Raw genomic sequence first — 230,686 nt, forward strand, 5'->3', positions numbered from 1 at the left:
CTTCCCACGTAGACGCCAGTTTGATCAGGATGCGCGATTTATCGATGCCATGATCCTGATACAAACCCACCAGTTTGCGGGCTTTTTCGATACATAAATCCCGGTTAAATGACAGGCGGGCATCCACTTCTGTCGAGACGCGCCCCGGCACACTTTTCAGGATTTCGGCGCCGATATTGACGGCCAGTTTATCTGTGGCGTTGATTACCTGAGTTTCTTTGCTGCCGCCTTGCTTGCGGGCATAGTCCAGCGCGTCTTTAATCAGGTTCTGGTACTGCGGCAGGTCGGCTGCTTTGAGGATCAGCGAAGGATTGGTCGTCGCATCCTGAGGCTCGAAATGACGGATAGATTCAATGTCACCGCTGTCGGCAACGACGGTGGTGATTTTTTTTAGTGCGTCTAACTGGTTCATCTCTTAGCTCCTTGGCGAGAAAAAACGATACAGCAATAAGGTCGAACGACTCTCTTTCGTAGGGCTCCTACCCTGCATCATCCGGTTAACAAACTGAATGCGCTTTTTCTGATTACTGCAATGGGTCTCAACAATGGCGGCCCCTGATGCCCGTCAAACTGAGCGTCTGGCGAGAAAAGCGCAAGGACAAACTTTAAGCTTAGTGCATTTTTACGAGACGTCTTCCATGAATGAAAAGTAATCAATGTAACGGCTAAGTTTTGGTCGTGATCCGCCCTTAGTCGTGGCAGGGTTATCTATACTGGTCAGCGGGAAAACCAGATGCTGATGTTTCCCGTACCCTGTTGTCTCTGCAAAAAATAAGAAACAAGAAAAGGATCCCGCAATGGACGAACAACTCAAGCAAAGTGCGCTCGATTTCCATGAGTTTCCGGTGCCCGGAAAAATTCAGGTTTCGCCCACCAAGCCTCTTGCGACACAACGTGATCTGGCGCTGGCCTATTCTCCGGGCGTGGCTGCCCCTTGTCTGGAGATCGCTAAAGATCCGCTGGCGGCCTATAAGTACACCGCACGTGGCAATCTGGTGGCGGTGATTTCCAACGGTACTGCCGTTCTCGGGCTGGGGAATATCGGTGCACTGGCCGGGAAACCGGTGATGGAAGGTAAGGGCGTATTGTTCAAAAAATTCGCTGGTATCGATGTGTTTGATATTGAGGTGGATGAGAACGATCCCGATAAACTGATCGATGTGATTGCCGCGCTGGAACCGACATTCGGTGGCATCAATCTCGAAGATATCAAAGCGCCGGAGTGTTTTTACATCGAGAAAAAGCTCCGTGAGCGCATGAAAATCCCGGTGTTTCATGACGATCAGCACGGCACCGCCATTATCTGTACCGCCGCAGTGTTAAATGGTCTGCGCGTGGTGGGTAAAAGCATTTCCGATGTGCGTCTGGTCGTTTCCGGGGCAGGGGCTTCCGCCATTGCCTGTCTGAATTTGCTGGTGGCGCTGGGGCTGAAACGCCACAACATCACGGCCTGCGATTCCCGTGGTGTGATTTATCAGGGGCGCGAAGAAAATATGGCCGAAACCAAAGCGGCTTATGCGATTGAAGATAACGGCCAGCGCACGCTGGGCGATGCGATCCCGGACGCTGATATTTTTCTCGGGTGTTCCGGTCCCGGTGTTCTGACGCAGGACATGGTGAAAACCATGGCCAAAGATCCGCTGATCCTGGCGCTGGCCAATCCTGAGCCAGAGATTTTACCGCCGCTGGCAAAAGCGGTCCGGCCTGATGCCATTATCTGTACCGGCCGCTCGGATTACCCGAATCAGGTGAATAACGTTTTGTGCTTCCCGTTCATTTTCCGCGGTGCGCTGGATGTGGGCGCGACCACGATCAATGAAGAAATGAAACTGGCCTGCGTTCACGCTATCGCGGATCTGGCGATGGCGGAACAAAGCGACGTGGTGGCTTCCGCTTACGGTGAAGAAGAGCTGTCTTTCGGCCCCGAATATATTATTCCTAAGCCTTTTGATCCGCGTCTGATCGTGAAAATTGCGCCAGCGGTAGCAAAAGCTGCGATGGATTCCGGTGTGGCCATGCGGCCGATTGAGGATCTGGAGGCGTATACCGAAAAACTCACCGAGTTCGTCTACAAAACCAATCTGTTCATGAAGCCCATTTTCTCGCAGGCGAAGAAAGACGCCAAACGGGTGGTGATGGCGGAAGGAGAAGAGGAACGCGTGCTGCATGCCACGCAGGAGCTGATTTCCCTCGGGCTGGCGAAGCCCATTCTGGTCGGGCGTCCGAGCGTCATCGCCATGCGCATCAAAAAACTCGGCCTGCAACTGGAAGCGGGGCGGGATTTTGAAGTGGTGAACAACGAATCCGATCCGCGTTTTAATGAATACTGGCGCGAATATTATGAGCTGATGAAACGGCGCGGTGTGTCGCAGGAGCAGGCGCGGCGGGCAGTGATCGGCAACCCGACACTGATTTCCGCCATCATGCTGCTGCGCGGAGAAGCCGATGCGATGATTTGTGGCACGGTCGGCACCTATCATGAGCATTATGACATCGTCGAAAAGGTGTTTGGTTTCCGCCGGGGTACGCATGTTGCCGGGGCGATGAACGCGCTGTTGCTGCCGAGCGGCAATACCTTTATTGCGGATACCTACGTCAATGATGATCCGACGCCGGAACAACTGACGGAAATCACGCTGATGGCGGCAGAAACGGTGAGGCGGTTTGGCATTGAGCCGAAAGTCGCGTTGTTGTCGCATTCCAGTTTTGGCACGTCAGACAGCCCGGCTGCGCTGAAAATGCGACGTACGCTGGAGCTGATTAATGAACGCGATCCTGATCTGGAAATCGACGGTGAGATGCACGGCGACGCGGCGCTGGTCGAGAGCATCCGTCAGGACATCATGCCGGACAGCCCGCTGAAAGGTTCAGCGAATATCCTGATCATGCCGAACATGGAATCGGCGCGGATCAGTTACAACCTCCTGCGGGTGTCGTGTTCAGAAGGGGTGACCGTCGGGCCGGTGCTGATGGGGGTATCGAAACCGGTGCATATTCTCACGCCGATCGCCTCGGTCAGGCGGATTGTGAATATGGTGGCATTAGCCGTGGTGGAAGCGCAAACCGAGCCGCTTTAAATCAGAAAGGGCGCCAAAACGGGCGCCCTTTAAAAACATTTGCTCAGTATTTCACTTCGCCGATACGCTTCAGCGCACCGACGATCAGATCCCAGAAACGCTGATGATCGAGTTTAACTGCCACTTGTGTATGGCAATCCGGTGGAGGCGGGGCGCGGAAATCGGCTACGGTCATGCCCAGCGTTAAGGTGCCGGTCAGTTCGATATCCACCGGCACTTTCTGCACTGTCATGACATTCGGATCAATCACGTAAGCCACGGCGCACGGGTCGTGAACCGGTGGTGAATCAAAGCCCTGACGGTCTTTGTAGCTCAGGCTAAAGAAGTCCAGTAGCTCGCCGACAAATTTCGCAGGCTGTGTCCCCACGGCGGCGATGCGCGCGGTGACGTCCGGCGTAGCCAGCGCCTGATGGGTTAAATCAAGCCCGACCATGGTCAGCGGCCATTTTTCGTTGAATACGATATGCGCGGCTTCAGGGTCAATCTTGATATTGAATTCAGCGACCGCACTCCAGTTACCCACGTGATAACCGCCGCCCATCAGCACGACTTCCTTCACGCGTTCAGCAATGCGCGGTTCTTTGCGCACCGCCATGGCGATGTTGGTCAGCCCGCCGGTGGGCACCAGCGTGATGGTTTTAGGCGGATGAGACATGATTAAATCAATGATCAGATCGATGGCGTGAACAGGTTCAAGGGTGATGCTCGCCTCCGGCAATACCGGGCCGTCCAGACCGGACTCGCCGTGGATTTCGTCCGCCACTTCAACCTGACGCACCAGCGGACGGGTAGCGCCCGCCGCAAACGGCACGCCGGTCAGATTAATAACACGCGCTACGGCGAGGGCGTTGCGGGTAACTTTCTCCAGCGTCTGATTACCGACCACCGTGGTAACGGCCAGCAACTCAATTTCGGGATTACCGTGAGCCAGTAACATCGCGATAGCATCGTCATGCCCCGGATCGCAATCAAGGATGATCTTTTTGACCATTTTTACACCCGTTTCAATTTATCCACTTTTATCAGTCCCCAAAATAATTCGAAGTATGAAGGGGGATCATTTTTTGGCTTGTTGCAGCCACTTATCCAGTTCATTGGCAAATTGCTGGCGGTCACGCTGATTAAGCGCGGGCGGTCCGCCGGTCTGCACGCCACTGGCGCGCATGGTGTCCATGAAATCACGCATGTTCAGACGTTCTTTGATGGTCTCTGTTGTATAACGCTCACCGCGCGGGTTCAGCGCCACGCCGCCTTTATCAATGACTTCTGCGGCCAGCGGAATATCGGCGGTGATTACCAGATCACCGGGTTCGGTGCGTTTCACAATTTCGTTATCCGCAACGTCAAAACCCGCCTCTACGCGTAAGGTGCGCAGGAATTTTGACGGCGGCGTGCGGATGATCTGGTTGGCAACCAGTGTCACCATCATGCCGGTGCGTTCCGCGGCGCGAAACAGCACCTCTTTAATGACGTTCGGACAGGCGTCGGCATCAACCCAGATTTGCATCAGTTTGGTTCTCCACTTTCAGCCAGCCAGTCGCGAGCCGGCAGGAAATCTTTATACAGCGCGGCTTCCGGGCTGCCTTCTTCCGGCTGATAGCCGTATTCCCAGCGCACCAGCGGCGGCATCGACATTAAAATGGATTCTGTTCGTCCACCGGTTTGCAGGCCAAACAGCGTTCCGCGATCCCACACCAGATTAAATTCGACGTAACGACCCCGGCGGTAAAGCTGGAACTGACGCTCACGTTCGCCCCATGGCAGAGCTTTGCGTTTTTCTACCACCGGCAGATAGGCGTCGGTAAAACCGTTACCCACGGCCTGCATAAAGCTGAAACAGGTGTCGAAATCCGGCGAATTCAGGTCATCAAAGAATAAGCCGCCGATACCGCGTGCTTCGTTACGGTGTTTAATAAAGAAGTAATCGTCACACCATTTTTTGTATTTGGGATACATATCATCGCCGAACGGCTGGCAAAGTTGTCGAGCGGTAAGGTGCCAGTGACGGGCATCTTCTTCAAAACCGTAATACGGGGTGAGGTCAAAGCCACCGCCAAACCACCAGACCGGCGCTTCGCCGGGCTTTTCTGCAATGAAAAAGCGTACGTTGGCGTGGCTGGTTGGCACGTAAGGATTCAGCGGATGAATAACCAATGAAACGCCCATAGCCTGGAAACTGCGACCCGCCAGCTCGGGGCGATGTGCGGTTGCGGAGGCGGGCAGGGCGGCACCGGCAACATGTGAAAAGTTGACACCCGCCTGTTCAAACACTGCGCCATGGGTCAACACCCGGCTCTGGCCGCCGCCGCCTTCTTCCCGCACCCACTGATCTTCAGCGAACTGGCCCTGTCCGTCGGCGGCGGCCAGTTGCTGGCAAATGTGATCCTGAAGCTTAAGCAGGAAAGTTTTAACTTGCTGGATGTCGGGAATGGATTGGCTCACGGGTAAACTCACAGACGTTGACTGAAAAGACATTCAGCGCTTTGCAGGCGCTGAATCAGAAAGAGGAAGTGATTATATACCCAAAATCATCCGCGTTGCCCGGATGCACCTGCTTTTGGGGCAGGAAGGACATTACCGTGGCTTGCGTTCATTGGCATCGAAGTAACTGAAGAAATTCACAATACCCTGAGAAATTGCCTGCGCGATTTCACGACGAAACGCCGTAGTACTGAGTAATTGCTCTTCCTGATGATTCGTAATAAACGAGGTTTCCACCAGAATCGACGGGATCGACGGGGACTTCAGTACCGCAAACGCCGCCTGTTCGGTCTGCTGGCTGTGCAGATGGTGGATCGGGCGGATCCTGTCGAGCACGTGATGCCCCAGTGTCAGACTGTTTTTGATGGTGTCGGTTTGCACCAGATCGAACAACACCTGTTGCAGATAATTGTTGTCTTCTTTAGCATATTTTGCGCCCGCAACCAGATCGGCATCGTTTTCTTTTTTCGACATATAACGCGCCATTGTACTGCTGGCACCGCGATTAGAGAGGGCGAAAACAGACGCACCGGAGGCGGTGGGGCTGGTGTAACCATCGGCATGAATCGACACAAATAAATCGGCCTGATGCTGATGTGCCAGTTCAACCCGCTGATAAAGCGGAATAAAGTGGTCAGAGTCGCGGGTCAGCTTCACTTCAATATGGCTTTGCTCACCGAGGAATTCACGCACATAGTTGGCGATTTCCAGCACGACGTGTTTTTCTTCTGATCCTTCATAGCCAACCGCACCGGAATCGATGCCGCCGTGCCCGGGGTCAATCATCACCAGTTTTTTCGCACCCGGCGGTTTAGGGGCCGGTGCGGATTTGGTGATGCGGGTCTGTTGTGCGGCGCTGGCAGAACGTGAACCGAAAGCGGCAATCGCTAATCCAAGCCCGGACAGCAATAGCTGGCGGCGGGTGGCAGCGGCAGGCAAAGGCTGGAAATGCAAAAATTTGTTCAGGGGATTTAACATCAGTCCGTTACCGTCAGAAAAAGTGCAGAATGCTCTATGTTATAGAGTATCTATTTTATGGTTTCGATCTGAGAACTATTACTTTTTATGAAAATTGTGTCGTGAATGATGTCATGACCGAATAAATATCCGTTGCAGTACGAGCGTCATACTGTTTTATGTGAAGATTTTATCGCTCAAAACGGTTCGTAAAGTACGCAATCTGTGATTTTGATGTTGCGTATCAAACAGATCACGCGATAATCATATAAACCCCTATCAACAGCGGCGAACAGTGATGGAAATTCGCGTATACCGTCAAGAAGATTTCGAAGAAGTACTGACCTTATGGGAGCGCTGCGATTTACTGCGTCCGTGGAATGATCCTGAGCTGGATATTGAACGTAAAATTAACCACAGCCCGGAATTTTTCCTGGTGGCAGAAGTCGGAGGCGAAGTGGTAGGCACGCTAATGGGGGGCTATGACGGTCATCGTGGTTCGGCGAATTATCTGGGTGTGCATCCGGATTATCGCGGACGCGGCATTGCCAATGCACTGGTTAACCGTCTGGAGAAGAAGTTAATCGCCCGTGGCTGCCCGAAGATGAATTTAATGGTACGTGCTGAAAACGATGCGGTGGTCAGCATGTATGAAAAACTGGGTTATGAAATCTCGGATACCCTTTTGCTGGGTAAACGTTTGATTGAAGATCAAGAGTACTGATGTCGTTTTCCCCAATAAAAAGCCCCGGCAAGTGTGACGTTGCCGGGGCTTTTACTGTCTGATTTACTTAATCAGTTTTACGCTTTTGACATCCACTTCCACAGAGTTCCAGTCTTTATCGACTTTACCTTCAATGCGGATTTTGTCCTTCGGCGACACGTTCTGTCCCTGCCAGCGTTTGCCGTCAATTTCGACATTGAGGGTGCCGGTGTTGTCGCGGAATATGTATTTATCGTGGTCGATGCGTTGATCGATAAACCCTTCCAGCATCACCCATTGATCATCCTTCATGGTTTGCGCGTCTTTGACCGTGCTCAGTGCCGTGGTGCCGGTGAAGCCGCCCTGTGTGGCAGACTGGGTTTGCGGTTCCTGTGCCGACGGGCCGTTAAATCCGCCTGGCTGCTGGGCAAAGGCGGTGGCTGAACAAAGTGCAATGAGGGTTGCCAGCGTGATCTTCTTCATCATAATAGTCGTCCTTAAATTAACGTTTCCAGAGTACTGGCAACTATGACATCGTTTCAGATGTGTTGCCGCGTTGAGAACCATTAAAGCAGACAGTTCTTAACAGTTTCTTAAGCCCATACCCGGCATACTTCAAATTGCAGAGGCGTTGGCCTTTCTGCACTTCGGATTATTTTTGGTATACTGTTGATGTATATTAAAAATTTCATTTTATTTGCAGGAACGTTGTCCTTTTTATGAACCCGGATGATTATAACGACCACGGTATGTTGCGATTGCCGCTGTGGTTCTGGACGATTTTGATTTTGCAGGCGCGGACCTGGATATTGTTTGTAATGGCCGGTGCATCACGTCAGCAGGGCAGCGAGCTGCTGACGTTGTTTTATCCCGATCAGCAAAGTTTCTGGTCCGGTATGTTACTCGGGTTACCACCCGCGCTGGTGTTTTTACTCAGCGGGCGTCGCCATGTATGGCCGCGTATCTGGCAGGCCGGTTACTGGCTGTTGCTTGCTGGCATGTTTGTCACGTTCGCCTTGCAGGGGCTGGGGTTGTGGCAAAGCACGGATACCGTTTCCGGCGTGGATATCGTGCTGGCCTTGCTGGATGCCGCCGCGCTGGCTTACTGGTTAATGAGCCGCCATCTGCGCGCCTGTTTTGATGCCGCGCGCCGTCTGGTCTGATGCATATTCCCCATTCAGGCTGAACTTTTTAGCCAGGAAGACACTCGAACTGGCGCTAAACAATAATGATTCAAGGAGTGTACCGAATGACTTTACGCCTGCGGGTTCGCCCGATGTTACTGGTGCTGCCGCTGATCCTGACCGGCTGTTCGTCGATGTCAAATATGTCATGGCCAAGCATGTCCTGGTCGGCCATGAATCCGCTTAACTGGTTTGGCAGCAGCGCGACGGTCAGTGATAAAGGCGTCGGTGAAATTACAGCCAGCACCCCGCTGACCGAAACAGCAATCACCGACGCGCTGGACGGCGACTATACCCTGCGCAGCGGCATGTCGATGAGCAACGGCAAAATGCTGAGCTTCTTCCAGGCGATGGATGGCAAAGACGTGAAAATGTCGGTCAGCGGTGAGCCGAAAGGCAACGTCCAGCGCGTCGATGTGGTTGACCCCAAGGTCGAAAGCGAGTGGGGCGTTAAAATCGGTACACCGTTCAGCGATCTCTACAGCAAGGCTTTTGATGTGTGCGTGAAGGGTGAAGGTGATGATGCCGAAAACGTCGAGTGTAAAGCGCCGCAAAGTGCGCACGTGACGTATGTGTTCAGCGGTATCTGGCACGGTCCGGATTCGCTGATGCCTTCGGATGATGCCCTGAAAGACTGGAAGGTCAGCAAAATTATCTGGCGCGCTAATCCGTTGCAGGCCGCTGCCGCGCAATAAAACGGGCTTCTCCGCTTAAAAAATCCTCAATGCCTTGCCTTCGCGCAAGGCATTTTTATTGACATCCGGTATGATGTCGCCGGTCAAATTAACGAGGATGAGAAAATGACTCAGGTTCAGAGCGGCATTTTACCCGAACATTGCCGTTTCGCGATTTACATTGAAGCGAAAGCTCAGGGTGACCTGGATGCGCTCCGGCAGGGCTGCCGCGCATTTGTGGCCGTACTGGAAGACATGCAGAAAAAATTTCCCACCGAACATCTTGGTGCGGTCGTGGCCTTTGGTAACGATGTGTGGCGTGATTTATCCGGCAATCGGGGCGCGGATGAGCTGAAATCTTTCGAGCCACTGGGCAAAGGTCTGGCGCCCGCGACGCAGCGAGATATGTTGCTGCACATTCAGTCCCTGCGTCATGACGTTAACTTTGCGCTGGCACAGGCGGCGCTGAAAGCTTTTGGCAGCGCAATCACTGTTGAAGAAGAAACCCACGCCTTCCGTGCGCTCGAAGAACGTGATCTCAGCGGTTTTGTTGATGGCACTGAAAACCCGAAAGCAGAAGCGCGTGCTCAGGTGGCGATTATTCCTGAAGGCAGCATCGATGCTGGCGGCAGTTACGTGATGGTTCAGCGCTGGAAACATAATCTGGTGCAATGGGAACGCTTCTCCGTACAACAGCAGGAAGAGGTGATCGGCCGTACTAAAGACACCGACGAAGAACTGGATCCAGAAACCCGTCCGGCGACGTCACACGTTAGCCGCGTGGATCTGAAAGAGGACGGCAAAGGCCTGAAAATCCTGCGTCAGAGCCTGCCTTACGGCACCGCCAGCGGTGAGCACGGATTGTATTTCATCAGCTATTGCGCCCGTTTGTGGAACATTGAGAAACAATTGCTGAGCATGTTTGGCGATCTCGATGGTAAACGCGATGCCATGCTGCGCTTCACCCGTCCGGTGACCGGCAGCTATTATTTCGCGCCATCCCTGACCCGTCTGCTAGCGCTTTAAGTTCTCCCGGCGCGTTCCGTTGCGGACGCGCTGTTTCTCTCCCTCTGCTATTCCCCCGCGTTGGTTACTGCCTTATAGCTTTTCATGCTTGAAAATCACCAAATGGTATATAAAACCGTTACAGCCTGACCCTCAGTTATAAATACACTGTGTGATATTGAGCGGCATTTATCAGCGTCGCATATCGGTTCACTCACCTAAGGCTAAGCATGAAAACACTCGGATTTACAGGCAGCGTGCTGAAAGGTTCTGTAGCGGCATTGTTGCTGGCCAGCGGCGCGGCTTCGGCGACTGAACTGCTTAACAGCTCTTATGATGTGTCCCGTGAACTTTTTGCTGCACTGAATCCGCCATTCCAGAAACAGTGGGCGGAGCAAAATAACGGCGACAAACTTGATATTAAACAGTCGCATGCCGGTTCGTCCAAGCAGGCACTGGCCATTTTGCAGGGGCTGAAGGCCGATGTGGTCACTTACAATCAGGTGACGGATGTGCAGATTTTGCATGACCGCGGCAATCTGATCCCGGCCGACTGGCAAAGCCGTCTGCCGAATAACAGCTCGCCATTCTATTCCACCATGGCGTTTCTGGTGCGCAAGGGCAATCCAAAAAACATTCACAGCTGGGACGATTTAGCCCGTCCGGGTGTGAGCCTGGTGTTCCCGAATCCAAAAACATCCGGCAATGGCCGTTATACCTATCTCGGTGCCTGGGGCGCATTCAATCTGGAAGACAATAAAAACCAGGCGCAGACCCGCGAGAAGATGGCGAGCTTCCTGAAAAATGTGCAGGTGTTTGATACCGGCGGCCGTGGCGCAACCACCACATTTGTCGAACGCGGACTGGGCGATGTGCTGATCAGTTTTGAATCTGAAGTGAACAACATCCGTAAGCAGTACGGTGATGATAAATATGAAGTCATTGTGCCGAAGGTGGATATTCTGGCGGAGTTCCCGGTCGCCTGGGTGGACAAAAACGTTGAGAAAAATGGCACAGAGAAAGCCGCAAAAGATTATCTGAATTATTTGTGGAGCCCGCAGGCGCAGAAAATCATCACCAGTTTTAACTACCGCGTGTATGACAAAACGGCGATGGCAGCGGCGAAAGGGCAGTTCCCGGATACCCAACTGTTCAACGTTGAAGATCAGTTCGGTGGCTGGCCACAAGTGATGGAAACCCATTTCAGTACCGGCGGTGAGCTGGACAAACTGTTAGCGCAAGGTCACAAGTAATGTTGTTGTCGAGCAAACGCGTATTACCCGGATTCACCCTGAGCCTCGGCAGCAGTTTGTTGTTCGTGTGCCTCGTGCTGTTGCTGCCGCTGAGCGCGCTGGTGATGCAGTTATCACAAATGACCCTGGCGCAATACTGGGATGTCATCACCAACGGTCAGGTGGTGGCGGCCTATAAAGTGACGCTGCTGGCAGCGGGTGTGGCGAGTATTTTCAACTGTTTTTTCGGCATGCTGATGGCGTGGATCCTGACCCGTTATGAATTCCCCGGCAAGAGCCTGATCGATGGTCTGATGGATTTGCCGTTTGCCCTGCCAACGGCAGTGGCCGGTTTAACGCTGGCAGGATTGTTTTCGACCACCGGTTTTTACGGTCAGTGGCTGGCGCATTTTGATATCAAAGTGGCGTACACCTGGCTGGGTATTGCAGTGGCAATGGCATTTACCAGCATCCCGTTTGTGGTGCGTACCGTGCAGCCTGTGCTGGAAGAGTTAGGCCCTGAATATGAAGAAGCGGCCGAAACTTTGGGCGCATCGCGCTGGCAGAGTTTCCGTCGCGTGGTGTTGCCGGAAGTCATGCCGTCGCTTCTGGCAGGGACGGCATTGTCCTTTACCCGCAGTCTGGGGGAGTTTGGCGCGGTCATTTTCATCGCCGGTAATATTGCATGGAAAACCGAAGTGACCTCGCTGATGATTTTCATCCGTTTACAGGAATTTGATTACCCGGCAGCCAGCGCCATTGCTTCGGTGATCCTCGCGGCATCGCTGTTGCTGCTGTTCGCCATTAATACCTTACAAAGCCGCTATGGCCGTCGCCTGGGAGGCCAGTAATGTCTGATATTCCGGCTTTTGCAGGCGAAAAACGCCAGCGTATTGATTGGGTGAAATGGTCACTGATCGGCACCGGGGTGCTGATTTGTATTCTGTTGTTGCTGATCCCGATGATCAGCATTTTCGTGCTGGCCTTTTCCGACGGCATTGCCGCGGTGTGGAAGAACCTGTCGGATGCCGACATGTTGCATTCCATCTGGCTGACGGTGCTGATGGCGCTGATCACCGTGCCGGTGAACCTGATTTTCGGCACGCTGCTGGCCTGGCTGGTGGCACGCTTTAATTTTCCGGGACGCCAGCTGTTGCTGACGCTGATCGACATTCCGTTCGCGGTGTCACCGGTGGTGGCGGGGTTACTGTATCTGTTGTTTTACGGTACCAACGGTCCGATTGGTGGCTGGCTGGATGCCCACAATATTCAGTTTATGTTCGCCTGGCCGGGCATGGTGATGGTGACAATATTCGTCACCTGTCCGTTTGTTATCCGTGAACTGGTGCCGGTGATGCTGAGCCAGGGCAGTCACGAAGATGAAGCCGCGGTGTTGCTGGGCGCATCCGGCTGGCAGATGTTCCGCCGGGTGACGTTACCGAATATCCGCTGGGCATTGCTGTACGGCGTGGTACTGACCAATGCCCGCGCGATCGGTGAATTTGGCGCGGTGTCCGTGGTGTCCGGTTCTATTCGCGGCGAAACCTACACGCTGCCATTACAAGTCGAATTACTGCATCAGGACTACAACACCGCTGGCGCGTTTACTGCCGCTGCGCTGTTAACCCTGATGGCCATTGTCACACTGTTTCTGAAAAGCGGCCTGCAATGGCGTCTGAAGCGCCACAATGACCGTCTTGAGCGGGAGGAAAGTCATGAGCATTGAAATTAACGGTATCAACAAATATTTTGGCCGCACCAAGGTGCTCAATGATATCTCGCTCGATATTGCTTCCGGAGAGATGGTTGCTTTGCTCGGTCCCTCCGGCTCAGGGAAAACCACGTTGCTGCGTATTATCGCCGGACTGGAAAATCAAAGTGCCGGCCACCTGAGTTTTCACGGCAAAGACGTAACGCGTCTGCATGCCCGCGATCGTCAGGTCGGCTTTGTGTTCCAGCATTATGCGCTGTTCCGCCATATGACGGTGTTCGATAACATCGCCTTTGGTCTGACGGTATTGCCGCGCCGTGAGCGTCCGGACGCCGGGGCCATCAAACAGAAAGTCACTAAATTGCTGGAGATGGTGCAGTTAGCCCATCTGGCAAACCGTTATCCGGCACAGCTTTCCGGCGGCCAGAAACAGCGTGTGGCGCTGGCCCGTGCGCTGGCGGTTGAACCGCAAATTCTGCTGCTGGATGAACCTTTTGGCGCGCTGGATGCACAGGTGCGTAAAGAGCTGCGTCGCTGGCTGCGTCAGTTGCATGAAGAACTGAAATTCACCAGCGTGTTCGTGACCCACGATCAGGAAGAAGCGATGGAAGTCGCTGACCGCGTGGTGGTGATGAGTCAGGGCAATATCGAACAGGTCGGCGCACCGCAGGAAATCTGGCGTGAACCGGCCACCCGTTTCGTGCTCGAATTCATGGGTGAAGTGAATAAAATCGGCGGTGAAATTCGTGGCTCTCAGCTGTATGTCGGTGCATATCACTGGCCGCTTGATAACCCGCCGCTGCATCAGGGCGCGGTCGAGTTATTCCTGCGTCCCTGGGAAATGGAAATTACGCCGCACAGTACGGCGCGTTGCCCGTTGCCGGTGAAGGTGCTGGAAGTCAGCCCGCGCGGTCATTTCTGGCAGCTTATCGTGCAGGCCGAGGGCTGGCATGATGAACCGCTTTCCGTTGTACTTTCTGAACCTCACGCTAACAACGCCCCTCAGCGCGGTGATCGTTTTTATGTCGGCGGACTGAATGGCCGCCTGTATGCTGGTGATCAGCCGCTACAACCCGTTGCGTTAGCGAAGAGTGCCTGATATTTTTTAATCAGCATTTTTCTCAGGGCGGTCATCGGGCCGCCCTTTTTATCGTCTGATATCTGTTTATATGTTTTTTATCAGTCAATATACCTTTTTAATATAAGGCAAGCCCGTGAGTACGCTCGAACATTACATCGGCAATACCCCTCTGGTGAGATTACAGCGTCTGACGCAGGGGCTGGACAGCGAGATTTGGGTCAAGCTGGAAGGGAACAATCCCGCCGGATCGGTTAAAGATCGCGCCGCACTGTTTATGATTGAGCAGGCGGAAAAGCGGGGCGAAATTCGCCCGGGGGAGACACTGATTGAAGCCACAAGCGGCAATACCGGCATTGCGCTGGCAATGATTGCCGCGCTGAAAGGCTACAAGCTGAAGTTGCTGATGCCGGAGAATATGAGCCTTGAACGTCAGGCATCGATGCGCGCATATGGCGCTGAACTGTTGCTGGTCAGTCGTGCACAGGGGATGGAAGGCGCACGTGATCTCGCACTGGAAATGGAAAAACAAGGGCAGGGGAAAGTGCTGGATCAGTTTAACAATCCTGACAATCCCCTCGCACATTTTACGACGACGGGCCCTGAAATCTGGCAACAGACGCACGGACGAATTACCCATTTTGTCTCCAGCATGGGCACCACCGGCACCATTACCGGGGTCAGCCGTTATCTGCGCAGTCAGCATGCTGGCGTGACCATTGTCGGGTTGCAACCGTCAGAAGGCAGCAGTATTCCGGGGATACGCCGCTGGCCCGAGGAATATCTGCCGGGCATTTTCAATCCTGAACTGGTTGATGAAGTGATGGATATGGGGCAGAACGAGGCAGAAGATACCATGCGGGCGCTGGCGCGGTCAGAAGGTATCTTCTGTGGCGTAAGTTCCGGCGGCGCGGTAGCGGGTGCTCTGCGCGTTGCCAGAAGCCATCCGGGCAGCGTGATTGTGGCGATTATTTGCGATCGCGGTGACCGTTATTTATCCACGGGTGTTTTTAACGTTTGATTCAATATTGAGTCGTTGAATGTAAAATTAGAGTAAAAGCGGCTGCGAATGGCTGGCTTAGTGGTAAAAATGACCAAAATTTTAGCCAGGCGGAAATAAAGAATGAAAATTTTATTAGTCGATGACGACCTTGAATTAGGCACCATGCTCAGCGAATACCTGATCGCCGAAGGTTTTGATGCTTCTCTGGTGCTGACCGGTAAAGCGGGCGTGGAAGGCGCGATGTCTGGCGAATATACCGCAATGATCCTCGACATTATGCTGCCGGACATGAGTGGTATTGATGTATTGCGTCAGGTGCGCAAAAACAGCCGTCTGCCGATCATCATGCTGACCGCGAAGGGTGACAACATTGATCGTGTCATCGGTCTGGAAATGGGCGCAGATGATTACATGCCAAAACCATGCTATCCGCGCGAACTGGTGGCACGTCTGCGTGCTGTGCTGCGTCGTGTGGAAGAGCAGCAGGAATCACACTCTGATCATTCGTCGGTCAACTATGGCGATCTGACACTGAATCCGGCGACCCGCAGCAGTGAATGGCGCGGCGTGGCATTCGATCTTACCGCTTCCGAGTTCAATCTTCTGGAGTTGCTGTTGCGTTCTCCTGAGCGTGTGGTTTCGAAAGATGAGTTGTCGGAGAAAGGTCTTGGGCGTCCGCGTGAAGCTTATGACCGCAGTATTGATGTGCATATCAGTAACATCCGTCAGAAACTGGGGTCACTGGAAGGTGGCGATATTCTGACTATTGAAACGGTGCGCAGCATTGGCTATCGAATCCGCTAAACGACTGCGCGGCAGGCTGTTCTGGAAAATACTGCTGGGATTCTGGTTTACCTTCGTGGCAATCACTCAGGGGCTCTGGGTGGTTTTTGCTTTTTATAATCCGCATGAACCGCCGGAAAGCGGAATCGCCCGCCGGTTTGTGAAACTGCAAATTACCTCGGCTGTTTCCACGCTGCATTCCGGCGGCCTGCCTGCGCTGAACGCCATGATGGCCGACTGGCCGCAAGATGACCGGCAGTTCTTTTCGGTGTCACCTTCATTGCTGCCAGCAAAAGGCAGCAGCATGCAAGATCTCGGGCCCGGAAAAATTCCGCCTGAAGTGGTGGAGTTTGTGCAGGGGCCGGACGGACAGGGTTACCGCCTTCGTTATGACGTGGCGGGGCTGATGCATGAATACCGGCCAAGAAAACATCGGGAACTGCTGAACATGCCGCCGCCCTTGTTGTGGCTGGGTGGCCTGGGCGGTTTGCTGTTCAGCGCCGTACTGGCGTGGAACCTGACGCGGCCAATGCTGCAAATGCGTAAAGCCTTCGGGCGGGTGGCGCAGGGGGATTTATCAGTACGCCTGTTTAGCAGCATGGGTAAGCGGCACGATGAGCTGTCCGAAGTCGCGCGTGATTTCGACTCTATGGCTGAACGACTGCAGGTGCTGGTCAAGGCGCGCGAAGAGCTGTTGCACGATGTGTCGCACGAACTGCGTTCTCCGCTGGCGCGTTTGCAGCTGGCGATCGGCCTGGCGCGGCAGAATCCGTCGAATGTCGAAAGTTCCCTGAGCCGTATAGAACATGAAGCGGGGAGGCTGGATAAAATGATTGGCGAATTGCTGGCGTTGTCGCGTACTGAAAGCAGTGAAATCCCTGATGAAGAATATTTCGATCTCTACGGCCTGGTGGAAGCGGTCGTTAACGATGCACGGTATGAAGCGCAGTTGCCGGGGGTCGAAATCGCGATGTCTCCTGAATCTCCGGATGACGTGGATTACACGGTGAAAGGCAATGCTGAGCTGATGCGTCGCGCGGTGGATAATGTAGTACGTAATGCGCTGCGTTTTTCGGCCCGTGGCCAAACTGTCAGCGTTTCACTGGCTCAGGTTGAACAGTATTTGCAGATTGAAGTGGCCGATCAGGGACCGGGCGTGGAAGAAGATAAGTTGTCGAGTATCTTTGACCCGTTTGTGCGCGTGAAATCGCCGTTGTCAGGCAAAGGCTACGGCCTGGGACTTGCGATCACCCGTAAAGTGATGTTGGCGCATGAGGGGAAAGTGGATGCCCGTAACGCGCAGCCACATGGCCTTATCATCAGCCTCTTATTGCCTCACTGGCAAATGTGAGGCAATAAAAAACGGCGCTGATGAGGCGCCGTTTTTTGTTTCTCGCTGAGCGAATTACTTCCTGATGCGGATGATTGGGGTTTCGCCCACAGTCACGCTACCAGTCAGTTTAATCAGCTCTTTGATCTCGTCCATGTTAGAGATGACAACCGGAGTCAGAGTAGACTTCGCTTTCTCTTCCAGCAGCGCCAGATCAAACTCGATAACCAAATCGCCTTTCTTAACACGTTGACCTTCTTCAGCGATGCGTTTGAAGCCTTCGCCTTTCAGTTCAACGGTGTCGATACCGAAGTGCACGAACAACTCGATGCCACTGTCGGATTCGATTGAGAAAGCATGGTTAGTTTCGAAGATTTTACCGATAGTGCCGTCAACCGGAGCAACCATTTTGTTGCCAGATGGTTTGATAGCAATACCGTCACCCACGATTTTCTCAGCGAAAACAACGTCAGGCACGTCTTCAATGTTGACAATCTCACCAGAGATTGGCGCTACAATTTCAATAGTGCCAACGTCTTTTTTATCATCAGAAACCAATGATTTCAGTTTATCGAACAAACCCATGATCTTCTCCTAAGCATTAATTTGGGCAGCTTTACCAGCATCGCGCAATTAGCAGAGTGTTTTTTCTTCAATGAACTTGTTAACCAGGTTCATCAACTCTTGCGCCGTAGGTTGGGCCAGGGCCTGGTCTGCCAGCGCTTTCACATCTTCAAAGTTTGTATTGCGAATAATTTTCTTGATGCGTGGGATAGAGATAGCACTCATGCTGAACTCATCTAACCCCATGCCCAATAGAAGAAGTGTAGCACGTTCGTCACCGGCTAGCTCGCCACACATCCCTGTCCATTTACCGGCAGCATGAGATGCGTCAATAACTTGTTTAATTAAACCAAGTACAGACGGAGACATTGGGTTGTACAGATGAGAAATCAACTCGTTACCGCGATCCACTGCCAAAGTATACTGGGTAAGATCGTTTGTACCAATACTGAAGAAATCGACTTCTTTCGCCAGGTGATGCGCAATCACAGCCGCTGCTGGCGTTTCAACCATCACACCCACTTCGATGGTTTCATCAAATGCCTGGCCTTTCTCGCGCAGTTGCGCTTTCAGCATTTCGAGTTCTGCTTTCAGTTCACGTACTTCTTCAACAGAAATAATCATTGGGAACATGATGCGCAGCTTACCGAACGCGGAAGCACGCAGAATGCCTTTCAACTGATCGTGAAGAATTTCTTTACGGTCCAGGCAGATACGGATTGCACGCCAGCCCAGGAACGGGTTCTCTTCTTTTGGCAGGTTCATGTACGGCAGGTCTTTATCACCGCCGATGTCCATGGTACGGACGATAACTGCCTGTGAGCCCATCGCTTCAGCAACGGCTTTATACGCCTGGAATTGCTCTTCTTCGGTAGGCAGGCTGTCACGGTCCATGAACAGGAATTCTGTACGATACAGGCCGACACCTTCGGCGCCATTGCGCTCTGCACCGGCGACGTCGCGCACGGTACCGATGTTGGCACAGACTTCGACCTGATGACCATCCAGCGTGATCGCCGGCAAGTCTTTCAGTTTAGTCAGTTCGTCTTTTTCAGAGATGTACTGATTCTGAACCGCTTTCAGCTCGTCAATAACGTCTGCCGTCGGGTTGACATAGATTTTATTGTTAACGGCATCGAGGATCAGATAGTCATCATTTTTAACTTGTTTGGTCACGTCGCTGGTACCCACGATAGCAGGCAGTTCCAGTGAGCGGGCCATGATTGAGGTGTGAGAAGTACGACCACCCAAATCAGTGATGAAGCCCAGAACCTTGTTCAGGTTCAGCTGTGCAGTTTCTGACGGCGTCAGATCGGTCGCCACCAGGATAACTTCGTCCTGGATGGAGCTCAGATCAACGATGGTCATGTTCAGAATGTTGCGCAGCAGGCGTTTACCGATGTCACGCACGTCAGCCGCACGTTCTTTCAGGTATTCGTCATCAAGCTCTTCCAGGGCTTTTGCCTGGCCTTCAATGACAGAAAAAGCCGCAGCGTCAGCAGAAGCGTGCTCATCTTTGATGAGGGCTATGATTTCCTGTTCAAGCTCTTCGTCTTCCAACAACATGATGTGGCCTTCGAAGATGGCTTCTTTCTCTTCACCGAAGGTCTCACCGGCTTTGGTCTTGATCACTTCCAGCTGAGCCGACGCTTTCGCACGGCCCGTCAGGAAACGTTCAACTTCCTGATCAACCTGATCAGGAGAGATTTTTTTCCGGTTGATGACAATTTCATCTTCTTTCAACAGAAGTGCTTTGCCGAAAGCGATACCGGGAGATACTAAAATGCCTGAAATCATAACCCTACCTTTCTCTTGACTGGTTTAAACTATATAAGAGCGGCTGTTGTTACTCGAGCTCTGCCATCAGTTTTACCAAGTGTTCAACGGCTTTCTGCTCGTCTTCACCTTCAGCTGAGAGGGTCACAACGGTACCTTGGGTCAGGCCCAGAGTTTGCAGTTTGAAAAGGCTTTTAGCACTGGCGCTTTTACCGTTTGAAGTCACGGTGATGTCAGAAGCGAAACCTTTAGCTTCTTTCACGAACTGTGCAGCAGGGCGAGTGTGCAGACCATTAGGAGCGGTAATAGTAACTTCTTGCTGGAACATTGTTGTTTCCCCAACTTATTAAAGTAATGTTGTGGAGCTAAAGTTTAGCTTATGGCCTTCACTTTAGCCTGTAGAGATTAGCGCCTGACTATGGTTCAGGGGCAGGTTCAGATGCAACAGAAAAGAGAAAATAACGCACTCAGCGATAAAACTCTTTGCCCTGGATCCAGGCTTTTTCTGTTATTCCTCCATTATGCCGTCTTTTCCCCTCCTGTAACAAATCAGTAAATCGATTCAGCGGGGAAGGCGTGTGGAAGCGATTAATTTCGAGCATCGAAATAATTGTCCGGTTAAATACTAAACCTGGCGGGTAAAATCAATGACGAAGTGGTGTAAAGTTTGACGCAGGCCACAAAAAAGCACCCCTTGAGGTGCTTTTTTACCCGCTTTTCAGGATGTGGCATTATTGTTGCAATTCTTTCTCGGTGAATAAATCAGCAAACAATGCGGTACTCAGATAGCGCTCACCGGAAGACGGCAGAATAACCACGATAGTCTTATCTGCAAACTCCGGTTCTTGCGATAATTTCACCGCAGCTTCAACCGCTGCACCGGAAGAAATCCCGGCCAGAATGCCTTCTTCTTCCATCAGTCGGCGTGCCATCTGAATGGATTCGTCGTTAGTGATCAGCGTGACACGATCCAGCAATTCCAGATCCAGGTTACCCGGAATAAAGCCTGCGCCGATACCCTGAATTTTATGCGGGCCCGGCTTCACTTCTTCGCCGTTCAGTGTCTGGGTGATAACAGGGGAATCTGTTGGCTCAACGGCCACCAGTTTCACGCTGCTTTTTTTACTTTTCAGGTAACGGCCCGTCCCGGTGATAGTTCCGCCGGTGCCCACGCCTGCAATCAGCACATCCACTGCGCCATCGGTATCTTCCCAGATTTCCGGGCCGGTGGTTTGCTCGTGGATAGCCGGGTTGGCCGGGTTGCTGAATTGCTGAAGAATAAGATAACGCTGCGGATCGCTGGCCTGAATTTCTTCGGCTTTGGCAATCGCACCTTTCATGCCTTTGGCGCCTTCGGTCAGCACCAGATTGGCGCCGAGCGCTTTGAGCAGTTTACGGCGTTCAACGCTCATGGTTTCCGGCATGGTCAGGGTCAGTTTGTAACCGCGTGCAGCAGCCACATAGGCGAGTGCGATACCGGTGTTACCGCTGGTGGGTTCAACCAGTTCGATATCTTTGGTCAGAATGCCTTTCTTTTCAGCATCCCAGATCATGTTTGCACCGATACGGCATTTCACGCTGAAGCTCGGGTTACGTGACTCGACCTTAGCCAGAATACGACCATTACCGATACGGTTCAGGCGAACCAGTGGCGTATGGCCAATTGTTAATGAATTGTCTTCATAGATCTTGCTCATAACCCGTCCTTTAACTGTATGAAATATTCACGGTGTGAAGCTTTCAACACTATGAAATTAGTGGGAATCAGGAAAGCATACGCGAACCGCTTTCCCAGTGAAGTAAGGTTTTGGTATTTGGTATATCGATACGTTATTAAGAAATAAGTTTGGGGAAGAAAAGTCAAGCATAGCAGGCAGCCGCCTGCAGGCGGCTGTGAGGAAAAAGCATTATTTCCGGGTGGCATTCACGTCGATACTATTTTTATAAACATCGCTTTTGACGTAAACATCGCGGTAACGGTCGCACCACATGGCTGTTGCGCCACACACGGCAACCGGCAGGATCACCAGATTCAGCACCGGGATCATCGTAAACAGGCTGACCAGCGAACCAAACTGCATGTTGTCAATTTTATGACTGCCGAGCGAGCGACGCATATCCGCAAAACTGACTTTGTGATTATCGAACGGATAATCGCAATACTGAATGACGACCATCCAGGCGCTGAAAAAAAACCACAGCACCGGCGCGACAGTCTGGCCAATCACCGGAATAAAATACAGCGCGAACAGCAGCAGGGCGCGCGGCAGGTAATACGCCAGTTTCTGCCATTCACGTTTCATGATGCGCGGCAAATCTTTCATGATGTCCCAGATGCCGGTATCAGGCAGCGGTTTACCTGTGAGGCGCGCTTCGAGTTGTTCGGCGAGCAAGCCGCTGAATGGCGCGGCTATCCAGTTGGCAATAGTGCTGAAGAAATAGCTGAACACCAGCACCACGGAAAGTGCTGCCACCGGCCAGATCAGATAATCCAGCCAGCTGAGCCACGACGGCACCTTGCTCATCATTGCCGGGATCCATTCACCCAGTTGGGTGAACAGCCACCAGAATGCGCCGCCCATCAACAACACGTTAACGGCCAGCGGTAAAATCACAAAACGTCGTATCCCCGGTAAGGAAATGAGCGTCCAGCCCTGTTTGAAATAATGCACGCCGTTTTGTTGTCTGGCGCTTTGCGATGAGGTCATAAACGAAATTTTCTCTCTGAGTTGAATGACATGGGCTATCATATCGGTATGATTTTCCACTGGCTAGCGGTGGATTGGCTGAAAAAACAGCAAAAAAAGGTGCAACTGCCCTATTTATTAGCAGAAAGTAGAGTCGAGACTTGCACTTATCTACGTGGGCAAATAGAGTTAATCATGTGAATGTTTGCCGTGGTGGCAATGTATTAGAACAACAGAGATAGCAATGATGCAGGATTTGCGTCTGATATTAATCGTTGTTGGCGCGATCGCCATAATAGCGTTGTTGTTACACGGTTTGTGGACCAGCCGTAAAGAACGCTCTTCGCTTTTCCGCGATCGTCCAGCTAAACGTGTGAAAAAAGAACGGGAACAATCTCCGTCCGAAGATTTTGTCGATGGAGTGGGGGAAGTGCGCGTGCGTCCTGCCTATCCTCAGGATGAACCGACTTTTGGTCAGTATGATGAGCCTGAACAGACTGCACCGCCACGTCAGCCGCAGGTTTCCCCTGCGCAGCCAGCGCCAGCACCTGTTGCTCGTCCTCAACAACCGGTTCAGCCACAGCAACATGCTGTGCAAGATGATCCGTTGCTGAGTGGTTATTCAGCCGCTGAACCTGTCACTGCACCGCGTCGCGAACCTGTCGCTGATTTTGCACCTCAGGAATACACGCCTGAAGCTAAACCGCACGCACCGGTTCCGCCGCAGGAAATTCATGCTGACGCGGCGCCTGCTGCCAAAGCAGAACCTCAGGCTGCGCCTTTTGCTCCGGCAGAAGAAGCACCGGCTGAGAAAGCGAAACTGAAAGAAACGGTTCTGGTACTGCACGTTGCCGCGCATCAGGGTGGTGTCATCGGTGGTGAAGTATTGCTCAACAGCGTGCTTCAGGCCGGTTTCCAGTTTGGTGCCATGAATATTTTCCATCGTCATGTCAGCCCTGCGGGCAGCGGTCCGGTGTTGTTCAGTCTGGCCAATATGGTTAAACCGGGTTCCTTTGACCCTGACAATATGTCTGACTTCTCCACGCCAGGCGTGACGTTGTTTATGATGGTGCCGTGCTACGGTGATGCGCATCAGAACTTCAAACTGTTGCTGCAGTCCGCCCAGCGTATTGCCGATGATGTCGGTGCGATGGTGCTTGACGATGAGCGTCGTATGATTACGCCGCAGAAGCTCGAAACGTACAAAGCGCGGATCCGCGAGGTCCTCGAGGCGATCGCCTGAGTCAGGCGTTCGTGAAACACCCATTCCCCTAACCCCCGCTTGCCGGGGGTTTTTTATCTCCACGGTGAGTCATGGCCACTATCGAAGAACAGATCAATCAATTACGCACCCAGTTGCGCCATCACGAATATCAGTATCACGTCCTGGATGCACCGGAAGTGCCTGATGCCGAGTATGACCGCTTAATGCGCGAATTACGCGAGCTGGAAACCACGCATCCTGAGCTGGTCACTGCGGATTCTCCGACGCAGCGCGTGGGGGCTGCACCGCTTTCTGCATTTGAACAGGTCAGGCATCGGGTACCGATGTTATCGCTGGACAACGTATTTGATGAAGAAAGCTATCTGGCATTTTATAAACGTGTGCAGGATCGTCTGAAAACGGCTGAGCCGCTGACGTTCTGCTGCGAGCTGAAACTTGATGGTCTGGCAGTGAGCCTGTTGTATGAAAATGGCGAACTGGTGCAGGCCGCCACGCGTGGTGATGGCACGACCGGTGAGAACATTACGGCCAATGTACGCACAATTCGTGCCATCCCTTTGCGTCTGCATGGCGACAATATTCCTGCGCGCCTTGAAGTGCGTGGCGAAGTGTTTATGCCACAGCCGGGCTTTGAAGCGATGAACGCTGAAGCGCGCCGTACCGGGGGCAAAGTGTTTGCTAACCCGCGTAATGCCGCCGCCGGTTCATTGCGTCAGCTTGACCCGCGTATCACCGCCAGACGTCCGCTGACCTTCTTCTGCTACGGCGTCGGATTACTGGAAGGCGGCGAATTGCCACGCAGTCACCTTGGGCGTTTGCAACAATTTAAAGCCTGGGGTTTACCGGTTAGCGATCGCGTGCGACTTTGTACCGGCAGCGAGGAAGTACTGGCATTTTACCGTCAGGTTGAAGCGGACCGATCGTCGCTGGGGTTTGATATTGACGGCGTGGTGGTGAAAATTGATTCGCTGGACATTCAGGAAACGCTGGGCTTTGTCGCCCGTGCACCGCGTTGGGCGACGGCGTTTAAATTCCCGGCGCAAGAGCAAATCACGCGGGTGAAAGATGTCGAGTTCCAGGTCGGACGCACCGGTGCGATCACGCCGGTCGCACGTCTGGAGCCGGTTCTGGTCGCGGGTGTGATGGTCAGCAACGCTACGCTGCATAATGCTGATGAAATCGAACGTCTTGGCCTGCGTATCGGCGACACCGTGATTGTCCGTCGTGCCGGTGATGTTATCCCGCAGGTGGTGGGCGTGGTACTGGATGAACGTCCGCAGGATGCCCGTGAAGTGGTTTTCCCGACGCATTGTCCGGTCTGCCACTCAGATGTCGAACGTGTCGAAGGTGAAGCTGTGGCGCGTTGTACGGCAGGTCTTATTTGCGGTGCGCAGCGCAAAGAAGCGCTGAAGCATTTCGTCTCCCGCCGGGCGCTGGACGTCGACGGCATGGGCGATAAAATTATCGATCAACTTGTCGAGAAAGAATATGTCAAAACGCCAGCGGATCTGTTCCGCCTGACGGCGGGCAAACTCACCGGTCTGGATCGCATGGGACCGAAATCGGCGCAGAATGTGGTCAGTGCGCTGGAAAAAGCCAAAGAAACCACGCTGGCGCGATTCCTGTACGCTTTAGGTATTCGTGAAGTGGGCGAAGCGACGGCGGCAAATCTCGCGGCGCATTACGGCTCAGTTGAGGCACTCAAAGCGGCGGATATTGAATCGCTGAAAAGCGTGCAGGATGTCGGTGATGTGGTGGCGAAACACGTAGTGAATTTCCTGTCGGAAGAACATAACCAGCAGGTCATTGACGAGCTGTTAAGCCCTGAAATCAATATTCACTGGCCACAAGTGCAGGTCATTGTGCCGGAGGAAATCGACAGTCCGTTTGCCGGTAAAACCGTGGTACTGACCGGATCGCTGACGATCCTGTCCCGCGACGAAGCCAAAGATCGTCTGACGGCGCTGGGCGCGAAAGTCTCCGGCAGCGTGTCGAAGAAAACCGATCTGGTGATTGCCGGTGAAGCGGCGGGTTCAAAGCTGGCGAAAGCCCAGGAGCTGGGCATTGAGGTGATCGACGAGGCGGAAATGATCCGTCTGCTGGGTGAATAAACATGGAAAAAGAAGATCTGATCCAGATAGCCAATACGGTCATGCCGTTCGGTAAGTATGCCGGACGTGTGCTGATCGACCTGCCGGAAGAATATTTACTGTGGTTCGCCCGTAAAGACGAATTCCCGCAGGGGAAACTGGGTGAACTGATGCAACTGACGCTGGCGATCAAAAGCGAAGGGCTGCAAAGCCTGATCAATCCGCTGCGTCGCAACGGGCCGGGGCTGGGCGGCACTGACGAATAACGGGGATCATCCATCCTGAAAAGGCGCTGATATCAGCGCCTTTTTTCTGCCTGTTATTCGCCTGCGCTATTCAGTGACAGGCGTTTGTTTGAGCGCCGCTTCCTGCTGCTTTTTCTGGTAACGTTTCGCCAGCACCGCACAGGTCATCAGCTGCACCTGATGGAAAATCATCAGCGGCAGCACCATCATGCCAATCGCGCTGACCGGGAACAGAATGTTCGCCATCGGGATGCCGTTCGCCAGACTCTTTTTTGAACCGCAGAATACGATAGTGATTTCGTCCGGTTTACTGAAGCCCATCCAGCGCGCCATGTAGGTATTGATCACCAGAATAAAGGCCAGCAGCACCAGACTGAACACCAGGATAAATAACAGCGAACCGATACCGACCTGATGCCAGATCCCCTGTGTCACGGCTTCACTGAACGCGGAATAGACTACCAGCAAAATCGACGTCTGGTCGGTTTTGCCGATCATTTTACGGTGACGTTCGACAAAGCCGCCAATCAGCGGACGGAGTAAATGCCCGGCGACAAACGGCACCAGCAGTTGCAACACAATATGCCAGACCTGTTCCAAACCATTCCCCGTTTCGCCCTGCACGTGCATCAGCAAACTGACCAGCAACGGCGAAACAAAAATCCCCAGCAGGCTTGAGGCGGAAGCGCTGCACACTGCTGCCGCCACATTCCCGCCTGCCAGTGAGGTAAACGCAATCGCCGACTGTACGGTCGCAGGCAAAATACACAGATATACAAAGCCGCTATAAATTTGCGGGCTGACGTCCACCGGATGCCACCACTGGAACAGCAGTCCGAGGATCGGGAATAAAATGAAAGTGCTGAACATCACCCACAAATGCAGACGCCAGTTATTGCTGCCCTGAAAAATAGCGTCGCGCGAGAGTTTTGCGCCATGCATGAAAAACAGCAGGCCGATGGCGAAAATGGTCAGATTATTGAAGAACGCCACAAATACGCCGCTGGCCGGGAAAAATGTTGCCAGCAGAACCGTGGCGATGAGTGTCAGGGTGAAGCGATCGGGTAAGAAGCGCATAGCAGGTCTCGGATTGTTGTCTCTGAATGCGGGTATTCTGTGCCTTTGCGATACAATTAAAAAATTGATTTATTTAATCCATTGATGCAGAAAATTCATGAATTATTCACTCAGACAACTTCGGGTATTTGTGGCGGTTTCACGCTATGGCAGCTTCAGCCGGGCAGGGGAAGCGATAGGGTTAAGCCAGTCGGCAGTCAGCCATAGTATGAAAGAACTGGAAGCTGAAATGGGTGTGCGGTTGCTGGACCGCACAACGCGTGAAGTCGTGCTCACCGACGCCGGTCTGCGTCTGGCGAATCGTGTCGAGCCGTTGCTCGATGAACTCCACGCCATGCTGCTCGACACCCGCAGTTTCGGTACGCAGCATAATGGCCGGGTGCGCATTGCTTCAAGTCAGACGATTTCGGCGCAACTGATGCCGCAATGTATCTCCGGCGGCGAGCGGCAGTATCCTGACATTCGTATTTTGCTGCGCGACCAGCCTCAGCAACTGGTGCTCAACAGTGTGAGAAATGCGGAAGTGGATTTCGGGATTGTGATTGATCCGGGTGAAAACACCGATCTGGACTGTGAACCCATTCTGCATGAGCCGTTCCTGATGATGTGCCGCGAGGATCATCCTCTGGCTGCGTTGCCGGAGGTTGCCTGGCAGGCGCTGAACGGTCAGAAACTGGTGCTGCAGGATTATGCATCAGGAAGCCGGATCCTGATCGACGGCGCATTGAAAGCGCAGAAAGTGAAAGCGGAGATCGCCCAGGAAATCGGCCATCCGGCCACATTATTCCCGATGGTGGAAGCCGGAATTGGTATCAGCGTGATCCCGGCGCTGGCGTTGCCCATGCCGGAAGGGAGCCGGCTGGTGGTCAGAAACCTGGTGCCGGAAATCAACCGGGTGCTGATGCTGGTCAGGCGTAAAAACCGGTCGTTATCACCCGCTGCGCAGGCCATCTGGCAGGTGGTGAAAGAACAGGCGAATTTATTGCGGGAAAAACGCAGCCAGCAGGGAATGTACGGACTCTGATACCTTGCTGGCTGTTTCAGGCTTTTACTGCAGTTATACGTAGATATCGACAGCGTTGGTTTCTGAAGGTTTATTCACGCCTTCGTCTTTCTGCATTTCAGCGGCAGCTTGTTGTTGCTGCTGTTGCTGAAGCGCTTTCTGAGCCTGCTGTTGTTGAATCTGAGCGATCTGCTGTTGCAGCAGTTCGATTTGCTGCTGCAGGAGTTCTTGCTGTTGCTTAACCTGGTCAGTATCGCCGCCTGAATTGCCCAGATTTTTGAGCTGTTCGGTCAGTTTGGTGATCTGCTTAGTCAGCTTTGCAATCTGGCTGGCACTGCCTGAGTCACTGGTGGACGCAGAGCTCACCGAACTGCTGGTCGCGCTGATAGTCGTCATAAAAAGCCCCATTGAGTAAGAATCAAATTTTGCACATAAGCGTGCGTAACAGATATCGGCAGTAATCAGCGTGGCTTTACCGGCTTTTCATATTCCTTACAGTATTTATGGTTTTTATTCGGTTCACGCTTTCACGCTGAGCTTCGGCCACCGGCTCAGCCAGCCTTTGCTGCGGACCCGTTCGGCAAAAACGGCAGGGATCGCATGGCGCGGATTTGGCGTAATACTGAAAGCGAACAACGCATCCAGTCCCAGCGGCGCGTTCAGCTCGATTTGCCCGTCAGTATTCATTCTTGCGCCGATAGCGGTTTCCACTTCCACCCAGTAGCTCATTGCTTCCGCGCTGGAGGCATAAGGCATGTGACCGTGGCGCTCATGCATGCGGGCCTGATTTTTTACCGACCAGGGAAGCTCAGGCGATTGCGCTTTCAGGCGCTGTTCATAGCGCTCGTCAGTCTCCACCGAACAATCCTGTGAATTGAAATACACCACGTCGATATCATTGAGCGGTGTGGCTTGCGTATAACCGTGCAGCCGGTCCCAGACCAGATTGCGGACAAATCCCGCCGCCAGCCACGCATCGTTAAGATTTTGCGTGCTTGCCTGCGTCAGTGCCTGCAAATGAAGCGGTTCTTCTCTGAGCCAGGTCATGATTTGCTGTTCCATTGTTGCCACGCGTTGCTCTCCTTTTTCAGACGTCAACGTCCTGAGAAGCCAAAGTGTAGCGTCATTTTGTGATGCTTTTCCAACGCACCATTTCGGAGATGCGGCTTCCGGCAGCGCGCTAAAATGTCGCAATCCTCCGCTGTATACGGCTACAGGCCGCGCCTGCTATGGGTTTCTTATGTGGTACAGCCTTTGCAATATCAAACTTTGCAACACAAATAATGGGCAAGGCTGACGCATTTTCTCTTCTTACAAAATTGAATTATCACCGGGCAGGGGATCATTTATGCAAACCACGAAAGTTGCACCCGTTTTAAAACGCACACTGGGGAGCTTTAAACTCTGGGGCATCGCCGTCGGGCTGGTTATCTCCGGCGAATATTTTGGCTGGAGTTACGGCTGGGCACAGGCAGGTACACTGGGCTTTCTTATCACCGCACTGGTGATAGCGGCCATGTATTGCGCCTTTATTTTCAGCTTTACCGAACTTACCACGTCAATTCCGCACGCGGGCGGACCTTTCGCTTACGCTTACCGGGCGTTCGGGCCAACCGGTGGATTTGTGGCGGGTTTCGCGACGCTGGTGGAATTTGTTTTTGCGCCGCCCGCTATCGCGATGGCGATCGGGGCGTATCTCAATGTGCAGTTCCCGTCGATTGAGCCGAAATGGGTGGCTGTGGGCGCGTATCTGATATTTATGGTGCTCAATATTCTCGGTGTCAGTATCGCCGCTACCTTTGAGCTGCTGGTCACGTTGCTGGCAATTTTTGAATTGCTGGTCTTTATGGGCGTGGTGGCGCCGGGCTTTGAAATGTCGAACTTTGTTCACGGCGGATGGGCAGGCAGCGACACCTTCAGCCCGGCGGCGTTTTCCGGCATTTTTGCGGCCATTCCTTTTGCTATCTGGTTTTTCCTGGCGATAGAAGGCGCATCAATGGCCGCCGAAGAGGCGAAAGATCCGCAGCGTACCATTCCGAAAGCCTTTATCGGCGGTATTCTGACCCTGACCGTTCTGGCGCTTGGCGTGATGTTGTTTGCCGGTGGTGTGGGCGACTGGACCAAACTGTCGAACATTAACGACCCGTTACCGCAGGCCATGAAACTGATTGTCGGCAGCAACAGTGGCTGGCTGCATATGCTGGTCTGGCTGGGATTGTTTGGCCTGATTGCCTCTTTCCACGGCATTATCATGGGGTATTCCCGTCAGATCTTCGCGCTGGCACGGGCAGGTTATTTGCCTAAACGCCTGGCGAGCGTCAACGCCCGTTTCCAGACACCGCATCTCGGTATTATCGCGGGAGGCGTTATTGGCATCGCGGCTATTTTCTCAGATTCACTGATCGTGATTGGCGGTCAGCCACTGACGGCCAATATCGTGACAATGTCGGTGTTTGGCGCCATTGTGATGTATATCATTTCGATGGCTGCGCTGTTTAAACTCCGCCGCAGCGAACCGAATTTAATCCGTCCGTTCCGTGCGCCGCTCTATCCTTTTGCACCGGCTTTGGCGCTGGTGCTGGCAGTCGTCTGTCTGATCGCTATGATTTACTACAACACCTTACTGTTTCTGATCTTTGCGGCCATGATGTTGCTGGCGTATGCCTGGTTCCGCATCACCCATCAGGCGCGGACGGATGCCGCCGAAGATCCGCAATTACGTGGCCTGCGCCCGGTGTCCGCTAAAAGCAGCAAATAATCCGCTGTGCTAAGGAGTGTTATGTTTCTGACGACATTACGTCACCGAAGCTATCAGTTTAAGGATTTACGCGAACTGATGGCAAAGGCGTCGCCCGCACGGTCGGGCGACTATCTCGCTGAAGTGGCTGCCGCCAGCGCTGAAGAGCGGATGGCGGCGAAAATGGCGCTGGCTGAGGTGCCGCTCAAAACCTTCCTGCAACAATTACTGGTGCCGTATGAGGATGATGAAGTTACGCGGCTGATTGTCGATACCCATGATGTCGCGGCGTTTGCCGCGATTTCGCATCTCACCGTCGGGGATTTCCGCGACTGGTTATTGAGTGAAAAAACCGACAGCGCTGTGCTGGCAAAAGTCGCCCGCGGGATCACGCCGGAAATGGCAGCTGCCGTGAGCAAACTGATGCGTAATCAGGATCTGATCCTGGTGGCTAAAAAATGCCGGGTGATCACCCGGTTCCGCAATACCATCGGGCTGCCGGGGCACATGAGCGTGCGCCTGCAACCGAACCATCCGACCGATAATTTACAGGGCATTGCTGCCAGTATGCTCGATGGCTTGTTGTATGGCTCCGGTGACGCGGTAATCGGTATTAATCCCGCCAGTGACAGCTTACCGCTGCTGGAAAATCTCAATTACATGCTCGATGACATCATTACGCGCTTTGAAATTCCCACGCAGTCCTGTGTGCTGACGCATGTCACCAACACCATCAAACTGGTGGAGCGTGGTGCGCCGGTTGACCTGGTGTTTCAGTCGATAGCGGGTACCGAAGCGGCGAACAGCGGGTTTGGTATCAATCTGGCGCTGCTGGCGGAAGCGCAACAGGCGGCGCTCAGTCTCAAACGTGGCACGCTCGGCGACAACGTGATGTATTTCGAAACCGGGCAGGGAAGTTGTTTATCCGCCAATGCGCATTTTGGCGTAGATCAGCAAACCTGTGAAGCGCGGGCATACGCCATCGCGCGGCATTTTTCGCCGCTGCTGATCAATACCGTGGTGGGGTTTATCGGGCCGGAATACCTGTATGACGGCAAACAAATCATCCGTGCGGGGCTGGAAGACCATTTCTGCGGCAAACTGCTGGGCGTGCCGCTGGGCTGCGATGTGTGTTACACCAACCATGCCGAAGCGGATCAGGATGATATGGATACCTTGCTGACGCTGCTGGGCACCGCCGGGCTGACATTCCTGATTGGCGTACCGGGCGCGGATGACATCATGCTCAATTATCAGAGCACCTCTTTCCATGACGCGTTATACATCCGCGAATTACTCGGGCTGAAACATGCGCCGGAATTTGCCGTGTGGCTGGAGAAAATGAAAATTATCGATCCGCAGGGCGCGTTGCAGGATGCCCGTGCCTCGCATCCGTTACTGCGTCAGTTGCCGCAACTGAGCTGAGGTCTGTGCTGATGAATAAAGAAAAAGAGCAGGGATTATCGCCGCTGGTGCATAACAACCCCTGGGAAACACTGCGTCAGTTTACGGCCGCACGTATCGCGCTGGGACGAACAGGGTCGAGTTTACCCACGCAAGAGTTGCTGCGTTTTGGTTTAGCGCATGCGCAGGCGCGTGATGCTGTACATCAGCCATTCGACAGCCAGAAGCTCGAACCCGAGCTTTATGCGCTGGGGCTGGAAACGCTGACCGTTGCCAGTGCGGCACCGGACAGGGCGACCTATCTTTGTCGTCCTGATCTTGGCCGCAAACTGTCAGAGAACAGCCGTCAGGCATTACAGCGTCTGGCACCGGAGCCTGCCGACGTGGTATTGGTCATCGCTGACGGTTTGTCATCGAAAGCCGTGCACCGGCAGGCCGTACCGCTGATTGCCGCGCTTTTACCGTATCTGCGTACGCTGGAGCTGAAAATCGGGCCGGTGGTGCTGGCGCATCAGTCGCGGGTGGCACTGGGCGATGATATTGCGCAGGTGATGAAAGCGAAGGCGGTGGCGATTTTGATCGGCGAACGTCCGGGATTGTCCTCTCCCGACAGTTTAGGCATTTATATGACCTGGGGGCCGCATACCAAGAGGCTGGAATCAGAACGAAATTGTATCTCCAATGTGCGACCGGAAGGGCTCAATTATCCGCAGGCGGCTTTTAAACTCGCGTGGCTGCTTGAGCAGTCCTTCCATCGTCAGTTGTCGGGTGTGAATCTGAAAGATGAAAGCGATAACCCGGCGCTGCACAATAAAGTCGTGCCGATGTTTAAATTAGAATAGTGGTGAGAGAAGGGGAATTGGCTCGAACCAGCGGCTGGTTCGCCTCCATCACGGTTTTTCTTCGGACTACAGATGCGAAAAAAGCGCCTGTAAGGCGCTTCTTTCTGAATTGGTGGGCCGTGCTGGATTCGAACCAGCGACCAATTGATTAAAAGTCAACTGCTCTACCAACTGAGCTAACGGCCCGCAGAAGTGGTGGGCGATGACGGGCTCGAACCGCCGACCCCCTCCGTGTAAAGGAGATGCTCTACCAACTGAGCTAATCGCCCACTTCTGGGTACTTCCCTCTGTAAGAAGAAACGTGCTGAGAAATGGTGGGCGATGACGGGCTCGAACCGCCGACCCCCTCCGTGTAAAGGAGATGCTCTACCAACTGAGCTAATCGCCCATTTCTCAATTCTTCCTACTTATCACAACGCGGCACTCTTAAAGAGTGGTGGGCGATGACGGGCTCGAACCGCCGACCCCCTCCGTGTAAAGGAGATGCTCTACCAACTGAGCTAATCGCCCCCGTCGTGATGGAGTCGCATTATAGGGATACTTGAAATTACGTCAACGCTTTTTAAAAACAAAAATGTTCGTTCGGCTTATTTTTAGTCAACCTGACGGGTTTCTCGCCCGCGTAGTCGATTCTTTACGCATTCATGGCGTTAAACCCCCCGACAGCCCCTGGTTGTGCGTTGAGGAATCAGGGCAGAGTGGTAGAATGTCAGCCACTTTTTGTTAATTGATAGCGACGTTTTTTAGCGTTGCGTGATTAAGGTTGCACCCTGATGAAAATCAAAACCCGTTTTGCCCCAAGCCCGACCGGCTATCTGCATGTCGGTGGCGCCCGTACCGCGCTCTATTCCTGGCTCTTTGCCCGCAACCTTGGCGGTGAGTTTGTGCTGCGTATCGAAGACACCGATCTCGAACGTTCCACTCAGGCAGCTATCGACGCGATTATGGATGGCATGAACTGGCTGAATCTGGACTGGGATGAAGGCCCGTATTTCCAGACCAAACGTTTTGACCGTTATAACGCCGTGATTGATGAGATGCTGGAAAACGGCACGGCTTATAAATGCTATTGCTCTAAAGAACGTCTGGAAGCGTTGCGTGAAGAACAAATGGCGAATAACGAGAAGCCTCGTTATGACGGCCATTGCCGCGACAGCCATGAACATCACGCAGCGGATGAGCCGTGCGTCGTACGTTTTCGTAACCCGCAGGAAGGTTCGGTCATTTTTGACGACCAGATCCGCGGCCCGATCGAATTCAGCAATGATGAGCTGGACGATCTGATCATCCGCCGCACCGACGGTTCCCCGACCTATAACTTCTGCGTTGTCGTGGATGACTGGGATATGGAAATCACCCACGTTATCCGTGGCGAAGACCATATCAACAACACCCCGCGTCAGATCAACATTCTGAAAGCGCTGGGTGCACCGGTACCGGTTTACGCGCATGTTTCTATGATTCTGGGCGATGACGGTAAAAAACTGTCTAAACGCCATGGCGCAGTGGGCGTGATGCAATACCGTGATGACGGTTACCTGCCTGAAGCGCTGCTGAACTATCTGGTGCGCCTGGGCTGGTCTCATGGTGATCAGGAAATTTTCAGCCGTGACGAAATGAAAGCGTTGTTCTCACTGGAAAACGTCAGCAAATCTGCCAGCGCGTTCAACACTGAAAAACTGCAATGGCTGAACCACCACTACATTAATACGATGGATCCGCATTACGTGGCGACCCATCTGTTGTGGCATGTGGAGCAGGCGGGTATCGAAACCCGTAACGGCCCGCAGTTGTTTGAAATCGTGACCCTGTTGGGTGAGCGCTGCAAAACCCTGAAAGAGATGGCCGGATCCTGCCGTTACTTCTACGAAGATTTTGCAGAGTTTGATGCGGATGCGGCGAAGAAACATTTACGTCCGGTTGCACGTCAGCCGCTGGAAGTGGTGCGCGCCAAACTGGCCGCCATCACTGACTGGACCGCTGAGAACATTCACCATGCTATTCAGGGCACGGCGGATGAACTGGAAGTGGGGATGGGTAAAGTCGGGATGCCTTTGCGCGTTGCGGTAACGGGCGCCGGTCAGTCGCCGGGTGTTGACGTCACCGTTCACGCTATCGGTCAGAGCCGCGTACTGGCGCGTATCGATATGGCATTAGCCTTCATTGCTGAGCGTGAAACACAAGCGCAGTAATCATCGCTAAAGAGCTGTAATAAAAAAGCCAGCACGGGAAACCGGCTGGCTTTTTTACTTTCCGTAAAGCGTAAGCGTGAAACGTCTTAATTAACGTTGTTCAGTCGCCGGTGTTTCAATGGTCGGGCGGTAGGCCAGGAAATACATCAGGCCAACGAAGCCTGCGCCACCGACGGCATTACCGAGGAATACGGCCACGAAGTTAGGCAGGTATTCAGACCAGCTCAGCGCACCGGCAAAGATTGCCGCAGGCACGATGAACATATTTGCCACCACGTGCTGGAAACCGATGGCCACGAACGCCATCACCGGGAACCACATGCCGATCACTTTGCCGCCGACTTCTTTACTGGCGAAGGCCAGCCAGATTGCCAGACACACCAGCCAGTTACAGCCGATACCGGAAATGAACGCGTGCATGAAATCCGCGTTGACCTTCGCGGTGGCGGTTGCCACGGTTTTGCTCAGGAAAGCCCCTTCCGTCAGCCCCAGAACGTGGCCGAAGAAATAGGCCACTGCCAGGCTGCCCAGCAGGTTAGCGACAGTGACCCAGAACCAGTTCCGTAGAACGGCATAGAGGCTTATCTGGCGCGCGAACCAGGCGATAGGTAAGGTCATCATATTACCGGTCAGCAGTTCTCCCCCTGCTAACACGGTCAGAATGATGCCTACCGGGAAGACGGCTGCGCCCAGCAAGTTACTGAATGAACCCCAGGATGCAGGTAACGTCCCTATTACATGCAGATCCAGCAGGAAACCGGTGGCGATGAATGCGCCAGCCAGAAAGCCCAAAATTAACAAATTCAACACGGTGGCGCGGCTTTTATTAACGCCCGCTGTGACGGCGATGGATGCGATTTCTTTAGGTGAATACAAGGACATGGGAGTGCTCGAATGGTGTAAGTTATGATTATTGCGCGAGCAGTCTATTCTGAGATTTATCTCAAAACAAGGCGATTATCATAGTCTGCTAACATTTCATTAATCATTCGGACATAGATGTTAAGGAAATGCGTAAGCAGATCAGAAAGCTAGGAAGAAGGCGGGCTGGCGGGTAAATTGTAAAACAAAGCGTCTGTCTGAAAATTTCCCGCAGGGCAGGGGATTTTTCCCTGTGGAATGGGGGATTTGGCGGCTTTTTCAGCGCTTGAATTGAGAAACGGATTTAGCCGTTGACAGGGGTAGCGACGTTTCATATTATGCGCCCCGTTCACCCGTTTTTACGGGTATGAATTGGGGGTATAGCTCAGCTGGGAGAGCGCTTGCATGGCATGCAAGAGGTCAGCGGTTCGATCCCGCTTATCTCCACCAACTTCCTTTCCAGAGTAAGTTGGCTGTTTCCTTCCCAGGGAAACAAAAAGTAAATATGTACGACCTCGTGTGGGGGTATAGCTCAGCTGGGAGAGCGCTTGCATGGCATGCAAGAGGTCAGCGGTTCGATCCCGCTTATCTCCACCAAATATTAAAGAAACCCGCTTCGGCGGGTTTTTTGCTTTCTGCGGTTTGTCATTGCTCTTTCCTGTTATTACAGCGCGCGAATCGCAGACATAAAAAAAGGCGCCGGAGCGCCTTTTCTTGTCGTTCTGTATTTGCTTACTACGCCAGTACCAGACCCGCGATAGAAGCAGACAACACGCTGACCAGCGTTGAACCGTACAGCAGTTTCAGGCCGAAGCGGGAAACCACGTTGCCCTGATGTTCGTTCAGGCCTTTGATAGCACCGGCAACGATACCGATCGAAGAGAAGTTCGCGAAAGACACCAGGAACACGGACAGGATGCCCACGCCACGAGGTGACAGTTCAGTGGCCACTTTCTGCAGATCCAACATCGCAACGAATTCATTGGAAACCAGTTTGGTCGCCATGATGCTGCCTACCTGCAGGGCTTCGTGACTTGGCACACCCATCATCCATGCGAATGGATAGAAGACATAACCCAGCACGCCCTGGAAAGTAATACCGAATACCACGTCGAACAACGCATTCAGGCAGGAAATCAGTGCGATGAAACCAATCAACATGGCTGCAACGATGATAGCCACTTTGAAGCCTGCCAGGATGTATTCACCCAGCATTTCAAAGAAGCTCTGACCCTGATGCGTATTACCGATTTGCAGGTCTTCTTCTGAATCAACTTTATAAGGGTTGATCAACGACAGCACGATGAAGGTACTGAACATGTTGAGCACCAGCGCAGCAACAACAAAGCGCGGTTCCAGCATGGTCATGTACGCACCCACAATCGACATAGAAACCGTCGACATCGCGGTGGCTGCCATGGTGTACATGCGTTTTTCAGACATTTTGCTCAGAATATCTTTATACGCGATAAAGTTTTCTGACTGACCCAAAATCAGGGAGCTGATGGCGTTGAAAGATTCCAGTTTTCCCATGCCATTAATTTTCGACAGAACCGTACCGATAATACGGATGACGAAAGGCAGTACACGAATGTGTTGTAAAATACCGATCAATGCAGAAATAAACACGATCGGACACAAGACTTTCAAGAAGAAGAACGCTAATCCTTTATCGCTCATGCCTCCAAATACGAAGCCGGTCCCTTCCGCAGCGAATCCTAATAATTTCTCAAACAAGTCTGAGAAGCCTTTCACAAAACCTAAACCAACAGAAGAATTCAGGAAGAAATAGGCTAACAAGACTTCGATGACCAACAGCTGAACGATGAAGCGTAAACGGATATTTTTCCGGTCACGGCTCACCAGTAAAGCGAGTGCAGCGACAACGGCCAACGCTAATACAAAGTGCAATATTCGGGACATGGGTGCTCCAAATTAGAGGCAGGCTATATTTCGACGGTCATTTTATGTAACGCGTACATTTAAAACGTGAAGTCGATTGCAAATATAGAAATTACAGGGACGAATTGCAACAAATCACGGCCCATCACACAAAAAATCAAGATGTTAATAAAACTAAGCACAATTAGCATTCCTGTGCTAGTTTTATCATCTGCCGTAATGCGTTCTGAATCTGGCCCGTTAATGTCTGTTTTAGGAAAGTATGATGCGTCTGTCTTTCTGAAGTCGGGTGAGCGAATCACCTTTGCGTTGTTACCTGCCCGCTTACCGCTGCTGCCTATCAGAGTAATCACTCAGAACATTCTAAATGCACTTGATAATCATTATCAATTGGATATGATTGATGTAAGCGTAATAATTGTAAGGGTTAACTCACTATGCTCAACAGCCGGGCCGAATCCACAGGCCGCGCGTCCAGAAAGATGAAGCTTTCACTGATGGGACCGGCCTTCATTGCCGCCATCGGTTATATCGATCCGGGCAACTTTGCGACGAACATTCAGGCCGGTGCCTCTTATGGCTATCAGTTGCTGTGGGTGGTGGTATGGGCCAACGTGATGGCGATGTTGATCCAGTTGTTGTCTGCCAAACTCGGTATCGCCACCGGCAAAAACCTGGCCGAACATATCCGCGATCGTTTCCCGCGCCCGGCCGTCTGGGCCTACTGGGTACAGGCAGAAATTATCGCCATGGCCACCGATCTGGCCGAATTTATTGGTGCCGCCATTGGCTTCAAATTGCTTCTCGGCGTATCGCTGCTACAAGGCGCGGTGCTCACCGGGATTGCCACCTTTATTATCCTCGCGCTGCAAAAACGCGGGCAAAAACCGCTGGAACTGGTGATCGCCGGTTTACTCCTTTTTGTCGCGGCGGCTTATATCGTTGAGTTGTTCTTCTCGCAGCCGAGCATGATTGCGCTGGGTAAAGGCATGCTGATCCCTGCGTTGCCGACCGCCGATTCGGTATATCTGGCCGCCGGTGTGCTCGGTGCGACCATTATGCCGCACGTCATTTATCTGCATTCCTCGCTGACTCAGCGGGGCGGCAAGGCCTCTAAAGCACAGCGCTATTCAGCCACCAAGCTGGATGTCGGTATTGCTATGACCATTGCCGGTTTCGTAAATCTGGCGATGATGGCGACGGCAGCGGCGGCATTCCATTTCAGCGGACACAGCGGGATAAGCGAGCTGGATGAAGCCTATCTGACGCTGCAACCGTTGCTGGGTCATGCCGCTGCGACTACCTTTGGTCTGAGTCTGGTGGCCGCCGGTTTATCTTCAACAGTGGTCGGTACGCTGGCCGGGCAGGTGGTGATGCAGGGGTTCGTGAAATTCTACATTCCGCTGTGGGTTCGCCGTACGGTGACTATGATGCCGTCTTTTATTGTGATCCTGATGGGATTAGATGCCACACGCATTCTGGTGATGAGCCAGGTCTTGTTGAGCTTCGGGATTGCGCTGGCGTTGCTGCCGCTGCTGGCTTTTACCGGTAACCGCAGCCTGATGGGCGATATGGTGAATACTAGAACCGTGCAGTGGGCCGGGAGGATCATCGTGCTGATCGTCGTCAGCCTTAACCTTTATCTGCTGATCGGTATGTTGAAATAACGCCTGCGCAGTGACAGGCAAACAAAAACGGGACAGTTTGCGCTGTCCCGTTTTTGTTTGTTTTATTCAGCTGATTAATGGCGGTGGTCGCCATGTCCGCCGCCCCGGTGATCATCATGACCGTGCCCCCGGTCATGTCCCCGACCCCGATCCGGCCCGCGGCCGTGATCATAATGCGCACGCCCGTGGTCGCTGTAATAATAACGCGGCGGTGGCATCGGACGACGTGGCGGATGGCGTTCGTTCCACCAGCCATGATCGCGCCAGCGATAACCATCCCAGTAATAGCCGCGCGGGCTGCGTGCACCATAGTGGTGACCCCGATAGCCGTTCCACCAGCTTGGGTTACGCCAGTCATAGCCGTCCCAGTAATAACCCCGCCTGTCGCGGTCACCGATATTGATAGAAAGGCCCGGCGTATTCAGGCTGAAACTGCTGGCCTGCACGGTGGGTACCGCCGCAGGGAGCAGGGCAAAGAACAATGTTGCGAAAAGTACCGGTTTTAACATGAGTGGCCCCAGAATCCTTATAATTTATGCTGACAGTTATAAGGGGAAGAGGGCCGTCATTCTATTGCTTACAATCCTGTTTTGAATGATTTACGCGCCTTAACGCAAAGCTTACACACTCTCCATAAAGGCGCGTTTTTTGCTCATTCAGGTAAGCGTTTACACCAGGATACCTTCGATCGCCGTCAGCTCTTCTGCACTAAAATGGCGGTTGGCAATCATGCCCACGGCGTCGTCGATCTGGCTGGTTTTACTGGCACCAATCAGGACGGACGTCACGCGGTCGCCACGAAGAACCCATGCCAGCGCCATCTGCGACAGTTTCTGACCGCGCGCCTGCGCAATATCATTCAGCTTACGCACTTTCGCCAGCTTATCTTCCGTCAGCTGATCCGCAGTCAGGAACTTACTGCCGCTGGCGGCGCGGGAATCTTCAGGAATGCCCGCCAGATAACGGTCAGTCAGCACGCCGCCTGCCAGTGGCGAGAAGGCGACAGACCCGACGCCGTTATCCGCCAGCGTATCCAGCAGATCAGCCTCAACCCAGCGCTCGAACATGGAATATTTCGGCTGATGGATCAGGCACGGCGTGCCGAGTTGCTGCAAAATCTCAAACGCTTTTTTCGCGCGTTCTGCCGGATAGTTCGACAAACCGACGTACAGTGCTTTGCCCTGACGCACGATCAGATCCAGCGCCGCCATGGTTTCTTCCAGCGGTGTATCAGGATCAGGGCGGTGATGATAGAAAATATCCACGTACTCCAGCCCCATACGTTTCAGGCTCTGATTCAGACTGGCAACCAGATATTTTTTTGAACCCCAGTCCCCGTACGGGCCGTCCCACATGGTGTAACCGGCTTTGGAGGAAATAATCAGTTCATCGCGGTACGGCAATAAATCTTCCTGCAGGATGCGGCCGAAATGCTGCTCCGCTGAACCCGGAGGCGGGCCGTAGTTATTGGCCAGATCGAAATGGGTGATCCCATGGTCGAAAGCATGGCGGATCAGCTTCCGGCCATTCTCAAAATGGGCGTTATCGCCGAAGTTATGCCACAGGCCAAGGGAAACAACGGGCAGTTTCAGACCGCTCTGGCCACAGCGACGGTATTCCATATTCTCGTAACGGGCTGGACTGGCTTGATACACCATGTGAGTCCTTATAATAAATTCAGAAGTGAACAGAAGGTTATAAATGTCATAAAAAACCAATTTTAGTGTATGCGCTTTCACAAGCATTTCCAGCTAATCAGATCACATCCGGAGCAATCCTTACGCCCAGGACTGTTGATTACCGTGACTATTCTTCCTGCATATTACCTTTACTGCTGGATCCGCTTCCCTGCATTAACGCAGTGCAGGGGTGTAACTCTGCGTTGCCATGTCTTATTTCGAATAATAAATGTCCTGTTCCCCTGTTTGGAGTAATACTGATATCAGTGGGATTAACTGTTTACTTTATTTTTAACAGAGGATCGTCATGAGTAATGAATACACCGTAGGTGACTATCTTTTAGATCGCTTATCATTCAGCGGGATCTCCGAGTTGTTTGGTGTGCCGGGTGACTACAATCTGAAATTCCTCGACAGCGTGATTAATCATCAGCAAATCACCTGGGTCGGCTGTACCAATGAATTAAATGCCGCCTATGGCGCAGATGGTTATGCGCGTACCAAAGGTATTGCAGCGTTGCTGACGACGTTTGGTGTCGGCGAACTGAGCGCGCTGAATGGCATTGCCGGTAGTTATGCGGAATATGTGCCCGTTGTGCATATCGTGGGGGCGCCAGCGCTGACGTCTCAGCGTAAAGGCGAGTTGTTGCATCACACGCTGGGGGATGGCGAATTCAGTCATTTCATGCGAATGTCCGCGCCGGTCAGCGTGGCGCAGGCGTCTCTCACGCCGGAAAATGCCCTGGCTGAAATCGACCGGGTGATTGAAGAAGTGATGTACAGCTCGCGTCCGGGGTATCTGTTGCTGCCCAGCGACGTGGCCGCACTGCCGGTCAGTACCCGTGCGCATGCGCTACCTGCACGTCAGCCGCCTTTCTCACCTTCTTCTCTGGATGCTTTTGTTGCTGCCGCTGAAACGCAGTTGCGGGGCGCAAAACGGGTTTCACTGCTGGCGGATTTTCTGGCAGACCGCTTCAAGGTTAAAAAGGCGCTGGAACAGTGGATGGAAGAAGTGCCGCTGGCCCATTCAACGTTGCTGATGGGCAAAGGTTTATTTAACGAGCAACAGGCGCATTTTGCCGGCACGTATTCCGGTGCCGCCAGCGCACCATCAACGAAAGAAGCGATTGAAGGGGCTGATGTGGTGATCACGGTCGGGGTGAAATTTACTGACACCATCACCGCCGGTTTTACCCAGCAGCTGCCGTCCGGAAAATGCATCGACCTTCAGCCCTTTTTTGCCCGCGTGGGCGATCAGATCTTCCACCAGCTACCGCTCGAAAAAACGGTCAGCGTGATGCACCGCCTCACCGCAGAACTGGCTTGTGGCCGGACGCCTTATCCCGTTAAACACAACGCATTGCCGTTATCGCACGATAACCGCCTCGGGCAATGTGCTTTCTGGCAGCAAATTCAGGATTTCCTGCAACCGGGAGATGTGCTGGTTGCCGAGCAGGGCACCGCCTGTTTTGGGGCGGCGGCGCTGAGTTTGCCGGAAGATTGCCAGTTCGTCGTCCAGCCGTTATGGGGCTCAATTGGTTTCACGCTGCCCGCCGCGTTTGGTGTGCAGATTGCCGTACCGGATCGCCGGGTCGTGCTGCTGATTGGCGACGGATCCGCACAACTGACCCTGCAGGGATTAGGTGCTGCCATCCGTTATGGTCTGCCGCCGATTATTTTTGTGATTAATAATGACGGCTACACCGTTGAACGGGCGATCCACGGTGAAACCCAGCGCTACAACGACATCGCCCGGTGGAACTGGACACAGTTCCCGGCGGCCTTCGGCGGTACAGAAGTGTTCAGTGCGCGGGCGGATTCGCCGCAGGCGCTGAAAGAGGCGATAACAAAGGCCACCGCACGGCGACAGATGGCCTGGATAGAAGTTATTTTGCCGAAAATGGATATTCCTGACTTGCTCAATTCAGTGTCTAAATCGCTGGCGAAGCGTAACTCAGGGCAATAGATCGGTTTCCGGTGACGGCGGGTCAGTCAGCTGGTCGATGAACCACCAACCCGCCGGACCCGGCTGATTATTTTTACTCCACACCGCATCCACGGAAATCTGCTTCGGCCAGCCGCGCAAGGGCAGGCTGACCAGCTTGTCATGGCCAAATTGTTGCACCAGCCAGTGCGGCAACGTCGCCCAGCCAAACCCCTGTTCCGCCATTTCCAGCAACATCAGATAGCTGGGCGCTGACCAGATCTGCCCCTGCGCGCGGGGCATTTCACGGCGGCTGTAAGGTTGCAGGCAAAGCTGGCGGAAGGTATGTAACTGCTCCGGTTGCAGATTGCTGATGTTCGCCAGCGGATGCTCACGGCTGCAAAACACCGACATATCCGTTTGTTCCGGTAAGCGCGCCACGCCAATGTCCGGCGGATAACTCGCCTGCACTTCCACCATGCCGATATGGGCGCGGCCGGACTGCAACAGGTCGATCACGTCCTGATCTTCGGCGATCTGGCATTCAAATTCGATATCAGGATAACGGCGTTCAAACCGGCGCAGCAGTGCCTCGTGGTGGGTTGGCTGATAAGTATCCGACAGCACGAACGTCAGGCGAGTTTCCACCTGCGTCGATAAACGCACCGCCAGCTCATCAAGGCGTTCGCTGGCCGCCAGAATGGCCTGAACGTGGCTGAGTACGCGTTGCCCGGCAGGTGTCAGCACCGGCTGGCGGCTCTGGCGGTCAAACAGCGTAATGCCCAAATCCACTTCCAGATTGGCGATGGCCGTACTGACGGTGGACTGACTCTTACGCAACTTACGCGCTGCTGCCGAAAACGATCCGGTATCCGCCGCTTCGACAAAAGCCATCAGGGCTTCCGGTGAATAGCGCATCCTGTTCTCCTTCTGATTTCAATCCATCTATTTTATCGATACATTCTATCTTTTATCTATCTTATTTAGTGATGATAATGACCGCCTGTGACAACCGTCACGTAACAGTTCACGTAACAACGATCAGGAATCAGGCAGGTTTTTATGTCTAAGCAAACACGGAATATCTCTCAGAAAACGTTCGGCGAACGCATTTTTCATGCGGTAGGTTTTGAAACAATCGCGGTACTGATTTCAGCCCCCGCCGCAGCCTGGGCGCTGAACAAACCGGTCTGGGAGATGGGCGCGCTGGCGATCATGCTGTCCACCACGGCGATGGTCTGGAACATTATCTATAACAGCCTCTTTGACAAATTCTGGCCGGTTTCCCGCGTGGTGCGGACATTTAAAATCCGCGTGGCGCACGCGCTGGGCTTCGAAGGGGGCTTTATCCTCATCGGCCTGCCGGTTGCGGCACTCTGGCTGGGCATCAGCCTGCCGGACGCCTTTATGCTGGAGATGGGTTTCTTCCTGTTCTTCCTGCCGTATACCGTGGCGTACAACTGGGTGTATGACACCCTGCGTCATCACTGGATGAACCGCCGTATGGCGGCAAAGGATTGCCCGGCTAAACATTAATTTGCATCGCTGAATGTGTAAAAAAGCCCGCCGACATTTTCTTTGTCCGCGGGCTTTTTGTCGGTTATGGTTTTGCCATCTGGAAAAATACAGGGTGTGCAGATGAAAACTTTAGGATTGATTGGTGGCATGAGCTGGGAATCCACCGTGCCGTATTACCGCATGATTAACGAACAGGTAAAGCAGCAACTGGGCGGATTACATTCGGCCAAACTGTTCCTTTACAGCGTCGATTTTTACGAAATCGAAAAGCTGCAAATGGCCGGTGACTGGCAGCAGGCAGGTGAAATTCTCGGTAACGCCGCGAATTCACTGGCGCGTGCAGGTGCGGAGGTTATCGTCGTATGTACCAACACCATGCATAAAGTGGCAGATGATATCGAACGTATCGGTGGCCTGCCGCTGTTGCATATCGCCGATGCGACGGCAGACAAAATCACCGGCCAGGGGCTGCGTAAAATCGGTCTGCTCGGCACGCGGTTCACCATGGAACAGGATTTCTATCGCGGGCGTTTGCAGGAAAAACATCAGATTGACGTGGTGACGCCGGATGAAGCTGACCGGGCGATTGTCCATCGCATTATTTATGAAGAGCTGTGCCTGGGCCTGATTAAGGATGATTCCCGCGAAGAATATCGGCGGATTATTGGCAAATTAGAACAGCAGGGCGTGGAAGGCATTATTCTCGGATGCACCGAAATTACCCTGCTGGTGGGCGCGGAAGACGCGAGCGTACCGGTTTTTGACACCACCGCCATTCATGCGCTGGCGGCGGCGGAGTTTGCATTAAAGCAGGATTAATCTTCTTCTGTGACCTGCCGGTTGAGTCGCTGTTTTGCCACCTGCATCAGCGGCTTACCGGCCAGCATTAACCACGCTGGCAACATCACGATACACAACAACGGCAGCAGCTTCAGCCCCGGCACCACGGCAGCGGCCATAAACAAACTGAGCCAGCCGTCGCGTGTCACCACCAGCACCATGCCCATGACGGCGCATGAAACGGTCACCGCTGCCGGCACATCCGGCGCGTACTGATGCAGCATCAGACCAAGCGATACCCCGACAAACACCGCCGGGAAAATACGTCCGCCACGAAAACCGCAGGCTGCCGCCACCACTAACGCGGCGAGTTTGGTCAGGGTGATCGCCAGCAGCGGCCCCATCTCAAACAACGCGTTGGAATGCGCCAGCTCTTTCATCTCATCCAGCCCTTTAAACAGCGTGATTTCCCCGCCTGTCAGCGCCAGTAAACCGAGCACAAACCCGCCAATACCCAGTCGCAGTATCGGATTCTGAATATTATTAAACATCCGGTGAACATGCGGGAACAGCCAGACGGCAATCATCCCCAGTGCGATGGCAATCAGCACCACCACCGACCCGCTGAAAATATCCATCAGGCTGGCGGCGTCATACGACGGAATGCTGAGCGAAAAATCGGGCTGGAAAAACTGATCGGTGGTGATGGCACCTGCACCCGCGGCGAGCAAGGGCGCAAAAAGGCGATCCCATAACTGCACATCTTTGTTGGTGCCGAGGGTTTGCGAAAAAATCAGCGCTGCCGCTACCGGCGTGCCGAACAACGCGCCGATAGTGCCGGCCGCCGCCAGGATCACCCAGTCGGTCGTCGGCACTGCGGGCAGCAAGCGGGACCCTATAGCCGCCACCAGCGCAATATTAATCACCGTGATCGGATGTTCCGGCCCCAGGCTGACACCACCGGCCAGACCGACCATCAGCGCCAGCGCCAGGCCCGGTAACGCATTCAGTGCCACCGGTGCACCAATCAGAGATTCCGTGGCCGGATCCGGCCCGGCGTGGCCTGGCATATACTTAATGATGGCGCCGACGCCAATGCCGGTCAGTGTCAGCATAAACAGCGTCCAGCTGGCGGATTGTGTATTGATATTCAGCACGGCGGGAATGTTCCCCCACAGCAGGTTTTGCAGCGCGCCAGAAATCATCATGACGAAGACCAGAACCAGACTGGACATCACACCAATAATGATCGCGGGCAGGGCAAAAGCTAACATAACTCTGGCGCGGGGATGGAACATGCACGTATTTCCTTATTTATAATTTTGTTTGCTCTGATAGCTTAGATGAATCCCGGCAAAGTCGGTTTGCGGGCTGTCGACATTATTTTGTGTGGCATGCTGCATAAATGTGGGTTGCTTCAAAACTGCGTTGCAGCGTATAGCAATTACCGCTATTTTGCCCACACGAATTTGGCGCGGATGCGCAGCATAATGAATTTACTTTTGCGGAGAATAACATGACCAAGTACTCCCTGGTGGGCGATGTCGGGGGCACCAACTGCCGCCTGGCGCTTTGCGCGTTGGACAGCGGCGAGATTTCTCAGTCTAAGACTTTCTCCGGGCTGGATTACGACAGCCTCGAAGCCGTGGTGCGTGAGTACCTCGCGCAGCAGCATCAGGATGTTGAAGATGCCTGTATTGCCATCGCCTGCCCGATCACCGGCGACTGGGTGGCCATGACCAACCATACGTGGGCCTTTTCCATTGCCGAAATGAAGAAAAACCTCGGTCTGCAACATCTGGAAGTGATCAACGATTTCACTGCCGTTTCTATGGCAATCCCGATGCTGAAAGAAGATGACCTGTTGCAGTTCGGCGGTAAAAAAGCGCAGGACGGCAAACCGGCAGTCATTTACGGTGCGGGCACCGGGCTGGGCGTGGCGCACTTAATCCATGCCAATAACCAATGGCTGAGCCTGCCGGGCGAGGGCGGTCACGTTGATTTCGCGCCAAACAGTGAAGAAGAAGACATCATTCTTGAGCAGTTGCGTACCGAATTGGGACACGTTTCTGCTGAGCGTATTCTCTCCGGTCCGGGCCTGGTGAATCTCTACCGTGCCATCGTCAAATCAGATAACCGCGTACCGGAAAACTTCAGACCAAAAGACGTGACTGAGCTGGCACTGACGGATGAAAATCTGGACTGCCGCCGCGCACTGTCACTGTTTTGCGTCATCATGGGACGTTTTGGCGGCAATCTGGCGCTGAACATGGGGACCTTCGGCGGCGTATACATTGCAGGCGGCATCGTTCCGCGCTTCCTGGAATTCTTCAAAGCCTCGGGCTTTCGCGCCGCGTTTGAAGATAAAGGTCGCTTCAAAGATTACCTGATGGATATTCCGGTATTCCTGATCACCCACGATCAACCGGGATTACTCGGGGCAGGGGCTTATTTGCGTCAGTCTATCGGCATGACAATCTAGGTTTCCCCTCGAAGGGAATGAAGTAGAAAGCCATCGGCTCCCTCCCCTGCGAAGGGGAGGGTTGGGGTGGGGTATTAAGTTCAAAATCAATAAGTTGAAGTGTGCTTTAGCAAGGTGTTAGCCCTTAAAACCCCCTCCCGACCTCCCCCTTAGTGAACTGAACCCCGAATGTTGGACGTTTTAATCCTCATTCGGAGTTTAGTATGAAGTACGATTTTCAAATCAAAATGATAGCCGTCAGGCACTATCTTGACGGCCACGATGGCTTCAAAATTACCGCCCGCAAATATCACGTTCCGGCATCCTCACTTCGTGCATGGACTGCTGCCTATCAATTTCACGGTGAGCAGGCTTTTCGTAAGGCGACTCGCATCTATTCCGAACAGTTTCGTGCTCATGTCGTCGATGTGACTCTTCGCGAACATCTTTCTATGCGTTCTGCCGCCGCCCGATTTAATATTGCTGATTATCAGACAATCAAACGCTGGATCCTGGCTGCTAAAAACTCAGCTTTTCCAGCTCTGAAAGAGAGGAATAACATGGCGCAGAAAACGCAAAAACCTGAGATAAAGCCTGAAGACATGACGCCTGCCGAGCTTCTGGAAGAGGTGCGCTATCTGCGTGCTGAACGCGCTTACAACGAAAAGCTCGACGCCCTGATGAAGTCAAAAACAGAACGGAAGAAAAAATCCACGCCATCAGGGCATTAATCGGAGAACACCGTCTCCAGGATCTGTTGAAATCTGCGAGGTTGCCACGAAGCACCTGGTACTGGTGGCAATCGCGGGAGCAAGCCGGGGATGACGTGACGTTATGTGACGCCATCGGGCAACTGGCCGTCCGCCACAAGCGGTGCTATGGCTATCGCCGCGTCACGTTAGAACTGCGCAATCAGGGCGTGCGGGTCAATCATAAAAAGGTGTTCCGCCTGATGCGGGAAATGGATGTACAGGCGCGGGTGCGGCCTAAAAAATACCGGAGTTATAAGGACGATATCGGGATGGCGCCAGCGCCCAATCTGCTGAGACGGAAATTTAACGCCTCCGGACCGGGGGTAAAGCTGGTGACGGATGTTACCGAGTTCAATGTGGGCGGGGATAAACTGTATTTATCGCCGGTCATGGATTTATACAATGCAGAAATCATCGCGATGAGTATAGGTACGCGGCCGACTTTCGAGCTGACTGAAAAGATGCTAAATGATTTACTTACATCAGGTTACGTCAGAAAAAAAGCCATTCTACATAGCGATCAGGGCTGGCAATATAGGATGCCTTCGTGGCAAAAAAGGCTCAAAGAGGCAGGGATAAGACAGAGCATGTCGCGAAAAGGCAATTGCTATGACAATGCCGCAATGGAAAGCTTTTTTGCGGTGTTGAAGACGGAGATGTTCCACGGTTATAAGTTCGAGAGCAGGGAAAAACTGGCTGAGTCGATAGAAGCGTATGTCGCTTACTATAACCACGATAGAATAAAGATGAAGTTGGGTGGAATGAGTCCAGCAGATTACCGGACTCAAATGTTCCCCCTGCACTAACCTGGTGTCCAAGTTTAGGGGTTCAGTTCATAGCAGGGGGAGGAGCAAGAAAACCTGTTCCATTTCTTCGCAGCTGGAAACAAAACTCGATCGGCTCCCTCCCCTGCGAAGGGGAGGGTTGGGGTGGGGTATTAAGCTAAAAATCAATAAGTTGAAGTGTGCTTTAACTCATTGTTAGCCCTTAAAACGCCTTCCCGGCCTCCCCTTCGCAAGGGAAGGGGCAAAAAACGTTAAGCCCACCATCAAAACCGCATTAACTGCCTGAATTCCTTCACCTTGCTTCTGCTCACCGGCACTTCAAAATCCAGATCACTTAACCGCAAAATGTAGGTGTTGTTAAACCACGGCACGATCTCGCGGATTTTCGACAAATTCACGCAATAGGAACGATGGCAGCGGAAAAAATGCTCTTCCGGCAGGCGGTTGCATAATTCGGTGATGTTCATCGGCATGGTGAATTCTTCTTTGCGGGTATACACCTGCGTGACCTTTTCCTGCGCGGCGGCGTAATAAATATCGTTGATGTCGGTAACGATAATCCGCTCATCTTTGATCAGATTGATGCTGTGACTGACACGCGCAGTGCTGCCCGCGACGGGAGCAATACCTTCCTGTTTATCGCCCGGTTCCTTCACTGCCAGCGCTTTATCCCGGCGAAAATGTGACTCCAGCTTTTGCAGCATGGTGACAATACGTGACTCGTGATAAGGCTTAAGGATGTAGTCAAACGCTTCGATTTCAAAGGCTTCTGCGGCGTGTTCCTTATAGGCGGTGATAAACACGATATAAGGCTTATGGGCAAACTTACTGATGTTTTGCGCCAGTAATACGCCATCAAGGGAAGGGATGCTGATATCGAGAAAAATCGCGTCCACTTCATGTGATTGCAGGTATTTAAGCACATCCAGCCCGTCATCAAATATCGCTTCAATGCTGATGCTGCTGTGCGTATTAATCAGATAACTCAGCTCTTCCTGAGCCGGGATTTCATCTTCGACGATAATAGCTTTCACGGAATTATCCCCCGGTGCGGTGGCCCGAAAGGCGGGCGGGTAAAATGAAAAAAGCGTCCCTGCGGTCAGGCTATTTTGCTCTCAGGGGCTTGCGCGACGTTTGCAGGCGCGCGGGTAATGACAAACGAAATATCAGTGCCTGGCTCAAGACGGCGGATGGTCAGGCCCTGGCCATACAGCAATGAGACGCGGTGATGCACATTGAGCAGGCCGATTTTGTTACCGGGCATCTCATTGCGCGCCACACGGTCAATGGTTTCCTGATTAATACCGTGGCCGGTATCCTTTACTGACACCCGGATACCGTCAGTCTGATGTTTCACTGAAATCACCACCACGCCTTTTCCGCTGCATTTCTGGATACCGTGCACAATGGCGTTTTCCACCAGCGGCTGGATCAGCAGGCTGGGGATTTTCACCGAAATGTCGTCATCAATGTCATAAATCACCGTCAGTTTGCTGCCGAACCGCGCCTGCTCAATGGCGATGTAATCCTGCACCTGATGCAGTTCTTTACGCAGATCAATCAGTTCGTCATTCAGTTCCAGGTTATAACGCAGATAACGGGAAAGGTTGATGATGAGCTGACGCGCCACGTCCGGGCGGGCGCGGATAGACGATGAAATCGCGTTCAGTGCATTAAACAGAAAATGGGGATTTATCTTGCTCTGCAACGCCCGCATTTCAGCTTTATTGGCCATCTCGCGTAACTGTTCGGTGCGTGAGACTTCCATCTGTGTCGACATAATTTGCGACAGCCCGATCGCCATCACTTTCAGCGAATAAGTGATGCGGTGCGGGTCGCAATAATAGATTTTCAGCGAGCCGGTGACTTCGCCTTTTTCCCACAGCGGGATAATAATCAGCGAGTGAATTTGCGGGGTACGGTGCATTTCGTCGTTGTTTTTCACCGTAATTTCACCGCTTTCCAGCGTCGCTTTGGTCATCTCACTCAGCGTTTCATGGCCGATATTATATTCTTCAGCCCCCACACCAACGTAAGCCAGAATGTTTTTGGTGTCGGTAATCGCCACCGCATCGGCGTCGATATCTTCGCGGATAATGCGGCAAATACTGGCCAACGATTCGGCATTAATATTACGGCCTTCTATATTACGGAAGTAGGGTAACGTTTTGTTGGCGATATCCAGTGCCAGCCGCGCCTGCCGGGCGGCGATCACCTCTTTTTCATCCTCGACACTTTGCACCAGCAAAACAATCAGGCCGATGGAGCTGGCGCCGAGGATCAGCGGAGCGGCGATATTCATGACGATATCCAGCCCGAGCGAAAACGGTCGCGCCATCAGTAAAATCAGGAGCATGGTCAGCGTTTCGCACAGCATGCCGCCCAGAATACCGACTTTCCAGTGCAGCGATTTTTTAACTTTTTTATTGATGTAACCGGAAAGGAAACCTGCGGTAATACTGGTGATCAGGCACGGAACAGACGTGGGCCCGTGAATGTCGATCAGGAAACGGTGCGTACCGGAAATCAGGCCGGTAATGATCCCGACCCACGGCCCGAACAGGATCCCGCCCGACATGATGGCGATCGTACGCACGTTGATCAGCGAGCCTTCGACGTTGATCCCAGAGAGCGTACCGAAAATGGCGAACAGCGAGAAAATGGCGGTCACCGCAGTCAGTTCCAGCGGCGTATGGTTTTCATTTTCTTTGTGCAGCAGTTTGCGAAACAGCGGGGTTCGCGTGAGGAAGAACAAACAGATGAGCATCAGCGCCGCACGGTCAAAGACCGCCAGCAGCATATCGAACATGTGAGGCATGGCAGATTAAACTCTTTGCACGATTGAAAGATAAGCGTGCCAAATGGATTCAGCGGTTATTATATGTAAAAGGTCAGACTTTCACCATCGGCAGACACAGGAGCACATTCCGACATGATTTTGTTATCCACGCCGCGGCTGATCATGCAGCCCCTCCAGGCTGATGACTGGGCGTTTTTCTTGCGGCTGTATCAGACCCCCGACGTCATGCGTTTTATCGGCGATATCGAAACCCACGCGCAGGTTCATAGCCGCTTTGAGCAGCGTCTTGGAAACTGGGATCGCTACAGTGATTTCTGGTTGTGCCTGCTGATCCGCGAAAAAGAAACCGGTGCGGCGGTGGGACTGACCGGATTTTTCCCGGACTGGCGGCCCTATAAACAAGGCGAAGTCGGGTTCATTCTGGCACCTGAGCATCAGCGCAAAGGTTATGCCGTGGAATCCCTGCGCGAAGTGCTGAACTTTGCGTTTGACCAGTGTGGTTTTCACCGTCTGCAGGCCAATGTACTCGAAGGTAACGACGCCTCGCGCCGCGTGCTGGAAAAGTGCGGATTCCGGATGGAAGGCCATCTGCGGGACAGCTACCGGATCGGCGATGAGTGGAAAAACGACTGGCTGCTGGGGCTGCTGGCGACTGATCCGCGTCCGCAGTGAAAAAAAAGGTGCCCGGTATCTCGACAGCCATTTTCCTCTGCGTTATGTTCGTTGAAGGCCGTTACGCGGCCAGCGTCGCTCGGACGGTCCGGGCGCTTACGTATCCCAGAGGAAATTATGGCTGATTCCAGTTCACCCCGTCGTTTTTCACGTATTGATCGTCTTCCCCCTTATGTTTTCAATATTACTGCTGAACTGAAAATGGCCGCCCGCCATCGTGGCGAAGACATTATCGATTTCAGTATGGGCAACCCTGACGGCCCGACACCGCCGCACATTGTGGAAAAACTGGTGCAGGTTGCGCAGCGCGAAGACACTCACGGTTACTCGACCTCACGCGGCATTCCGCGTCTGCGTCGTGCCATTTCCCGCTGGTATGCCGACCGTTATCAGGTAGAGATAGACCCTGAAAGCGAAGCTATTGTCACCATCGGTTCGAAAGAAGGGCTGGCGCATCTGATGCTGGCGACGCTCGATCATGGCGACACCGTTCTGGTGCCTAACCCAAGTTATCCGATCCACATTTATGGCGCCGTGATTGCCGGTGCGCAGGTGCGTTCCGTGCCGCTGGCCGAAGGGGTGGATTTCTTTGCTGAGCTGGAAAAAGCCATCCGCGAAACCATTCCGCGCCCGAAAATGATGATCCTCGGCTTCCCGTCCAACCCGACGGCGCAGTGCGTGGAGCTGGATTTCTTTGAGCGCGTGGTGGCGCTGGCTAAACAATACAACGTGCTGGTGATCCACGATCTGGCCTATGCGGACATCGTGTACGACGGCTGGAAAGCACCGTCAATCATGCAGGTGCCGGGCGCAAAAGACATTGCCGTGGAATTCTTCACGCTGTCGAAAAGTTACAACATGGCAGGCTGGCGCATCGGTTTTATGGTCGGTAATCCTGAACTGGTCAGCGCGCTGGCACGTATCAAAAGTTATCATGATTACGGCACCTTCACGCCGTTGCAGGTGGCGGCGATTGCCGCGCTGGAAGGCGATCAGCAATGCGTCAAAGACATTGCCGAACAATACCGTCAGCGCCGTAATGTGCTGGTCCGTGGTCTGCATGAAGCGGGCTGGATGGTGGAAAACCCGAAAGCGTCGATGTACGTCTGGGCAAAAATTCCGCCTGCTTATGCGCACTTAGGGTCGCTGGAATTCGCCAAACGGCTGCTGGCCGACGCTAAAGTGTGTGTGTCGCCGGGGATCGGTTTCGGAGATTACGGCGATACGCATGTACGCTTCGCGCTGATCGAAAATCAGGACCGGATCCGTCAGGCCGTACGCGGCATCAAAGCGATGTTCCGGGCAGACGGTTTGTTGCCCCCGAAAAAAACGGTGGGTGAACCGCCTGTGGAACAGGATCCTACGGTTATCGCGTGATGCACAACAAAAAGCCGGGCAGATGCCCGGCTTTTGTCTGTTTTCAGATTCAGAACGCCATTCCGGTTATTTCACCCGCTATTCCTCGCTGAGGTTGTAGTGAATCACCCGGCGCTTACCGTCAACCTGCACATCAGCCCATTTACGCGCCACCGGTTTGACTTCGCCGTTGCGTAGTGCCGTGATCAGCGCGGATTTATCCTTATCTTCATACAGATAAAGTTCGCCAGCCTGGGCCCATTGGGTGGCATGTCTGACGTAAATACGGCAGTTAATGGACGACGAATCTAACGTATTACACAAGAAAATTTCTTTCTGCTTATCGCCGTTCAGATCCAGCGTGTTGATGATACACATCCCCTGCAGGCTGAGACAGTCGCGCAGCGTGTTGCTGTATTGCTCAAGCTGAGGCAGGGAGCTCCACCAACCGTCATCCGGCTGCACCGCACCTTTCGCCAGTACAATCATCTTTTTAGCCTCTTCCAGACGATAGTTTTTCGCCAGTGCAGCGTGCTCTTTATCATCGTAAGTTCCCCAGCGGGACGTCCGGGCGATCATGTTTTTCAGCGTCAGCAGCAACTGCGGATCGCCGGTAAAGGCAGGATGCTGCTGCAGCCTGGCCAGCGCCTCGTTGCCACGGCGGCCGGTGTCGAAACGCAGCATCTGCAGATCGAAATCCTTCGCCTGCGTTTTGCCGCTGTCGAGTCGCGCAATCTGATTGTTGACGCTGATACGGTAAGGATCGAGCAGCGGGCTGTTGGCCGCCATCACCAGAATGACCACCAGCAGCGACAACGGCTTATTTAACTGAGTAACACGCGGCAGCCAGTCAGGGCGTTTATCGATCACCGCAAAACTGTAGCAAAGCGCGGCGATCAGCGTGACGCTGATCACCAGCACCGCCCACAGACGTTGTGGCGTCCAGCCGTATTGCGAAACGCGCAGGCCGGTAGAATACAGCGCCAGCGCGGCATACACCGGCAGCAGTAAAATCGCCGCATTCACCAGCAGACGAATTGCCTGCGGATAAGGTTTTTCAGCATGATCGGTTTCGCGTACCACATTAACCAGCAGCAGAATGCTCAGTGCCAGGGTGGTCAGCAAACTGGCCGCGGACCAGGCTTGTGATAACACCGTCAGGCCGGTAAACGGCAGGGCAAACAGGAAAATCAGCGCAACGAACGCCACCAGCGGCAGCAGGCCTTTGAGAATAAAACGGATGACATTGCGGGTGGTATTCATCAGCGCCGGTTGCGTACGGCAGGTGACGATACTGATGCCCAGCAGCAAGGCGGACACCAGATGCATAAACAGCGGCGTATCGAAAAACAGCTCATGGAAATATTCAATGCCGATCAGCCGGAATAACCCTGCACATAATGCCATCACTCCGATGGCCAGCAGCAGCATCAGCAACGTCAGCATGACACACAGCGTATTCTGACTGTAGCAGGCAGAAAGGTTTGCGTAACGGTAACGGCTTTCTGCCGGGAACGCCTGCACCTGTAGCCATGGCAAAACAAAAAAGACCAGCAGCGTCAGCGACAAATAAAACGGTGCCAGCAGCGAATCCGCCGATGTCCCCGTCATATTACTTTTTACCCATGCAGCCATACCGGCCAGCAGCAGCGTGAGAAGCGCCATTCCGGTCCAGAACCGGCGGTCATTCAGATGAACGACAGACAATGAAATCAGCACCGGTAATGTTAATGCCATAGTCTGGCCGTAAATATTATGGGAGAAACTGGCAAATTTCGCCGCGGTGTGGTCTGAGAAAAAGAAGTACAGCAATAATCCCTGGACCAGGCAGAGGATAACGACTAACCCGCGGGCGGGAACGGGCAGGTGGGGCATGGCGCGACCTGCTCTGTTGAACTGAGACATCCGTGACTCTCCAAAAATGTAAGAGGACATGTTGTTAAAAACGCATGCCAGTGTAGTGGGTTCCGGCTTCCGGTGCAGAAAACTCTTCATCTGACCGGCCTCAGTGTGAGTGAGCGTCCTCCCATAACTGGCAAAATCAGCGGCAGTCACTAGGCTTATGTATTAAATGGAGAATTTCGAGGTGAAAATGGCAGAACAAGAACTGAAAGAAAAACGCATTGAAATCGTTAAGAATTTCTACGCCAAACTGGATCAGGCAGATGCGTCATTACTGGATCTCTTTGCTGAAGATGTGGTGCTGTTTTTTCCGAAATTTGGCACCGCGCAGGGAAAGTCTTCTCTGGGGGAACTGGGTAAACGCTTCGCGCTTGAAATCGACAAGATCCAACATATTCAGAACGCTTTCCGTTTTCTGAGTGACGGAGATGCCATTGTGCTGGAAGGGCAGATGCGCGGCGTGATGCAAAACGGCGACCGCTGGCCGACATCGGAGGCCGGCAGCCATCATTTCTGCACGGTTTTTGTCTTTGAGGATTTGCTGATCAAACGGGTGAGCATTTATCTCGATCCTGATTTTAATCTTGAGGATAAAAAGCGGGTGAATAATTATCGCCAGGCGGCGAAAACTGAGGAAAACAAAACCTGAGATTACCGGATAAAAAAAGAAGGGAAACCGTGTCAACCCACGGTTTCCCTTCGCCAACTGCCGCTCATCAGGATTCGGCAGGGACAATGCTGTTCTTGTAGCGTTGAAGAATCGGTGAGTTGATCTCCGACGGGTTCTGCAACTGCCACAGGTTACGTTCGATGCCGTCGTTGACCAGATAAATCACCCCGGATTCAATCGCCGACATCAGGCACAACATCACCGGCTCATTGGTGGTGTAGCCCAGTTCGCCTTCCAGTAACCGCTGATAATCGATAAAGCGGAACACCCCGGCCTGCACTTCATACGATAAAATCGTCTTGCTGGTATTCACAGACGATAAAACCTCTCCGGTATTGACGTCGACAGCACGCAGGTTCACGGCTATCTGGTCAAGCTGGTATTGCGTACTGGCACCGATACCGAAATACCGCGCACCAATCCCGCCTGATTTCACATTACTTTCATAGCCGATAATCGATCCTTCAATCAGGATGTTCGCCGCCACCAGCGAGGAAAGCGGCCGCTGATTATTGATAGCGACGCTGCCGTTTTCCTGTGCGGCACGGATAATTTTGCGTTCGTTCAGTAAGTTTTGCAGCCCCTGACGTTCCAGCGGGATAAACCATTTGGAATCTTTGAGTGCCGATACCAGCATTGCCGTGGCGCTTTGCGGCACCGCAGTCGAGAAGTTACTGGCCGGATACGGCTTGAACTGGCCTGTTTCATCCTGAATGTTATACACCGACACAAAAATCCGGCCCTGCGGCGAAGGCAAATGGGTCAGATCGGTATAGCTTGGCGCCCGGGGTAATAATGTCGGTCTTGCGGCTTCTTTCGGTGCTGCTGTGAGGCACCCGCTCAACACAAAAACTGCGATGAGTAATAAATAGCTGCGCATGATGTCGTTCCTGTTTTTATCGGTCGTCGGAATCAGTTGGTCGTGGCAGACAAACCCTGTACCTGAATGGTGGAAATTTTACCGGTCTTGCGGTCAGTGACATTCATCACCAGTTGCCCGTCGGTATTCTGGATATCCACGATAAAATCCTGTGTGACCAGCCGCCCCGGTTTCCCCTGATTGACGTTGCCCATCAGGCTGCCCAGTAATTGCGACTGAATCGAGGCGGTGAAATTGTCCAGCGCAGACGTCGAAGTGGATCCGAAGTCATAGCTGTCGGGGTCTTTATAGGAGTTCTGCGCCTGAGCCTCGTTGAGCAGGAACGCGCCATTATTCGGGTTGCCGCCGAAATTCGGGTTGATGAACTGGAAAACCATATTGCCGCCCCAGGAAACCGGGGACGCCGTCAGCAATGCCAGCAGCATGACTGAACGCGAAGCTGAGACTGGAATATTCACGATGCTCTCCTTAAAAGAGGCTGTGCATTAAAATTCGTCATGGGCGAGATCCCCGGTGCCCAGTAACGCTTTGTCCAGTTGCCGCCGTGATAATGCTTCGGTCACACCGGCAATGGCGGTTTCGACGTCCTTATTAAAATTGCGACGGTTGGGAAACAGCAAAGTCTGATACAGGGTGTCCTGACCTATTTTTATGGTGATCCAACTGCCCCAGCGGGCGCTGGGTCTTTCTGAAATAGTGAGGGTTTCCGGGTAGTTCTGTTCCCATTTGCCGGTAAAACCACGGTAAAAATCGTGGCCAACCGATGTCACGGTTCTGTCGGTGATAAGCCCCGGGTCTTTTATATCCGCAGCCTGAACATGCAGGCAGGTGGCGCACAGCAGCGCCAGCCAGAGCCAGAAGCCCTTTATGCAAATAGTCATGATATCAGCGCTTGAGGTTGTCATTAGCCCAGGACGCCGCCTGAGTGCGGTTTTTAACTGAGATTTTTCTAAATAAATTATAGAGATGCGTCTTGACGGTGTTCTCGCTGATAAACAGCAAACGTGCGATTTCCGTGTTCGAAGCGCCCACACGTAACTTATTAAGGATCTCTTTTTCGCGATGAGTCAGGCCGGTATCCTCTGAGTGAAGATGACGGAAAGCACCGGACTGATTGATCAGGTAACTGGCGAAGCCCTGAGAGAAGTAGCATTCTCCGCGGATCACGCTTCTGATCCCTTCGACCAGATGTTCTTCATCGGTGGAAAGATAAAATACGGCGCTGATCCCCGGCCAGGTTTCAATTTCCCGAAAATGATAATTATCAGGTGTGTTTAATAATAATAACTTCACGTTGTTGTGATAACGGTTAACGGCTGTTTGCCATAGCTCAATTGTCCGGCGATCGGCTTCCATCATATCGAAGAGAATTAATGCCTGCTGAAGCGTCTGATCCTCAAGTGATTTATGGATATTATGAAGCCGGGTATTAACACAAAGTTGCTGTCTTAATTGCTGCAATAAAGCACTGGCTTGTAATGATGGTTTGGTCACTAATAAAAGAATATTATTATTGATTGCTGCTTCATTACTCATAATGAAACCCTGCCCTGATTTTTATAGCCACAGTCTGCCATTGCCTGATCACTGAAAAGGCAGGAAATAGACTGAGATTTTATTTTGCTAAATCTATAGCTGTATGTTTGCTGTGTATATCTGAAAATGGCAAATATTCACAACCTGAGGCACATAATATTTTTAGGTGGTTTTATGTGCGGTACTGACTCAATTTAGCTTTTGGTTTACCTTACGCAAGGCTTATTTATGTTTCAAAATGTAAATAAAAATGTATAAAGTTTTTCTTATGTATGGAGGGAAATTACATTCCGCCATGTTAAAGAAGACTTAAGTAATTATTTTACACAATCTTAACGTTTGGCCTTGTTAAGGCTGCATATTTGTCCGATAACAGTCCGCATTAATTATGCTTAAACACCAGTTGGCTGCATGCTTCGCCATTAATAACGTAAACTGACGCCTGTTTTTGTATTGATTTCACTTAGGTGAGCACATCTGCAAGCTTCTTTGTAGCCTGTTAAACCCTGCTGCAAAGCTGCGTGAAGACACTTTTAAGCGGCTTTTAAGGGTGGAAATGTGCGGGAGATCTCTTTTACACCTGTGTTTAATTTCAGAGAGAATTAAGAATAGTTGCATTTGTGTGATTATTTAAACCGGTTTCCATTTTAACTTTAGGATTAATGCCATAGGGTTGATTAGCCGTGCTGACCTTTTACCAGGACGTTCTGGTCAGTACGCATGATAAATGCCGCCTCATACTTTCTGATGAAGCCTGAAATTAAAATACGACGAGCGGGTGAGTTCCTTATTTCTGGCAAACACCATAATCAATCCGTCAGCAGCAATTAACCGGTTCGCAAAGTGTGGGCCGGTATATACAGGGTGACGAAATGAAAAAGACTTTATTGACCCTGGCGTTACTTTCAGCCTCCTGGGGCGTTCATGCACAGCAGTTTGATATGGCTTTTTCGGAAATGAATTCTGAGGGTCCGGATCAGGTCTTTGCTGGTGCAAGGAATTCATCGGGGAATGCATCCATGATTTATCAGAACGGTAATAGCAATCTGGCCGCCACAAATCAGACGGGTTATGGAAATGCCGGCGTTATCCGTCAGGCCGGATCAGAGAATACTGCACTGTTAAATCAGCGGGGTAATGGAAATAACGCGGATATATCCCAAAGCGGCAGCGATAATTTCGCCTACGTATCGCAAACCGGCGGCGGAGATGCATCCATTACGCAACAGAATTTTGGCAATACCGCCTACATCCTGCAAAAAGGCCGGGGTGTGACGGAAATTCGCCAGAATGGTACGAACCAGAGCAGCGGCGTCGTACAAAACTCGTCAGGAATGGCGATTAGAGTGACACAGCATTAACACACCAAACATCCGATATTAAACCAATGGGGTAGCATCATGAAACTTTGGAAAATTGTGGCAGTCTCCGCTTTAGTCGTCAGTGGCAGTGCATTTGCAACCAGTCCTGGTCATGGCGGGGGTGGCTCTGACCACGGTCATAATCCACCGACATCAACGGTACCGACATTCACGGCGACTCAGTGGAATTCTGAAATTCAGATTTACCAGCAGGGCACGGCTAACCTGGCGAATGCCACTCAGTCTGGTGCACAAAAATCGCTGACAGCGATTAGTCAGGATGGCTACAGAAACAGTGCCGGGACCAATCAGACCGGTGATGGCAGCCTGATCAGTGTGGTACAAAAAGGCGACTACAACGGGGCTAACGTTTCGCAGAGCGCTAACGGCAGTAAAGTGCTCGTGTCCCAGAACGGTTCAGGTAACTATGCCCAGGCTTCACAAGGTGCCAATGGCTCTCTGACCAGCATCACTCAGGTCGGTACTGCGAACCTGGCCTACGCGTCACAAAACTGATTAGTGCGCCCTACCCTGCGAAGGGGAGGCGTAAAGCAGAAACAGGGCACTGGCCCTGTTTTTTTTCGACCGGATACGCAGGATAAACGTTATGCATTTGCTCCTGATCGCCGCCGTGATGTCCAACCAGCTTTGGTTCGATACACACCACGATGCGCAGAATTATGTTATTACCCCGATGGTCAGTCTCACCAAAGCCTGTTCCTGTCAGGTGGCGGTTTCGGTTTCGCAGGAAAGCACTGCGGGCACCAGCACCAGCCGCCAGAGCCACAATGTGAATTTTTCCGCCCATCAGCCACAGCCTCTGGGACAGATGCGTTTTGTTCTCCAGCCCGGCGGAAAAACACAAATTATGATAACCGTGACGGACGGCGACAAACTGCGTCTGGAAAAGCAGTTTACCTTGCCGGATGACGCCTGACGTCGGGCGGATCACACCGCCAGATTGTCATAGCCCTTGCGGCGATAATTGAGGGCAGAGATGCCCCAGAACACCACGAAAATCGCCACGGCCGCATAGCCGACGCTGCCCATATTTTCATTCAGGCGACCGACCACTGCCCATATTCCGCCGTGTAAATCCAGCTTATCAGCCATCAGCCCGAGCGCTTCCAGGCCGCCGATAAACAGGGCAATCACCACGCTGGTGGCCGTAATCGTCATGTTGTAATAGAGCTTGCGCACCGGTTTATCGAACGCCCAGCCGTAGGCGCCGACCATGACAAAGTTATCCAGCGAATCGACCAGTGCCATGCCGCTGGCGAACAACAGCGGAAATACCAGAATGCTCCATACGGACATGCCGGAAGAGGCCCCCGCTGCAGAAATACCTAGCAGGCCAATTTCAGTGGCAGTATCAAAACCCAGTCCGAATAAAAATCCCACCAGATACATCTGCCAGCTTTTATTCACCAGATTAAACGCAAAGCTGAATAACCGGCTCATTATTCCTCCCTGCATCGCCTGGGTTTCTCCGGCATCGGCAAAGTTTTTACCCTGTTTGATCTTCTGAAAACGGCGGTAAACGTCGCGCAGGATCAGCGCATTCAACAGCGCCATCATCAGTAAAAACAGGGCGGAAACCAGCGTGCCGAGGGTGCTGCCATAATCGTGCAGCCAGCCAATTTTGTTGCCAAACACCAGTGAGGTGGCAGCGATCGCTACGCAGGCCAGCATCACAATGCTGGAGTGTCCGAGAGAGAAAAATGCACCGACCGCCACCGGACGCTGCCCCTGTTGCATCAGCTTGCGGGTGACGTTATCAATAGCCGCAATATGATCGGCATCGACGGCATGACGCAGCCCGTAACCGTAAGCCAGCAGGGCCGCGGCCACCAGCGCCGCGTTGTGGCGAAACACCACCAATGCCCAGCCCCAGGCCAGTAAATTGACCGCCAGCAGCCCGGTCAGCAGCCAGAAAGCACGACGGTGCGTGTGGAAAAAATCACGGTTAATCATGGGGATCCTTGTTGTTAAAACCAGAAGAAAATTGCAGACGGGCGCAGGCGACAACGGCCTGGCCCAGTGCCAGCCCGCCGTCTCCGGCAGGCACGTTTTGCGGCATCAGCACGTGAAGGGGCGCTAAATAGCAATGTAAAAGCTGGCGCAGCAGGCGGTTATGCAGCACACCGCCACCCAGTGCCACCGTGCGGGTGCCGGTTCTCACCGCGTGATAGCAGGCGAGGGCGGCAAAGCCTTGCGCCAGCGCGTCGTGAAAAGCAAAAGCCCGCGCGGCAGGCGTGGCATTCCAGTCGAGCCATTGTTGCCAGAATGTCGCTAAATCCAGAAAAGTGCCCGACGTCGTATGCCGCAGCGGCATCGTGACCGGATGCGAAGTGCCAGCTCCCCGTTGCGCCAGCGCTTCCAGACGGCCTGCCGCTTCGCCTTCCCAGCTCAGTTGCGCAGGCGTACAGCCGAGTGCAGCGGCGACGGCATCAAACAAGCGCCCGCAGGACGAGGCCAGCGGCGCATTGATCCCGGCGGTGATGGCTCTGGAGAGCGGCAGCCACGGATATTCCCGCAACGCCTGCGCCTCCGGGCGCGTCTGCCAGTCCGGCACAAACGCCTGCCATTGCGCCAGCAAATTCCGCCACGGTTCCCGTGCTGCGCGGTCGCCACCCGGCAGCGCAACGGCAGGCAATCCGCCTAAATGTTTGCAGTGCAGATAATCCACCTGCAAACACTCGCCGCCCCACAAGGCACCGGTTTTATCGTCAGCAACGCCATAACCCAGCCCGTCAAGCGCCAGCCCGATGACCTTGCTGCCATCCAGCGGCCAGTGATGTTCCGCCAGACACGCGGCGATATGGGCGTGATGATGAAGAACGTCAATTATGCGTATACCGTGGCTTTCCGCCTGCACATGGCTGACATACGCCGGATGCGCATCACGGGCCACCGTCAGCGGCGTGCAATCATAAAGGTGCTGAAAATGTTCAATCGCCTGCTGCTGTTGTCCGGCAATATCGCAGCGGGTGAGTGAGCCGAAATGCGCACTGAGAATGGCCTGATCGCCGCGCACTAGACAGAAGGTATTTTTGAGGTCACCGCCCAGCGCCAGCAGCGGCGGCTGAACATCGAATCCGTCAGGCAGCGTAAAAGCATCTGGCACATAACCGCGCGCACGGCGCAGCATTTCAGTGCCATGTGCCGTCACCCGCAGCAGCGAATCATCGGCGCGCTGGACGATATCGCGGTTATGCAGCAACCATATGTCTGCAATGCCATCGAGTTGTAACAGTGCAGCTTCATTGGTGAGGGCGGGCGCACAGCCGCTCGCATTTCCGGAGGTCATCACCAGCGGTGTCTCAACCGCCTGCATCAGCAAATGATGCAGCGGGGTAAACGGCAGCATCAGCCCGACTTCGTCCAGTTCAGGCGCGATTGCCGCGCACAGCGGCGACATCGCACTTTTCGTCGCCAGTACGATGGGCGCGGCCGGTGATCCCAGCATTTCGCGCAGCGCAAATTGCGGGCTTTCGTCGCTGCATGCTGCCAGCCAGCTGATGTCCGGCAGCATCACCGCCAGCGGTTTTGACGGCCGCTGTTTACGTTCGCGCAGCCGCATCACCGCGTTTTGCTGCGTGGCATCGCAAGCCAGATGAAAGCCTCCCAACCCTTTAATGGCGACGATTTTCCCCGCGCGTAATGCCGCGACGGCGTATTCCAGCGCCGCTTCTCCTTGTGCCAGCATGTCGCCATTTTGCAACGTCGCGCTGACCAGCGGCCCGCAGTGCGGGCAGGCGACCGGCTGCGCGTGAAACCGCCGGTCGGCAGGGTTTTGGTATTCCTGCTGACAGTGCGGACACAACGTAAATTCCGCCATGCAGGTGGAAGGACGGTCATAAGGCATGGCGCGGATCAGCGTAAAACGCGGGCCGCAATGTGTGCAGTTGGTGAAGGCGTAGCCGAAACGACGATCGTCCGGGCGGGTAATGTCTTTCAGGCATTCGGGACAGGTCGCCGCGTCGGGCACCACCTGGGTATCCATCCGGCTGTGACGGCTGTCAGTGATAGTGAAATTTTGCGGAAGCGCCTGCCAGTCGAAAGGATCGAAACTGATGCTGTCGATGCGTGCCAGCGGCGGGCAGTCGCGCTGTAACTGTTCAATAAAAAGTTCAAGATTGACCGGCTGAAGCAGCCTGATTTCCACTCCCGCGCTGTCGTTGCATACTTCACCACGAAGCCGCAGACGGTCCGCCAGTTGCCAGACGAAAGGCCGGAAACCGACGCCCTGGACTTTGCCACTGATGCGGATGAGCAGACCGGAATCAGACATAAATACCTCTTAAATCTCAGGGGGTTGCTCCCTCCCCTGCGAAGGGGAGGGTTGGGGTGGGGTATTAATGACAACTTTGAATCCGAGGCTGCCTGTAAAACCCCCTCCCAGCCTCCCCCTTCGCAGGGGGAGGAGCTAAGAACCCACACCTTTTGCTGAGGAGCTTAAAACCTAAACCTCAACCACCGGGATCACATCTTCAACGGCGCTGCGCAGGCGCGCTTTCATGTCGCTGTAAGTCTGATGTGCGTAATTCTCTGCCCAGCGCTGATCGGCGATTTGTTCGACTTTCACCGCGCAGTATTTGGTTTCCGGTGTTTTGGAAATCGGATCGAGGTTGTCCTGCGTCAGTTCATTACAGGCACCAATCCACCACTGATAGGTCATGTACACCGCACCCAGATTGATACGTTCGTTGTAGTTGGCGCGGGAAATGACTTTGCCACGGCGCGATGCCACCCAGACCAGTTGCTGATCGCGAATGCCCAGCGCCTGTGCATCCACCGGATTCATCTGCACAAAGCCCGGTTCGTCAGCCAGCGTTTGCAGGGCGGCGCAGTTACCGGTCATCGAACGGCAGGAGTAGTGACCGACTTCGCGCACGGTGCACAGCACCAGCGGATAATCGCCGTCCGGCACTTCCGCCGGTGCGCGCCACGGGGCGGCGAACAACTGGCCTTTGCCGGTCGGGGTATCGAAATGATTGTCGGCGTACAGGTATTGTGTCCCCGGACTTTCCAGCGTGGTGCAGGGCCACTGCACGTGTCCCAGTTCGCCCATTTTTTCGTAGGTGGCGCCGTAGAACAGCGGGCAGAGGCTACGCATTTCGTCCCAGATTTCCTGGTTATCGTTGTAATGCATCGGATAACCCATCTCTGTTGCCAGCAGGCTGATAATGTCCCAGTCGCGTTTGACGTTGTATTTTGGCTCGATGGCTTTCTCGAAACGCTGGAAGCCGCGGTCTGCGCAGGAGAAGACGCCGCCGTGTTCGCCCCAGGACGTTGCCGGTAAAATCACGTCGGCCTGTTCCGCCGTTTTGGTCATGAAGATGTCCTGCACCACCACGAAGTCCAGTGCTTCGAAGCCTTTGCGCACCAGACCTAAATCGGCTTCGGTCTGTAACGGATCTTCGCCCATGATGTAATAAGCTTTCACTTTGCCCTCAAGGGCCAGATGCGGGATCTCGGTGATACGGTGACCGATTTCGGTGTCCATCTGATTCACGTCAATGCCCCAGGCATCAGCGAATTTTGCGCGAACTTTTGCATCAGTGACGGACTGATAACCCGGGAATTCATTGGGCAACACGCCCATATCACAGGCACCCTGCACGTTATTTTGCCCGCGAACCGGGCCGACACCGACGTTGGCGCGGCCAAGATTACCGGTCAGCAAGGCAAGCCCTGCCAGACCTTTCACCACGTCAACCGCCTGACCAAACTGGGTAACGCCCATGCCCCACATGATGGTGGCAGAAGGCGCAGCGGCGTAAGTGCGCATCGCCTGACGGATTTGCTGGGCGGACACACCGGTCTGTTCCGCCACGGCTTCCGGTGAGTAATCCGCGACATTTTTGCGGTATTCCTCAAAGCCTTCGGTGTATTTCGCCACATAGTCATGGTCATACAGATCTTCTTCGATCAGCACATGGGCAAAGGCATTGACCAGCGCCATGTTGCAGCCGTTTTTGATTTGCAGATGTTGATCGGCAATGCGTGCGGTTTCGATGCGGCGCGGGTCGCAGACAATGATCTGCGCGCCTTTTTCTTTCGCCTTGATCACGCGGCGCGCGACGATCGGATGAGAATCCGCGCAGTTATAGCCGAACACCAGCAGACATTTTGAGTTTTCGATATCGCCGATGGAATTACTCATCGCGCCGTTACCGAGCGTGGCCTGCAAACCGGCAACCGACGGGCCATGACACACACGGGCGCAGCAGTCGACGTTGTTGGTGCCGATCACTGCACGGGCAAATTTCTGCATCACATAGTTGGTTTCATTGCCGGTCCCGCGGGAAGAACCGGTGGTCATAATGGAACGCGGGCCGTGTTTTTGTTTGATGTCTTTCAGGCGCTGTGCGGTGTAACGGATGGCTTCATCCCAGCTGACGGCTTCGAATTTCCCGCCTTTCTGGCGGCGGATGAGCGGCTGTGTCAGGCGCGGGGTCAGCAGTTTGGTGTCATTGAGAAAATCCCAGCCGTAATAGCCTTTCAGGCACAGTTCACCCTGATTGGTGACGCCGTTCGCCGCTTCCGCACGGATGATTTTTCCGTTATCGACAACCAGATTCAATTTACATCCGGCACCGCAATACGGGCAGACAGTAGTGACTTTTTTCATGGTATGGCTTCCTTAATCCGGGTTAAAACAGCAGCGGGGAGGTGCTGTCGAGCGCAGCGCGGCGGCGTTTTTCTGCGTTCATTTCCTGTAAGTGGTTACGGTCGATGGCGAAAAGTGCCTTGGTCGGGCAGATTTCCATACAGGCCGGGCCTTCAGCGCGGGTGTGGCACAGATCGCATTTGTGCGCTTCGGCTTTATCCGAGGTGGTGACCATCGCCGCGCCGTTCTGACGGAAAACCGGTTTGGTGACCACTTCCATGGCGCCGTACGGACAGGCGACAACGCAGGTTTTACAGCCGATGCAGCGTTCCTGCATCACCTGCACATGGTCTCCGGTGCGAAGAATGGCCCCGTTCGGGCAGACATTGGCGCAGGGCGCATCTTCACACTGGCGGCACATCACCGGTGTGCTGAGATTGACGCCTTTGATCACATGCAGACGTGGCGCGAAAGTGGCGGCGTTAAGCAGCGAGATATCCTGCGAATCGCTGTGCGCCATCACACAGGCAATTTCACAGGTACGGCAGCCGATGCATTTTTTAGGGTCGGCGATGATAAACCGGTTCATCTGAATCTCCTGATTCCGGATTTTCTTATGGAGCCGGATAACACCGGCTTGACGACATTGCTGTACGGGTAATACATAAAGCGTGCCAGTTTCTTAATTTTAATATTTTCCATAAAATTCAATATTTTATTTTTAAATCGTGTAACGGTGACGAAATGTCGGGCTGATGTCATGTCTGTTTCGTCACCGCATCGACAGTTATGTCGACAGCCGCTGTCAGAGGCTTTCGGGCCGGAAAGGCGCGATCCCCAGCCCCTGATCCAGCGCAGGCAATAGCTGATACAGTCGGTTCACGGCCTGTTCCACAGCGGTGCTCATCGGGTAATAAAAGGCCACCACGTCCGGCTGAATGCCGACAAAGGTGATGTGCGGGATGTCTTCACGCAACTGCTGAATCAGGAAGGTCAGCGGCAGATTGTGGGTGGTCATCATGAACATCCCGGCGATGTCATCTTCATCGATAATGCGCATTTCACCGGCCGCCAGCCCCATGTCGGTGGCATCAACAATCACCAGATGCGCAGGCCGCAGTTCGCGTAAATAACCGATGTCGTTTTCAGGTGCCGCGCCGCCGTCAACCACTGTCCAGCCGGACAGCGGTTTTTCAGCGCACAGTTCGGCCAGACGCGGACCGGCACCGTCATCGCCCATCATGCTGTTGCCCACGCACAGCAGTGCGTAGCGTGGGAGGTTTTCAGGGGAATCAGGCATCGTATCTCCTGACCATCAGGTACATGGCGGGGTCGTGTTCAATTTGTGTGAGCAGGGCGATAAGCTGGTCGCTCCAGCCCTGTTGTTCATCACTCATGTCCGGGCGGGCATCGCGCAGTGCCAGCGCCAGCAGGTGGGTGTGGCTGCTGTCGATATTGATCTCCCCGAAACGCTGCACACCGGCCAGTTTGCGGTGTGCTTCGCTGTTTTCGGGCAGGCAGTCAATCCAGTGCAGATACCCGTCGAGCGGGCATTCGAGACGGGATTGCAGGCAGTCGATCACCCCGAGGTGGTGGCCGATCGCCAGGCTGTAATACACCACTTCCTGCACTTTTTGCGAACTGCGTTTTTGCGCGCTTTTTTCATCGACAAACTTGCTGCTCAGCGAATAGAAAATCACTTTGTTTTTGTCCGGCTGATGACCGGCGTAGGGTTGATGTCGCGCGTAGCGCTGGTCGTTGACGGAGGTCACCACAGGCGTACCTCGCCACGCAGAACCTGCTGATAAATGTGCTGCAGGTTGCCGACAATTTCGCTGAGCCGCAGATCGCCTTGTTCCTCAAGATAGGCAGACACCCGCTGTTCCACCGGCTGTAAGCCGGGCGCGGCCACGATATCCATAAATTTATCAGCAATCTGGCGACCATAACGGTAACCGGCCATCCGGCGCGCTTCGCGGTCGAGCAATACGCGCAGCGGCTGCGGTAAATCCGGGTGCAGCAGCGCCGCCGGTCCGGTGGCTGCCTCATCGTGTTGCTGGCCTTTGATCTTCTGATCCAGCAAACCCAGCGCCATCGCAAAACCATAAATGGTGGCAGCCGGTGTCGGCGGGCAGCCCGGAATATACACATCCACCGGCACGATTTTGTCGGTGCCGCCCCACACGCAATACAGATCGTGGAAAATGCCGCCGCTGTTGCCGCAGGCACCGTAGGAAATGCAGATTTTCGGATCCGGTGCGCTGTCCCAGGCGCGAAGGGCCGGTATACGCATGGCGCGGGTCACGGCACCGGTAAATAGCAAGATGTCAGCGTGGCGCGGTGACGGCACGACTTTAATCCCGAAGCGTTCGGCATCGAACAGCGGAGAAATGGCAGCGAAAATCTCAATTTCACAGCCGTTACAGCCGCCGCAGTCCACGCGGTAAACATAAGCTGAGCGGCGGATGCTGTTAAGCAGTGTGGATTTCAGACTGGCGATACTTTCATCCAGCGTGACGGGTACCGGCAGGCCATTGTCGTCACGCGGAGCAATCAGGTTATGACTCATGAATGAGCCTCCGTGGTCATGTGCCGGCCAATATCAATACGGTCGGAGGAAGAAAGGCTGTGCAGTTTTTTGCATTCGGGGCAGGTTTCATACTGTTCGCGGCGATCGCTAATTTGCCGGTCGCTCAGTGCGGCACTTTCCTGCAACAGGCTGAGTGCGAAGTCGATCTCTTTTTGTACCGCGTAAGGTTTGCCACAGGCACGGCAGTGGCAGATCGGGAAATCTGCAGTTTCAAACAAATCTTCTTTACGCCACACCGCCAGTTCGAATTCCTGCGACAGTTTAATGGCCGCCGTCGGGCAAACTTCCTCGCAGCGGGCGCAGAAAATGCAGCGGCCCAGAAACAGCGACCAGCGGATCGTTTCGCCGTCTTCTGCCGTGGTCATGGTCAGCGCATTAGACGGACAGGCGTTGGCACATGCGCCGCAGGCAATACACTGCTGTGCGGTGTATTGCGGTTTGCCGCGAAAATTGGGTGCCAGATCCAGCGGCTTAAACGGATAAGCCACGGTTGCAGTGCCGGTTTTAAGCACTTTTTTAATCAGTTTCAGCATGATGAGCAGTTCCTCAAAGCGGCGAATTTTTGCGTTCGATGCCGTAACGTTCGATCTCTTTGTAAGGCACGACGATGGATGTTTTCTTACGCACATCGACAACCGTCATGCGGTCGGTGCAGGAATAACAAGGATCGAGACTGCCGATGATCAGTGGCGCATCGGACACCGTATTGCCGCGCAACATGTAGCGCAGCGTCGGCCAGTTGGCATACGTCGCCGCACGGCAACGCCAGCGGAACAGCTTCTGGTTGTCGCCGGTCATGCTCCAGTGAATGTCGTCTCCGCGTGGCGCTTCGGCAAAGCCGAGGGCAAAACGGTGCGGGAGATAATTGAAACCTTCTACCGCCAGCGGGCCACCCGGCAGGCTTTGCAGGCCGAACTCGATCATATTCAGGGCGTTAAACACTTCGTGGATGCGTACTTTCAGGCGGGAATAAACGTCGTTACCGGTTTCGCTGCACAGCTCAAACGGCAGTCTGGCGTAACCGGCATAAGGATGATCCTGACGCATATCGCGGCGGTGGCCGCTGCCACGCACCATCGGACCAACGTTACTGAAATCCCGCGCCACCTGCGGATCCAGAATGCCGACGCCGACGCTGCGTTGTTCGGTATTGGGTGTGCTGAGCAGGATATCGACCAGTTCATTGAGATCACGGCGCATGCTGCCTGCCAGCGCAATGGTGGCGATCATGTCGTCTTTGAGGATGTCGCGGCGGATGCCGCCGATCAGGTTCATGCCGTAGGTTTTACGCGCACCGGTCAGGATTTCTGCCATCTTCATCGACTGTTCACGGACGCGGAAAAATTGCATGAAACCGGAATCAAAACCGACAAAGTGACAGGCCAGTCCGAGGTTCAGCAGATGGCTGTGCAGACGTTCGACTTCCAGCAGAATGGAGCGGATCATCTGGGCGCGTTCCGGCACCACAATGCCCATCGCATTTTCGACCGAAGAGGTGTACGCCACGCTGTGCGTGAAGCCGCAAATGCCGCAAACGCGGTCTGACAGGAAGGTGACTTCGTTGTAGCCCATGCGGGTTTCGGCCAGTTTTTCCATGCCACGGTGCACGTAAAACAGCCGGTAATCGGCATCGATAATGTCTTCACCGTCAACGAACAGACGAAAGTGTCCGGGTTCGTCAGAAGTGACGTGCAGCGGGCCAATCGGCACGATTTTGCTGCCTTCTTTGGCCTCGGAAATAAACGGATAGGTCTCTTCGTCCGTGGTCGGTGCCGGGCGCTGACGGTAATCCATCGCGTCTTTACGCAGAGGATATAAATCGTCCGGCCAGTCATCCGGCAGCACCAGACGGCGTTCATCCGGCAGCCCGACCGGACGCAAGCCGTACATATCACGCACTTCGCGTTCGCCCCAGACCGCCGCCGGTACACGCGGGGTGACGGAAGGGAATTCCAGTGAAACCGGATCCACTTCGGCGCGCACGGTGATCCAGCACTTCACGCCCTGTTCCATCGACAGCACGTAATACAGCGCGTAATTGCCGCACAGGGTACGTTCGTCATTACCGAATAACACGGAAAGCCAGCCGCCCTGCTGGTAATACAGCCATTCGACCACTTCCGGCAGCCAGTTCAGCCTGATGGTGACGGTCGCCTGTGTGTCGGTCTGCCATTCACTGCCTAAAATCGCCGACGGAAACTGCTTCGCCAGCGCGGCCAGATACTCTTTGCCGACCGGATTTTGATTTAATGCGGTATTGAACTCACTCATTACAAAGCCTCTTCCCGCCGCAGCGGGACAAGAAAAATGTCAGGTCAGCCTGCGACCAGCCAGGAAACCAGCGCCAGAAACGCCAGCCCGAAACCCGCCCAGGTGGTGCGGGAAGTTTTAAGAAAGCGCAGACGGGCGACGCTGTTCTCGATGAGCGCGACCACAAAGACCGCGATCAGCAGCTTCACCAGACACCACACCACGGCGGTCAGCAGTGCCAGCGGCGTGAGCTGTTCAGCCAGCCCGAACGGGAAGAACAGGCCGAGGAATAACTGCAACACCACCAGTTGTTTCAGGCTGATGCCGATTTTCAGCACGCCGAGCGCCGCGCCGGAATATTCGGTCAGCGGGCCTTCCTGTAATTCCTGCTCGGCTTCCGCCATGTCGAACGGCAGTTTGCCCATTTCGATGTAGGTGGCGAATGCACAGGCCAGACCGGCCAGAACGAGGGTTAAGGAAGAGGATAGCGGCCAGTGCAGCACGCGGGCTGCAATGGCACCCAGCGAGGTGGAACCGGCCACCAGCGCGGCAATCCACAGCCCGAGCAGCAGGATCGGTTCGACCAGCACACCGAGTACCGCTTCACGGCTGGCCCCTATGCCGGTGAAGGTGCTGCCGGTATCGAGCCCGGCAATCGCAAACACAAAGCGCACCACGGCAAACAGGTAGATAACGGTGATCAGATCGCCTGCCGCGCCCATTGGCGAGGCCAGCGTTATCCCCGGCAGGGCGGTGGCGATCACCAGCAAGCCACCGGTCAGCAGATACGGCATGCTGCGAAATGCCACCCCGGCGGCGGCAGGGGCGACACTCTGGCGGGTCAGCAGCTTGGCGATATCGCGGTATTCCTGTAATACGCCCGGCCCCTGACGGTTGTGCATCCGCGCACGCATCACGCGGCTGAAACCGGCAAACAGCGGGGCGATCGCCAGCAACGCAATGGCCTGAAGCAGCGCCAGCGGCCACAACGAACCCGCGAGTAAGAATGAAGTGTTCATAGACAGTTCCTCAGGCAAAAGCCACGACCAGCAACACGGCCAGTTCGATGAGTGCCAGACGACGGCAGAAAATCCCCAGCCAGCCACGGTGCAGCGCAGCCACCAGCGGAGCGGGTGTCATGTGCTGACGCAGGCGATAAAGCGGGGCAAACATGACGCGCAGCGGTTGCGCAAAACCGGTCGCTGTCACCACCATGTCAGCGGAATGACCGTAGCCACAGGCCCAGGCATCGCCGCGTGAACGGTTTGGCAGACGGGAACCGCGTAATACGGCGGCGATAATCCATGGCAGCAGCGGCATGCCCAGCAGCAGGATGGCAATCATCGGGGCAGACACGGCAGACGTGGTGGAAAACGCCGCGCCATGCCCGGCGGCCTGTAAAACCGGCGCGTTGAGCACCGAGGAGGCCACGGCGGCGAAATGCGGAATTATCCACGGTGAGGCAATACCGAAAATCACGCATAACAGCGCCAGCATTACGCTGCTGAGCGTCATCGCCAGCGGAGCAGGCGTGGCGTCTGCCGCTGCCTGACTGCGTGGTGTGCCTAAGAAAGTGACGCCGAAGACTTTGGCAATACACATCAGCGCCAGCGCACCGGTCAGCGCCAGACCGACCGCCAGCAACGGCCCGAGCAGACGAGTGATAAACACCGGACCGGCGCTCAGCTGGAACAGCGACTGATACAGCAACCACTCGCTGGCAAAGCCGTTCAGCGGCGGCAACGCGGACATCGACATCAGGGCAATCAACATCGCCACGGCGGTCCACGGCATCAGACGGGCAATGCCGCCGAGCTTTTCCATGTCCTTAATGCCGGTCTGCATTTCGATTTCACCGGCACCGAGAAACAGCGCGGTTTTAAACAGCCCGTGATTGAACAGATGGAACAATCCGGCCAGCAGGGCGAGCGAGGCCAGCAGCGGCAGATTCAGCGCCACGCCCACCATTGCACCGCCGACACCGAGCAGAATAATCCCGACGTTTTCCAGCGTGTGATAGGCCAGCAGACGGCGGATATCGTGTTCCATCAGCGCGTACAGGCCGCCGATAAATGCGGTCAGGATTGCCAGAAGCAATACCATCAGGCCCCACCAGAGTGGCGGTGCGCCGAGCAAGTCCAGACCGACTTTTACGATGCCAATAATGCCGATTTTCATCAGCGCGGAAGAGAAAAGGGCGGCGGCGTGGGCGGGTGCGCTGGAATGCGACTGCGGCACCCAGGCATGCAGCGGGATAATCCCGGCATACAGTCCGAAACCGGCCAGCGCCAGCAGGAAGGCCAGCGATTTAATGCCCGGCGTAAACAGGGTGTGGCGAAGCACCTCAAAATCCAGACTGCCGCTGGTGTGATGCAGCAGTGCGAACGCCAGAATCAGGCACAGCGTGCCGAGACGGCCGGATAAAAACTGATTCAGACCGGCACGGCGGCTTTTCGCATCGTCGGCTTGTACGATCATGAAATAGGCGCACAGTGCGGCCATTTCCATCATCAGGATCAGTTCAGCCGCATTGGCGGAAATCGCGGCGGCGGTCAGCGCAGCCAGCAGCAGATTGCATAACAAGCCGGTACGGGCGCGATGACGCGGACGGGCATTCGCCAGCCATGCGCAGGCATACAGGCTGCTGAACAAGGCCGTGACGGACATTGCCCCTAATAACAGCGCATTCAGCGGGCTGAAGCTGGCGCGGTAAGGCAGAACCGGCAGTGTAAGTGTCACCGGTACGCCACGGTTTACCATCTGAACCGCCGCAATAATAACCGCCACGCAAGCCAGCATGCTGCCAGCGCCTGAAATCAGGCTGCTTAACTTCGCGGTGCCTGCCAGTAACCCGCAGGCAATGCCGCTGAAAATCCAGACCAGCAGCGCCAGCGTCATCAGCGACGCCGGATCCAAAGCGAATAGTGCCGTCATTGTTTGGCCTCCGTGTCAGGTGCACTAAAGGAAGTCAGCCCGGCCGGAAAAACGTTCATCGCATTCAGACGTTTTTGCTGGCTGGCATTTTCAGACAGACTGGCTGTGATAAGCCGGATGGCCTGTGTGGGACAGGTTTTGATGCACGCCGGACCCTCAGGGCTGAAGCTGCATAAATCGCATTTCACTGCCACCGCACGAATCCCCGGCACACAATCCAGAAACGAACTGACCGCCCGCGGGGCTTGCGGGGCTGGCAGGGCTTTGGGCGTATTACAGTCGCGGGGAATATCCAGCGGTGTGCTGCCGGAAAAGCTGATGGCCCCGAACGGGCAGGCAAGCCCGCACAGTTTGCAGCTCACGCACAGGCTCTCGTTGAGATGAATCGCGTCGTTTTCACGGGTGATTGCATTCACCGGACACACCTGCGCGCACGGAGCATCTTCACACTGGTGGCACATCACCGGCGCGGAATCCAGACGGTTACGCATCACCTGTAAACGGGGGGCAGATTGTAAACCGTGACGCTGGTGTTCCTGCGAACAACTGGCCATACAGGTATTGCAGCCGATACAAAGTTTCGGATCGGCTATCACATATTGATTCATGGCATTTTTAACGCTCATGAAGTCTCCTTGGTATTTCGTCAAAGATGACGAAATCGGCACTTAAATTGACATTTCGACATTTATGTCGGAATTGATCCCAGTAAAAAATCGGCAATGAAAAATATTCCTGTGATGCCGAAGTAATAATGTATTTCTGAATGTAACTCAGGCGTGGCTGAGTAATTTATCGAGTTGCGAATGAATCGGCTGATTAGTTTTCAGTGAATCAAAAATACACTGATAAATAGCCGATATTTTATTGAGATAATGTTCCAGCACAGCGTCCTTATCTTTAATATCCACGCTGCCATCAACCCGGCCTTCTTCGCTCAGCGTGGCGTGTGCAAATACCCGAAAGTTGGGTTCTTCAGCGTTGTGCGCCATGTTCAGGCTGTAAACGATATCCTGGCTGTAGAAGTCGTCACTGAGATGAATGCTGACAGAGAAATGGTTAAACAGCGTGAAGCGGATATCCTGTTCTTCGCCGCAGCTAAATTCATGGTTTATCTTTTTATTTGAATGGGTTATGGCCTGCGTCAGGCTGTTCTGATACGTGCGCCATTGTGATTTCAGATGGCTGTTTTTACTGGCTATATAATCAGCTTTGCTGGTCAGTTCACTGAGAGTGCTCATTGTCATTACCCGTAATTGAGGTGTGCGTAGGTGCCTTTCCGGTCCGTCTTGATGCAGAACGAGACGTCGAAAATACGGCGCATACAGCACTACTGGCATAAAACGTGCCAGTTTCGGTTTTTGTTTAACAACTGCTTTATTATGAGTAAGTTAAGTTATTTTTGGGGCAGGTGGCTGACTGCCTGAAAAACAGGATGACATGTCGATGACACTGTATTTCGACATATATGACGGACGGTGACTGCTTATTCCGTCATCCTGATTCTTCTCCTTGTTTATGCGTGTCGAAAAAATTCTGGCACCAATATTGCTACTGACCATTCCATGCTCTCTTTATTAATCTTCTGACGGAGGGGAAATAATGCACGAGATTACGTTGTGTCAGAACGCAGTGGAAATAATGCAGCAGTTTGGACGGCAAAATAATGCCCGGAGAATTACGGCGGTGTGGATGGAAATTGGCGCATTTTCCTGCGTCGAACCGGAAGCAGTGCAATTTTGCTTTGAACTGGTGTGCCGCGAAACGCTCGCCGCAGGTTGCGAATTACATCTCGTGACACCGGCGGCAGAAAGCTGGTGCTACACGTGCCAGCAGGACATCACTTTACTCAGCCCCGGCGTGCTGCTGTGTCCGCACTGTGGCGGACGTGATGTACGGATGGTGGCCGATGACGGCATGAAAATTAAACGAATCGAAATCGAATAACGGGCGACCGGTTTGCCCGGGGAGAAAGCTATGTGCAGTACCTGCGGTTGTGCCAGCGGCGAACTTCGTATCGAAGGCGTCAGCGCTGAACACGCTCATCATCATTCCCACGATCATTCGCATGATCACAGTCATTCACACGATCACGAACATTCACACGATCACAGCCACGGTTTGCCGTTTGCGCCGCGACGTCTGGTGGACATCGAAATGGACGTGCTGGCGAAGAATAACCATATCGCCGCCCACAACCGCGAGCATTTTGCGGCAGCGGGCATTCTGGCACTGAATCTGGTGTCCAGCCCCGGCTCCGGTAAAACGACGCTGCTGACCAGCACCCTGACCCGACTGGCACCGTATTTCGACTGCGCGGTGATAGAGGGTGACCAGCAAACCACTCGCGATGCCGATCGTATCCGCGCCACCGGCGTACCGGCGATCCAGGTGAATACCGGTAAAGGCTGCCATCTGGACGCGCAAATGGTTCACGATGCGCTGCATCAGTTGTCGCCAAACAATAACAGCCTGCTGTTTATTGAAAATGTCGGCAATCTGGTGTGTCCGGCCAGTTTTGATCTTGGCGAATTGCACAAAGTGGCGGTGCTGTCGGTTACGGAAGGCGAGGACAAGCCGCTGAAATATCCGCATATGTTCGCGGCTTCCCGTCTGATGATCCTCAACAAAATCGATCTGCTGCCGTATGTCAGTTTTGACGTCGAAGCCTGCATTGCCAACGCGCGGCAGGTGAATCCGCAGATTGAGGTGATCCGGCTTTCAGCCACCACCGGCGAAGGCATGGATCGGTGGCTGGCCTGGCTGGAGCAGCAACGATGTGCATAGGCATTCCGGGACAAATTGTCGCGCTGCATGAACAGCAGCCCGATCACGCCTGGGCGGAAGTCTGTGGTCTGCGCCGCGAAGTGAATATTGCGCTGGTGTGTGACGGCCAGCCACAATCGCTGATCGGCGGCTGGGTGTTAATCCACGTCGGCTTTGCATTGAGCAAACTCGATGAGCAGGAAGCACAGGAAACGCTGGCCGCGCTGCACGCGATGGAAGAAGTGGAAGCCGATGTCGCCCTGTTTCTCGGTGCGGGAGAGGCACGATAATGCGTTTTGTTGATGAATTTCGTGATCCAAAACTAGCGAAAACGCTGATTGAACGGCTGCATCAGCGGGCGGCATTGCTGCCTTATACTGCTGAAAAGCCTATGCAGATTATGGAAGTGTGCGGCGGCCACACGCATGCCATTTTCAAATTCGGGCTGGATAAACTGCTGCCACCGCAACTGGAATTTATCCACGGGCCGGGGTGTCCGGTGTGCGTGTTACCGATGGGGCGTATTGATGCCTGTTGCGAAATTGCCGCCCATCCCGACGTGATTTTCTGCACCTTTGGCGACGCGCTGCGCGTGCCCGGTAAACAAGGCTCGCTGTTGCAGGCGCGCGAACGCGGTGCCGATGTGCGCGTGGTCTATTCCCCGCTGGATACGCTGAAACTGGCGCGTGAAAACCCGGCCCGTCAGGTGGTGTTTTTCGCCCTCGGTTTTGAAACCACGCTGCCGGTTACCGCCGTCACGCTGCAACAGGCACGGCGCGAACGCCTGAGCAATTTCAGCGTATTTTGTCAGCACATCAGCCTGATGCCGACCTTACGCAGCCTGCTCTCGCAGGATGATGTGCGGATTGACGCTTTTCTGGCACCCGGTCACGTCAGTATGGTCACGGGGACCGCGCCTTATCATTTCATCAATGAAGAGTTCGGCAAGCCGCTGGTGATAAGCGGCTTTGAGCCACTCGATATGCTGCAAAGCGTGCTGATGCTGGTGGAACAAGTTTGCGATGCATCGTGTAAAACCGAAAACCAGTACCGCCGTGTGGTGCCGGAAGAGGGTAACCTGCTGGCACAGGAAGCGATGCGCGAGGTGTTTACGCTTGCCGGCAGCAGCGAGTGGCGTGGTCTGGGGGTAATTGAAGCCTCAGGGATTTCCCTGATGCCCGCGTATGCCCCGTTTGATGCAGAGCGACGCTTTAACCCGCAGGCACAACCGGTGGCGGACGATCCCCGCTCCCGTTGCGGTGAAGTGCTGACCGGGCGCTGCAAGCCGCATGAGTGCCCGCTGTTTGGCACCGGCTGCACGCCACATAATGCGTTTGGTGCGCTGATGGTGTCTTCCGAAGGCGCGTGCGCGGCGTGGTATCAGTACCGGCATCAGGAAACGGCAATGGCGGATACACCGCAGTACAAGCATAAACAACAGAAGGTAAGCCAGGATGAGTGATCGCAAAGAAGTCGTCACCATGGCGCATGGCAGCGGCGGCCGCGCCATGCAGCAGATGATCGAACACCTGTTTCTCAGCGCATTTGATAACCCCTGGCTTAACGAACGGGAAGACGGCGCACGGTTATCACTTGCCAGCCTGAGCGCACAGGGCGACCGGCTGGCGTTTACCACAGACAGTTACGTTATTGACCCTATTTTTTTCCCCGGCGGCAATATCGGCAAGCTGGCGGTGTGCGGCACGGCAAACGATCTGGCGGTCTGCGGTGCAACACCCGCCTATCTTTCCTGCGGTTTTATTCTCGAAGAGGGGCTGGCGCTGGATGATTTACAGAAAATAGTCAGCGCCATGGCGCAGACCGCACACACTGCGGGCATCGCCATTGTGACCGGCGACACCAAAGTCGTGCAGCGCGGGGCCGCTGACAAAATCTTTATTAATACTGCCGGGATCGGCGTGATCCCCACAGCCGTGAACTGGGCTGCCGGTACGATAAAAGCGGGCGATAAAGTGATCGTCAGCGGGACGCTCGGCGATCACGGTGCGGCGATCCTGAATCTGCGTGAAAATCTGGGGATGGATCTGGGGGTGGAAAGTGACTGTGCGGTGCTGGCCCCGATGATCGCACCACTGCGGCCGCTGGCCGGTGTCCATGCTGTACGCGATGCCACGCGCGGCGGGGTGAATGCGATTTTGCATGAATTCAGCGCCGCCAGTGGTTTTGGGATCAGCATCGACGAAACTGCGTTGCCGGTTAAACCGGCAGTGCGCGGGATCTGCGAATTACTGGGACTTGAACCGCTGAATTTTGCTAATGAAGGCAAACTGGTGGTGGTGGTTTCTGCACAGGCCGAAGAAAAAGTACTGAATCTGTTACGCAGCCACCCGCTGGGGGCCGATGCGGCGACTATCGGCGAGGTGACGGTAAATCCGCAGGTGTGTCTGCGCGGCGCGCTGGGGATTTCCCGCCAGCTAATGTTGCCCCATGCAGAGCCCTTACCTCGCATTTGTTGATCTCGTCAGGGGGGCTGGCTGCGTCGAAAGGGGTAGACTTTTCCCTGCTTTCCGATTTTCAGAAAGCTTGTTTCCAAAAAACCACGTTATCCAGAGCCAACGCTATGCAGAGTGCAACAATGAGCACCACAAAACACAAAGGATTACTGGAACTGACGCGCACATTGCTGCTGCAACAGACCATGACATCGCTGCTGGAAACCCTGACTCAGGTGATTCAGACTGCCGGTATTGCGGAGGCCGTGACACTCGTATTGTTCGACAATAACAGCGAACGCGTCAGTTTTTATGGTATCGATCCCCACCATCAGCCGGTCAGTTACGAAGATGAAACGCTGCTGGCGACGGGCCCGGTGCATGCGCTGCTGAGCAATCCGAAAACGCAGGTCTGGCGCAGTGAAGCGCTGCATCTGCGCTATCCGCAACTGGCGGCGCTGAACCTGTATCCGGCGTTTACCGATTATTGTCTGGTGCCTTTGCTGGCTTCTTCCGGCTTGCTGGGCGGCTGCGAGTTTACCCGTCAGCATGCGACGCCGTTCAGTGAGGAAGACAGGAACGGTCTGTATGAGCTTTGCACGCTGGCTGCCATTGCGGTCGAACAGATCCAGCTACGTGAAAACGCCTTGCTTCAGCAATCCCTGCTGCGCCACGAGCGTGATGATTTCCGTATTCTGGTGGATATCACCAACGCCGTGCTGTCCAAACTGGATCTTGACGAACTGACCGGCGAAATTGCCAAAACTATTCACCATTTCTTCCACATCAACGCCATCAGCATTGTGTTGTGTGATGCCGATAAAGACAGCGAACAGGCCAGTGTTTACGCGACACATTACGTACAGACGCACGTCGCCGAGCGTGAACAGTCACGCATGACGCTCGACGGTTCACTGGAACAGCAGGTGATGAAATCCGGCGAAATGCTGCTGACCAACGTGCGTCCTGCCGGAGAGCCGGATGGTGATGAAAGCACGCTGTTCCAGCTTTTATGGCGCGATCAGACCAAAACTCTGTGCATTCTGCCGTTACGCTTTGGTCATAAAACGCTGGGTGTTCTGAAACTGGCACAGTGCCAGCCGGATAACTTCAATTCCGCTAACCTGCGGGTGTTGCAACAGATCGCCGAACGCATTGCGATTGCCGTGGATAACGCGCTGGCCTATCAGGAAATTAAGAGCCTGAAGGAAAAGCTGCAACACGAAAACCTGTATCTCACCGAGCAGATCAACAGCAATAACCCGGATTTCAGCGACATTGTCGGGCGCAGTTCCAGCATGTCGGCGGTACTGAAACAGGTTGAGATCGTGGCGAAAAGCGACTGTTCGGTGCTGATCCTCGGTGAAACCGGCACCGGGAAAGAGCTGATTGCCCGTGCGATCCATAATCTGGGTGATCGCCGTGACCAGCGCATGGTGAAAATGAACTGCGCAGCCATGCCTGCCGGATTGATGGAAAGTGATTTGTTCGGCCATGAAAAAGGTTCGTTTACCGGTGCCACCGCGCAACGGATGGGCCGCTTCGAACTGGCTGACAAAGGCACGTTATTTCTCGATGAAGTGGGTGAAATCCCCATTGAACTGCAACCGAAGCTGCTGCGCATTTTGCAGGAGCAGGAGTTCGAGCGCGTTGGTGGCAATAAACTGATTTCGGTGGATGTACGGATGATAGCGGCAACTAACCGCGATTTACGTCAGATGGTGGAGGATAAAGAATTTCGCAGTGACCTGTATTACCGGCTGAATGTGTTCCCGATAGTCATCCCGCCGTTGCGTGAACGCCCTGAAGACATTCCGCAACTGGTGAAATTCCTGACCTATAAAATCGCCAAACGCATGAAACGCACCATCGACAGTATTCCCGCCGAGACCTTGCGTTTATTAAGCCGGATGCCGTGGCCGGGTAACGTGCGCGAGCTTGAAAATGTTATTGAACGCGCTGTGCTGCTGACCCGCGGAACGGTGCTGGATTTACAACTTCCTGAACTCAATTATCCGTTGCCGGTGTCTCAGCCGGAGAGGATGACGCCCGCACCTGATAGTGCGCCCGCTCCGCATTTGAGTGAGGAAGACGAGCGCGAACATATTCTTCAGGTACTTAAGGAGACCAACGGCGTGGTCGCCGGTCCGCGTGGTGCGGCGCAACGTCTGGGGTTAAAACGCACGACGCTGTTATCGAGAATGAAGAAACTGGGTATTGCCGCGCATTAACCGAATCAGACTGCTTTTACCGCACCGGACAATGAAATATGGCCGATGCGGTAATGCTGCCCGCCGCCTGCCAGCGGGTTTCTCCCCGCCGTAAAATGTATTTTCTTCCAGTTTGTCGTGTCCCAGGCGGTGACGTCGATCAGTCTGTCATTTACGGTTTCTTCAGGTAATGGCGCAAGATCACTGAACGGTGCGATGTCCGTTATCTCTCTTTTGGCGTAAACCGCTTGTGCGACATCATCACTCATTCTTGCTGACAGCACAGGATAAACCCGGATCTGCGGCCAGCCGAAGGCGTTGGCGACGCCCTGAAAACCCGCTCCTGAAATGAACCGGTTCATGCCTGACACGTCCTGCCACAAATAAAACGGCGCGTAGATATTTTCTGCACTGCCGGTTTGCGGGCAGTCACGTCGGGAATAGAGATACGTTTTGAAAATAAGCCCCGCAAAGCCATCCGTCCGATATCCGTTATCGGCAATGCGCTTTTCAATAATGCCCATGTCGTAATCTGCGGGCAGCGTAAAACTGTATTGCATGGCAATCATCAGGCGGCTCCCTGTGGAATTCTGAACATTTCGCCGTAACTGAACGACCAGTCTTCCGGCCGGGTAAAACTGACCACCACCATCACATCAGCCTGAGAAATGCCCAGCGTGAGGTGTAGCTTTTCGGCCAGATGCCGGAACAGTTGCTGTTTCTGGTAGCTGTTACGCGGTTTCCCCGCCGTAATGTGAAACAGCAAAAAATCGTCTGAACGCCGGTCATTTTCGCCAGCTAAATAGGTCGGACTGATCACCCGCTGGCGGCGGCCTGCCGGTTCGAATAACTGAAAACAATCCTCTTTGGGCACGGAAAAGTGATCAACCAGCGCTTCCTGCAATATGGCTGAAATGGCGTCCTGCCAGGCATCCGCGCGGTGAGCAGGTAAAGATATTCGGGTAAAAGGCATTGTCAGTTCCTCCGGTTACTGGTTACTGACCATTGAGAGCGGCGAAGCGGGTCAGGGCAGACGCGGCGGCGGGCCATCCGGCATAAAACGCCAGATGGGTGATCACTTCCGCAAGCTCGGCATGCGTGACACCGTTGCTGACCGCCAGATCCAGATGAAAAGGCAGTTGTTCAACGCGACTGAGGGCAATCAGTGCGGCAACAGTGATCAGGCTGCGGTCACGCGCAGGCAGTTCGTTTCGTTTCCACAGATCGCCGAACAGCACCTGTTCCGTCAGTTCTGCAAATTTGGGCGTCAGACGCGACATGCTATCCAGTGTCTGCGTTTGGGAAGAGGTCGTGCTCATATCAGGCTCCTTTTTGTCGGTGTGAAAAGGAGCATAAGAGGTTATGATTATCCTGAATATCGAAAATATCAGCAGTGTTAATCCATAAAAACAGGATGATTAAGCATGGCGAAAAGACCGGTCACTTTTGATTCAGAAGCCTTGCGCAGTTTTGTTACCGGCATTGAGCTGGGGAGTTTTGTGCTGGCCGCTGACCGGCTGGGGCGCTCAACGTCTGCCGTCAGCGCACAGCTGAAAAAGCTGGAACAACAGGCGGGCACGGAGCTGGTGCAGAAATCCGGACGGCACCTGAGCCTGACCGGACGCGGCGAAGTGATGCTGAGTTATGCGCGGCGGATCCTCAGCCTGAATGATGAGGCCAGCGCCGTGCTGCTTGCCAGCGCGCTGAGTGGCAGCCTGAATCTGGGAATGCAGGAGGATTTCGGCGAAACCCTGTTACCGGCCATTCTTGGCACATTCACCCGCGCGCATCCGCAGGTGCAGGTTTCCGCCAGCATTACCCGCAATCAGCAACTGCTGGACGGGATCCGCCATAACGAGTTTGATCTGGCGGTGTGCTGGCAGGCCGATGAAACGCCACTTTTCCCGTCGAGCCGGTCGCTCGGGCGTATACCGCTGCGCTGGATTGGCCCTGAAAATTTCGACCTGAAGCATTATCAGGAAACCGGCGAACCGGTGCCTTTACTGGTGTTCGAAGCGCCGTGCCTGATGCGTAACGCTGCGACGACGGCGCTGGATAATGCCGGTATTGCCTGGCGGATAGCCTTCACCAGCCGCAGTCTGAGCGGGATCTGGGCGGCAATGTCGGCGGGATTAGGCATCACCGTGCGCACAGATTTCGGTAAACCCGCCGTAGTACGAATATTGAATGAATTGCCCGCGCCGGGTGAGGTGGGGATCAGCCTTCATCAAAGCCTGACGCCCCCTGGCGAGGCGGCCGCCAGCCTGAGAGAGGCGATTATCAGCTTCTTCACGCCGCGGCACTGAGTCGCTGTGATTATTTTTTAGCCGGTTGCTGGCGGTAGTGTTCCAGACGCTCGCGAAAATAGGCGCGCAGATGCTCCGGCTGCTCCATTTCCACTTCATCTGCATTCACCGGCAGATTATTGCGTTCACGCACCGCCACCGTTCCGGCGGCCAGACCGGCGCTCACTTTATCCATTTCTTCTTTACTCAGACCTGCGAGAGTTTTGTTCATGGTGTCTCCTTGGATATGTTCAGTTGCTCCGGAAGGGGAGGGTTATGTTAACTCACTCCCGACCAATGTCCTTAACATGCCGTCTGCACAGTATTTTTCCAGCAGGGCAATGTCGACTTTTTGATGAGCGGTTGAAATAAAACGGGCAAGAGTCGTGGGATCATCTTCGCCCCAGATAAAAACCCTCTCCGGGCTATAAAAAGCATGTTCTTTAATTGATCCATTATTGGTAATCAGTTTTTTATTAAAAGCCATGGCTTCGAGTGCGCGTAAAGTTAAACCACGCTGGCCCGGTTTGTTAATTTCCAGAACGATATCCGAATTCATCAGCTTTTCAATATTCTGCTGATAGGTCAGTTTTTCATTGATGCAGAAGCGGGGATAACGTGGGTTTTGTGCGCCACCGCCTACCAGATAAAAATCTGGCTGACAGTGACTTTCCAGCAACAGCGGCGCCAAATTCTCAATAAGCGCAGCGCGGTCATCGTCGTAGCCGCCCACATAAAAGCAGGATCCGGACTCAGCGGTATGGCGGGTGTCAGAGGGCTGGTGAGCAATTTCACTACGGGTGAAAGGTAAAAACTGGTTCACGTACGAAAGATGATATTGCTTACAATCTTCCGGATCGAAGCTGTAAATGACGTCAAAAGTAGAACGGACTCTGTCCAGATAGTTTTCGTCTTCAGAAAGCAATTTCAGACGACGTCTTTTTGATGTCAGCGCAGCCACGGAGTCACGCAAGACGAGTATTTTTTTGCATTTGAGAAGGGAAAGTAAATCCAGTATCAGAAAAGCACTGTAGCCGTTACAAATGATGACATCGTTTTCCCGTACATGGCGGAACTTGATGGCAATCTGAAGTTTCTGATGCCAGTGTCTGAGACACTTTCCTGGCAGTAATGCATGCAGTGATTTGAAATGCTGTTTAACGTTATAGATTGCATGCACATTAAATTCGTTTTTGAGTGTCGACGTCATCATCCTTTCGTATTCTGAGTTCCACTCGATGAAATGTATTTTTGTCTGTGCCGAAAGTTTGTTTGCCATTGCTCCTCCCTTTTGCCCCGCAGTTTAGCATTCCCGGCGGCCAAAAAGTTTTGCTCCCTTCGATGACGACGACCCGATTTCACCACCGGCTTACAAAATCGGCAAAAACAGGCCATTATTTAACCTTCACTTGTCCGGAACGGAGCCTGAAGATGACCCGAATGACAGCGAAAGATTTCCCGCCTGAACTCCTCGAATATTTTGATTTTTACGTGCACGGCAAAATGACCAAACGTGAGTTTCTTGATCTCTCGGCGAAGTTTGTGGCGGGCGGATTGTCGCTGGCTGCGCTGACGACGCTGATGACGCCAAATTATGCCTACGCCGAACAGGTACCCTTCACCGATCCGGATATTGTGGCGCAATACATTCAGTATCCGTCGCCGCAGGGGCACGGCAGCGTGAAGGGCTATCTGGTGCGTCCGGCCAAAGTGACCGGCAAAGTGCCTGGCGTGGTGGTGGTGCATGAAAATCGCGGACTGAATCCGTATATCGAAGATGTCGCACGGCGGGTGGCAAAAGCCGGATTTGTCGCGCTGGCGCCGGACGGACTGAGTTCGGTCGGCGGTTATCCGGGCAATGATGAGAAAGGGCGCGAGCTGCAAAAACAAGTCGATCCAACCAAACTGATGAACGACTTTTTTGCAGCGGTGGAATTTCTGATGCACCACGAGACCGGCACCGGCAAAGTCGGCATCACCGGTTTCTGTTACGGTGGTGGCGTGGCGAATGCGGCTGCGGTGGCTTACCCGGAACTGGCGGCCGCCGTGCCGTTCTACGGACGCCAGCCGAAAGCGGAAGATGTGCCGCACATCAAAGCGCCGTTATTGTTGCATTATGCTGAACTGGATAAGCCGATTACCGAAGGCTGGCCTGCATATGAAGCGGCGCTGAAGGCCAATAATAAAGTTTATGAAGCGCATATTTACCCCGGCGTGAATCACGGGTTTCATAACGATTCGACGCCGCGTTATGACAAAGCGGCGGCGGATTTAGCGTGGGAAAGAACCCTTGCCTGGTTTAAAAAGTACCTCGGGCCGCAGACAGAAAGCGCATAAAAGAAAAGGGCAGGATCGCAAAATCCTGCCCTTTTTGTTTTTCAGCCGCCCGTCAGGATTTCAGAATGCCATCGAAATCCGCGGCATCATGGCGCTCTTCCAGCTGTTCATCACCCCAGGTACGATTGACAATGCGTCCGCGTTTGACTGCCGGACGGTTTGCCACTTCAGCCGCCCAGCGCTGGAAGTGCTTATAGGATTCGATGTCGAGGAATTTGGCCGACTCGTACAGACCGCCCTGCGCCAGGCTGCCGTACCAGGTGAAAATGGCGATATCGGCAATGGTGTATTCTTCACCGGCAATAAAACGGTGCTCAGCAAGCTGACGGTCTAATACGTCGAGCTGGCGTTTGGCTTCCATGGTAAAGCGGTTAATGGCGTATTCGATTTTAACCGGTGCGTAATGGTAGAAATGGCCGAAACCGCCGCCAAGATACGGCGCGGAACCTTGCAGCCAGAACAACCAGTTCAGGGTTTCGGTGCGACCGGCGAGGTCTTTGGGCAGGAATTGGCCAAATTTTTCCGCCAGATAGAGCAGGATGTTGCCGGATTCAAATACGCGCACCGGCGGTGTAGTGGAGTTGTCCAGCAATGCCGGGATTTTCGAGTTCGGGTTAACGTCAACAAAGCCGCTGGAGAACTGATCGCCTTCGTTGATGCGGATAATAAATGCATCGTATTCCGCACCGCTGATGCCCAGCGCCAGTAACTCTTCCAGCAGGATCGTCACTTTCTGGCCGTTCGGCGTGCCAAGGGAATAAAGCTGAAGCGGGTGTTTACCCACCGGCAGCGTTTTTTCGTGCGTCGGGCCCGCTATCGGGCGGTTGATGTTCGAGAACTTGCTGACTTCATCTTTATTCCAGGTCCAGACTTCAGGGGGCTGATACTGTTCTGACATTGCAATCTCCGCATCTTTTTTTGAGTTAAGACCCAAAAGTTTAGCAGGAGATAATCAATGGCGACGCTGAGAATGTGCCCTTGGCGGGCGGCTAGCTGGCAGTGTGATACAACCCTTTGCGCTTCCATTTCACATCGGCCACCGACTGGCCGGTGTGAATTTTTCCCTGTAACAGCAGATTAAATTTCGCGCCGGTGGCCCGTGTCAGGCGGCTTTGCAGAATATACACGGCCTCACTGCCCAGCTCGCGGCAGGGTAAAAGCATGGACGTAAAGTTCATCGGCGTGAGGGTTTTCAGGTCATGCTCGAAATCCATGCTGATCAGCGAAATATCTTCCGGCACCTGAAGGCCGCGCGCCGTCAGGGCTTCCAGGGTGGCGTGGGCAATGGGCGTACTGCCGCAAATAATCGCCGACGGCAGCGATTCATGCGTATGTTCGCGCAGGTATTTTTCAAAACTTTCCCGCGCCAGTTCTTTACCATTGCCGTGATTTATCAGCAAATGCGTGGCTTCGTCGAAAACGATGTGATGTTCCAGGCAGGCACGTTTAAAGCCGTCCAGCCGCTGCATCATGGTTTCACGGCGCAGATCGGTGAACAGTAAAACCGGGCGATGGCCCTTGAGAAACAGGAAATTTGCCGCGCTGTAGCCCAGGGAATAATGGTCTGCGGATACGCAATCGAGGCGCATTTCACGGTCTTTGGCATTGACCATCACCACCGGCTTATTGGATTCTGCGGCCAGGCGATAAAGCATCACGTCATCAATACCGATGATGATGATCCCGTCGGCATCCGACTGATGCAGCGCCTGCATAAAGACGGCAATATCCGGATCATTCACCTCAAGCGCACATTTGCGGATATGAATATCGAAGCGCGCCACTTCCGCCGTTATTTGCTGAATTACTTCATAATAGTAGAGATCTTCATACGGAGAAAAAGCCGCCGGAGGCGCGCAAATTAACAGAGAATTCATTAACAGACGACTGGCAGGAATGTCGCGCAAAATACCCATATTTCGCGCATGGGTAAATACTTTTTCTTTTGCCTGCGGGCTGACATTTGCTTTCCCTGCCAGCACACGGGAAACGGTGCTTGGAGATAGCCCGGTTAACTCTGCTATTTGCCTGATTTTTAATTTTCCCGTCATTTTGTGATCAACGCCTCATAAGAAGATGGACTTATTGCCACGGTTAACTGATTGTAATTAATGAGCTATTCCCCATCATAACAAAACTCACCGGCCACACTGCAATTCCTGTCACAAATAGCGGTTGTTGGAAAAAAAAGCCGTTACTACTCTCCTCAATAACAGCGCTGAAGAATAAAAACTGTATTTCGTCACACTGAATTTTTAATAAATTCAGCAAGGTGACGCACACCGTTCGGTTTAAAACGAGGAGTAAGATAATGCTGAAAATAGCTATTATTGGAACGGGTAATATTTCGCATAACCATATTCAGGGATATTTAGAGTTTGCAGACCGTTGCCAGATTGTGGCACTGGTCGATATTTATCCTGAAAAGGCCGAAGAGAAAAAACGGCATTACGGCCTCACGCATGCAAAGGTTTATGCCAGCCATCACGACATTCTCCATGACGCGTATATCGATATTGTTGACGTTTGTACGCCGCCGTATGTCCATGCCGAAATTTCCATTAATGCCCTGAATGCGGGCAAACATGTGTTGTGCGAAAAACCTATGGCAGCATCGTTACAGGAATGCGATGCCATGATAAGTGCTGCAAAAGAGAGCGGCAAAACGCTTTCAATTATTGCGCAAAACCGTTTTACCGACGCGTTCTGGCGGCTGAAAAAAGTGCTCGATTCCGGCGAAACCGGCAAGGTGTGCCACGCGCAGGTGGATTCTTTCTGGTGGCGCGGCCATTCCTATTACGATTTGTGGTGGCGCGGCACCTGGGAAAAAGAGGCGGGTGGCTGCACGCTCAATCATGCCGTTCACCACATTGACGCCATTCAGTGGATGCTCGGTTTCCCCTCAGAAGTGGTCTCGATGATCACCAATGCCGCGCACGATAATGCTGAAGTGGAAGATCTCTCGGCGGCCATTTTCAAATACGACACCGGCGCACTGACCCAGCTGACGGCATCGGTGGTGCATCATGGCGAAGATCAGAAAATTGTCATCCAGGGCGAGAAAGCGCGAATTTCCGCCCCATGGGACAAATTCGCCAGCATTTCTGCGCCGAACGGTTTTCCGATTGATGCACGAGATACGGATCGTGAAAACCAGCTTGAAGACATTTATCAGTCGATCCCAAAACTCACTTATACCCTGCATACCGGTCAGATTGACAATTTTCTGACGGCACTGGAAACCGGCAGCGCGCCGTTGATCGATGGCATTCAGGGTAAGCGTTCGCTGGAACTGATCGCCGCAATTTATAAATCCGCTATCACCCGCAGCATAGTGTCACTGCCGTTGTCGCCGGAAGATGCGTTTTATCAGACCGGCGGGCTGGTTTCGCAGGCACCACACTTTTATGAAAAATCCGCATCGGTGGAAAACTTCGCCAATGAAGACGCGATCCCGCTCGGCAAAAACATGGATAAAGGAGCCTGAACATGAGCAATAAAGACGGAATGAACTACGCGCCGGTGGGCAAACCGCAGCCGGTAGTGAAACCCGGTGAATTCGTGATTGCTGCCGCAGCATTGGATCACGGGCATATCTACGGCATGTGTAACGGGTTGATCGAGGCGGGGGCCAGCCTGAAATGGGTTTACGATGCGGATCCGGCAAAAGTAGAGAAATTCGTGGCGCAGTATCCGCAGGTTAAGGTCGCTGACTCCCTGCAGACTGTTCTTGATGACCAGGCAGTACAACTGGTCGCCGGTGCGGGCATTCCGTCCGAACGCTGCGCGCTGGGGCTGAAAGTGATGGCGGCCGGGAAAGATTATTTCACCGACAAAGCGCCGCTGACCACGCTGGAGCAACTGGCGCAAGCAAAGGCCAGAGTGGCCGAAACCGGGCGCAAATATGCCGTGTATTACAGCGAACGCCTGCATGTGGAAAGCGCTGTTTTTGCCGGGCAACTGGTGCAGGAAGGAGCCATCGGACGCGTGATCCAGACCCTTGGTACCGGCCCGCACCGGGAGGGCGAAGGGCGTCCGGACTGGTTCTACGAGAGAGAGCGTTTCGGCGGCATTTTGTGTGATATCGGCAGCCATCAGATAGAACAATTCCTGTTCTATACCGGCAACCATGATGCACGTGTTGTGGCGGCTCAGGCCCTTAATTTCAATCACCCGCAATATCCGCGTTTCGAAGATTTTGGTGACACGATGCTGGAAGGCGAAAACGGTGCCCGTGGGTATTTCCGCTGCGACTGGTTCACGCCGGAAGGGCTGAGCACCTGGGGCGATGGTCGTCTGACGCTGCTCGGCACCGAAGGTTATATCGAGATCCGCAAATATGTCGATCTCACGCGCGGTGAGCAGGATGTGGTGTATCTGGTGAATCAGCATGGTGAGTTCCGTTATCCGGTTTCCGGCAACGTCGGCTTTCCGTTCTTTGGTCAGCTGATCCTGGACTGCCTGAACCGCACCGAATACGCCATGACCCAGGACCATGCGTTTAAAGCCGCCGAGTTGTGCGTCCGCGCGCAGATGCTGGCAAACGGAACCCACTAAACGGGAGCAGAAGATGAAAACACTTCAGGTTGCGGTGATCGGTTGCGGATCTATCCATACCTGCCATGTGGCGGCGATCCGGCATGAACCGGACTGTCAGTTACGGGCGATTGCTGAGTGCGATATTGGCAAAGGCCGGGCGCTGGCGCAGGAATATGGCTGTGATTTTTATACGGATTATCACGAAATGTTGTGTGATCCGCAGATTGATGTGGTGCATATCTGTCTGCCGCATCATCTGCACAAAGAGGCTATTCTCGCCGCGCTGGCGGCGGGAAAGCATGTTTTTACCGAGAAACCGCTCGCGCTGAATATCGGCGAAGCGAATGCCATTAAACTCGCGGCGTCACAGGCGGCGGGGCTGACGGGCGTGTGCTACCAGAACCGCCTGAACCCTTCCAGTCAGAAAATTAAAACGCTGCTGGAAAGCGGACAACTGGGCAACATGCTGAGCATCAAAGCCGTTCTGACCTGGTCACGCAGCGGTGCTTATTACAGCGAAAGCCTGTGGCGCGGGCGTTTTTCCACCGAAGGCGGCAGCCTGCTGATCAACCAGGCGATACATACGCTGGATTTAATGCAGTGGTTTGGCGGCGGTGTTCTCGCGCTGAAAGGCGTGGTGGAAAGAACGTTTCTCAGTGATCTGACTGAAAATGAAGACACCGCAATGGCCAGCCTGAAAATGGGCAACGGCGCGCGCGGATTGTTTTACGCAACAAACTGCCACAGCACCGATTCGCCGTTGCTGCTGGAAATTCATTGTCAGAAAGGAGTGTTGCAGTTGCATCACAACGCGCTGTGGCTGATTGAAGGAGAAAATAAAACACTGCTGGTCAGCGATGGCAGCCCGTCAGGAGCAACCAAAAGCTACTGGGGCGACAGCCATCGTCAGGCAGTCTCGAATTTCTATTATTCTGTTCGTCATCCTGAAGAAAAAAATTATATCTCTGTTTCACAAGCCGAAGTTTCCCTGAATATTGTCGGGGCGATTTACCGCTCTTCACAATCCGGGGAATGGATCACACTGGCTGATTAAATAATTTTAATAATAACCCTACATTCACAGGATAATAATAATGAAACCTACTGAACGCAGAGTGGGTTACGGCACAGCTATAGGCTATGGCGTAACTGATTTATTTGGCGGCGGTGCATTCGCTGTTATCGGTACCTGGCTTTTATTCTTCTATACCGTGTATTGCGGATTAACCGTTTTAGAAGCGGGATCTATTTTCGCAATTGCCCGTGTGATTGACGCCATATTAAGTCCGATCATGGGTTATATCACCGATCACTTCGGCAATACATGGCTCGGAAAACGGTTTGGCCGCCGACGGTTTTTCCTGCTGATCAGTTCGCCGCTGATGTTCCTGTATGCGCTGGTCTGGGTAAAGGACATGGGCTACTGGTATTATCTTGGCACGTATTTGTCGATTGAATTACTCTCGGCGATGGTGCTGGTGCCATGGGAAACGCTGGCCGCAGAGATGACCAACCGCTTCGGCGAACGTACCCGTCTTGCCGGTGTGCGTATGATCTGCTCGCAGCTCGGCGGTTTTCTGGCGGTCTCTGTGCCGGGCGTGATCATGATGTATACCGGTAAAGATAATCCGATGACGTATACTTATACTGGCATCTTCTTCGCCACGGTATTTTGTATCGCAGTCTTCACCACATGGCTGTGTACCTGGGAAGCCAAAGACGTGCGGGATCCGAATGAGCCGGAACCGGAAATGGAAACCGGCGGCAGCCTGTGGCATCATCTGAAAAGTCTGGTTTTAGATTTTATCTCATCCTTTAATATCCGCATGTTCCGCCAGCACATTATTATTTATATTGCTTCCTTCACCGCGATGGACGTATTCGGAGCTGTGTTTACTTATTATGTGGTTTATGGCCTGAATCAGGATGTGGGATCGGTTTCCGGTTATTTAAGCGTTGCGGCCTTTGTTTCGGTGCCATCGACGATTGTTTATATGATGGTGATGGAACGTCTGAACCTTTCGCCATCGGCTGCGCTGCGCATAGCCTATGGATGCATATTTTTTGTGCTGGCCGTTCTGTTTTATATTTACATCACTAAAACCTCAGTGCCATTAATTCTCTTTACCTCCCTATTTGTTGTCTTAGGTTTCGGTCGTTCAGGGCTTTATTATATCCCGTGGAATATTTACAGCTTTATTCCGGACATCGACGAGATCGTTACCAAAAAACGCCGCGAGGGGATCTTTGCCGGTGTGATGGTGTTTACCCGTAAAAGTACCGTCGCGATAGCCATTATGGTGATTGGGCTGGTGCTGGAAGAAAGTGGATTTGTGAAAGGGCAGGGCGCTCAGCCACTCAGCGCCTTACACGCCATCATCGGCCTGATGATCTTCGCCACTGGCGCGTTGCTGGCGATCAGTTTCTATATGACGTTCAAATTCAAACTGACGCGGGATACGCACAAAATTCTGATCAAAGAAACGGCGCGTCTGAAGCTGGGTGGTGCTCAGGAAGACTGTGATGAAACCGCGCGTAAGGTGATTAAAGATCTGACCGGTTACGAATACAACGAAGTCTGGGGCGGAAGCGCGACACGTAAAACCACGAGGGAAAAGTTAGCGATTGAGTAATCCGTAACCTGCGGGCAGCAACCGGGCCCGCAGGTATTTCCTGTCAGTGATCCTGCGCAGGCAGGGTCTGGTTTCCGTCACCCAGCGCGAGCTGCATAAACACGGTGTCCAGCCAGCGGCCATGCTTAAATCCAACGCTATGCAGGGTGCCTTTCATCTGAAAACCAGCGGCGAGATGTAAGCCAATGGAGGCTTTATTTTCGCTGTCACCGACGTTACCGATCAGTTGCCGATAGCCGTGGGTTTCTGCCCAGTCTATCGCCCGTCGCAGCAGTGCTTTCCCCGCGCCGCGTTTCTGAAACGCAGGATCAATATAGATAGAATCCTCCAGCGTGTGGCGGTACGCATAGCGTTCGCGATAATGGCCCAGATAGCAATATCCCTTCACTTCGCCCTCATGCAAAACCACCAGCCAGAGTAAACCAGCTGCTTTAATCTTTTTCAGACGGCCCGCCATCTCGCGTTCTTCCGGTGGCTGCGTCTCGAACGAGGCGGTTCCATGGAGAACATGCCAGGCATAAATTTTCTGTATCGCGGGAATATGCTGCTCTTCTGCTTCAATAATTTCCATTCTTGCAGGTTCTCATCAGTGATTTCTCTCCCGCCTACTCTTTCCCAAATGCCTCAGGGAGAGCAAACTTTTTATGACGGATATAAGGAAAAGCTCTGGTTAGCCGCACTTAAGCGGGTTAGCTATATGCTTTTTTCTTCTTAGCGATGCTTTATTGGTTTTTTAAACCGCGACCATCCTGCTGTTATAGTCATTTTCATTACGCATTAGCGGTTATTTTTTAAGGAAAAAAAGTGAAACTGACGTTATCTCATTTACGCACGGGTGCTGTGGTATTGCTGGCGGGATTACTGCTGGCGGGTTGTGATCAAAAAAGTGGTGATGCCAAACATATCAAAGTCGGCGTGATTAATGGCGCAGAGCAGGATGTGGCGGAAGTGGCGAAAAAGGTCGCGAAGGATAAATACGGTCTGGACGTCGAACTGGTCGGTTTCAGCGGCTCATTATTGCCGAATGACGCAACCGAGCATGGCGATCTGGATGCGAATGTTTTCCAGCACCGTCCGTTCCTCGATCAGGACAACAAAGCCCACGGCTATCATCTGGTGGCGGTCGGCAATACTTTTGTGTTCCCGATGGCGGGTTACTCGAAAAAAATCAAAACCGTGGATCAGCTGAAAGACGGCGCGACGGTGGCGATCCCCAACGATCCGACCAATTTAGGCCGGGCGCTTTTGCTGCTGCAAAAAGAGAAGCTTATCACCCTGAAAGAAGGTAAGGGCCTGCTGCCGACGGCGCTGGATATCGCCGCAAACCCGCATCATCTGAATATTATGGAGCTGGAAGGCGCGCAGTTACCGCGTGTGCTGGATGACCCGAAAGTCGATGTGGCGATCATCAGCACGACTTATATCCAGCAAACCGGGCTATCGCCGGTGCATGACAGCGTGTTTATCGAAGATAAAAATTCGCCATACGTGAATATTCTGGTTTCGCGTCCGGACAATAAAGATGCAGAAAATGTGCAGGAGTTTCTGAAATCGTATCAGTCGCCGGAAGTGGCGAAAGCGGCGGAGAAAATCTTTAACGGCGGCGCGGTACCGGGCTGGTGATCGGTTTAAACCGGACAATTTAACCTGCTGATCATCCTGAATCGCCCACTTAACCGTGGGCTTTTTTATTCAGTTCAGCCAGGCCGCCACCCCGCCGTGTCCTGAACATGTTCCCCGGCGATGCGTACTGAAACTGTATGTTCCATCCCTGCACTGAGCCGATGCGCCATCGGGCGCTTTGCCTGATTTGGTATGCGCCGGACGGTGAATTTCCTGCCCGTCTGAGTTGGTGTAATCGCCTTGCTCAATGAGTTCACTATCCTGCGACGAAGGCTGCGTATGCTGTCTGGCCACTGCCGTGTTGCATAAAAGGGCCACTGCAAAAAGAACAAATCCCAGTAAGCGCATGATTGCACTTTTCCCTGTTGTGGTTGTATGACCCGAATGATTGGTGAGGAGAATACTCCTGATACCCACATAGACAATGCTGATATTTGAACAGTAGTTAATCGTCTTACTGAACGGGGTAATAAGCACGGGGAAATCATTAACGGAGAATGTTTGCACGCAGAAAATTGTGTGCCGGAAAGCTCCGGATGGGGATATTACTCAGGTTGGGCAGAGCAGGACGAGTGGAAATGAATGGTAAAAATGGTGTCCCCTACAGGAATCGCACTAAATTTTAAGTTATTGTTTTTGCTTGTCTTTATTTTTAATTTTGATTTATGTACCCACCATTGTACCCATTTTCAAATTCAAGGATGTTATCCCTTTCTAAACCCTCTGAAAATGGGAAACAATTTGGCTACTCCCCCTGAGATGTCTGTCCTCTCATTCGAAGAATTTGTTCCGAATCAAGTAATTCATTTTGTAGATCTAAATTCCATAACTCTAATATTTTAGAGAATATCAAACTATTTACACTTTTGCTGGCTACTAATGACATTAATGTTACGTCAATGAGTGATAATGCCGAACACTGCATTGGCTCTATTAGCCCTTCATTAGAAGGCCCTGCCATTAAAAGTTCTTCTTCTCCGAACTCTTCGCTTAAAGAAAGGCTAAGTTTATAATCAAGACTCTTCGAGCCAAGATGTACTCTTATACTTGAAAACTTATAATAAGGGCGAAGGTATCCCAAGCCTGAGAAAGCTTCTAGATCGTAAAAGTTGACTTTTTTCTTTCCAATTACATCAACCGCCCATCCGTAGTCATTAGCATAGTGAGTACCATATTTTTTTACTAACTCATCATGTTTGTTTGAAATAATCTCCAAGGATTTATTATCAATTGATTCAAAACCTAATGACTCTGAGTGTTCAGAATACGAAAGAGAGAATTTATAATCATCAATATGTTTATGGTAGTAATACTTCTCTGCAATTTCATCTGATGACTCGTTTATAATTTTACTAATTACTGCGCATTCATGTAAGGATCGCCAACGAGCCATTGCTCCGTCGGCATAACCTCCTTTAAGGAGGTGTAATATTTCACATGATATATGAATAGCATGAGCTTGCATTCGTGTTAATACTTCTAACTTATATGTTTTTTCTTCAAATTCTTCGCTTCGGAAATCATTGTTAACGCTCGCCCCTAACTCTCGACACATAACAATTAACAGATTAAATCTATCTAAGGGAGACTTCCATACTTCATACAAGCGTTCTTCGAACTCTGAGATTAACTCTTTTTCATAATTTATATGCTCATTTTTGTTATTTTCTAAGCCATCTTTATAAATTTTGGCCACACTGTCAGCTATTGGTGATATGTTTTTAACAAACTGGTCTAAAATTTCCGTTATAGATTTTCCGCTTTCTTCAGAGATCTGTGTTGCGACATTTAAAATTATCTCTTCAAAATCAAAGTTCAAACTAGCTTCTTGGATAACACTCATGAAAAATTTCCTTATAAGTTAGGTGTTAATAGAGTGGTAATGGAAATAAACATGCACTCCCCATTACTGAATTTCAGATTTATTCATTTTCTAAATTAATTTTTTCACCATATTTATTTATAAAGTCTAGAAAATCTTCTTTAAAGTTAGAACTTATTCTTGCATACTCATAATTATTACCACGCCCATCCGGAATAGTTATTTTATACTTAAAGGATTTTCCTCTTCCGTTGTTTCTAGATAACAGGGTTATTATCAGTTCATCTTCTTTAAGATTGACCATAAAACTATGGCCGTTAAATATTTCTTCCTGACTAATGAAGTTTTCCATTGACTGTTTTACAAAATCTTGACCTGTTACTAATAACTTTTTAGCCTGAGAGTCTTTATCATTCTTATCGAATATTGGAATGTATCTCCTGTCATCTTCCTCATCATTACGAGATGATCCTTCTGTTTTTTTAACGTCCTCATTGACTGCCTCAGATGCTTCAGGAGTGCCTTTTTGTTTTAATAATGCTCTTAAGGATATATTTTCATCACGAAGTTTTTCGATCTCTTTTTCGAATTCAATATTTAAAATGAAAGCGTCAGACCTTATTTTTTTGGCTTCTTCTTTAGTCAATGGTGTGTCATCATCAATTTGCTGTTGTATTTCTTTTAATTCGACTTGACGTCTCCTATAGAAGGAATATGTGTACTTTGCTGGGTATGGGTATATATAAATAACAAATAACGCTGTTAGTAAAGGATAAAATATCCCATGTAAGGCTATATCATAGGCGCTGGTGTAGATATTTAAGTCAATGTATTTGAATTTTTCTTCAATTTTAATTCCGGAAAGTAATACTAAAATAAATTTATAGTTCCAACCGACCCAAGAGATAAAAAAACAGCTAAAAAGAGGACTTGTAACTCTGTCGTATAATTGTGATTTTACAGTCTTAATTAAGTCATCAAACATAAAAACTTCCTTAGTATGGTTATTTTTTAGATTTGTAATGCTTAGTCTGTTATTTATAACAGAGAGTGAGTTATTACTATTATTGCCGCATATGGAATGAAAGACATTAATCCCGCAGTTAAATAGGAAAATGCAATCCACTTTTTAGAATTTCCATAGAATTCATCTTTTGATATTATACTTGTAATTCCTCGCAGATATCCACGGAAGGTAATTATTGTTAAGAGCAATGAGGCTAATATCATAATATATAGCATCGGGTGCATTATGTTCTTTTTGGCACCTATGATGACTGTGGCGAATAATGCAGCTAGCATGGTTGAAATACCTGACATTTTATTCAGTAACTCAATGATTTTCTCACCAATTTTATCGAAAATAGCCCATCGAGACATTTGTCTTATTTCCCTTCAAAGTTTAAATTCAGCCTGTACTTGAGATTAATTGTCCAAAGCAGAGTGAATGACTAACCGAAATCCCTTATGCACAGAGAAGCAGATCATACATATCTCTCTGGCAATAATTTAATTATATTTGCGCTCGCGCGCAATGCTATCCCCGCCACGCCTGCCCGCTTTTCATATTGCTTTTAATGCATATGCATGGACGTGCTCAGAGCGCGCCAGTACAGGCTTGGAGGGTTTTGAAAAATACTCATTTTAAAATGCAAAAGCATGCAGTAAGAATGCACCACACATTTTGATAAAATCAATGATTTAATCGGTTTTTATGGTGAATTTTTGAAGGTAGGCAACACAGTGCAAGAACAAAGAAAGTGGCAAGTTTTTCAGTAAAAATGAGTATCTCGTAGGAGTCATTGCGCCGAGATACCCATTTATGTGATTGGGAATTTGGGAGGTTATTTCTCCGTTACGCTGAGTTGCTCTTCCTTACGCTTCAGGGCTGCAAATGCCATCGACCGGCCACCGCCGCTGGCAAGTTTTGCGCTGAAATACTTCGTCTCAGGCCGGTGAACGCCAAGTTGTGCTAAAACGGGTTCCTGAGCCATGTCGAATTTGTAGCGCGTCATTTCATCTTTCAGATACTGATTAATTTCTTCAAAAATGACGGCGTCCGGACTGACTTCGTAATCGCTCAGCCTGCCGCCCAGCGTTACGGTAGCCTGCTGGTATCTTAAGGCTGTACGTTTCAATGATACTGCCCGGATTAGCGTCTCAAGGCCTGCTGACAGCGCTTTTTTCAGTTCCTGCTCTGCATAGGCCATTAACGCACTTTCATGGCTGTCTAAAAGCGCTTTGCCAGAGCCTGAACAGGTAATTTCCTGACGGTCTTTTTCAATGTCCAGACTGAGAAGCAGGTGTCCCAGCTCGCGTGACATTTCCTGATTTGCCAGACGTTGCAGTTGCTGCGCTTTCATTTCGTCGCTGACCTGACCGCGCATTTTCAAAAAGGCCTCGCGCCACTGGCCACCGGACTGCTCACTGAGTTTATCTATTTCCTCTTTTTGATTTTTGCAGCGGGTCATGTCGGCAATTATCTCCTCCATTTTATTCACATTCCCCTGCTGGGTCTGCTTGGTATCGAGATAACGCGAAATAGCCTGCTGAACGGCAGGCGATAATTCTGACTCAGGCGTATTGGGTTTCATAAATGGCTCTCACATTGGGTCGGTTAATATCAATAATTATGAGCCTGACCGGAGAGCGTTTCTATTGAGGCAGGACGTACTGTGGACGACAGAACGGCGGAAGCTAACGCATATTTTTCAATGCTGTAATCTAAGCATATCGCTAATAACTTCAGAAAAGAAAGGGGAAATATCAATGCTCACACTCAAACTCGGCACCCAGCAAATCACACTCACTCAGCGTGATGCCATGCGGTTAATTGAAGGCATGATGTTAGCAATCAAAGACCCTGCCGGCGCGGGCAGAAATGCGCTACATCTTGGGGATTTGACTCTTTCCTCTCAGCCGCAGTCTGTGAAACAGCCGGTAAATTACTCTTCAGGCGCGAAGGACACGCTGACAAACTGTTGAGGGTATTTGTCACCCGTCGGGCGATGAAAAAAACGCCTGCCAGAAATAAACGCTTCGGGTTTCTGTATTATTCAGTAATTCTCGGCGCGTACATGTAGTACAGGTGCGTACAGCTATGATTCGCAATGTAAAATCCTGTACTACATGCCACATTTACACCGCGTACATGTAGTACAGTTGGGTGCATGTAATGACAAATCAGCCGTGTACGACATGTACTACACGCTATTGCCGATGTAGTACATGAAAAACCCTTTAAATATCATAGCTTGTACGCGGTGTACGACATGTACTACATGGATTAATAATAAAATAAGATACGCGAGGCACTGACCTCAGCCGATGACCTCCTGATTGAGCACGTAAACAAACTTCGGCCCTATTTCTGGCAGGCGAATTTGCTTTTGTATCCGGTTTTCGCTGGTTTCAGTGATCCAGCCGTTTTCACGGCACAGCTGGGCGGTTTTCTTCTGGTCTGATGTGCCGCAAATCTCTTTCCAGCCGCTTGGCAATACGTAAAAAGTGGTCACCGCATCACTGGCATTATCACCTCTTACCACTCTGCGATAGCCCACCATATTGGCAGGCCGGTTTTTATCATCATTCCAGTCTGCAAAACGGGTGAACTGATTGGCCGTGATGAAACGCCGTATCCGCTCCAGCGCATCCGCTTCTTCCTGATTGGCAGAGTGGCCACGGTCTTTCAGCCACGCATCAAGACAGGCTTGTGCGGCGCGAAGCGCCTCGCCGGATGGCCATCCGGTTATGCCTGCAAGCGAGGCCAGCTCGCCCGCCACGGCCAGCAGGGCAAAGCGATCTACGATACGCCCCACTTGTTTACATGCCTAACGCCCGAGTGGTGTCCTTCCCATTAATAGTGCGTCTGAAGCGCCAATACTTCGAACCATTAGAATGCACCAGAAGATATAACCCCTTGGAATCACTGAGTTTATAGGGTTTGTCTTTTGGCTTCGAGCCCCTGATGCCTGTGTCAGTTAATGGCATGAAATTTCCTTAGTTCGACGGGTACAAATTTTATCGAACCAATTATACCCGCTTTTATACCCGAGAAAAAATGGGCTGTCATGGGTTTCTATGGGATTGAATGGGATGTTATTTCTGTTTTACTTTATGATTTTAATGGGTTTTTTGTACTTGGCGGGATGTCGTGGAAAGTGGTTATGGTGTCCCCTACAGGAATCGAACCTGTAACTAGCCCTTAGGAGGGGCTTGTTATATCCGTTTAACTAAGGAGACACGGGCGCCTGTGGAGAGCGCCCGCGTAGTATACCCATTTTTCTGGTAATAATAAGATACCAGGCTGTCGTTTGGTTGTTTCCTCGCCACTCAGGGCTTCGCGGCCTCTTTTTTGGCGGCTTCCCGTTCCGCTTTCTTCGCTTCGGCTTTCTTCTGATTACTCATGTCGTTGCGGATCTGCGCGTGGCTTATCAGCGCGAAGATAAACGTGCCGCCGAAGATGTTGCCAGCCAGCGTCGGCAGGGCGAACGGCCAGATAAATTCATACCAGGGGATGGCGCCCGAGAATACCAGATAGAGGATTTCAACCGAGCCGACGACGATGTGCGTCAGGTCGCCGATCGCCACCATATAGGTCATCAGCATGATCACCCACAGTTTGGCGGTACCGGCAGAGGGGATCATCCACACCATGGTGGCAATCAGCCAGCCGGACACCATGCCGCCGACAAACATGCCCTGAGGGTCTTTCTTCATGATCTCCATACTGATGGTGCGAAACGCTTCGTCGGTCGCGGTATCGAAAAAGGGCACCAGATGAAACACCAGCGCCGCCAGTCCGCCGCCGATGACATTACCTGCCAGCACGATGCCCCATAAACGCAGCAGCAGCAGAATGTTTCTGCCGGTCGGTTTTTGCATGATGGGTAACACGGCGGTCACGGTGTTTTCGGTAAATAACTGCTGGCGCGCCATGATCACAATAATGAACCCGACGGTATAACCGATATTTTCAATGAAGAAGCGTTCCGGTGTATCAGGCAGGCGGGCATGAAGAATACCTTTCGCCATCAGTGAGGCGCTGATCGACAATCCGGCGGCAATCGCCGACCACAGTAACGCCTGTCCGTCGCGCTCAAGCTCTTTTTCACCTTCCATGCGGATAACTTCGTGAACGGCGGCCGCTTTCGACGGCAGGTTATCTTCGCCGGTCTCGATTTCCTTCCCCTGCGTATGTTCGTCGCTGTCAACATCGTTGTCATCGTGATGCTGTTTTTCTCCGGCCATTGTGGTTCCCCAAAAGTAAAGCAAAGTGATTGCAGACATATCCATGAGTAAGCATAGGCGAGGCAGGGAAATTATGAGCAGGTATACAAAAAAGTTACAAACCGTTAACCCATGAACCTTATGGAACATTTCAGAGGGTGCTGGCCGGATTTCAGGTTTTTCAGCCGGGTAAACTGTGCCTGCCTAAGCTGCGTCGCGCCTGACGCCTGTGATATGATGCACACTTGTGAAAAATAAGAGACATCACCATGTTTGAAGCCCTGAATCTGAGCTGTGTTCGTGATGAACGACCCCTGTTTAGCGGCTTAAGTTTTACTGTCGAACCGGGTGAAGTGGTGCAGATTGAAGGCCGCAACGGTGCCGGTAAAACCAGTTTACTGCGTATTCTTGCCGGGTTGTCCTCGCCGGACGCCGGTGAAGTCCGCTGGCAGGGCGTGAGTACCCGCCGTCAGCGCGATATTTTCCATCAGCAGCTTTTGTATCTTGGCCATCAGCCCGGCGTAAAGTCAGTGCTTACTGCGTTTGAAAACCTTGCCTTCTATCTGTCTGTGAACGGCCCGACGGTCAAAGGTAACGCCAGCGCGGAAGCGATTTACCAGGCACTGGAAAACGTCGGATTGCTGGGTTATGAAGATGTGACGGTGGCGCAGATGTCTGCCGGGCAGCAACGCCGCGTCGCTCTGGCGCGTCTGTGGCTGAGTGATGCGCCGTTATGGATCCTCGATGAACCGCTGACCGCCATTGATAAACAAGGCGTTGCCACACTGACAGCGCTGTTTGAACAGCATGCGCAGCAGGGCGGAATGGTGTTGCTGACCACGCACCAGGATTTGCAGGGCGTTAACCGCGACGTGCGGAAACTTCGTCTGACCAGCGCAGAGCCGGTGTGACGCGAAGGGGATAGAAAAGGAATGTTTACGAAAGTCCTGCGCCGCGAACTGAAAATTGCCTTTCGCAAAAGCGCTGAAATCATTAACCCGCTGTGGTTTTTCCTGATTGTGATTACGCTGTTCCCGTTAGGGATCGGCCCTGAGCCTAAACTGCTGGCGCGCATTGCGCCCGGCATTGTCTGGGTCGCCGCGCTGTTGTCCTCCCTGCTGGCACTGGAAAGATTGTTCCGTGATGACTATCTCGATGGCACGCTTGAGCAACTGTTGTTATTGCCTTCGCCGCTGGCAATCACGGTTTTGGGGAAAGTATGTGCTCACTGGGTGGTGACGGGATTACCGTTACTGATCCTCTCACCGCTGATTGCGCTGCTGCTTTCGCTGGATTTTGAAACCTGGAAAGCCGTCGCGCTGACGATTTTACTGGGCACGCCGACGCTGAGTTTTATCGGCGCGATTGGCGTGGCGCTGACCGTCGGGTTGCGCAAGGGCGGCGTTCTGCTCAGCCTGCTGGTGTTGCCGCTGTATATTCCGGTGCTGATTTTTGCCACCGGCGCGATTGATGCCGCATCAATGTCGATGCCCATCGGCGGTTATCTGGCCATTCTTGGCGCGATGCTGGCGGGCAGTGCCACTCTGGCTCCGTTTGCTACGGCCGCTGCTCTGCGAGTGAGTATCCACTAACCCGTCATACTTCGAGCTGCAGATGCGTTGGCTGCTCTTCGCCACCCGAATCACTTACTTGTGTAAGCTCATCGGGATGGCGTCGTTTGCCGCGTTACTCAGCCTGCGGCTTCACCCCTGGAGGGGCCGCTGCAAGCAGCGTTCTAAATCTGCTTACAGCAGATTTAGTCCTGCAACTCGAATTATTTAGGGTTAACTATGAATCTGGCCCCAACATAGAATTATTTTACGTGTCGTTACAATAGAGAAGAAAAAACGCAACCTTTGACTAACATCACACTTCTCTATAGTGAACAATAGAGATGCCAATAATAAGTGCGGGTGATTTATCGCTGACCGCGCAAGAACCCACCGAGGTTCCATGGCATAACACACAGTGACATTTTAGAGTGAGCAACGATAACAATGTGGAAATGGTTACATCAACTCGCCAGGCCAGAACGGCTTTACCACGTCTGTGGCCGGTTCATTCCCTGGCTCGGGATTTTGGGGCTTGCCTGCCTGCTGATCGGCTGGGTATGGGGTTTTGGCTATGCACCGCCGGATTACCAGCAAGGTAACAGTTACCGGATTATGTATATCCACGTTCCGGCGGCGATCTGGTCGATGGGGATTTACAGCGGGATGGCGATCGCGGCGTTTATCGGTCTGGTGTGGCAGATGAAAATGTCCGATCTGGCCGTTGCTGCGATGGCACCGGTCGGCGCTGTTTTCACATTTATTGCACTGGTTACCGGCTCTGCATGGGGCAAACCGATGTGGGGCACCTGGTGGGTGTGGGATGCGCGTCTGACGTCCGAACTGGTGCTACTGTTTCTGTATCTCGGTGTCATTGCGCTGTATAACGCCTTCGACGACCGCCGTCTGGCCGGGCGTGCCGCCGGTATTCTGGTGCTGGTCGGCGTGGTGAACATTCCCATCATCCATTACTCCGTACAGTGGTGGAACACGCTGCATCAGGGGTCCACCAACATGCAGCAAACCATCGACCCGAGCATGCGTTATCCGTTGCGCTGGGCAATTTTCGGTTACCTGTTCTTCTTTATTACCCTGACCCTGATGCGTTTACGTAACCTGATTTTGGTTCAGGAACGTCTGCGTCCGTGGGTGGCCGGTCTTGTGAATAAGGAGCGTCGCGGATGAGCCCTGCATTCTCAAGCTGGCATGATTTTTTTGCGATGGGCGGCTACGCCTTTTATGTCTGGCTGTCGGTCGCCGCGACGCTGCTCTCGCTGATCATGCTGGTGGCGCATACCTGTATTCAGCACCGGCAGATCCTCGGCGACGTCCGTCGTCGTCAGGCACGCGAAAAACGCATCAGTCAGTCTCAGTCTAAAAAACAGCCAGGCGCACAGACGTCACCGCTGGAAGAACCGGACACCTCCGGGGAGAAGTTATTGTGAATCCACGTCGTAAAAAACGGCTGTCGCTGGCGCTGGTGGTGCTGATCGGCCTTGGTCTGAGCATTTCACTGGTGATGTACGCGCTGCGCTCCAACATTGATTTGTTTTATACACCCAGTGAAATATTGCAGGGCAAAGGCGAGGACCACGAAATGCCGACCGTCGGCCAGCGCCTGCGCATCGGCGGCATGGTGATGCCCGGTTCGGTGAAACGTGACCCGAAAAGCCTGCAGGTGAGTTTTAAAATTTATGATGCGCGCGGCGCGATTGCCGTGACCTATAACGGCATCCTGCCGGATCTGTTCCGTGAAGGGCAGGGCGTGGTGGCGCAGGGCGTGATGGAACCGGGGAATGTGGTGAATGCCATTCAGGTGCTGGCAAAACACGACGAAAAATATGTGCCGCCGGAAGTTGCCGACGCCATGAAAGAAAACCACAAAGGACCGGCTTCGGCCTACGTGGGTAACAATAAAGGAAACGACCGCTCATGATGCCGGAACTGGGAACATTTGCACTCTGTCTGGCATTAGGGCTGGCGGTGTTACTGAGTATTTATCCGCAGTGGGGCGCGGCCCGTCAGGACAGCCGGATGATGGCGATGGCGCGTCCGTTGTCTTACGGCATGTTCGCCTGCATCGCGCTGGCCTTTATTATTCTGGTGCATGCGTTTGTGGTGAATGATTTCACCGTCGCCTATGTTGCCAATAATTCCAATACCCGCCTGCCGGTGTATTACCGCGTGGCCGCCACCTGGGGAGCGCACGAAGGTTCGCTGCTGCTGTGGGTGTTATTACTCAGTTGCTGGACGCTTGCCGTGGCGCTGTTCAGCCGCCGTATGCCGCAGGATGCCGTGGCGCGCGTGCTGGCGGTGATGGGCATGATCACCGGCGGATTCCTGCTGTTTATTCTGCTGACGTCCAACCCGTTTATCCGCTCGCTGCCGAATTTCCCGGTGGACGGCAGCGACCTGAATCCGGTGTTACAGGACATCGGCCTGATATTCCATCCGCCATTGCTGTACATGGGGTATGTCGGTTTCTCGGTGGCCTTTGCTTTCGCGATTGCTTCGCTGATGGCAGGGCGTCTGGATACCGCATGGGCGCGCTGGTCGCGGCCGTGGACACAAGCCGCCTGGGTGTTTCTGACCATCGGTATCGTACTCGGATCGGCGTGGGCGTATTACGAATTAGGCTGGGGCGGCTGGTGGTTCTGGGATCCGGTTGAAAATGCTTCTTTTATGCCGTGGCTGGCCGGTACGGCGCTGATCCACTCGCTCGCCGTCACCGAAAAGCGCGGGACGTTCAAAGCCTGGACGGTGCTGCTGGCCATCACGGCGTTCTCGCTGTGCCTGCTCGGCACTTTTCTGGTGCGTTCCGGCGTGCTGGTCTCGGTTCACTCGTTTGCCTCTGATCCGGCACGCGGCATGTTTATCCTGGCTTACCTGGTGATTGTGATTGGTGGCTCGCTGCTGCTGTACGCCTTCAAAGGCAACTCGGTGCGTGCGCCGGGCCGTCACGAGCTGCATTCCCGCGAAAGTTATCTGCTGGGCAACAACGTATTGCTGGTCGCCGCGATGCTGGTGGTGCTGCTCGGTACGCTGCTGCCGCTTATCCACAAACAGCTCGGGCTGGGCAGTATTTCTATCGGTGAACCCTTCTTTAATACGATGTTTACCTGGCTGATGGCACCGCTGGCGCTGTTGTTAGGTATCGGGCCGCTGGTGCGCTGGCGTCGTGATGAACCCAGCAAACTGTGGCGTCGTCTGGGCGTGGCGCTGTTGGTCACGCTGGTATTGTCGATTCTTCTGCCGTGGCTGTTACAGGATAAAATTGTCGGCATGACCGTAGTCGGACTGCTGATGTCGGTGTGGGTGATTGTGCTGACGCTGATGGAGCTGCACGAACGTGCCACGCACCGTCACTCATTCTGGCGCGGTCTGACCAAACTTTCCCGCAGCCACTGGGGCATGGTGCTCGGCCATCTGGGTGTTGCGGTGACGGTGATCGGCATCGCGTTTAGCCAGAATTACAGCGTTGAGCGTGATGTCCGCATGAAGTCCGGCGATACCGTGGATATTCATGATTATCACTTTATCTTCCGCGACGTTCGCGATATCACCGGCCCGAACTATACCGGCGGTGAGGCCAATATTGATGTGACGCAAAACGGCAAGCAAGTCACCACGCTGCACGCGGAAAAACGCTTCTACAGCGTGGCGCGCAGCATGATGACCGAAGCGGCGATTGACGGCAATCTGGCGCGCGACCTGTATGCGGCGCTCGGCGAAGAGATGGACGATGGCTCATGGGCGGTACGGTTGTACTACAAACCCTTTGTCCGCTGGATCTGGCTCGGTGGCCTGTTTATGGCGGCCGGTGGCGTGCTGTGTATTCTCGATCCGCGTTATCGCATGAGTAAAAAACTTAAGAAGCAAGGTCTGGCGGAGGCTGAAGAAGCATGAACCGTAAACTCCTCTTTATTCCGCTGATCTTGTTCCTGGCGCTGGCCGCGGCTTTTCTGGTGCAACTGACCCGCAATGCCAACGGCGATGATCCGACGCTGCTGGAATCAGCCCTGATTGGCAAACCGGTGCCGGTGTTCAAGCTGGAATCGCTGGCGCAGGTGGGCAAAACCTACGATCAGTCGGTGCTGCGCGATGGCAAACCGATGCTGCTTAATGTCTGGGCGACATGGTGTCCGACCTGCCGCGCCGAGCATGATTATCTCAATACGCTGGCAGCAAAGGGTGTCCGCGTGGTCGGTCTGAACTACAAAGACGACCGGCAGAAAGCGGTGAACTGGCTCAATACGCTGGGCAATCCTTACATGCTCAGCCTGTATGACGGCGACGGCATGCTCGGGTTAGATCTGGGTGTTTACGGTGCGCCGGAAACCTTCCTGATCGACGGGCAGGGCATTATCCGCTATCGCCATGCCGGTGACTTAAACGAAAAAGTCTGGCAGACCGAAGTTCTGCCGCTGTACAAAAAATACGGAGGCAATGTATGAGACTGATTTCATCGCTGCCTGCGTTGTTGCTGGGCATGCTGCTGAGTGTCAGCGCGTTCGCCTCCATCGACACGTATCAGTTCAAATCGCCGGAACAGGAACAGGCTTACCGGGACATCACGGCGCAGTTGCGCTGCCCGAAATGTCAGAACACCAATATTGCCGCGTCGGATTCGATTATCGCCGCCGATATGCGCACCAAGGTGTTTCAGTTGCTTAATGAAGGGCAGGACAGACAGCAAATCGTCGCGTATATGGTGGCGCGTTATGGCAATTTCGTGACTTACGAACCGCCGGTCACGCCCTCGACAATCATTTTGTGGCTCGGGCCGGTGCTGGTGATTGTTATCGGCGCAGGCATGATTTTCATGCGTTCCCGCCGGGGGGCTGCGCGCACTGAAAACACGGCCACATCAATGTCAGAACAAGAGAGACAGCGCCTGGCGCAGTTACTTAAAGACAGCGACAGGAAAGGATCATGAGTATTTTTTGGCTGTGCATTGTAGTGATGCTGGTTATTGCACTGGCGCTGTTTATCGTGCCGGTTATCCGTGGCGACCGGGCGGAACATACCTCCCGCGATGCGCTGAACAAAGCGTTTTACCATCACCGTCTGAGTGAGCTGGAAGAAGATGAAGCGCAGGGCGTGGTGGATGAACGTCCGGCGCACATCCAGGAATTACAGGAAAACCTGCTGACGGACATTCCCGCCGGGCAGATGCCCGTCGCCACGCAGCCTATTGGCCGCTGGACGCTGGTGCCGGGCGCCATCTTGCTGGTGATGATCACGCTGGGTGTGTATCTCTACGCCGGTGGTCTGGGGCAGGTGAGTGCGTGGGATCAGGTCATGCAGCGTATGCCCGATTTACGCCACCGCATTGCTGATGACCACGGCGCGCCGCTGACCGCCACGGACGTGCAGGATTTAGGGCTCGGATTGCGTACCGATTTGCAGGCAAATCCGCATAATGTCCAGGACTGGGTGATGCTTGGCCGTGTCGGGATGGCGCTCAATAATGCCGCCACCGCCACGCAGGCTTATGCCCATGCCTATGAGCTTGCGCCGGACGATATGTCAGTCAAACTCGGTTATGCCGAAGTGTTAACCCGTTCGTCTGATCCGCAGGATAACCTTACCGGCGGCAATCTTTTACGCAGTATGCTGGAAAAATCTCAGGGTGATCTGCGTGTGTTAAGTCTGCTGGCCTATAATGAATACGAACAGGGCCACTACCCGCAAGCCATTGGTGCATGGGAGGTTATGCAGAAAATCCTGCCAGCCGGTGACAAACGCCTTGAAATGGTCAACGCCAGCATTGCGCAGGCAAAACAAAAAGCGGGGCTGGATCAGGTTAAACTGGCGGTCAATGTCACGCTTTCTGCCGGGGCTCAGGGGAAACTTCCGCAGAATGGCACGGTCTTTATTTCGGTGACGGATGGCAGCAGTCCGGTGCCGGTTGCGGTGAAAAAACTGCCGCTGAGCCGCTTCCCGCTGGCGGTCACCGTCGATGACAGCAACGCAATGATGCCGGAACGCTTGCTTTCTTCGCTGCATCAATTAAAAGTACGCGTTCGTATTTCACAAAATGGTCTGGCAACGCCAGCCTCAGGTGACTGGTACGGCGACAGTCCGCTGACTGATTTTACCGGTAACGGTCAGGTCAGCATCGACATTAATCAGCAGGTTCCATAATAAGGAACCGACGATCAAAAACAGGGAGATATCCATGAACTTACGCCTGACTGGGCTGGCGTTTGCGACAGTTTTACTGGTCGGTTGTGCCGGTACGTCCGGATCATCGGACAGCGAACCGCAGGGACGTTCTGATCCGCTCGAAGGTTTCAACCGGGTGATGTTCGACTTCAACTATAACTATATGGATCCGTACCTGGTGCGGCCTGTCGCGGTAGCGTGGCGTGATTATGTGCCACAACCGGCGCGTAACGGCACCAGCAACTTCCTGAGCAATCTGGATGAACCGGCCAGCATGGTTAACTCCTTGCTGAAAGGCGATCCGTACCGGGCAGCGATCCACTTCAACCGCTTCTTCCTGAACACAATTTTAGGGATGGGCGGTCTGATCGACGTTGCCGGGATGGCAAATCCGAAACTGGCGCGTGAAGAGGCGCAGGGCTTCGGCAGCACTCTGGGCCATTACGGCGTCGGCTACGGTCCGTATGTGGTTCTGCCAGGTTATGGCAGCGCGACCATTCGTGACGAAGGTGGCGACATGGTTGATGATTTGTATCCGATGCTCAGCTATCTGACCTTCTGGATGTCAGCCGGTAAATGGGTACTGGAAGGGGTGGAAACCCGTGCAGAACTGCTCGATTCTGATGGCCTGATCCGTAACTCTTCTGATCCGTATCTGTTTATCCGTGAGGCTTACTTCCAGCGTCATGATTTCCTGGCAAGAGGCGGTCAGCTGACACCGCAGGAAAATCCGAACGCCGCACTGATTCAGGGCGACCTGAAAGATATCGACTCGGAATAACCGTTCCGGACACACAAAAAAGCGCCTTCCGGCGCTTTTTTCATATCAGGCGTATTACTCAGTTCATCAGAAGCTGTAGTTAAAGTTCGCGCCGTACAGCATGGCGGTCCCTTTGGCCTGGTATTCGTAATTCGGTACACCGTTAGCGACTTTCTCACTGATATTCACGGTCTGACCATGCATATAGGAGACACCCACATCCACAGACGCGTCTTTATTGAAGGCGTAAGTCGTCCCGGCGGAAACCCAGAAGCGGTCCTGATCCGGAATAGAAATGGTGCGGTTATCTGCCGGAACCGGGCTGTCATCGAAGGCGATACCGGTACGGAACGTCCAGTTATCATCGTAGTAGTAGGTGGTACCCAACGCGATGCGGTAAGCATCATGGAAGCCTTCATCTTTCTGGAACAGCGTCTGGCCGTTAGAACCGGTCGCTTTCAGCTCCTGGAACTGGCTCCAGCTGGTGTAAGCCATGCTGTAGTGAATCGCCCATTTTGGTGCCACGCGGTTATAGCCGGATATTTCCCACATTTCAGGCAAGTTCAGGGTCAGGGATCCCGGCACGGTCTGGCCGCCTGTGCCGCCTAACGCTTTCGGAATGCCGTTACGGTATTCGCCGTCGAAGTCAATTTTCACTTCAGAACGGTAGGTGAAGCCGTAGCGGTTATTATCATCCACTTCATACAGGATACCGGCGTTCCAGCCGTAGCCCCACTCATTGCCTTTCAGCTTGGCGGCTTCAGTATCCGCGGGCAGACGGCCGCCGGTTTGAATCGGCACCAGTTCACCGGCGGTACGACGGAATTTCGCTTTCGCGTAAACGGCATCAAAGCCCAGGCCGAAGCTGAAATGCTGGTTCAAACGGTAAGCAACGCTTAAGTTAGTGTTGACGGTGGTGAGGTCAGTTTCGCCGCCGATCGGGCCTGCCGGATAATTATCGCTGAACTCTGTCGCCAGACCGTAGTTTGACGTAGCCGAGGCACCGACTGCCCATTGATCATTGAGCGGCATAATAAAGTGCAGGTTAGGTACCCACTGATTCGGTGCAATGTTATCCGCATCGGTGCTCCTGCCTGTAACCGGCGAGTTGCCCGTCACTTTGACATCCGGGTCGATATAAATCGCACCTGCTGAGAAGGAAGGACGATCAAACATGGTCATGGTTGCCGGGTTACGGCTGCCGGATGCGGCGGTATCAGCGATGGCACCTTCACCCGAGAAAGAGCGGCCTAGCCCCGCAGCGGTATATTCATTTAACTGAAAACCTGCTGCATAAACGTTGGAGGAAACAATTGCCACTGCAGCTGCCAGAGCTGATCTTTTAAACAGGTTTTTCTGGTTCATGACCAAAACCTCAATTTTATGTTTTTTATCAAACAATGTTACATGGAGTAACAATGAGCGCGGGATTGTAGGGTCCGTTATCAGTCTGACAAATCAGACCAGTGAGCGAAGTATAGGTCTGACCTGTGGTGTAGTTGCAATAATGTTTCATTGATATTTCTTATTTGATGCAAGAAATTGGATCCACTTAACAAAAAACCAACAATAAAAGTTCAATTAAGAAACGTTAAAGTGAGAACAATGACGTTCTTATCATCGATTACTTACATATACGTGATCTGGATCACCTGAAAGGCACATAATAAGTCAGTGCTAGTGTGTTGTCAGAACAGTGGCGTAAAATACAGGCTGGAAATAAAACCTTATTCGCAAACAGGCCAGACGGTGGACGTTGCCGTTGATGCCGGGGAGAAAATTATGTCTGACGTAACCATGTCCTCTAAATCCACCCAACCTCTGCATTCCATCAACAAATGTGGTGCGGAAGAAACCGCAGCCTGCTGCTGTGTCGATGTGGGGACTATCATGGATAACACCGATTGCACCGCCTCTTATAGCCGCGTTTTCGAAACCGAAGCTCAGGCAAAAGAAACCCTGCAAGCCCTGACCGAACGTGCACGCGGCGTTGAATCTGAGCCATGCGAAATCAACAGCCGTATCGCAAAAGTGGATGGCGGCGTCGAACTGAATATCGATTTCACGTTTAGCTGTCAGGCTGAAACCATGATCTTCCAGTTAGCGTTAAGATAATTTCACCTCGCTTATTTAAATACCGCTTATATGAGCGGTATTTTTTTGTCCGTAATTTCTCCCCGCCGGTTTTTCTTCTCATTCTTATTTCAGAAAAATTTGCTGTTGCTCGCACTTCACTCCCTTTCGCTTTGCCAAATGTAAATACATAGTTAAAACTGAGTTATCAGGTCTGACCTCTTAAGACCCTATTTTTTCTCAGGAGCTTGTATGAATAAAGTCGTTCCACTGGTAACGCGTGAGGGCGATCGCATTGCGATTGTCGACGGCTTGCGCACGCCGTTTGCGAAACAGGCCACCGCCTATCACGGCATTCCTGCTGTTGATCTCGGTAAAATTGTGGTCAGTGAGCTGCTGGCAAAAAGTGGGATAGACCCGAAGCACATCGATCAGTTGGTTTTCGGCCAGGTGGTCCAGATGCCGGAAGCGCCGAATATCGCCCGCGAAATTGTGCTCGGCACCGGCATGCATGTGTCGACCGATGCGTACAGCGTCTCACGTGCCTGCGCCACCAGTTTTCAGGCAGTCGCCAACGTGGCCGAAAGCATTATGAGCGGTATGGTGCATGTCGGGATCGCAGGCGGAGCGGATTCTTCTTCGGTATTGCCGATTGGCGTCAGCAAACGACTGGCCCGCGCACTGGTGGATGTCAGTAAAGCACGCACGCTGTCACAGCGTCTTTCCATTTTCAGCAAACTGAAACTGCGGGATTTACTGCCGGTGCCGCCAGCGGTGGCCGAATATTCTACCGGCCTGCGCATGGGCGATACTGCTGAGCAGATGGCGAAAAGTCATCATATCAGCCGTGCGCAACAGGATGAGCTGGCGCACCGTTCACACACGCTGGCCGCGCAGGCGTGGGAGCAGGGTTATTTAACCTCGCAGGTGATGGCGACGCAGGTTCCTCCGTATCGTGAAGTGCTGCAAAAAGACAACAACATCCGCCTGAATTCTGAAATCAGCCAGTACGCTAAATTGCGTCCGGCGTTTGACCGCAAACACGGCACCGTCACTGCCGCCACCAGCACACCGCTGACTGACGGCGCGGCGGCGGTATTAATGATGAGCGAATCCCGCGCGCGTGAGCTAGGCCTGGAACCGCTTGGCTATCTGAAAAGTTTTGCGTTTGCTGCCATCGACGTCTGGGAGGATATGCTTCTCGGCCCGGCTTACGCCACGCCGCTGGCGCTGGATCGCGCTGGACTGACGCTGGGCGATTTGGATCTTATTGATATGCACGAAGCGTTTGCCGCGCAGACGCTGGCCAATATCAACATGTTGGCCAGTGAGGAATTTGCCCGTGAAAAACTTGGGCGCAGTCAGGCTGTTGGCGAAATAGACTGGGATAAATTCAACGTTCTGGGCGGTTCGCTGGCCTACGGACATCCTTTTGCAGCAACCGGTGCACGAATGATTACCCAGACGCTGCATGAGTTACGCCGTCGTGGCGGAAAATACGGGCTGACGACCGCCTGTGCCGCCGGTGGCTTAGGCGCGGCAATGATTCTGGAGGCCGCGCAATGAGCGATAATATGCAAAACCTGAATACGACAGACACGGATGCCGCTGAACCGGCTTCCGCTTTTTCACTGATATTTACCGCAGAACAGGTCGGGATTATCACCATTGATGTTCCCGGTGAAAAAGTGAATACCTTAAAGGCTGAATTTGCTCAGCAAATCTGCACCATTTTGCAGAAAGCGCAGCAATATCCCGGCCTGAAAGGTCTGGTGCTGATTTCCGGTAAAACAGACTCGTTTATTGCCGGCGCAGATATCAGCATGATTTCGGGTTGTCAGACGGCCGCCGAAGCCACTCAGTTAGCGCAAAAAGGCCAGACGGTGATGGCGCAAATCGCCTCATTTTCTGTGCCGGTGGTAGCCGCCATTCATGGAGCCTGTTTGGGTGGCGGACTGGAACTGGCGCTGGCGTGCCATGCCCGCGTGTGTTCGCTGGATGAAAAAACGCAGCTTGGTCTGCCGGAAGTGCAACTGGGTTTATTGCCGGGCTCCGGCGGTACGCAACGCCTTCCGCGGCTGATCGGCGCGCCGAAAGCGCTGGAGTTGATGTTAACCGGTCGCAGTATTCGCGCAAAACAGGCGCTGAGAATGGGGCTGGTAGATGATGCCGTGCCGTATTCTGTTTTGCTGCAAACCGCGCTGGAACGTGTGGCAAAAGGGCGTAAATCGCGTCCGCCATTACCGTGGCAGGCGCGTCTGGCGGGGGGGCCTCTGGGCAAAAGTGTGCTGTTCCATTTTGTGCGCAAGCAAGCCCGGGCAAAAACGCATGGCAATTATCCGGCCACCGAAAAAATCATTGATGTGGTGAGAACCGGTCTGGATCAGGGCAGCGGTAATGGTTATCAGGCCGAAGCCAACGCTTTTGGCGAGCTGGTGATGACGCCGGAATCAGCCGCATTGCGCAGCCTGTTTTTTGCCTCCACCGCGCTGAAAAAAGAAAAGGGCGGCGATGCCGAACCCTTGCCGGTACGCCGGGTAGGCATCCTCGGGGGAGGCCTGATGGGCGGCGGTATTGCGCATGTGACTGCCATCAAAGCCGGTCTGCCGGTGCGGATTAAAGACATTAATCACGAAGGCATCCGCCATGCGCTGAAATACAGCTGGGATTTGCTGGAGAAAAAGGTGCGCAGCCGGAGGCTGACACGCACTGAACAGCAACGGCAGATGATGCTGATTTCCGGCACCACGGATTACAGCGGTTTTGCGCAGACGGATATCGTGGTGGAAGCGGTGTTTGAGGATTTATCGCTCAAGCAGTCTATGGTAGCGGAAATAGAGCAAAACGCCGCACTGCACACAATTTTCGCGTCAAACACTTCTTCGTTGCCTATCCACAAGATTGCAGAGCAGGCCAGTCGCCCTGAACAGGTGATCGGGCTGCATTACTTCAGCCCGGTCGATAAAATGCCGCTGGTGGAAGTGATCCCCCATGCGGGCACCAGTGCGCAGACTATTTCGACAACCGTCTCGCTGGCGAAGAAACAGGGGAAAACGGCGATTGTGGTCGGCGACCGTGCCGGATTCTACGTAAACCGCATTCTTGCCCCTTACATCAATGAAGCCGCGCGCTGCTTAATCAATGGCGAACCGGTCGATCACATTGACAAAGCGCTGGTAAATTTTGGTTTTCCGGTCGGCCCCATCCAGTTGCTCGATGAAGTGGGCATTGATGTCGGCACGAAAATTGGCCCGATCCTGGTGGACGCTTTTGGTGAGCGTTTTGCCGCACCATCGGGTTTTGATGCCGTGCTGAAAGATGACCGCAAAGGACGTAAAAATGGTAAAGGTTTCTATTTTTACGGGCAGAAAGGGCGGGCGGCGGCGAAGAAGAAACAGGTCGATCCGGCGATTTACCGTCTGCTGAATGTCACGCCAAAAGCGCAGCAGTCAGAAGATGAGATTGCACAACGCTGCGTGATGCTGATGCTCAACGAAGCCGTGCGCTGTCTTGACGAGAACGTCATCCGCAGTGCGCGCGATGGCGATCTGGGTGCCGTGTTCGGGATTGGTTTCCCGCCATTCCGGGGAGGTCCGTTCCGTTACATGGACCAGTTGGGCCTCGCCAGTGTGGTGAAAACGCTGGAGCGTCTGGCGCAGCAGTATGGTGAGCGCTTCACCCCATGCGCAGGGTTATTACGCCGGGCGCAGCAGGGTGAACTGTTCTGTTCAGATGGCGGGGCGCGCGAAAAGGTCAGTGAAGTGTGATTGTGGTCACTGCTTATTGCTGAGTTTCGCGAGAATCTGGGACAGATCTTGCCTGCAGCCAGACAAAATGCCCGCGGGATCTTTTTTAGGGTGAGAATGACTTTGTACAGAAACAATCCCAAATGATTGATCTACAACCCGGGTGGTTAAATAATCGCCGGAATGGTTTACAAGCGGTAAGGGTTGGTGTAAAAAACAGCGTTTTCTTTACGTGAAGTTTCAGGCAAAATGCCCGACCGCTGATGCTTACCCTGCAAAGCATGGGGGCACAGCGTGTTAAGTGGATGTACTGCCTGACAGCTATCTTGTAGTGAGAAACATCAATCAGACAGTGATTGAAATGCTGGGCAATGGGTAATACAGCACGCAAGGCGTTTCTGTATAGCGCTATTTTTGTTAACAAAAGCGGTGCAATATGCAAGTTGTAATTATGCGTCACGGTGATGCAGTTCTCGAAGCTGCAAGCGACTCGGTTCGCCCGTTAAGCGAATGCGGATGTGACGAATCAGTACATATGGCGGCCTGGCTGAATGGCCGTGGCGTCAAAATTGACCGCGTTCTGGTCAGTCCGTACCTGCGTGCGCAGCAGACGCTTGAAAAAGTGCGCCAGTGCCTGGCGCTGCCTGACAACGTTGAGATTGATGTTCTGAAAGAACTGACACCGGGCGGAGATCCTGCTCTGGTCGCCAGTGAACTGCAGCATCTGGCGCTGACCGGCGTCAGCGCGGTACTGGTGGTGTCTCACCTGCCGCTGGTCGGTTATCTGGTGGCCGAGTTGTGTCCTGGCGTTTGTCCGCCAATGTTTGCCACGTCTGCGATGGCAAGTGTTGAACTGAGCGGCGAAACCGGGCAAGGCACCTTTGACTGGCAGTTCAGCCCGTGCCAGGTGATGGCTAAGGTTTAGTTTTCCGGGACGAAAAACTAAACAAAGAAAGGCACAGCTTCGGCTGTGCCTTTCTCGTTTCTGAAGGTTGGGACGGAGTCAGCTGATTTTATCATCCAGTTCGACCAGCACCAGCAAGGCGGCGTTGCCGCCGAACTCCTTTGGTGCCTGATGGAAGGCTTCGACATCAGGATGCTGCGCCAGCCACAGCGGGGTTTGCTGCTTGAGAATATGTTTGCCGTGACCGTGCATCACGCAGGCGCAATGAACGTGTTCGCGTCGGCAGGCGGCGATCAGCGCACCCAGTTCCTGTTTGGCTTCTTTCTGCGTTAAACCATGTAAATCCAGAAACAGCTCGGGTGAATAATCCCCGCGGCGCAATTTTTTCAATTCAAAATGACTGACGTCTGGCCGGATGTGGCGAACCGGGCCTTCTTCCTGCAACATTGGCTGGAATTCATCAGAAAAATAATAACTCGCGTCCACCTGTTCCTGAATCAGCTTTTTAGGCGACAGTTCTGCCACCTTTTTCCGTAGCGGGCGATGAGTAATCGTATCGTTTTTCAGGCGCTTGATGCCTGGAACAGCCTCGCGGAATAACGCCGCTTCTTCGGGGCTGAGCAGGTGTTTTTTCTTCATTTTTTTATCGTCATTTTCGCTCAATACAGACAGTGTACCTTCCGTCCCCCTGCGGTTTAAAGAAAACTCAGGGTTAAATTCTTCGAGACATCGCGCAAGTACGTTGACTAGCTGCTGATTTGTGGCGGGCTTCGTGGCAAACTATGCGGCAAATAATGGGTTAAACGTTTGTTAAAAACCCGTGCACTGCCTGGAGAATAAAATTGGACAAAATTTTCGTCGACGAAGCTGTCAGTGAACTGCATACCATTCAGGATATGCTGCGCTGGACCGTCAGCCGCCTGAACGCGGCCAATGTCTATTACGGTCACGGTACCGATAATCCGTGGGACGAAGCAGTGCAACTGGTCTTGCCAAGCGTGTTTTTGCCGCTGGACATCCCTGAAGATATGCACACCGCCCGCCTGACATCCAGCGAGCGCCACCGCATTGTTGAACGTGTGATCCGCCGCGTCAATGAGCGTATTCCGGTGGCCTATCTGACCAACAAAGCCTGGTTTTGCGACATGGAATTCTATGTCGATGAACGTGTACTGGTGCCACGTTCGCCAATTGGCGAGCTGATCAGCAACCGTTTCTCCGGCATTCTGAGCGAACAGCCACAACACATTCTTGATATGTGTACCGGCAGCGGCTGCATTGCCATTGCCTGCGCTTACGCGTTCCCTGAAACTGAAGTTGATGCCGTCGACATTTCTGCCGACGCGCTGGCCGTGGCAGAGCGCAATATCGACACGCACGGTATCGAGAACTGGGTCACGCCAATCCGCTCTGACCTGTTCCGCGAATTGCCTCCGCTGCAATATGACCTGATTGTCACTAATCCGCCGTATGTGGACGAAGAAGACATGTCAGATCTGCCGCAGGAATACCGCCACGAGCCGGTTCTGGGGCTGGCTTCCGGCAGCGACGGTCTGAAACTGACCCGCCGGATTCTGGCCTGTGCGCCGGATTACCTGACCGATAACGGCGTGCTGATCTGCGAAGTGGGCAACAGCATGGTGCACCTGATGGATCAGTATCCTGAGATCCCGTTCACCTGGCTGGAGTTTGAAAACGGTGGCGACGGTGTGTTTATGCTGACCAAACAGCAACTCCTCGATTGCGCGGAAGAATTCAGCGCATACAAAGACTGAGAAATCACTTTGACAATAATGACCGGCATGGCGCCGGTCATTCAGCAATCAATCAACATAATGGTTAAGGAGCCGTGATGGCAGGGAACAGTATTGGGCAGTTTTTCCGCGTCACCACTTTTGGCGAATCCCACGGTGTGGCACTGGGCTGTATTATTGACGGCGTGCCGCCGGGCATTTCGCTGACCGAGGCTGACCTGCAACACGATCTCGACCGTCGTCGTCCGGGCACTTCACGTTACACCACGCAGCGTCGTGAAGCCGACGAAGTGAAAATTCTTTCAGGCGTGTTTGAAGGCGTGACCACCGGCACCAGCATCGGTCTGATTATCCAGAATACCGATCAGCGTTCGCAGGATTACAGCGCAATCAAAGATGTGTTCCGTCCGGGACATGCCGATTACACCTACGAGCAAAAATACGGCGTGCGCGATTACCGTGGCGGTGGTCGTTCTTCCGCCCGTGAAACTGCGATGCGTGTGGCCGCAGGCGCGGTGGCCAAGAAATACCTGCTGGAAAAATTCGGCGTTAAAGTGCGCGGTTATATGTCGCAAATGGGCGATATCACCTGCGAGCTGAAAGACTGGGATCTGGTGGAAACCAATCCGTTCTTCTGCCCGGATGCAGGCAAGCTGGAAGCGCTGGATGAACTGATGCGTGCGCTGAAAAAAGAAGGCGATTCGATCGGGGCCAAAATCACCGTCGTGGCGGATCACGTGCCTGTCGGCCTTGGCGAACCCGTGTTTGACCGTCTGGATGCGGATCTGGCACATGCGCTGATGAGCATTAATGCGGTGAAAGGCGTGGAAATCGGCGATGGTTTTGCGGTTGTCGCTAAACGCGGCAGTGAAAACCGTGACGAAATTACGCCGGACGGTTTCCAAAGCAACCACGCGGGCGGCATTCTTGGCGGGATCAGCAGCGGTCAGCCGGTTATCGCCCATCTGGCGCTGAAACCGACTTCCAGCATTACCGTTCCCGGCCGCACTATCAACCGTGAAGGTGAGCAGGTCGAGATGATCACCAAAGGTCGTCATGATCCTTGTGTGGGGATCCGTGCGGTGCCGATTGCCGAAGCGATGATGGCGATCGTGCTGATGGATCATTTACTGCGTCAGCGTGCTCAGAACGGCGACGTCCATTCCACTGTGCCACGCTGGTAATTTGTCCGATGAAACCTTTACGCACGCTCCCCGCATTTCGTGCTGTTTGTGCCAGTCTTCTGGCGCTGGCACTTTGCGCACCTGCCATGGCGGCAACGCCGTGGCAGAAAATTACCCAGCCCATTTCCGGCACGCCGGAAGCGATTGGCAGTTATGCTAACGGTTGCCAGGTTGGCGCACAGCCACTGCCGCTGAATTCGCCTGCCTACCAGGTGATGCGTACCGATCAGCGCCGCTATTTCGGTCAGCCTGATTTACTGGCGTTTATCACCCGTCTGGGCACACAGGCTCAGCAAAAAGGGCTGGGCACCATGCTGGTCGGGGATATGGCGATGCCGGCCGGCGGGCGCTTCAGCAGCGGTCACGCCAGCCATCAGTCCGGGCTGGATGTAGATATCTGGCTGCAACTGCCGCGTCAGCGCTGGAGCGAACAGATGTTGCTCAGGCCGCAGCCTATCGATCTGGTCAGCGCCAACGGCAAATCCATTGTGCCAGCTCAGTGGCAGCCACGCATCGAAACGCTGATCAAAATGGCTGCGCAGGATAAAGACGTGGTTCGGATCTTCGTCAATCCGGCCATCAAACAGCAACTCTGCCTCGATGCCGGAACGGATCGCGAATGGCTGCATAAGGTGCGTCCGTGGTTTGGTCATCGTGCACACATGCACGTTCGTCTGCGTTGTCCGGTAGGTAACCTCGAATGCGAGAATCAGGCACCGCCGCCGCCGGGTGATGGCTGTGGCGCTGAGCTGCAAAGCTGGTTCCTGCCACCCAAGCCGGGCAGCGGGATCCCTGTGAAAAAAGAGCCGCCTCCGTTGCCGCCTTCGTGTCAGGCGCTGCTGGATAAACACGTTCTTTAATACGTTTTACTCACCCTTCGCCACGCATAGCGAGCTGACAGAAAAATGGACTGGTTGATTGTTGCCCCGTGGGTTTTGGTTGTTTTATTTTTCGTTGCACTGTTTGCCGGTTTCATTGATTCCATTGCAGGTGGCGGCGGGCTGATCAGCCTGCCAGCGCTGCTGGCGGCAGGTGTGTCACCGGCGCAGGCAATTGCCACCAATAAGCTGTCATCGATCGGCGGATCTTTCTCCGCCAGTCTTTACTTTGTGCGGCGTGGCGTGGTGAACCTTAACGATCAGAAGCTGAACATTGCCTGTACCTTTACCGGTTCGGTGATCGGCGCGATCCTTATCCAGCATCTGCGCGCCGACATGTTACGTCAGGTTTTACCGGTGCTGATTATCTGCATCGGTTTGTATTTTTTGCTGACACCGCGTCTGGGGGAAAGCGACCGGGCAAGGCGCTTAAATGCACTGCCGTATGCGCTGGTCGGCGGCGGTTGTGTGGGATTCTACGACGGCTTTTTCGGCCCCGGAGCCGGTTCTTTCTACGCACTGGCTTTTGTGACGTTATGTGGGTTTAATCTGGCAAAAGCCACGGCACACGCAAAAGTCCTGAATTTCACCTCCAACTTTGGTGGCCTGCTGTTTTTCATACTTGGCGGCAAAGTGGTGTGGGTGCTGGGGTTTGTGATGATGGCGGGACAGTTTATCGGCGCACGTCTGGGCGCACGGATGGTGCTGAGTAAAGGGCAGAAGATAATCCGCCCGATGGTAGTCATCGTTTCCGTGGTGATGAGCTGCAAACTGATTTATGACAACCATGGCGCTGAAATCCATCAATGGTTAAGTCTGCATTTATAATGTCAGGAGCAGCAAAATGCTTGCCTGAAGTCATGAAATCGGGTGTTTAAACAAGGGTATATTGTCGCCCTTTCCCACTTACTGAGTTTTACCGTTTTATGTCAGATTCGACTGCAACACATAACTATCATCAACTGATCGACATTTTTGATTCCTGTTTCTTTGAGGAATTCAACGTTCGCTTAGTGAAAGGCGACGACGAACCGATCTATCTGCCTGCTGATGAACAAGAACCGTTTAACCGCATTGTGTTCGCACACGGTTATTACGCCAGCGGCATGCATGAAATTTCACACTGGTGCGTGGCCGGTGCCGAACGCCGTAAACTGGTGGATTTCGGCTACTGGTATTGCCCGGATGGCCGTGATGCGCAAACGCAAAGTGAATTCGAGAAAGTGGAAGTCAAACCACAATCTTACGAATGGCTGTTCTGTGCGGCGGCAGGTTTTCGTTTCAACGTTAGCTGTGACAATCTCAGCGGCGATTGTGAACCGGACCGCGTGGGTTTCCAGAACAAAGTCCGTGAAGAAGTGCTGCGTATGCTGGAGCAGGGCATTCCTGAAAGACCGGCGCGCTTTATTAAAGCGTTACAATCGTTTTACAATACGCCCCCTTTGACGCCTGCAGATTTCCCTGCCTTGCAGCCGATAGAATAAGACCTGAACACGAGAGGAAGAGTAATGATCGCAGAATTTGAAACGCGGATTTTAACATTGATCGACGATATGGTGGAAAGCGCCAGCGACGACGAACTGTTTGCCAGTGGCTATCTGCGGGGGCATCTGACGGTCGCGGTGGCGGAAGCGGAAGAAAACGGCGAACACACCGCCGAAGCGCTGAAAATCCGTGTTCAGGACGGTCTGGACAAAGCCATCAAAGCCGGTGAACTGTCACCGCGCGATCAGCTTCTGGTACAAGGTATGTGGGAAAACCTGTATCAGGCATCTCTCCCTCAGTAATCTCTTTTCAGTAAAAAAAAGCGCAGCACGGATTAACCGGCTGCGCTTTTTTTATTGCCTGAGAAGGGGCGGATTAATGTGATTCGACCGGGCGGCCTTTCAGCAGTTTTCTGACCCACATCCGGTTCGGGTTGAGTGCCGCCAGCGTGTCGCTGTCGAGCGGCAATGGTTCACCGGCAATTTGCGCGGCCAGAATTTCCGCCCCCAGCGGTGCGGAACTCAGACCGCGTGAGCCGAGCGCGCCAAACAGGAACAGGTTTTCATACACCGGCGCGTCTGCAATCGGGCGATGGCGCTGAATATCCAGATCCAACTTTTTATAACTTTCGAGTAACGCGTCGTAATCTGACACGGAACCGATCATCGGCAGATGATCCCTCGTCGCACAACGCACGCCGTTTCTCGCTTCGCCTTCACTGACATCCACCTCATGCGGCCATTGCTGATCCGGCAAACAGTTGAGTAAACGCTGGCGGTTTTCCTGCTGATCGTCCTCACGGTAATCCGTGCATTTATCCGCACGGTGATAGCTTGCGCCGATGCAATGATGCTGATTCTGCGGGCTGACCGGCGTCATATAACCGTCATAACACAGCACCTGTTTAAGCTTGCTCAGCGTCGATGTGGTCGGAATATGCGAAACCTGACCGCTGACGGCGTAAACCGGCAGTTTTTCCGTCTGGCTGAAATCAGTAATGTCCGCGCCATTCGCCAGTACCACCGCCTGATGACGGGCAACATGGCCGTCTGCAAAGGTCAGCGCCCACTGAGAATCTGCATCAAAATCTAATGCGGTCACTCGCTGGCGATAATGCACGGTTAAGCCTTGTGTTTGGGCAAGTGAAATCATCGATGCCGTCAGTTCAGCCGGGCACAGCCATGCGCCGAGCGGATACGTCACGCCGCCGCTGCCGCACGGTAATCCGCATAATGCTTCCACGTCTTCTTCATTCACTCCTTTCGCCAGTGCTTCCGGCCAGCCACCGTGAATGATGCCGTCAATTTTGCCCTGACTTTTTTCGTCATAACCGAGCTGTGTGACGCCACTCCAGCCGTGGTCGAAAGGCACCTCCAGCTTTTCAAGCTGCGCATACTGGCGGCGGGCGAAGGTGAAGGCGTGCGCAAAGAAATTTTCCAGCGTGTCGCCGCGGCCATTGAGCAGCGGATATACCGCGCCCTGACGGTTACCGGAAGCGCCGAGTGCCGGTTTTTCATCGGCGCAATACAGCGTGACCGCAAATCCACGGCGAAGTAACGCCAGCGACAACACGGCGCTGGCGACGCCGCCACCTAGCACCGCAAAATTTGTGGCATTTTTTGCCGCCGGACGCACATACCACGGCGCGGGATGAGGTACGTCAATTCCTGCGGGCAGCACACCGGCTAACATATGTCGCTTTTCGCCGAACCCCGGCACCTTGCTGATGTCAAAACCCGCGTCCTGCAATCCGCGGCGGACAAATCCGGCCACCGTGAAGGTGGCGAATGTGCCTTGCGGGCGGGTCATTTTCGCCATAGCGAGAAATAAGTCCGGCGTCCACATGTCCGGGTTTTTGGAAGGGGCAAATCCGTCGAGAAACCAGGCGTCGACCTGCTGATTCATACTGGTGTCACATGCCGGAAGCAGGGTAGTGACATCGCCGAACCACAGGTCAAGCGTGATGCGCCCGTTTGCGAGCAGCAGGCGGTGACAGCCGGAAAAGGCCATGGGCCATTGCTCGCAAAGTTGTGCTGAATACGCGGCGAGCTCGGGCCATTGTGTGTGTGCTGTTGTCAGATCACCGGCAGACAACGGGAATTTCTCGTAGCTGATGAAATGCAGACGTTGCAGCGTGGCGTCGGGATGTTCCTCGCAGAACGCATCAAAGGCTTGCCACAGCGACAGAAAGTTCAGGCCGGTGCCAAAACCGGTTTCGGCGATGATGCACAGCGGGCGAGGATGATCGGCAAAACGCGCCGGAAAATGATTGCCATTGAGAAAAACATGACGCGTTTCCAGCAGGCCGTTCTGATTGGAAAAATAGACGTCATCAAAATGTCGGGAAACAGGTGTACCCTGTTCGTTCCAGCTTAATTCAGCGGGCGTAATCGGGTTATGGCTCACATGAAACTCTCTCAGTTCAAGGCGATGCCGGAGTTTAACGCTGCGTTTGCACCCGCGCAAATTTACCACGATTTACACAAGGAATTGCTGATCGGACTTGTTCGGCGTACAACTGTACGCTAGAGTGCCTGACGAAATCCCAAATGGTGAATAGTACAAGAGGTATTAAATGAAACGTGCAGTGATTACTGGCCTGGGTATCATCTCGAGCATCGGTAACAACAAGCAGGAAGTTCTTGCATCTCTGCAGGAAGGTCGCTCTGGGATCACCTTCTCGCAAGAGCTGAAAGATGCCGGGATGCGTAGTCACGTCTGGGGTGATGTCAAATTAGACACCGCGGGCCTTATCGATCGTAAGATTGTGCGTTTCATGAGTGATGCCTCGATCTACGCTTACCTTTCCATGCAACAGGCGATTGAAGACTCCGGTCTGACCCCTGAAATGGTATCCAACGAACGTACCGGCCTGATCGCCGGTTCCGGCGGCGGTTCTCCGCGCAATCAGGTTGCGGGCTCCGACGGTATGCGTGCTAAAGGCCTGCGCGGCGTTGGCCCTTACATGGTGACCAAAGCGATGGCTTCCGGCGTATCTGCCTGCCTCGCGACGCCGTTCAAAATTCGCGGTGTTAACTATTCCATCAGTTCTGCCTGCGCCACCTCTGCACACTGCATCGGTAACGCGGTAGAAATGATTCAGCTGGGCAAACAGGACGTGGTGTTTGCCGGTGGCGGCGAAGAACTGTGCTGGGAAATGGCGTGTGAATTCGACGCGATGGGCGCACTGTCCACCAGCTACAACGAAACGCCAGACAAAGCATCCCGTACCTACGACAAAGCGCGTGACGGTTTCGTTATCGCAGGCGGCGGCGGTATGGTTGTTGTCGAAGAGCTGGAACACGCTCTGGCACGTGGCGCGCACATCTACGCAGAAATCGTTGGCTACGGCGCAACGTCTGACGGCGCAGATATGGTGGCTCCGTCTGGCGAAGGCGCAGTGCGTTGCATGAAAATGGCAATGAACGGCGTGGATACTCCAATCGACTACGTTAACGTTCACGGGACTTCTACCCCGGTCGGCGACGTGAAAGAACTGGGCGCTATCCGTGAAGTGTTCGGCGATAAAACCCCGGCACTGTCTTCTACCAAAGCCATGACTGGTCACTCGCTGGGTGCCGCAGGCGTTCAGGAAGCGATCTACACCTTGCTGATGGCTGAATACGGCTTCATCGCGCCAAGCATCAACATCGAAAACCTCGATGAGCAGGCCGAAGGTATGGATATCATCACCAGGCCGACTCAGCGTGAACTGACGACTGTGATGTCCAACAGCTTCGGCTTCGGTGGCACTAACGCCACGCTGGTGATGCGTAAGCTGAAAAACGACAAATAATCCCTGTCGTTAATGTCTGAATAAAAGCCTGCCTGCGAGCAGGCTTTTTTATATCCGTCATCCTTCAGGCCGCCCTGGTGCTATTCGAATGATTTTGGATATATTTCTCAACAATTCAGGTACAATTTCGCCGCTTATTATTTTCACCTTGTTGACATAATGCTCTCACTCCGACACATCCATCATCGACATCTGCACTTCCCGGCCTGGCTCGGGATGGTGGCGATACTGATGTTGTTTATTGCGCCGGTGATTTCCAAATCACGGGTGGCAGAGGGTGCGCAGCATATGATGATGCCCGGCATGATGATGTCCGATATGGACATGCCGGACGCGGAAATGGCTGGCATGGACATGGCAGAACATGTCGCATCATCAGGGGAGCATTGCCAGACGTCCGCCTGTCAATCTGCGCCGCAGGATGCCGTGAAAGTCCTGCTTTCCGGAGATATGAGCGATGCCGCCTGCGGTTATTGCGTGCTGCTGGTGCATCTGCCGATGCTTGATTTACAGGCCATACCGATGTTGTGGTCGCTGGATTTTTCCAGTCGTGCGCCGCCGCGCACTGTCATGGAACGTCTTATCCCTTCGCTTATCTTCACAGATGCCCAACCCCGGGCGCCCCCCGTTTTTTCATAACCGCTTAACACAATATTTCTTTTCAGGTTAACCGCGAAACTGATGGCGGTTGACGGCGTGTTATTTGAAATTCGGGAATTATGATCGATGACCCCATCTGCCAACCTGCCTGTCAGCGCGGGTAAAAAACTGTCTGCACGGGCTGCTTTTCAGGCGCTGCTGCGCCGTTTACATTTCTATATTGGTCTGTTTGTCGGACCCTTTATTTTTATCGCGGCGCTGACCGGCACGCTGTATGTGCTGACGCCTCAGTTCGAAAATTATCTCTATGCCGATGCTCTATTTACTGCGGCAAAAGGCACCTCGTTAAAAGCCGAGGCGCAGCCGCTGTCTCGCCAGATTGACGCGGCGCTTCATGTTGCCGGTCAGGATAAAAAAATTTACGCCGTCAGACCGGCGCCTTCTGCGGGAGAAACGACCCGGGTGATGTTTTCTGATCCGCAACTGGGCCCCTCCAAAAGCCGGGCGATTTTTATCGATCCGGTAACGCTGGCGGTGAAAGGGGACATGACGGTGTACGGCACCAGCGGTATTCTGCCGTTCCGCACCTGGCTGGATGATTTACATCGCGGTTTATTACTGGGCGATGCCGGCCGTATTTACAGTGAACTCGCCGCCTCCTGGTTGTGGGTGGCGGCACTGGGCGGCGTCGTGCTCTGGTTCAGTGGTCGCCGTAAACCCCGCCAGTTGCGTAAGGTCAGTGGCAAGGTACAAAAACAGCAGAACAGCCGCCGCTGGCACAGTTCGCTCGGCCTGATTTTACTCGCCAGCTTACTGTTCTTTTCAGCTACCGGACTGACCTGGTCACAATGGGCGGGGGATAATATCGGCGTGCTGCGTGCATATATGGGCTGGATGACGCCTGCCGTGAAAACCAGTCTGGATCCGCAGGCGGCAGCCGCACCTGCGGATGAACATGCGCAACATCATGCGCAGATGGCCGATATGCCAGATATGCCGGGGATGGACATGTCTGCACATGAGATGCCTGCCGTGCAGCAATCTGTCGCTGTTTCTGCACAAACTTTTGATGCGGTGGTACAGGCGGCGCGTGAGTCGGGTATTGCGGCGCACAAGATTGAAATCCGTCCGACGTACAGCACGGGGAAAGCCTGGACCGTGACGGAAGTTGATCGCAGCTGGCCGACGCAGGTGGATGCGGTATCCGTTGATCCCCGCTCCCTGCAGATTATCGATCACGTCCGGTTTGCTGATTTTCCGCTGCTCGCCAAACTGACCCGCTGGGGTGTAGATGCGCATATGGGCATTCTGTTCGGTATCTGGAATCAGGTCATTCTGGTGATTTTTGGCGTCGGACTTTGTGTGATGATTGTCTGGGGATATCGCCTGTGGTGGCTGCGCAGAACCGTCAACAGTGACGGCAGTCATCCGGCCATGACATTGCTACACACCTGGAAGTCGGTGCCGTTTAGCCTGCAATGCCCGATTTTGGTGATCACGCTTGGCCTGGCAATTTCGTTGCCCGTGATGGGGGCGAGTTTACTTATTTTTCTCCTGATTGATGTTATCCGCTGGAAGCGGCTAAATTCTTCGGGTAACGTCAGCGCATTCTGATCAGCGAAGAAAAAAACATGTTAATGGCGGCTTCCGGCTCTGTATTAAAGCCTTTTTTACGTGACAGATTTTTGCATCTGTTAATCCTGCTTGGTGTCATTCTGACCCTGTTCCAGCCGGAGAAAATCAGCCTGTTCCCGCAGTTTGTGGACTGGGACACGATCGTCACTTTGCTGGGGTTGCTGATGCTGACCAAGGGCGTTGAGGTCAGCGGTTATTTTGACTTTGTTGGCCGTAAGATGATTAACGCCATCGATAATGAGCGGCGGCTGGCGCTGTTTCTGGTCACGGCGGCGGCGCTGCTGTCCACGTTTATGACCAATGACGTTGCGCTGTTCATCGTTATCCCGCTGACGATCACGCTGAAGAAACTGACGTCGTTACCGGTGACGCGGCTGATTATATTTGAAGCGCTGGCGGTGAATGCCGGTTCGCTGCTCACGCCGATCGGCAACCCGCAAAATATCCTGCTATGGAATAAATCCGGACAGTCATTCCTGCATTTTATCGGGCAGATGGCACCGCTGGCGCTGATAACACTGGCTGCATTATTGCTGGTGACCTGGTTTTGCTTTCCGTCGCACAGCCTGAAAAAGATTGAGAACAATCAGGGTTATCCCTTCCGCCAGCGTCTGCTGGTGAGCTGCGTGGTGCTCTACGTGGTGTTTATTGCCTGTGTCGATCTGGGGCTGGCGTTGTATGGTTTGCTGGGGGTGATTGTGTGTTTTTTACTGCTGGCGCGGAACGTCCTGCTGCGTATCGACTGGCCGTTGATCCTGGTGTTTATCGTGATGTTTATCGATGTGCGTTTACTGGTCGGGCTGAATGCCCTTCAGCCTGCCTTTACTCACATTCACGGGCTGCCGGATTACGGGCATTATCTGCTGAGCATCGGGCTTTCTCAGGTGATCAGCAATGTGCCCGCGACGATCCTGATGATCAACTATTTACCCTCCGGACCGTTGCTGGCTTACGCCGTTAATGCCGGCGGTTTCGGGCTGGCGATAGGATCGCTGGCCAATCTCATCGCATTACGTATGGCGAATGATAAAAAGATCTGGCTGCGGTTTCACTATTACTCTTTCCCGTTCCTGCTGTTCAGCGGCGGCGCGGGCTGGCTGCTGCTGAGGCTGTTCGTTAAATAACCGGCACCTTCAGCGAGGCCAGACGGTTCACTGCGGCGGTAATTTCAGCGGGGGTTAGCGCCGAGAAGCCGAGCAGCCAGCCGTCCTGAGGTTGTGTTACGACACCGGCGCTGGCGGTAAACAATGGTGAAAGCCGTGGCGTCTCAACGCCAGCCTGTGCGCCGGAATTGATGGCCTGCCGCAACGCCGCACACAGCCGGTCACGCAAACCTGCCGCAGCGCCTGAACCGTTGGTCGCTGTGTTTTCGAAAAGCGTAATCAGTGCAGAGGGCTGAGACAGTGCTGGCATAATGGGTCTTATCATTGGCTTGAAATTGGCATTAATCATAAGACCAAAAACAGCGATGATGGAACTGTTTTCAGCCACATCACTTAACGAGGAAACGTTTATGCAACAAGAGTCTTATGTTTTGGGATTCGCACCACCGTCACCTGAAATCAGTGCTGCGTATTTGTTGTCGAAACTGAGTTTTTATACTGATGCCGCCGATGTCGCGGCGGATTTACAAAACGGTGTGAACGCAATTGTGGTTATTGATACCCGTTCTGCTGAACATTATGCACGCGGCCATGTGCCGGGCGCGGTCAGTTTTCCGCATAAACTGATGACAGCAGAAAGCACCCGCGAACTTAGCAAAGACGTGGTGTACGTGACGTATTGTGACGGAATCGGCTGCAACGGTTCGACGCAGGGCGCGTATAAACTGGCGAAACTCGGATTCCGGGTGAAGGAAATGATTGGCGGGCTGGATTTCTGGATCCGCGATCAGCACCCGGTTACGCCAGGTGAAGAACGCGGACAGTACTCACGGGAACAAATGCCGCCAGATTGCGGTTGTTGATAAGGCGTAATTGCAGGATTAAAACAGCAACCACAACAGCAGTACGACCACCACGAACGCGATAAACAACAGCGGCTTGCCGCCCATTGCCTGCATGGATGGCGGCAACATCGCGATAAACGGATTCATGATTGGTTGCGGATCGGTGCGCGTCACCGTGGTGAACGTATCGTCTGTATCCACTGCGCGTGGAGAACGGTCAACCCGCTGGCTGAACAGAACGCCAATCAGATCGCTCACCTGAACCTGCGTCAGCGGCGTGGAGAGCGTCGCACTGAAACGGTTTTCGGCGTATTCCGTCAGTTGATGAATTTCATGGGTGCTGGCCGGTTGCTTGAGCACGCTCAGCAGTGTGGTCAGCGTTGGCGCGGTGGTCTGCTGGCTGAGCGACGCTTTCACCTGCATAAACTGGCTGAGCACCTGAAAATGCTTCGCCGGTATTGGCTCGCCCACTTTCACGCCAACCAGCGTAAACAGTTCCTGCCAGACTTTCACCGGTGCTTCGCCGGTGGCGGCACTGAGACGGGTGACAAGCTGTTGCAGGCTGTTGTGTTCGGCAGGCAGCAACGGACGATCGGTGACCGGCGTCTGCTGGGGCTGCGGGATATTCATCTGGCGTGTCTGGATCAGATCCAGCACCTGTTGCAACTGCGGATGCGTCAGCTGACTCAGTACGGTATGACCGAAATTCTGGCGGATAAAATCGCTCACCGCCTGACGGTTGTTGCCCTGCGGCAGCAGTTCGGTCAGTTGCAGCATCAGCTGGCGCGAGGCACGGCCGTCCTGCGCCTGCGTGAGTTTTCCCTGCAACAGCGCTTCGGCCTGCGGGAACTGCTGTGAGGTAATTTCTGCACCGTTTGGCAACGCAAGTTCGTGGCGTAAACTGGCCCAGATCTCGGCAGACTTGATGGGCGTCAGCGCCATCAGTTTGACGATCAGTTTTTCCAGCGTGGTGCGCTGTACCGGCGTTAAAGGCAGCTCAGCGCCTGCTTTAGCCGGAACGGTCTGACCCTGCGGCTGTGTTCTGTTATCGCCAACCGGCATGCCCGGGCCGCTCAAAGGTTGCATATCACCGTCCTTCGCTGGAAATTTAAAACGTCGCTTAAACTTAATGATAAGTAAAAAGCACGGCGCAGAGCGCGGAAGCGCCTCATCATACCTGCAAAGTGTTTTAATCGACACCGTGAATAGCAGACTGAGAAAGATTCTTCAGGATATTGTTTCCTAAAACAGCAGATAAAACGTCTGGCGGGGCGCGAAAGCAGAAAGTAGGGGAGGCGCCACCCTCTTTAACGAGGATGGCCTGCCGTTTAGCGGATGTCTTTTTGTTTCACAGGCGCGGCGCGGGTGAACAGCGGTTTACGCAAACGCTGAGCCAGGATGACCCCGGCGAGCGTGATACCGCCGCCAATCAGATGGTAACTGTGCAACTGTTCGTGCAGAAACAATACAGCGATCACCGCAGTGAAAATCGGTGACAGGTTCATAAAAATGGACGCTTTGTTGGCACCGAGACGAATAACGCCCTGTATCCACAAAAACGGCGCAATGATCGACGCCGGGATCCCCGCGAAAAGCACCAGCGGAATATTATGGGCGGTCAGGCTGACATCCCTGGCGAGCAGGAAGTTTGGCAGCAGCAATAAAACGCCGAAAATGATCTGCACATACAGCGACTGCCAGTTCGGCAGTGGGATCGCCCAGCGTTTGGTGAGCACGCCGTACAACGCGTAGGAGGCCGAAGCCGCAAACATCATCAGTTCGCCCATGCCGATGCCGTGTTGCAGCAACTGCGCCGGTGAGCCGGCACTGACCAGCCAGACTAAACCGCCGAGGGAAATCATACTGCCCAGCGCGACGCCCACCGTCGGCACCACACTCAGCACAAACAGGCCAATCAGTACGGTCAGCAACGGGATCAGCGAATTCAGGATGCCCATAAACAGCGCACTGACGCTGTGTGCGGCGTAATAAGCCAGACTCTGATACAGCACCATGCCCAGCAGGCCGAGGATCAGCAGTTTCCACCCGTATTGTTTCACCGCCTGAAGGTTGCGCAGCACACCGGGAAGAACGAAAGGCGTCAGCGTCAGCAATGCCAGAAGCCAGCGATAGAACGAAATGGCAGCAGGATCAATCGCGCTGGCCGAGGCTTTGCTGACAACCGCATTCAGCGACCAGATCAGGACGGCGAGCAGGGGAAAGAGCACATTCATTGAATATTATTCCTGAGTAAATCGTCACGTCAGTGTACGGTTGTCTTGTTTGTTAGATATAACGATAATCAGACAACCGATCGCGTAATTCAGACAATCCTCGTGTTGCTCACAGACAAAAGGTATTTATGCCCGTGCCCCGTACTTCTTTGCCCCGATATTACCCGCCGTTACCGGAGAAGATGCCGGTGACCTTGCTTTTTCGCGGGGAAATTGTGGAGGGGAATTCTGAGTATGTTGAGCATTCACATCCGTGGAGCCAGATTATCTGCGTGAAATCCGGCGTTCTTGCCATGCGCGTGGCCGGACAGCGCTATCTGGCACCGCGCGAATTCGCCATCTGGGTGCCCGCAGGGGTTGAGCATTCAAGCTATAACCGTAAAACCACGCGTTTTTGCGCCATTGATATCGCGCCTGAGCTGGATACCCATCTGCCTGCCGGACCTTGTCTGCTGACGCCGACGGCCATTTTTAACGCCATTGCTGATGACTGTTTCTCACGAAATATGACTGAACCGCAGAGTGAAACGGATTTGCGCATGTGCCGTGTTTTACTGGATCAAATCAGTCTGGCACCCCGTCAGGACACTTATTTACCGACATCAGAAAATAAATTACTGGCACCCGTTCTGAGCGCACTGGAGAAAAATCCGGCGGATAATACATCGCTGGCGCAATGGGCGAAGCAGGTGTATACCACCGAACGGACATTGTCGCGGCGTTGCCAGCAGGAACTGGGGATGAGTTTTGCGCAATGGCGTCAGCGGTTGCGTTTCCTGCATTCGGTCTCTTTGCTGGAGCAGGGGAAAACGGTGCAGGAGGTGGCGCTCGATCTGGGTTACAGCTCGTCTTCGGCCTTTATTGCCATGTTCCAGCAGGTTTCCGGCACCACGCCGCAGCGTTTTCGTAACGACAGGTAAACCTGTGCCCTGAAAGTTGGGATCTGGCCCGGTATCGTGGCAAAATCATTGCCCGCTTTATTTTCTATTCTTTCTTTAGGCCATGTTGCCGGAGACAAACGTGAAAATCCTGGTTGATGAAAATATGCCGTATGCCGTCGAGCTTTTTAGCCGTCTGGGTAACGTGCAGGCTGTACCCGGTCGTCCCATTCCGCAAGATGCCCTGAATGATGCCGATGCGCTGATGGTGCGGTCTGTGACCAAAGTGAACGAAAGTTTGCTGGCAGGAAAACCGGTGAAATTTGTGGGTACCGCCACGGCGGGCACTGACCACGTTGATGATGCCTGGCTTGCCCGCGCAGGCATTGGTTTCTCGGCCGCGCCCGGCTGTAATGCGATTGCCGTGGTGGAATATGTCTTTTCTTCACTGCTGATCCTCGCACAGCGCGATGGTTTCTCTCTGCGCGATAAAACGGTCGGGATCATTGGTGTCGGTAACGTCGGTTCGCGTCTGAATGCCCGCCTTGAAGCGCTGGGGGTACGCACGCTGTTGTGCGATCCACCGCGTGCCGATCGGGGGGATGCCGGTGAATTCTGGCCGCTTGAGAAGCTGGTCGCCGAAGCCGATATCCTGACGTTCCACACGCCGCTGAATATGTCCGGCCCTTATGCCACGCATCATCTGGTGGATGCGGATTTACTGGCGCGTTTGCCTGCTGACCGTATTCTGATCAACGCCTGCCGTGGCGAAGTGGTGGATAACGCCGCGTTGCTCGATGCACTGAACGGCAGCAAAAAACTGACGGCTGTGCTGGATGTCTGGGAACCGGAACCGGATTTGTCGTTAGCGTTGCTGGATAAAGTCGCCATCGGCACGGCACATATCGCCGGTTACAGTCTGGAAGGGAAAGCGCGCGGCACCACGCAGGTGTTCGAAGCATTCAGTCAGTTTATCGGTCAGCCACAAACGGTGCCGCTGGAGTCGTTACTCCCTGCGCCCGAATTTGCCGAAGTGACGCTGAGTGGGGCGCTGAGCGAAGCCAGACTGCTGCGTCTTATTCACTTAGTGTATGATGTGCGCCGCGATGACCGGCCTTTGCGCCGTGTCGCCGGAAAACCGGGCGAATTCGACAAGCTGCGTAAGTTCTATGAAGAGCGTCGCGAGTGGTCCTCTTTACGGGTGATTTGCGACGATGCAGCGACCGCTGATGTGCTGAAAAAACTGGGTTTTAACAGCCGGTTAAAATAATTTTTTTATACCCTGATAATTCGGATTGAAATATGACGGGTATAACGATGTAAAACAGGGCGGTGATCATCATCGCCCCTTGTATTTTGTACTTTTATTTCTGGAGAATACCAACATGTCTGATGGCTGGAATATTGCGCTGCTTGGTGCAACGGGCGCAGTCGGTGATGCGTTACTGGAATTATTGGCTGATCGTCAGTTCCCGGTTGGTGAGCTCTTCCCGCTGGCAAGTGAACGCAGCGCCGGTAAGACCGTGCGTTTTAACGGCAAAAGTCTGCGCGTACAACAGGCATCTGAGTTCGACTGGTCGCAGGTTCAGCTGGCGTTTTTTGTTGCAGGTGCTGAAGCCTCTGCCTTATATGCCGAAGAAGCGGCAAATCAGGGCTGTCTGGTGATCGACAGCAGTGGCCTGTTCTCGCCTGAACACGACATTCCGCTGGTGGTGCCGGGCGTGAATCCTGACGCACTGTCTCATTACCGTAACCGCAATATCGTGGCGGTGGCCGACAGCCTGACCAGTCAGTTGCTGACCGCCATCAAACCGCTGACCGAACAGGCCGGTTTGTCCCGTCTGCACGTCACGTCGCTGCTGTCCGTTTCGGCGCTGGGCAAAGCCGCTGTTGACGATCTGGCCGGGCAAAGCGCCCGTCTGCTGAACGGTATTCCGGCAGAAGAAGGCATATTCAGCAAACAGCTGGCGTTTAACCTTTTACCACTGGTCAGCGATGAAGAGGGCAGTGTGCGTCAGGAACGCCGTCTGGTGGATCAGGTTCGCAAAGTGTTGCAGGACGATGGCCTGCCGATTTCGGTCAGTTGCGTGCAGTCGCCGGTGTTTTACGGTCACGCGCAGGTGGTCCATATGGAAGGTTTGCGTCCGCTGTCAGCAGAAGAAGCGCGTGCTGAACTTGAACGCATTGATGATATCAATCTGAGTGATGAAGATGATTTCCCGACGCAGGTCAGCGATGCTTCCGGCAACGCCAATCTGAGCATCGGTTGTATCCGTAATGACTACGGCATTCCTGAGTTACTGCAATTCTGGTCAGTGGCTGACAACGTCCGTTTTGGCGGCGCACTGATGGCGGTGGAAACCGCAGAGAAGCTGATTAACGAGTACTGGTACTGATTATGTCCGACGAAGTGATCGCTGACGTCAGCACCACACCGGTAGCCGGACGTGTGGCGTTAGGCATTGAATATGACGGCAGTGCCTATTTTGGCTGGCAGCGTCAGCAGGGCGTTGCCAGCGTGCAGGAATGTCTGGAAAAGGCACTGAGCCGCGTGGCCAATGCACCGGTTGTGGTGTTTTGCGCCGGACGTACTGATGCAGGTGTCAGCGCGACGGGGCAGGTGGTGCATTTCGACACGCCGGTGCTGCGTAAAGATGCGGCGTGGACGATGGGGGTGAATACCCATTTACCCAAAGATATTGCTGTGCGCTGGTGCGCGAATGTGGGCGACGATTTTCACGCCCGTTTCAGCGCCACCGCCCGCCGGTATCGCTATGTTATTTATAACAACCGTTACCGTTCAGCGATTTTGCACGCCGGCGTGACCCATGTTCATATGCCGCTCGACGTCGAAAAAATGCAGCTTGCCGGTCAGGCGTTGCTGGGTGAGAACGATTTCACCTCTTTTCGTGCATCACAGTGCCAGTCGCGCACGCCGTGGCGTTATGTGATGCATGTGAATGTGAGCCGTCACGGCAGTTATGTCGTGGTCGATATCAAGGCTAATGCGTTTGTTCATCACATGGTGCGCAATATCGTGGGCAGTCTGGTGGAAATTGGCGCGGGCAATCAGCCTGTTGGCTGGATGGGAGAACTGCTGGCCGCGAAAGATCGCAATCTTGCGGCTGCCACCGGTAAGCCGGAAGGGTTGTATCTGGTTTCCGTGGATTACCCCGAGAAATTTGCGCTGCCGCAGGTGAATATGGGACCCCTGTTTCTCGAAGACTAAGTTCCCTGAAGATTAAGGAACGGGTAAAGCGACTGTTTAAATGGGCTGTTAAACCGAAAAGAGGTGGAAAATCAAATGGGTTTTATTCACTTTGTCATTGATTTCATTTTGCATATTGATGTGCATTTAGCGGAGCTGGTTGCGCAGTATGGCATCTGGGTTTACGGCATTTTATTCCTGATTTTGTTCTGCGAAACCGGTCTTGTGGTGACGCCTTTCCTGCCGGGTGACTCATTATTGTTCGTGGCAGGCGCGCTGGCGGCGTTGCCGGGCAACGACCTGAACGTCCATCTGATGGCGTTCCTGATGGCCATTGCGGCGATACTCGGCGATGCAGTGAACTACACTATCGGACGGGTATTTGGTGAACGTCTGTTCAGTAATCCTGATTCAAAGATTTTCCGTCGCAGTTATTTGGACAAGACGCATAAGTTTTACGAGAAACATGGCGGCAAAACGATTATTCTTGCGCGCTTCGTGCCGATCGTCCGCACGTTCGCGCCATTTGTGGCCGGTATGGGGCATATGTCTTACCGCCATTTTGCAGCGTATAACGTGATTGGGGCACTGGTTTGGGTACTGTTATTTACCTATGCTGGCTACCTTTTCGGTGATCTGCCGATTGTTCAGGAAAATCTGAAATTGCTGATCGTGGCGATCATAGTGGTTTCCATCCTGCCGGGTGTGGTCGAAATCTGGCGGCACAAACGCGCAGCGGCCAAAGAAAGGCGTCAGCAGGATTAATCCCGGACGTTTTTTACGCAAGCGCTTTAAAATTTAAGGCATTAAACCTGAGGGTAAGACCAGTTTTTTATCCACAGTGTCTGGCCGTTATGGTTTAATGAGCGACAATTTATGGTCTGTTCCTGCGAACAACCCTTCTGTGGCGCGGTGTGTGAGGTTTTTTATCACCCCGCACACAGGTGATTTTGGGTAGGTTTCAGGGGACTTGTTACAGCATGAACAGCGGACTGGCTTCGGCCGGGTTCAAACAGAAAGGTTATCGATGAGCTGGATTGAACGAATTCTTAGTAAGAGCACTGACTCGCAAACCCGTAAGGCCAGTATTCCTGAGGGCGTCTGGACTAAATGTGACAGCTGCGGGCAGGTTCTTTACCGCGCCGAGCTTGAGCGCAATCTCATGGTGTGCCCTAAGTGCGACCACCATATGCGCCTTACCGCGCGTATGCGTCTGTCCACTTTCATGGATGAGGGCAGTGAGGTTGAGTTAGGCAGCGAGCTTGAGCCTAAAGATGTTCTGAAGTTTAAAGATTCCAAGAAATACAAAGATCGCTTGGTTGCAGCACAAAAAGAAACCAACGAAAAAGACGCGATGGTCGTCATGAAAGGTACGCTGTTTGGCATGCCAATCGTGGTCGCATCGTTTGAATTTGCCTTCATGGGCGGTTCAATGGCGTCCGTTGTGGGGGCGCGTTTTGTGCGAGCCGTTGAGCAGGCACTGGAAGATAACTGCCCGCTGGTGTGTTTCTCTGCCAGTGGCGGCGCCCGTATGCAGGAAGCGCTGATGTCGCTGATGCAGATGGCGAAAACCAGTGCAGCACTGGCGAAATTACAGGAACGCGGCTTGCCGTACATTTCTGTTCTGACTGACCCGACCATGGGCGGTGTTTCTGCCAGTCTGGCGATGCTGGGCGATATTAACGTCGCTGAGCCGAAAGCGCTGATCGGTTTCGCCGGTCCACGCGTTATCGAGCAGACCGTTCGCGAAAAACTGCCGCCGGGCTTCCAGCGCAGTGAGTTCCTGATCGAAAAAGGTGCGATTGATATGATCGTACGTCGTCCTGAAATGCGAGCCAAACTGGGCAGCGTTCTGGCGAAACTGACCGGGCAACCGGAGCCAAAAGTGGCTGACGTCCATGTGGCTGTCAACGGTTCTGCCGCTGACAACCAGGATGCCTGATCGAACAGGGTAAACGCCGGTCAGTTATTCGGGCGGCCATCGCATGTTGTGCCGCCCACACTGTTTTTCTGCAAAACAGACAGCCGTGCTTTTACTCTGTTGGTATGATCTGACAAAGAGGGCATTGCCTGCTGTCACAGTCTGGTGATGTAGTGTCGAAGTGGACCTGACAAGGTTGAACGGGACTCATGCAAAATCAACTTATTCCCCAAGCCACGTCGCCTTTGGCCACGTGGCTTTATTATCTCGAACATCTCCACTCTCAGGCTATTGAGCTTGGCCTTGATCGGGTCAAAGCGGTTGCCGCGAAACTCGATTTACTGACGCCTGCGCCGCTGGTTTTCACCGTAGCCGGAACCAACGGCAAAGGCACCACCTGTGCGACGCTGGAGTCCATTCTGATGGCGGCGGGTTACCGTGTGGGCGTTTACAGCTCCCCGCATCTGGTGCGTTACACCGAACGTGTCCGGATTCAGGGGGAAGAATTAGCGGAATCTGCGCATTGCGAATCTTTTGCGGTGCTGGAAGCTGGCCGTGGCGATATCTCGCTGACCTATTTTGAATACGGTACATTGTCGGCGTTGCAGCTGTTTAAACAGGCTACGCTGGATGTGGTGATACTTGAAGTCGGGCTGGGCGGGCGTCTGGACGCGACCAATATTGTCGATGCCAGCGTGGCTGTCGTTACCAGCATTGCGCTCGATCATACCGACTGGCTGGGTTCTGACCGCGAAAGCATTGGCCGCGAAAAAGCCGGTATTTTCCGTAGCGGTAAACCGGCCGTGGTCGGTGAGCCGGAGATGCCGCAATCTATTGCTGCCGTTGCGCAGGAAAAACACGCTGATTTACATCGCCGTGATGTCAACTGGCATTTTTCTGCGGATGCCGGACAGTGGCGCTGGGCAGCGCTGGAAGAAGGCCATGAGGTTAACGGGCTGGAGGGTTTACCGTTGCCAAATGTCCCGCTGGCTAACGCCGCGACCGCGCTGGCCGCGCTGCATTATTCCACCCTGGATATTCCTGAAGCCGCGTTGCGCGCTGGTTTACAGCGCGCGGCCTTGCCGGGGCGTTTCCAGACGGTGAGTGAATCACCTCGTCTGATCCTGGATGTCGCGCACAACCCGCATGCGGCGGCGTATCTGGCCGGACGCCTGGCGGAACAGCCACGTAATGGCGGCAAAGTACGCGCCGTCGTCGGAATGTTGAAAGACAAAGATATTGCCGGTACGCTGGCTTGCCTGTCGCCTCAGGTGGATGAATGGTATTGCGCGCCGCTGGAAGGCCCGCGCGGGGCCAGTGTTGAAGAACTGACGGCACATCTGCCGCAGGCGCACCAGTTTGATGATGTGGAGTCTGCCTGGAAACAGGCTATGCAGGAGGCGGCTCCTCAGGATATTGTGATTGTCTGCGGCTCGTTCCATACCGTAGCTCACGTAATGGATGCTATAGACACGGGGAAAACCAGTGGCAAGTAAGTTTCAAAATCGTCTGGTCGGGACGGTCATTCTGGTGGCGCTGGGCGTCATCATTTTGCCCGGTTTACTCGACGGCAAGAAAAAGCATTACGAAGACGAATTTGCGTCTATTCCATTGGTGCCAAAACCGGGTGATGTTGAGGAACAGGATTCGGTGCCACCGGTCACGCAATCTTTGCCTGCTCAGCCGCCGGAAGGTGCTGATCAGGCCATGAACGGCGAACCGGACATGGAGAGTTCAGCCAACAATACCAATGCCGCGAATCAGGGCAATGTGGCACCCGGCAACACCACAATAGAAGCTCCGCCGGCCACCACGCTGCCTGAACAGAAAAAACCGGTACAGACCGCGCCGGTCAAACCTGCGCCTCAGAAGCCAAAAACGATTGAACCTAAACCGATGGTGGAAGCTAAGCCCACGGTGAAACCGAAGCCTGTGGAGCAGCCGAAACCGGCCGAACAACCGAAGGCGGTTGCCGAACAACCTAAACCGGTTGAACAGCCGAAGGCTGCGCCGGAAGAAAAAGCGCCAGCAGGGCAGTCTTATGTGGTGCAACTTGGCGCACTGAAAAATGCCGCCAAAGCCAATGAGATTGTGGCAAATCTGCGGTTGTCTGGTTTCCGTGCTTACACCGTTCCGGCCACACCGGTTCAGGGGCAGATCACGCGCCTGTACGTCGGCCCGGATGCCTCGAAGCAGAAGCTTGAAGCGTCACTTCCGCAACTGCAACAGCTGAGTGGATTAGGTGGGCAGGTTCGCGCATACAGCGCGCACTGACTTTGCTCCTCCCCCTGCGAAGGGGGAGGCTGGGAGGGGGTTTAGCAGGCAGCGTTAGATTCAGAGTTGCCCTTAATACCCCACCCCAAACCCTCCTTTTGCAGGGGAGGGAGTTGATAAATACATAAAAAATACCACGGAGGGCACAAGCGATTTGTGCCCTTTTTCTATAAGATCCTCTGGCTGGATTTTTATAGGTTTATGCTGCGATTGAGGTTTTTTTAATCGCTATTATTAATTTGTCTGACCGGCTGATTTCCCCTACGCAAACGTTTTCTTTTTCTGTTAGAATTCGCCGCGAACGGGATGCCGGGGCAGATGTGACTGGATTAGACACTGGAATAGTTAATGGTCTGGATTGATTACGTCATTATTGCGGTTATCGGATTTTCTGCTTTAGTCAGTTTAATCCGTGGCTTTGTTCGTGAGGCTTTATCGCTGGTAACCTGGGCTTGCGCCTTTTTTGTTGCCAGCCATTATTACCCTTACCTCGCCATCTACTTCACACGTTTCGAAGATGAGTTAGTTCGAAACGGGATCGCAATTGCCATCTTGTTCATCGCGACGTTGATCGTAGGTGCAATTGTCAACTATGTGATTGGCTCACTGGTTGAAAGAACCGGGTTGTCCGGCACTGACAGGGTGTTAGGTGTGTGCTTCGGCGCACTGCGCGGGGTGTTAATCGTCTCCGCGATGCTGTTCTTCCTCGATACTTTTACCGGTTTTTCACAAAGTGAAGACTGGAAACAATCCCAGTTGATCCCACAGTTCAGTTATATCATCAGGTGGTTCTTTGACTACCTGCAGAGCACGTCGAGTTTCTTGCCAAAACATATTTAGTTTTGGCAGCGCTGAAGAGGAAAAGACAACATGTGCGGTATTGTCGGTATCGCCGGTTTCATGCCGGTAAACCAGTCGATTTATGACGCGTTAACGGTGTTACAACACCGTGGTCAGGATGCCGCAGGCATCACCACCATCGATGCGAATAATAACTTCCGTTTACGTAAAGCGAATGGCCTGGTGAAGGATGTTTTCGAAGCCCGCCATATGCAACGCTTACAGGGCAACATGGGTATCGGCCATGTGCGCTACCCAACGGCTGGCAGTTCCAGCGCTTCAGAAGCTCAACCTTTTTACGTCAACTCTCCGTTCGGCATCACCCTTGCCCATAACGGTAACCTGACCAATGCTCACGAATTGCGCAGCAACCTGTTCGAAGGGCAGCGTCGTCATGTGAACACCACGTCCGATTCTGAGATCCTGCTGAATATTCTGGCGAGTGAACTGGATCGTTTCCAGCATTACCCGCTGGAAGCTGACAACATTTTTGCTGCGGTTGCCGCAGTGAATCTGAAAATCCGTGGTGCTTACGCGTGTGTGGCGATGATTATCGGCCACGGCATGCTGGCGTTCCGTGACCCGCACGGTATCCGTCCGCTGGTCATCGGTAAACGTACGCTGGAAGATGGCCGTAACGAGTACATGGTGGCTTCTGAGAGTGTGGCGCTTGATACGCTGGGCTTTGAGTTCCTGCGCGACGTTGCGCCGGGCGAAGCGGTGTACATCACCGAAAAAGGTCAGCTGTTCACCCGCATGTGCGCGGAGAACCCGCAGTACAATCCGTGCCTGTTCGAATACGTCTATTTCGCGCGTCCGGATTCCTTCATCGATAAAATTTCCGTCTACAGCGCCCGTGTCCGTATGGGTGAAAAGCTGGGCGCGAAAATTGCCCGTGAATGGGAAGACCTGGATATCGACGTGGTGATCCCGATCCCGGAAACCTCCTGTGATATCGCGCTGGAAATTGCCCGTATTCTGGATAAACCTTACCGTCAGGGGTTTGTGAAAAACCGCTATGTGGGTCGCACCTTTATCATGCCGGGCCAGCAGGAACGTCGTAAATCTGTACGTCGTAAACTGAATGCTAACCGCGCTGAATTCCGTGATAAAAACGTGCTGCTGGTGGATGACTCCATCGTACGCGGTACGACTTCTCAGCAGATTGTTGAGATGGCGCGTGAAGCCGGGGCGCGACGTGTTTATCTGGCGTCTGCGGCACCGGAAATTCGTTTCCCGAATGTTTACGGTATCGATATGCCAAGCGCCAACGAGCTGATTGCTCATGGCCGTGAAGTCAGCGAAATCAATCAGATGATTGGTGCCGATGCCTTAATCTTCCAGGATCTGAGCGACCTTATCGCGGCAGTGAAAGAAGATAATATGGATATCGAGAAATTCGAATGTTCAGTCTTCGACGGTGTTTACGTCACCAAGGACGTTGACCAGAACTATCTGGAATACCTCGAAGCCCTGCGCAACGATGACGCTCAGGCGTTGCGTGGTCAGCAGGAAGCTGAAAACCTCGAGATGCATAACGAAGGCTAATCTGCCCGTTGCTGGCATTCTCTCAGGCGCGCCCCTCCGGTGAACACCGGGCGGGCGCGTTTTTTTATGCCTGAATTTATGTCAGTATTGGCACCACCGGGTCCGGGTTCATTTTTCTAAGGCAGTGTTCATGAAACAACTTATCGTCGGTATTTCCGGCGCCAGCGGCGCAATCTATGGTGTCAGGCTCTTGCAGGTATTGCAGAGCGTACCGGATATCGAAACACATCTGGTGATGAGCAATGCGGCCCGCCAGACGCTGACACTGGAAACCGATCTCACACTGCGCGACGTTCAGGCGCTGGCGGATGTGGTACATGATTCCCGCGATATCGCAGCCAGCATTTCTTCCGGTTCTTTTAAAACTGCCGGCATGGTGATTTTACCCTGCTCGATCAAAACGCTCTCCGGCATCGTGAACAGTTACACCGACGGCCTGCTGACCCGTGCGGCGGACGTGGTGCTGAAAGAACATCGCCGTCTGGTGTTGTGTGTGCGCGAAACGCCGCTGCATCTCGGTCATCTGCGTCTGATGACGCAGGCCGCAGAGCTTGGCGCAATCATTATGCCGCCGGTCCCGGCGTTTTATCATCGCCCGGCCTCGGTGGAAGATATTATTGATCAGACGGTAAACCGGGTGATTGATCAGTTTGATATCGAACTGCCGGAAGACTTATTTGTTCGATGGCAGGGCAGCCACTAAACTTTCACGTCCCAATACGCACCCATTTCGCGCACTTCCGTTACATTGCACCAACAATGATCACAATTTGATTCATTGAGGTGCAGTGTTAAATCCCCCTTCAGCTATTCTTCCCTCAGACCTTTGAAAACTTTCATTATCCCGATGCTTTTTTGACCGGTTTTCACTCTCCCGCTGCGGAAAATCGCGATGCAGAGAAACGGCACGAAAAGTGCATGAGAAAACCTGGCAAAAAGCCATTTGCATCGTTCAGCAAACTATAAAAAGACGTTCATTCACGCACACACAACCACAACAGATGAATAATCACTGAGGCTAATGTATGAAAAAGTTGTTCAAGGTTCTTCCGCTGGTTCTGGTCTTAGCCAGTGCAGGCAGTGCATTTGCTGCCGCGCCTAAAGCAATTAATATCGGTACTGATCCGACTTACGCCCCATTTGAATCAAAAGACTCCAGCGGCAAGCTGGTGGGTTTTGATATCGACCTGGCAAATGAGATGTGCAAACGTGCAGCCATTAAATGTACCTACGTTGAAAGCGATTTCGATGCGCTGATCCCGTCCCTGAAAGCGAAAAAAATTGATGCGATTATTTCCTCATTATCCATCACTGAAAAACGCCAGCAGGAAATTGATTTCACAGAGAAACTTTACGCCGCGAACGCCCGCCTGATCGCGCCTAAAGGATCAAAAGTGCTGCCTACTCTGGATGCGCTGAAAGGCAAAAACGTTGGCGTTTTGCAGGGCTCCACTCAGGAAGCTTATGCCAACGCGATGTGGCAACCAAAAGGCATCAATGTGGTGGCTTACCAAAACCAGGATCTGATTTATGCCGATCTGGCTTCCGGTCGTCTTGACGCGGCATTCCAGGACGAAGTGGCAGGCAGCGAAGGCTTCCTGAAACAGGCTGCGGGTAAAGATTATGCGTTTGCGGGCCCGTCCGTTAAAGACGATAAATTCTTCGGCGTGGGCACCGGCATGGGGCTGCGTAAGACGGATACTGATCTGAAAGATGCGCTGAACAAGGCATTTGACAGCATGCGTAAAGACGGGACTTACGACAAACTGGCGAAAAAATACTTCGACTTTGATGTTTACGGCGGCTGATACGCGTCGTGCGATGTGCCAAAGGGGGCGGCGTGTCCGCTCCCTGCGGTTCTGACGCTGGCCGTCGTTTTGCCTGCGCAGGGATCCACTAAAGACAGGAAAAAACCATGCTGTATGGGTATTCCCAGGTAATTATCCAGGGCACATTAGTGACACTGGAGCTGGCGATTTCGTCAGTCATTCTGGCGCTGGTGATAGGGTTAATCGGCGCGGGCGGGAAACTGTCAAAGAACCGGATCGTGTCTGGTTTTTTTGGTTGCTACACCACGCTTATTCGCGGCGTACCTGATCTGGTATTGATGTTATTGATTTTTTACGGGTTGCAGATTGCACTGAACAGCGTCACAGAATCACTGGGTATGACACAAATTGATATCGACCCGATGAGCGCCGGTATTATCACGCTGGGCTTTATCTACGGGGCTTATTTCACCGAAACGTTCCGTGGTGCGTTTATGGCGGTTCCGCGCGGACAAATCGAAGCCGCCACGGCTTTCGGGTTCAGCGGTTCACAAATTTTCCGTCGAATTTTATTCCCGGCCATGATGCGTTTTGCGCTGCCGGGCATTGCCAATAACTGGCAGGTTATCCTCAAAGCCACCGCGCTGGTGTCATTACTGGGCCTCAATGATGTGGTCAAAGCCACGCAACTGGCCGGGAAAGGCACGTATCAGCCGTTCTATTTTGCGATTGTGGCGGGTGTGGTTTATCTGATTTTCACCACGCTGTCGAACGGCGTGCTGGTATGGCTTGATCGCCGTTATTCGCTGGGTGTGAAGAGGGCTGATCTATGATCGAAATTTTACAACAGTACGGTATGTCTTTGCTCTACAGTGACGGCTACCGTTTCACCGGTCTGGCGATCACCCTGTGGTTACTGATCAGCTCCGTTGTGATTGGCGGATTACTGGCCGTACCGATGTCGGTAGGGCGCGTGTCGGCCAACAAATTCCTGCGTTATCCGATCTGGCTGTATACCTACGTTTTCCGCGGAACGCCGCTGTATGTCCAGTTGCTGGTGTTTTATTCGGGGATGTACAGCCTGGAAATCGTGCGTGGCACCGACTTCCTCAATGCCTTTTTCCGCAGCGGGCTGAACTGTACGATTCTGGCGCTGACGCTCAACACTTGTGCGTACACCACTGAGATTTTTGCCGGTGCTATCCGCGCGGTGCCGCACGGCGAAATCGAGGCGGCCAATGCCTATGGTTTCTCACGCTTTAAACTGTACACCTGCATTATTTTGCCATCGGCATTACGCACGGCGCTGCCTGCTTACAGTAATGAAGTCATTCTGATGTTGCACTCCACCGCGCTGGCGTTTACCGCCACGGTTCCGGACGTGCTGAAAATCGCCCGCGACATTAACTCGGCCACCTATCAGCCGTTTTATGCTTTCGGGATTGCAGCGGTTATCTATCTTTGCATCTCTTTTATATTGATTGGGCTGTTCCGCATGGCGGAAAAACGCTGGCTGGCGCATGTAAAGCCTCAAACTCATTAATAAGAATTATTTTTGCGGAATAACTTTATGCCAGAAAACAAATTAGCGGTTCTCGATCTTCACAAACGTTATGGCGACCATGAGGTGCTGAAAGGCGTTTCGTTGTCGGCGAATGCGGGGGATGTGATCAGTATTATTGGTTCATCAGGTTCGGGTAAAAGTACCTTCCTGCGTTGCATTAACTTCCTTGAGAAGCCAAGTGAAGGCTCCATCAGCGTCAATAATCAGGATATCCGGATGGTGCGCGACACCGACGGGCAACTGAAAGTGTTTGATAAAAAACAGCTGCAACTGCTGCGGACCAAACTGACGATGGTGTTCCAGCACTTCAACCTGTGGAGCCACATGACGGTGCTGGAAAACGTCATGGAAGCGCCGGTACAGGTGCTGGGGCTGAGCAAGGCAGAAGCGCGGGAACGCGCGGTAAAATACCTCGATAAAGTGGGTATCGACGCCCGTGCGCAAGGCAAATATCCGGTGAACTTATCCGGCGGCCAGCAACAGCGCGTGTCTATTGCCCGTGCGCTGGCGATGGAACCGGAAGTGTTACTGTTTGACGAACCGACCTCCGCCCTTGACCCTGAACTGGTGGGCGAAGTGCTGCGCATCATGCAAAAGCTGGCGGAAGAGGGGAAAACCATGGTGGTGGTAACGCATGAAATGGAGTTTGCCCGTCATGTTTCCAGCCATGTCATTTTCCTGCATCAGGGCGTGATTGAAGAACAGGGCGATCCGTCGGAAGTCTTTGGCAACCCGAAGAGCGCCCGTCTGCAACAGTTCCTGTCAGGTGCGCTGAAGTAACATCTGTACGCGCCTTCCCCTCTCATGAGGGGAAGGCTGGGATGGGGTGTGGGTTTTATCTGAAGCAAATCAACCTTTCGCGGCCAGCAGGCACAACTGAAGGGTCAGTTCGTAGGATTTCACAAACGAATTCACCGGCAGGAATTCGAATTTCGAATGGAAATTGTGCGCGCCGGTGAAGTAGTTCGGCGTCAGCAAACCTTTGGCTGACAATGCGGCTCCGTCGGTGCCGCCGCGCATCGGGATCACTTTGGGCTCCACGCCAATTTCTTTCAGTCCCGCAAAGATCAGGTCGATCGCCCGGCGATCCTCGCCGATGGCACTGCTGATATTACTGTAGGTGTCGCTGATCTCAACCGAGACTTTTGCGCTCGGATACTGCGCGGCAATCTCTTTCGCGACATCCTGAATTTTCTGCTTACGGGCGGCAAAACTGTCGTTGTCAAAATCACGGATTGAGGCTTTCAGCTCTGCTCCCTGCTGGGATGCGCTCATGCCGTTGAACCAGATATAACCTTCCCGGCCTTCGGTGTTTTCAGGGGTTTCAGCGCGGTCAAAATGGCTGATGAAATCCTGTGCCATCAGCAACGGATTCACCAGTACGCCTTTGGCCGACATCGGATGCGCTGTCACACCGGTGAAGGTAATTTCTGCTGCCGCCGCATTGAAGTTTTCATACACCACTTCGCCCAGTTCACAGCAGTCGATGGTATAAGCAAAGTCCACATCGAAGCGGGCGAGATCCAACGCCTTGGCACCGCGCAGGCCGATTTCTTCGTCTGGCACGAACGCCACCACGATATCGCCGTATTCCTGCTCAGCCGTCAGGTTTTCCAGCAGCGTCATCACTACCGTGACCGCCGCTTTATTATCCGCGCCCAGCACGCTGGTGCCGTCGCTGAAAATAATATCCTCACCTTTATACGGCAGGATTTCCGGGCGTTCGGAAGGGCGCAGCCAGATATCCTGTTCTTTGTTCAGACACACATCTTCACCGGTAAAACGCAACGTCTGGGGATGAATATCCGGACGCAGGCCGACATCCACCGTATCTATATGCGTGATGAAACCGATGCGCGGGCCGCCTTTTTTGGTACCGGATTTTACGGCCGTCACGGTCGCATGTTCGTCGATCTGAATATTTTCCAGGCCCAGCTGATGCAGTTCCTCAGCCAATAGCCGCGCCATATCATGCTGGCCTGGCGTGCTTGGCAGGGTGGTCGCGCTGGCATCACTCTGTGATGTTACGCTGAGATAGCGGTAGAAACGTTCGGTAAGCTGTTTTGCGATTGTTGTCGACATCTTGACCTCTGAATGTGCGCAAATATTGTTCCCTGTTATAAGATTTTCATATATAACAAAGTATTACTACGTGTTATCCAGATGTTAATCTGTTTTTGCTTTAGGTTCCACGATGAAGAAGATCTAAACACTCTCCGGACAGGGAAAATAGGGAAAAGAATGAAACACAACATCTTAAAAATAAGCACAGGCTTACTGGCGTTAACTCTCACTGGCGGCGTTTGTGCTAAAACGCTGGTTTACTGTTCCGAAGGTTCGCCTGAGCAATTCAACCCGCAGCTTTATACGTCGGGCACCTCCGTGGATGCCAGCGCCGCGCCAATTTATAACCGTCTGGTGGATTTCAAAATCGGTACTACCGAACTGGTGCCAAGCCTGGCGGAAAGCTGGGATGTCAGCGCGGACGGTAAAACTTATACCTTCCACCTGCGAAAAGGCGTGAAATTCCAGAGTAATAAGTTGTTCAAACCGACCCGTGATTTCAACGCTGACGACGTGATCTTCTCGTTCATGCGCCAGAAAGACGAGAATAATCCTTATCATAAAATTTCCGGCGGTACTTACCTTAACTTCGATAGCCTGAAAATGGGTGACCTGATCGGCAGTATTGATAAGGTGGATGATTACACCGTGCGCTTCAACCTGACGCGCCCTGAAGCGCCGTTCGTGGCCGATCTGGCGTGGTATTTTGCTTCCATCCTCTCGGCGGAATATGCCGATCAGATGCTCAAAGCCGGCACGCCGGAAAAAGTCGATCAGGATCCGATTGGTACCGGTCCGTTTGAACTGGTGCAATACCAGAAAGACACGCGTCTGCTGTACAAAGCTTTCCCGGACTACTGGCAGGGTAAATCCAAAATTGATCGTCTGGTGTACACCATCACGCCGGATGCTTCGATGCGTCTCGCCAAACTTGAGAAGAACGAATGTCAGGTGATGCCGTTCCCGAACCCGGCTGATCTGGATCGTATGCGCGCCAATAAAGACATCAACCTGATGAGCAAGGCGGGCCTGAACACCGGTTTTCTGTCTTTCAACACGCAGAAACCCCCGCTGGATAATGTGAAAGTGCGTCAGGCGCTGACCATGGCGATCAATAAGCCGCAAATCATAGAAGCGGTATTCCACGGTACGGGAACCGTCGCGAAAACGTTGCTGCCGACCGGCGTCTGGAGTTACAACGACAAACTGGTGGATTACGATTATTCACCGGAGAAAGCCAAAGCGCTTCTGGCCGAAGCCGGTATGCCAAACGGTTTTGATATTGATTTATGGGCGATGCCGGTGCAGCGTCCGTATAACCCGAACGCCCGCCGTATGGCAGAGATGATCCAGTCGGACTGGGCGAAAATCGGCGTGAAAGCGCATATCGTCAGTTATGAATGGGGCGAATACCAGACCCGTATCCGTAACGGCGAGCACATGGCAGCATTAATGGGCTGGACAACGGCAAACGGTGACCCGGATAACTTCTTCGGTCCGCTGTTTACCTGTAACGCCGCGAAGGGCGGTTCAAACTCAGCGAAATGGTGTTACGCGCCGTTTGACCAGTTGATCACCGAAGCCAAAGAAACCACCGATCATGCCAAACGTGTCGCGCTTTACGAGCAGGCCCAGCAGATGATGCACGATCAGGCTCCGGCCGTAATGATTGCCCACTCGACGATTTTCGAACCGGTTCGCAAAGAAGTGACGGGATATGAAGTAGATCCGTTTGGGAAACATGTGTTTTATCAGGTGGATGTGAAGGAGTAAAAGCGCGGATCTGCTCCCTCCCCTGCGAAGGGGAGGGTTGGGGTGGGGTATTAAAGGAAAATCAATAAGTTGAAGTGTGCATTAGTAATGGTGTTAGCCCTTTAAGCCCCGTCACCCCAGCAAATCCTCCAGCGCTTCCTTCAGCTCCTGATGCTTAAAAATAAACCCTGCGGCTTCGAGCCTGCGCGGGACGGCGCGCTGTCCGCCGAGGACCAACACGGCTGATTCACCCATCAGTAATCTTATAACAGGTGCGGGTGCCCGCATAAACGCCGGGCGGTGTAATACTTCGCCGAGCAGGGCGCTGAATTGCTCGTTGCGCGCCGGATATGGCGACACCATATTGAACGGGCCGGAGAGTGTTTCGTGGGCGAGCAGGAACAAAATTCCGTCAATCATGTCGTTGATGTGGATCCACGGCATGTATTGCTGACCATCGCCGAGCGGGCCGCCGAGGCCGGCGCGGTAGGGCAGAACTATTTTTGCCAGCGCACCCCCTTTTTCAGCCAGCACGATGCCTGTGCGCAGCAAACAAACACGCGTCGCCGGGCTTTCGGCTGTCATCGCCAGCGCTTCCCAGCGGGCGCAAAGCTGCCAGGTAAATTGCTTGTTAGGCGGCTCGTCTTCAGGCACCAGCGCCTGGCCCTGATCGCCGTAATATCCCACCGCCGAACCGGAGATAAACACGGAAGGCGGCTTTTCACTGGCGTTAATCAGCGTTGCCAGCTTTTCTGTCAGCTTCCAGCGACTTTCACACAGCAACGCTTTGTAGTCTTTCGTCCAGCGTTTGTCGGCAATCGGTTCACCGGCGAGATTAATCACGGCATCGAAACCGTCGAGCGAGGTTTTTCCTTCCAGCGTTTCCCAGACCACAACCTGGGGACCGAGTAACTTAGCCGCGCGTTCAGGTGCACGGCTCAGGGCGGTGATCTGATGAGATTGCTCAAGAAGCCTTTCGGTCAATTTTCTTCCGATGAGGCCGGTGGCGCCGGTAATCAAGATCTTCATATCGGGATCCTTAACTGTCTGAATACGCGGATGAACTGTCTTTAATCATAGATGAGTCATCGTTATTAACTCGCGATATGGAGCACAATTAAGTGTTTTTTATTCTGAGACATTCAGAACACCGCCGGCAGGCTGAAGGGGATTACTCAACCTGCGCCAGTGCGTAGGCTTTCTGTGTTGCCGGGCGGCTTTTAACCCGTTCGAACCAGTTGCGCACGGCAGGGTATTCTGCCAGATCAATCCGCTGACGTTCATGAGCCGCCACCCACGGATAAGTGGCCATGTCGGCGATACTGTAATTTTCTCCGGCGATATAGGCATTTTTCTCTAACTGGCGGTTCAGCACGCCATACAGACGCTGAGTTTCCTGTAAATAGCGCTCAATGGCATAAGGCACCGGCTGCGGCGCGTAATGCGTAAAGTGGTGATTCTGACCCAACATCGGGCCAAAGCCAGCCACCTGCCAGGTCAGCCATTCCAGCGTCACAGTGCGCTCGCGCAACTCTTTACTGAGAAATTTTCCGGTTTTTTCTGCCAGATATTGCAAAATTGCGCCAGACTCAAAAATACTTACCGGTGCACCGCCGTCAACGGGCTGGCTGTCGACAATGGCCGGGATTTTGTTGTTTGGCGAAATGGCGAGGAATTCAGGTTTGAACTGCTCCCCTGCGCTGATATCAATGCGGTGGAGCCGGTATTGCAGGCCACTCTCTTCAAGAAAAAGAGAAATTTTATGGCCATTCGGTGTTGGTGCGTAATAAAGATCGATCATATTGCCTCCTGCGTTATTTTAATCACTCTCCGCGACGGGCGGGGGCGGGATGTGCCAATGTGGAACGGGTAATCACAAGCTTCTTATCCGGTTTAATAGGGTATCATAATGCAGATGTTTAGAAGTCTATGTCGGACTTGTCTGATGGCGAATTTTGCGGGGTGACATAGCTTTTAGGTTGCATCAACGCATCCATAGCTATTGAAGCGACCCGGCAGACCCAGATAGAATCTCAGGACATTATCGACGTGTTGCAAAATCACAGCGCACAGACTTATTGCGCACAGACCAGCGCTTAAAAGAGAAGGTTCCAGCGGATGTCAGAACAAGAGCAAAACATCAGTACGGATGAATGGGTTGATATCGTCAACGAAGACAACGAGGTCATTGCCCAGGCCAGCCGACAACAAATGCGTGCTCAGGTCCTGCGTCACCGTGCCAGCTATATTGTGGTTCATGATGGAATGGGGAATATTTTGGTTCAGCGTCGGACTGAAACCAAAGACTTCTATCCGGGCTGGCTTGATGCAACGGCCGGTGGTGTGGTGCAAAGCGGTGAAAATATTCTGGATTCAGCCCGCCGTGAGGCCGAGGAAGAGCTGGGCATTGCCGGTGTGCCGTTTGCGGAGCACGGTCAGTTCTACTTTGAAGAAGAGAACAAATGCCGCGTATGGGGCGCACTGTTCAGCTGTGTATCCCATGGCCCGTTTGCCCTGCAGGAAGAAGAAATTGATGCCGTCCGCTGGATGACACCCGAAGAAATCACTGCCCGTTGTGATGAATTTACGCCGGACTCCCTGAAAGCACTTTCTCTGTGGATGACGCGAAACAATGAGAAAGAACACGGTAAGCCTCTGACCCGTGAAGCTGCGGCTCCTGTCGCTGAGGTGTCTGTTTCTGACGATAAAGAAAACGATGAAGAAGCATCGTCACCGAAAGGCGATATCTGAGACACATCACGGGCGATCTCCTATCGCCCGTTCTCTTTTTAGCAACTTTCCCGCTTGCACAATGACGACGCGATCGTCACTTCTTCCCATTCTTCGTCATTAATTCTTGCCAGTAACGCCTGGGCCGCGCGCACGCCGATTTCTTTATGCGGAACGGCAATGGTCGTCAGCGGCGGCTGGCATACTTTACTGACATCGGCATTACCAAAGCCGACCACGGCAAGATCGTCTGGCACTTTGATGCGTCTGCGCTGGCATTCATACAGTGCACCACAGGCGAGATCGTCAGAAACACATACCAGCGCGTCAATTTCCGGCCAGGCGAGCAGAAACTCCGGCAGTTGCTGAGCGCCGGTGGAAAAGCTGGCGGGCTCGGCGGCATTTATCACCCGATGCGGGGACATGTGCGCTTTCAACATGGCCTTACGCCAGCCCTGAAGATGCTGCTGGAAAATCCATTGTTCCTGGTTGGCGCATAGCATGCCGATATTCTGATATCCCTTTGCCACCACGGTCTGCGTCAGTTGAAACATCGCTTCCACGTAATCAATACCGATATTCATGTCGATCGGCGAATCGGTCAGCGCACCGATTTCCAGTACCGGAATCGTCAGGTTATCCAGCCATTGCCGGACGTTGGCGGAATGTTCGACCGACAGCAAAATCGCTGCCGCCAGATTGTAGGAAAGCAACGTTTCCAGCAGTTTTTCTTCCCGCTCAATACGATGCTGGGATTCCGCCAGCATGATCTGATAACCCGCCGGTTGCAGCACTTTCTGTAGCCCGGCAAACATCTCGGCGCAGCCCGCTTCGGACAGGCTCGGCACAATCATCGCGATCGTATTTGAGGAGGCTGAGGCCAGTGAGCTGGCGGCCTGATTGGGCAGGTATCCCAGCTGACTGACGGCTTCTTCGATCTTTTCCCGCAGCTTGTCGGAGACCTGTTCGGGTGTGCGCAGCGCACGGGAAACAGTCATGCTACCCACGCCTGCCAGCTGCGCGACATCGGCCAGCGTCACTCTTCCGGTACTGCGTCTTTTCTTGTTAATGGACATTCACGATCCTGACCTTAACTGCGCATCTTGCGCACAATGTATACCCGCAGGTATAGCGAAAAAAGCGGGCCGCAGCAGGACCGGCAAAACGGGAACCACGGCAGAATTCGGTAAATTATCGGCAATTTCCTGACAAAGTATACCGTTATTTATGCGATCCACAGACGGGTGATAACTCAGCGCGATTATTTTTGATAGCGCTATCACAGATCTCAATGATAGAAGTTTGGTAGCGCTATCTTTGAGATATGTGTCACAGATGTTAACGCTACCGCTGAAGTAGAGTCTGGATTGTTGGTGCGGTCTGGGGGAAATTTGACCGGCCATCTTAAAAAATATAACGGAGCATCACTATGCTGAATGATTGGCTGACATCTGAACGAATTCAGATCAGAACGGATATCACGGACTGGCGCCAGGCAGTGGAAGTCAGTGCACAACCGCTGCTTAAAGAAGGAACCATTACCCCGGATTACCTGACGGCAATTTTTGCTCAACGGGAAAAACTGGGGCCGTATTTTGTTCTGGCGCCGGGCATTGCGATGCCACACGCCAGACCAGAAGAAGGGGCGAACGGATTGGGACTCTCGTTGCTGACGCTGCCGCACGGCGTTGTGTTTAATTCAGAAGATAACGACCCGGTCTATATCGTGGTGATGTTGTCGGCAGCGGACAAACACAGCCATATAGAACTGATTTCTGAACTGGCGGAATTATTTTCCTGTGAAGAAGATATGCAGAAAATACACCAGGCAAAAACCATCGGCGAAATTCAGGACGTAATATCCCGCTATTAATTTGACTTAATGTTGTAAAAGGAATGCGATTTAAATCTAAGGGAATGCTGACCATTCAGATGCATTAATATATGCAACTGGCGTGCGATTCTACGCGTGTTAAACGTTTAAAAACAGATAAAGAACAGGTGAATAATATGAAAATCATGGCGATTTGTGGTTCCGGTTTAGGCAGCAGTTTTATGGTTGAAATGAACATCAAGAAAGTTCTGAAGAAACTCAATATTCAGGCTGATGTTCAGCACTCCGATTTGTCTTCAGCCATTCCGGGCGAAGCCGACCTGTTCGTGATGGCAAAGGACATCGCTGCCAGCGCCAGCATTCCTGAAAACCAGTTGGTGGTGATTACCAACATTATTGATATTAATGAACTTGAAACAAAACTGATTGCTCACTTTGAAAAGCATCCAGTGTCCTGACCGGCGCTGAATAACCCTACAAATAAAACAAATAGACAAACGAGGTGGATATGTTTATCCAGGAAACGCTCAAGTTTGTGGTCGATATATTAAAAGTGCCTTCCATACTGGTGGGGCTCATCGCATTAATCGGTCTGGTGGCACAAAAGAAAAACTTTTCTGATGTGGTGAAAGGCACGGTTAAAACAATACTTGGCTTTTTAGTGTTGGGCGGAGGTGCAACAGTATTAGTTGGCTCATTAAATCCTTTAGGCGGCATGTTTGAACACGCCTTTAATATCCAGGGTATTATTCCTAATAACGAAGCGATTGTTTCCATCGCGCTGGAGAAATTCGGTGCACCGACAGCGTTAATTATGGCGTTTGGGATGGTGGCAAATCTGATCGTAGCCCGTTTCACCCGTCTCAAATACGTGTTTCTGACCGGTCATCACACGTTTTATATGGCCTGTATGATCAGCGTTATTCTGACGGTGGCCGGTTTTGAAGGTGTTTCACTGGTGTTCACCGGTTCCCTGACGCTCGGTCTTATCATGGCGTTCTTCCCGTCGCTGGCGCAACGTTACATGCGTAAAATTACCGGCAGCGATGACGTGGCATTTGGTCATTTCGGCACCATCGGTTACGTCTTATCGGGCTGGATAGGCAGCAAGGTGGGTAAAGGCTCACGTTCTACGGAAGAAATGAACCTGCCGAAAAACCTCAGCTTCCTGCGTGACAGTTCCATTTCTATCTCGCTCACCATGATTATTATTTATCTGATTATGGCGGTGTTTGCGGGGCAGGTCTTTGTTGAAGCAACCTACAGTGCAGGCCAGAACTATCTGGTATACGCCATTATCATGGCGATTACCTTCGCGGCGGGCGTATTCATCATTTTGCAGGGGGTGCGTCTGATCCTGGCGGAAATCGTTCCGGCATTCGTCGGCTTCTCCGAGAAACTGGTGCCTAACGCCCGTCCGGCGCTGGATTGTCCGGTAGTGTATCCGTACGCGCCAAATGCGGTGCTGATCGGCTTCCTGTTCAGTTTCCTCGGCGGTCTGGTGGGATTGTTCCTGTTAGGACAGATGCATCTGGTGCTGATCCTGCCGGGTGTGGTGCCGCACTTCTTCACCGGTGCAACGGCGGGCGTGTTCGGTAATGCGACCGGCGGGCGTCGCGGGGCCATGGTCGGCGCGTTTGCCAACGGCGTGCTGATTACCTTCCTGCCGGTTCTGTTGCTGCCGGTACTGGGTGCGCTGGGCTTTGCCAATGCCACCTTCTCTGATGCGGACTTCGGGGTTATCGGTATTTTGCTGGGCAACCTGGCACGCTTTATGTCGAAGGAGGCCATCATGGCGTTGATTGTCGGTATCTTCGCGGTACTGGTTGCCTGGAACTATCTCGGCAAAAAACCGCTGGCTGAGAAAGAAATCACTGAAAAGTAATTCCCTGCATCACTACGTTTTTTAACTCCATCCGGGAAACACTGTCCTGCCTGTTAGAAATAACAGGCCAGGATAAGTGCTCATTAAAATAAGGATCAATGAAGATGAAAGATGTCCAGGAGGTTCGTGATCTGGCCCGCCATATCCGCATCGAGACGCTGAAAATGCTGACCAGTCTGGGATTCGGGCACTATGGCGGCAGTATGTCAGTCGTGGAAACGCTGGCTGTGTTGTATGGCGATGTGATGCGTATCGACCCGCAAAAACCAGACTGGCAGGATCGCGATTATTTAGTGCTGTCAAAAGGCCATGCAGGACCCGCACTGTATGCCACGCTGGCACTGAAAGGTTATTTTCCGGTCAGCGAATTACACACACTCAACCAGAACGGAACCCGTCTGCCGAGCCATCCTGACCGGCTGCGTACCACTGGCGTGGATGCGACCACCGGCTCGCTGGGACAAGGCGTGTCCATTGCAGCGGGTATGGCGCTTTCGCATAAGCTGGGCGATCGCCGTAACCGCGTCTTCTGCATTCTCGGCGACGGTGAGCTGAATGAAGGCCAGTGCTGGGAAGCCTTCCAGTTTATTGCACACCACAATCTGCATAACCTGACGCTGTTCATCGATTACAACAAACAGCAACTCGACGGCACACTGGATGAAGTGATTAAGCCATTCGATCTGGCCGGAAAGTTCAGTGCGTTCGGGTTTGATGTAGAGACCATTAAAGGCGATGACATTTTGGCTATCAGCGACGCGGTGACGCCGGTGCGCCATGCCGAGCAACGTCCGCTGGTGGTGATCCTCGACAGCATCAAAGGGCAGGGGGTGAAGTATCTCGAGCAACTGGCTAACTCACACCACCTGCGGTTAACGCCGGATGTGAAACTGGAAATCGAAAATGCTATCGCTGAGCTGGAGGCCGCCCATGTTTGAAGTTTCTCTTGAATTGCAAAAAGATGCGGTAGAAATGCGTAAAGTTTACGCCAGCACCGTGCGCGAAAAGATTGTTGAGAATACACCGATTATCGCGCTGGAAGCGGATCTGATGAGTTCAATGGCGATGGACGGTGTACATAAAGATCATCCGGATCACGTGATTAACTGCGGCATTATGGAAGCCAACGTGATCGGCGTTGCGGCCGGTTTGTCGCTGACCGGCCGGGTGCCGTTTGTGCATACTTTTACCGCGTTCGCCAGCCGTCGCTGCTTTGACCAGCTGTTTATGTCGCTGGATTACCAGAAGAATAACGTCAAAATCATTGCTTCAGATGCGGGCGTCAGCGCCTGTCATAACGGCGGCACGCATATGTCGTTCGAAGATATGGGCATTGTGCGCGGGCTGGCGAGTTCGGTGGTGATGGAAGTCACTGACGCCGTGATGTTCCGCGATATTCTGCTGCAACTGATGGATTTAAAAGGTTTCTACTGGGTACGCACTATTCGTAAACAGGCGACGCAGGTTTACCGTGAAGGCTCGACGTTTACCATCGGCAAGGCCAATGTGTTGCGTGACGGCACTGACGTGACGCTGATCGCCAACGGGATTATGGTGGCGGAAGCGCTGAAAGCGGCAGAAATGCTGAAACGCGAAGGCGTGAGTGCGGCAGTCATCGACATGTTTACCCTCAAGCCGATTGATAAAGACACCATCATCAAATACGCCGCGAAAACCGGCAAAATGGTGACCTGTGAAAACCACAGTATTCATAACGGACTGGGATCGGCGGTGGCGGAAGTGCTGGTGGAAAACCAGCCGGTGCCGATGCGCCGAGTCGGTGTTAAAGAGCGTTACGGGCAGGTGGGCACCCAGGAGTTTTTACAGCAGGAATATGGCCTGACGGCTGAGCATATTTTTGAAGCGGCGAAAACGTTGCTCTGAGTGTACACAAAACAAAAAAACGCCGGACTCAAAGCCCGGCGTTTTGCGTTCAGAGGGTCGGGCTTATTTAGCCGGAACCGCCGCTTCTGCCTGAGCAGACTGAATCGCAGTCAGTGCAACGGTGTAGACGATATCGTCAACCAGTGCGCCACGTGACAGGTCATTGACCGGTTTACGCATGCCCTGCAGCATTGGCCCGATAGACACCAGATCTGCAGAACGCTGTACCGCTTTGTACGTGGTGTTACCGGTGTTCAGGTCAGGGAAGATGAACACGGTCGCTTTGCCCGCAACCGGCGAGTTTGGCGCTTTAGACTGGGCAACATCAGCCATGATCGCTGCATCATATTGCAGCGGACCATCGATGATCAGGTCCGGACGTTTTTCCTGTGCCAGACGGGTCGCTTCACGCACTTTCTCAACATCGCTACCGGCACCGGAGTTACCGGTTGAGTAGGAGATCATGGCAACGCGGGGCTCGATACCGAATGCTGCTGCAGAATCCGCAGACTGGATCGCGATTTCTGACAGTTGCTCAGCAGTAGGATCCGGGTTGATCGCGCAGTCGCCGTAAACCAGAACCTGGTCAGGTAACAGCATGAAGAACACTGAAGAAACCAGCGAGCTGCCCGGTGCGGTTTTGATCAGCTGCAACGGTGGACGGATGGTGTTTGCGGTAGTGTGAACAGCACCGGAAACCAGACCGTCAACGTTACCTTGTTCCAGCATCAGGGTGCCCAGAACGACGTTGTCTTCCAGTTGTTCGCGCGCAACCACTTCGGTCATGCCTTTGCTTTTGCGCAGTTCAACCAGACGGGCTACGTATTCTTCACGAACAGCCACCGGATCAACAATTTCGATGCCTTTACCCAGAGTGACGCCCTGAGCCGCTGCAACGCGTTTGATTTCGTCAGGGTTACCCAGCAGAACACATTCCGCGATACCACGTTCAGCACACAGCGCCGCTGCTTTCACGGTACGAGGCTCATCGCCTTCCGGCAGCACAATACGTTTACCGGCTTTACGGGCCAGTTCGGTCAGCTGATAGCGGAATGCCGGAGGCGACAGACGGCGTGAACGTTCGGAATGTGCACTCAGCGAGTTGATCCAGTCAGCGTTGATGTGAGAAGCCACGTACTGCTGTAGTTTCTCTACACGCTGATGGTCATCCGCGGGTACTTCCAGATTGAAGCTTTGCAGGCTCAGGGAAGTCTGCCAGGTATTCGTTTCTACCATGAAGACGGGCAGACCGGTCTGGAATGCACGTTCGCACAGGCTGTTGATGCGGGCGTCGATTTCGTAACCACCGGTCAGCAGGATAGCACCGATTTCCACGCCGTTCATGGCTGCCAGACAGGCTGAAACCAGCACATCAGGACGGTCAGCGGAAGTCACCAGCAGTGAGCCAGGACGGAAATGTTCCAGCATATGCGGAATGCTGCGCGCACAGAAAGTGACGGATTTCACGCGGCGGGTTTTCACATCGCCTTCGTTGATGATTCGTGCGTTCAGATGCTTGGCCATGTCGATTGCGCGGGTGGCAATCAGCTCGAAGCTCCATGGAATGCAGCCCAGAACCGGCAATGGGCTGTTGGCGAACAGCTGAGTCGGATCGATATTCGCCACGCTGGCTTTGTTGGAATCATCAAAAATTTCAGACAGGTCAGGACGGGTACGCCCCTGATCGTCAACCGGTGCATTCAGTTTGTTAATGATCACGCCGGTGATATTTTTGTTTTTGCTGCCACCGAAGCTGGAACGGGCCAGTTCGATACGTTCTTTGAGTTGCGCAGGAGAATCATTGCCCAGCGCCAGTACGAAGACAATTTCTGCGTTCAGGGTTTTGGCAATTTCGTAGTTCAGCGCATTGGCGAACTGGTGTTTGCGGGTAGGCACTAAACCTTCAACCAGCACCACTTCTGCATCTTTGGTGTTTTCGTGATAACGCGCGATGATTTCTTCCATCAGCACGTCTTGCTGGTTTGAGCTCAGCAAGGTTTCAACGTGGCTCATTTTCAGCGGTTCGGCTGCGGTCACGGTGGAGTTAGCGCGAATAATGGTCGTGGTTTGATCAGGAGCATCTCCGCCAGTACGCGGCTGGGCGATAGGTTTGAAGATACTCAGGCTGACGCCTTTTTGTTCCATGGCACGGATCACACCCAGGCTGACGCTGGTCAGACCGACACTGGTGCCTGTAGGGATCAACATAATTGTACGGGACACGGCTAAACCTCTTTAACGGTTGCCAGGCAGGGACATCCGCAGGTTGGTGCAGAGGAGATAATGATCAGCATAAGCGCGATGATTATCCTGCGCGGTGCGTCCAAACGGGCGGCGTTTGCCTATAAGTGAAAAATTGCCCGCATGACGCGGGCAGGCTTGAATCGAATTATGCAGTCAGACGCGCGGCGTCTTGTGCAATCACCAGCTCTTCGTTGGTTGGGATAACCAGAGCGGCGCGGGTGCCTTCTTTGTTGATCGCCCCGGATTTGCCAAAACGCGCAGCCAGGTTACGTTCGTGATCCACTTCAAAGCCCAGCAGACCCAGTTTAGCCAGAGACAGTTCGCGAACCATTGCGGCGTTTTCACCGATACCGCCGGTGAATACGACGGCGTCCAGGCGGCCTTCCATCAGCGAAGTGTACGCACCGATGTATTTCGCCAGACGGTGGCAGAAGACGTCCATGGCACGTTTAGCATCTGCTTTGGTGGTGTAATTATCTTCAACATAACGGCAGTCGCTGGTGACTTCAGTCAGACCCAGCAGACCTGATTCTTTGGTCAGCATTTTGTTGATTTGATCAACGCTCATGCCCAGAGAATCGTGCAGGTGGAAGATAATTGCCGGGTCGATGTCACCGCTGCGGGTACCCATCACCAGACCTTCCAGCGGGGTCAGACCCATGGAAGTATCCACACATTTACCGTTACGGATGGCACTAACAGAACCGCCGTTACCCAGGTGGCAAGTGATCAGATTCACTTCTTCCACGGGTTTGTTCAGCATTTTTGCGGCTTCCTGCGTCACGTAGAAGTGACTGGTGCCGTGTGCGCCATAACGACGGACGTGGTGATCTTTATACAGGCTGTACGGCAGTGCGTAGAGATATGATTCTTCTGGCATTGTTTGATGGAAAGCGGTGTCGAAAACGGCAACGTTTTTATCAGCCAGTTTAGGGAAAGATTTCAGCGCTTCATCGATACCGATCAGGTGAGCCGGGTTATGCAGCGGCGCAAACGGAATAGATTCTTTGATACCTTCGATAACAGCGTCGTTGATCAGCATTGATTTGGTCAGCTTCTCGCCGCCATGAACGATGCGGTGGCCGATTGCAACCAGTTCTGCGGACAGCTCAGGTTTTTTGCTCAGAATGTTATTAACGATGAATTTCAACGCTTCACTGTGTGCGGCGCCCGCACCTAAAGCGGCTTCTTCTTTGCCACCGTCCATTTTCCATTTAATGCGCGCTTCTGGCAGATGGAAACATTCGGCTAAACCTGAAATGTGCTCTTCGCCATTTGCAGCATCAATGATGGCAAACTTAAGGGAAGAACTACCACAGTTAAGAACCAGTACAAGCTTACTCGACATGGAAGTACCTATTTATTGTTGGTGCTGTTTAAGAAAAACAATACACGTGGTTAATAAATCGTCAGTCTGACATCAAGCGTAGCGCATAATGGCGGTGACAATTATGATTAACATCATGCCAGAGAGCCAAAACAGGCATGACGATGAAAAAGCTGAAGAATCGCCGGGCTTTGGTTTTTTTAAGCGTCCGGATAACAGAAATTAATCTGTGCAGTGCACGGCATATTTCGGTTTACGCGTCTTCAGGATGTTACTAATCAGTAAAAACACTAACAAAAAATACAATTACTAATTACAAATCCTCTCAGACCGAGGCACTATGCTTATTATGGGGATGAAAGATTGCAATTCACCGCTTTTACCCCAACTTTATATTGATCCCGTTGCCTGAGAGGGTTGCGAGGCTGCGATAGAATACCGACAGGTGCCAGCAAAAACAAAATATATTTTATCGTGGTAAACTACAGTTTGTGTTTTACAACTATTTTTTAAATTTTATACGCGAAGTTGAGGTGCAAAGATGACGAGTAAGCCAACAGGCTCCGTAGGCTGGTTTCAGGTATTCCAGCGCGGGCAGCACTATATGAAGACATGGCCGTCAGATAAGCGCCTGGCTCCGATGTTTCCGGAGAACCGGATTTCTACGGCCACACGTTTCGCGGTGCGCATCATGCCGCCGGTTGCGGTTTTTACACTGACGTGGCAAATCGCGCTCGGCGGACAACTCGGACTGGCTGTCGCCACAGCAATTTTTGCCTGTAGCTTGCCGATGCAGGGACTGTGGTGGCTGGGTCGCCGTTCTCTGACGCCGTTGCCGCCGGGATTACTCGGCTGGTTCCACGATGTACGCAATAAACTCGCTGAATCCGGCATGGCGCTGGCACCGATTGAAGGCACGCCGACGTATCAGTCACTGGCTGACGTCCTTAAGCGGGCTTTCAAACAGCTGGATAAAACCTTTTTAGACGATCTGTAAGTCTGATTTCCCTGCTTGCTGCGTCTGCCATCATCTATAGTCTTTCATAAGTCGCATTTCACCGGGGGAAAGTCTCCTCCGGTGATTATTTCAGATGAGATCCCGACCCAAATCAAAGAATGGTGTGCTTGAGATTTCGCAGAACTTTGCGCTATGCCATGCTTTGCTCATTATGCAGACATGAGGATTTTCACGATGGAAATGACGAACGCTCAACGCCTGATTTTGTCCAATCAATACAAAATGATGACCATGTTGGATCCCGATAACGCGGAACGCTATCGCCGGTTACAAACGGTGATCGAACGGGGTTTTGGTTTGCAAATGCGCGAGCTGGACAGGGATTTCGGGGAATTGCCGGAAGACACCTGTCGCACCGTGATTAACATTATGGAAATGCATCATGCCATGCAGGTGTCGTGGACCAATTTGAAAGACACGCAAGATTTGGATCGCCGCCGTATTGATTTTCTGGGCTTTGATGCTGCAACGGAATCCCGCTATTTAAGCTATGTCCGCTTTATGGTGAACACCGAGGGACGTTACACGGATTTTGATGCAGGCACGCACGGGTTTAACTCGCAGACCAAAATGTGGGATAAATACCAGCGTATGCTGGCGGTCTGGCAATCATGCCCGCGGCAGTATCATCTGAGCGCGGTAGAGATCGCGCAAATTATTAATGCCTGATGTAAACACTTAAAGGAGTCGCCTGTGCTTTGTAAGGGTTTTTTGTTCGACCTTGATGGAACGTTAGTGGATTCATTACCTGCAGTTGAGCGTGCCTGGGTGAACTGGGCGCTTAGCCGGGGTGTCAGCCCGCAGGATGTACTGGCGTTTATTCATGGCAAGCAGGCGATCACTTCTCTGCGTCATTTTATGGCGGGTGAAAGCGAAGAAACGATTCAAAAAGAGTTTCGTAAGCTGGAACAAATTGAAGCTACAGACACCGAGGGCGTAGCCGCTCTCCCGGGTGCCCATCTGCTGTTAAGCGAACTCAACCGGCAGAATATTCCCTGGGCGATTGTGACTTCCGGATCAATGCCAGTTGCCAGCGCGCGCCATAAAGCGGCGCATTTGCCTGAACCTGAAGTGTTTATCACCGCTGAACAGGTCAGACACGGCAAGCCTCAACCCGATGCCTATTTGCTGGGGGCAGAACGTTTAGGTCTGGCGCCGGAAGATTGCGTGGTGGTAGAAGATGCTGCTGCCGGTGTGATGGCCGGGCTGGCTGCGGGTTGCAAAGTTATCGCCGTCAATGCGCCTGACGATACACCCGGGATTGAAAATGTCGATTTCGATCTGACTACGCTGGAAATCCTGCTGGTCAGCCGTTCTGATGAAGGCGTGAAAGTCAGCCTGCGTTAAGGGCAGAAAAAATACAATTTCCCTGTATAAATTGATATAAACCTCGCCTGTGCGGGGTTTTTTTATGCCATTCTGATACCCGTTCCTGCCTCTCAATCTCAACGCAAACGGAGTGTGTTTTGACCGGTGAATTACTGTGGGTCGTCACGTTGCTGGCTATTGCGATGGTGCTGTTCGCACGCAATACACTGCGAATGGATATTGTCGCGTTGCTGGTCATTATTGCTTTTGTGCTCAGCGGCACGCTGACTATCAATGAAGCACTGGCCGGATTCAGTGATCCGAATGTTATTTTGATCGCGGCGCTGTTTGTGGTCGGACACGGGCTGGTGAGAACCGGTGTGGCGTATCAGGTCGGTGACTGGCTGATGAAAGTGGCGGGTAACAGTGAAACGCGGATGCTGGTTTTGCTGATGCTTACCGTCGCTGGTCTCGGCGCTTTTATGAGTTCCACCGGCGTGGTCGCGATCTTCATTCCTGTGGTGATCAGCGTCTCGGCGCGCATGAAAACCTCTCCCGCACGGCTGATGATGCCACTCAGTTTCGCCGGGCTTATCAGCGGCATGATGACGCTGGTCGCCACGCCGCCGAACATGGTGGTCAACAGCGAACTGCTGCGTGAAGGATTCGACGGTTTTGGTTTCTTTGGCGTCACGCCTGTCGGGCTGGTGGTGCTGGTGATGGGGATCGGATACATGCTGATTGCCCGTCGCTGGCTGTCATCAGAAGATGCATCACGGGGGCAGCAGCGCTGGAAGCGGCGAACCTTCCGGGATTTGATCCGTGATTATCACCTGACCGGCCGGGCGCGTCGCGTCACTATCCGTCCGGGGTCGCCTCTGGTCGGGCGCACACTTGATGATGTGCATCTGCGTTCCCGTTATGGCGCAAACGTGGTGGGCATTGAACGCTGGCGTAAATTTCGCCGCGTGATGGTCAGCGCGACGGGGAATACCGAACTGTTTGCCCGCGACGTGTTACTGCTCGATATGTCGGATCCTGAAATCTCCATCAGGCAATTTTGCACCGACGAAATGCTCGAGCCTATGGTGCTACGCGGCGAGTATTTCTCTGAACAATCGAGGGATGTCGGGATGGCCGAAGTGTCGTTAATTCCTGATTCCGAACTGCTCGGCAAAACGCTGCGTGACGTTGCCTTCCGTTCGACCTATGGCCTGAACGTTGTCGGGATCCGCCGTCAGGGTGAAGCACTGGAAGGCAAGCTGGTAGACGACCAACTGCAGCTTGGCGATATGTTACTGGTGATCGGTGACTGGAAATTGATCCGCCAGCTTCAGCAACAAATGCATGATTTTATTGTGCTTAATCTCCCCGCCGAAGTGGAGGAAGTCGCGCCTGCCCTGAGTCAGGCACCGCATGCGCTGTTTTGTCTGGCACTGATGGTTGCGCTGATGCTCACCGACGATGTGCCTAATGCTATCGCCGCCATTATCGCCTGTATGCTGATGGGTAAATTCCGTTGTATCACGATGGAAGGTGCCTATAAAGCCATTCACTGGCCAAGTTTGCTGCTGATAGTCGGGATGATGCCTTTTGCACTGGCACTGCAAAAAACCGGCGGTGTGGCGCTGATTGTGAAGGGATTAATGGAGGTCAGCGGCGGCTACGGGCCGTATATGATGCTGCTGAGTTTATTTATTCTCTGCGCCGTCATCGGGCTGTTTATTTCCAATACGGCCACCGCCGTACTGATGGCACCGATCGCGATCGCGGCGGCACACCAGATGGGCGTTTCACCTTATCCGTTCACCATGATCATCGCGATTGCTGCCTCAGCTGCCTTTATGACACCGGTGTCGTCACCGGTGAACACGCTGGTGATGGTGCCGGGCAACTACAAATTCGCTGACTTTATCCGCATCGGCGTGCCGTTTACGCTGATGGTGATGGTGGTCAGCGTGTTCCTGGTACCGGTGCTGTTTCCGTTCTGATCACATTGGAGAATCGAGGCTGATCTCATCCAGTGACAGACTGAAGCTCGGAATGAAGACTTCCATAAAATAGTCCATTTCCGGGCTTTTTCTGTCTGCCAGCGTTTTTTCAAGACGCGCTTTTGCCAGGGTGAACTCATTGTTTCCCGCAGACAATTCTTCCAGACATTTCAGGTATGCGCACAGCGCATCAGCCTGTTTGACGGTCAGTTTTTCTTCCTCAGTGTAATAATGTTCGTCAATCAGCGGGCGGAAATCTTCCTGTAATTCCTTAGGCAGCATTTCAATCAGTTTCTGCTGAGCAATTTTCTCAATCTTTTTGTACTCATGCGCGATTTGCGGATTGTAATACTTGATTGGCGTCGGCATATCGCCGGTAAGCACTTCGCTGGCATCGTGATACATGGCGAGCAGTGCAACACGTTCTGCGCTCAGATTGCCGTTAAATTTGCGGTTCTTGATCACGGCTAAAGCATGGGCGACGAAAGCGACTTGCAGACTGTGTTCCGACACGTTTTCGGTGCGGACATTGCGCATCAGCGGCCAGCGGCTGATCAGTTTGAGGCGGGAAAGGTGGGCGAAAAAATGGCTCTGATTCATAGCACTCTCAATAACTACGGTGAATGAGTGACTATTGTGAGCAGTGCGAAACCGTTATGCAAATGCGGAAATTGGCGGGGGAGAGAAAAGGGCGCCGTCGTCAGCGCCCTTACGTCATTACTGGCGGTAGGTTTCGAGGAAACGTCCCAGTTTGTTGACAGCCATTTCCAACTCATCCACGCGTGGCAACGTCACGATACGCACATGATCCGGATACGGCCAGTTGAATGCAGACCCCTGAACCAGCAGTACTTTTTGCTGTAACAGTAAGTCGAGCACCATTTTCTGATCGTCATGGATGTTGAAACGTTTGGCATCAATGCGCGGGAACATATACAACGCCCCCTTTGGTTTCACGCAGGAAACGCCCGGGATTTCATTGATCAGTTCCCATGCTCGATCGCGTTGTTCGACCAGGCGTCCGCCTGGCTGAATAAATTCGCTGATGCTCTGGTAGCCGCCCAGTGCAGTCTGAATAGCATGTTGCATAGGCACGTTGGCACAAAGGCGCATCGAGGCCAGCATTTCCAGACCTTCAATATAACCTTTCGCATGTTTCTTCGGTCCGTTCAGAACCATCCAGCCCTGACGGAAACCGGCCACGCGATAGGTTTTTGACAGACCGTTAAAGGTCACAGTCAGTAAATCCGGTGCCAGTGAGGCGATGGAAATATGCTGTGCTTCGTCATACAAGATTTTGTCGTAAATTTCGTCGGCAAAAATAATCAGATTATGTTCCCGGGCGATATCCACTATCTGCATCAGCAATTCTTTGCTGTATACCGCGCCGGTCGGGTTGTTCGGGTTGATGATCACAATACCGCGGGTGCGCGGTGTGATTTTGTCACGGATATCGGCAATGTCCGGGAACCAGTCAGCCCCTTCATCACACAGATAATGCACCGCATTACCGCCTGATAAGGAAACGGCGGCCGTCCACAACGGATAATCAGGCGCAGGGACTAACATTTCGTCGCCGGTGTTGAGCAATGCCTGCATAGACTGAACAATCAGTTCGGACACACCGTTGCCGATATAGATATCTTCGACCGTGATGTCACGCATGTCGCGCGCCTGGTAGTGCTGCATGATCGCTTTACGTGCAGAAAACAGACCTTTCGAATCACAATAACCCTGTGCGGTAGGAAGGTTGCGGATGACGTCGACCAGAATTTCATCTGGTGCATCAAAACCGAACGGCGCGGGGTTGCCGATGTTCAGCTTGAGGACTTTATTACCTTCTTCTTCAAGACGTTTTGCTTCTTTGAGCACCGGGCCGCGAATGTCATAACAGACGTTGTCCAGTTTGTGGGATTTTTCAATCGGGGACATGTAAGTGAGAGCCTTTTGCAGTAAAGCCTGTTCTTCCCTGGTGCAGAGCGACCGTAGAACAGTGCGAAGGGCTCAATTTACTCTCCCGCAGAGGGCATGAGAAGGGCTGTGCACCGCTTTGGTGAAAAACAGCAGTAAAGCAGGCTGTGGCGGGGTATTACCGTAGGGTATAAGAGGCTTAATGGTTTATTGTGCTGCGTAATGTGATTTTTGTGATTTTATATTTTGCAAATGTATGCTTTGTGAACAATAAATTCACTGTTTTTGCTGCGTTCCATCCGCTCCCTGACGTATCACTGAGTTGTCTTTATGCGCAGAACATCATGAAATCTTACCAAAGCTCGACAAATTCTGAAAAAAATGCAGGAAGCTTTGTTTTAGCGCTAAAAAACCTTAACAGGAGTTAGTTTTATTAATCTAATGATTAATAGCAAGTGCTGGATGAATGATCATGTTCTAAGTAAAGTCTTAAACGTATTTCCTGAGATTATGTAAATGCTTTTACAGCATATATTTTAGCAAATCGGTGTAAGTGAAATTTTATGAAACGAGAAAAATCTTAATGTTAGTTAAACATAAGCTTTCGGGCATAAAATGATTATTCATGTGACTCAATGAATTTATTGAATTATATTTTTAATAGTCAGTTTTATTGGTTAATTTACCTTATGTTTCCGTGCAATGCTATTGCGGGATATCCGCTTTATGTCAGCGGCAGGCGGTATTGTGAGGGATATGGAATGGTTTGTAGAGAAAGGTTATATTAAATAAGGAACTCTAATCATTTAGACTTTGTGTGGGATTATTATGCACAGGTTTAATGACGGAATGCTCACAATGACGAAAACTTTCATGCACAAATATTTCTCAATTTAGGTTATCAAATGAGTGAGTATCCGACATATCTGGTATTCTGCCTTTTGCGGGTACTTTGACGCACTATCAGGGTAGCTTGTTATTAGATTCTATAAAGTGAAGAAAAACTATGACAATTGCAAATCGTCCAATCCTCAATCTCGATCTTGATCTGTTGAGGACATTTGTAGCTGTTGCTGATTTAAATACGTTCGCTGCTGCTGCTGCGGTGTGTCGTACTCAATCGGCGGTAAGCCAACAAATGCAACGTCTAGAACAACTCGTTGGAAAAGAACTGTTTGCCAGACATGGACGCAATAAATTATTAACTGAACATGGTATTCAGTTATTGGGGTACGCACGCAAAATCCTTCGTTTTAATGATGAAGCCTGCACCTCTTTGATGTACAGCAACGTTCAGGGCGGGATAACGATTGGTGCGTCAGATGATACTGCTGACACCATTTTACCTTTCCTGCTCAGCCGCGTGACGTCCGTATATCCCAAGTTGTCTATTGATGTCCGCGTTAAGCGCAGTCCTTTCATGTTGTCGATGCTCGAAAGTGAAGAAGTGGATTTGGCCATCACCACGATGACGAACACCGATCACCCGCATATCGTTCTGCGTACATCGCCAACACTCTGGTACTGCTCAGCTGATTTTGCGTATCCCTCCGGCGACAGTGTTCCGCTGGTGGTGCTTGATGAGCCAAGCCCTTACCGGATGATGGCGATAGAGCACCTGAATCAGGCAGGGATCCCGTGGCGTATTGCTTATGTTGCGTCGACATTATCGGCAATTCGTGCAGCCGTGCGTGCGGGTCTGGGTGTGACAGCTCGCCCCATCGAAATGATGAGTCCTGAGCTGCGTGTTCTGGGTGAACAGGACGGTTTACCACGTTTGCCGGATACGCAATATGTGTTGTACAAAAATGCCCGTTGTGAGAATGAACTGGCAATGGCGATTTTCAATGCAGTTGAGCAAGGGAATGATCCCTATTCTCTCAGTGCCTATGGTCCGCGTCCGGTAGTGGATGATGATCATGAGTTCCTGGCAGACTCTCCAAGTTAAGATAATCCCCCGGCTTTACCTCCCGCCTCCATCTGACGGGGCGGGGGTAAAGGTTTCTACCTCTTTAGGGGTGATAAACTTATCTTTTTAGTCATTTTGTTTAATATCTTTCCTAAAACCCCTATTTTCCTTTATTAACCTTTCTCTTTCCGCGTCATGACTGTCATTCTCATCAGCTATCAACGTAGTAACTGTCGCAAAATACTGTCTTTTTTCAGGTTAAAAAAAAGCATCAAATTTTTCCGCTAATCGCTTGTCGTTTTTTGAAAATCAATAAAACTTGTTAAATGTGTGCCTTTTTATCTACCAAAATTGACAGAACTCTGACACAGATCAAAAAAATAACCCCATTAAGAGAGTGGAAGCGCTGTCTATTCCTGCGACAATAGTAAAGTTCGAAAGATGCAATAACTCCCGTCACAGGCCCATGCTTTATCACAGTATTTAACTGACACGATTTAGCTTATGTCCCGGCGCATGATATGTTAATTAAATGCTAAGCATGTAAACTAATGTGGAGATACTTTTGTCAAAGTTGACAAAAGGTTATAGAAAAGGGTAAAAAGCCCACAACAAATCACTGGCTTAATCCCTTGTTGAGCCGTGAACTGTGTGGTTTTTAATCCTTCCCTTGAATCGATGTGGTGCGCAAGCTGCCGACCTTACAGAGCAGATGCCAAAGTGCCACTTTTGATGAGTAAGCAATGAGTATGTCAACAGCCACTGAAGTCATCGCTCAACACTGGGCGTTCGCCGTTTTTCTTATCGTCGCAATGGGCCTTTGTTGCCTGATGTTACTGGGCGCTGCGTTTCTTGGCGGGAGAGCCAGAGCGCGATATAAAAACACGCCTTTTGAGTCAGGTATCGCCTCCGTCGGCACTGCCCGGCTGCGTCTTTCCGCCAAGTTTTATCTGGTCGCCATGTTCTTCGTCATTTTCGACGTTGAAGCCTTGTATCTCTATGCATGGTCAACGTCTATTCGCGAAAGCGGCTGGACCGGATTCGTTGAAGCCACCATTTTCATTTTGGTACTGCTGGCTGGTTTGTTCTATCTGGTGCGAATTGGCGCACTCGACTGGACACCTACACGTTCGAAAGGACCTGTTAAACCAAGCCCGGCGATTAATACCAACAGTCACCCTCAGTAAGCAGTCATAGCGAGGCATTAAGATGGACTATACGCTCACCCGCATAGACCCGGACGGTGAGAACGACCGTTACCCCCTGCAGTCTCAGGAGGTCGTCGGCGATCCTCTTCAGGAACAGGTTAAACGCAGCGTCTTCATGGGAAATCTCCAGGAATCACTGCATGGCATGGTGAACTGGGGTCGCAAAAACTCCCTTTGGCCCTATAACTTCGGTCTTTCCTGCTGTTATGTCGAAATGGTGACGTCATTCACTGCGGTGCATGACGTTGCGCGTTTTGGTGCAGAAGTGCTGCGTGCTTCACCCCGCCAGGCTGACTTTATGGTGGTAGCGGGAACTTGCTTCACCAAAATGGCCCCGGTTATTCAGCGTTTATACGATCAGATGCTGGAACCAAAATGGGTGATTTCGATGGGCGCCTGTGCGAACTCCGGCGGCATGTACGATATTTACTCTGTGGTGCAGGGTGTGGATAAGTTCCTGCCGGTCGATGTGTACATCCCGGGATGTCCGCCACGCCCGGAAGCCTATATGCAGGCTCTGCTGCTTTTGCAGGAATCCATTGGTAAAGAACGTCGCCCATTGTCATGGGTTGTTGGCGATCAGGGTGTTTACCGCGCGAATATGCAGTCTGAAAAAGAGCGTAAACGTGCTGAGCGTATTGCCGTGACAAATCTGCGTTCGCCGGACGAGATTTAACACTGCGGTCTGAGAGTCAACCCTGAGGGGCGGTGTCTATGAATATCCCCCTTACGGCATAAATGACCATTTTGTGTGGTGAAAAAAATATGACAGATTTGACGACGCAAGATTCCGCCCTGCCAGCATGGCATACCCGTGATCATCTCGATGATCCGGTTATCGGCGAATTGCGTAACCGTTTTGGGCCAGAGGCCTTTACTGTTCAGGCGACCCGCACCGGAATTCCCGTGGTGTGGTTCAAGCGTGAACAGTTACTGGAAGCGATTACCTTTTTACGAAAACAGCCAAAACCTTATGTCATGCTTTTCGATTTGCATGGCTTTGATGAGCGTTTACGTACACACCGCGACGGTTTACCGGCTGCGGATTTTTCCGTTTTCTACCACCTGATCTCGGTTGAGCGTAACCGGGACATCATGATCAAAGTGGCGCTGGCAGAAAACGATCTTCATGTTCCGACGATCACCAAAGTGTTCCCGAACGCTAACTGGTACGAACGCGAAACATGGGAAATGTTTGGTATTACCTTCGATGGTCACCCGCATCTGACGCGCATTATGATGCCGCAGACCTGGGAAGGGCATCCGCTGCGTAAAGACTATCCGGCGCGCGCCACCGAGTTCGATCCTTATGAGCTGACCAGGCAGAAAGAAGAACTCGAGATGGAATCGCTGACCTTCAAGCCTGAAGACTGGGGCATGAAGCGGGGTACCGATAACGAGGACTTTATGTTCCTCAACCTCGGTCCTAACCACCCGTCTGCGCACGGTGCATTCCGTATCATCCTGCAGCTGGATGGCGAAGAGATTGTCGACTGCGTACCTGACGTGGGGTATCACCACCGTGGTGCTGAGAAAATGGGTGAGCGCCAGTCATGGCACAGCTACATTCCTTACACGGATCGTATCGAATATCTCGGTGGTTGTGTTAACGAAATGCCTTACGTGCTGGCTGTTGAAAAACTCGCCGGTATTGTGGTGCCGGATCGCGTCAACACTATTCGTGTCATGCTCTCTGAACTGTTCCGTATCAACAGCCATCTGCTGTACATCTCTACGTTTATTCAGGACGTGGGCGCAATGACGCCGGTGTTCTTCGCGTTTACCGATCGTCAGAAAATCTACGATCTGGTGGAGGCGATCACCGGTTTCCGTATGCACCCGGCCTGGTTCCGTATTGGTGGCGTAGCGCATGATCTGCCGAAAGGCTGGGAGCGTTTGCTGCGTGAGTTCCTTGACTGGATGCCAGCCCGTCTGGATTCCTATGTCAAAGCGGCACTGAAAAACACCATTCTGATTGGCCGTTCCAAAGGCGTTGCTGCCTATAACGCAGACGATGCGCTGGCCTGGGGCACCACCGGTGCTGGCCTGCGCGCAACGGGTATCCCGTTCGACGTGCGTAAATGGCGTCCGTATTCTGGCTACGAAAACTTTGACTTTGAAGTGCCGACCGGGGACGGCGTTAGTGACTGCTATTCCCGTGTGATGCTGAAAGTGGAAGAACTTCGGCAGAGCCTGCGCATTCTGGAACAGTGTTACAAAAACATGCCGGAAGGCCCGTTCAAGGCGGATCACCCGCTGACCACGCCGCCACCGAAAGAGCGTACGCTGCAACACATTGAGACCCTGATCACGCACTTCCTGCAAGTGTCGTGGGGGCCGGTGATGCCTGCGCAAGAATCTTTCCAGATGGTTGAAGCAACCAAAGGGATCAACAGCTATTACCTGACCAGTGACGGCAGCACCATGAGCTACCGCACCCGTGTCCGTACGCCAAGTTTCCCGCATTTGCAGCAGATCCCGTCCGTAATCCGTGGCAGCCTGGTATCCGATCTGATCGTGTATCTGGGCAGTATCGATTTTGTAATGTCAGATGTGGACCGCTAACGATGACAGATATCAATAAAGACTCAGACGTTCAGTACATCAACATCAGCGAGCCTGTGGCACCGCCGGTGTTCGTGCTGAGTGACGCTGAACGTGAAGCGATTGAACACGAGAAACATCACTACGAAGATGCCCGCGCGGCCTCGATCGAAGCGTTGAAAATCGTACAAAAAGCGCGTGGCTGGGTGCCGGACGGCGCTATCTACGCGATCTCCGATGTTCTGGGCATTCCTGCCAGCGACGTTGAAGGTGTGGCGACATTCTACAGTCAGATCTTCCGTCAGCCGGTCGGACGCCATGTGATCCGTTACTGTGACAGCGTGGTGTGCCACATCACCGGTTATCAGGGGATCCAGGCCGCGCTGGAACAACAGTTGCACATCAAGCCGGGCCAGACGACCGAAGACGGACGTTTTACCCTGCTGCCGACCTGCTGCCTCGGTAACTGTGATAAAGGCCCGTCAATGATGATTGATGAGGACACGCACAGCCATCTGACGCCAGAAGCCATCGGCCAGCTACTGGAGCGCTACGCATGACATACACCCCGAGACATATCGAACGCACACCGGAGATGCACCCGCTGACCTGGCGTATGCGTGACGATAAACAACCTGTCTGGATCGACGAATACCGCAGCAAAAACGGTTACGTCGGTGCGGAAAAAGCCCTTAAAGGCATGGCACAGGAAGAAATCGTCAATCTGGTCAAAGACGCTGGCCTGAAAGGGCGCGGTGGTGCAGGTTTCTCCACGGGCCTGAAGTGGAGCCTGATGCCGAAAGACGAAAGCATGAATATCCGCTATCTGTTGTGTAACGCTGATGAGATGGAACCAGGTACGTATAAAGACCGGTTGCTGATGGAACAAATGCCGCACCTGCTGGTGGAAGGCATGCTGATCTCCGCATTCGCGCTGAAATCGTATCGTGGTTACATTTTCCTGCGTGGCGAATATATCGAAGCTGCGGTGAACCTGCGTCGTGCGATTGCTGAAGCGACTGAAGCAGGTCTGTTGGGTAAAAATATCCTCGGCACCGGGTTTGATTTCGAACTCATTGTTCACACCGGGGCAGGGCGTTACATCTGTGGTGAAGAAACCGCGCTGATCAACTCACTGGAAGGCCGTCGTGCTAACCCGCGTTCCAAGCCACCTTTCCCGGCGTCAGCCGGTGCCTGGGGTAAACCGACCTGTGTCAACAACGTCGAAACCCTGTGCAACGTGCCAGCGATTCTTGAGCACGGTGTGGACTGGTACAAAGGTATTTCTGCGGGCAAAAGTGAAGATGCTGGCACTAAACTGATGGGTTTCTCCGGCCGGGTAAAAAATCCGGGTGTCTGGGAACTGCCGTTTGGGACTACTGCACGTGAAATCCTTGAAGAATATGCCGGTGGCATGCGTGATGGCCTGAAATTTAAAGCCTGGCAGCCGGGCGGTGCGGGGACTGACTTCCTGACCGCTGACCATCTGGATTTGCCGATGGACTTTGCCAGCATTGGTAAAGCCGGCAGCCGTCTGGGTACGGCACTGGCGATGGCCGTCGACAATGAAATCGGCATGGTTCCGCTGGTGCGTAACCTGGAAGAATTCTTCGCCCGTGAATCCTGTGGCTGGTGTACACCGTGCCGCGATGGTTTGCCGTGGAGTGTGAAAATTCTGCGTGCGCTGGAACGCGGCGAAGGCCAGCCGGGGGATATCGAAACTCTTGAGCAGCTTTGCCGCCAGCTTGGCCCGGGCAAAACCTTCTGCGCACACGCGCCGGGTGCCGTGGAGCCATTGCAGAGTGCGATTAAATATTTCCGGGAAGAGTTTGAGGCGGGTATCGCCAAACAGCATTACAACAACGCGCGTGCGATTGCGGGCATTCAGCCAAACAATCTGCTGAAAGAGCGCTGGTAGTGAAGGCAACAGGCAGCGGACGTGAGCCCGCTGTGCGCGAAATCTCAAAACAAGAGACGCGTGGTCGTTTGTTTAACGCCAACCCGGCAAGAATTTTTGATTAACGCCCACTTAGTGGGCCACGTGGAAGCATGCTGACTATGGCTACGATTCATGTAGACGGCAAAGAATACGATGTAGACGGAGCGGACAACCTGTTACAGGCTTGCCTCTCTCTCGGCCTCGATATTCCTTATTTTTGCTGGCATCCGGCGCTGGGAAGCGTCGGCGCTTGCCGCCAATGTGCGGTTAAGCAATACCAAAATGCGGAAGACACGCGCGGTCGTCTGGTGATGTCATGTATGACACCTGCGTCTGATGGCACCTTCATTTCCATTGATGACGGAGAAGCGAAAGAATTCCGTGAAAGTGTCGTGGAATGGCTGATGACCAATCACCCGCACGACTGTCCGGTGTGTGAGGAAGGCGGTAACTGTCACCTGCAGGATATGACGGTGATGACTGGCCACAGTATGCGCCGTTACCGTTTCACCAAACGTACCCATAACAACCAGGATCTCGGGCCATTCATTTCTCATGAAATGAACCGCTGTATCGCCTGTTACCGTTGCGTCCGTTACTACAAGGATTACGCGGACGGCACCGATCTGGGCGTTTATGGCGCGCACGACAACGTCTATTTCGGTCGTCCGGAAGATGGCCCGCTGGAAAGCGAGTTTTCCGGTAACCTGGTAGAAGTGTGTCCGACCGGCGTATTCACCGATAAAACACACTCCGAACGCTATAACCGTAAATGGGACATGCAGTTTGCGCCAAGCATCTGTCAGCAATGTTCTGTGGGCTGTAACACCAGCCCGGGTGAGCGTTACGGCGAACTGCGTCGTATCGAAAACCGTTATAACGGTACCGTAAACCATTACTTCCTGTGTGACCGCGGTCGTTTCGGATACGGCTACGTGAACCTGAAAGATCGTCCGAAGAAACCCTTGCAGTTGCGTGGTAACGACTGGATCGAACTTAACGCTGAACAGGCGATGCAGGGCGCGGCAGATATTATCCGTCAGGCCAAGAAGACCATCGGTATCGGATCTCCTCGCGCCAGCCTGGAAAGCAACTTTGCCCTGCGTGAACTGGTCGGAGCCGAAAACTTCTATACCGGTATCAACGCGGCAGAGCAGGGGCGTTTGCAACTGATGCTGAACATTCTGCGCAACAGTGGTGTGCGTACACCGGCGCTGCGCGAAATCGAAGATTATGATGCCGTTCTGGTACTGGGCGAAGATTTAACGCAGACCGGTGCACGTATCGCATTGTCTGTACGTCAGGCCGTGAAAGGTAAAGCCCGCGCGATGGCAGCGGCTCAGCGTGTTGCCGACTGGCAAATCGCGGCCGTGCAGAATATCGGTCAGCATGCCAAGCATCCGTTGTTTATCACCAACGTGGATAACACCAAGCTCGATGACATCGCCGCTTACAATTACCGTGCCCCCGTTGATGAGCAGGCGCGTTTCGGCTTTGCGATCGCTCATGCGCTGGATAATTCTGCGCCAGCCGTTAACGATCTGGCTGACGGTCTGAATAAGAAGATCGATGTGATCGTGCAGGCGCTGACCGGTGCCCGTAAGCCCCTGATCATTACCGGTACCCATGCCGGTAGCGATGCCATTATTGAAGCGGCCGCCAATATTGCCAAAGCATTGAAAGCGGCAGGCAGCGATGTCGGCATTACTTTCGTGGCTTCTGCAGCCAACAGCATCGGTCTTTCGATGATTGGCGGCGGCTCGCTGGATGACGCACTTGAGTTGCTGGCCCGCGGTGATGCGGACAGCGCGATTGTGATGGAAAATGACCTTTACCGTCAGGCACCTGAAGCGAAAGTGAATGCGGCGTTAGACAATGTGCAGAACCTGCTGGTCGTTGACCATCAGCGTACGCGCATTATGGACAAAGCCAGCCTGATCCTGCCTGCGGCAAGTTTTGCAGAAAGTGACGGCACGCTGGTGAATCAGGAAGGCCGCGCTCAGCGCTTCTTCCAGGTTTACGACCCTGCTTACTACGACACGACTGTGACTATGCTGGAAAGCTGGCGCTGGCTGCACTCGCTGCATTCCACCATTAACAGTCGTCATGTTGACTGGACGCAGTTGGATCACGTTATTCAGGCGTGTGTTGCTGCGTTGCCACAACTGACCGGTATTGTTGAAGCTGCACCGGATGCCACATTCCGTATTCGTGGTCAGAAACTGGCGCGTTCTCCAATCCGTTCGAGTGGTCGTACTGCGGCACGCGCGAATATCAGTGTGCACGAACCGCGTCAGCCGCAAGATAAAGACACTATGTTTGCCTTCTCAATGGAAGGGAACAACAGTCCGACGGCCAACCGTAATCAGGTGCCATTTGCCTGGGCACCGGGCTGGAACTCCCCGCAAGCCTGGAACAAATTCCAGGGCGAAGTCGGTGGCAGCTTGCGTTTCGGTGATCCGGGTGTGCGTCTGTTTGAAGCTGGCGAAGCAAATCTTGAATACTTTACTGAGATCCCGGCTGCCTTTACGGCGCAGAGCGATAACTGGCGTGTAGCGCCTTACTATCACCTGTTCGGCAGTGAAGAAATGACACAGCGCTCGAAGGTTATCCAGCAACGTATGCCAGAAGCTTACGTGATGGTTAACCCGGCAGATGCCGCGCAGTTAGGCGTGAACGCAGGTTCTCAGGTGGAATTCACCTGTGCCGGTCAGACACTGACATTGCCGGTTCGTCTGAGTGAAACATTGAGCCAGGGCCAGGTTGGCCTGCCGCTGGGCTTGCCGGGGATTCCGCCGGTGCTGGTTGGCGCAACGGTTGAAAATCTGCGGGAGGCAGCACAATGAGCTGGTTTACACCTGTCGTGATTGATTCGTTGATCGCCGTTCTGAAAGCTGTCGTGATCTTGCTGGTCGTGGTGACCTGCGGGGCCTTCATGAGCTTCGGCGAGCGCCGCTTGCTGGGCCTGTTCCAGAACCGTTACGGACCCAACCGTGTCGGCTGGGGCGGTTCTCTGCAACTGGTCGCTGACATGATCAAGATGTTCTTCAAGGAAGACTGGGTTCCTAACTTCACCGACAAAGCCATCTTTACGCTGGCACCGATGATTGCGTTTACGTCCCTGTTGATCTCCTTTGCGATCGTTCCGGTCAGCCCGACCTGGTTCGCCGCAGACCTGAACATCGGTATTTTGTTCTTCCTGATGATGGCCGGTCTGACCGTCTATGCGGTGTTGTTCGCTGGCTGGTCCAGTAACAACAAATACTCGCTGCTGGGTGCGATGCGTGCCTCTGCCCAGACGCTCAGCTACGAAGTGTTCCTCGGTTTATCACTGATGGGCGTCGTGGCACAAGCGGGTTCTTTCAATCTGCAAGACATCGTCAATTCTCAGGCGCATGTGTGGAACATCATTCCGCAGTTCTTTGGCTTCGTGACCTTTGCGATTGCCGGGGTTGCTGTTTGCCACCGTCATCCGTTTGACCAGCCGGAAGCCGAGCAGGAACTGGCCGATGGTTACCATATTGAATATTCCGGTATGAAATTCGGTCTGTTCTTCGTGGGGGAATACATCGGTATCGTGACGGTCTCTGCGCTGATCGTCACCTTGTTCTTCGGTGGCTGGCAGGGGCCGTTCCTGCCGCCGTTTATCTGGTTTGCGCTGAAAACTGCTTTCTTCATGGTGATGTTCATTTTGATCCGTGCTGCTTTGCCGCGTCCCCGCTATGACCAGGTGATGTCATTTGGCTGGAAAGTTTGCCTGCCATTGACCTTGCTTAATCTGCTGGCGACCGCTGCGGTCATTTTGTACAACGCGCAATAAGGGGTGATGAAACCATGACATTGAAAGAATTAGTGGTCGGGTTCGGTACCCAGGTTCGCAGCTTGTGGATGATAGGCATGCACGCCTTCGCCAAGCGCGAAACCCAGATGTACCCTGAAGTTCCGGTCAATCCACCTCCGCGTTATCGTGGCCGTATCGTGCTGACGCGCGACCCGGATGGTGAAGAGCGCTGCGTTGCCTGTAACCTGTGTGCCGTAGCTTGTCCGGTAGGCTGTATTTCTTTGCAAAAAGCAGAAATGAAAGATGGCCGCTGGTATCCGGAATTCTTCCGCATCAACTTCTCACGCTGCATTTTCTGCGGTCTGTGTGAAGAAGCTTGCCCGACAACAGCCATTCAGCTGACGCCGGACTTTGAACTGGGCGAATTCAAACGCCAGGATCTGGTGTATGAAAAAGAAGATCTGTTGATTTCAGGGCCGGGTAAATATCCGGAATACAATTTCTACCGGATGGCCGGTATGGCGATTGACGGCAAGTCGAAAGGCGAAGCTGAAAATGAAGCCAAACCGATCAACGTCAAAGGTCTGATGCCTTAAGGAGCCGCAAGCATGGAATTTGCATTTTATATTGCAGCCCTGGTGGCCGTGTTGGCGACATTGCGTGTGATCACGCATACCAACCCGGTACATGCACTGCTGTATTTGATCGTCTCTTTACTGGCGATTGCTGCGGTCTTCTTCTCGCTCGGTGCGTATTTCGCCGGTGCCCTGGAGATCATCGTATACGCCGGTGCCATTATGGTGCTGTTCGTCTTTGTAGTGATGATGCTCAACCTGGGTAACGTCCAGGAGCAGGAACGCGCATGGCTCAAACCCGCCACCTGGATCGGGCCTTCGGTTCTGTCGGTAATCCTGCTGGTGGTGATGATCATGTCAATCCTCGGGTTGCACGATCACGGCATCAAAGGTGACATGGTTGATGCGAAAGCCGTCGGTATCGCGCTGTTCGGACCTTACGTTCTGGCGGTTGAACTGGCATCGATGTTGCTGCTGGCCGGTCTGGTCGTGGCATTCCATATTGGACGTGAACACAAACCGGGTGAAGTCTTTGGTGACGCACCGGTAACGACCGAAATGGCAACAAAAAGAAAAACGGAGGAGAGAGCATGATCCCTCTACAACATGGTCTTATTCTGGCCGCGATCCTCTTTGTGTTGGGGCTTACCGGGCTGCTGGTTCGTCGTAACCTGCTGTTTATGCTGATCAGCCTCGAAGTGATGATCAACGCGGCAGCGCTGGCGTTTATCGTGGCGGGAAGCTACTGGGGTCAGGCGGACGGACAGGTGATGTACATTCTGGCTATCAGCCTCGCTGCGGCAGAGGCCAGTATTGGCCTGGCGTTGCTGCTGCAACTGTATCGCCGTCGCCACACTCTGAATATTGATACTGTCAGTGAGATGCGCGGATGAACTTACTCTATTTAACAATTCTGTTCCCGCTGATTGGCTTCCTGTTACTGGCCTTTTCTCGCGGACGCTGGTCTGAAAATACCTCCGCTACCCTTGGTGTAGGTTCTATTGGTCTGGCAGCAGTGACCACCATTTACGTGGGCATCAATTTCCTCAGCCAGAAAGCGGCGGGCGTGGAAGTCTTTAACCAGCATCTGTGGAACTGGATGCAGGTCGGGGATTTCAACATTCCCGTCACGCTGACGCTCGATGGTTTATCGATGACCATGTTGTCTGTGGTCACCGGTGTCGGTTTCTTCATCCACATGTTCGCTTCCTGGTACATGCGCGGTGAAGAAGGCTATTCACGCTTTTTCGCGTACACCAACCTGTTTATCGCCAGCATGGTGATTCTGGTACTGGCTGACAACCTGCTGCTGATGTACCTGGGCTGGGAAGGCGTGGGCCTGTGCAGCTACCTGTTGATCGGTTTCTACTACACCCATCCGGCCAACGGTGCGGCCGCGATGAAGGCCTTCATCGTGACCCGTGTCGGTGACGTGTTCCTGGCTTTCGCGCTGTTCATCTTGTACCGCGAACTGGGTACGCTGAACTTCCGTGAACTGATGATTCTGGCACCGCAAAAACTGGCAGTGGGTGATACGGCTATCACCTGGGCGACCCTGATGTTACTGGGTGGCGCAGTGGGTAAATCTGCACAGCTCCCGCTTCAGACCTGGCTGGCAGATGCCATGGCCGGTCCGACGCCGGTTTCCGCGCTGATCCACGCCGCGACCATGGTCACCGCCGGTGTTTACCTGATTGCACGTACTCACGGCCTGTTCCTGATGGCGCCGGAAATACTGCATCTGGTGGGCATTATCGGTGCGGTCACGTTGGTTCTGGCGGGCTTTGCTGCGCTGGTGCAAACGGATATCAAACGTGTTCTCGCGTACTCGACCATGAGCCAGATTGGTTACATGTTCCTGGCGCTGGGCGTTCAGGCGTGGGATGCCGCTATCTTCCACCTGATGACGCACGCGTTCTTCAAAGCACTATTGTTCCTTTCTTCCGGTTCGGTCATTTTGGCCTGCCACCACGAACAGAACATCTTCAAAATGGGTGGATTACGTAAGTCCATTCCACTGGTGTATATCTGCTTCCTGGTCGGTGGTGCGGCGCTGTCCGCCTTGCCAATCATCACTGCGGGCTTCTTCAGTAAAGACGAAATCCTTGCGGGTGCGCTGGCTAACGGCCACCTGAATCTGATGGTTGCGGGTCTGGTCGGTGCGTTTATGACCTCGCTGTACACCTTCCGCATGATCTTCATCGTCTTCCATGGCGAAGAGAAAATCAAAGCGCATGCGGGTAAAGGCATCACTCACCACCTGCCGCTACTGGTGTTACTGGTTCTGTCCACCTTCATTGGCGCGATGATTGTTCCGCCACTGAAAGGCGTACTGCCGGATACCACTGAGCTGGCGCATGGCAGTGTGCTGACGCTGGAAATCACATCAGGCGTGATTGCAATTGCTGGCATTCTGCTGGCGGCGGCTCTGTATCTGGGGAAACGCTCGCTGGTCAACAGTATTGCGAAAAGCGCACCGGGACGTTTCTTCACAACCTGGTGGTTCCATGCCTGGGGCTTCGACTGGCTGTATGACATGATTTTCGTGAAACCTTATCTGTTGGTCGCGAAACTCCTGCAACGTGATCCGCTGAACTCGATGATGAATCTGCCTGCGCTGTTTGCCCGTCTGGGTAACCGCGGTCTGACTCTCAGCGAAAACGGTCAGGTACGTTGGTACGTCGCGTCAATGGGGCTCGGTGCAGTCGTTGTTCTGGCGCTGCTGCTGGTGATTTAAGCCTGCATTACAGGTGTAATTATCAATGCCGGTCTGTTCCCGTAACGGGCCGGCAAGTGAAATAGCCTTCGGGCATACAAAGAAGGGAACGACACGCCATGCTATTACCTTGGCTAATATTTATCCCCTTTATCGGCGGGCTGCTGTGCTGGCAGACTGAGCGCTTTGGGAGCAAAGTACCGCGCTGGATCGCGTTGATTGCGATGGGGCTGACGCTGGCTCTTTCCGTGCAATTGTGGTTGCAGGGAGGATATTCATTAACGACGCCTGCGGGTATTCCACAGTGGCAATCCGAGTTTTCGTTGCCGTGGATCCCACGTTTTGGCATCAGCTTCCATCTGGCGCTGGACGGTTTGTCCCTGCTGATGGTGGTGTTGACCGGTCTGCTGGGTGTTCTGGCGATCCTCTGTTCGTGGCGTGAAATCCAGAAGTATCAGGGCTTCTTCCACCTGAACTTACTGTGGATCCTCGGCGGCGTGATCGGCGTGTTCCTCGCCATCGACATGTTCCTGTTCTTCTTCTTCTGGGAAATGATGCTGGTGCCGATGTACTTCCTGATTGCCTTGTGGGGTCACAAAGCGTCAGACGGTAAAACGCGTATCAGCGCAGCGACTAAATTCTTCATCTATACGCAGTCCAGCGGTCTGGTGATGTTGATTGCCATCCTCGGCCTGGTGTTCGTGCATTACAACGCCACTGGTGTATGGACATTCAACTACGCTGACCTGCTGAAAACGCCAATGTCGCACGGTGTTGAATATCTGCTGATGCTCGGTTTCTTTATCGCGTTTGCGGTGAAAATGCCGGTTGTGCCATTGCACGGCTGGTTGCCGGATGCACACAGTCAGGCACCGACAGCCGGTTCCGTTGACTTAGCCGGTATCTTGCTGAAAACCGCGGCCTACGGGATGTTACGTTTCTGTCTGCCGCTGTTCCCGGAAGCGTCTCATCAGTTCGCACCGATTGCCATGTGGCTGGGTGTCATTGGTATCTTCTATGGTGCGTGGATGGCGTTCTGCCAGACCGATATTAAACGTCTGATCGCATACACCTCCGTTTCGCACATGGGCTTCGTGTTGATTGCCATCTACACCGGCAGCCAGCTGGCGTACCAGGGCGCAGTAATTCAGATGATTGCTCACGGTCTGTCCGCAGCCGGTATGTTCATCATCTGTGGTCAGTTGTATGAACGTCTGCATACCCGTGATATGCGCCAGATGGGCGGATTGTGGGGCCGGATTAAATACCTGCCAGCGTTGTCGCTGTTCTTCGCCGTCGCCACTTTAGGGATGCCGGGTACAGGTAACTTCGTGGGTGAATTCCAGATCCTGTTCGGCAGCTACCCGGTTGTGCCGGTGATCACTGTCATCTCAACCTTTGGTCTGGTGTTCGCTTCGGTTTACTCACTGGTGATGATGCAGCGCGCTTACTACGGCAAAGCAAAATCTGACGAACCGCTGCCGGGCATGACCTCACGCGAACTGTCGATCATCCTGTTACTGGTGGTATTGCTGGTGGCGCTGGGCTTCTACCCGCAGCCCATTCTGGATACTTCAAGTGCAGCGATGACTAACATTCAGCACTGGTTCGGGTCTTCAGTTTCCACTATTTCAACGACAAGGCCGTAACTCGCCATGACATTTACACTTCAAAATCTGATCGCACTATTACCGCTGATGATCGTCGGATTGACGGTGGTGGTGGTGATGCTGTCCATTGCGTGGCGACGCGACCATTTTCTTAATGCCACACTGACAGTCATCGGGCTGAACGTTGCCTTACTTTCCCTTTACTATGTCGGGCAGGTCGGCCCGCAGGACGTCACACCGCTGCTGCGCGTTGACGGCTACTCGATGTTCTACATCGGGCTGGTATTGCTGGCGAGTCTGGCCACCAGCACGTTTGCTTACCCCTGGCTGGCCGGTTATCCGGACAACCGCGAAGAGTTCTATCTGTTAGTTCTCATTGCGGCCATGGGCGGCATTCTGCTGGCATGTTCTAACCATCTGGCGTCAATGTTCCTCGGGATCGAACTGATTTCCCTGCCATTGTTCGGCCTGATTGGTTACGCCTACCGCCAGAAACGCTCGCTGGAAGCGGCTATCAAATACATGCTGCTGTCGGCTGCTGCGTCTTCCTTCCTGCTGTTTGGTATGGCGCTGCTGTACGCACAGTCCGGTGATTTGTCGTTCGCGTCTTTGGGCAAAAATCTGGGCGATGGCGTAATGCTGCATCAGCCTTTGCTGATGGCCGGTCTCGGAATGATGATTGTGGGCCTGGGCTTCAAACTGTCGCTGGTTCCGTTCCACCTGTGGACGCCAGACGTGTATCAGGGCGCACCTGCACCGGTCTCGACTTTCCTGGCAACCGCCAGCAAGATCGCTATCTTTGCGGTGGTCATGCGTTTGTTCCTGTATGCGCCTGTGGCTGACAGTGAATCAATCCGCATCGTGCTGAGCATCATTGCCTTCTGTTCGATTCTGGTAGGTAACCTGATGGCAATCAGCCAGAGCAACATTAAACGTCTGCTCGGTTATTCCTCCATCGCTCACCTTGGTTATCTGCTGGTGGCACTGATTGCGGTACAAACGCACCAGTTGTCGATGGAAACCGTTGGTGTGTATCTGGCCGGTTATCTGTTCAGCAGCCTCGGCGCTTTCGGTGTGGTCAGCCTGATGTCCAGCCCGTACAAAGGCCCGGACGCAGAATCACTGTTCTCTTACCGTGGCCTGTTCTGGCATAAGCCAATCCTGTCTGCGGTAATGACCGTGATGATGTTGTCACTGGCCGGTATTCCGATGACGCTTGGCTTTATCGGTAAGTTCTACGTGATTGCTACCGGTGTGACCGCGCATCTGTGGTGGCTGACCGGTGCTGTGGTTGTCGGTTCTGCGATTGGTCTTTATTACTATCTGCGCGTCACCGTGAGCCTGTACCTGAGTGCACCGGAAACGCTGGTACGTGATACCCCGAACAACTGGGCACTGACCGCAGGCGGTGTCGTGGTGCTGATTTCTGCGATTTTAGTGCTGTTGCTGGGTATCTTCCCGCAACCGCTGATTTCGCTGGTACAGATGGCGCAACCGCTGCTTTAAGAAAACTGTAAGTCATGACGAAGCCGCTCAAATGAGCGGCTTTTTTCATCGTATTGCTCAGTAATTGTGATTCGCATCACATTTGTATGTACGTTCAACAAAATATTACATTGGTTTTGTGATCTCTCCCATTCCATTATTCCTGCCAATGCGTACACTGCGCGCTTGTTCCGATTCGTACAGGTTTACACCATGAATGTTTTAGTGATGATCGCCATCACCACCGGCATCCTCTCCGGTATCTGGGGCTGGGTTGCGATTAGCTTTGGCCTGATAAGCTGGGCGGGTTTTCTGGGGTGTACTGCGTATTTCGCATGCCCGCAGGGAGGATTACGCGGATTGCTGATCAGCACGCTGACCTGCCTCAGTGGGGTATTCTGGGCGGTCGTGATCATCGCCGGCAGCGCAATGCGCCCGGAATGGAATATTCTTGGTTATCTGCTGACGGGTATAGTGGCGTTTCTGATGTGTATTCAGGCACGGCAGCAGTGGCTGGCCTTTGTGCCGGGTACTTTTATCGGTGCCTGTGCGACCTTCGCCGCGCAAGGTGACTGGCGTCAGGTGGTGGTGTCTTTGCTGGTCGGGCTGGTGTTCGGTTACGCGATGAAAAACAGCGGATTATGGCTGGCAAAACAGCGCGAAAAACAGCAAAGCGACGCCACGAAAGGACCAGTTTTTACGGAAACGAAAGGGTCGGAAGGTTCTTAAAACCTCGATTTTTCGGCACTTTAGGGTGGATCATTCAGGCAATTACTCCCGATATACGCTAGGGTTAAAGGCAGTCTGTGCTTTTACACGAACACATCATAAGGAGATAACCATGGCTGATCAATTTGAGACACAGCAGAATTCGTTGGATGACGATTTACGCATGCTGACTGAAACACTGGAAGAAGTACTGAAATCCTCCGGTGACAAAGCGGATGAGAAATACATTCAGGTCAAAGCACGTGCAGAGAATGCGCTGAAAGATATCAAATCACGTATTGACCCGGCTGGACGTTCTTACTGCAAGAAAGCCCGTCAGGTAGCGGAAAGAACAGACTATTATGTGCATGAAAATCCATGGCATGGTGTCGGTTTTGGCGCTGCCGCAGGTCTGGTTGTCGGCCTGCTTCTGCGCCGTTAATCTGACTGTACAGGGGCAGCACGTGCTGCTCCTTTTTCTCCTGGTTTGCTTACTCCTTTCTCCCCTCCTATACTCCTTCTTAGCTAATGGCACTCACTTCAGCTTGATCTGTCGCATATTTTCATTTTTCGTATCGCCGCATAATTCATCCGTAATTGATCCAACCCGTTTTTTGATCCAGAAGGGTATTTCTGCCCGTCACTAAACATCCGGTATGGCCCGAGGTAGCGGTGAAACAAATATCAGCAATCATTGAACAGCTTGATACGAGGCTGGCAGGCGAATGGCCTGCTACCGCAGGGATCCGGCAGTTCAGTTATTCCCTGCAAAAACAGCCTGACACTGGCCTGCTTGAATGGCTGGCGGCACAGCCTTGTTACCCGAAATTTTACTGGCAACAACGTGACGGAAATGAAGAGGCTGCGGTCTGTGGCGATGCTTATTCTTTTGGAAATACTGCGCAGGCGCAGGCGTTTATACGACAGTTTCCTGATGTTCCCGATTTACATATCTGGGGATTGAATGCGTTTAACGGCGCAGAGGATGGCACATCCACCCATAACGCACTGTTTCTTCCCCGCATCGAACTTTGCCGTCAGGGCAATACCTGGTGGTTGCGCTGTACCATTTTCAGCCCGCATTCTTTACGTGCTGAAGCGCGCCGCACCCGCTTATTCCTCCGTTCACTGGTCGCCAGTCGTGCCTTGCCGCCAATTGCTTCCCGCGTATTACAACATCAGCATTTACCGGCCCAGTCGCAGTGGAAACCGCTGATCGACCGCGCGCTTTCGGGTATTGAACAGCATCAGTTCGACAAAGTGGTGCTGGCGCGCAAAACAACCTTAACGCTCAGCCAGCCGCTGAATGCCTGTGCATTTCTTGCCGCCAGCCGCAATGTTAATCATCACTGCTATCACTTCATGCTGGCGTTTACCCCGCACCAGGCATTTCTGGGTTCCAGCCCGGAACGTCTGTTCCTGCGCGATAACACCGAGCTCTATACCGAAGCGCTGGCGGGAACCGTAGCCAATCATCCCGATGACCAGGAAGCGCAGACGCTGGGTGACTGGCTGCTCAGCGATGGCAAAAACCAGCGCGAAAATTTACTGGTCGTTGATGACATCTGCCAGCGTTTACAGGGCGGGGCGCACTCTCTGGATGTGACGCCAGCGGAGATTTTACGTCTGCGCAAAGTGCAGCATTTACGCCGCAATATTCACGGTGAACTGACCGAGCCTGATGACGCCGGTTGCCTGCAACGTCTGCAACCGACTGCAGCGGTGGCCGGATTACCCCGTCAGGCAGCGCGTGCATTCATCGCCGAATTTGAACCTTTTGACCGCGAATGGTATGCCGGTTCCGCCGGTTATCTCAGTGCTGAACAAAGTGAATTCACTGTCGCGCTGCGTTCGGCTGCGGTGAAAGGACATCATCTTGAACTCTACGCGGGCGCGGGGATTGTCGCCGGTTCTGACGCTGCACAGGAATGGCAGGAAATCGAAAACAAAGCCGCCGGTTTGCGCACTTTGTTGGAAGAACATTACGCGCCTGCCGTTCAGGCCGGATAACCCCCTTTGCCGGAGTGAGTTAAACATGTCTGTTGCCGTCTTTAACCGCCGCTGGGCGACGCTTATCCTCGAAGCGTTAACCCGTCATCAGGTGCAGCACGTGTGCATCGCGCCCGGTTCCCGCTCCACGCCGCTGACCCTTGCCGCCGCCGCGCATCCGCACCTTATCTGCCATACCCATTTTGATGAACGCGGCCTCGGCCACCTGGCACTCGGGCTGGCAAAAGCCAGCGGAAAACGAGTGGCGATCATCGTCACCTCGGGCACGGCGGTGGCAAATTTATATCCCGCGCTGATTGAGGCCGGGCTGACTGGCGAAAAACTGGTGTTGCTTACGGCTGATCGTCCACCGGAACTCATCAATTGCGGTGCGAATCAGGCTATCCGCCAGACCGGTATGTTCGCCAGTCATCCGGTCGGGACGCTGGATTTACCGCGTCCGACGCCGGAAATCAGCGCGCGCTGGCTGGTTTCTGCGCTGGATAATGCGCTGGCGCAGCAGACGCACGGCGCCGTGCACATCAATTGCCCGTTCGCCGAACCGCTGTATGGCGAGGACAACGGTGAACATCAGGACTGGCTGCAAACGCTGGGCGACTGGTGGCAGGGGCATCAGCCGTGGCTGAGTTATTCTCAGGTTTTGCCCGCGACGGCACAACCTGACTGGTTTTCCTGGCGACAAAAGCGCGGCGTCATTATCGCTGGCCGTCTTTCTGCCTGCGAAAGTGAACAGGTGGCACAGTGGGCGGCGCAACTGGGCTGGCCGTTGATCAGTGATGTGCAGGCATCAACCGGCAATCCACTTCCCTGCGCAGATTTGTGGCTGGCATCGCCTCAGGCGCAGGCAATACTGGCGCACGTCCAGTTGGTTATCCAGTTCGGCGGCGGTCTGACCGGTAAGCGCCTGCTGCAATGGCAGGCGACCTGTCAGCCCGATGAATACTGGCTGGTTGATCCGCTGTCAGGCCGTCAGGATCCGGCGCAGCATCGCGGTCGTCGTCTACAGGCCAGCGTCAGTGAATGGTTACAGTCTCATCCGGCGCAGTCTCAGCCAGACTGGGCAGAATCCCTTGAGCATTGCTCGCAGCGGGCGTTACATGCGGTTGAAACCCGTCTCGAGGGTGTATTTGGCGAGGCCGCCACCGCGTGGCAGCTTCCCGCTTTATTGCCTGAGCACGGGCAGTTATTTCTCGGCAACAGTCTGATTGTCCGTCTGGTGGATGCCTTTGCTCAACTCCCCACCGGTTATTCTGTTTTCGCCAATCGCGGCGCGAGCGGTATTGACGGGTTGTTGTCCACCGCCGCAGGCGTGCAGCGCGCGACCTGCAAACCGACGCTGGTGCTGCTGGGCGATATCTCTGCACTTTATGACTTAAACGCGCTGGCGCTGATGCGTCAGTGCTCCGCGCCGACGGTGATTATTGTAGTGAATAATAATGGCGGGCAGATTTTCTCGTTATTGCCAACGCCTGAAGCCGAGCGGCAGCGTTTTTACTGCATGCCACAGAACGTCAGCTTCAGCCATGCGGCGGCGATGTTTGGGCTCGATTATGCCTGTCCGACATCGATGTCTGAGCTGCACCATGCCGTCAGACAATGCTGGCAGCATGGCGGCGTGAAACTGATTGAGCTGAAAGTCAGCGAGACGGAAGGGGCGGAATGCCTGCGTTCGCTGGTGCAGGAGATGAGCGCATCATGACGCTGGCCTGTCAGGTTCTCAACGCTGATGTTAAAGACCGCCCGTGGCTGGTGTTTCTGCACGGCCTGCTGGGCAGCGCGGAAGACTGGCAGCCATTGCTTCCCGCGCTCGACGGCTGGCCTTGTCTGTTGGTGGATTTACCGGGACATGGTCATTCCGCGTCGCTGACGGCTGCCGGATTTGCCGATGTCAGCCAGTTGTTAACCGGCACTTTGCACGAAAAAAACATTACCGCGTACTGGCTGATCGGCTACTCGCTGGGCGGGCGCATCAGTCTGTATCACGCCTGTCAGGGCGATCGCAGCGGTTTACAGGGCGTACTGGTCGAAGGTGCGCATCCGGGGCTGACCTGTCAGGCGGAACGCGCACAACGCCGCCATCACGATCAGCAATGGGCGGCTCGCTTTTTGCAAATGCCGTGGAAACAGGCGCTGGAAAGCTGGTATCGACAACCTGTGTTTTCCAGCCTGACCGGTGAACAGCGCCAGCAACTGATTGCGTTGCGTGAGAACAATAACCCGCACACTGTCGCTGCCATGCTGGCCGCTACATCGCTTTCAGTACAACCCGATTTGCGCGGGAAACTGCTGCGGCTTTCCCTGCCGCTCGTCTGGTTGTGTGGCAGCCAGGACGCCAAATTTATTCATCTCGCGCGGCAGTCCGGTTTCGGGCTGCGCACTGTCGCTGATGCCGGGCATAACGCCCACCGTGATAATCCGGCGGAATTTGCCCGTCAGGCACTGGCATTTATTACTTCACCTGTCTTAAAGGAAGTTGAACATGATTTATCCTGATGAAAAAGAACTGTACGCGCCGGTCGAATGGCGTGATTGCACCGGCGAGTTTGAAGATATCCGTTATCACAAATCCATTGACGGCATCGCTAAAATCACTATCAACCGCCCGCAGGTTCGTAATGCATTTCGTCCGCTGACCGTCAAAGAAATGATCCGCGCACTCGACGACGCCCGTAACGACGAAGGCATTGGCGTGGTCGTGCTGACCGGTGAAGGCGAAAAAGCCTTCTGCGCAGGCGGCGATCAGAAAGTGCGTGGCGATTACGGCGGTTACCAGGATGCCAGCGGTGTGCATCATCTCAACGTGCTGGATTTCCAGCGCCAGATCCGCACCTGTCCGAAACCTGTCGTGGCGATGGTTGCCGGTTATTCCATCGGCGGCGGTCATGTTCTGCACATGATGTGTGATCTGACCATTGCCGCAGATAACGCCATCTTCGGCCAGACCGGCCCGAAAGTCGGCTCTTTCGACGGCGGCTGGGGCGCATCCTATATGGCGCGTATCGTCGGTCAGAAAAAGGCCCGCGAAATCTGGTTCCTGTGCCGTCAGTACGATGCCAAAGCGGCGCTGGAGATGGGGCTGGTCAACACCGTGGTGCCGCTGGCGGATCTGGAAAAAGAAACCGTGCGCTGGTGTCGTGAAATGCTGGAAAACAGTCCGATGGCACTGCGTTGCCTGAAAGCCGCACTGAACGCCGACTGCGACGGCCAGGCCGGGCTTCAGGAACTGGCGGGGAACGCCACCATGTTGTTCTACATGACCGATGAAGGTCAGGAAGGTCGCAACGCGTTTAATGAAAAACGCCAGCCGGACTTCAGCAAATTTAAGCGTAATCCATAATGCGTCGCGCCACGGTGTACCGGTACAGCGTGCCGATGGAGGCGGGTGTGGTGCTGCGCAATCAGCGCCTGAAAACCCGCGACGGTTTTTTGGTGTCACTGTGGCAGGACGAAAAAACAGGTTGGGGAGAAGTGGCGCCGCTGCCCGGTTTTAGTGCAGAGGATGTGTCTCAGGCGCAGGATGCCGTTCAGCATGGTCTGAGCCAGTGGGTGCAGGGCGCCTCGCTGGCTGCCGTTGCCTCAGCATTCAGTGCCTTACCTTCAGTGGCTTTCGGGCTGAGTTGTGCGGACGCCGAACTGCGCGGCGAATTGCCGGAAGTCCTGAGTACACGCTGTGCGCCGCTGTGTCACGGGGATCCGAATGAGCTTTATGCGCGTCTCGGTGCGCTGCCGGGCGATTTTCGCGGCAGAAAAGTGGCGAAGGTGAAAGTGGGACTGTACGAATCTGTCGGCGATGGTTTGAATGTCAGTATGTTGCTCGAAGCCTTGCCGGAACTGCATTTGCGTCTTGATGCCAACCGCAGCTGGACGCCGGTCAAAGCCGCAGGGTTTGCCCGCCATGTGGCACCTGAGCTGCGTTCCCGAATCGCGTTTATCGAAGAGCCGTGCCTGACCCGCGGGCAGTCCCGCGATTTCGCCCGTCTGACCGGGATCGCGATCGCCTGGGATGAAAGCGTGCGTGAAACCGGTTTTACCGTGAAGGCCGAACCCGGGCTGGCGGCGATCATCATCAAACCCACGCTGACCGGCAGCCTGATGCGCTGCCGTCAGTTGATCGCGCAGGCGCATGCCGCAGGGCTGGAAGCCGTGATCAGTTCCTCCATCGAGTCGAGTCTCGGACTGACGCAACTGGCGCGCATTGCTCAGTGGCTGACGCCGGACGCCATTCCGGGGCTGGATACGCTGGATCTCATGCAGACACAGCTTATCCGTCGCTGGCCGGGCTCTGAATTACCGCTGACTGACGAATCTGATCTGGAGATCGTGTGGCAGAGCAAATGATCAACGACTGGCCATGGCGTGAAAGGGCCGACCATTCACCTTTTGCCGTGGCGCTGAAAGCGGGAGACATCACCTGGTGCTGGCGTGATTTACAACACCGCATCGACACGCTGGCAGCCGGCTTTATTGCGCAGGGCGTGGGAGAGGGTACCGGTGTTGTTCTGCGCAGTAAAAACAGCCTTGATGCCGTACTCAGCTATCTGGCGTTATTGCAAACCGGCGCGCGCCTGTTGCCGCTTAATCCGCAACTGCCCGAGGCATTATGTGATGAACTGCTTTCGCAGCTTGATATCGATTTTGTGCTGGATCTGGCAGAGCCGGAACTGCTGCTGAATATTCCCGCGCTGACCCTGCAGAATGCCTGTTGGCTCAGTTCTGCCGGATGGCAACCGCAGCGTATTGCCACACTGACGCTGACATCGGGTTCCAGCGGTTTACCAAAAGCCGCGGCGCATACGGTTGCCGCCCATCTCGCCAGTGCGGCGGGCGTGCTCAACCTGATCCCTTTCACCTGTCACGACGGCTGGCTACTTTCCCTGCCGCTGTTTCATGTTTCCGGACAAGGTATTCTCTGGCGCTGGCTGCTTGCCGGGGCCACGCTGGTGCTGGCCGAAGGGCAACCGCTCCATGCCGCGCTGGCAGAATGCAGCCACGCTTCGCTGGTACCGACGCAACTCTGGCGTTTGCTGCAAGGGACACGGGTGCCTGGAAAGTTGAAAGATGTTTTGCTTGGCGGCGCGCAAATTCCGCCGGAGCTGACTGAACAGGCCGAAAAAGCAGGAATACGCTGCTGGTGCGGATATGGGCTGACGGAAACCGCATCCACAGTGACGGCGAAACGCGCTGATGGCCGTGCCGGTGTCGGTCAGGTATTGGTGGGAAAGGAAGTCAAAATCATTGATCAGCAGATCCTGATCCGTACCGACAGTCTGGCCAGCGGTTACTGGAAAAACGGTCAGTTATCACCAGTGACTGATGCGCAAGGGTGGTTGCATACCCGCGACCGTGGCATGTGGGCGGGTGATGAACTGCAGATAGCCGGACGCATGGATAATTTGTTTTTCAGCGGTGGAGAAGGGATCCAGCCTGAAGATATCGAGAAAGTGCTGGTCAGCCATCCGCAGATTTCCCAGGCATTTGTGGTTCCGGTGAAAGACGAGCAATTTGGTCAGCGTCCGGTCGCCGTGCTCGAGGCACAAGACGGGCTGCTGTATGAGGAACTCAATCTCTGGCTGAGCAATAAGATCCCCCGTTTCCAGTTGCCGGTAGCCTATCATCCGCTGCCCGAGGCTTTGTCGCAGGGCGGCATTAAAATTTCGCGGGCCAGCGTCCGGCAATGGATAGAAATGCTTTCGTAAAACAATTCCCTGAAATAAACAAAAAAGGCCGCGCAGTGCGGCCCTTGTCATTTCTGAAGGTAAAAAATCAGTCTTTCAGGGCCTTTTCAACCCCTGCGCCATATGCCGGATCGACTTTATAAAACAGCGCCAGCTGACGTGCCTGCGTGTCCGGCGAAGCCTGTTTCAGCTCACCGGCAATGCGTGCAAACATGCGCTGATGTTCAGCATCAGACAACAGGTTGAACAGCAAACATGGCTGAGTGAAGTAATCATCATCCTCACGGTGATTCCAGTGATCGGCCGCGCCTTCAATGCTCAGTGGCGGTTCGCTGAAATCGGGCTGTTGCTGGAACAAACCCGCGCTGTTCGGCTCGTAAGTCACACCGTTGCCACTGTTGCCGTCGATACGCATTGCGCCGTCACGATGATAATTATGGAACGGGCATTTTGGTGCATTGACCGGGATCTGATGATGATTCACACCCAGGCGATAACGGTGCGCGTCGCCGTAAGAGAACAGACGCCCCTGCAACATGCGGTCAGGTGAGAAACCGATGCCAGGCACGACATTGGCCGGATTCATTGCAACCTGTTCTACTTCTGCAAAGTAGTTTTCCGGATTGCGGTTCAGCTCGAATTCACCCACTTCGATCAGCGGATAATCGCTGTGCAGCCAGACTTTGGTCAGGTCAAACGGGTTGTAAGGCAGCGTTGAGGCTTCGTGCTCCGGCATGATTTGCACAAACAGTTTCCAGCGCGGGAAATCGCCGCGTTCAATTGCTTCATACAAGTCCCGCTGAGAACTCTCGCGGTCGGTACCTACCCGTTTTTCCGCCTCATCGTCCATCAAATTTTCAATGCCCTGCTGGCAGCGGAAGTGGAATTTCACCCAGAAACGCGCATTTTCTGCATTGATAAAGCTGAAGGTATGACTGCCGAAGCCGTGGATATGACGGTAAGACCTTGGCAGGCCGCGGTCGCTGACATCAATGGTCAGCTGATGCAGGGCTTCAGGAAGATGAGAGAAGAAGTCCCATTTATACGCCGGATTACGCAGGTTAGTGCGCGGGTCACGTTTGACGACGTGATTCAGGTCAGGGAATTTCAGTGGATCGCGCAGATAAAATATTGGGGTATTATTGCCGACTAAATCCCAGTTGCCTTCTTCGGTATAGAATTTTATCGAAAAACCGCGAATATCACGTTCCGCATCTGCTGCGCCCCGTTCACCGGCAACTGTCGAGAAACGGATAAACAGGTCAGTTTGTTTGCCGATTTCAGCGAAGATTTTCGCGCGGGTGAAGGCGGTAATATCCTGTGTCACGGTGAAAGTACCATAAGCGCCGGAGCCTTTCGCGTGCATACGGCGCTCCGGGATCACTTCACGGTCGAAATGCGCTAATTTCTCAAGAAACCAGACATCCTGCAAAAGCAACGGGCCACGGCGGCCAGCGGTAATCACGTTGTTATTATCGACGACAGGCGCGCCAGCGGCGGTGGTTAAACCTTTCTTGGTCATAAAAATTCCTTTCAGTGAGTGCGGGTGTATAGGGGTAATGACGTTGATGTGGTTCTTTAAATCTGCCCGGGTAGCAGGTTGCTTCCCTAAGTCAAATTAACTCTACCGGTTAGAAATAAACCCTATATTGATCAGAGGCAAATAGGTGGGAATTATCATTTCGATGGGAAACGTTCATTTCATCAATGTAAACGATGTTTCTTACAATTTTCAGAACCTCTGTGAATGCATTAATGCGCCAAAAAGTTGTTACAGCAGAGTGAATTGCTTTAGACTTTCAGCGGAAGATTTATTGTCGTTTGACTGTTATTTAGGATAAATAATGAAAAAGTTACTTGTCGCTGGTGCCGCTGCCAGCCTGATGTTTGTCGCGGCCTCTGCCAGCGCAATCAGTGTCAATGGTGAAGTTGGTGAACATTACACGCATCTGGGTGTGGGCTTTGGTACAAGCTCTCCGGGTCTGGCATTGAGCGGTGATTACACCCATAACGATGACGACGGTGATGTGGCTGGCCTGGGTTTGGGGTACAACATTCCTCTGGGGCCGTTCATTGCGACTGTAGGCGGTAAGGGCCTGTATACCAACCCGAAAGACGGTGACGAAGGTTACGCTGCGGCTGTCGGTGGTGGTCTGCAACTGCCTATCGCGAAAATGTTCACCCTGTACGGTGACTACTATTATTCCCCGGATTCCCTGTCCAGCGGCATTGCTAACTATGAAGAAGCCAACGCAGGTATTCGTCTGACTGCCATCCCGTTGGTTACCGTGAGCGTGGGTTACCGCTACATGGCAATGGATGGCAAAGATGGCAACCGCGATAACGTGGTGGCAGACGGTGCTTATTTAGGTGGCGCTGTTAATTTCTGATTTTGTCTGAAGCAAAATCTGAAGGCTCGCATTTGTGCGGGCCTTTTTGTTTTCTGCCGAACGGAGATTGTTTTTCTGCGCCAGCCTTTCTACAGTGGAATAACAAAAATACAGAAGGAGAACGGGATGCTTAGGGTTGAGATGCTGAGTACGGGTGATGAAGTGCTGCACGGCCAGATTGTGGATACCAATTCAGCATGGCTGGCGAATTATCTGTTTGAGCAAGGTTTACCGATGACCAGTCGTGAAACCGTGGGCGACAGCCTGGACGCGCTGGTGGCGGTTCTCAAAGAACGTAGCCACATCGCTGATGTGCTTATCGTGAACGGCGGCCTGGGGCCAACGACCGATGATTTAAGCGCGCTGGCGGCGGCTAAAGCCTGTGGTGTGGGGCTGGTGGAAGATGCCGGCTGGATTGAAACCATGCAGGCGTTCTTCAATGAACGTGGCCGTCCGATGGCCGAATCCAACCGCAAACAGGCGCAGATCCCGGCCAATGCCGAGTTGCTGGATAATCCGGTTGGCACCGCCTGCGGCTTCAGCGTGAAACTTAACCGCTGTCAGATTTTCTTCACACCCGGCGTACCGTCGGAATTTAAAGTGATGGTGGAACAACAAATCGTTCCGCGTTTGCACAAACAGTTTCCGGCGCTGGAGGCCCCGTTATGTCTGCGTCTGACCACCTTCGGACGGGGTGAAAGTGATCTTGCCACTGAGCTGGATAAACTCGTACTGCCGGAAGGTGTGGTAATGGGTTACCGTTCTTCATCGCCGATCATTGAACTGAAAGTCACCGGCCCGCGTTCTCAGGAAGCCGCGATGCACAAAGCGTTCGAGCGCGTGCGGGAAGTGGCGGGGGAGAGCACCATTTTTGAAGGCCTGGGCAGCCTGCCGGATCGTCTGGCAGAACGTCTGCTGGCACAGGATTTACGTCTGGCAGTCAGCGAAAGTTTCACTGGCGGCCTGCTGAACTGGCGTCTGCAAAGCGCAGGCGTACCGCTGACCAATGGTGAATTATTGCCTCAAGACAACGAAGCTTCCCCGGAGAAATCCCTCGAATGCCTGCTGGCACGCGCACAGGCTCTGGCCGAAACCACCGGTGCACAACTGGCGCTGGCCATCGGAGCCTTGTCCGGGGCCGAATTAAGTCTGGCGCTGCATACTCCGGCCGGTACCCGTGGCCTGACGATCCGTTATACCGCGACGCGTCACGGGCTGGCATTACGTCAGGAGACGATGGCGATGGTGGCGATGGATATGTTGCGGCGCTATCTGAATGGCTGGGAGCCGGTGGCGGATTACCCGTGGCTGGATCGCGTTGCTAAGGTTTAGCTTTAGCTCCCTCCCCTGCGAAGGGGAGGGCTGGGGTGGGGTATTAAAGCAAAATCAAAGAGTTGAGGTTGGCTTTGATGAGATGTTAGCCCTTAAAACCGCCTCCCGTCCTCCCCCTTCGCTGAACTGAACCCCTAAACTTGGACACCAGGTTAGTGCAGGGGGAACATTTGAGTCCGGTAATCTGCTGGACTCATTCCACCCAACTTCATCTTTATTCTATCGTGGTTATAGTAAGCGACATACGCTTCTATCGACTCAGCCAGTTTTTCCCTGCTCTCGAACTTATAACCGTGGAACATCTCCGTCTTCAACACCGCAAAAAAGCTTTCCATTGCGGCATTGTCATAGCAATTGCCTTTTCGCGACATGCTCTGTCTTATCCCTGCCTCTTTGAGCCTTTTTTGCCACGAAGGCATCCTATATTGCCAGCCCTGATCGCTATGTAGAATGGCTTTTTTTCTGACGTAACCTGATGTAAGTAAATCATTTAGCATCTTTTCAGTCAGCTCGAAAGTCGGCCGCGTACCTATACTCATCGCGATGATTTCTGCATTGTATAAATCCATGACCGGCGATAAATACAGTTTATCCCCGCCCACATTGAACTCGGTAACATCCGTCACCAGCTTTACCCCCGGTCCGGAGGCGTTAAATTTCCGTCTCAGCAGATTGGGCGCTGGCGCCATCCCGATATCGTCCTTATAACTCCGGTATTTTTTAGGCCGCACCCGCGCCTGTACATCCATTTCCCGCATCAGGCGGAACACCTTTTTATGATTGACCCGCACGCCCTGATTGCGCAGTTCTAACGTGACGCGGCGATAGCCATAGCACCGCTTGTGGCGGACGGCCAGTTGCCCGATGGCGTCACATAACGTCACGTCATCCCCGGCTTGCTCCCGCGATTGCCACCAGTACCAGGTGCTTCGTGGCAACCTCGCAGATTTCAACAGATCCTGGAGACGGTGTTCTCCGATTAATGCCCTGATGGCGTGGATTTTTTCTTCCGTTCTGTTTTTGACTTCATCAGGGCGTCGAGCTTTTCGTTGTAAGCGCGTTCAGCACGCAGATAGCGCACCTCTTCCAGAAGCTCGGCAGGCGTCATGTCTTCAGGCTTTATCTCAGGTTTTTGCGTTTTCTGCGCCATGTTATTCCTCTCTTTCAGAGCTGGAAAAGCTGAGTTTTTAGCAGCCAGGATCCAGCGTTTGATTGTCTGATAATCAGCAATATTAAATCGGGCGGCGGCAGAACGCATAGAAAGATGTTCGCGAAGAGTCACATCGACGACATGAGCACGAAACTGTTCGGAATAGATGCGAGTCGCCTTACGAAAAGCCTGCTCACCGTGAAATTGATAGGCAGCAGTCCATGCACGAAGTGAGGATGCCGGAACGTGATATTTGCGGGCGGTAATTTTGAAGCCATCGTGGCCGTCAAGATAGTGCCTGACGGCTATCATTTTGATTTGAAAATCGTACTTCATACTAAACTCCGAATGAGGATTAAAACGTCCAACATTCGGGGTTCAGTTCATCGCAGGGGGAGGAGTAAAGACTAAAACGCAATCTCAATATCCCCGACCGGCATGCAACAGCACGGCAAAATTTCGCCGTCTGAGATGAAGGCTAAAGGTTTTTCACTGTAGGTGACTTCCCCGCTGATAAGCTTCATCCGGCACGAGCCGCAATAGCCTTCCCGACACTGGTATTCCACTTCAACCTGATGATGTTCAAACACTTCCAGCAAATTCCGGTGCCCGGCTTTACAGGCCAGTTGCTGTCCGTTTGCTGAAAGTGTGAGGATCCTGTCGGTCATTTACAGCTCGAAATCACTCAGGTCATCGGCGTGAACTTCAGAGTCAATCTGACCGACCAGATAGGAACTGACTTCCACTTCCTGCGGGGCAACCTGCACGTTATCAGACACCAGCCAGGCGTTGATCCAAGGGATCGGGTTTGAGCGGGTTTTGAACGGCGCATCCAGACCTACCGCCTGCATACGGATGTTGGTGATGTATTCGACGTACTGACACAGAATGTCTTTGTTCAGGCCGATCATGGAACCGTCTTTGAACAGGTATTCTGCCCAGTCTTTTTCCTGTTGGGCCGCCAGAACAAACAGGTCGTGGCATTCCTGCTGACATTCCAGCGCGATTTCCGCCATTTCCGGGTCATCCTGACCTGAACGCAGCAGGTTCAACGCGTGCTGAGTACCGGTCAGGTGCAGCGCTTCGTCGCGGGCGATCATCTTGATGATTTTCGCGTTGCCTTCCATCAGTTCACGTTCAGCGAATGCAAATGAACAGGCAAAGCTGACATAAAAACGCACGGCTTCCAGCGCGTTGACGCTCATCAGACAGATGTAGAGTTTTTTCTTCAGTTCACGCAGGTTAACCACGACCGTTTTGCCGTTGACCTGATGCGTGCCTTCGCCCAGGAGATGGTAGTAGCTGGTCATTTCAATCAGCGTGTCGTAATAACCGGAAATGTCTTTCGCGCGCTTGAGGATTTCTTCGTTGGTCACGATATCGTCAAACACTATCGCCGGATCGTTAACGATGTTACGGATAATGTGCGTGTAAGAACGTGAGTGGATGGTTTCTGAAAACGCCCACGTCTCGACCCAGGTTTCCAGCTCAGGAATGGAGATCAGCGGCAACAACGCCACGTTCGGGCTGCGGCCCTGAATGGAATCCAGCAGCGTCTGGTATTTCAGGTTACTCAGGAAAATGTGCTTTTCGTGATCCGGCAGTGCCTGAAAATCGATACGGTCGCGGGAAACATCAATCTCTTCCGGACGCCAGAAGAAGGACAGTTGCTTTTCGATCAGTTTTTCAAAGATTTCATGCTTCTGCTGGTCGAAACGGGCCACGTTAACCGACTGGCCAAAGAACATTGGCTCAAGAAGCTGATCGTTTTTATTCTGGGAAAAAGTACTGTAAGCCATGACGTTAACTTCCTCGGAATGCTCGGCAAAAACCCCCTGACGGGGGTTTTGAATAATATTTTTTAGTTAAAACAGAGGGTTAGATTTTGCAGGCGCCGCTTTCGCAGTCGTCAGCCACTTCGGCTTTCATGTCTTCCTGCACATCATCGGCCCCGTCGCGGGTGTTCTGATAATACAGCGTTTTTACGCCAAATTTGTAGGCGGTCAGCAAGTCTTTCAACAACTGTTTCATCGGCACTTTGCTGTTCGGGAAGCGCGACGGGTCATAGTTGGTGTTAGACGAAATCGCCTGGTCGATGAATTTCTGCATCACGCCAACCAGTTGCAGGTAACCGTCGTTGTTCGGCATATCCCACAACAGTTCGTACTGATCTTTCAGACGCTCATACTCCGGCACCACCTGACGCAGGATCCCGTCTTTCGACGCTTTAATACTGATGTGCCCGCGTGGTGGCTCGATACCGTTGGTGGCGTTGGAGATCTGCGAAGAGGTCTCGGACGGCATCAGTGCGGACAACGTGGAGTTACGCAGACCGTGCGTTTTGATGTTTTCGCGCAGCGTATCCCAGTCCAGATGCAGGGGCTCATCGCAAATCGCATCCAGATCTTTCTTGTAGGTGTCCACCGGCATGATGCCTTGTGAATAGGTGGTTTCGTTGAACCACTGGCACGCGCCTTGTTCTTTCGCCAGCTCGTTGGAGGCTTTCAGCAGGTAATACTGAATGGCTTCAAAGGTTTTGTGTGTCAGGTTATTGGCGCTGCCGTCGGAATAACGCACGCCGTTTTTCGCCAGATAGTACGCGTAGTTGATCACGCCGATACCCAGCGTACGACGGCCCATTGCACCGCGTTTCGCGGCTTTAATCGGGTAATCCTGATAATCGAGCAGGGCGTCGAGGGCACGAACCGCCAGCACTGCCAGCTCTTCCAGATCGTCGAGGCTCTCGATGGCACCGAGGTTGAAAGCAGACAGCGTACACAGCGCGATTTCGCCGTTTTCGTCGTTTACGTCATCCAGCGGTTTGGTTGGCAGTGCGATTTCCAGACACAGATTGGACTGGCGGACGGGCGCAATAGCCGGATCAAACGGGCTGTGGGTGTTGCAATGGTCAACGTGCTGAATGTAGATACGGCCGGTGGATGCACGTTCCTGCATCATCAGCGAAAACAGCTCAACCGCTTTCACTTTCTGCTTACGGATGCTGGCGTCCTGCTCGTATTTCTCGTACAGACGCTCGAACTCGTCCTGATCGGCGAAGAACGCATCGTACAGGCCAGGCACGTCAGACGGGCTGAACAGGGTAATATCGCCGCCTTTCACCAGACGCTGATACATCAGTTTGTTGATCTGCACACCGTAGTCCATATGACGGACGCGGTTGCCTTCCACACCACGGTTGTTTTTCAGTACCAGCAGGCTTTCCACTTCCAGATGCCACATCGGGTAGAACAACGTCGCTGCGCCGCCACGAACGCCGCCCTGAGAACAGGATTTCACCGCAGTCTGGAAATGCTTATAGAACGGGATACAACCGGTATGGAACGCTTCGCCGCCACGGATCGGGCTGCCCAGCGCACGGATGCGACCGGCGTTGATGCCGATACCGGCACGCTGGGAAACGTATTTCACGATGGCGCTGGAGGTTGCGTTAATGGAATCCAGGCTGTCGCCACATTCGATCAGCACGCAGGAGCTGAACTGACGGGTCGGGGTGCGCACGCCGGACATAATTGGCGTAGGCAGGGAAATTTTGAAGGTTGAAATCGCGTCGTAGAAACGTTTGATGTAGTCCAGACGGGTTTCGCGCGGGTAACCTGAGAACAGGCAGGCAGCGACCAGAATGTAGAGGAATTGTGCGCTTTCGTAGATATCGCCGGTGACACGGTTCTGTGCCAGATATTTCCCTTCGAGCTGCTTAACCGCAGCGTAAGAGAAATTCATGTCGCGCCAGTGGTCAATAAAACTGTCCATCTGCTCGAACTCTTCAGCCGTGTAGTCTTCCAGCAGATGTTTGTCGTATTTACCCATTTCAACCATACGGGTGACCTGGTCGATCAGTTTTGGCGGTTCAAACTGGCCGTAAGCTTTTTTACGCAGGTGGAAGATCGCCAGGCGCGCCGCCAGATATTGGTAATCCGGGGCATCTTTTGAGATCAGATCCGCTGCGGCTTTAATGATGGTTTCGTGAATGTCAGCGGTTTTAATCCCGTCATAGAACTGGATGTGTGAACGGAGCTCTACTTGAGAAACTGATACGTTTTGAAGACCTTCCGCTGCCCAGTCAATGACACGGTGGATTTTATCAAGGTTGATGCGTTCTGTGCGGCCATCACGTTTAGTAACAAGCAGACTTTGGTTCATGGGGTGCGATACCTTAAAGGTTTATAAAGGGTCTGACCCGACCGCGTGAAACACGCGCGGCAGCACAAGAGGTTACTAGTGTGCTGGTCAGGATATAAACACAATATATTGTGGGTTTGTTGTTTTCTGATGACAAGATAGTGATTGAATGTCCCATTTGCAAGTGAACAAAATGGGCAGATTTGTGGATAAGTTGGGGAGAAATTTTACGGCCCCGCCTGAGGAGTCCGTCGTTGCTGGCGCGGCAAACCTGTCAATATCTGAGATACGATTTTCTTATATTTTTATGAAAAGTGATCAACTGCCGGTTTATTAAACGTTAGAAAAAAACGCTATATTGATCTGGATAACTATTCTAAAAAATCATGTTGTAACGTTCATACCCACCAACGCTTTAAAAACTAAGGTTTTAACGCTGACACACGCCGTTCCCTAACGTAAATTCTGCCAAACTGGCCCCAAAAATGTCTTGCAACTGCTGACGATTTCGCGTTGCTGCGCTGCGGGGAGGTCGTCCGGGGCAGTGTCAGTACCCTGCTTTTGTTCACTTTCTTAAAGGTGCATTTTTGAGAAAAATGAACCTAATTATAAATACATACTGTGAATGAATGATGTTGTTTATATATTCTAAATCTATCATTAAGTGGCCTCCCCGTACTGTGCATATTACTTTCACGCCTCGTTCATCAGGTGCGGGAAAAAATTTCAATGGTATTCAATAAAATCACGACATGTTTATTTTTAGCCTTTAATTTACTGCCATTGGCAGACGTTGTATATGCAGAAACTCTCCCGGCCTGTTCAGGTTTCCAGATCACTGAAAGTTGCAGCGCCACCCCCACCACGCTGGAAAATAAAACCCTTAATACTTATACGGTGGCTGACGGGGCTGAGATGCAGTTCTCAGGCCTTACCGTGTCAGGTGATTCAGGCGGCGCTTTCCATCTGGGGAACGGCTCCACCCTTGAAATTATTCCTGAAAACACCAGCGGCTACAGCGAATTTACCGGAAACAGCAGTTCCGGAAATGGCGGTGCGATATTTGCCAAAGAAAACTCGACGGTCTATTTAGAAAATACCCTGTTCATTGATAACGTCGCCCATGATTATGGCGGCGCAATATATATGTATGGCAGCAATGATGAAGGTGATGTTGATCTTACGATCACGAATGCCGTGTTTTCAGGGAACATTGCCAGCGAGGGGAAAGGCGGCGCTATTTATTCCCTCAATAATAAAGTTCAGCTGACGAATATTTTATTTGAGAATAATCAGGCGAAAACCAACGGAAACGGCAGCAATGGAAATGGCAGCGGCGGTGCGATCGATGCAACGGACAATACCACCGACTCTCACGGCAGCATGTTTATCACCAACAGTGAATTTACCGGCAATCAGGCCGAAGGGCAGGGCGGCGCGATTTATACCAACAGTGCATCTACGCCATTCTTCGTCGATATCAATATTGATGAGAATTATGAAGATAACAATGGCGTGGCGTACTACCACGACAATGTCGCTGATAATTATGGTAATGACCCCGATGCCGCAGGCGGCGGTTTCATGTATCTCGGCCACAGCGAAGCTAATTTTGATATTGCAGCAGATAAAACCCTGGTTATTGGCAATACTGCAAACGACGGTGCGTACGATTCTATTGCCGGTTATGGCGCTATTTTTAAACGCGGTGCAGGTGAACTGGTACTTAATGCTGACAACAGCGGTTTTACCGGCGTCTTCGATATTTTAGAGGGCACGGTCACGCTGGGGCGCGATGACACGTTGGTCAATGTCGGCGACACCAACTGTCAGAGTGAGGCGGATACCTGTCACGGCATCGTATTAGGTAACGCTAACTCTATGAATGACAAGGCAATACTGAATGTTGGCAGCACGCAGCAGACCTTTAAAAACGCCTTTATGGGTCATGAGAACAGCACCTTGAATATTGATGCTGGCGGTAATGTCATAGTCAACAGTGGTTACATGGCGGGGACAACCACCGGGGCAGGTGACCTGACGGTGGCAGAAAACGGCAGTTTTACCCTGACGGGTGCGCAGTCTATGGGGCTGGATGGCGATATTGTGGTGGAACAAAACGCCGTGCTCAGCGTTCAGGGCGATGCTGAAGATTTAGCGATATTGCAGGCCGATCCGCAGTCCATTGTATTAGACGGCGGCGTGCTGGATTTATCGGATATGTCGACCTTTAACGGTCAAACAAATCAGGTCAACGACGGCCTGACGATCACCGGTACCGGTGGCACAGTGATCGGCAATGACGATCTGGTGACGCTCGGCGCAGGCACGGATTATCACATCGGTGACGGCACCTCTGCCGCTGATGGTGTGTATGTTGTGATTGATGCCGGAGACGGGCGCGTCACTCTGGCGGATAACAACGCCTATCTGGGCACCACGCAAATTGCTTCCGGCACCTTGCAGATCACCGATAATTCTCAGTTGGGCGATAAAGCCTATAACCGGCAGGTGATTTTTACCGACCCTGCACAGGCCAGTACGCTGGAAGTCTCAGCACCGGCGGATGGCAGCGGGCAGGTTGATACCACTTCAGCGCAGACCGGAAAGGCGCGGGACATTGAAATGCGGGCCTCAGGGACGATGCAGGTGGACGACGGCGTGACCACGCAGTGGGGCGGTTTAATGGCCGACAGTACCGGCGCGCAGGCGGACGTGAACAGCACGTTCACGAAAACCGGTAACGGCACGCTGATTCTGGACGGAACAGGCAGCAGCCATTCCGCCGTGCGTGTCGAGCAGGGCACCTTACAGGGCGGGGCGGAAAATATCATCGCCAGCGCGTCTTCCCTGTATGTCGGTGATAATGCCACCTTTGAAACCGGACTGGATCAGCAGGTGCAAAGCCTCGATGTGGCGTCCGGCGGGACGATAGTGATTTCCGATGATACACAACTGATGCTGATGGAGCAGGACACCTCTGCGGCGCTGGATGCCAGCCTGTTTGCTGACACGGACGGCACGCTGGTTAACGCCACGTCCGGCATGAGCCTGCAAGGCACGCTGAACACCAATATGACCCTTGATGCTTTAACCTATCTGCCCGGTGTGACGGTGAATGGCAGTCTGGATAACAGCGCAGGAACAGCCAGTCTGCAAAACGGCACGGCGGGCGATACCCTGACCGTCAATGGCGATTACACTGGCGGCGGCACTGTGGTGCTGGAAACAGAAATGAATGGCGATACCTCGGCCACCGATCAGCTCATTCTCAACGGCAATACCTCCGGTGATACCGCACTGGCGATTGTGCCGGTCAGCGGTATCGGGCAGGCCACACAAGCCGGCATCAAAGTGGTCGATTTTGTTGCCGACCCGCAAGGTAATAATAACGCGGCAGATTTCCATCTGGCGGGCGATCAGCAATATATCAATATGGGGGCCTACGACTATTCGCTGGTGCAGGATAATCAGGACTGGTATCTGCGTTCACAGGTCGTAACGCCTGATCCGCAACCTGAGCCGGTGCCCGGTGGCGACGATTTTACCCCCGTGCTGAACCCGAAAATGGGCAGTTATATGAACAACCTGCGCATCGCCAATAATGTCTTCAGTATGACGGCACAGGATCATGCCGGTGCTGATCACGACAACCTGAAATTGCGTGTGGATACGGCACGCGACAGCGCCACCTTTGGCAATCAGATTGACAGCCATAACGACACCTCGGTGGCGCAGCTCAGTGCCAATTTCCTGCAACACCCTGCGGGCAATGGCGAGTTACTGGCGGGTATCGTGGCGGGCTACAGTAATAACAGCGGTGACAGCACCAGCGTGCTGACCGGACGAAAATCCGACAATGACAGTCAGGGCTATGCCGTGGGGCTGACCGGTGCCTGGTATCAGGATGCGCAGGCGCATCAGGGAGCCTATCTTGACAGCTGGCTGCAATATGCCTGGTTTGATAACAGCGTCAGCGAAGAGGACACGGGTGACGATAATTATCACGCTTCCGGACTTTTGGCTTCACTGGAAGGCGGTTACCGTTTCACCCTCATGCAGGGAAATCAGTGGAACTGGACACTGCAACCGCAGGCGCAGGTGATTTACCAGGGCGTGAAACAGAAAGATTTCACCTCGGCCAGTCAGTCAAAAGTGACACAGACTGGTGATGATAATATCCAGACGCGATTGGGTTTGCGCAGCGAATGGGATATTCATCCGGTCAGTACGCTGCATATCAAACCTTTCGTCGAAGCCAATTACCGCCATAACAGTGAGCAAACGTCCCTGAATGTCGATGGCGTGAATTTTACCGATAATACGGCAAAAGACAGCGCGGAACTGAGTACCGGCATCAGCGGCAACCTTGGCGCGAATACCACCGTCTGGGGCAAGGTCGGACAACAGGAAGGGTCAGATGATTTTTCCCAAACCGAAGCGACAGTTGGGGTGAGTGTTCGCTGGTAATTCAGTGGATTAGCCGGAAAATAAAAAAGGGTACAGCGCAAACTGTACCCTTTTTTGCAGGCAAAATATTACAGCGCCTGCGTGTGGATCATGTAGTTCACATCTACATTTGGCCCGAGTTTGAAATGGTCGCTCAGCGGATTGTAGTGCAGGCCGATAATGTGGCGCTCGGACAATGAAGTGCGGTCAATCATGCCCAGTAACTCAGACGGCTTGATGAATTTTTTAATGTCATGTGTGCCTTTCGGCACCATTTTCAGCACATATTCAGCGCCGAAAATCGCCATCAGCCAGGCTTTATTATTGCGGTTGATGGTGGAGAAGAATACATGGCCGCCGGGTTTCACCAGACGGGCACAGGCGGCAACAACAGAAGCCGGATCAGGAACGTGCTCCAGCATTTCCATACAGGTCACCACATCGTATTGCTGCGGATGCGCTTCGGCATGCGCCTCCACGGTTTCCTGCACGTAATCGACTTTCACGCCGCTTTCCAGCGCATGTAAACGCGCCACCTGCAAGGGTTCGCCACCCATATCCAGTCCGGTGACTGTCGCACCGGCCACCGCCATGCTCTCGCTCAAAATGCCGCCACCGCAACCGACATCGAGAACATTTTTCCCGAACAAACCATCGGCGCGTTCGAGAATGTAATTCAGACGCAACGGATTGATGCGGTGCAGCGGTTTGAATTCGCCTTCCAGATCCCACCAGCGTGAGGCGACGGCCTCAAATTTGGCGATCTCTTCATGGTCGATGTTTTGGGGTGTTGATGACGGTGTGGTTGTCATGAGCGTGATGAACTCCTTATAACTTGATGAGCGGATTATACATATTCCATCTGCTTTGGCTTAGTTTTGTCGTTTTGGTTAATGTTTATACGAAATGAAGCCCTGCGTGCAAAGGTTTGAAACGCGTTGGATAATAGTAGGCAAAAGGGGGCGGTTGTTTTCCACGTTTGGCTGGTTTGTGGTATAGTTTTACACCTTTGCGCTATATATGCCTACGTGGGCAGCGGCCATGAATAATCAGTAGAGGGATAGCAGCTCCATGAGCGACCTTGCCAGAGAAATCACACCGATTAACATCGAAGAAGAGCTGAAAAACTCTTATTTGGATTATGCGATGTCCGTTATTGTCGGACGTGCGTTACCCGATGTGCGCGATGGTTTGAAACCGGTGCATCGCCGCGTACTTTTCGCCATGAATGTCCTCGGTAACGACTGGAATAAAGCCTACAAAAAATCGGCCCGTGTGGTCGGTGACGTTATCGGTAAATATCACCCGCACGGTGATACTGCGGTGTATGACACCATTGTGCGTATGGCTCAGCCTTTCTCACTTCGCTATATGCTGGTGGACGGTCAGGGTAACTTCGGGTCAGTGGATGGCGACTCCGCAGCCGCCATGCGTTATACCGAAATCCGCATGTCAAAAATTGCACACGAATTGCTGGCAGATTTAGAAAAAGAAACTGTCGATTTCGTGCCAAACTATGACGGCACAGAGCAAATTCCTTCTGTTATGCCAACCCGTATTCCTAACCTGCTCGTTAACGGCTCGTCTGGTATCGCGGTGGGTATGGCAACCAACATTCCGCCACATAACCTCACCGAGGTGATCAACGGCTGTCTGGCGTATATTGAAGATGAAAACATCAGCATTGAAGGGCTGATGGAACACATCCCGGGGCCAGACTTCCCGACGGCTGCGATCATTAACGGTCGCCGTGGTATCGAAGAAGCTTACCGTACCGGCCGTGGCAAAATTTATATCCGTGCCCGCGCTGAAGTGGAAGCCGATGCGAAAACAGGTCGCGAAACCATCATTGTTCACGAAATCCCGTATCAGGTGAACAAAGCCCGTTTGATCGAAAAGATCGCCGAGCTGGTGAAAGAAAAACGCGTTGAAGGTATCAGTGCACTGCGCGATGAGTCTGACAAAGACGGCATGCGTATCGTCATTGAGATCAAACGTGACGCGGTCGGTGAAGTGGTTCTGAACAACCTGTATTCACTGACGCAACTGCAGACGTCTTTCGGCATCAACATGGTGGCATTGCATCAGGGTCAGCCGAAAATTCTCGGTCTGAAAGAAATCCTGTCAGCCTTCGTCCGTCACCGCCGTGAAGTGGTCACACGCCGTACCATTTTCGAACTGCGCAAGGCCCGTGACCGTGCTCATATCCTCGAAGCACTGGCTATCGCGCTGGCTAATATCGACCCGATCATCGAACTGATCCGTGCTGCACCGACCCCGGCTGAAGCGAAAGCTGGCCTGGTCGCGCGTTCATGGGATTTGGGCAATGTTTCAGCGATGCTGGCGAGTGCCGGTGACGACGCAGCCCGTCCTGAATGGCTGGAGCCACAGTTTGGTATTCATGACGGGAAATATTTCCTGACTGAACAACAGGCCCAGGCCATTCTGGATCTGCGCTTGCAGAAACTGACCGGTCTTGAGCATGAAAAACTGCTGGATGAATACAAAGAGCTGCTGGTGCAAATCGCCGAGCTGCTGTTCATCCTGTCCAGCCCAGATCGTCTGATGGAAGTCATTCGTGAAGAACTGGAAGCGATCCGTGATCAGTACAACGATCCGCGTCGTACCGAAATTACGGCCAATACGTCTGACATCAACATCGAAGACCTGATCAATCAGGAAGACGTTGTGGTGACCTTATCGCATCAGGGCTACGTAAAATACCAGCCTCTGACCGATTACGAAGCGCAGCGTCGCGGCGGTAAAGGCAAGTCAGCAGCACGTATCAAAGAAGAAGATTTCATCGACCGTCTGCTGGTGGCCAACACCCACGACACCATTCTGCTGTTCTCAAGTCGCGGACGTCTGTATTGGATGAAAGTCTATCAGTTGCCGGAAGCCAGCCGCGGTGCCCGTGGCCGTCCTATTGTCAACCTGTTGCCGCTTGAGCCGAACGAACGCATTACCGCCATTCTGCCGGTACGCGAGTACGAAGAAGGTCGTCATGTGTTCATGGCAACCGCCAGCGGTACGGTGAAGAAAACCGCGCTGACTGATTTCAGCCGTCCGCGCAGTGCTGGCATCATCGCCATCAACCTCAACGAGGGTGATGAGCTGATTGGTGTTGACCTGACTGATGGTAAAGACGAAGTCATGCTGTTCTCTGCGGCCGGTAAAGTGGTGCGCTTCTCCGAAGAAGCGGTTCGCTCGATGGGCCGTACGGCGACCGGTGTACGCGGTATCCGTCTGGGCGAAGGCGACAGCGTTGTGTCACTTATCATCCCACGCGGCGACGGCTGTATCCTGACGGTGACGCAGAACGGTTTCGGTAAACGTACTGAATCGACCGAATACCCAACCAAATCCCGTGCAACGCAGGGCGTTATCTCAATCAAAGTGAGCGAGCGTAACGGACCGGTCATTGGTGCGATCCAGGTGGATGAAGCCGATCAGATCATGATGATCACCGATGCAGGTACGCTGGTGCGTACCCGTGTTTCCGAAGTGAGTACTGTTGGCCGTAACACTCAGGGTGTGACGCTAATCCGTACCGCAGATGATGAGAATGTGGTTGGCCTGCAACGTGTTGCAGAACCAGTTGAAGACGAAGAACTGGATGGCGTAGCCACTGAAGCGGGCGAACTGGAAGCGGCACAAGCAGCCGATCTGCCAGACGATGCGGAAAGTGAAGATGATCAGCCAGCTGATGACGAAGAAGAATAAGTTTTCTTAGTCAGCAGACAAAAGGGCATAACACCAGTTATGCCCTTTTTTATTGGATTCGTCTCAAAACAAATCTTTCACCTGAACTGCATTATCCGGCGCTTTTTAGAAAGTCTGGCAATAGTGTATCCTGATCCCTATTCCGCTCACTGAGCCGCTTCGCTAATGGTTAATCTTTGAAATATCTTGCTTCGTTTCGCACAACGCTGAGAATCTCCCGTTATCTTTTCCGGGTGCTGGCGCTTATGTTGTGGACTCTGGGGGTGCTGCTGACCACCTTCTATGTGCTGAATATTTTCCACAACAAAGAGTCCGAGATCCGCGATGAGGACAACCTCAATTACGATCTGGCGCAGAGCTACATCAAAAACGCCAATGATGTCATGCACAGCATTAAGTTTATGGCTGAGAATCGCCTGAGCACTTCAATGAACGGGCTGGATATCATCAATGGCATGATCAGCACTAAAAACACGACACCGTCTTATCTCACATTGTTCCCTGAGTCCGACTGTTCCCAGATTAATGACAGCTACCGTAATTCGCTGGCCTCGCTGGGTAATATGATCCACTACTGGAAAGACAACTTTTCCGATGCCTACGATCTTAATCGCGTGTTCTTCATCAGTGGCGAGAATTTGTGTCTGGTTGATTTTGGTATCAGCAGTGAACCGTTCGAGCGCGAAAGCCAGGAACAGTTGAAATCATTGCATGAAAAAATTCTGCAATATCGCAATGGTAAGAGCAAAGATAAAGAAAACAGCCTGTACTGGGTGTCGCAGTCCGGCAGTAAAGACGCCGGAAATCTGTATGTGCTGACCCCGATTTATGTGGGCAATAAACTCGAAGCACTGATGGGCATTCAGCAAAATCTGCGGGCCGAAAATTTGCTGAATCCGAATTCTCAGCATACCGCCGTTACATTGCTGGATGAAGACGATCAGCCTTTGCTGGGGATTTCCGGGGACGGGCATTACAGCGCCGCGCCGGGTGATTATCCGCAGGACGGTTCATTCTTCGGGTATGTAAATGGCTACAAAGATTTGGTCTACAAAAAGCCGCTGACACCTTCGTCGCTGAGTGTGGTGTATTCCATGCCGTTTAATACGGTGATTGATCGGTTTAAAATCCTGATCTTTAATGCAGTTTTACTGAATATTTTCTCCGGCCTGTTGTTGTTTATTCTGGCCTGGGTTTTTGAGCGCAAAATGTTTTTACCGGCTGAGGAAAACGCATTCCGGCTTGAAGAACATGAGCAGTTCAATCATAAAATCGTGGCCTCAGCGCCGGTCGGCATTTCTATTTTGCGCATCAGCGATGGCGTTAATATCCTGAGTAATGAACTGGCACACAACTACATCAGCATGCTGACGCAGGAAGACCGGCAGCGTATTACACGAATCATCTGCGATCAGCAGACGAACTTTGTCGATGTCATTACCAAGAACAATAACAATATCCAGCTGAGTTTCGTGCATTCACGCTACCGTAATGAAGATGTGGCGATTTGTGTGCTGATCGATGTCAGTGCGCGTGTGAAAATGGAAGAGTCGTTGCAGGAAATGGCCAACGCGGCCGAGCAGGCCAGCCAGTCTAAATCAATGTTCCTGGCGACCGTCAGCCATGAATTACGCACGCCGCTTTATGGCATCATCGGGAACCTGGATTTACTGCAAACGCAAGGGTTGCCTCAGGGTGTTGACCGTCTGGTGACCGCGATGAATAACTCATCGGCGCTGCTGCTGAAAATCATCAGCGACATTCTCGATTTCTCCAAAATTGAATCCGAGCAACTGAAAATTGAGCCGCAGGAATTCTCCTGCCGTGAAGTGATCACGCACATTGCCGGTAACTATTTGCCGCTGGTGGTTAAAAAGCATCTGGGACTTTACTGCTTTATCGAACATAACGTGCCGCTGTCGTTCAATGGCGATCCGGTGCGGCTGCAACAGGTTATCTCCAACATTCTTAACAATGCGATTAAATTCACCGATACCGGCTGCATTGTGCTGAATGTCAGAACCTGCGGTAACTATCTTGAGTTTCAGGTGCGTGATACCGGCGTGGGTATACCTGAGCGGGAAATCACGCGCCTGTTTGATCCGTTCTTCCAGGTGGGAACCGGCGTACAGCGCCATTTTCAGGGGACCGGGCTGGGGCTGGCTATCTGTGAAAAGCTGATTAACCTGATGGATGGCGATATCGAGGTGGAATCGGAGCCGGGGCTGGGCAGTTCGTTCACAGTGCGTATTCCGCTCTACAATGCCACTTTCCCGTCGGGTGAACCGCTGGATAACTGGCAGGACAAAACGGTCTGGCTGGATGTGCGTAATGCTTATCTGGAAAGCTACCTGATGCAGCTGATGCGTTATCACGGCGCGAATGTTCAGCGCTATGAGCCGGAGATGCAAAGCCAGCGGGAAGATGTGCTGATTACTGACACACCGCTGATCCATAAGGGTGAACTGGCCGCACAGATTGAATTCTCCATTGGCCATATCGGGCCGCCGGTCGAAACGCGTCCGGGTTACTGGGTTCACAGTACGTCCACACCACTGGAAATCACCGCGCTGCTTAACCGGATTTATCGTCTTGAGACAACAACAGAAGAGGGCGGTTCGGTGACGCCGGAAGCTGCTGTGGCGCAGGATTACAGCGATATCACATTGCTGGTGGTGGATGATCATCCGATTAACCGCCGTCTCCTGGCGGATCAACTGGGCACGATGGGTTATATCGTAGTGACGGCGAACGACGGGATTGATGCGCTGGATGCGATGCGTGCACACGAAATTGATATTGTGCTCAGTGACGTCAATATGCCGCGTCTTGACGGTTACGGGCTGACGGCAAAACTGCGCGAACTCGGCCACACCTTGCCGGTGATCGGCGTTACCGCGAACGCGCTGGCGGAACAGCGTCAGCGTTGTCTCGAGGCGGGAATGGATAACTGTTTATCCAAACCGGTTACGCTGGAAACGTTACGCGACACGCTCAGTTTCTATAGCGGGCTGGTGCGTAAGAAACGCTAATCCTGGCGGGCAGAATACGAGCAATAAATCAGGCATCTCCAGATGCCTGATTTACAGTATGTTGTTCTTATTGTTATTTTCAATAATATCTTTGAATTAATAGATTAAATATAATTATTGTTAGGATGTCTTAATTATTTATTCAGTTGAGAAATGGTCTCTCTTTATAGAATATAAATCGACTTTAAAAGTAGAGTCATAGTGTTTTTGTTGGTTGGAATGCTGATGATTTTATTTCTAACCTATTGAATAATTACTTACTATAAAGAATTCCATGTTTAGAAATTTAAAAACATTGTGTAATTATGCCCTTCAGAAATCACAAGGTTGCACTTTTACCGGGGAAATAAATGCCTGGGTTCTTATCTGGTATCCTGAGAATCATCATCTGGGGCATGCTGCGATGATTATTGGAGATCTGGACGTGAGCAGCCCCTATGTCAGCTGGTGGCCAGAAAAAACCAGAAGCGGGCTTTCTGCATTTATTTTAAAAACGCCAGCAGCCAGGGAAAAACTTTACAATCATAAAACGCATCATTTCGAGTTTACTACCAGTGATTATGAAAGTGACTTTCTTTCTGAGGAGGACTGTCCCCATGTCATCTATGGTCTGAGAGATTTTGATACACGAAGTATGCTGACAACCTGGGAAAAAATAATGAGCAGGGGATGTCCCTCTTTTTCGCCACTGTCGAAGAATTGCGCCGCTATTGTGAGTCGGGTTATGAAGGCGGGTTTAAAAAACCACCCCTTACGTCATAAGGTATTTGGCATATTTGGCGGTGAGCAATATATCTGGACACCTAAAAGAATCGCCGTGGCATGTAATACATTACGTGATAAAAACTGTGCGTTGAAAATTAATATATCAGGGCGCAACAGCCAGCATAGTTTTGTAAAAACGCTTATCCGCCTGAGATAATAAAAAGGCACCGTCCGGTGCCTTTTTTACAGTTGAAGTAACGTAACCTTCTTAAATATCAGTCTTTATCTACCGGCTGGGAGCTGACAGAAGACAGATAGTTCAGCAGGGCGATATCGTTTTCCACGCCCAGTTTCAACATCGCAGATTTCTTCTGGCTGCTGATGGTTTTGATGCTGCGGTTCAGCTTTTTGGCAATCTCAGTGACCAGGAAGCCTTCTGCAAACAAACGCAGAACTTCGCTTTCCTTCGGAGACAGACGTTTGTCGCCGTAACCATTAGCGCTGATTTTTTCCAGCAATTTCGCCACGCTGTCAGGCGTGAATTTTTTGCCTTTCTGCAATGCGGCCAGCGCCTTCGGCAGATCAGTGGGTGCGCCTTGCTTGAGCACAATCCCTTCGATATCCAGATCCAGCACAGAACTCAGGATCGCCGGGTTATTGTTCATGGTCAGAACAATAATGGATAACTGCGGGTAATGACGCTTGATGTATTTGATCAAGGTGATGCCGTCGCCGAATTTATCGCCCGGCATGGACAGGTCAGTGATCAGCACGTGAGCATCAAGTTTGCTTAAGCTGTTAACCAGTGCAGTCGAGTCTTCGAACTCTCCTACAACATTCACCCATTCAATTTGTTCAAGGGACTTACGAATACCAAACAGGACGATAGGATGGTCATCAGCAATAATTACGTTCATATTATTCATGTGATTAGCTACCTTGCTGGAGCAGTCTGGAGACAAAAGAATCAATGTGATTGATGGTTTCAGTTATCTGTAAAACATCGCCATCGGCGATGTATTGTTCTAAGGATTCACACATTTGCTTGCCTGGGGTCAGGTTCAGCATGGCGAACACCCCCTTGAGACGATGTGCTGTTTGGGAAAGTGATGTGAAATCACGGCGTTGATTTTCATTATACAGTTTCTCAAGATCTTCCGGTACTGTCTCAACGAAAAGCTGATAGTAATCGCTTGATTTTAGCTGCTTTTCATAATGGTCGAGAGAGTCTTCGCCGGGTTCTTCGGGTGAAACACTGTCATCGGATACAGAAAATTGCTGTTCGATTAACAGTAATGTTGCGTCGATCAGCGCACTGCTGATGTTGTAATTGACGCGAATATAATGCTTTTCAAGCTGCTGTAAACCCGATTCATCGTCGGTCAGCAGCAGGGTAAATTTGTCACTGTTTTGCGGGTTATCTGTCAGTAAAACATCATATTCCCGCGCGGCCTGCCTGTCGTCAGCCACGATGCACACCGCGCCGTAGGCATTCATTGTCCGGGTCACAATACCGCGAACTTCATCTGAAGTGATATCGAGTAATACCGTCACATCATTGAGTAATTTCTCGTGTTCTGCTTCAACTTCCTGCGCTTCCTGACGTTGTTTAATACGCACAGTATAGCGTGTGCCGATATTAAGCTTGCTGCGGATTTCGAGCTGACCCCCCAGCTTTTTGCACAACTGATTACACAGGAAGAACGTCAGACCGGAACCGTGGTTAAAACGATCCACTAACGTCTGACTAAGGAAAGGATAATTCAGATTACTCAGTTCTTCTTTGGAAATTCCGCTCCCCGTATCGTTTATGTGGAAAATTAACTGATCCGGGCGATCTTCATCCTGTTCGCTGGTCAGGGTCACCTTGCCCAGCGATGTGGTCACAATGGCGTAATCGAGCAACAGAGACAGGATTTTCTTCACCGCCTGTCTGTCGCCGATAAAGGCCGCTTCAGGGGCAATCTGGAAATGATTCAGCAACCCGAGGCCTTTCTGAGTCAGGCGGGGCAGGGCCTCAAGCAACAGCTCATCTACCATGGCTGAAAGCACGTATTTATCGTTTGCCGGCTGCCAGTCCTGGGTTTCCAGACGGGTCAGCAGCGTAATGTTATCCACCAGCGTCAGCGCGTTACGCGATTCATTCAGCAGTTTGCCCTCCAGCATCTGACGCGCTTCCGGTTTCTGTTCTTCCACCAGCGCGGTGGCCAGCCCGTTCAGTTCCTGCAACGGCTGGTTCAGCTCAATGCCCAGATTATGCAGCATCAGTTTGCGTGCCTGCAGGTTCTTCTCAAACTCACGTTTGGCCTGTTGCAAGGTGCGGTTCACCATCACTTCTTTATCCTGATCGTGGAGCATAAACAGGTAAGTTTCCGGCGAAATCTGGCTGCGGATCATACGGATTTCATAAACTTCGTTATTGACGGTCGCCTGTATTGTGCCGTGATGCTGCTCGGCCATATTGGCAATTTTGTTCAGACTCAGATGCGGTAATAACTGGTCGGCAATTTTATTGCTGAGGATCACGCTGTGGTTGCTGAAGTTATACACCAGCAAACCGAGCGGCAGACCGGAAATGATTTCCTGATTCAGGGCCTGCTGCATCTGCAATTGTGCCGCCATATTCTCGCTCGGGCGGATGTACTGATGGCGAATGAAATAGATGCTGGTCATTGCCAGTCCGATCAGGAACAGGTTGATCAGGATCAGCCAGAAGTTATTACGTGAAAGATCAACCATCAGGCTGAACAGCGGCACGTGGTAGGTCAGTGACAGCGGTGAATTGCTCAGCGGCACATCAAACACCAGCGACCATCCCTGTATCACAATGCTGCTGGCCGCCGGACTATCATCGGTCGGATCGCCTTCATTGACCGCCGTGGAGTTGCCATTAAGCTGGAAATTATCCCTCGCCATGCTGTAAGGGATCAGATCACTCATCGGTAAATCGAAGGCAATCACGGTTGCCAGATGTCCCGGATTATTAAAGGTGGTGCGCAGGGAGAAAGAATAGTCGTTGCTCTGGCGCGATTTGCGCAGGGGAGAATAACTTTCGCGTTCGTCCAGGGTATTCGCCTGCTGCAACATTTCGGCACGACGTGCCTGCAGCGTACTGGTGAAATAGTTTTCCTTCAGGCGGGAATCTTGCTGCTCAAGTGGCACCGTGGTGATCAGCAACATACTGTTGTCCTGACCGTTCAGGTAATAGAGCGAATAAGGATGCGTCGTTGAGCCCCACTGGTCATCCAGGAAGGACGAAATTTTCAGGGTTAAATCCAGCGTGGAACTGTCATGTGCCCCGAAAATCAGCGCATCGGTTTTCTTGTGAGGTTTAGAGACAAAATACATGTCCTGACGCAGGCGGATTTCCTGTGCATTGACGGCATCCGCAGGCATCGGCTGTCCGGTGAAATTATCGTAAATCTGGTAGGTCATGTAGCGGTACTTATCGATGCGTTTTTGCAGTAAGTCTGCGGTATTTTGCACCGTGCGCAGTTTGTCGTTCAGATAAGCATTGGTGTAGTTATACCCGTAAAGGCCAAGCCCCATAGCCAGCAGCAAAATGAACAACCAAAAGAATCGCGTGATATTGGTTGATGTCAGCGATAAATATTTACCAGCCATGATGATGAGTTTTTCCCTTCATTCTTGTTATGACGCCTTTAGCGGACGACGGTTTTTGCACAAACAGTGACACACAACATCGTTGCCGCAACGCAACCTAATGCAACAGATAAATTACTGACTTGCGCGATAAAACCCATCAGCGCCGGACCCGCTAAAATACCGGCATAGCCCGGCGTTGTCACGGAAGCGACAGCCATTTCCGCAGACGCACTGGCCGCACACTTTATCAGAAAGCATAAGTGCTGTGATTGCGCATAGTCTTAATTGTGTCCGTGCCGGAAACCCGGTCAACAGAGAATTTACAAGACGATCACATAATTGATAAGTCATTTTTATGTATTATTAATCCGTATAACGCTTGATTTTCTTAATAATGATCACACTTATACCGGGCGGTTATTTTATTAAATTGTTGTTTTTAAAATAATAATTTTTATTGATGCGTGGATAAACCAAAATTTTACATCTGTCAAACTGATGATTTGACTTTTTTTAGATGAATTATTTCAATCTTAATGATTACATTCTTTTATGGTAATTAAGGTGAATCATGCATATAACTTATGGAGTTTCGGGACAAAAATGCCGGAAATGAGGGACCATCGAAGCCCCTAAAAAATAGTTATAGGCGATAACCGCACTTTTTTGTTTGTTTTGTAGTCTGTGACATTCCCTCACACCAGTTGGAAGTTTATCCATTTTTATTAATGGTCTTCATTAGCCGCTGAACCGCTTTTTACCTGAAAAGGAAGAGCGGTGTTTAGCGCGTATGGACAAAAACTGGCGTAACAGGGGTACAACATGGCTCAGAACGGTAGCGTGGTTATTGATATTCTTTCTCGTACTAATGGTGCACTCATCTCCCAGGTTTCAAACGCCAGCCAGGACATTACTCTCAATCAAATCAGCATAGTACGCGTGCACGCGACGCGCGACGCGGTCATCAGCTACGAGCGCCTCGGGAATGATCTTGTCATCCACATGAAAGACGGACGCACCGTCCGCTATCACAGTTTCTTCGATACAGATGGCAAGGGCCATCACAGCGAACTGATTTTCGATGATGGCGAGCATCCTGTCGAACACGCCGCATTTGTCGATACCGGCGCAACAGCGGGGGCTGTCCCGATCGTTCCTGCGTATGAAACCCTTCCTGATGTTGGTGCGCTGGTCATCGACTCTTCCAGTTTTGACCCGGCTGTTTTGGGTGCCATTCTGGGCGTTGTCGCACTGGGTGCCGGTATCGCGATTGCCGCTGGGGGCGGTGGTGGTGGGGGCGGCGGCAGCGGCAGCAACGGCGGCAGTGAGGGTGGCGGGAATACCGGTGGCGGGAACACGGGGGGTGGAAATACCGACGGGGGCAATACTGGCGGCGGTAACACCGGCCAGACCGCAACGTTATCTCTGGGCACCTTTGCCAGTGACAATACCCTTAACGCTGCGGAATCGCGTTTAGCACAAATCTTTTCAGGCACTGCAGGCAACGTGGCCGCAGGCCAGACCATTACACTGACCATCAATGGTAAAACCTATACCAGTACCGTAGGCGCTGACGGCAAGTGGAACGTTAATCTGCCGTCGGTAGATTTACAAAATCTGGCAGATGGCACTTACGTCGTGTCTGTTACTGTCACCGGCACTGATGGCAAGTCTGTCACTCAGGGGATCACGGTTGTCGTCGACAAAACCCCGCCTGCGATCTCACTTGATCCTATCGCCAGTGACAACATTATTGACGCCGTGGAGCATCAGCAACCGCTGACGGTGACCGGCACAGCCTCTGTTTCTGAAGCCGGGCGTACACTGGTCGTCACCCTGAATGGCACGCTATACAACGCGACGGTAGGTGCTGATGGCACCTGGTCCGTGACCCTCCCTGCGGACACCGTTTCTGCTCTGGCGGAAGGTAGTTATACGCTGACTGCATCACTGACGGATGCGGCGGGCAATCAGACCAATACCCCGCTTGAATTCTCGGTCAGCGACAGCGCCGGTATTCTGACGGTCAATCCGGTTTCGGGCGATGGCCAGATTAACGCCACTGAAGCACAGAGTGCGCTGGTGATCACCGGTACCACGGCCAACGTGCCCGCTGGCACTCAAATTATCGTAACGCTGGGCGGCGTGGAATATCGCACCACCACTACCGCAACCGGCGGCTGGAGCCTGAGCATTTCCCCTGACCAGTTGCAGACGCTGACGGATGGCCCGGCTGGCGTAACCGTCAGCCTGGTCGATGCACAGGGCAATACCATCAGTCAGACGACTGATCTGAATGTGGCGATCCACGGTGTTCCGCCAACAGTGGATCCCATTTTTGGTGGCGACAATATTCTCAATGGCAGTGAATCAACCACCCGTCAGATAATTACCGGGAATACCGGCCTGACAGGCGACGGTCAGACAGTGACCGTCACCGTTGGCGGCCAGCAAATTACCGGTACGGTGACGACAGACGGTATCTTCACCGTGACGGTCCCGCCTTCAGTACTCGGTACTCTGCCGCAGGGCAGCAATAATATCGTGGTCACCGTGACGGACCCGGCGGGCAATCACAACAGCATCACCACGCCGGTGACAGTCGATACCGTAGCACCCGTACTTATGATCAATCCGCTGGCTGGCGACGGGCAAATCAGTCTGGCCGAAGCCGCAGGCGCACTGACCTTGTCAGGCACGGCGACGGCGGCAGACGCGGGCAGAACGGTCACGATCACCATTGATGGCAATACGTTTACGGCCGTGGTAGGCGATAACGGCGCATGGAGCACTCAAATTCCGGCGGGCACGCTGACCGGACTGAACGGCGATTTCCCGATTAGCGCCACCCTGACCGATACGGCAGGCAACACCACCAGCACATCCATCCCGCTGAATGTTGTTGCTGATGCCACCGTTCAGCCGGGCATTATCGTCAATACATTTGGCGGTGATAACGCTGTTGATGGCGCAGAAGTGCAAACGGCGCAGGTGCTGAGTGGTTCGACAACCCGCGTCGAAGCCGGGCAGATTGTCACCATCACGCTTAACAGTCATACCTACGAAGCCACAGTCCAGGCCAGTGGTAACTGGAGTGTGATTATTCCGGCGGCCGATATGGTCACGCTGACCGACGGTCCCCAAACCCTCAATGTCAGTGTTTCTGATAAAGCCGGTAACCCGGCGACCGCCAGCGATACCTTCAATGTTGATACCGCTGAGAACGGCATTGCGATTGATCCGGTGACCGGCGATAACGTCATCAATGCCGTGGAAACCGCCAGCGGCATTGAAATCAGCGGGACCACACTGGGTGTCGCGGAAAACGCCATCGTCACCGTGCGATTCGGTTCGCTGTTTAAAACAGCCACGGTCGGGGCGAATGGCAGATGGTTCATGCTGTTAAGCACGGGGGAGATTGAAGATATTAAGGGCGCAAATCCGGACCTGAACAGCATTTCTGCCACTGTCGAAGGGCCAGGCGGGGTAATTTTATCCAACAGTATTAATATCGGTATCGACAACACCAATCCTGTTCCTGTCCTCAATACGCCGTTTGGCGATGGCTTGCTGAATACCGCGGAAGCCGCTGCCGGGCAGACACTCAGCGGCACCACAGGTAAATCGGGTGATGGTCAGACCGTCACCGTGACATTGGGCGGGCAAACCTATAACGCAACAGTGGCCGCAGACGGCAGTTGGTCAGTTCAGATCCCGGCGGCAGATTTACAGGCGCTGCCGCAGGGCAATGTGGCGATCTCCGTCATCGCGACTGACGGTGCGGGTAATACCGCGGCGGTAAGCGGCACTGCTACTGCTGATTTCACCACACCGCTTCTGACCGTTAACCCGGTTTCCGGTGACGGTTATATCAACGCCACCGAAGCCGCTGCGGGCGTGGCGATCACCGGTACGGCTTCTCTTTCTGAAGCCGGTCGCACCGTTACCGTCACCCTCAACGGTGAAACGTATACCGGCATCGTGCAGCCAAACGGCCAGTGGAGTGTTTCCGTACCTGCCACCGCGTTCAATGGTGTCGCAGACGGCAGCTATCCGATTCAGGTCCAGCTTTCTGACGCGGCAGGTAACAGCACGACAGTCTCATCAGACGTGCAGCTTGCAGCCGATGTGGCGAACGGCCCGACCATCAGCGTGAATACCTTTGCGGGTAATAATGTGCTGGATGGCGCAGAGCAACAAACCGCGCAGCAGCTCAGTGGCTCGACCTCACATGTTGAAGCGGGTCAGACCGTCCTGATCCTGCTCAACGGCCATTCTTACACGGCAGTGGTGCAGCCAAGCGGTAACTGGAGCGTCAGCATTCCGGCGGCGGATCTGGCCACCCTCGCCAACGGCACCACACAAATCAGCGTGTCAGTGGCGGATAAAGCCGGGAATGTGGCGACCGGCAGCGAAACCCTGACCGTCAACAACCAGCTCAGCGGGCTGGCGGTCAATCCGGTCGCAGGCGATAACCAGCTCAATGCCGGTGAAGCCGCGGCAGGGATCACCCTCAGCGGCACCTCCGGCAATGTGCCGGTGAATAGTGTGATCACCATTATCCTGAACGGCAAAACGTATACGGCAACGGTCGGCGCAGGCGGTGCCTGGAGTGCGCAGATCCCGGCAGCCGATCTGGCGCTGCTCAGTGACGGCAACAACACTGTGAGAGTCAGCGCGACAGATGCCGCAGGTAATCCGCTGTCCGGCAGCCATGACTTCGGCGTGATTATTCATTCCCTTCCCGCCGCGACGCTCAATACCCCGTTTGGCGATACGCAGCTCAGTGCCCGTGAAGCGGCGGCAGGTCAGACCCTGACCGGCAGCACCGGCGTCAGCGGCGACGGACAGACCGTTACTGTTACCGTCGGCGGCACAGAGTACACCGCCACAGTGGATGCTGGCGGTAACTGGAGCGCTACCGTACCGGCCGGAGATTTGCAGGCGCTCCCTCAGGGACCGGCCGCAGTACAGGTCACGGCGACCGATGCGGCGGGTAATGCCAGTAACATTTCCGTGCCGGTCACGGTCGATACGGTTGCACCGGTGGTCACTATCAACCCGATCGCCAGCGACGACACCATCAATGCCGCAGAAGCCGGGGCGATTATTCCTGTCAGCGGCACGGCGGGGGCGGGTGAGGCGGGCGATACCGTGACTATCAGCATTGCGGGGCAAACTTACACCGGCACTGTGGCGACCGGCGGCGGCTGGACCGTCAACATTCCGGCCGATGCACTGGCAAACGTGGCGAACGGTTCGTACACCGTGACTGCCACCGTGACTGATGCCGCCGGTAACGCAGGCACTGCAACCGCGCCGGTCACAGTCACAGCGGATCCGGCATTGTTGCCGACCATTAACATTGATCTCTTTGCCGGAGACGGCACGCTCGATGGCGCGGAACGCACGAACCCGCAAACTGTCAGCGGAACGACCACCTACGTGGAAGCCGGACAAATTGTCACCGTGACCATCGGAGGCGTTGATTATCCGGCTACGGTTCTGGCCAGCGGCGCATGGAGCGTCATCGTTCCGGCTGTCACCTTGCAGGCGCTGCAAAACGGCACGGCAACCCTTGAGGTTTCTGTCGCCGATAAAGCCGGTAATCCGGCGAACAACAGCGAAGACTTCACCGTGAACAGCGCGCTGGGCGGCGTGACCATCAATCCGATCACCGGCGATAACAAAATCGATGCTACGGAAGCGGCAGCGGGCTTTGATATCAGCGGTAAAACCGCCAATGTGCCGGAAGGCACGCCGGTAACGGTTAAACTGGGTACGGTGACCTACACCACGCAGACCGATGCTGACGGCAACTGGACAGTCAATGTTCCGGCGTCTGACGTTGCCAGTCTGGCGGATGGCACCAGTCACGTGATTGCCTCGACAGTCACCACCGATCAGGGGCCGGTGACGACCACCCAGGATTTGGGCATCTATACTACATTGCCGCAGCCTACACTCAACACGCCGTTTGGCGACGGATTACTGAGTACGGATGAAGCCACCACCGATCAGACGCTGACCGGTAAAACCGGGCTGACCGGCGACGGTCAGACGGTGACGGTCACCCTTGACGGCACCTCTTATACCGGCACGGTTGCCACCGACGGTAGCTGGACGGTGACTATTCCTGCGGCGGATTTGCAGGGCCTCGGTGAAGGCACGAAGACGATTACCGTGGATGTGACCGACGCTGCGGGTAACACCGCAACCTTACCGGGATCGGTGAATGTGGACTTCACACCGCCCCCGCTGTCGCTGGATAACGTGGCGACCGACAATGTGATTAATGCCGCCGAAGCTGGCGCGCCGATCACCCTGAGCGGGACCAGTGATCCGGCCGATGCAGGGCAACTGGTCACCCTGACCTTCAACGGACAAACCTATACCGCAGAGGTGCAGCCAGGCGGCAACTGGAGCACCACCATTCCGGCCAATACCCTCGACGGCCTGGCAGACGGCAGCTATCCGCTGACGGCTGAACTGACCGATGCGGCGGGTAATACCACCACGCTGTCACCGGTCAGCATTGAAGTCGCCACCAACAACGTACCTGTGCCGAGCATTGATACGCCGTTTGGCGACACTTATCTCAACCTGACCGAATCCGGCCAGCCGCAAATCCTCACCGGCAGCATTGGCGCGACGGCTGACGGCCAGACGGTCGTGGTTTCCTTAGGCGGTGAAGACTATCCGGCGACGTTGAACCCGAACGGCACCTGGAGCGTAACCATTCCATCCGCTGATCTGGGGGGTCTGGCGGACGGCAATCTGCCGCTGAGCGTGACGGTCACGGACGCCGCCGGTAACGCCGGCACCACCAGCTCGCTAATCACAGTTGACCGCACCTTGCCTGTTCTCAGCATTGATGACGTGGCGACCGACGACATCATTAATGCGGCTGAATCCCTGCAACCGGTGGTGATCAGGGGGACGGCGGATACCGATGATGCCGGACGTACGGTGTCGGTGGTGCTGAGTTTCAACAACGTCAGCTACACGGCAACCGTGCAGCCCGACGGCACCTGGAGCTTCACGCTGCCAAGTACTGTCGTGCAGTCGCTGACAGATACCACGTATACGCTGACTGCCACGATCACGGATGCGGCAGGCAACAGCACGACAGCCACGCATACCTTCAGTGTGGACGCGGATATCGCTAATTTGCCGACACTGACAATTACAGCCGTGTCCGGTGATGATTACATTAATGCGGCGGAGAAAGGCGCGGATATTCCGATCACCGGCACATCCACAAATCTCGAGGCCGGGCAGACGGTGGGGGTGAGCTTTAACGGCAAAACCTACGACGCTGTTGTTGACGAAAATGGCGACTGGACGGCAACCGTGCCGCTGGCTGATCTGGGCACCTTGTCTGACGGACCGGTTACCGTGACAGCGACTGCCAGCGATGTGGCGGGTAACCCGGCCTCCGCGTCGCACAACGCCACTGTTATCGCCCAGCCCGGCGACCTGCCAACCCTGACCATCAATGCCATTTCCGGCGATGATTACATCAATAGCACTGAACATAATCAGGGTCTGACCGTGAGCGGAACCTCCACGCATGTGCCCGTGGGCGGTACGGTAACCGTGGTCATTACCGGCGAAAACTACACGGCGACCTATACCACCACCGTACTGGCCGACGGTAGCTGGAGTTTCCCGATGACGGCGGCGCAGGTTCAGGCGATGCCAGCCGGGAACAATACCTTCACCGCGACAGCGAATGACGTGGCACAAAACGTGGCAACCGGCACGCATGATGTGACGGTAGACACCCTTCCTCCGCTGCTGACTGTCGTGGTGGATACCGGCGGTGACGGCATCATCAATCTGGCAGAAGCCGCGCTGGGTGTGCCGGTGAGCGGGACGACTGATCCGAATCTGACGGTCAAAGTGACCTTCAATGGTCAGGATTATCTGACCACCGCTAACGATCAGGGGGTATGGTCGCTGACCATTCCGGGCGTGGATGTGCAGGCGCTCGCTACCGATGGCAGCAAAACCCTCGGCGTCAGCGTCAGTGATGCGGCCGGTAACATTGTGACCGCGTCAGGCAGTTTCACGCTGGCAACCCATTCGCTGCCAACGCTGACCGTCGGTGCTATTGCAGGCGACGGCGTGCTCAATATTGCTGAAGCCGCCGCAGGGTTTACCCTGAGCGGCACCAGCACCGGGCTGGTTGCGGGCACCACGGTGCTGGTCACCATTCCTGGCCTGGCCGATCCTGTCTCGGGCATCGTGAATACGCTGGGGACCGGCTGGACAGCGGTTGTGGCACCTGGCCTGCTTAGCGGGCTGGACAACGGGCCGATACAGGTCAGTGTCACGGCGACGGATACGGCGCTCAACCCGGCCTCATCCAGTGCCAGTCTGAATGTGGTACTGACCCAACCGGGCGTGCCGACCATTAATACGCCGTTTACTGATGGTGTTCTGAATGCCACTGAAGCGGCAGCCACGCAGCTGATCACCGGCAACACCGGCATTACCGGCGCAGGCCAGACGGTGACGGTGACGATCGATGGCACGACGGTCACGGCCACCGTCGGTGCGGATGGTAACTGGACCGCCACAGTGCCTTCTTCTGTTTTACAGGCACTGACGGATGATACACATACTCTTTCCGTGACGGCGACGGACAGCGCGGGTAACCCGAGCAGTGCCGCAGGAACCCTTGATTTCACGGCGGTGACGAATGTTCTGCCGGTAGCGGGTATTGACCTGCCATTCGGTGACGGCGTGCTGAATCTGGATGAAGCGACGGCGGGGGGCGTCATTACCGGTACAACCGGCATTACCACGCCGGGTCAGACGGTTACCGTTGTGATTAATGGTAACGCGGTGCCGGTGGTGGTGGATCCTGCTGCCGGAACCTGGAGTGTCACCCTGACGCCAGTGCAGTTACTGGGCTTGCAGGACGGCACCTTGCCGGTAGTGGTGACGGTCACGGACAGCGCGGGTAACATCTCGCCGCTGACGACGTCGTTTGACGTGCAAATTAACAACGTTCCGGCACCGACGATCAATCTGCCGTTTGGTGACGGTACGCTGAACATTGCCGAATCCACCGACGTTAACGGGCAGACTCTGACCGGTAGCACCGGCGTGACCGGAGCCGGGCAAACCGTCAGCGTGGCTATTGCGGGCATGACCGGAAGTCCGTTTACGGCAACGGTCGACCCGGACACGGGGAACTGGAGCCTGGACCTGACGTCAGCGCAGCTCACTTCCCTTGGCACGGCGACGGCGTCGCATCTGATTACCGTCACGGCGACAGACAGCGCGGGGAATCACACCGATGCGACACTGACCTTTACGTCCTATCTGTCCGCCCCTGTGCCGGTTATCGACCTGCCGTTTGGCGACGGCAATCTGAATATCGCTGAAGCGGCTGCCGTGAACGTGATTACCGGGAATACCGGCATCACCGGCAACAACCAGAACGTTAAACTGACCATTGATGTGAACGGCATTACCTATAACGCCACCGTTGATCCGCTGACCGGCGACTGGTCGGTGAGCCTGCCTGCGGGCGTACTGAACTCTCTGGGCAGCGGTCTGCATGATATTAATGTCACCGTAACAGATGCCGCAGGCAACAGCACGCCAGCGACCCTGCCATTCACCAGCTATCTCACCGTGCCGGATGTCACCATCAATACGCCGTTTGGCGACGGTTACCTGAACGCGACCGAAGCCGGGGCAACGCAGACCCTGACCGGGACGACGGGGCTGACGGGGGCAAATCAAACCGTGGTGGTGACCATTGGCGGTCTGACGATCCCGGGTGTCACGGTGGATGCGGACGGTAACTGGTCAGTCCCTCTGACGGCTGGCGATCTTGCCGATCTGCCACAGGGGCCGCAGCAAATCTCCGTGTCTGTCACGGACGGCGGCGGCAATACCGGTTCAGCTTCGGCGGATGTCGGCATTGCCGTGACACAACTGCCTTCCGTGGCGGTGACGTCCTTTGCCGGTGCCGGTTTTGATCTGACCTACGCCGAGAGCCAGAGCACGCAAACCATTACCGGTACGACGGTGAATGTGCAGGCGGGACAGCAGGTGACAGTCACGGTCGGCAGCATCAGCCATCAGGCGACGGTGCAGGGCGACGGTTCATGGAGTGTGACACTGACCCCGGACGAACTCGGTACGCTGTCAACCGGTCAGACGATTGGTGTCGCAGTGAGCGATCTGGCGGGTAACCCGGCGACGGCAACATCATCGCCAGTCACGGTGAACCTGATACCCCCTGCGTTCTCCATCACCCTTGATCCGGTCACCGGTGACAACATTATTAACGTGGCGGATGGCAATCCGGCGGACATTACCCTTTCCGGTAAAACAGTGAATGTGCCGGATGGCACACTGGTCACCGTCACTGTCGGCGGGAATGTGCACACGACCACGGTTAACGCAGACGTCTGGACACTGTCTGTTCCTGCCTCCGAATTTGTGAATGGCACGAC

Annotated in this window: 203 protein-coding genes, 7 tRNA genes and 5 pseudogenes (2 of these 215 only partly in view); 129 read left to right on the top strand and 86 right to left on the bottom strand. The window is 53.2% G+C overall.

Going from position 1 to position 230,686, the window contains the following annotated elements; translation table 11 throughout:
- Positions 1-412, bottom strand: the start of a protein-coding gene (gene tal / locus RAHAQ2_RS05555) for a transaldolase (protein WP_015696300.1). The gene continues 539 nt to the left of window position 1, outside the view; only the first 412 of its 951 coding nucleotides appear in the window; the start codon lies at positions 410-412; the stop codon falls past the left edge of the window.
- Positions 413-797: 385 nt separating this feature from the next.
- On the opposite strand from tal, the gene maeB reads away from it, so the two are divergent.
- On the top strand, positions 798-3,077 hold the full coding sequence (gene maeB / locus RAHAQ2_RS05560) for an NADP-dependent oxaloacetate-decarboxylating malate dehydrogenase (RefSeq protein ID WP_015696301.1): 2,280 nt from the start codon (positions 798-800) through the stop codon (positions 3,075-3,077).
- 43 nt (positions 3,078-3,120) lie between these two features.
- Here the strand turns inward: maeB and uriH are convergent, their stop codons facing one another.
- From uriH to amiA, 4 genes are all read right to left on the bottom strand, one after another.
- A complete protein-coding gene (gene uriH, locus RAHAQ2_RS05565) occupies positions 3,121-4,068 on the bottom strand; it encodes a uridine-preferring nucleoside hydrolase UriH (protein WP_015696302.1) in 948 nt (315 codons plus the stop codon).
- Positions 4,069-4,134: 66 nt separating this feature from the next.
- Entirely contained in the window at positions 4,135-4,584 is a 450-nt protein-coding gene (locus RAHAQ2_RS05570; RefSeq protein WP_015696303.1) for a YaiI/YqxD family protein, read from the bottom strand.
- On the bottom strand, positions 4,584-5,552 hold the full coding sequence (gene hemF / locus RAHAQ2_RS05575; RefSeq protein ID WP_049796120.1) for an oxygen-dependent coproporphyrinogen oxidase: 969 nt from the start codon (positions 5,550-5,552) through the stop codon (positions 4,584-4,586). The genes RAHAQ2_RS05570 and hemF overlap by 1 nt, the downstream gene beginning before the upstream one ends.
- A 99-nt stretch (positions 5,553-5,651) precedes the next feature.
- Positions 5,652-6,536 carry an N-acetylmuramoyl-L-alanine amidase AmiA gene (gene amiA, locus RAHAQ2_RS05580; protein ID WP_015696305.1) on the bottom strand — a complete coding sequence of 295 codons (885 nt, stop codon included), beginning with the start codon at positions 6,534-6,536 and terminating at the stop codon, positions 5,652-5,654.
- A 277-nt stretch (positions 6,537-6,813) separates the two neighbouring features.
- On the opposite strand from amiA, the gene RAHAQ2_RS05585 reads away from it, so the two are divergent.
- Positions 6,814-7,239 carry a GNAT family acetyltransferase gene (locus RAHAQ2_RS05585; RefSeq protein WP_013574419.1) on the top strand — a complete coding sequence of 142 codons (426 nt, stop codon included), beginning with the start codon at positions 6,814-6,816 and terminating at the stop codon, positions 7,237-7,239.
- 63 nt (positions 7,240-7,302) lie between these two features.
- Here RAHAQ2_RS05585 and RAHAQ2_RS05590 read toward each other — a convergent pair whose 3' ends face one another.
- Entirely contained in the window at positions 7,303-7,701 is a 399-nt protein-coding gene (locus tag RAHAQ2_RS05590) for a YgiW/YdeI family stress tolerance OB fold protein (RefSeq protein ID WP_037038481.1), read from the bottom strand.
- Between the two features lie 236 nt (positions 7,702-7,937).
- Between RAHAQ2_RS05590 and RAHAQ2_RS05595 the strand changes: the two genes are divergently transcribed.
- From RAHAQ2_RS05595 to RAHAQ2_RS05640, 10 genes are all read left to right on the top strand, one after another.
- Entirely contained in the window at positions 7,938-8,381 is a 444-nt protein-coding gene (locus tag RAHAQ2_RS05595) for a DUF2919 domain-containing protein (protein WP_015696307.1), read from the top strand.
- Positions 8,382-8,467: 86 nt separating this feature from the next.
- Positions 8,468-9,097: an RpoE-regulated lipoprotein gene (locus RAHAQ2_RS05600; RefSeq protein WP_015696308.1), complete on the top strand. Its 630-nt coding sequence runs from the start codon at positions 8,468-8,470 to the stop codon at positions 9,095-9,097.
- A gap of 105 nt (positions 9,098-9,202) precedes the next feature.
- Positions 9,203-10,102 carry a Dyp-type peroxidase gene (locus RAHAQ2_RS05605; protein WP_015696309.1) on the top strand — a complete coding sequence of 300 codons (900 nt, stop codon included), beginning with the start codon at positions 9,203-9,205 and terminating at the stop codon, positions 10,100-10,102.
- Positions 10,103-10,311: 209 nt separating this feature from the next.
- On the top strand, positions 10,312-11,334 hold the full coding sequence (gene cysP / locus RAHAQ2_RS05610) for a thiosulfate ABC transporter substrate-binding protein CysP (RefSeq protein WP_015696310.1): 1,023 nt from the start codon (positions 10,312-10,314) through the stop codon (positions 11,332-11,334).
- Positions 11,334-12,164, top strand: coding sequence for a sulfate/thiosulfate ABC transporter permease CysT (cysT, locus tag RAHAQ2_RS05615; protein WP_013574425.1), 831 nt, complete (start codon positions 11,334-11,336; stop codon positions 12,162-12,164). The genes cysP and cysT overlap by 1 nt, the downstream gene beginning before the upstream one ends.
- Positions 12,164-13,039: a sulfate/thiosulfate ABC transporter permease CysW gene (cysW, locus tag RAHAQ2_RS05620; protein WP_015696311.1), complete on the top strand. Its 876-nt coding sequence runs from the start codon at positions 12,164-12,166 to the stop codon at positions 13,037-13,039. The genes cysT and cysW overlap by 1 nt, the downstream gene beginning before the upstream one ends.
- Entirely contained in the window at positions 13,029-14,123 is a 1,095-nt protein-coding gene (gene cysA / locus RAHAQ2_RS05625) for a sulfate/thiosulfate ABC transporter ATP-binding protein CysA (RefSeq protein ID WP_015696312.1), read from the top strand. The genes cysW and cysA overlap by 11 nt, the downstream gene beginning before the upstream one ends.
- Before the next feature lie 115 nt (positions 14,124-14,238).
- Complete coding sequence (gene cysM, locus RAHAQ2_RS05630) at positions 14,239-15,123, top strand: cysteine synthase CysM (protein ID WP_015696313.1); 885 nt, start codon at positions 14,239-14,241, stop codon at positions 15,121-15,123.
- 102 nt (positions 15,124-15,225) lie between these two features.
- Complete coding sequence (locus RAHAQ2_RS05635) at positions 15,226-15,909, top strand: response regulator transcription factor (protein WP_015696314.1); 684 nt, start codon at positions 15,226-15,228, stop codon at positions 15,907-15,909.
- Positions 15,890-17,239 (top strand): HAMP domain-containing sensor histidine kinase, encoded by a 1,350-nt coding sequence (locus tag RAHAQ2_RS05640; RefSeq protein WP_037038473.1) that lies wholly within the window; start codon positions 15,890-15,892, stop codon positions 17,237-17,239. The genes RAHAQ2_RS05635 and RAHAQ2_RS05640 overlap by 20 nt, the downstream gene beginning before the upstream one ends.
- Before the next feature lie 54 nt (positions 17,240-17,293).
- Here RAHAQ2_RS05640 and crr read toward each other — a convergent pair whose 3' ends face one another.
- The 5 genes and pseudogenes from crr to cysZ all read right to left on the bottom strand — a co-directional run bounded on the left by crr (position 17,294) and on the right by cysZ (position 22,266).
- Positions 17,294-17,803: a PTS glucose transporter subunit IIA gene (gene crr / locus RAHAQ2_RS05645; protein ID WP_013574431.1), complete on the bottom strand. Its 510-nt coding sequence runs from the start codon at positions 17,801-17,803 to the stop codon at positions 17,294-17,296.
- Positions 17,782-19,579, bottom strand: a pseudogene (ptsI, locus tag RAHAQ2_RS05650) (phosphoenolpyruvate-protein phosphotransferase PtsI). The gene crr and the pseudogene ptsI overlap by 22 nt, the downstream one beginning before the upstream one ends.
- A 49-nt stretch (positions 19,580-19,628) precedes the next feature.
- Complete coding sequence (ptsH, locus tag RAHAQ2_RS05655; RefSeq protein ID WP_013574433.1) at positions 19,629-19,886, bottom strand: phosphocarrier protein Hpr; 258 nt, start codon at positions 19,884-19,886, stop codon at positions 19,629-19,631.
- 403 nt (positions 19,887-20,289) lie between these two features.
- Positions 20,290-21,255 carry a cysteine synthase A gene (gene cysK, locus RAHAQ2_RS05660; protein ID WP_015696317.1) on the bottom strand — a complete coding sequence of 322 codons (966 nt, stop codon included), beginning with the start codon at positions 21,253-21,255 and terminating at the stop codon, positions 20,290-20,292.
- A gap of 210 nt (positions 21,256-21,465) precedes the next feature.
- Entirely contained in the window at positions 21,466-22,266 is an 801-nt protein-coding gene (cysZ, locus tag RAHAQ2_RS05665; protein WP_015696318.1) for a sulfate transporter CysZ, read from the bottom strand.
- A gap of 223 nt (positions 22,267-22,489) precedes the next feature.
- Here cysZ and zipA point away from each other — a divergent pair, with 223 nt between their 5' ends.
- The 3 genes from zipA to RAHAQ2_RS05680 all read left to right on the top strand — a co-directional run bounded on the left by zipA (position 22,490) and on the right by RAHAQ2_RS05680 (position 25,826).
- Positions 22,490-23,488, top strand: a complete 999-nt coding sequence (zipA, locus tag RAHAQ2_RS05670) for a cell division protein ZipA (protein ID WP_015696319.1) — start codon at positions 22,490-22,492, stop codon at positions 23,486-23,488.
- Between the two features lie 71 nt (positions 23,489-23,559).
- Entirely contained in the window at positions 23,560-25,581 is a 2,022-nt protein-coding gene (gene ligA / locus RAHAQ2_RS05675) for an NAD-dependent DNA ligase LigA (RefSeq protein WP_015696320.1), read from the top strand.
- Between the two features lie 2 nt (positions 25,582-25,583).
- On the top strand, positions 25,584-25,826 hold the full coding sequence (locus RAHAQ2_RS05680) for a DUF3820 family protein (protein ID WP_015696321.1): 243 nt from the start codon (positions 25,584-25,586) through the stop codon (positions 25,824-25,826).
- 66 nt (positions 25,827-25,892) lie between these two features.
- Here RAHAQ2_RS05680 and RAHAQ2_RS05685 read toward each other — a convergent pair whose 3' ends face one another.
- Positions 25,893-26,882, bottom strand: a complete 990-nt coding sequence (locus tag RAHAQ2_RS05685; RefSeq protein ID WP_015696322.1) for a bile acid:sodium symporter family protein — start codon at positions 26,880-26,882, stop codon at positions 25,893-25,895.
- Positions 26,883-26,979: 97 nt separating this feature from the next.
- Between RAHAQ2_RS05685 and RAHAQ2_RS05690 the strand changes: the two genes are divergently transcribed.
- Entirely contained in the window at positions 26,980-27,906 is a 927-nt protein-coding gene (locus tag RAHAQ2_RS05690; protein WP_015696323.1) for a LysR family transcriptional regulator, read from the top strand.
- Positions 27,907-27,939: 33 nt separating this feature from the next.
- Here the strand turns inward: RAHAQ2_RS05690 and RAHAQ2_RS05695 are convergent, their stop codons facing one another.
- Positions 27,940-28,281: a FlxA-like family protein gene (locus RAHAQ2_RS05695; RefSeq protein WP_037038475.1), complete on the bottom strand. Its 342-nt coding sequence runs from the start codon at positions 28,279-28,281 to the stop codon at positions 27,940-27,942.
- Positions 28,282-28,404: 123 nt separating this feature from the next.
- The gene (locus RAHAQ2_RS05700) at positions 28,405-28,947 is read right to left on the bottom strand and encodes a nucleotidyltransferase family protein (protein WP_037038477.1); all 543 of its coding nucleotides are present in this window, start codon (positions 28,945-28,947) and stop codon (positions 28,405-28,407) included.
- A 286-nt stretch (positions 28,948-29,233) separates the two neighbouring features.
- Between RAHAQ2_RS05700 and eat the strand changes: the two genes are divergently transcribed.
- From eat to eutC, 3 genes are read left to right on the top strand one after another with little or no spacing between them, the layout of a single operon-like run.
- Positions 29,234-30,643, top strand: coding sequence for an ethanolamine permease (gene eat, locus RAHAQ2_RS05705; RefSeq protein WP_015696326.1), 1,410 nt, complete (start codon positions 29,234-29,236; stop codon positions 30,641-30,643).
- 21 nt (positions 30,644-30,664) lie between these two features.
- Complete coding sequence (locus tag RAHAQ2_RS05710) at positions 30,665-32,047, top strand: ethanolamine ammonia-lyase subunit EutB (protein ID WP_015696327.1); 1,383 nt, start codon at positions 30,665-30,667, stop codon at positions 32,045-32,047.
- An 11-nt stretch (positions 32,048-32,058) separates the two neighbouring features.
- Positions 32,059-32,868: an ethanolamine ammonia-lyase subunit EutC gene (gene eutC / locus RAHAQ2_RS05715; RefSeq protein WP_015696328.1), complete on the top strand. Its 810-nt coding sequence runs from the start codon at positions 32,059-32,061 to the stop codon at positions 32,866-32,868.
- A gap of 110 nt (positions 32,869-32,978) precedes the next feature.
- Here the strand turns inward: eutC and RAHAQ2_RS05720 are convergent.
- The 4 genes from RAHAQ2_RS05720 to RAHAQ2_RS05735 all read right to left on the bottom strand — a co-directional run bounded on the left by RAHAQ2_RS05720 (position 32,979) and on the right by RAHAQ2_RS05735 (position 33,378).
- Positions 32,979-33,054: transfer RNA gene (locus RAHAQ2_RS05720), tRNA-Lys, on the bottom strand.
- Between the two features lie 7 nt (positions 33,055-33,061).
- Positions 33,062-33,137 (bottom strand) — tRNA-Val (locus RAHAQ2_RS05725).
- A 43-nt stretch (positions 33,138-33,180) separates the two neighbouring features.
- Positions 33,181-33,256 (bottom strand) — tRNA-Val (locus RAHAQ2_RS05730).
- Positions 33,257-33,302: 46 nt separating this feature from the next.
- Positions 33,303-33,378: transfer RNA gene (locus tag RAHAQ2_RS05735), tRNA-Val, on the bottom strand.
- Positions 33,379-33,641: 263 nt separating this feature from the next.
- On the opposite strand from RAHAQ2_RS05735, the gene gltX reads away from it, so the two are divergent.
- Entirely contained in the window at positions 33,642-35,060 is a 1,419-nt protein-coding gene (gene gltX, locus RAHAQ2_RS05740) for a glutamate--tRNA ligase (RefSeq protein ID WP_015696329.1), read from the top strand.
- Positions 35,061-35,150: 90 nt separating this feature from the next.
- On the opposite strand, the gene RAHAQ2_RS05745 is transcribed toward gltX, so the two are convergent.
- Positions 35,151-35,942: a formate/nitrite transporter family protein gene (locus tag RAHAQ2_RS05745; protein WP_015696330.1), complete on the bottom strand. Its 792-nt coding sequence runs from the start codon at positions 35,940-35,942 to the stop codon at positions 35,151-35,153.
- A 353-nt stretch (positions 35,943-36,295) separates the two neighbouring features.
- Here RAHAQ2_RS05745 and RAHAQ2_RS05750 point away from each other — a divergent pair.
- Both RAHAQ2_RS05750 and RAHAQ2_RS05755 read left to right on the top strand, forming a co-directional pair.
- Positions 36,296-36,371, top strand: a tRNA-Ala gene (locus tag RAHAQ2_RS05750).
- A gap of 71 nt (positions 36,372-36,442) precedes the next feature.
- Positions 36,443-36,518, top strand: a tRNA-Ala gene (locus RAHAQ2_RS05755).
- Positions 36,519-36,656: 138 nt separating this feature from the next.
- Here the strand turns inward: RAHAQ2_RS05755 and RAHAQ2_RS05760 are convergent.
- Positions 36,657-37,844, bottom strand: a complete 1,188-nt coding sequence (locus RAHAQ2_RS05760) for a NupC/NupG family nucleoside CNT transporter (RefSeq protein ID WP_013574449.1) — start codon at positions 37,842-37,844, stop codon at positions 36,657-36,659.
- A 416-nt stretch (positions 37,845-38,260) separates the two neighbouring features.
- Between RAHAQ2_RS05760 and RAHAQ2_RS05765 the strand changes: the two genes are divergently transcribed.
- On the top strand, positions 38,261-39,490 hold the full coding sequence (locus RAHAQ2_RS05765; RefSeq protein ID WP_015696332.1) for an Nramp family divalent metal transporter: 1,230 nt from the start codon (positions 38,261-38,263) through the stop codon (positions 39,488-39,490).
- 74 nt (positions 39,491-39,564) lie between these two features.
- Here RAHAQ2_RS05765 and RAHAQ2_RS05770 read toward each other — a convergent pair whose 3' ends face one another.
- A complete protein-coding gene (locus RAHAQ2_RS05770; RefSeq protein WP_037038488.1) occupies positions 39,565-39,999 on the bottom strand; it encodes a DUF2502 domain-containing protein in 435 nt (144 codons plus the stop codon).
- A 159-nt stretch (positions 40,000-40,158) separates the two neighbouring features.
- The gene (mgrA, locus tag RAHAQ2_RS05775; protein WP_015696333.1) at positions 40,159-41,148 is read right to left on the bottom strand and encodes an L-glyceraldehyde 3-phosphate reductase; all 990 of its coding nucleotides are present in this window, start codon (positions 41,146-41,148) and stop codon (positions 40,159-40,161) included.
- Between the two features lie 328 nt (positions 41,149-41,476).
- On the opposite strand from mgrA, the gene RAHAQ2_RS05780 reads away from it, so the two are divergent.
- Positions 41,477-43,135, top strand: a complete 1,659-nt coding sequence (locus RAHAQ2_RS05780) for an alpha-keto acid decarboxylase family protein (RefSeq protein WP_015696334.1) — start codon at positions 41,477-41,479, stop codon at positions 43,133-43,135.
- Here RAHAQ2_RS05780 and RAHAQ2_RS05785 read toward each other — a convergent pair.
- Positions 43,124-44,011, bottom strand: a complete 888-nt coding sequence (locus tag RAHAQ2_RS05785; protein WP_015696335.1) for a LysR family transcriptional regulator — start codon at positions 44,009-44,011, stop codon at positions 43,124-43,126. The genes RAHAQ2_RS05780 and RAHAQ2_RS05785 overlap by 12 nt on opposite strands.
- A gap of 144 nt (positions 44,012-44,155) precedes the next feature.
- Here RAHAQ2_RS05785 and RAHAQ2_RS05790 point away from each other — a divergent pair, with 144 nt between their 5' ends.
- Both RAHAQ2_RS05790 and RAHAQ2_RS05795 read left to right on the top strand, forming a co-directional pair.
- A complete protein-coding gene (locus RAHAQ2_RS05790) occupies positions 44,156-44,629 on the top strand; it encodes a multidrug/biocide efflux PACE transporter (protein WP_015696336.1) in 474 nt (157 codons plus the stop codon).
- Between the two features lie 102 nt (positions 44,630-44,731).
- Positions 44,732-45,430 carry an aspartate/glutamate racemase family protein gene (locus RAHAQ2_RS05795; protein WP_015696337.1) on the top strand — a complete coding sequence of 233 codons (699 nt, stop codon included), beginning with the start codon at positions 44,732-44,734 and terminating at the stop codon, positions 45,428-45,430.
- Here RAHAQ2_RS05795 and RAHAQ2_RS05800 read toward each other — a convergent pair.
- Positions 45,427-46,689: an ion channel protein gene (locus RAHAQ2_RS05800; RefSeq protein WP_015696338.1), complete on the bottom strand. Its 1,263-nt coding sequence runs from the start codon at positions 46,687-46,689 to the stop codon at positions 45,427-45,429. The two genes, RAHAQ2_RS05795 and RAHAQ2_RS05800, sit on opposite strands and share 4 nt — an antisense overlap.
- 218 nt (positions 46,690-46,907) lie before the next feature.
- On the opposite strand from RAHAQ2_RS05800, the gene glk reads away from it, so the two are divergent.
- From glk to RAHAQ2_RS05815, 3 genes are all read left to right on the top strand, one after another.
- Complete coding sequence (gene glk, locus RAHAQ2_RS05805; protein ID WP_015696339.1) at positions 46,908-47,873, top strand: glucokinase; 966 nt, start codon at positions 46,908-46,910, stop codon at positions 47,871-47,873.
- 203 nt (positions 47,874-48,076) lie between these two features.
- A complete protein-coding gene (locus RAHAQ2_RS05810) occupies positions 48,077-48,583 on the top strand; it encodes a transposase (protein WP_015696340.1) in 507 nt (168 codons plus the stop codon).
- A complete protein-coding gene (locus RAHAQ2_RS05815) occupies positions 48,583-49,410 on the top strand; it encodes an IS3 family transposase (RefSeq protein WP_238532073.1) in 828 nt (275 codons plus the stop codon). The genes RAHAQ2_RS05810 and RAHAQ2_RS05815 overlap by 1 nt, the downstream gene beginning before the upstream one ends.
- 242 nt (positions 49,411-49,652) lie before the next feature.
- On the opposite strand, the pseudogene RAHAQ2_RS26180 reads toward RAHAQ2_RS05815, so the two are convergent.
- From RAHAQ2_RS26180 to RAHAQ2_RS05825, 3 genes and pseudogenes are all read right to left on the bottom strand, one after another.
- Positions 49,653-49,979 (bottom strand): annotated as a pseudogene (locus RAHAQ2_RS26180) (LytTR family DNA-binding domain-containing protein); the annotation flags it as partial.
- Positions 49,980-50,068: 89 nt separating this feature from the next.
- Positions 50,069-50,423, bottom strand: a pseudogene (locus tag RAHAQ2_RS26185) (response regulator); the annotation flags it as partial.
- Between the two features lie 65 nt (positions 50,424-50,488).
- Positions 50,489-52,207, bottom strand: coding sequence for a sensor histidine kinase (locus RAHAQ2_RS05825; protein WP_015696343.1), 1,719 nt, complete (start codon positions 52,205-52,207; stop codon positions 50,489-50,491).
- Between the two features lie 114 nt (positions 52,208-52,321).
- Between RAHAQ2_RS05825 and RAHAQ2_RS05830 the strand changes: the two genes are divergently transcribed.
- Together RAHAQ2_RS05830 and alaC are read left to right on the top strand one after the other, a co-directional pair.
- Positions 52,322-52,861, top strand: a complete 540-nt coding sequence (locus tag RAHAQ2_RS05830) for a GNAT family N-acetyltransferase (RefSeq protein WP_015696344.1) — start codon at positions 52,322-52,324, stop codon at positions 52,859-52,861.
- Positions 52,862-52,978: 117 nt separating this feature from the next.
- Positions 52,979-54,238, top strand: coding sequence for an alanine transaminase (gene alaC, locus RAHAQ2_RS05835; protein ID WP_015696345.1), 1,260 nt, complete (start codon positions 52,979-52,981; stop codon positions 54,236-54,238).
- Positions 54,239-54,316: 78 nt separating this feature from the next.
- Here the strand turns inward: alaC and RAHAQ2_RS05840 are convergent, their stop codons facing one another.
- A complete protein-coding gene (locus RAHAQ2_RS05840) occupies positions 54,317-56,122 on the bottom strand; it encodes a DUF4153 domain-containing protein (protein WP_015696346.1) in 1,806 nt (601 codons plus the stop codon).
- 187 nt (positions 56,123-56,309) lie between these two features.
- Here RAHAQ2_RS05840 and RAHAQ2_RS05845 point away from each other — a divergent pair, with 187 nt between their 5' ends.
- Positions 56,310-56,768, top strand: coding sequence for a nuclear transport factor 2 family protein (locus RAHAQ2_RS05845; RefSeq protein ID WP_015696347.1), 459 nt, complete (start codon positions 56,310-56,312; stop codon positions 56,766-56,768).
- A 67-nt stretch (positions 56,769-56,835) separates the two neighbouring features.
- Here the strand turns inward: RAHAQ2_RS05845 and csgG are convergent, their stop codons facing one another.
- From csgG to csgD, 4 genes are read right to left on the bottom strand one after another with little or no spacing between them, the layout of a single operon-like run.
- Positions 56,836-57,669 (bottom strand): curli production assembly/transport protein CsgG, encoded by an 834-nt coding sequence (csgG, locus tag RAHAQ2_RS05850; RefSeq protein ID WP_015696348.1) that lies wholly within the window; start codon positions 57,667-57,669, stop codon positions 56,836-56,838.
- Between the two features lie 32 nt (positions 57,670-57,701).
- Complete coding sequence (gene csgF, locus RAHAQ2_RS05855) at positions 57,702-58,094, bottom strand: curli production assembly/transport protein CsgF (RefSeq protein ID WP_049796148.1); 393 nt, start codon at positions 58,092-58,094, stop codon at positions 57,702-57,704.
- A 60-nt stretch (positions 58,095-58,154) separates the two neighbouring features.
- The gene (csgE, locus tag RAHAQ2_RS05860; RefSeq protein ID WP_015696350.1) at positions 58,155-58,574 is read right to left on the bottom strand and encodes a curli production assembly/transport protein CsgE; all 420 of its coding nucleotides are present in this window, start codon (positions 58,572-58,574) and stop codon (positions 58,155-58,157) included.
- Positions 58,555-59,205 carry a biofilm master transcriptional regulator CsgD gene (gene csgD / locus RAHAQ2_RS05865; protein ID WP_015696351.1) on the bottom strand — a complete coding sequence of 217 codons (651 nt, stop codon included), beginning with the start codon at positions 59,203-59,205 and terminating at the stop codon, positions 58,555-58,557. The genes csgE and csgD overlap by 20 nt, the downstream gene beginning before the upstream one ends.
- A gap of 872 nt (positions 59,206-60,077) precedes the next feature.
- Between csgD and RAHAQ2_RS05870 the strand changes: the two genes are divergently transcribed.
- The 3 genes from RAHAQ2_RS05870 to csgC all read left to right on the top strand — a co-directional run bounded on the left by RAHAQ2_RS05870 (position 60,078) and on the right by csgC (position 61,503).
- Entirely contained in the window at positions 60,078-60,566 is a 489-nt protein-coding gene (locus RAHAQ2_RS05870) for a curlin (protein ID WP_015696352.1), read from the top strand.
- 39 nt (positions 60,567-60,605) lie between these two features.
- On the top strand, positions 60,606-61,082 hold the full coding sequence (gene csgA, locus RAHAQ2_RS05875; protein WP_015696353.1) for a curli major subunit CsgA: 477 nt from the start codon (positions 60,606-60,608) through the stop codon (positions 61,080-61,082).
- A 91-nt stretch (positions 61,083-61,173) separates the two neighbouring features.
- Positions 61,174-61,503, top strand: coding sequence for a curli assembly chaperone CsgC (gene csgC / locus RAHAQ2_RS05880; protein WP_015696354.1), 330 nt, complete (start codon positions 61,174-61,176; stop codon positions 61,501-61,503).
- 11 nt (positions 61,504-61,514) lie between these two features.
- On the opposite strand, the gene RAHAQ2_RS05885 is transcribed toward csgC, so the two are convergent.
- The 13 genes from RAHAQ2_RS05885 to hycA form a co-directional block, all read right to left on the bottom strand.
- Complete coding sequence (locus tag RAHAQ2_RS05885; RefSeq protein WP_015696355.1) at positions 61,515-62,540, bottom strand: HoxN/HupN/NixA family nickel/cobalt transporter; 1,026 nt, start codon at positions 62,538-62,540, stop codon at positions 61,515-61,517.
- Positions 62,533-64,860 (bottom strand): carbamoyltransferase HypF, encoded by a 2,328-nt coding sequence (gene hypF, locus RAHAQ2_RS05890; protein ID WP_015696356.1) that lies wholly within the window; start codon positions 64,858-64,860, stop codon positions 62,533-62,535. The genes RAHAQ2_RS05885 and hypF overlap by 8 nt, the downstream gene beginning before the upstream one ends.
- 171 nt (positions 64,861-65,031) lie before the next feature.
- On the bottom strand, positions 65,032-67,203 hold the full coding sequence (gene fdhF / locus RAHAQ2_RS05895; RefSeq protein ID WP_015696357.1) for a formate dehydrogenase subunit alpha: 2,172 nt from the start codon (positions 67,201-67,203) through the stop codon (positions 65,032-65,034).
- 22 nt (positions 67,204-67,225) lie between these two features.
- On the bottom strand, positions 67,226-67,771 hold the full coding sequence (gene hydN / locus RAHAQ2_RS05900) for an electron transport protein HydN (RefSeq protein WP_015689506.1): 546 nt from the start codon (positions 67,769-67,771) through the stop codon (positions 67,226-67,228).
- A gap of 216 nt (positions 67,772-67,987) precedes the next feature.
- Entirely contained in the window at positions 67,988-68,482 is a 495-nt protein-coding gene (hycI, locus tag RAHAQ2_RS05905; protein ID WP_015696358.1) for a hydrogenase maturation peptidase HycI, read from the bottom strand.
- Positions 68,475-68,954 carry a formate hydrogenlyase maturation HycH family protein gene (locus tag RAHAQ2_RS05910; RefSeq protein WP_037038518.1) on the bottom strand — a complete coding sequence of 160 codons (480 nt, stop codon included), beginning with the start codon at positions 68,952-68,954 and terminating at the stop codon, positions 68,475-68,477. The genes hycI and RAHAQ2_RS05910 overlap by 8 nt, the downstream gene beginning before the upstream one ends.
- Entirely contained in the window at positions 68,951-69,751 is an 801-nt protein-coding gene (locus RAHAQ2_RS05915) for an NADH-quinone oxidoreductase subunit B family protein (protein WP_015696360.1), read from the bottom strand. Before RAHAQ2_RS05915 ends, RAHAQ2_RS05910 begins: the two co-directional genes overlap by 4 nt.
- Positions 69,748-70,305: a formate hydrogenlyase complex iron-sulfur subunit gene (locus RAHAQ2_RS05920; protein WP_015696361.1), complete on the bottom strand. Its 558-nt coding sequence runs from the start codon at positions 70,303-70,305 to the stop codon at positions 69,748-69,750. The genes RAHAQ2_RS05915 and RAHAQ2_RS05920 overlap by 4 nt, the downstream gene beginning before the upstream one ends.
- A gap of 13 nt (positions 70,306-70,318) precedes the next feature.
- Positions 70,319-72,043, bottom strand: coding sequence for a hydrogenase large subunit (locus RAHAQ2_RS05925; protein WP_015696362.1), 1,725 nt, complete (start codon positions 72,041-72,043; stop codon positions 70,319-70,321).
- A gap of 44 nt (positions 72,044-72,087) precedes the next feature.
- Positions 72,088-73,041 (bottom strand): respiratory chain complex I subunit 1 family protein, encoded by a 954-nt coding sequence (locus tag RAHAQ2_RS05930; protein ID WP_015696363.1) that lies wholly within the window; start codon positions 73,039-73,041, stop codon positions 72,088-72,090.
- A 10-nt stretch (positions 73,042-73,051) separates the two neighbouring features.
- Positions 73,052-74,956: a proton-conducting transporter transmembrane domain-containing protein gene (locus tag RAHAQ2_RS05935; protein ID WP_015696364.1), complete on the bottom strand. Its 1,905-nt coding sequence runs from the start codon at positions 74,954-74,956 to the stop codon at positions 73,052-73,054.
- On the bottom strand, positions 74,953-75,582 hold the full coding sequence (locus RAHAQ2_RS05940) for a 4Fe-4S dicluster domain-containing protein (RefSeq protein ID WP_015696365.1): 630 nt from the start codon (positions 75,580-75,582) through the stop codon (positions 74,953-74,955). Before RAHAQ2_RS05940 ends, RAHAQ2_RS05935 begins: the two co-directional genes overlap by 4 nt.
- Positions 75,583-75,729: 147 nt before the next feature.
- The gene (gene hycA, locus RAHAQ2_RS05945) at positions 75,730-76,197 is read right to left on the bottom strand and encodes a formate hydrogenlyase regulator HycA (RefSeq protein WP_037038500.1); all 468 of its coding nucleotides are present in this window, start codon (positions 76,195-76,197) and stop codon (positions 75,730-75,732) included.
- A gap of 361 nt (positions 76,198-76,558) precedes the next feature.
- Here hycA and hypA point away from each other — a divergent pair, with 361 nt between their 5' ends.
- The 6 genes from hypA to flhA all read left to right on the top strand — a co-directional run bounded on the left by hypA (position 76,559) and on the right by flhA (position 82,406).
- Entirely contained in the window at positions 76,559-76,903 is a 345-nt protein-coding gene (hypA, locus tag RAHAQ2_RS05950; RefSeq protein ID WP_015696367.1) for a hydrogenase maturation nickel metallochaperone HypA, read from the top strand.
- Positions 76,904-76,933: 30 nt separating this feature from the next.
- A complete protein-coding gene (hypB, locus tag RAHAQ2_RS05955) occupies positions 76,934-77,743 on the top strand; it encodes a hydrogenase nickel incorporation protein HypB (RefSeq protein ID WP_015696368.1) in 810 nt (269 codons plus the stop codon).
- Positions 77,734-78,012, top strand: coding sequence for a HypC/HybG/HupF family hydrogenase formation chaperone (gene hypC, locus RAHAQ2_RS05960; RefSeq protein WP_015696369.1), 279 nt, complete (start codon positions 77,734-77,736; stop codon positions 78,010-78,012). The genes hypB and hypC overlap by 10 nt, the downstream gene beginning before the upstream one ends.
- Complete coding sequence (gene hypD, locus RAHAQ2_RS05965; protein WP_015696370.1) at positions 78,012-79,184, top strand: hydrogenase formation protein HypD; 1,173 nt, start codon at positions 78,012-78,014, stop codon at positions 79,182-79,184. The genes hypC and hypD overlap by 1 nt, the downstream gene beginning before the upstream one ends.
- A complete protein-coding gene (gene hypE, locus RAHAQ2_RS05970; RefSeq protein WP_015696371.1) occupies positions 79,177-80,199 on the top strand; it encodes a hydrogenase expression/formation protein HypE in 1,023 nt (340 codons plus the stop codon). The genes hypD and hypE overlap by 8 nt, the downstream gene beginning before the upstream one ends.
- A gap of 119 nt (positions 80,200-80,318) precedes the next feature.
- Entirely contained in the window at positions 80,319-82,406 is a 2,088-nt protein-coding gene (gene flhA, locus RAHAQ2_RS05975) for a formate hydrogenlyase transcriptional activator FlhA (RefSeq protein WP_414811652.1), read from the top strand.
- Positions 82,407-82,411: 5 nt separating this feature from the next.
- Here flhA and RAHAQ2_RS05980 read toward each other — a convergent pair whose 3' ends face one another.
- From RAHAQ2_RS05980 to RAHAQ2_RS05990, 3 genes are read right to left on the bottom strand one after another with little or no spacing between them, the layout of a single operon-like run.
- The gene (locus RAHAQ2_RS05980) at positions 82,412-82,954 is read right to left on the bottom strand and encodes a DUF4865 family protein (RefSeq protein WP_015696373.1); all 543 of its coding nucleotides are present in this window, start codon (positions 82,952-82,954) and stop codon (positions 82,412-82,414) included.
- Positions 82,954-83,358 carry a tautomerase family protein gene (locus tag RAHAQ2_RS05985; protein WP_015696374.1) on the bottom strand — a complete coding sequence of 135 codons (405 nt, stop codon included), beginning with the start codon at positions 83,356-83,358 and terminating at the stop codon, positions 82,954-82,956. The genes RAHAQ2_RS05980 and RAHAQ2_RS05985 overlap by 1 nt, the downstream gene beginning before the upstream one ends.
- Before the next feature lie 22 nt (positions 83,359-83,380).
- Positions 83,381-83,704, bottom strand: coding sequence for a carboxymuconolactone decarboxylase family protein (locus RAHAQ2_RS05990; protein WP_015696375.1), 324 nt, complete (start codon positions 83,702-83,704; stop codon positions 83,381-83,383).
- Positions 83,705-83,809: 105 nt separating this feature from the next.
- On the opposite strand from RAHAQ2_RS05990, the gene RAHAQ2_RS05995 reads away from it, so the two are divergent.
- The gene (locus RAHAQ2_RS05995; protein ID WP_015696376.1) at positions 83,810-84,691 is read left to right on the top strand and encodes a LysR substrate-binding domain-containing protein; all 882 of its coding nucleotides are present in this window, start codon (positions 83,810-83,812) and stop codon (positions 84,689-84,691) included.
- Positions 84,692-84,701: 10 nt separating this feature from the next.
- Here RAHAQ2_RS05995 and RAHAQ2_RS06000 read toward each other — a convergent pair whose 3' ends face one another.
- The gene (locus tag RAHAQ2_RS06000; protein WP_015696377.1) at positions 84,702-84,902 is read right to left on the bottom strand and encodes a DNA polymerase III subunit theta; all 201 of its coding nucleotides are present in this window, start codon (positions 84,900-84,902) and stop codon (positions 84,702-84,704) included.
- Between the two features lie 42 nt (positions 84,903-84,944).
- Positions 84,945-85,949, bottom strand: a complete 1,005-nt coding sequence (locus tag RAHAQ2_RS06005; RefSeq protein WP_015696378.1) for a WaaS/CpsH family glycosyltransferase — start codon at positions 85,947-85,949, stop codon at positions 84,945-84,947.
- Between the two features lie 152 nt (positions 85,950-86,101).
- Here RAHAQ2_RS06005 and yghX point away from each other — a divergent pair, with 152 nt between their 5' ends.
- Entirely contained in the window at positions 86,102-87,007 is a 906-nt protein-coding gene (yghX, locus tag RAHAQ2_RS06010; RefSeq protein ID WP_015696379.1) for a YghX family hydrolase, read from the top strand.
- A gap of 52 nt (positions 87,008-87,059) precedes the next feature.
- On the opposite strand, the gene yghU is transcribed toward yghX, so the two are convergent.
- Both yghU and RAHAQ2_RS06020 read right to left on the bottom strand, forming a co-directional pair.
- Positions 87,060-87,905: a glutathione-dependent disulfide-bond oxidoreductase gene (gene yghU / locus RAHAQ2_RS06015; protein ID WP_015696380.1), complete on the bottom strand. Its 846-nt coding sequence runs from the start codon at positions 87,903-87,905 to the stop codon at positions 87,060-87,062.
- Between the two features lie 91 nt (positions 87,906-87,996).
- Positions 87,997-89,058, bottom strand: coding sequence for a LacI family DNA-binding transcriptional regulator (locus RAHAQ2_RS06020; RefSeq protein WP_015696381.1), 1,062 nt, complete (start codon positions 89,056-89,058; stop codon positions 87,997-87,999).
- Between the two features lie 260 nt (positions 89,059-89,318).
- Here RAHAQ2_RS06020 and RAHAQ2_RS06025 point away from each other — a divergent pair, with 260 nt between their 5' ends.
- The 4 genes from RAHAQ2_RS06025 to RAHAQ2_RS06040 are packed head-to-tail and all read left to right on the top strand — an operon-like array spanning position 89,319 to position 94,179.
- Positions 89,319-90,494 (top strand): Gfo/Idh/MocA family protein, encoded by a 1,176-nt coding sequence (locus RAHAQ2_RS06025; RefSeq protein WP_015696382.1) that lies wholly within the window; start codon positions 89,319-89,321, stop codon positions 90,492-90,494.
- 2 nt (positions 90,495-90,496) lie between these two features.
- Complete coding sequence (locus RAHAQ2_RS06030) at positions 90,497-91,564, top strand: Gfo/Idh/MocA family protein (protein WP_015696383.1); 1,068 nt, start codon at positions 90,497-90,499, stop codon at positions 91,562-91,564.
- A 13-nt stretch (positions 91,565-91,577) separates the two neighbouring features.
- On the top strand, positions 91,578-92,600 hold the full coding sequence (locus tag RAHAQ2_RS06035) for a Gfo/Idh/MocA family protein (RefSeq protein WP_015696384.1): 1,023 nt from the start codon (positions 91,578-91,580) through the stop codon (positions 92,598-92,600).
- Positions 92,601-92,640: 40 nt separating this feature from the next.
- Positions 92,641-94,179 (top strand): MFS transporter, encoded by a 1,539-nt coding sequence (locus RAHAQ2_RS06040; RefSeq protein WP_015696385.1) that lies wholly within the window; start codon positions 92,641-92,643, stop codon positions 94,177-94,179.
- Positions 94,180-94,222: 43 nt separating this feature from the next.
- Here the strand turns inward: RAHAQ2_RS06040 and RAHAQ2_RS06045 are convergent, their stop codons facing one another.
- Positions 94,223-94,750, bottom strand: a complete 528-nt coding sequence (locus RAHAQ2_RS06045; protein ID WP_015696386.1) for a GNAT family N-acetyltransferase — start codon at positions 94,748-94,750, stop codon at positions 94,223-94,225.
- Between the two features lie 233 nt (positions 94,751-94,983).
- Here RAHAQ2_RS06045 and nlpA point away from each other — a divergent pair, with 233 nt between their 5' ends.
- Positions 94,984-95,802, top strand: coding sequence for a lipoprotein NlpA (gene nlpA / locus RAHAQ2_RS06050; protein ID WP_015696387.1), 819 nt, complete (start codon positions 94,984-94,986; stop codon positions 95,800-95,802).
- A 69-nt stretch (positions 95,803-95,871) separates the two neighbouring features.
- Here nlpA and RAHAQ2_RS06055 read toward each other — a convergent pair whose 3' ends face one another.
- The 5 genes from RAHAQ2_RS06055 to RAHAQ2_RS06075 all read right to left on the bottom strand — a co-directional run bounded on the left by RAHAQ2_RS06055 (position 95,872) and on the right by RAHAQ2_RS06075 (position 100,218).
- The gene (locus RAHAQ2_RS06055; RefSeq protein WP_015696388.1) at positions 95,872-96,150 is read right to left on the bottom strand and encodes a DUF3761 domain-containing protein; all 279 of its coding nucleotides are present in this window, start codon (positions 96,148-96,150) and stop codon (positions 95,872-95,874) included.
- A 397-nt stretch (positions 96,151-96,547) separates the two neighbouring features.
- The gene (locus RAHAQ2_RS06060) at positions 96,548-97,645 is read right to left on the bottom strand and encodes a DUF5677 domain-containing protein (RefSeq protein ID WP_015696389.1); all 1,098 of its coding nucleotides are present in this window, start codon (positions 97,643-97,645) and stop codon (positions 96,548-96,550) included.
- Between the two features lie 79 nt (positions 97,646-97,724).
- On the bottom strand, positions 97,725-98,609 hold the full coding sequence (locus RAHAQ2_RS06065; protein WP_015696390.1) for a hypothetical protein: 885 nt from the start codon (positions 98,607-98,609) through the stop codon (positions 97,725-97,727).
- A 53-nt stretch (positions 98,610-98,662) separates the two neighbouring features.
- On the bottom strand, positions 98,663-99,004 hold the full coding sequence (locus tag RAHAQ2_RS06070; protein ID WP_015696391.1) for a hypothetical protein: 342 nt from the start codon (positions 99,002-99,004) through the stop codon (positions 98,663-98,665).
- Positions 99,005-99,468: 464 nt separating this feature from the next.
- Complete coding sequence (locus RAHAQ2_RS06075) at positions 99,469-100,218, bottom strand: hypothetical protein (RefSeq protein WP_015696392.1); 750 nt, start codon at positions 100,216-100,218, stop codon at positions 99,469-99,471.
- A gap of 175 nt (positions 100,219-100,393) precedes the next feature.
- Here RAHAQ2_RS06075 and RAHAQ2_RS06080 point away from each other — a divergent pair, with 175 nt between their 5' ends.
- Entirely contained in the window at positions 100,394-100,609 is a 216-nt protein-coding gene (locus tag RAHAQ2_RS06080; RefSeq protein ID WP_015696393.1) for a hypothetical protein, read from the top strand.
- Between the two features lie 335 nt (positions 100,610-100,944).
- Here the strand turns inward: RAHAQ2_RS06080 and RAHAQ2_RS06085 are convergent.
- The 4 genes and pseudogenes from RAHAQ2_RS06085 to RAHAQ2_RS06095 form a co-directional block, all read right to left on the bottom strand.
- A pseudogene (locus RAHAQ2_RS06085) lies at positions 100,945-101,454 on the bottom strand (alkaline-shock protein); the annotation flags it as partial.
- Complete coding sequence (locus RAHAQ2_RS24805) at positions 101,447-101,614, bottom strand: Arm DNA-binding domain-containing protein (protein ID WP_015696394.1); 168 nt, start codon at positions 101,612-101,614, stop codon at positions 101,447-101,449. The gene RAHAQ2_RS24805 and the pseudogene RAHAQ2_RS06085, both read right to left, overlap by 8 nt.
- 177 nt (positions 101,615-101,791) lie before the next feature.
- A tRNA-Arg gene (locus RAHAQ2_RS06090) sits at positions 101,792-101,866 on the bottom strand.
- A gap of 90 nt (positions 101,867-101,956) precedes the next feature.
- Complete coding sequence (locus RAHAQ2_RS06095; RefSeq protein ID WP_015696395.1) at positions 101,957-102,874, bottom strand: formate/nitrite transporter family protein; 918 nt, start codon at positions 102,872-102,874, stop codon at positions 101,957-101,959.
- A 248-nt stretch (positions 102,875-103,122) separates the two neighbouring features.
- On the opposite strand from RAHAQ2_RS06095, the gene ccmA reads away from it, so the two are divergent.
- The 10 genes from ccmA to mlaA all read left to right on the top strand — a co-directional run bounded on the left by ccmA (position 103,123) and on the right by mlaA (position 111,352).
- On the top strand, positions 103,123-103,764 hold the full coding sequence (gene ccmA / locus RAHAQ2_RS06100; RefSeq protein WP_015696396.1) for a cytochrome c biogenesis heme-transporting ATPase CcmA: 642 nt from the start codon (positions 103,123-103,125) through the stop codon (positions 103,762-103,764).
- 21 nt (positions 103,765-103,785) lie between these two features.
- Positions 103,786-104,445 (top strand): heme exporter protein CcmB, encoded by a 660-nt coding sequence (gene ccmB, locus RAHAQ2_RS06105; protein WP_015696397.1) that lies wholly within the window; start codon positions 103,786-103,788, stop codon positions 104,443-104,445.
- Positions 104,446-104,850: 405 nt separating this feature from the next.
- Complete coding sequence (locus tag RAHAQ2_RS06110; protein WP_015696398.1) at positions 104,851-105,588, top strand: heme ABC transporter permease; 738 nt, start codon at positions 104,851-104,853, stop codon at positions 105,586-105,588.
- The gene (gene ccmD / locus RAHAQ2_RS06115) at positions 105,585-105,848 is read left to right on the top strand and encodes a heme exporter protein CcmD (RefSeq protein ID WP_015696399.1); all 264 of its coding nucleotides are present in this window, start codon (positions 105,585-105,587) and stop codon (positions 105,846-105,848) included. Before RAHAQ2_RS06110 ends, ccmD begins: the two co-directional genes overlap by 4 nt.
- The gene (gene ccmE, locus RAHAQ2_RS06120; RefSeq protein WP_015696400.1) at positions 105,845-106,339 is read left to right on the top strand and encodes a cytochrome c maturation protein CcmE; all 495 of its coding nucleotides are present in this window, start codon (positions 105,845-105,847) and stop codon (positions 106,337-106,339) included. The genes ccmD and ccmE overlap by 4 nt, the downstream gene beginning before the upstream one ends.
- The gene (locus RAHAQ2_RS06125) at positions 106,336-108,309 is read left to right on the top strand and encodes a heme lyase CcmF/NrfE family subunit (RefSeq protein WP_015696401.1); all 1,974 of its coding nucleotides are present in this window, start codon (positions 106,336-106,338) and stop codon (positions 108,307-108,309) included. Before ccmE ends, RAHAQ2_RS06125 begins: the two co-directional genes overlap by 4 nt.
- Entirely contained in the window at positions 108,306-108,857 is a 552-nt protein-coding gene (locus tag RAHAQ2_RS06130; protein ID WP_015696402.1) for a DsbE family thiol:disulfide interchange protein, read from the top strand. The genes RAHAQ2_RS06125 and RAHAQ2_RS06130 overlap by 4 nt, the downstream gene beginning before the upstream one ends.
- On the top strand, positions 108,854-109,339 hold the full coding sequence (locus RAHAQ2_RS06135; RefSeq protein ID WP_015696403.1) for a cytochrome c-type biogenesis protein: 486 nt from the start codon (positions 108,854-108,856) through the stop codon (positions 109,337-109,339). Before RAHAQ2_RS06130 ends, RAHAQ2_RS06135 begins: the two co-directional genes overlap by 4 nt.
- Positions 109,336-110,550, top strand: coding sequence for a c-type cytochrome biogenesis protein CcmI (gene ccmI, locus RAHAQ2_RS06140; RefSeq protein ID WP_015696404.1), 1,215 nt, complete (start codon positions 109,336-109,338; stop codon positions 110,548-110,550). The genes RAHAQ2_RS06135 and ccmI overlap by 4 nt, the downstream gene beginning before the upstream one ends.
- Before the next feature lie 34 nt (positions 110,551-110,584).
- Positions 110,585-111,352, top strand: coding sequence for a phospholipid-binding lipoprotein MlaA (gene mlaA, locus RAHAQ2_RS06145; protein ID WP_015696405.1), 768 nt, complete (start codon positions 110,585-110,587; stop codon positions 111,350-111,352).
- 66 nt (positions 111,353-111,418) lie between these two features.
- On the opposite strand, the gene fadL is transcribed toward mlaA, so the two are convergent.
- Positions 111,419-112,696: a long-chain fatty acid transporter FadL gene (fadL, locus tag RAHAQ2_RS06150; protein ID WP_015696406.1), complete on the bottom strand. Its 1,278-nt coding sequence runs from the start codon at positions 112,694-112,696 to the stop codon at positions 111,419-111,421.
- 417 nt (positions 112,697-113,113) lie between these two features.
- Here fadL and RAHAQ2_RS06155 point away from each other — a divergent pair, with 417 nt between their 5' ends.
- The 4 genes from RAHAQ2_RS06155 to sixA all read left to right on the top strand — a co-directional run bounded on the left by RAHAQ2_RS06155 (position 113,114) and on the right by sixA (position 118,075).
- Positions 113,114-113,446 carry a YfcZ/YiiS family protein gene (locus RAHAQ2_RS06155; protein ID WP_015696407.1) on the top strand — a complete coding sequence of 111 codons (333 nt, stop codon included), beginning with the start codon at positions 113,114-113,116 and terminating at the stop codon, positions 113,444-113,446.
- A 210-nt stretch (positions 113,447-113,656) separates the two neighbouring features.
- Positions 113,657-114,970, top strand: coding sequence for an acetyl-CoA C-acyltransferase FadI (gene fadI / locus RAHAQ2_RS06160; protein WP_015696408.1), 1,314 nt, complete (start codon positions 113,657-113,659; stop codon positions 114,968-114,970).
- Positions 114,967-117,171 (top strand): fatty acid oxidation complex subunit alpha FadJ, encoded by a 2,205-nt coding sequence (gene fadJ, locus RAHAQ2_RS06165; protein WP_015696409.1) that lies wholly within the window; start codon positions 114,967-114,969, stop codon positions 117,169-117,171. Before fadI ends, fadJ begins: the two co-directional genes overlap by 4 nt.
- Positions 117,172-117,586: 415 nt before the next feature.
- Positions 117,587-118,075: a phosphohistidine phosphatase SixA gene (sixA, locus tag RAHAQ2_RS06170; RefSeq protein WP_015696410.1), complete on the top strand. Its 489-nt coding sequence runs from the start codon at positions 117,587-117,589 to the stop codon at positions 118,073-118,075.
- A 78-nt stretch (positions 118,076-118,153) separates the two neighbouring features.
- On the opposite strand, the gene smrB is transcribed toward sixA, so the two are convergent.
- On the bottom strand, positions 118,154-118,693 hold the full coding sequence (smrB, locus tag RAHAQ2_RS06175; protein WP_015696411.1) for an endonuclease SmrB: 540 nt from the start codon (positions 118,691-118,693) through the stop codon (positions 118,154-118,156).
- A gap of 203 nt (positions 118,694-118,896) precedes the next feature.
- On the opposite strand from smrB, the gene prmB reads away from it, so the two are divergent.
- The 6 genes from prmB (at position 118,897) to RAHAQ2_RS06205 (ending at position 123,657) form a co-directional block, all read left to right on the top strand.
- The gene (prmB, locus tag RAHAQ2_RS06180; RefSeq protein ID WP_015696412.1) at positions 118,897-119,829 is read left to right on the top strand and encodes a 50S ribosomal protein L3 N(5)-glutamine methyltransferase; all 933 of its coding nucleotides are present in this window, start codon (positions 118,897-118,899) and stop codon (positions 119,827-119,829) included.
- A 77-nt stretch (positions 119,830-119,906) separates the two neighbouring features.
- Positions 119,907-120,992 (top strand): chorismate synthase, encoded by a 1,086-nt coding sequence (aroC, locus tag RAHAQ2_RS06185; protein ID WP_015696413.1) that lies wholly within the window; start codon positions 119,907-119,909, stop codon positions 120,990-120,992.
- An 8-nt stretch (positions 120,993-121,000) separates the two neighbouring features.
- Positions 121,001-121,852 carry a penicillin-insensitive murein endopeptidase gene (gene mepA / locus RAHAQ2_RS06190; RefSeq protein WP_015696414.1) on the top strand — a complete coding sequence of 284 codons (852 nt, stop codon included), beginning with the start codon at positions 121,001-121,003 and terminating at the stop codon, positions 121,850-121,852.
- A gap of 45 nt (positions 121,853-121,897) precedes the next feature.
- On the top strand, positions 121,898-122,698 hold the full coding sequence (locus RAHAQ2_RS06195) for a sulfite exporter TauE/SafE family protein (protein ID WP_015696415.1): 801 nt from the start codon (positions 121,898-121,900) through the stop codon (positions 122,696-122,698).
- A gap of 98 nt (positions 122,699-122,796) precedes the next feature.
- Positions 122,797-123,354: an elongation factor P hydroxylase gene (locus RAHAQ2_RS06200; protein ID WP_015696416.1), complete on the top strand. Its 558-nt coding sequence runs from the start codon at positions 122,797-122,799 to the stop codon at positions 123,352-123,354.
- A gap of 24 nt (positions 123,355-123,378) precedes the next feature.
- Complete coding sequence (locus tag RAHAQ2_RS06205) at positions 123,379-123,657, top strand: YfcL family protein (protein ID WP_015696417.1); 279 nt, start codon at positions 123,379-123,381, stop codon at positions 123,655-123,657.
- A gap of 73 nt (positions 123,658-123,730) precedes the next feature.
- Here the strand turns inward: RAHAQ2_RS06205 and mnmC are convergent, their stop codons facing one another.
- Entirely contained in the window at positions 123,731-125,761 is a 2,031-nt protein-coding gene (mnmC, locus tag RAHAQ2_RS06210) for a bifunctional tRNA (5-methylaminomethyl-2-thiouridine)(34)-methyltransferase MnmC2/FAD-dependent 5-carboxymethylaminomethyl-2-thiouridine(34) oxidoreductase MnmC1 (protein WP_015696418.1), read from the bottom strand.
- A gap of 169 nt (positions 125,762-125,930) precedes the next feature.
- Here mnmC and fabB point away from each other — a divergent pair, with 169 nt between their 5' ends.
- The 4 genes from fabB (at position 125,931) to RAHAQ2_RS06230 (ending at position 130,510) form a co-directional block, all read left to right on the top strand.
- A complete protein-coding gene (fabB, locus tag RAHAQ2_RS06215) occupies positions 125,931-127,151 on the top strand; it encodes a beta-ketoacyl-ACP synthase I (RefSeq protein ID WP_015696419.1) in 1,221 nt (406 codons plus the stop codon).
- A 159-nt stretch (positions 127,152-127,310) separates the two neighbouring features.
- Positions 127,311-127,790 carry a DUF2946 domain-containing protein gene (locus RAHAQ2_RS06220; protein ID WP_015696420.1) on the top strand — a complete coding sequence of 160 codons (480 nt, stop codon included), beginning with the start codon at positions 127,311-127,313 and terminating at the stop codon, positions 127,788-127,790.
- 87 nt (positions 127,791-127,877) lie between these two features.
- Positions 127,878-129,365, top strand: coding sequence for a PepSY-associated TM helix domain-containing protein (locus RAHAQ2_RS06225; protein ID WP_015696421.1), 1,488 nt, complete (start codon positions 127,878-127,880; stop codon positions 129,363-129,365).
- Positions 129,366-129,382: 17 nt separating this feature from the next.
- Positions 129,383-130,510: an SLC13 family permease gene (locus tag RAHAQ2_RS06230; protein ID WP_015696422.1), complete on the top strand. Its 1,128-nt coding sequence runs from the start codon at positions 129,383-129,385 to the stop codon at positions 130,508-130,510.
- Here the strand turns inward: RAHAQ2_RS06230 and RAHAQ2_RS26190 are convergent.
- Positions 130,503-130,799: a hypothetical protein gene (locus RAHAQ2_RS26190; RefSeq protein WP_037038541.1), complete on the bottom strand. Its 297-nt coding sequence runs from the start codon at positions 130,797-130,799 to the stop codon at positions 130,503-130,505. The two genes, RAHAQ2_RS06230 and RAHAQ2_RS26190, sit on opposite strands and share 8 nt — an antisense overlap.
- Before the next feature lie 100 nt (positions 130,800-130,899).
- On the opposite strand from RAHAQ2_RS26190, the gene RAHAQ2_RS06240 reads away from it, so the two are divergent.
- Positions 130,900-131,352 (top strand): rhodanese-like domain-containing protein, encoded by a 453-nt coding sequence (locus RAHAQ2_RS06240; RefSeq protein ID WP_015696423.1) that lies wholly within the window; start codon positions 130,900-130,902, stop codon positions 131,350-131,352.
- Positions 131,353-131,370: 18 nt separating this feature from the next.
- Here the strand turns inward: RAHAQ2_RS06240 and flk are convergent, their stop codons facing one another.
- The gene (gene flk / locus RAHAQ2_RS06245; RefSeq protein ID WP_015696424.1) at positions 131,371-132,420 is read right to left on the bottom strand and encodes a flagella biosynthesis regulator Flk; all 1,050 of its coding nucleotides are present in this window, start codon (positions 132,418-132,420) and stop codon (positions 131,371-131,373) included.
- Positions 132,421-132,662: 242 nt separating this feature from the next.
- Positions 132,663-133,568 (bottom strand): DMT family transporter, encoded by a 906-nt coding sequence (locus tag RAHAQ2_RS06250; RefSeq protein ID WP_015696425.1) that lies wholly within the window; start codon positions 133,566-133,568, stop codon positions 132,663-132,665.
- A 128-nt stretch (positions 133,569-133,696) separates the two neighbouring features.
- On the opposite strand from RAHAQ2_RS06250, the gene RAHAQ2_RS06255 reads away from it, so the two are divergent.
- The 15 genes from RAHAQ2_RS06255 to hisP all read left to right on the top strand — a co-directional run bounded on the left by RAHAQ2_RS06255 (position 133,697) and on the right by hisP (position 148,350).
- Positions 133,697-134,488: an AraC family transcriptional regulator gene (locus RAHAQ2_RS06255; RefSeq protein ID WP_015696426.1), complete on the top strand. Its 792-nt coding sequence runs from the start codon at positions 133,697-133,699 to the stop codon at positions 134,486-134,488.
- A 100-nt stretch (positions 134,489-134,588) separates the two neighbouring features.
- Positions 134,589-135,716 (top strand): 4-phosphoerythronate dehydrogenase PdxB, encoded by a 1,128-nt coding sequence (pdxB, locus tag RAHAQ2_RS06260; RefSeq protein WP_015696427.1) that lies wholly within the window; start codon positions 134,589-134,591, stop codon positions 135,714-135,716.
- Between the two features lie 115 nt (positions 135,717-135,831).
- Positions 135,832-136,842 (top strand): aspartate-semialdehyde dehydrogenase, encoded by a 1,011-nt coding sequence (locus tag RAHAQ2_RS06265; RefSeq protein ID WP_015696428.1) that lies wholly within the window; start codon positions 135,832-135,834, stop codon positions 136,840-136,842.
- A gap of 2 nt (positions 136,843-136,844) precedes the next feature.
- On the top strand, positions 136,845-137,675 hold the full coding sequence (truA, locus tag RAHAQ2_RS06270) for a tRNA pseudouridine(38-40) synthase TruA (RefSeq protein ID WP_015696429.1): 831 nt from the start codon (positions 136,845-136,847) through the stop codon (positions 137,673-137,675).
- Between the two features lie 75 nt (positions 137,676-137,750).
- On the top strand, positions 137,751-138,419 hold the full coding sequence (locus RAHAQ2_RS06275) for a DedA family protein (RefSeq protein WP_015696430.1): 669 nt from the start codon (positions 137,751-137,753) through the stop codon (positions 138,417-138,419).
- 262 nt (positions 138,420-138,681) lie between these two features.
- Positions 138,682-139,596 carry an acetyl-CoA carboxylase, carboxyltransferase subunit beta gene (gene accD, locus RAHAQ2_RS06280; protein ID WP_015696431.1) on the top strand — a complete coding sequence of 305 codons (915 nt, stop codon included), beginning with the start codon at positions 138,682-138,684 and terminating at the stop codon, positions 139,594-139,596.
- A gap of 188 nt (positions 139,597-139,784) precedes the next feature.
- Positions 139,785-141,071: a bifunctional tetrahydrofolate synthase/dihydrofolate synthase gene (folC, locus tag RAHAQ2_RS06285; protein WP_015696432.1), complete on the top strand. Its 1,287-nt coding sequence runs from the start codon at positions 139,785-139,787 to the stop codon at positions 141,069-141,071.
- A complete protein-coding gene (gene dedD, locus RAHAQ2_RS06290; RefSeq protein WP_015696433.1) occupies positions 141,061-141,849 on the top strand; it encodes a cell division protein DedD in 789 nt (262 codons plus the stop codon). Before folC ends, dedD begins: the two co-directional genes overlap by 11 nt.
- Positions 141,850-142,197: 348 nt before the next feature.
- Positions 142,198-142,689 (top strand): colicin V production protein, encoded by a 492-nt coding sequence (cvpA, locus tag RAHAQ2_RS06295; RefSeq protein ID WP_013574561.1) that lies wholly within the window; start codon positions 142,198-142,200, stop codon positions 142,687-142,689.
- Between the two features lie 30 nt (positions 142,690-142,719).
- Positions 142,720-144,237: an amidophosphoribosyltransferase gene (purF, locus tag RAHAQ2_RS06300; protein ID WP_015696434.1), complete on the top strand. Its 1,518-nt coding sequence runs from the start codon at positions 142,720-142,722 to the stop codon at positions 144,235-144,237.
- A 130-nt stretch (positions 144,238-144,367) separates the two neighbouring features.
- On the top strand, positions 144,368-144,940 hold the full coding sequence (locus tag RAHAQ2_RS06305; protein ID WP_015696435.1) for a UbiX family flavin prenyltransferase: 573 nt from the start codon (positions 144,368-144,370) through the stop codon (positions 144,938-144,940).
- Between the two features lie 322 nt (positions 144,941-145,262).
- Positions 145,263-146,045: a lysine/arginine/ornithine ABC transporter substrate-binding protein ArgT gene (gene argT, locus RAHAQ2_RS06310; protein WP_015696436.1), complete on the top strand. Its 783-nt coding sequence runs from the start codon at positions 145,263-145,265 to the stop codon at positions 146,043-146,045.
- 107 nt (positions 146,046-146,152) lie between these two features.
- Positions 146,153-146,839 carry a histidine ABC transporter permease HisQ gene (locus RAHAQ2_RS06315; protein ID WP_015696437.1) on the top strand — a complete coding sequence of 229 codons (687 nt, stop codon included), beginning with the start codon at positions 146,153-146,155 and terminating at the stop codon, positions 146,837-146,839.
- Positions 146,836-147,549, top strand: coding sequence for an ABC transporter permease (locus RAHAQ2_RS06320; protein WP_015696438.1), 714 nt, complete (start codon positions 146,836-146,838; stop codon positions 147,547-147,549). Before RAHAQ2_RS06315 ends, RAHAQ2_RS06320 begins: the two co-directional genes overlap by 4 nt.
- Before the next feature lie 27 nt (positions 147,550-147,576).
- Positions 147,577-148,350 (top strand): histidine ABC transporter ATP-binding protein HisP, encoded by a 774-nt coding sequence (hisP, locus tag RAHAQ2_RS06325; RefSeq protein WP_015696439.1) that lies wholly within the window; start codon positions 147,577-147,579, stop codon positions 148,348-148,350.
- A gap of 69 nt (positions 148,351-148,419) precedes the next feature.
- Here the strand turns inward: hisP and pepT are convergent, their stop codons facing one another.
- Positions 148,420-149,652, bottom strand: coding sequence for a peptidase T (gene pepT, locus RAHAQ2_RS06330; protein WP_015696440.1), 1,233 nt, complete (start codon positions 149,650-149,652; stop codon positions 148,420-148,422).
- Positions 149,653-149,811: 159 nt separating this feature from the next.
- Here pepT and RAHAQ2_RS06335 point away from each other — a divergent pair, with 159 nt between their 5' ends.
- Positions 149,812-151,407, top strand: a complete 1,596-nt coding sequence (locus tag RAHAQ2_RS06335; RefSeq protein ID WP_015696441.1) for an ABC transporter substrate-binding protein — start codon at positions 149,812-149,814, stop codon at positions 151,405-151,407.
- Between the two features lie 111 nt (positions 151,408-151,518).
- On the opposite strand, the gene RAHAQ2_RS06340 is transcribed toward RAHAQ2_RS06335, so the two are convergent.
- Together RAHAQ2_RS06340 and yfcG are read right to left on the bottom strand one after the other, a co-directional pair.
- On the bottom strand, positions 151,519-152,415 hold the full coding sequence (locus RAHAQ2_RS06340) for a TIGR01777 family oxidoreductase (RefSeq protein WP_015696442.1): 897 nt from the start codon (positions 152,413-152,415) through the stop codon (positions 151,519-151,521).
- 142 nt (positions 152,416-152,557) lie between these two features.
- The gene (gene yfcG, locus RAHAQ2_RS06345) at positions 152,558-153,187 is read right to left on the bottom strand and encodes a GSH-dependent disulfide bond oxidoreductase (RefSeq protein WP_015696443.1); all 630 of its coding nucleotides are present in this window, start codon (positions 153,185-153,187) and stop codon (positions 152,558-152,560) included.
- Positions 153,188-153,504: 317 nt separating this feature from the next.
- Here yfcG and yfcD point away from each other — a divergent pair, with 317 nt between their 5' ends.
- Positions 153,505-154,137 carry an NUDIX hydrolase YfcD gene (yfcD, locus tag RAHAQ2_RS06350; RefSeq protein WP_015696444.1) on the top strand — a complete coding sequence of 211 codons (633 nt, stop codon included), beginning with the start codon at positions 153,505-153,507 and terminating at the stop codon, positions 154,135-154,137.
- A gap of 38 nt (positions 154,138-154,175) precedes the next feature.
- Here yfcD and RAHAQ2_RS06355 read toward each other — a convergent pair whose 3' ends face one another.
- Positions 154,176-155,192 carry a LacI family DNA-binding transcriptional regulator gene (locus tag RAHAQ2_RS06355; RefSeq protein ID WP_015696445.1) on the bottom strand — a complete coding sequence of 339 codons (1,017 nt, stop codon included), beginning with the start codon at positions 155,190-155,192 and terminating at the stop codon, positions 154,176-154,178.
- A 353-nt stretch (positions 155,193-155,545) separates the two neighbouring features.
- Between RAHAQ2_RS06355 and RAHAQ2_RS06360 the strand changes: the two genes are divergently transcribed.
- From RAHAQ2_RS06360 to RAHAQ2_RS06380, 5 genes are all read left to right on the top strand, one after another.
- Positions 155,546-155,989, top strand: a complete 444-nt coding sequence (locus tag RAHAQ2_RS06360) for a PTS sugar transporter subunit IIA (RefSeq protein WP_015696446.1) — start codon at positions 155,546-155,548, stop codon at positions 155,987-155,989.
- A gap of 137 nt (positions 155,990-156,126) precedes the next feature.
- Positions 156,127-156,408, top strand: a complete 282-nt coding sequence (locus RAHAQ2_RS06365) for a PTS sugar transporter subunit IIB (RefSeq protein WP_013574575.1) — start codon at positions 156,127-156,129, stop codon at positions 156,406-156,408.
- A gap of 50 nt (positions 156,409-156,458) precedes the next feature.
- Positions 156,459-157,835: a PTS ascorbate transporter subunit IIC gene (locus RAHAQ2_RS06370; protein ID WP_015696448.1), complete on the top strand. Its 1,377-nt coding sequence runs from the start codon at positions 156,459-156,461 to the stop codon at positions 157,833-157,835.
- Between the two features lie 104 nt (positions 157,836-157,939).
- Positions 157,940-158,773: a transketolase gene (locus RAHAQ2_RS06375; protein ID WP_015696449.1), complete on the top strand. Its 834-nt coding sequence runs from the start codon at positions 157,940-157,942 to the stop codon at positions 158,771-158,773.
- Complete coding sequence (locus RAHAQ2_RS06380; protein ID WP_015696450.1) at positions 158,766-159,719, top strand: transketolase family protein; 954 nt, start codon at positions 158,766-158,768, stop codon at positions 159,717-159,719. The genes RAHAQ2_RS06375 and RAHAQ2_RS06380 overlap by 8 nt, the downstream gene beginning before the upstream one ends.
- Positions 159,720-159,782: 63 nt before the next feature.
- Here RAHAQ2_RS06380 and pta read toward each other — a convergent pair whose 3' ends face one another.
- Together pta and ackA are read right to left on the bottom strand one after the other, a co-directional pair.
- On the bottom strand, positions 159,783-161,927 hold the full coding sequence (gene pta / locus RAHAQ2_RS06385; protein ID WP_193785502.1) for a phosphate acetyltransferase: 2,145 nt from the start codon (positions 161,925-161,927) through the stop codon (positions 159,783-159,785).
- A 181-nt stretch (positions 161,928-162,108) separates the two neighbouring features.
- Complete coding sequence (gene ackA, locus RAHAQ2_RS06390; RefSeq protein ID WP_015696452.1) at positions 162,109-163,311, bottom strand: acetate kinase; 1,203 nt, start codon at positions 163,309-163,311, stop codon at positions 162,109-162,111.
- Positions 163,312-163,831: 520 nt separating this feature from the next.
- On the opposite strand from ackA, the gene yfbV reads away from it, so the two are divergent.
- The 4 genes from yfbV to RAHAQ2_RS06415 all read left to right on the top strand — a co-directional run bounded on the left by yfbV (position 163,832) and on the right by RAHAQ2_RS06415 (position 167,607).
- Entirely contained in the window at positions 163,832-164,287 is a 456-nt protein-coding gene (gene yfbV / locus RAHAQ2_RS06400; protein WP_015696453.1) for a terminus macrodomain insulation protein YfbV, read from the top strand.
- Between the two features lie 195 nt (positions 164,288-164,482).
- Positions 164,483-164,977, top strand: a complete 495-nt coding sequence (locus RAHAQ2_RS06405) for a YfbU family protein (RefSeq protein ID WP_015696454.1) — start codon at positions 164,483-164,485, stop codon at positions 164,975-164,977.
- A gap of 24 nt (positions 164,978-165,001) precedes the next feature.
- Entirely contained in the window at positions 165,002-165,655 is a 654-nt protein-coding gene (locus RAHAQ2_RS06410) for a sugar phosphatase (protein ID WP_015696455.1), read from the top strand.
- Positions 165,656-165,774: 119 nt separating this feature from the next.
- The gene (locus RAHAQ2_RS06415; protein WP_015696456.1) at positions 165,775-167,607 is read left to right on the top strand and encodes an SLC13 family permease; all 1,833 of its coding nucleotides are present in this window, start codon (positions 165,775-165,777) and stop codon (positions 167,605-167,607) included.
- Here the strand turns inward: RAHAQ2_RS06415 and yfbR are convergent, their stop codons facing one another.
- Together yfbR and RAHAQ2_RS06425 are read right to left on the bottom strand one after the other, a co-directional pair.
- Positions 167,608-168,207, bottom strand: coding sequence for a 5'-deoxynucleotidase (gene yfbR, locus RAHAQ2_RS06420; RefSeq protein ID WP_015696457.1), 600 nt, complete (start codon positions 168,205-168,207; stop codon positions 167,608-167,610). It abuts the gene before it with no gap.
- Positions 168,208-168,324: 117 nt separating this feature from the next.
- Positions 168,325-169,539, bottom strand: coding sequence for a pyridoxal phosphate-dependent aminotransferase (locus tag RAHAQ2_RS06425; protein ID WP_015696458.1), 1,215 nt, complete (start codon positions 169,537-169,539; stop codon positions 168,325-168,327).
- A gap of 985 nt (positions 169,540-170,524) precedes the next feature.
- On the opposite strand from RAHAQ2_RS06425, the gene lrhA reads away from it, so the two are divergent.
- From lrhA to menE, 22 genes are all read left to right on the top strand, one after another.
- Positions 170,525-171,466 (top strand): transcriptional regulator LrhA, encoded by a 942-nt coding sequence (gene lrhA / locus RAHAQ2_RS06430; protein ID WP_015696459.1) that lies wholly within the window; start codon positions 170,525-170,527, stop codon positions 171,464-171,466.
- 704 nt (positions 171,467-172,170) lie between these two features.
- Positions 172,171-172,614 carry an NADH-quinone oxidoreductase subunit A gene (locus RAHAQ2_RS06435; RefSeq protein ID WP_015696460.1) on the top strand — a complete coding sequence of 148 codons (444 nt, stop codon included), beginning with the start codon at positions 172,171-172,173 and terminating at the stop codon, positions 172,612-172,614.
- A 22-nt stretch (positions 172,615-172,636) separates the two neighbouring features.
- Positions 172,637-173,311 (top strand): NuoB/complex I 20 kDa subunit family protein, encoded by a 675-nt coding sequence (locus RAHAQ2_RS06440; protein ID WP_013574590.1) that lies wholly within the window; start codon positions 172,637-172,639, stop codon positions 173,309-173,311.
- An 89-nt stretch (positions 173,312-173,400) separates the two neighbouring features.
- Positions 173,401-175,200, top strand: a complete 1,800-nt coding sequence (gene nuoC / locus RAHAQ2_RS06445; RefSeq protein ID WP_037038559.1) for an NADH-quinone oxidoreductase subunit C/D — start codon at positions 173,401-173,403, stop codon at positions 175,198-175,200.
- A 2-nt stretch (positions 175,201-175,202) separates the two neighbouring features.
- Positions 175,203-175,739: an NADH-quinone oxidoreductase subunit NuoE gene (gene nuoE / locus RAHAQ2_RS06450; protein WP_015696462.1), complete on the top strand. Its 537-nt coding sequence runs from the start codon at positions 175,203-175,205 to the stop codon at positions 175,737-175,739.
- A complete protein-coding gene (gene nuoF, locus RAHAQ2_RS06455; protein ID WP_013574593.1) occupies positions 175,736-177,097 on the top strand; it encodes an NADH-quinone oxidoreductase subunit NuoF in 1,362 nt (453 codons plus the stop codon). Before nuoE ends, nuoF begins: the two co-directional genes overlap by 4 nt.
- 140 nt (positions 177,098-177,237) lie before the next feature.
- Positions 177,238-179,964 (top strand): NADH-quinone oxidoreductase subunit NuoG, encoded by a 2,727-nt coding sequence (gene nuoG / locus RAHAQ2_RS06460; RefSeq protein WP_015696463.1) that lies wholly within the window; start codon positions 177,238-177,240, stop codon positions 179,962-179,964.
- Entirely contained in the window at positions 179,961-180,938 is a 978-nt protein-coding gene (gene nuoH, locus RAHAQ2_RS06465; RefSeq protein WP_015696464.1) for an NADH-quinone oxidoreductase subunit NuoH, read from the top strand. The genes nuoG and nuoH overlap by 4 nt, the downstream gene beginning before the upstream one ends.
- A 14-nt stretch (positions 180,939-180,952) precedes the next feature.
- On the top strand, positions 180,953-181,495 hold the full coding sequence (nuoI, locus tag RAHAQ2_RS06470) for an NADH-quinone oxidoreductase subunit NuoI (RefSeq protein ID WP_015696465.1): 543 nt from the start codon (positions 180,953-180,955) through the stop codon (positions 181,493-181,495).
- Between the two features lie 12 nt (positions 181,496-181,507).
- Positions 181,508-182,068 carry an NADH-quinone oxidoreductase subunit J gene (nuoJ, locus tag RAHAQ2_RS06475; RefSeq protein WP_013574597.1) on the top strand — a complete coding sequence of 187 codons (561 nt, stop codon included), beginning with the start codon at positions 181,508-181,510 and terminating at the stop codon, positions 182,066-182,068.
- Positions 182,065-182,367 carry an NADH-quinone oxidoreductase subunit NuoK gene (nuoK, locus tag RAHAQ2_RS06480; protein ID WP_004936014.1) on the top strand — a complete coding sequence of 101 codons (303 nt, stop codon included), beginning with the start codon at positions 182,065-182,067 and terminating at the stop codon, positions 182,365-182,367. The genes nuoJ and nuoK overlap by 4 nt, the downstream gene beginning before the upstream one ends.
- A complete protein-coding gene (gene nuoL, locus RAHAQ2_RS06485; RefSeq protein WP_015696466.1) occupies positions 182,364-184,211 on the top strand; it encodes an NADH-quinone oxidoreductase subunit L in 1,848 nt (615 codons plus the stop codon). Before nuoK ends, nuoL begins: the two co-directional genes overlap by 4 nt.
- A 98-nt stretch (positions 184,212-184,309) precedes the next feature.
- On the top strand, positions 184,310-185,839 hold the full coding sequence (gene nuoM / locus RAHAQ2_RS06490; RefSeq protein ID WP_015696467.1) for an NADH-quinone oxidoreductase subunit M: 1,530 nt from the start codon (positions 184,310-184,312) through the stop codon (positions 185,837-185,839).
- Between the two features lie 6 nt (positions 185,840-185,845).
- The gene (nuoN, locus tag RAHAQ2_RS06495) at positions 185,846-187,306 is read left to right on the top strand and encodes an NADH-quinone oxidoreductase subunit NuoN (protein ID WP_015696468.1); all 1,461 of its coding nucleotides are present in this window, start codon (positions 185,846-185,848) and stop codon (positions 187,304-187,306) included.
- Between the two features lie 192 nt (positions 187,307-187,498).
- Positions 187,499-188,014 (top strand): DUF1097 domain-containing protein, encoded by a 516-nt coding sequence (locus RAHAQ2_RS06500; protein ID WP_015696469.1) that lies wholly within the window; start codon positions 187,499-187,501, stop codon positions 188,012-188,014.
- A gap of 112 nt (positions 188,015-188,126) precedes the next feature.
- Positions 188,127-188,435, top strand: a complete 309-nt coding sequence (locus tag RAHAQ2_RS06505; protein WP_015696470.1) for an ElaB/YgaM/YqjD family protein — start codon at positions 188,127-188,129, stop codon at positions 188,433-188,435.
- Positions 188,436-188,665: 230 nt separating this feature from the next.
- Positions 188,666-190,003: an isochorismate synthase MenF gene (gene menF, locus RAHAQ2_RS06510; protein WP_015696471.1), complete on the top strand. Its 1,338-nt coding sequence runs from the start codon at positions 188,666-188,668 to the stop codon at positions 190,001-190,003.
- A 25-nt stretch (positions 190,004-190,028) separates the two neighbouring features.
- Positions 190,029-191,702, top strand: coding sequence for a 2-succinyl-5-enolpyruvyl-6-hydroxy-3-cyclohexene-1-carboxylic-acid synthase (gene menD / locus RAHAQ2_RS06515; RefSeq protein WP_015696472.1), 1,674 nt, complete (start codon positions 190,029-190,031; stop codon positions 191,700-191,702).
- Positions 191,663-192,496, top strand: a complete 834-nt coding sequence (gene menH, locus RAHAQ2_RS06520; RefSeq protein WP_015696473.1) for a 2-succinyl-6-hydroxy-2,4-cyclohexadiene-1-carboxylate synthase — start codon at positions 191,663-191,665, stop codon at positions 192,494-192,496. The genes menD and menH overlap by 40 nt, the downstream gene beginning before the upstream one ends.
- On the top strand, positions 192,483-193,340 hold the full coding sequence (gene menB, locus RAHAQ2_RS06525) for a 1,4-dihydroxy-2-naphthoyl-CoA synthase (protein ID WP_015696474.1): 858 nt from the start codon (positions 192,483-192,485) through the stop codon (positions 193,338-193,340). Before menH ends, menB begins: the two co-directional genes overlap by 14 nt.
- A complete protein-coding gene (gene menC / locus RAHAQ2_RS06530; protein WP_015696475.1) occupies positions 193,340-194,341 on the top strand; it encodes an o-succinylbenzoate synthase in 1,002 nt (333 codons plus the stop codon). The genes menB and menC overlap by 1 nt, the downstream gene beginning before the upstream one ends.
- The gene (menE, locus tag RAHAQ2_RS06535) at positions 194,326-195,699 is read left to right on the top strand and encodes an o-succinylbenzoate--CoA ligase (protein ID WP_015696476.1); all 1,374 of its coding nucleotides are present in this window, start codon (positions 194,326-194,328) and stop codon (positions 195,697-195,699) included. Before menC ends, menE begins: the two co-directional genes overlap by 16 nt.
- Positions 195,700-195,766: 67 nt before the next feature.
- Here the strand turns inward: menE and RAHAQ2_RS06540 are convergent, their stop codons facing one another.
- A complete protein-coding gene (locus RAHAQ2_RS06540) occupies positions 195,767-197,200 on the bottom strand; it encodes a catalase (protein ID WP_015696477.1) in 1,434 nt (477 codons plus the stop codon).
- A gap of 322 nt (positions 197,201-197,522) precedes the next feature.
- Here RAHAQ2_RS06540 and RAHAQ2_RS06545 point away from each other — a divergent pair, with 322 nt between their 5' ends.
- Entirely contained in the window at positions 197,523-198,068 is a 546-nt protein-coding gene (locus tag RAHAQ2_RS06545) for a YfaZ family outer membrane protein (RefSeq protein WP_015696478.1), read from the top strand.
- Between the two features lie 126 nt (positions 198,069-198,194).
- Positions 198,195-199,400 (top strand): nicotinamide mononucleotide deamidase-related protein YfaY, encoded by a 1,206-nt coding sequence (locus tag RAHAQ2_RS06550; RefSeq protein WP_015696479.1) that lies wholly within the window; start codon positions 198,195-198,197, stop codon positions 199,398-199,400.
- Positions 199,401-199,552: 152 nt separating this feature from the next.
- Here RAHAQ2_RS06550 and RAHAQ2_RS06555 read toward each other — a convergent pair whose 3' ends face one another.
- From RAHAQ2_RS06555 to nrdA, 5 genes are all read right to left on the bottom strand, one after another.
- The gene (locus tag RAHAQ2_RS06555; protein ID WP_148267115.1) at positions 199,553-200,401 is read right to left on the bottom strand and encodes an IS3 family transposase; all 849 of its coding nucleotides are present in this window, start codon (positions 200,399-200,401) and stop codon (positions 199,553-199,555) included.
- Positions 200,380-200,886: a transposase gene (locus tag RAHAQ2_RS06560; protein WP_015696340.1), complete on the bottom strand. Its 507-nt coding sequence runs from the start codon at positions 200,884-200,886 to the stop codon at positions 200,380-200,382. Before RAHAQ2_RS06560 ends, RAHAQ2_RS06555 begins: the two co-directional genes overlap by 22 nt.
- A gap of 71 nt (positions 200,887-200,957) precedes the next feature.
- Positions 200,958-201,218, bottom strand: coding sequence for a class I ribonucleotide reductase maintenance protein YfaE (yfaE, locus tag RAHAQ2_RS06565; RefSeq protein WP_015696480.1), 261 nt, complete (start codon positions 201,216-201,218; stop codon positions 200,958-200,960).
- On the bottom strand, positions 201,219-202,349 hold the full coding sequence (nrdB, locus tag RAHAQ2_RS06570) for a class Ia ribonucleoside-diphosphate reductase subunit beta (RefSeq protein WP_013574613.1): 1,131 nt from the start codon (positions 202,347-202,349) through the stop codon (positions 201,219-201,221).
- A gap of 79 nt (positions 202,350-202,428) precedes the next feature.
- A complete protein-coding gene (gene nrdA / locus RAHAQ2_RS06575) occupies positions 202,429-204,711 on the bottom strand; it encodes a class 1a ribonucleoside-diphosphate reductase subunit alpha (protein ID WP_015696481.1) in 2,283 nt (760 codons plus the stop codon).
- Between the two features lie 708 nt (positions 204,712-205,419).
- On the opposite strand from nrdA, the gene RAHAQ2_RS06580 reads away from it, so the two are divergent.
- Positions 205,420-209,160, top strand: a complete 3,741-nt coding sequence (locus RAHAQ2_RS06580) for an autotransporter outer membrane beta-barrel domain-containing protein (protein WP_015696482.1) — start codon at positions 205,420-205,422, stop codon at positions 209,158-209,160.
- Between the two features lie 68 nt (positions 209,161-209,228).
- Here RAHAQ2_RS06580 and ubiG read toward each other — a convergent pair whose 3' ends face one another.
- On the bottom strand, positions 209,229-209,951 hold the full coding sequence (gene ubiG, locus RAHAQ2_RS06585) for a bifunctional 2-polyprenyl-6-hydroxyphenol methylase/3-demethylubiquinol 3-O-methyltransferase UbiG (protein WP_015696483.1): 723 nt from the start codon (positions 209,949-209,951) through the stop codon (positions 209,229-209,231).
- 259 nt (positions 209,952-210,210) lie between these two features.
- Between ubiG and gyrA the strand changes: the two genes are divergently transcribed.
- From gyrA to RAHAQ2_RS06600, 3 genes are all read left to right on the top strand, one after another.
- Positions 210,211-212,862: a DNA topoisomerase (ATP-hydrolyzing) subunit A gene (gyrA, locus tag RAHAQ2_RS06590; RefSeq protein WP_015696484.1), complete on the top strand. Its 2,652-nt coding sequence runs from the start codon at positions 210,211-210,213 to the stop codon at positions 212,860-212,862.
- A gap of 176 nt (positions 212,863-213,038) precedes the next feature.
- Positions 213,039-215,894, top strand: coding sequence for a two-component system sensor histidine kinase RcsC (gene rcsC, locus RAHAQ2_RS06595; protein WP_015696485.1), 2,856 nt, complete (start codon positions 213,039-213,041; stop codon positions 215,892-215,894).
- Positions 215,895-216,168: 274 nt separating this feature from the next.
- Positions 216,169-216,816 carry a hypothetical protein gene (locus RAHAQ2_RS06600; protein WP_015696486.1) on the top strand — a complete coding sequence of 216 codons (648 nt, stop codon included), beginning with the start codon at positions 216,169-216,171 and terminating at the stop codon, positions 216,814-216,816.
- A 58-nt stretch (positions 216,817-216,874) separates the two neighbouring features.
- On the opposite strand, the gene rcsB is transcribed toward RAHAQ2_RS06600, so the two are convergent.
- The 3 genes and pseudogenes from rcsB to RAHAQ2_RS25480 all read right to left on the bottom strand — a co-directional run.
- Complete coding sequence (gene rcsB, locus RAHAQ2_RS06605; protein ID WP_013574620.1) at positions 216,875-217,525, bottom strand: response regulator transcription factor RcsB; 651 nt, start codon at positions 217,523-217,525, stop codon at positions 216,875-216,877.
- A gap of 4 nt (positions 217,526-217,529) precedes the next feature.
- Positions 217,530-220,223 carry a phosphotransferase RcsD gene (gene rcsD / locus RAHAQ2_RS06610; protein WP_015696487.1) on the bottom strand — a complete coding sequence of 898 codons (2,694 nt, stop codon included), beginning with the start codon at positions 220,221-220,223 and terminating at the stop codon, positions 217,530-217,532.
- 38 nt (positions 220,224-220,261) lie between these two features.
- Positions 220,262-220,429: pseudogene (locus RAHAQ2_RS25480) on the bottom strand (MFS transporter); the annotation flags it as partial.
- Between the two features lie 598 nt (positions 220,430-221,027).
- Between RAHAQ2_RS25480 and RAHAQ2_RS06615 the strand changes: the two are divergent.
- Positions 221,028-230,686: the 5' portion of an Ig-like domain-containing protein gene (locus RAHAQ2_RS06615; RefSeq protein ID WP_015696488.1), read on the top strand. It continues 4,129 nt past the right edge of the window; the window shows 9,659 of its 13,788 coding nt (coding positions 1-9,659); its start codon is at positions 221,028-221,030; the stop codon falls past the right edge of the window.

The sequence above is a fragment of the Rahnella aquatilis CIP 78.65 = ATCC 33071 genome, from assembly GCF_000241955.1.
GTDB lineage: Bacteria > Pseudomonadota > Gammaproteobacteria > Enterobacterales > Enterobacteriaceae > Rahnella > Rahnella aquatilis.

What these genes read in the sequence shown, in the direction of transcription:
- RAHAQ2_RS06540 (WP_015696477.1), bottom strand. Translation starts at nt 197,200, where the DNA reads ATGACCAAGAAAGGTTTAACCACCGCCGCTGGCGCGCCTGTCGTCGAT.
- ccmI (WP_015696404.1), top strand. Translation starts at nt 109,336, where the DNA reads ATGAGTATTTTTTGGCTGTGCATTGTAGTGATGCTGGTTATTGCACTG.
- yfcD (WP_015696444.1), top strand. Translation starts at nt 153,505, where the DNA reads ATGTCAGAACAAGAGCAAAACATCAGTACGGATGAATGGGTTGATATC.
- csgF (WP_049796148.1), bottom strand. Translation starts at nt 58,094, where the DNA reads ATGCTGCTGGCATTGCTGACGGCGTCCCCGGTTTCCTGGGGCGGCAAT.
- RAHAQ2_RS05695 (WP_037038475.1), bottom strand. Translation starts at nt 28,281, where the DNA reads ATGACGACTATCAGCGCGACCAGCAGTTCGGTGAGCTCTGCGTCCACC.
- csgG (WP_015696348.1), bottom strand. Translation starts at nt 57,669, where the DNA reads ATGCGCAGCTATTTATTACTCATCGCAGTTTTTGTGTTGAGCGGGTGC.
- RAHAQ2_RS05765 (WP_015696332.1), top strand. Translation starts at nt 38,261, where the DNA reads ATGCTCAACAGCCGGGCCGAATCCACAGGCCGCGCGTCCAGAAAGATG.
- nuoG (WP_015696463.1), top strand. Translation starts at nt 177,238, where the DNA reads ATGGCTACGATTCATGTAGACGGCAAAGAATACGATGTAGACGGAGCG.
- cvpA (WP_013574561.1), top strand. Translation starts at nt 142,198, where the DNA reads ATGGTCTGGATTGATTACGTCATTATTGCGGTTATCGGATTTTCTGCT.
- sixA (WP_015696410.1), top strand. Translation starts at nt 117,587, where the DNA reads ATGCAAGTTGTAATTATGCGTCACGGTGATGCAGTTCTCGAAGCTGCA.
- argT (WP_015696436.1), top strand. Translation starts at nt 145,263, where the DNA reads ATGAAAAAGTTGTTCAAGGTTCTTCCGCTGGTTCTGGTCTTAGCCAGT.
- csgE (WP_015696350.1), bottom strand. Translation starts at nt 58,574, where the DNA reads ATGACAACCTCAAGCGCTGATATCATGACTATTTGCATAAAGGGCTTC.
- rcsB (WP_013574620.1), bottom strand. Translation starts at nt 217,525, where the DNA reads ATGAATAATATGAACGTAATTATTGCTGATGACCATCCTATCGTCCTG.
- RAHAQ2_RS05585 (WP_013574419.1), top strand. Translation starts at nt 6,814, where the DNA reads ATGGAAATTCGCGTATACCGTCAAGAAGATTTCGAAGAAGTACTGACC.
- RAHAQ2_RS05870 (WP_015696352.1), top strand. Translation starts at nt 60,078, where the DNA reads ATGAAAAAGACTTTATTGACCCTGGCGTTACTTTCAGCCTCCTGGGGC.
- RAHAQ2_RS06205 (WP_015696417.1), top strand. Translation starts at nt 123,379, where the DNA reads ATGATCGCAGAATTTGAAACGCGGATTTTAACATTGATCGACGATATG.
- RAHAQ2_RS06505 (WP_015696470.1), top strand. Translation starts at nt 188,127, where the DNA reads ATGGCTGATCAATTTGAGACACAGCAGAATTCGTTGGATGACGATTTA.
- RAHAQ2_RS06360 (WP_015696446.1), top strand. Translation starts at nt 155,546, where the DNA reads ATGCTGAATGATTGGCTGACATCTGAACGAATTCAGATCAGAACGGAT.
- yfcG (WP_015696443.1), bottom strand. Translation starts at nt 153,187, where the DNA reads ATGATCGATCTTTATTACGCACCAACACCGAATGGCCATAAAATTTCT.
- ccmD (WP_015696399.1), top strand. Translation starts at nt 105,585, where the DNA reads ATGAGCCCTGCATTCTCAAGCTGGCATGATTTTTTTGCGATGGGCGGC.
- RAHAQ2_RS06340 (WP_015696442.1), bottom strand. Translation starts at nt 152,415, where the DNA reads ATGAAGATCTTGATTACCGGCGCCACCGGCCTCATCGGAAGAAAATTG.
- nuoH (WP_015696464.1), top strand. Translation starts at nt 179,961, where the DNA reads ATGAGCTGGTTTACACCTGTCGTGATTGATTCGTTGATCGCCGTTCTG.
- RAHAQ2_RS05700 (WP_037038477.1), bottom strand. Translation starts at nt 28,947, where the DNA reads ATGGAACAGCAAATCATGACCTGGCTCAGAGAAGAACCGCTTCATTTG.
- RAHAQ2_RS05940 (WP_015696365.1), bottom strand. Translation starts at nt 75,582, where the DNA reads ATGAGCGTTAAAAATGCCATGAATCAATATGTGATAGCCGATCCGAAA.
- lrhA (WP_015696459.1), top strand. Translation starts at nt 170,525, where the DNA reads ATGACAATTGCAAATCGTCCAATCCTCAATCTCGATCTTGATCTGTTG.
- RAHAQ2_RS06500 (WP_015696469.1), top strand. Translation starts at nt 187,499, where the DNA reads ATGAATGTTTTAGTGATGATCGCCATCACCACCGGCATCCTCTCCGGT.
- RAHAQ2_RS05995 (WP_015696376.1), top strand. Translation starts at nt 83,810, where the DNA reads ATGGCGAAAAGACCGGTCACTTTTGATTCAGAAGCCTTGCGCAGTTTT.
- RAHAQ2_RS06320 (WP_015696438.1), top strand. Translation starts at nt 146,836, where the DNA reads ATGATCGAAATTTTACAACAGTACGGTATGTCTTTGCTCTACAGTGAC.
- RAHAQ2_RS06125 (WP_015696401.1), top strand. Translation starts at nt 106,336, where the DNA reads ATGATGCCGGAACTGGGAACATTTGCACTCTGTCTGGCATTAGGGCTG.
- RAHAQ2_RS05985 (WP_015696374.1), bottom strand. Translation starts at nt 83,358, where the DNA reads ATGCCTTTTACCCGAATATCTTTACCTGCTCACCGCGCGGATGCCTGG.
- flhA (WP_414811652.1), top strand. Translation starts at nt 80,319, where the DNA reads ATGAGCACCACAAAACACAAAGGATTACTGGAACTGACGCGCACATTG.
- menH (WP_015696473.1), top strand. Translation starts at nt 191,663, where the DNA reads ATGCCTGCGTTCGCTGGTGCAGGAGATGAGCGCATCATGACGCTGGCC.
- nrdA (WP_015696481.1), bottom strand. Translation starts at nt 204,711, where the DNA reads ATGAACCAAAGTCTGCTTGTTACTAAACGTGATGGCCGCACAGAACGC.
- menB (WP_015696474.1), top strand. Translation starts at nt 192,483, where the DNA reads ATGATTTATCCTGATGAAAAAGAACTGTACGCGCCGGTCGAATGGCGT.
- RAHAQ2_RS06075 (WP_015696392.1), bottom strand. Translation starts at nt 100,218, where the DNA reads ATGAAACCCAATACGCCTGAGTCAGAATTATCGCCTGCCGTTCAGCAG.
- RAHAQ2_RS05710 (WP_015696327.1), top strand. Translation starts at nt 30,665, where the DNA reads ATGTTTCTGACGACATTACGTCACCGAAGCTATCAGTTTAAGGATTTA.
- uriH (WP_015696302.1), bottom strand. Translation starts at nt 4,068, where the DNA reads ATGGTCAAAAAGATCATCCTTGATTGCGATCCGGGGCATGACGATGCT.
- RAHAQ2_RS05635 (WP_015696314.1), top strand. Translation starts at nt 15,226, where the DNA reads ATGAAAATTTTATTAGTCGATGACGACCTTGAATTAGGCACCATGCTC.
- cysK (WP_015696317.1), bottom strand. Translation starts at nt 21,255, where the DNA reads ATGAGCAAGATCTATGAAGACAATTCATTAACAATTGGCCATACGCCA.
- ackA (WP_015696452.1), bottom strand. Translation starts at nt 163,311, where the DNA reads ATGTCGAGTAAGCTTGTACTGGTTCTTAACTGTGGTAGTTCTTCCCTT.
- RAHAQ2_RS05930 (WP_015696363.1), bottom strand. Translation starts at nt 73,041, where the DNA reads ATGAACACTTCATTCTTACTCGCGGGTTCGTTGTGGCCGCTGGCGCTG.
- cysT (WP_013574425.1), top strand. Translation starts at nt 11,334, where the DNA reads ATGTTGTTGTCGAGCAAACGCGTATTACCCGGATTCACCCTGAGCCTC.
- RAHAQ2_RS06560 (WP_015696340.1), bottom strand. Translation starts at nt 200,886, where the DNA reads ATGAAGTACGATTTTCAAATCAAAATGATAGCCGTCAGGCACTATCTT.
- RAHAQ2_RS05935 (WP_015696364.1), bottom strand. Translation starts at nt 74,956, where the DNA reads ATGACGGCACTATTCGCTTTGGATCCGGCGTCGCTGATGACGCTGGCG.
- ccmA (WP_015696396.1), top strand. Translation starts at nt 103,123, where the DNA reads ATGTTTGAAGCCCTGAATCTGAGCTGTGTTCGTGATGAACGACCCCTG.
- RAHAQ2_RS05780 (WP_015696334.1), top strand. Translation starts at nt 41,477, where the DNA reads ATGAGTAATGAATACACCGTAGGTGACTATCTTTTAGATCGCTTATCA.
- RAHAQ2_RS05785 (WP_015696335.1), bottom strand. Translation starts at nt 44,011, where the DNA reads ATGCGCTATTCACCGGAAGCCCTGATGGCTTTTGTCGAAGCGGCGGAT.
- cysW (WP_015696311.1), top strand. Translation starts at nt 12,164, where the DNA reads ATGTCTGATATTCCGGCTTTTGCAGGCGAAAAACGCCAGCGTATTGAT.
- RAHAQ2_RS05680 (WP_015696321.1), top strand. Translation starts at nt 25,584, where the DNA reads ATGGAAAAAGAAGATCTGATCCAGATAGCCAATACGGTCATGCCGTTC.
- fabB (WP_015696419.1), top strand. Translation starts at nt 125,931, where the DNA reads ATGAAACGTGCAGTGATTACTGGCCTGGGTATCATCTCGAGCATCGGT.
- nuoN (WP_015696468.1), top strand. Translation starts at nt 185,846, where the DNA reads ATGACATTTACACTTCAAAATCTGATCGCACTATTACCGCTGATGATC.
- fdhF (WP_015696357.1), bottom strand. Translation starts at nt 67,203, where the DNA reads ATGAAAAAAGTCACTACTGTCTGCCCGTATTGCGGTGCCGGATGTAAA.
- RAHAQ2_RS06315 (WP_015696437.1), top strand. Translation starts at nt 146,153, where the DNA reads ATGCTGTATGGGTATTCCCAGGTAATTATCCAGGGCACATTAGTGACA.
- RAHAQ2_RS05770 (WP_037038488.1), bottom strand. Translation starts at nt 39,999, where the DNA reads ATGTTAAAACCGGTACTTTTCGCAACATTGTTCTTTGCCCTGCTCCCT.
- hemF (WP_049796120.1), bottom strand. Translation starts at nt 5,552, where the DNA reads ATGTCTTTTCAGTCAACGTCTGTGAGTTTACCCGTGAGCCAATCCATT.
- RAHAQ2_RS05925 (WP_015696362.1), bottom strand. Translation starts at nt 72,043, where the DNA reads ATGAGTGAGTTCAATACCGCATTAAATCAAAATCCGGTCGGCAAAGAG.
- pta (WP_193785502.1), bottom strand. Translation starts at nt 161,927, where the DNA reads ATGTTGATCCCTACAGGCACCAGTGTCGGTCTGACCAGCGTCAGCCTG.
- RAHAQ2_RS06425 (WP_015696458.1), bottom strand. Translation starts at nt 169,539, where the DNA reads ATGTCCCCGATTGAAAAATCCCACAAACTGGACAACGTCTGTTATGAC.
- RAHAQ2_RS06225 (WP_015696421.1), top strand. Translation starts at nt 127,878, where the DNA reads ATGACCCCATCTGCCAACCTGCCTGTCAGCGCGGGTAAAAAACTGTCT.
- RAHAQ2_RS06375 (WP_015696449.1), top strand. Translation starts at nt 157,940, where the DNA reads ATGAAAGATGTCCAGGAGGTTCGTGATCTGGCCCGCCATATCCGCATC.
- ptsH (WP_013574433.1), bottom strand. Translation starts at nt 19,886, where the DNA reads ATGTTCCAGCAAGAAGTTACTATTACCGCTCCTAATGGTCTGCACACT.
- RAHAQ2_RS06435 (WP_015696460.1), top strand. Translation starts at nt 172,171, where the DNA reads ATGAGTATGTCAACAGCCACTGAAGTCATCGCTCAACACTGGGCGTTC.
- RAHAQ2_RS05790 (WP_015696336.1), top strand. Translation starts at nt 44,156, where the DNA reads ATGTCTAAGCAAACACGGAATATCTCTCAGAAAACGTTCGGCGAACGC.
- menC (WP_015696475.1), top strand. Translation starts at nt 193,340, where the DNA reads ATGCGTCGCGCCACGGTGTACCGGTACAGCGTGCCGATGGAGGCGGGT.
- flk (WP_015696424.1), bottom strand. Translation starts at nt 132,420, where the DNA reads ATGCAACCTTTGAGCGGCCCGGGCATGCCGGTTGGCGATAACAGAACA.
- RAHAQ2_RS06255 (WP_015696426.1), top strand. Translation starts at nt 133,697, where the DNA reads ATGCCCGTGCCCCGTACTTCTTTGCCCCGATATTACCCGCCGTTACCG.
- RAHAQ2_RS06365 (WP_013574575.1), top strand. Translation starts at nt 156,127, where the DNA reads ATGAAAATCATGGCGATTTGTGGTTCCGGTTTAGGCAGCAGTTTTATG.
- RAHAQ2_RS06265 (WP_015696428.1), top strand. Translation starts at nt 135,832, where the DNA reads ATGTCTGATGGCTGGAATATTGCGCTGCTTGGTGCAACGGGCGCAGTC.
- RAHAQ2_RS06000 (WP_015696377.1), bottom strand. Translation starts at nt 84,902, where the DNA reads ATGAACAAAACTCTCGCAGGTCTGAGTAAAGAAGAAATGGATAAAGTG.
- amiA (WP_015696305.1), bottom strand. Translation starts at nt 6,536, where the DNA reads ATGTTAAATCCCCTGAACAAATTTTTGCATTTCCAGCCTTTGCCTGCC.
- RAHAQ2_RS06020 (WP_015696381.1), bottom strand. Translation starts at nt 89,058, where the DNA reads ATGACGGGAAAATTAAAAATCAGGCAAATAGCAGAGTTAACCGGGCTA.
- RAHAQ2_RS05760 (WP_013574449.1), bottom strand. Translation starts at nt 37,844, where the DNA reads ATGTCCCGAATATTGCACTTTGTATTAGCGTTGGCCGTTGTCGCTGCA.
- crr (WP_013574431.1), bottom strand. Translation starts at nt 17,803, where the DNA reads ATGGGTTTGTTCGATAAACTGAAATCATTGGTTTCTGATGATAAAAAA.
- RAHAQ2_RS05845 (WP_015696347.1), top strand. Translation starts at nt 56,310, where the DNA reads ATGGCAGAACAAGAACTGAAAGAAAAACGCATTGAAATCGTTAAGAAT.
- csgA (WP_015696353.1), top strand. Translation starts at nt 60,606, where the DNA reads ATGAAACTTTGGAAAATTGTGGCAGTCTCCGCTTTAGTCGTCAGTGGC.
- RAHAQ2_RS06065 (WP_015696390.1), bottom strand. Translation starts at nt 98,609, where the DNA reads ATGTTTGATGACTTAATTAAGACTGTAAAATCACAATTATACGACAGA.
- RAHAQ2_RS05990 (WP_015696375.1), bottom strand. Translation starts at nt 83,704, where the DNA reads ATGAGCACGACCTCTTCCCAAACGCAGACACTGGATAGCATGTCGCGT.
- RAHAQ2_RS05885 (WP_015696355.1), bottom strand. Translation starts at nt 62,540, where the DNA reads ATGATTAACCGTGATTTTTTCCACACGCACCGTCGTGCTTTCTGGCTG.
- RAHAQ2_RS06195 (WP_015696415.1), top strand. Translation starts at nt 121,898, where the DNA reads ATGGACTGGTTGATTGTTGCCCCGTGGGTTTTGGTTGTTTTATTTTTC.
- RAHAQ2_RS05795 (WP_015696337.1), top strand. Translation starts at nt 44,732, where the DNA reads ATGAAAACTTTAGGATTGATTGGTGGCATGAGCTGGGAATCCACCGTG.
- RAHAQ2_RS05605 (WP_015696309.1), top strand. Translation starts at nt 9,203, where the DNA reads ATGACTCAGGTTCAGAGCGGCATTTTACCCGAACATTGCCGTTTCGCG.
- RAHAQ2_RS06370 (WP_015696448.1), top strand. Translation starts at nt 156,459, where the DNA reads ATGTTTATCCAGGAAACGCTCAAGTTTGTGGTCGATATATTAAAAGTG.
- eutC (WP_015696328.1), top strand. Translation starts at nt 32,059, where the DNA reads ATGAATAAAGAAAAAGAGCAGGGATTATCGCCGCTGGTGCATAACAAC.
- RAHAQ2_RS06230 (WP_015696422.1), top strand. Translation starts at nt 129,383, where the DNA reads ATGTTAATGGCGGCTTCCGGCTCTGTATTAAAGCCTTTTTTACGTGAC.
- ligA (WP_015696320.1), top strand. Translation starts at nt 23,560, where the DNA reads ATGGCCACTATCGAAGAACAGATCAATCAATTACGCACCCAGTTGCGC.
- RAHAQ2_RS05830 (WP_015696344.1), top strand. Translation starts at nt 52,322, where the DNA reads ATGATTTTGTTATCCACGCCGCGGCTGATCATGCAGCCCCTCCAGGCT.
- hycI (WP_015696358.1), bottom strand. Translation starts at nt 68,482, where the DNA reads ATGCCTGATTCCCCTGAAAACCTCCCACGCTACGCACTGCTGTGCGTG.
- purF (WP_015696434.1), top strand. Translation starts at nt 142,720, where the DNA reads ATGTGCGGTATTGTCGGTATCGCCGGTTTCATGCCGGTAAACCAGTCG.
- RAHAQ2_RS06005 (WP_015696378.1), bottom strand. Translation starts at nt 85,949, where the DNA reads ATGGCAAACAAACTTTCGGCACAGACAAAAATACATTTCATCGAGTGG.
- yghU (WP_015696380.1), bottom strand. Translation starts at nt 87,905, where the DNA reads ATGTCAGAACAGTATCAGCCCCCTGAAGTCTGGACCTGGAATAAAGAT.
- zipA (WP_015696319.1), top strand. Translation starts at nt 22,490, where the DNA reads ATGATGCAGGATTTGCGTCTGATATTAATCGTTGTTGGCGCGATCGCC.
- RAHAQ2_RS24805 (WP_015696394.1), bottom strand. Translation starts at nt 101,614, where the DNA reads ATGCCATTAACTGACACAGGCATCAGGGGCTCGAAGCCAAAAGACAAA.
- nuoC (WP_037038559.1), top strand. Translation starts at nt 173,401, where the DNA reads ATGACAGATTTGACGACGCAAGATTCCGCCCTGCCAGCATGGCATACC.
- accD (WP_015696431.1), top strand. Translation starts at nt 138,682, where the DNA reads ATGAGCTGGATTGAACGAATTCTTAGTAAGAGCACTGACTCGCAAACC.
- RAHAQ2_RS06600 (WP_015696486.1), top strand. Translation starts at nt 216,169, where the DNA reads ATGTTTAGAAATTTAAAAACATTGTGTAATTATGCCCTTCAGAAATCA.
- yfbV (WP_015696453.1), top strand. Translation starts at nt 163,832, where the DNA reads ATGACGAGTAAGCCAACAGGCTCCGTAGGCTGGTTTCAGGTATTCCAG.
- RAHAQ2_RS05920 (WP_015696361.1), bottom strand. Translation starts at nt 70,305, where the DNA reads ATGCTGAAACTGATTAAAAAAGTGCTTAAAACCGGCACTGCAACCGTG.
- menD (WP_015696472.1), top strand. Translation starts at nt 190,029, where the DNA reads ATGTCTGTTGCCGTCTTTAACCGCCGCTGGGCGACGCTTATCCTCGAA.
- yghX (WP_015696379.1), top strand. Translation starts at nt 86,102, where the DNA reads ATGACCCGAATGACAGCGAAAGATTTCCCGCCTGAACTCCTCGAATAT.
- csgD (WP_015696351.1), bottom strand. Translation starts at nt 59,205, where the DNA reads ATGAGTAATGAAGCAGCAATCAATAATAATATTCTTTTATTAGTGACC.
- nuoK (WP_004936014.1), top strand. Translation starts at nt 182,065, where the DNA reads ATGATCCCTCTACAACATGGTCTTATTCTGGCCGCGATCCTCTTTGTG.
- rcsD (WP_015696487.1), bottom strand. Translation starts at nt 220,223, where the DNA reads ATGGCTGGTAAATATTTATCGCTGACATCAACCAATATCACGCGATTC.
- RAHAQ2_RS26190 (WP_037038541.1), bottom strand. Translation starts at nt 130,799, where the DNA reads ATGCCAGCACTGTCTCAGCCCTCTGCACTGATTACGCTTTTCGAAAAC.
- RAHAQ2_RS05840 (WP_015696346.1), bottom strand. Translation starts at nt 56,122, where the DNA reads ATGTCTCAGTTCAACAGAGCAGGTCGCGCCATGCCCCACCTGCCCGTT.
- ccmB (WP_015696397.1), top strand. Translation starts at nt 103,786, where the DNA reads ATGTTTACGAAAGTCCTGCGCCGCGAACTGAAAATTGCCTTTCGCAAA.
- nuoJ (WP_013574597.1), top strand. Translation starts at nt 181,508, where the DNA reads ATGGAATTTGCATTTTATATTGCAGCCCTGGTGGCCGTGTTGGCGACA.
- mepA (WP_015696414.1), top strand. Translation starts at nt 121,001, where the DNA reads ATGAAACCTTTACGCACGCTCCCCGCATTTCGTGCTGTTTGTGCCAGT.
- RAHAQ2_RS06550 (WP_015696479.1), top strand. Translation starts at nt 198,195, where the DNA reads ATGCTTAGGGTTGAGATGCTGAGTACGGGTGATGAAGTGCTGCACGGC.
- RAHAQ2_RS05745 (WP_015696330.1), bottom strand. Translation starts at nt 35,942, where the DNA reads ATGTCCTTGTATTCACCTAAAGAAATCGCATCCATCGCCGTCACAGCG.
- RAHAQ2_RS05590 (WP_037038481.1), bottom strand. Translation starts at nt 7,701, where the DNA reads ATGAAGAAGATCACGCTGGCAACCCTCATTGCACTTTGTTCAGCCACC.
- nuoM (WP_015696467.1), top strand. Translation starts at nt 184,310, where the DNA reads ATGCTATTACCTTGGCTAATATTTATCCCCTTTATCGGCGGGCTGCTG.
- hydN (WP_015689506.1), bottom strand. Translation starts at nt 67,771, where the DNA reads ATGAACCGGTTTATCATCGCCGACCCTAAAAAATGCATCGGCTGCCGT.
- glk (WP_015696339.1), top strand. Translation starts at nt 46,908, where the DNA reads ATGACCAAGTACTCCCTGGTGGGCGATGTCGGGGGCACCAACTGCCGC.
- hypA (WP_015696367.1), top strand. Translation starts at nt 76,559, where the DNA reads ATGCACGAGATTACGTTGTGTCAGAACGCAGTGGAAATAATGCAGCAG.
- RAHAQ2_RS06135 (WP_015696403.1), top strand. Translation starts at nt 108,854, where the DNA reads ATGAGACTGATTTCATCGCTGCCTGCGTTGTTGCTGGGCATGCTGCTG.
- nuoE (WP_015696462.1), top strand. Translation starts at nt 175,203, where the DNA reads ATGACAGATATCAATAAAGACTCAGACGTTCAGTACATCAACATCAGC.
- RAHAQ2_RS06580 (WP_015696482.1), top strand. Translation starts at nt 205,420, where the DNA reads ATGGTATTCAATAAAATCACGACATGTTTATTTTTAGCCTTTAATTTA.
- nuoI (WP_015696465.1), top strand. Translation starts at nt 180,953, where the DNA reads ATGACATTGAAAGAATTAGTGGTCGGGTTCGGTACCCAGGTTCGCAGC.
- RAHAQ2_RS06070 (WP_015696391.1), bottom strand. Translation starts at nt 99,004, where the DNA reads ATGTCTCGATGGGCTATTTTCGATAAAATTGGTGAGAAAATCATTGAG.
- fadI (WP_015696408.1), top strand. Translation starts at nt 113,657, where the DNA reads ATGAATAAAGTCGTTCCACTGGTAACGCGTGAGGGCGATCGCATTGCG.
- RAHAQ2_RS06080 (WP_015696393.1), top strand. Translation starts at nt 100,394, where the DNA reads ATGCTCACACTCAAACTCGGCACCCAGCAAATCACACTCACTCAGCGT.
- gyrA (WP_015696484.1), top strand. Translation starts at nt 210,211, where the DNA reads ATGAGCGACCTTGCCAGAGAAATCACACCGATTAACATCGAAGAAGAG.
- hisP (WP_015696439.1), top strand. Translation starts at nt 147,577, where the DNA reads ATGCCAGAAAACAAATTAGCGGTTCTCGATCTTCACAAACGTTATGGC.
- fadJ (WP_015696409.1), top strand. Translation starts at nt 114,967, where the DNA reads ATGAGCGATAATATGCAAAACCTGAATACGACAGACACGGATGCCGCT.
- RAHAQ2_RS05595 (WP_015696307.1), top strand. Translation starts at nt 7,938, where the DNA reads ATGAACCCGGATGATTATAACGACCACGGTATGTTGCGATTGCCGCTG.
- mgrA (WP_015696333.1), bottom strand. Translation starts at nt 41,148, where the DNA reads ATGGTGTATCAAGCCAGTCCAGCCCGTTACGAGAATATGGAATACCGT.
- RAHAQ2_RS06095 (WP_015696395.1), bottom strand. Translation starts at nt 102,874, where the DNA reads ATGGCCGGAGAAAAACAGCATCACGATGACAACGATGTTGACAGCGAC.
- nuoL (WP_015696466.1), top strand. Translation starts at nt 182,364, where the DNA reads ATGAACTTACTCTATTTAACAATTCTGTTCCCGCTGATTGGCTTCCTG.
- nrdB (WP_013574613.1), bottom strand. Translation starts at nt 202,349, where the DNA reads ATGGCTTACAGTACTTTTTCCCAGAATAAAAACGATCAGCTTCTTGAG.
- RAHAQ2_RS05800 (WP_015696338.1), bottom strand. Translation starts at nt 46,689, where the DNA reads ATGTTCCATCCCCGCGCCAGAGTTATGTTAGCTTTTGCCCTGCCCGCG.
- RAHAQ2_RS06355 (WP_015696445.1), bottom strand. Translation starts at nt 155,192, where the DNA reads ATGTCCATTAACAAGAAAAGACGCAGTACCGGAAGAGTGACGCTGGCC.
- mlaA (WP_015696405.1), top strand. Translation starts at nt 110,585, where the DNA reads ATGAACTTACGCCTGACTGGGCTGGCGTTTGCGACAGTTTTACTGGTC.
- gltX (WP_015696329.1), top strand. Translation starts at nt 33,642, where the DNA reads ATGAAAATCAAAACCCGTTTTGCCCCAAGCCCGACCGGCTATCTGCAT.
- RAHAQ2_RS06220 (WP_015696420.1), top strand. Translation starts at nt 127,311, where the DNA reads ATGCTCTCACTCCGACACATCCATCATCGACATCTGCACTTCCCGGCC.
- RAHAQ2_RS06030 (WP_015696383.1), top strand. Translation starts at nt 90,497, where the DNA reads ATGAGCAATAAAGACGGAATGAACTACGCGCCGGTGGGCAAACCGCAG.
- pepT (WP_015696440.1), bottom strand. Translation starts at nt 149,652, where the DNA reads ATGTCGACAACAATCGCAAAACAGCTTACCGAACGTTTCTACCGCTAT.
- eat (WP_015696326.1), top strand. Translation starts at nt 29,234, where the DNA reads ATGCAAACCACGAAAGTTGCACCCGTTTTAAAACGCACACTGGGGAGC.
- RAHAQ2_RS05570 (WP_015696303.1), bottom strand. Translation starts at nt 4,584, where the DNA reads ATGCAAATCTGGGTTGATGCCGACGCCTGTCCGAACGTCATTAAAGAG.
- RAHAQ2_RS06155 (WP_015696407.1), top strand. Translation starts at nt 113,114, where the DNA reads ATGTCTGACGTAACCATGTCCTCTAAATCCACCCAACCTCTGCATTCC.
- RAHAQ2_RS06250 (WP_015696425.1), bottom strand. Translation starts at nt 133,568, where the DNA reads ATGAATGTGCTCTTTCCCCTGCTCGCCGTCCTGATCTGGTCGCTGAAT.
- RAHAQ2_RS06055 (WP_015696388.1), bottom strand. Translation starts at nt 96,150, where the DNA reads ATGCGCTTACTGGGATTTGTTCTTTTTGCAGTGGCCCTTTTATGCAAC.
- csgC (WP_015696354.1), top strand. Translation starts at nt 61,174, where the DNA reads ATGCATTTGCTCCTGATCGCCGCCGTGATGTCCAACCAGCTTTGGTTC.
- RAHAQ2_RS06045 (WP_015696386.1), bottom strand. Translation starts at nt 94,750, where the DNA reads ATGGAAATTATTGAAGCAGAAGAGCAGCATATTCCCGCGATACAGAAA.
- RAHAQ2_RS06200 (WP_015696416.1), top strand. Translation starts at nt 122,797, where the DNA reads ATGTCAGATTCGACTGCAACACATAACTATCATCAACTGATCGACATT.
- hypB (WP_015696368.1), top strand. Translation starts at nt 76,934, where the DNA reads ATGTGCAGTACCTGCGGTTGTGCCAGCGGCGAACTTCGTATCGAAGGC.
- yfbR (WP_015696457.1), bottom strand. Translation starts at nt 168,207, where the DNA reads ATGAATCAGAGCCATTTTTTCGCCCACCTTTCCCGCCTCAAACTGATC.
- RAHAQ2_RS06335 (WP_015696441.1), top strand. Translation starts at nt 149,812, where the DNA reads ATGAAACACAACATCTTAAAAATAAGCACAGGCTTACTGGCGTTAACT.
- maeB (WP_015696301.1), top strand. Translation starts at nt 798, where the DNA reads ATGGACGAACAACTCAAGCAAAGTGCGCTCGATTTCCATGAGTTTCCG.
- hypC (WP_015696369.1), top strand. Translation starts at nt 77,734, where the DNA reads ATGTGCATAGGCATTCCGGGACAAATTGTCGCGCTGCATGAACAGCAG.
- RAHAQ2_RS06110 (WP_015696398.1), top strand. Translation starts at nt 104,851, where the DNA reads ATGTGGAAATGGTTACATCAACTCGCCAGGCCAGAACGGCTTTACCAC.
- hypE (WP_015696371.1), top strand. Translation starts at nt 79,177, where the DNA reads ATGAGTGATCGCAAAGAAGTCGTCACCATGGCGCATGGCAGCGGCGGC.
- RAHAQ2_RS05825 (WP_015696343.1), bottom strand. Translation starts at nt 52,207, where the DNA reads ATGCCTCACATGTTCGATATGCTGCTGGCGGTCTTTGACCGTGCGGCG.
- RAHAQ2_RS06440 (WP_013574590.1), top strand. Translation starts at nt 172,637, where the DNA reads ATGGACTATACGCTCACCCGCATAGACCCGGACGGTGAGAACGACCGT.
- yfaE (WP_015696480.1), bottom strand. Translation starts at nt 201,218, where the DNA reads ATGACCGACAGGATCCTCACACTTTCAGCAAACGGACAGCAACTGGCC.
- truA (WP_015696429.1), top strand. Translation starts at nt 136,845, where the DNA reads ATGTCCGACGAAGTGATCGCTGACGTCAGCACCACACCGGTAGCCGGA.
- folC (WP_015696432.1), top strand. Translation starts at nt 139,785, where the DNA reads ATGCAAAATCAACTTATTCCCCAAGCCACGTCGCCTTTGGCCACGTGG.
- RAHAQ2_RS05810 (WP_015696340.1), top strand. Translation starts at nt 48,077, where the DNA reads ATGAAGTACGATTTTCAAATCAAAATGATAGCCGTCAGGCACTATCTT.
- RAHAQ2_RS06275 (WP_015696430.1), top strand. Translation starts at nt 137,751, where the DNA reads ATGGGTTTTATTCACTTTGTCATTGATTTCATTTTGCATATTGATGTG.
- RAHAQ2_RS06405 (WP_015696454.1), top strand. Translation starts at nt 164,483, where the DNA reads ATGGAAATGACGAACGCTCAACGCCTGATTTTGTCCAATCAATACAAA.
- RAHAQ2_RS05690 (WP_015696323.1), top strand. Translation starts at nt 26,980, where the DNA reads ATGAATTATTCACTCAGACAACTTCGGGTATTTGTGGCGGTTTCACGC.
- RAHAQ2_RS06040 (WP_015696385.1), top strand. Translation starts at nt 92,641, where the DNA reads ATGAAACCTACTGAACGCAGAGTGGGTTACGGCACAGCTATAGGCTAT.
- RAHAQ2_RS06060 (WP_015696389.1), bottom strand. Translation starts at nt 97,645, where the DNA reads ATGAGTGTTATCCAAGAAGCTAGTTTGAACTTTGATTTTGAAGAGATA.
- RAHAQ2_RS05685 (WP_015696322.1), bottom strand. Translation starts at nt 26,882, where the DNA reads ATGCGCTTCTTACCCGATCGCTTCACCCTGACACTCATCGCCACGGTT.
- ubiG (WP_015696483.1), bottom strand. Translation starts at nt 209,951, where the DNA reads ATGACAACCACACCGTCATCAACACCCCAAAACATCGACCATGAAGAG.
- fadL (WP_015696406.1), bottom strand. Translation starts at nt 112,696, where the DNA reads ATGAACCAGAAAAACCTGTTTAAAAGATCAGCTCTGGCAGCTGCAGTG.
- RAHAQ2_RS05980 (WP_015696373.1), bottom strand. Translation starts at nt 82,954, where the DNA reads ATGATTGCCATGCAATACAGTTTTACGCTGCCCGCAGATTACGACATG.
- cysA (WP_015696312.1), top strand. Translation starts at nt 13,029, where the DNA reads ATGAGCATTGAAATTAACGGTATCAACAAATATTTTGGCCGCACCAAG.
- smrB (WP_015696411.1), bottom strand. Translation starts at nt 118,693, where the DNA reads ATGAAGAAAAAACACCTGCTCAGCCCCGAAGAAGCGGCGTTATTCCGC.
- nuoF (WP_013574593.1), top strand. Translation starts at nt 175,736, where the DNA reads ATGACATACACCCCGAGACATATCGAACGCACACCGGAGATGCACCCG.
- RAHAQ2_RS06380 (WP_015696450.1), top strand. Translation starts at nt 158,766, where the DNA reads ATGTTTGAAGTTTCTCTTGAATTGCAAAAAGATGCGGTAGAAATGCGT.
- cysP (WP_015696310.1), top strand. Translation starts at nt 10,312, where the DNA reads ATGAAAACACTCGGATTTACAGGCAGCGTGCTGAAAGGTTCTGTAGCG.
- hypF (WP_015696356.1), bottom strand. Translation starts at nt 64,860, where the DNA reads ATGTCTGATTCCGGTCTGCTCATCCGCATCAGTGGCAAAGTCCAGGGC.
- RAHAQ2_RS06035 (WP_015696384.1), top strand. Translation starts at nt 91,578, where the DNA reads ATGAAAACACTTCAGGTTGCGGTGATCGGTTGCGGATCTATCCATACC.
- hycA (WP_037038500.1), bottom strand. Translation starts at nt 76,197, where the DNA reads ATGAGCACTCTCAGTGAACTGACCAGCAAAGCTGATTATATAGCCAGT.
- hypD (WP_015696370.1), top strand. Translation starts at nt 78,012, where the DNA reads ATGCGTTTTGTTGATGAATTTCGTGATCCAAAACTAGCGAAAACGCTG.
- aroC (WP_015696413.1), top strand. Translation starts at nt 119,907, where the DNA reads ATGGCAGGGAACAGTATTGGGCAGTTTTTCCGCGTCACCACTTTTGGC.
- cysZ (WP_015696318.1), bottom strand. Translation starts at nt 22,266, where the DNA reads ATGACCTCATCGCAAAGCGCCAGACAACAAAACGGCGTGCATTATTTC.
- RAHAQ2_RS06240 (WP_015696423.1), top strand. Translation starts at nt 130,900, where the DNA reads ATGCAACAAGAGTCTTATGTTTTGGGATTCGCACCACCGTCACCTGAA.
- RAHAQ2_RS06130 (WP_015696402.1), top strand. Translation starts at nt 108,306, where the DNA reads ATGAACCGTAAACTCCTCTTTATTCCGCTGATCTTGTTCCTGGCGCTG.
- RAHAQ2_RS05915 (WP_015696360.1), bottom strand. Translation starts at nt 69,751, where the DNA reads ATGAGTCATAACCTGATTGCTCCGCGTGACGACAATGGCCTGCCGGTA.
- RAHAQ2_RS06545 (WP_015696478.1), top strand. Translation starts at nt 197,523, where the DNA reads ATGAAAAAGTTACTTGTCGCTGGTGCCGCTGCCAGCCTGATGTTTGTC.
- RAHAQ2_RS06305 (WP_015696435.1), top strand. Translation starts at nt 144,368, where the DNA reads ATGAAACAACTTATCGTCGGTATTTCCGGCGCCAGCGGCGCAATCTAT.
- alaC (WP_015696345.1), top strand. Translation starts at nt 52,979, where the DNA reads ATGGCTGATTCCAGTTCACCCCGTCGTTTTTCACGTATTGATCGTCTT.
- RAHAQ2_RS05600 (WP_015696308.1), top strand. Translation starts at nt 8,468, where the DNA reads ATGACTTTACGCCTGCGGGTTCGCCCGATGTTACTGGTGCTGCCGCTG.
- RAHAQ2_RS06025 (WP_015696382.1), top strand. Translation starts at nt 89,319, where the DNA reads ATGCTGAAAATAGCTATTATTGGAACGGGTAATATTTCGCATAACCAT.